The following is a 230,686-nucleotide window of genomic DNA, read 5'->3' on the forward strand; positions in this document are numbered from 1 at the left end:
CGAACCGCTCGACGCCGAACGCCACGCGGCCGATCTGTACGCCGCGTACGCGCAGGCGCCCGACGGCCGCGACTGGACCTATCTGGCTCACGGCCCGTACGCCGATGCGTCCAGCTACCGCGACTACGCGCGCGGCGCGCAGGCGAGCGCCGATCCGCTGCACTACACGGTGATCGATCGCGCCACGGGCCGCGCGGTCGGCACGCTCGCGCTGATGCGCATCGATCCGGCCAACGGCGTGATCGAGGTCGGTTCCGTCACGTTCTCGCCGCTGCTCAAGCGCACGCCGGTATCGACCGAAGCGCAGTTCCTGCTGATGAAGTATGCGTTCGATACGCTCGGCTACCGCCGCTACGAATGGAAGTGCGACGACCTGAACGCGCCGTCGCGCAAGGCGGCCGCGCGCCTCGGCTTCCGCTACGAGGGCACGTTCCGGCAGGCGATCGTCTACCGCGGCCGCAATCGCGACACCGCGTGGTTCTCGATCATCGACGGCGAATGGCCGGACGTCCGCGCCGCGTTCGAAGCCTGGCTCGCGCCGGAGAACTTCGACGCCGAAGGCAACCAGCGCCTGTCGCTCACCGCGATCCGCCACGCACAGGCCAGCGCGCGCGACGCGGCCAGCCGCGCGAACGACGCGACGCGCGTCACGGTGCGCCCGCTCGTCGCCGCCGACGAAGCCGCGTGGCGGCCGCTGTGGCAGGGTTACCAGACGTTCTATGACACCGCGCTGAGCGACGCGGTGTTCGCGACCACATGGGCGCGCCTGATGGATCCGGACGAGCCGATGTTCGTGCTCGGCGCGTTCGATGCGTCGGGTGCGCTGGTCGGGATCGTGCACGCGATCTACCACCGCTCGTGCTGGACCGAAGGGCCGTACTGCTACCTGCAGGATCTGTACACGGCGCCCGACGCGCGCGGCCAGGGCGCGGGCGGCGCGCTGATCGAGGCCGTGTACGAACGGGCCCGCGAAGCCGGCGCGAGCCGCGTGTACTGGCTCACGCACGAGACCAACACGACCGCGCGCGCTGTACGACAAGCTCGCGAACAACGCCGGCTTCATCCAGTACCGGCACGATCTGAAGAAATGACGTCGCTCCCCGACGGCCGATGTTCAGCCATGAGCATCGGCCGGATGGCGTGCGCCACCGTCTTCCGGCGCGCCATCGTGCGCCGCACCGGCCACGCCCGGCACCGCGGCCGGACAGATCATCTCGTCGCCGTTGGCCGGCACGGGCCGCCGCACCGGCCGGAACACCGGCTCGCCCGGCTCGATCGGCTGCCCGGACAGCGCGCAGCGCCCGGGCTGCAACGCGACGCGCAGGCGCCAGCGCTGCTCGCCGTAATGACACCGGCCGCTCTCGACCCAGCGCACCAGCAGCGCGTCGTCGCGCGCCTCCAGCACCGTGACGAACAGTTGCGGGCGCAACGGCGACGCCGCGGCGGCCGCGTGCTCCGGAATCGGCGTACGGCCGATCGTCACGAGCGGATGCGCGACCGCGCCGCCGCGCGACGGCATCGCATCGTCTTCGTCCAACGCCGACGCGTCGCACGACAGGTCTTCTTCGCAGATCGGGCTTTCCATGGTGTTGAGCATGCTTGGCGGCCGCGTGCAACGGGATGCCGCACGCGAGCGCAATCGGACTGGCGCACATGATACAAATTGAAGTCAACTTCAAGTAAAGGGGTAGCGTGCGCAACGATCCGTTTCGGCGATCGCGGCAATGGCCGGCGCGACACGCGACGGCATCCTGGTCTAAGCTGGCGCCTTCCCCCTGACAACGCCGCGCCCCTACGCATGCCGACCGCCTCCCCCGCCCCGGCCACGCTGTTCCCGCTCGACGAAGCCTGGTCCGATTTCCCCCGCCGCAAGGCGGCCGTACGCGCGTTCATCGCCGGATACTGCGCCGCGCGCGACCGGCGCGACGCGCCGCTGCACGACGGCCCGGACGGCCATGTCGTGCAGTTCGACCGCGCGATGGGCCGGCCTTTCGAGCATTTCATGATCGAGGGTGCGCCCGAATCCGGCGCCGGCCCGTTTGCCGTCGGCGCGTGGATCACGCGCTACGGCGCGGCACCGCTGCCGCCCGCGCTGCGGGGCAGGACGCGCCGGCTGACCGACGAGCATTTCATGGCCGCCGATATCGACGGGCTGTCCGGCGACGACGCGCTCGCGCAAGCGCTCGCCTGCGACACGCCGGACGCAATCCAAGCGTTCAACACGAGCGGCGCCTTCCCGCCATTCCAGCCGAATCCCGCCGCGTTCCTGTTCGCGCACCGGCTCGACGGGCAGATCGCGGCCACCGCGCGCTACGGCTTCGCGTCGCCCCGCGATATCGTCGTCGACCGCGTCGGGACGGCGGACGCATACCGGCGCCGCGGCCTCGCAACGCAACTGCTCGCCGCGATCGTCGCGCACGCGCGGCACCGCGGTGCGCGCCGCGTGTGGCTCATCTCGACCGAAGCCGGTCAGCCGCTGTACCGCGCCGCCGGATTCACGTCGCTCGCCGCGGTTGCCGTGGACGAAGTGCTCGCCTGAACGCGAAGCGGGCAACGCCCCCGTCACGTTCGTCTCGCGATTCGTCTCATCACGGTGAGACGAACGTCCCGCCGTCTCACCCCGCCCGCCGTTTCGCTATCGCAGCAGAGCCGACGCTCCGTTTCTTCCGAATCGTTGCCGGCCGCCGGAAAGCGACATGGTGCAACGCACGCCACGCGTGCTTCGGCTTGCCACGCACCGCCCTGATTCACGCTGGCCCCGTTCCTGCATACCCGTCGATCGCGCAATCGCGCGACGGGCGCCCCGGCAGCATTGCCGCGCACCCGACGACAACCCGACGGAGACAGCAACGTGAGTACACCGGCATCGATCACCCCGCCCAGCATGAAGGCCGCCGTCTGGCATGGCCGCCACGACATCCGCGTCGAAGAGGTTCCCGTTCCGCAGCGCCCGCCCGCGGGCTGGGTGACGATTCGCGTGCATTGGTGCGGCATCTGCGGCTCCGACCTGCACGAATACGTCGCCGGGCCCGTGTTCATCCCGGTCGACGCGCCGCACCCGCTGACCGGCCTGAAGGGCCAGTGCATCCTCGGCCACGAGTTCAGCGGCGAGATCGCCGAGTTGGGCGCGGGCGTGTCGGGCTTCGCGGTCGGTGACCGCGTGACGGCCGACGCGTGCCAGCATTGCGGCACCTGCTGGTACTGCCGGCACGGGCTGTACAACATCTGCGAGAACCTCGCGTTCACCGGGCTGATGAACAACGGCGCATTCGCCGAATACGTGAACGTGCCGGCCGAGCTGCTGTACAAGCTGCCCGACGATTTCCCGACCGAGGCCGGCGCGCTGATCGAACCGCTCGCGGTCGGGCTGCACGCGGTGAAGAAGGCCGGCAACATCGTCGGGCAGACCGTCGTCGTGGTCGGCGCGGGCACGATCGGCCTGTGCACGATCATGTGCGCGAAGGCCGCGGGCGCCGGGCGCGTGATCGCGCTGGAAATGTCGGCCGCGCGCAAGCAGAAGGCGCTGGAGGTGGGCGCGAGCGTCGTCATCGATCCGAAGACGTCCGATGCGATCGCCGAAGTCCGGGCGCTGACGGGCGGCTACGGCGCAGACGTGTCGTTCGAGTGCATCGGGCACACGGCCACCGCGAAGCTCGCGATCGACGTGATCCGCAAGGCCGGCAAGTCGGTGATGGTCGGCATCTTCGAGGAACCGGCGCCGTTCAACTTCTTCGACATCGTGTCGACCGAGAAGGAAGTGATCGGCTCGCTCGCGTACAACGGCGAATTCGCGGACGTGATCCGCTTCATCGCGGACGGCCGCATCGACGTGCAGCCGCTCATCACCGGGCGCATCGCGCTCGGCGACATCGTCACGCGCGGCTTCGAGGAATTGGTCAACCACAAGGACCGCAACGTGAAGATCATCGTCCAGCCGGCCGTCTCCTGACCGCACGCGCGCGCTCGCGGCATCCGCGGCATCGATTCGCGCCGCGGCGCGCAGGCCGCCGCTATGCCGTCGTAGCGTCGCCCCTGCGCCGGCGGCGCGCGTGATTCCGCCTCCCTTTCCCGCGTGGCGTGGCGCGCAACCCTCATCACCCCGGTCCGGGGCAGCCGCCACGCCGCGTTCCATCCGGACGCGGCACGCGGAAACATTCACAACCCCGAGCCCCGCGCGATTCTTCGATATACTGGACCGAACCCTTTTCAGGGCATTGTCGAGGCAACCGGGGGCGACCACGCCTTTCGCGCGTTCGCCCCGACCTGCGTGGGATGGCGCACCGTGAAACCGCGAGCCGGACTGATACTCGAACTCTTCGTCAACCTCGTGCTGCCGTGGGTAGCCTATCGGGTCGCGCATCCGTATTTCGGCGAAACCGGCGCGCTGTACGCGTCCGCGGTTCCGCCGATCGTCTGGTCGATCGTCGAATTCATCCGCTCGCGCCGCATCGACGCGGTGGCGGCCATCGTGCTGCTCGGCATCACGCTGTCGATCGTCGGGATGGCGTTCGGCGGCAGCCCGCGCACGCTGCTGATGCGCGAATCGATCGGCTCGGGCACGATCGGCATCGTGTTCCTGCTGTCGCTGTTGCGCGAACGCCCGCTGATCTACTATCTGGCCCGCGCCACCGTGGCCCGCGAGATGGACGGCGGCGCCGCGCACTTCGAAGCCGTCTGGGACGCGCAGCCGGGCCTGCGGCAGATGCTGCGGCTGATGACGTTCGTGTGGGGCGCGATCATGACGCTCGAGATGCTGCTGCGCTGGTGGATGGTCGCCAACTGGCCGGTCGAACGCGTGCTCGTCGTGTCGCCGGTGATGGGCTACACGGTGTTCGGCTGCCTGCTGCTGTGGACGTTCTGGTATCGGCGGCGGATGCGCGTGCGCAACAGCGTCGACATCCCGGGCCGCGGCGGCGTCACGGAAACCGCCGGCCGCTGACACGCGGTGCGCCGGCTGCCCGGCCGATGCCGCCCGGCCGCGTTTCACGGCGCCTGCTGTATGATGCGCGGCGTCTCGTCCGCCCATCCGTTTCCCGTCATGTCCCTTTCGCTCCTTCCGTGTGCCACGATCTGGATCGCCCTGTTCGCGGCCGCCGCATTCGCATGGCATCGCCCGCTGCACGGCCTGAGCATCGGCCTCGCCGCGCTCGGCTATGCGGGTGCGCTCGCATTCGGCCAGCTTGCGCCGATCACGCTGGCGCCCTTCGCGCTGCTGATCGCGGCCGCGTGGGGCGTGCTGCCCGAGCGCCCGCTCGCGGTGCGCATCGTGGCGCACCTCGTCTTCGCCGCGCTGGCGATCGCGCTGAGCCTGCACCTGATTCCGGGCTTCCACAATCCGCGCGTGATCGGGCCGATCCGCTTCACGCCGGACGCCGCGCCATTCACGATGTACCTGAACTTCGACAAGCCGCTCGTCGGTCTGTGGCTGTTGTGGGTGCTGCCGTGGGTCGCCCCCGGCGTCGCGCTGTCGCACGCGCTGCGCACCGGCGTCGTGGCGGCCGTCGCCACCGCCGCCGCGTGCCTGGCCGGCGCGCTCGCGTTCGGGATGGTCGGCTGGGCGCCCAAATGGCCGCCGTCGGGCTGGCTGTGGCTCGTGAACAACCTGTTGCTGGTGACGCTCGCCGAGGAAGCGCTGTTTCGCGGCTACGTGCAAGGCGGGCTGACCCGCATGTTCCGCGCGTACTCGTGGGGCCCGTGGGTCGCGCTCGCGGCCGGCGCGGTGCTGTTCGGCGCCGCGCACGCGGCGGGCGGCTGGCAATGGATCGTGCTCGGCACGGTGGCCGGCGTCGGCTACGGCCTCGCGTGGCGGCGCGGCGGACTGCTCGCCGCCGCGCTCGCGCACGCGGGGCTGAACGTCGTCCACTTCGGCCTGTTCACCTACCCGATGCTCGCCGCCGCGCGCTGAACGCGGCGCAGGTACCGCCGCCGCCGTCGCTCAGTTGAACCCGGCGACCGCGTGCGGCACGTACGGGCGTTCGAGCGTGGCGATTTCATCGTCGGTCAGCTTCAGCGCGAGCGCGCCGAGCGCATCGTCCAGTTGCCGCGGCTTCGAAATGCCGACGATCGGCGCGGTCACGCCGCGCTTTTGCGCGACCCACGCCAGCGCGACCTGCGCCCGCGGCACGTTGCGCGCGGCGGCGATCGCCGCGACGGCCTCGACGACCGCCTTGTCCGCATCGGCCGTGGCGTCGTACAGCCGCTGGCCGACGTCGTCCTTCTGCTGCCGTTCCGACGATTCGTCCCAGTTGCGCGTCAGGCGCCCGCGCGCGAGCGGGCTCCACGGAATCACCGCGATGCCTTCGTCCTCGCACAGCGGCAGCATTTCGCGCTCTTCCTCGCGATACAGCAGGTTCAGGTGATTCTGCATGCTGACGAAGCGCGTCCAGCCGTTCTGCTTCGACGTGTGCAGCGCCTTCGCGAATTGCCACGCGAACATCGACGAGGCGCCGATATAGCGCGCCTTGCCGGCCTTCACGACATCGTGCAGCGCCTCGAGCGTCTCCTCGATCGGCGTGCCGTAGTCCCAGCGGTGAATCTGATAGAGGTCGACGTAGTCGGTGCCGAGCCGCTTCAGGCTCTGGTCGATGTCGGTCATGATCGCCTTGCGCGACAGGCCGGCGCCGTTCGGCCCCGGCCGCATCCGGTAGAACACCTTGGTCGCGATCACGATGTCGTCGCGCTTCGCGAAATCGCGCAGCGCGCGGCCGACGATCTCCTCGGACGTTCCGTCCGAATACATGTTCGCGGTGTCGAAGAAGTTGATGCCGGCCTCGACCGCCCGCTGGATGATCGGGCGGCTTTCCGCTTCCGGCAGCGTCCACGGATGCGTGCCGCGCGACGGCTCGCCGAACGTCATGCAGCCCAGCACCAGCTTCGACACGTCCAGCCCGGTCGAACCGAATTTCACGTATTCCATTGCACGCCTCGCCAATCAGGTGGGGATTGCGGCCGGATGCGCGCCGCGCATCCGCCAGACGTCGCATGGTATCCCGCATGCGGCGAACGCGCATGACCGCGCGCCGCGTGCAGGCTGCGTGAAAGGAGGCCCCTTGAAGGATGAACCGGGTGGCCCCGGTTACCTGGCCTGATCGGCGAGCGGCTGCAGGAACGCGGAGAAGCCGGTCAGCATGATCTGCACGCCGATGCACAGCAGCAGGAACGCCGACACGCGTTTCGCGACCTTCGTCCCTTCGCTGCCGAGGTAGCGCGCGAGCAGCGCGGAGCGGCTGTAGACCTGCCAGATCACGAGCGCGACGAGCACGGACACGGCGATCGACACGATGCTCGACAGCGCGAACTCCGACAGCTTGTGCGTGCGGTTCGCGTTCAGCGCGATCGCGGTCGCGATCGAGCCGGGGCCGACCGTCAGCGGCATGGTCAGCGGGAAGAACGCGCGCGTCATGATCGCGTTCGCGTCGATCGGCTTGACCGGCGTGTCGCCGCCGCCGGGCCCGTCCGGTTCGTTCAGCATCTGCCAGCCGGCCACGGCAACCGCGAAGCCGCCGCCGATCCGCAGCGCTTCCATCGAGATCCCGAAGAAATGCAGCACCGGCGTGCCGGCGAAGAATGCGACCATCAGCACGACGAACGCATTGAACGCGACCTTCCGCGCGAGCAGATCCCGTTCATGCGCGGTGAGCGCCTCGGTCCGTTCGAGAAACAGGAACGCGATGCCGATCGGATTGATGATGCCGATCAGGCCGGTAAAGCCGAACAGGATCTCGGAGACAAGGCGGTTGACGATCATCGTGCGAAGCATCGGTCGGGACGGGGCCGGCAGCGCGCCGGGGGTCACGCATTGTAGTGCAAGCGCCCGTGCCCGAGACGCAAAATGCGGCCGCCCCCGGTTTCCGCGTCGATCGTCATGAACGATCGTCGCGCAGCCTTATTCGGCGCCCGTCTCCCACGCCGACGGCCGCTTCGCGAAGAAGGCCGCGAAGCCTTCCTTTGCTTCCGGCGTCGCCCGCACGCGGGAGATCGTCTGCGCGGTGAACGCCGCGCGCTCATCCGACGGCGGGTACTCGCCGATCGCATCGAAAAAGCGCTTGATCTCCATCAGCGCGTGCGGGCCGTTGCGGCCGAGTTCCGCGAGCGTCCGCTCGAGCGTGTCGTCCAGCGCATCGAGCGGCACGGCCTGATGAATCAGCCCAATCGCGACGGCTTCGGCGGCCGCGAGCTGCGTCGCGGTCAGCGCGAGACGGCGCGCCTGGCGTTGCCCGACCGCCTCGACCAGATACGGGCCGATCACGGCCGGCAGGATCCCGAAGCGCGCCTCGCTGACCGAAAAGCGCGCGTGGTCGCTCGCAATCACGATGTCGCACGCGGCGCACAGGCCCACGCCGCCGCCGAACGCGTGGCCCTGCACGCGGGCGACCGTCGGTTTCGGACATTGCCGGATCGCGCGCATCATCGCGGCGAACCGCTCGGCGTCGCGCAGGTTCGCGGCCGCGTCGTTCGCGCTCGCACGCTGCATCCACTGCAGGTCGGCGCCCGCGCAAAATGCGCGGCCGTCCGAACGCAGCACGATCGCGCGTACGTCGTCGCGCCGGCCGAGTGTCGTGAACGCGTCGGTCAGCTCCGCGATCATCGTCTCGTCGAACGCGTTCAGCACGTCGCCGCGCTGCAGCGCGACGGTCGCGATACCGCGCGCATCGACCGTGACGGCCAGGGTCTTCAATCCATCCATCGAACAGGTTTCCTCGGGTAGAACGGCATCCATCGGCAATCAGGCGGCCTGGCGGCGATCGATCACGCGCCGCGCCTTGCCGGTCGCGCTCGCGGGAATGCCGCCGGCCGCGAGCACCGTCACGCCGGACGACACGCCGACCATCGTCTTGATCCGGTGCTGCAGCTCGCGCGCGAGCGCCGCGCGATCGGCGTCGGAAACGGACGCCGCCGCCTCGGAGCGCAACTCGACCGCGAGGTCGAGCCGGTCCATGTGACCGTCGCGCGACAGCGTGATCTGGAATTGGCCCGACAACTGCGGCAGCGCGACGACGATCTCCTCGATCTGGCTCGGGAACACGTTCACGCCGCGCACGATCAGCATGTCGTCGGAGCGGCCCGTGATCTTCGCGAGCCGGCGCATCGCGCGCGCGGTCGGCGGCAGCAGCGCGGTGAGGTCGCGCGTGCGGTAGCGGATCACCGGCATCGCCTCCTTCGTCAGCGACGTGAACACGAGCTCGCCCTGGCTGCCGTCGGGCAGCACTTCGCCGGTGACCGGGTCGATGATCTCGGGGTAAAAATGGTCCTCCCAGATCACCGGGCCGTCCTTCGTCTCGACGCATTCGCACGCGACGCCCGGGCCCATCACTTCCGACAGCCCGTAGATGTCGAGCGCGTCGATGCCCGCGCGCGCCTCCACTTCGTCGCGCAGCGCCTGCGTCCACGGTTCGGCGCCGAAAATGCCGATCTTCAGCGACGATTCGGCCGGGTCCATCCCCTGCCGCACCATCTCGTCGATCAGGTTCAGCATGTACGACGGCGTGACGAGGATGATCTTCGGCTCGAAATCGCGAATCAGTTGCACCTGCTTCTCGGTCTGCCCGCCGGACATCGGCACGACCATGCAGCCGAGCCGCTCCGCGCCGTAGTGAATCCCGAGACCGCCGGTGAAAAGCCCGTAGCCGAACGCGTTGTGCAGCGTATCGCCCGGGCGGCCGCCGGCCGCGCGGATCGAGCGCGCGGTCACGTTCGCCCACGTATCGATGTCGCGCGCGGTGTAGCCGACGACCGTCGGCTTGCCCGTCGTACCGCTCGACGCGTGCACGCGCACGACCTGCTCGCGCGGCACCGCGAAGAGGCCGAACGGATAGTTGTCGCGCAGATCGCTCTTGGTCGAGAACGGGAACTTCGCGAGATCGGCGAGCGACTTCAGATCGTCAGGATGCACGCCTGCCGCATCGAACGTGCGCCGATAGTGCGGGACGTTGTCGTACGCGTGGCGCAGCGACCACTTGAGGCGGTCGAGCTGCAGCGCCTGCAGTTCGTCGCGGCTGGCGGTCTCGATCGGCTCGAGGGCGGCGGCGGGGTGCGTCGGGTGAATCATCGGGGGCTCCTCCAATGGAGTGATGTCGTTATCGTGTTCGAGGTGACGAGGCGGTCACGACCGGAACATGCGGCCGGCCGCATGCAGCGCGGCGAGCCGCGGCGACACGCGATAGCGGTCCTCGCCGTAGCTCGCCGCCAGGTTCGACAGCACGCGGTGCACGCGGCCGATGCCGATTGCATCGGCCCACACGAGCGGGCCGCACGGGTAGTTCACGCCCTTCTCCATCGCGAGGTCGAGATCGGCCGGCGAGCACACGCCCTGGTTCACCGTGTCGGCGGCTTCGTTCGCGAGCATCGCGACGGTGCGCATCGCGACCATGCCCGGCACGTCAGCCAAGCCGACGACGCGAAAGCCCGCCTGCTGAAAGAGCCCGACCGCATCGGCGTACGCGGCGTCGCCGCACTGGAGCGCGCGCGTCAGCGCGACGAGCCCGGCCTGAGCGTAATCGCGTGCGAGGTCGACGAGCACGAGATCGGCCACGCCGGTTTGCGCGGCGCGCGCCGTGGCCGTCCGGCCGTCGGTCAGCGCGATCGACGCGCGGCCGGCCGTTGCGAGCAGTTCGTCCGGCTGCACGCCGGCCTGCCGGACGCCGTCGATACGTTCGGCCAAGCGTGCGTGCAACGCGGCGGCCGGGCCGTCCTGCGCAAACAGCACGACGTCGGCCGGCGCGGCGCGCGGCGGTTCGAGATCGGGGGCGGGCGGCGGCGCGCCGTCCGCATACGAATAGAAACCGCGCCCGGACTTGCGCCCGAGAAAGCCCGCGTTCACGAGTTCCTGCTGGATCAGCGACGGCGTGTAGCGCGGGTCGTTGAAGTACGCGCGGAACACCGACTCGGTCACCGCGAAGTTCACGTCGTGGCCGATCAGGTCCATCAGCTCGAATGGCCCCATCCGGAAGCCGGCGGCTTCGCGCATCACCGCGTCGATCGTGGCCGGCGCGCCGCCCTGCTCGTTCAGCACGCGCAGCGCCTCCGCGTAATACGGCCGCGCGACGCGGTTCACGATGAAGCCCGGCGTCGATTTCGCCATCACCGGTTGCTTGCCCCATGCAGCGGCGGTCGCAACGAGCATCCGGGCGATATCGGGCGCGGTCGCGAGCCCGCTGACCACCTCGACGAGCGCCATCAGCGGCGCCGGATTGAAGAAATGCAGGCCGGCGACGCGCTGCGGCACGCGCAGCCCGGCCGCGATCGACGTGATCGAGATCGACGACGTGTTGGTCGCCAGCACGCACGCGTCGTCGACATGGCGCTCGAGGGTCGCGAAGATCTCGCGCTTCACGTCGAGCCGTTCGGCCGCCGCCTCGACGATCAGCGCGGCGCCCGCGAAATCGGCCAGCGCGCGCACCGCGCGGATGCGGTTGCCGGCCGCGTCGGCCTGCGCCGGTTCGAGCCGGCCCTTCTCCGCCAGCCGCGCGAACTGTGCACGGATGCCGGCCAGCGCCTTGTCGCAGGCCGCTTCGTTCAGGTCGTACAGCAACACCGGATGGCCGGCCGCCGCCGCGACCTGTGCAATGCCCGCGCCCATCGCGCCGGCCCCGATCACGCCGACGACGGCCGACGGCGCCAGCGCGCCCGAGTTCACCGAATGTGCAGAGGAAACAGCCATCGCTTGCGATCCGTCATGAAGTGGAAGTGCGAGCGATTATAAACCGACCGGTCGGTAGATTTATGTCAGGGTGCGCCCGAATGTGCCTTGCAAGAGACCATGACGAAAACCGCAACGACAAAAAAAATCGAAAGAGCGCGGCACTTTTTGCAAACCGAAAGGTCAATGTAAGCGCTCGAATATGAGATAGCGACCCCGCAACGCCTGATAAAATTCGACAAATTGCCGGATTGAAGGGGGAAACGCGTGTCGCGCCGTCACCGCCGTCCATCGCCGGCCGTCCTTATGGGGGCGAATCGAGCCACCGGCCCGCGCGTCGCCACCTATGCTTGTCTCGCTGTCCGCAGGCAGCCGCATCGAACCGTTTCGTCCCGCGACGGGCCTCGGCCCGCCCGCGCCCCTCGCCGCGTCGCGGCAGCGAACCCGGGCAGCGCCATTGCGCGCTGCCGCCCTTCGGTTTCATCGTCCTCGTTCGGCGGATAGTACGGCCGGGCTTCATCAACCCGTGACGGCGCGTCGCGCGCCGCCACTCGCATAAGGAAACCCTCATGCCGCTCTCGTCCAACCAGCTCCCGCGCTGGACCCTCTGGGCCCCGCTTGCCGCCTGGCTGGTGCTCGCGCTGTCGCGCGTCGTGCCGGCCGAAGGCCTCGTCATCGCGGTGTTCGCGGCCGCGCTCGCCGGCGCCGTGTTCTCCGCCGTCCACCATGCGGAAGTCGTCGCGCACCGCGTCGGCGAACCGTTCGGCACGCTCGTGCTCGCGGTTGCCGTGACCGTCATCGAAGTCGCGCTGATCGTGTCGGTGATGCTCGGCGCGGGCCCCGAGAAATCGGGCCTTGCCCGCGACACCGTGTTCGCCGCCGTGATGATCATCTGTAACGGCATCGTCGGCATCTGCCTGCTGGTCGGCGCATGGAAGCACGGCGAACAGGATTTCCAGGGGCGCGGCGCGAGCAAGGCGCTCGCGGTGCTCGCGTCGCTGTCGGTGCTGTCGCTCGTGATGCCGAACTACCTGAACGCCGCGCCGGGCCCGTTCTTCTCGAAATCTCAGCTTGCGTTCGCCGGCGTCGCGTCGCTCGTGCTGTACGGCGCATTCGTGTTCGTGCAGACCGTGCGCCACCGCGACTACTTCCTCGCCGAGCACGACAGCGCCAACGAAGCGGTGCACGCGGCGGCGCCGAGCAACCGCACCGCGGCCATCAGCATGGTGCTGCTGTTCGCGAGCCTCGTCGCGGTCGTGCTGCTCGCGAAGCTGCTGTCGCCGGCCGTCGAGCACGCGGTGCTGAAGCTCGGCGCGCCCGAAGCCGCGGTCGGTATCGTGATCGCCGCGCTCGTGCTGCTGCCGGAAGGGCTCGCGGCCGTCACCGCCGCGCGTGCGAACCGGTTGCAGACCAGCATGAACCTCGCGCTCGGGTCGGCGCTCGCGAGCATCGGGCTCACGATTCCGACCGTCGCGGCCGTGTTCATCTGGGTCGGCCAGCCGCTCACGCTCGGGATCGGCGCGATGGAAACCGTCCTGCTCGCGCTCACGCTGCTGGTCAGCACGCTCACGCTGAGCCAGGGGCGCACGACGGTGCTGCACGGCGTCGTGCACGTCGCGCTGTTCGCCGCGTACCTGTTCCTGTCGATCACCCACTGACGGGCCGGTGCCGCGGCCCGGCGGATGCGCTCCGCCGGGCCGCGCGCACGTCTTCGAGCCCCGCCCTCATCCCTCGCTTCACGCCGCCGTCAGCGGGCCGCCATCGCACGTCGCGCCACGCGCAACGGGCGAGCAAGCGCCGCTAGGGCGGGTTCACGCCCTAGACGCCCGCGTCGTCCGTGCTGTCGGTCAGAAACCGCTCGACCATCGCGTTGAACACCGGCAGCGCCGGGTTGTCGTTGTCCGCGCGCCAAGCGAGATACAGCTCCGCCGCCACGTTGACGCCCGCGAGCGGCCGGAACACCACGCCGTCGACATGAAGCTCGCGCGCCGACGCCGGCACCAGCGCCGCGCCGAGCCCCGCGCGCACGAGGCCGAGGATCGTATGCGTCTGGCCGACGTAGTGCAGGTAGTTCGGCAGCCGCCCGGCGCCCGCGAACATCCCCGAGATCATGTCGTGGAAATACTTGCCCTCGTTCGGCGAATACGCGATGAACGGCTGCCGGTCGAGCTCGTCGGGGCCGATCTGCTCGTAGGCCGCGAGCGGCGCGCCTTCCGCGACCGCGACGAGCATCGGCTCGCGCTGCACGAGCCGGTATTCGAGCGGCTGGCGCGCGGCGCGCTGGCGCACGAAACCCGCGTCGAGCATCCGCGACGCGAGCGCGTCGATCTGCACGGTCGACACCATCTCCCGCAGTTCGACGTCGACGTCCGGCAGCGCGTGCGCCGCATGCGCGAGTAGCACCGGGATCATCCGGTACGCACTGACGGCCGTGAACCCCAGCGTGATGCGCCCGGCCCCGCCGTGCGCGACGCGCTGCGCGGCCTGCTCGGCGCGCGCGGAGAATTCGAGGATGTGCCGCGCATCGCGCAGGAAGCGCTCGCCGGCCGCGGTCAGGCTGACCTGCCGGCTGCTGCGCTCGAGCAGCGCGATGCCGAGCGCGTGCTCGAGCAACTGGATTTGCCGGCTGAGCGGCGGCTGGGTCATGAAGAGCCGCCGGGCCGCGCGGCCGAAATGCAGCTCTTCGGCAACCGCGACGAAGCAGCGAAGCTGGTGCAGTTCAATCATTCAAATCTTGAATCAATCGATAGTCTTTTGATGTTAGACGCATATCGATGCGATTTCTATACTCGGTTCCACCTGATGCGCGGCCCGCGCCGCGCCCGACGACCGAGACCTTCATGACCATCGACATCCTGCTGACCCAGCCGCTCCCCGACGCGATCGACGCCGAACTCGCCGCCCGCTACACCGTGCACCGGCTGTATGCGGCCGAGCAACCGGAAGCACTGCTCGATCGCGTGGCGCCGCGAATTCGCGGCGTCGTGACGGGCGGCGCGAGCGGCCTGTCCGCCGCGCTGATGGAGCGGCTCGGCGCGCTCGAGATCGTCGCGATCAACGGCATCGGCACCGACGCGGTCGATCTCGATCGTGCCCGGGCACGCGGCATCCACGTGACGACGACGCCCGACGTGCTGACCGACGACGTCGCCGACATGGCGCTGGGGCTGATCCTGATGACCCTGCGCGACCTCGGCGCCGGCGAGCGGATCGTGCGCGCCGGCCGCTGGGGCAAAACGGCCCAGCCGCTCGCGACGCAGGTCACGGGCAAGCGGCTCGGCATCGTCGGGCTCGGCCGCGTCGGACGCGCGATCGCGCAGCGCGCGCAGGCGTTCCGGATGCCCGTCAGTTACTTCGGGCCGCGCGAGCATCGCGACAGCGGCTATCGCTTCGTGCCCGAGCTCGCCGCGCTCGCGCATGACAGCGACGTGCTCGTGATCGCGGCCTCGGCCGATCACGGCAACGTGCTCGTGACGGCCGACGTGCTCGCCGCGCTCGGCCCCAAAGGATTCCTGATCAACGTCGCGCGCGGCAAGCTGGTCGACGAAGCCGCGCTCGTGCGCGCGCTGGCCGACGGCACGATCGCCGGCGCCGGTCTCGACGTGTTCGCGCACGAACCGCACGTGCCGGCCGCGCTGCTCGAACTCGACCGCGTCGTCGTGCAGCCGCACCGCGCGAGCGCCACGCATGAAACGCGCGAGGCAATGGGCCGCATCGTGCTCGCGAACCTCGCCGCGTGCTTCGCGGGCCAGCGCCCGCCGACCAGCGTCACGTACTGAGCGCGGCGCCGCCCCTTCCATTACGACACGGATGCCTCCGCACGACGGAGGCCAGGAGACACGCATGTCCAATCGATCCAGCGGCGCCGCCGTCGCCGCCTCACCCGCCGCATCGCGCACGATCGGCCGCGTCCGTTATGCGGTCCTCGCGCTGATTTTCGCGGTTACCGTCGTCAACTACGCGGACCGCGCGACGATGTCGATCGCCGGCACCGGCGTCGCGCACGACCTCGGGCTCACGCCCGTGCAGCTCGGCGTCGTCTTTTCGGCGTTCGCCTGGGCCTATGCGATCGGCCAGATTCCGGGCGGCTGGCTGCTCGACCGCTTCGGCGCGCGGCGCGTGTACGGCCTGAGCCTGTTGCTGTGGTCGGTATTCACGATGCTGCAGGGCACGGTCGGCGCGTTCGCCGTGCACGGCGCAGCCGCGACGCTGGCGCTGTTCGTCATGCGCTTCATGCTCGGGCTCGTCGAATCGCCGGCGTTTCCGGCCAATTCGCGGATCGTCGCATGCTGGTTCCCGACGGCCGAACGCGGCACCGCGTCGGCCTTGTTCAATTCCGCGCAATACATGGCCGTCGTGCTGTTCACGCCGGCCATGGCATGGCTCACGCATGCGCTCGGCTGGGAACACGTGTTCCTGTGGATGGGGCTGCTCGGCATCGCGCTCGCCGCGCTGTGGTTCGCGTGGTATCGCGAGCCGCACGGCCACCCGCGCGTGACGGACGCGGAGCGCGACTACCTGCGCGCCCACGGCGCGCTCGTCGATCTCGAGGCGAACCGTATGCGCGAGCGGCCGCGCGCGTCGTGGCACGACGTGTCGCAACTGTTCCGCCACCGGAACCTGTGGGCGATCTACATCGGCCAGTACTGCATCACGGCGCTCACCTACTTCTTCATCACGTGGTTTCCGATCTATCTGATCAAGGGGCGCGGAATGACGATCATGGAAGCCGGCTGGGTCGCCGCGCTGCCGGCGATCTGCGGCTTCACGGGCGGCGTGCTCGGCGGCGTGCTGTCGGACTGGCTGATCCGGCGCGGCATGCATCCGTCGAAGGCACGCAAGACGCCGTTCGTCGCGGGGATGGCGATGGCGACGCTGCTCGTGCTCGCGAACGGCGCATCGTCGAACGCGGCCGTGATCGCGCTGATGACGGTCGCGTTCTTCGGCAAGGGGCTCGCGGCGGTCGGGTGGGCCGTGCTCGCCGACACGGCGCCGGAAGGCATGGTCGGGCTGAGCGGCGGCGTCTTCAACGGCCTCGGCAACATCGCCGGGATCGTCACGCCGCTCGTGATCGGCTACTTCGTCGCCAGCACGGGTTCGTTCGCCGGTGCGCTGTGGTTCGTCGCCGCGCACGGGCTGATCGGCATGGCCGCGTACGGGTGGCTCGCGGGCCGCTTCGAGCGGATCCGCATCGCGCCAGCCGCATGAATGCCGCGGCGGCACACCGGCGCGGTCACGTGCGCAGGCGGCCGCCCGGCATGTGCTCCGTCGTCAGCCGGTCGAGTTCGCGCAGATCGTTCTCCAGCGCGGGCGTGAGCGTCGTACGCAGGTGATCGAGGAAGGTCCGGATCTTCGCGTCGAGATAGCGGCGCGTCGCATAGACGGCATAGACGCTCACCGTCTGCAGCCGGTACGCCGGCAGCACGCGGATCAGGCGCCCTTCGCGGATATCGTCGAGCACCGTATACAGTGCCACGCACGCGATCCCCCGCCCGGCACGCACCGCGACGCACAGCGCGTCCGGCACGTTGACCTGGAACGGCGCCGGCTGCAGCTCGTAGACGGTTTCCTCGCCGTCGCCGCGCTCCAGGCGCCATTCGCTGGCCGGCGACGCGGGCGTGTCGAGGCGCAGGCACACGTGGTTCGGCAGGTCGTCGGGCGTCTGCGGCGTGCCGTGCCGCGCGAGGTATTCGCGCGATGCGACGAGCACGCTGCAGCTCGTGCCGCAGATCTGCGCGACATAACCCGAATCGGGCAACTGCGACGCCGTCACGATCGACACGTCGTAGCCCTCCTCGACCAGATTCGGCATCCGCTGCGCCAGCGTCAGCTCGACCGACACGTCGGGGTTGTCCTCCTGGTACCGGACGATCGACGACACGACATGACTCTTCCCGAGCCCCGTCATCGCATGAATGCGCATCTTGCCGCTCGGCCGCAGCAGCGCGTTGCGCGCCTCCGCGTTCGCGTAGTCGAGCTCCGCGAGGATCGATTTCGCGCGCTCGAAATAGCGCTCGCCGCTTTCGGTCAGGCCGAGATGGCGGGTCGTGCGATGCAGCAGGCGCGTCTGTACGTGGGCTTCGAGATTCGAGACCGCGCGCGACACCTGGGCGGTGGTCGCGTCGATTTCCTTCGCGACCGCGGTAAAACTGCCGGCTTCGACAACGCGCACGAACAGGCGCATGTTTTCGAGCATGTCCATTGAATTGGCTTGGGGAGAGTCAGTGGGGAGACGTCGGCGGCGCTCGCGTCAGGTGGGTAACGGAACGCGGGCGCGAAGAGCCACGTCGAATCGAGCGCCGTGCCGGGGAGAAGGCGGGAGAGCGGGCATCGAGGACAGGGTTCTGGCATGACGGGGGAATCGAGTGCGCCGAATTGTACGCCGCTGCGGACAAATTTGCGCGGTTACGCGCGCACAAGCTCCCATCCGATGAAAGGTTTTCGCAAGATTCGTGCATCACGCGCGGCCAACGCGCCTGATGCGGCGCGACAATTTGTATCACAACACGATATAATCCCGCGCTTGTCGCCGCGCCTCCGCGTTGCCGTTTTTACCGCTTACCCCCATGTCGCCAGGCTCCTACCCGTCGCGCCGCACGTTGCGGCAATGGCTGCACAGCTTCATTCCCCATCCGATGGCACTCGGCTGGCGCGAACGCCTGCGCTCGTGCACCGGCGCGCTCGTGGGCATTGCGACGGTCGGCGTCACGATGCGGCTATTGCCCGGCGTGCCGGGCCTCGTGCCGCTGCTCGTCGCGCCGATGGGCGCGTCGGCCGTACTGCTGTTCGCGGTGCCGGCAAGCCCGCTCGCGCAGCCGTGGTCGATCATCGGCGGCAATCTCGTCGCGGCGACGGTCGGCGTCGCGTGCGCGCAATGGATCGCCGATCCGGTCACGGCCGCCGCGGTCGCAATCGCCTGCGCGATCGGCGGGATGTTCGCGCTGCGCTGCGTGCACCCGCCGTCGGGCGCCGTCGCGCTCACGGCCGTGGTGGGCGGCCCCGCGATCCATGCGCTCGGCTTCGGCTTCGTCCTTCAGCCGATCGCGCTGCAATCGGCGATCCTGCTGTCGGCCGCGCTCGTCTATCACGCGCTGACCGGGCACCGCTACCCGCACGGCGGCGTGCGCGCCGAAGCGAAACCGCAGGCCGGCGGCGCCGCGCCGACGCGCGGCGGCTTCACGCGCGGCGACCTCGACGCGGTGCTCAAGCGCCGCGGCGAATGGCTCGACGTCGATCCGGACGATCTCGAAACGCTGCTGCGCGAAACCGAAATGCAGGCTTATGCGCGCACGTTCGGCCAGTTGAAGTGCGCCGACCTGATGACGAAGAACGCGATCGAGGTCGCGCCGTCCACGTCGATCACGGCCGCGCTCGCGCTGCTCGACCGCCACCGCGTGAAGGCGCTGCCCGTGGTCGACGGCGAAGGCCGACTGACCGGCATCGTCACGCGCGCCGACCTCACGCGCCCGTTGCGCCGTTCGACCCCGCTGTGGCAACGCCTGTCCGCACGGTTGCCGCGATCGTTCGGCGGCCAGCCCGCGAGCGTCGCGTCCGTGATGACGCGCGACGTCGCGGCGGTGCCGGAAACGATGCCGATCACGGCGCTCGTGCCGCTGTTCACGCATTCGGGCCACCACCATATTCCGGTCGTCGATGCGTCGCGCCGGCTCGTCGGCATCATCACGCAGACGGATCTCGTCACGGGCCTTTATCGGCAGACCCAAATGCTCGAGGCCGCGTAGCGCACGCCCCGTCACTGTCCGCGGAACGCGAAACGTGAAATGCGCCCGTTCCGCCCGATTTCATCCATTTATATCACGTTATGATATATTTACCGCCACCGTAACCGAATGCCCGACCGCCCCCGATGAACGATACCCGACGCGCACTGACGAAAAGCGATTTCCAGCAACTGTCCGAGTTCCGCTACCAGATGCGCCGCTTCGAGCGCTTCTCCGAACGTGCCGCGCAAAGCGAAGGCGTGACGCCGCTGCAATACCTGCTGCTGCTGCACATCAAGGGCTATCCGCATCGCGAATGGGCGACCATCGGCGAACTCGCGGAACGCCTGCAGGCGCACCACCACGGCGTCGTGGCGCTGGTGACGCGCTGCGAAGCGCTCGGACTCGTGAAGCGCAAGCCGAGCGAATCCGACCGCCGCCAGGTCGAAGTCCACCTCGAAGCGGCCGGCGAAACGCTGCTCGCCCGTCTCGCGGCCATGCATCGTGCCGAGCTGAAGTCGCTCAAGGGCACGTTCCAGGTTCCCCAAATCGATTACTGACCCCTGCCACTCCGATGAACGCACCGCACAAACGCGATTTCTCGACCAACGAACGCCTGCCCAGGATCGCGTTGCTTGCCGCCGGGATCGGCCTGCTCAGCACGCTTGCCGCGTTCGTGCTGTTGAGCCTGATCCACCTGTTCACGAACCTGTTCTTCTTCCAGCAACTGTCGTTCGCCGACCGTTCGCCCGCGAACAACACGCTCGGCGCATGGGTGATCGCGGTCCCGGTGATCGGCGGGCTGATCGTCGGGTTGATGGCGCGTTTCGGTTCGGAAAAGATCCGCGGCCACGGCATTCCCGAGGCGATCGAGGCGATCCTGTTCGGCAAGAGCCGAATGTCGCCGAAGGTCGCGATCCTCAAGCCGCTGTCGTCCGGCGTCGTGATCGGCAGCGGCGGCCCGTTCGGCGCCGAAGGCCCGATCATCATGACGGGCGGCGCGCTCGGCTCGCTGATCGCGCAATGCGTGCACGTGACCGCCGCCGAGCGCAAGACGCTGCTCGTCGCCGGTGCGGCCGCCGGCATGACGGCCGTGTTCGGCACGCCGGTGGCCGCCGTGCTGCTCGCGGTCGAACTGCTGCTGTTCGAATGGCGTCCGCGCAGTTTCCTGCCGGTCGCGCTCGCGTGCGCGGTGGCCGGTTTCGCCCGTGCGGTGTTCTTCGGCGTCGATCCGCTGTTTCCGCTGACGACGGCCGCGCCGACGCCCGTCGCGCTGCTGTCGTGTATCGTCGCGGGCGTGCTGTCGGGCCTGCTCGCGTGCGGCTTGTCGGCCGCGCTCTACCGCGTCGAAGACGCCTTCGCGAAGCTGCCCGTGCACTGGATGTGGTGGCCGGCGATCGGCGCGATCGCGATCGGCGTCGGCGGCTGGCTCGAGCCGCGCGCGCTCGGCGTCGGCTACGACGTGATCGGCGACCTGCTGCACCAGCACATCGCGCTGAAGATCGCGCTCGCACTGCTGATCGTGAAGGCCGTGATGTGGGTGATCGCGCTCGGCTCGGGTACGTCGGGCGGCGTATTGGCCCCGCTGCTGATGCTCGGCGCCGGTCTCGGCACCGTGCTGTCGCCGGTACTGCCGGGTGGCGATCCCGCGCTGTGGCCGCTCGTGTGCATGGCCGCGACGCTCGGTGCGACGCTCGGCGCCCCGCTCACCGCGATCGTATTCGCCTTCGGTCTCACGCACGACACCAACGCGCTGCTGCCGCTGCTCGCGGCGACGCTCGTCGCGCACGGCTTCGCGACCATCGCGATGAAACGCTCGATCATGACGGAAAAGATCGCGCGCCGCGGCTACCACATCTATCGCGAATACGGTGTCGATCCGCTCGAGCGGCACGACATCGGCGAAGTGATGACGTCGGCCGACCGGCTCGTCGCGATCGACGGCGCGGCCACGCTCGATACCGTCGAAGCGCAATACTTCGGCGCGAAACAAACGCACCGTGCGTACCCGGTCGTGCAGCACGGCCGGCTGCTCGGCCTCGTCGATCGCGCGACGCTCGATGCACAGCGCGCGCAGGCCGGCGCCGACACGCCGATCTCGGCCGCGTTCGCCGAGCGCGCACCGGCCGTCGCGTTCGCGCACGAAACCTGCCGTGTCGTCGCGTCGCGCCTTGCGATGCTCGGCCTCGAACGCCTGCCGGTGGTCGCCGACGAGCAATCGCTGCGCATCACGGGCATCGTGTCGCGCAGCGACCTGATCAAGCCGGCGCTCCAGCACTTCGACGACGAACAGAAGCGCGAGCGCTTCCGTCCGGTCGTCCCGGCCAACCTGCGCGACGTCGGTTCGCGCAAGGCCGGCTGACATCACCCGCGTGCGCGGCGCTCTGCCGCGCGCATCGCTTCCTTGCCTCACGCCGCTCCACGATACGGCGCGCCCGTCGCGCGCCGCATCGCCTCACTCCGTTGCTTTCACCCGTTTAAAGTTGGTTAACAATCCCGCCGACGAAAGTTTGTCATCATCGTGCTCATGCGACGGGGCCATCCATCAGCCATTCCACTTCGTCATCCGATAAAGAGTCGCGGCGCGGCATGCACGCACATGCCGCCCGCCGCGGCCAGCACCCCACCACACCACCATCGGGCAGCGCGCCGACCGACGCATGACGTCGAGCCGTACACGACGCATGCCGCGCCGCAGCAACATGCGCAGCATTCGAGCCGCCGTTTGGCAAGCGCGTTAACAACTTGTTTCGGAATGACCGGAACCGTGCGTGCCCAACGCGATCTCACTTGCACGCAGCACTGCTGCGCATCCCACTCAATCAATCACGACTCGAGGGAGATAACGTGAACGTGAAATATTTACCGCTCATCGCATTGACCGTGGCAATTTCTGCTCATGCGGCCGAACCCGCCGTGCAGAACGTGGGACAAAGCCAGAAAGCAGCGCCGGACGTCTCGGCATGCATCGCCAAGACCTGGGCCGACAAGTCGCAACAACAGGTGATCTCGCAGAACGTGCTGGCCAACGGCCTCGCGACCGACGTGTACGCACCGGGCCAGCAGCCGCCGAACGGCGCCGCCGCGATGGTTCGTCCGTCGTGGAAGCCGGATGCGAAGACGTGGGTCGGCGTGCGCGGCGACGCAGCGGCCGCCGGCGACATCAGCGCCTGCCTGTAACGAAGGCTGGCGCACCGGATGGCCTTGCGCCATCCGCTTGCAACGGGCCCCGCTTCGGCGGGGCTTTTTCTTTGCCGCGCGAAAAGCGCGTTACAGGTAGCTGCATACGTAGTCGAGCGTCTCGATCACCTCGATGTCGAAGCGGCTCTTGCCCGGCACCGAGAACGATTCGCCGGCGCCGTAGGTCTGCCATTCGCTGCTGCCGTCGAGTTTCACGCGGCACTTGCCGGCCTGCACTTCCATCAATTCGGGCGCATCCGTGCCGAAGTTGAGCGCGCACGGCAGGATCACGCCGAGCGTCTTGCGCGTGCCGTCCGGGAAGAGCACGGTATGCGACACGCACTTGCCGTCGAAATAGACGTTCGCGCGCTTGACGACCGATACGTTGTCGAATTGGGTTGCACTGGTCATGTGATGCCTCTGATTGCTGGATGCCGGATGGCGATGGATTTGAAGGCCGGCCGGAGCGGCGGGCCGGCCGCTATGATACCGGCTCGCGCGACGGGCGCCGCAATGGTACGCGGCGAGCGCGTGCCGGACCCACGATCGTCAGGATCACTACGCGATCCGCGCGGGGCGCCCTTTCATCGCAGCCCCTTGCGCCGCGCGGAATCGCGCAGGCAATCGAGCAGCATCGCCGCGGCCGGCGTCAGCGGGCTGTCGCGGCGCGTGACGACCTGCACCGATACGCCCGGCAAGCGCTCGCGAATCGGCAGCACCGCGAGCTGGTCGCGCGCCCATTCGCCTTGCAGCAATTGTTCCGGCATCGATGCGATCAGGTCGCAACCCGTCATCAGGCTGTGCGCAAGACCGAAGCTCGGGCATTCGACGACACGCGCCGGCACCGGCAGCCCGTACGCGACGAACGAGTTGAACAGCACCTGCGTCGAGCTTTCCGGCGACGGATTCATCAGCCAGTCGGCCTCGACGAGATCGGCGAGCGACGTGGCCGACGCGAGCGGATGCCCTTTGCGCGCGACGATCAGCGAGCGGCTCGCATAGAGCTCCGTATGATCGAACTCGGCCGCCAGCAGTTCGGGCACGACGACCACCACCGCAAAATCGAGCGAACCGTCATGCAGGCGCGGCAGCGCGACACCGGGAAACCCTTCGATCAGGTTGACGCGCGCCACTGGAAAGCGGCGCCGGAACGCACGAAACGCGTCGGGCAGGATCGTGACCGCCGCCGCTGGCGTGATCGCCGCCGAGACGGAGCCCGTCATCGCCCCCTGCGCCTGCTCGATGTCGTCGCGGGCGCGCTGCATTTCGGCGACGATCAGTCGCGCGCGCACCTGCAACTGCTGGCCGAACGCGGTGAGCTGCACGCCGCGTGCGGTACGCACGACGAGCGATACGCCGAGCGCGATCTCCAGTTCCTTGACCGCCTTCGTCAGCGCGGCCGGCGACACGTTCAGGCGCCGCGCAGCCGCGCGAATGCTCCCTTCCTCGGCGGCGGTGACGAACGCTTTCAACTGATGGTATTTCATGGCGGCAACGCATGATCGGTGGAAACCCGGTGCATCGCGCGACGCGCGGGATCAGGGTATTCCCGAGCGGCAACCGACGGTGTGCACCAAAGCAATTTAGCAGCTTCTGGTACGCAAAAGAAATTTATATGCTTGGTCGTCATATGCGCGTCAAACGCCCCACCGGCCCCACAGGAGACACCATGCTGCAAGCCGTGAACCCCGTCATCCCCGGCATCGCCGCGATCGCCCCCGAGCTCGTCGAAGTACGTCGCCGCATCCACGCCCATCCCGAACTCGCATTCGAAGAGACGCTCACGAGCGACCTCGTCGCCGAACTGCTCAGCGGCTGGGGTTACGACGTGCATCGCGGCATCGGCAAGACGGGCGTGGTCGGCGTGCTGCGCGAAGGGCAAGGCACGCGCACGGTCGGCCTGCGCGCCGACATGGACGCGCTGCCGCTCGCGGAAACCACGGGCCTGCCGTACGCCAGCCGCCATGCGAACAAGATGCATGCATGCGGCCATGACGGCCATACCGCGATGCTGCTGTGCGCGGCACGCCACCTCGCGGCCACGCGCCAGTTCTCCGGCACGCTGAACCTGATCTTCCAGCCGGCCGAGGAAAACTTCGGCGGCGCGAAGGCGATGATGGACGACGGCCTGTTCGACCGATTCCCGTGCGACGCGATTTTCGCGATCCACAACATGCCGGGCCGCGCGGCCGGTGACATGGCGTTCCGCACCGGCGCCGCGATGGCGTCGGCCGACCGTGTGACGATCACGCTGCGCGGCGTCGGCGGCCACGGCGCGATGCCGCATTTCGCGCGCGATCCGATGTCCGCCGCCGGCAGCATCATGGTCGCGCTGCAGACGATCGTCGCGCGCGAGGTCGATGCACAGCATGCGGCCGTGATCACCGTCGGCAGCGTGCAGGCCGGCGAGACGTTCAACATCATTCCGGAAACCGTCGTGATGAAACTGTCGGTGCGCGCGCTGAACGCGGACGTGCGCGCCCTGCTCGCGCGCCGCATCGAAGCGCTTGCGAAAGGCCAGGCGGAAAGCTTCGGCGTCACCGCGGAAATCGACTACGACTACGGCTATCCGGTACTCGTCAATCACGCGGAACCGACCGCGTTCGCGGCCGGCATCGCGCGCCAGATGCTCGGCGCGGAGCGCGTCGAAACCGAAGCGGCGCCGCTGATGGGCAGCGAGGACTTCGCGTTCATGCTCGAGGCGCGCCCCGGCTGCTACGCGTTCATCGGCAACGGAATCGGCAGCAAGGGCGGCTGCATGGTGCACAACCCCGGCTACGACTTCAACGACGACATCCTCGCGATCGGCGCGAGTTACTGGGTTCGCGTCGCCGAAGCCTGGCTCGCGGCCTGAACGCCCTTCACCACGCAGTTTCGCGCTAACCGGGGGAACCCCATGGAAACGTCCGCCCTTCCGTTCGCCGGCACGCCGGTCGATGCCCGCGCCGCCGCGAGAAAACGCCGGCTGATCGCGGCCGCCGCCGTCGGCAACGCGCTCGAGTTCTACGACTTCACCGTCTACAGCTTCTTCGCGATCCTGATCGGCAAGCTGTTCTTTCCGGTGCATTCGTCGTTCGGGCAACTGATGCTCGCGGTCGCGAGCTTCGGTGTCGGCTTCGTCACGCGTCCGCTCGGCGGGCTCGTGATCGGCATGTATGCGGACCGCGCCGGCCGCAAGAAGGCGATGATCCTCACGCTGCTGCTGATGGCGCTCGGCACCGCGACGATCGCGGTCGCGCCGACCTTCGCGCAGATCGGCATCGCCGCGCCGCTGCTGCTCGTGCTCGCCCGGTTGCTGCAGGGCTTCGCGTCGGGCGGCGAAGTCGGTGCGTCGACGACGTTGCTGCTCGAACAGGCGCCGCAGCATCGGCGCGGTTTCTATGCGTCGTTCCAGTTCTCGAGCCAGGGGCTCGCCGCGCTCGCGGGCGCGCTGACCGGCGTCGCGCTGACGTCGACGCTGACGGCCGCGCAACTCGAAAGCTGGGGCTGGCGCGTGCCGTTCATCATCGGCACGCTGTTCGTGCCGCTCGGCTACTGGCTGCGCAAGACCGTCGAGGAAGTGCCTGCTGCCGCGCCTGCTGCTGCCGCACATGCATCCGTGGAAAAAGTCGCGTCGCTACCGCTCGCCGACGTGCTGCGTCATCACGGCAAGGCCGTGTTCGCAGGCCTCGGCGTGACGATCGGCGGCACGTCGATCCACTACATCATCGTGTTCTACATGGCGATCTACGGCGTGCAGGTGCTGCACCTGCCGACGTGGCTGTCGATGACGGCCGGCTGCGTCGCCGGGGCGATCCTGATGCTCGTGACGCCGATCGGCGGCCATCTGTCCGACGTGTACGGGCGCAACCGGATCGTATGGTGGACGCGCATCGTGCTGATGGCCGCGATCTACCCCGCGTTCATCGCACTGAATCGCTGGCCGGGCGCCGCGTCGCTGCTGTCGATCATCGCCGCGCTGTCGATCGTGCATGCGATCAACATCGGCGCGACGGGGGCGATGCTCGGCGAGTTGTTTCCGCGGGCGGTGCGGGCGACCGGCGGTGCGCTCGTGTACAGCGTGGGCGTCGCGATCTTCGGCGGCTTCGCGCAGTTCTTCGTCACGTGGCTGATCGCGGCGACCGGCAATCCGAATGCGCCTGCGTGGTATGCGATCGGGTGTGGCGTCTTCACGCTGCTCGCGATTCGCTACATGGACGAGAAGGCGGGGAAGGCGCTCGATTGAGCGTTGGGGGGATGCGCGATGTGCGTAGCGTCATTGACGTCGCGCGCGCCCATCGGGCATCATTGACCAATGCACAACGCCACGATCACCCTTTCGACGACCACGCGCACGACCGCCTTCGGCGGGCCCGTGCGGCGAGTGCGCGCAGGATCGTAGCGTCACCGATTCCACAGGCCCCGCCGGTTCCGGACGGGGTCTTTTCGTTTCTCCGTCTGCGTCGGTCACTCAAGAGAAACGCCATGTCCGAAGCCCCTTCCCCGAAACGCGCACTGCTCGTGATCGACATGCAGGTCGGGCTGTTTCATGGCCCCGATCGTCCGCATGACGGCGAACGCGTGCTGGCCAACATCAATCGGCTGATTCGCCGCGCGCATGAAGCCAGTGCGCCCGTGTTCGCCGTGCGCCACATCGGCCCGGCCGGCTCGCCGATCGCGCCCGATGCGCCGCTGGCCGCGCTGCTGCCGGAGCTCGCTATCGATACGGCGCGCGACATCGTGTTCGACAAGACCCGGCCGAGTTGCTTCGCAGGCACGCGGCTCGCCGAGTGGCTGCACGCGGCTGGTATCGGAGAAATCGTGATTGCCGGGATGAAGACGCAGTACTGCGTCGATACCGCGTGCCGTGCGGCCACCGATCTCGGGTTTCGCGCGGTGCTCGTTGCCGATGCGCATACCTGCATGGACACGCCCGCGCTGCCGGCCGAGCGAATCGTCGCGCATCACAATGCAACGCTTGGCGGGCCGTTCGCGGTGCTCACGCCGACTGAGGCCTGCCTGTTCTGAGGCAAGGCGCGAGACGAGCCGTAAAGGCCTCAGCAAAACCCCATCGCGCGCGTCGCCTTGATACACGACGATGCGTCGCGAACTGAAACAACTTTCCTCGAGAACGTCACGTCTCCGGACAGAAATTGGCTGAGCCGTTGGTCGAAGTGATATGAAAACTTGATCAGGTCGATGGTGTTCCGGAAGGTTTCCTTGGGCAGCTTGCCCTTCATCACCGAATGAATAAAGCGCTTGATCAGATGTAGCGCTCTCACGCGAAACGAAACCTCCACCCTCAAGATCAATGAACACTTGACGAGCAGCGTCCGCTCCGCTTTCACGCCGTTTGCCGATCGTTCCTCGATGTATATGCATCCAACTCGAGCGCGTACTCATATTCTGAGTAAAAATCCCGCAGAGGCGTCATCATACGTCGCGTGCGCTGTAGCTCTTTTGCGAAGTCCTCGTTGCTGCTCGTGCGTTCGAGAATGAGAAGCAGTTGAAATACCGAGAGACTCCAGGAAGTAGAGAAGGGAAACGGTGTGTCGAAGACAGACTCCTTCGCGCGACTCGCTGCATCTTTCAGCTTGCGAAACCAGTCATGCAGAGCATCGAACTCCTTTTGTCGCTTGGAGTTTATTGCGATGAATTGATTAACGCATCCCGCAAACAGGAACTTTTGCAAGAATGGCCGATCGTGAAGGCTTCCAAGATCGCCACGCGTTATTGATAATTTGAGAACTTCCCGTGATCCTAGGGTAAGCGGCGCTGCCGACGTCCCTTGATTCAACGTTATCGTGCCCTGCTCCAGAAGCACAGCGTGTCGCTCCATCGCTTGCGCTTGCGGTCGCACGACCGCCTGCCCGAGGTCTGACAGGGCCGCGACGTCATCGCCGGATCGTGCTTGTCGTCGCAACATCTTGCTCTTCAACTCGAAAACGATCACGTGGTTCGCCGTCTCTACAACCGCATCACATTCGCCTTTCGATCCGTTCGCCTGGTATTCGCCGTGCAGCACAGAGACGCCATGTTGCTCGAGTTTTACGCGAACGAAGTCCTCAAATAGCGGACCGACAACTTTCTCGTCAAAGCTGCCTTTCTTCCAATTTTTTCGACACCATTGCAGCGCCGCATTGACCGTGGCGCGAGCCGCGAGCGGCGGGATCTGCATGAAAAACGTACCGTTGTTCAGTAGCAGCGGGTGAAACGCCGCATCTACAGCGTTGTCCTCTGGCGGAAACGTCAGAGATTGGTTGGCGCCCGATACGTGCGTGAATACGTTGAGGAGCAGGTTCGCAGCGGGCGTAAGATCCAGATTTGTCGCAAACGCAATGCTTTCCGGCGGGACTCGGACAAACTCCTGCGTCACGCCATCTGCGCACGCCCGCTCGCATGCTCGCAAGATAACTCTGGCAGCCGCCAGTATCTGGGCCGACGTCGTGCCATGCTCGTCTTTCAGCTCGGCTAGTGGCTTCTGGGATATCGTCCATTCCAGATACTCACGCGCGTGGGCGGGTTTCGCTTGCGTCAAAAGAAACGTTGCATCGTATACGATTGACTTTTGCATGATGCGGACCATGTCCACATTTCTCGCAAACGCCAATTCGAAAGTTCCCACCGACAGGTCGAGCATCGCAGTTGCCCAAGTCACAAGGTCAACAAGCTCGGCAAGCATAGCTTCAGGAGAGGGCGCGGTCGGGGCCAGCGAAAAGTATCGCAAGCCGAGTTGGTACAAATACGCCAATGGCAGGTCGGGCTGCGCGTTCACTTGAATGGTTTGACCATTGCGCCCAAGCTTGTATCGACCTGTTACCGCACTATACGTACGCGCAATTGCGCCCGCTGCACTTGAAGCCAGAATGGCACCCAGAGAGGCCGATTTTCGCTCAATATCTTCTGCAAGCCGCCGCGTCTCGGCCGGGGATATGTGCATTCCTCCATCGACCGGCAGATCGATCTGATAGCCCGACTTCCTCAGTCCATTGATGGCTATCGAGAGGCAATTCACGCGCGCGTTTGACTGCCATACCAGATCGACTGGCAGTCCACTTTGGCTCGCCGCATACACTGCTGCGAGCTCCACGGCGCGCTCCCAGTTGCTAGTCACGTCAGGATAATCCCCTCGTTGACGAAGCGCCTGTTGGACTGCCTCAGCTACCCCGAGGTATGGATCTGCAGGTTCCTGCTCGCACAAAAATCGCACTCCGAGATCGTCGACGATGCGGACGAGCTCAGATAGCGCCTGATCACTCTCTTTCGCGGTAAAGCATGCGCGGATTTGTTCGAGCAGCTTGTCGCCTTGACTATTCACCGCGCCCGACGACGTGGTGATGTGGGCGTCGACCAGCGACTTAAATGTCTTCAGATCCATAGCGTTGGAATTGTCCTGTCAGAGTCATTTGATTTGGATCAACGCAGCGACACCGTAGATCCTCCCTGATTGCTTTCGCGTCGGAGTAGCAACCGTCAGATTGTCTCGCCGATTTCGAGGAAACCAGATGATTATGGAGCAGATGCAACAGATCGCCCTGCGGCAACGGCGACCGTCCACGATATAGTCTGAATCAGACTGCGCTTTCATTAGGTCGGTAGTGCTGCTTTTGAGATACAAACCGGCCACTCAAATAACGACACTGTAGGATAGGCGTGTGCCCGTTATTGGCCGTTCTAAGACACCCCAGTAGCCGCTTGCACTGCAGCACCTTCTCAGCGTAGCCCTCTGCTAAATCAACCGCGGAGTGCAGATACCTGAATTTCAGCTTGCAAAAAACGTCAACGAATGTGAATCTACCAAGCGGTCTTTATCGGTATATCGGTAGTGGTGTGATACCCCGCAGCCGGTCATCCGGCCATCAGATCAGCTACAAAACGGCGGACGACCAACCTGCCGTTTCCATGCAGGATCAATTCCCCAAGTCCGCCCGCTGTCGGTCATGATGCGTCGACACCAGTACGCACGCACCTCAACGCCCCAACAAGCCCCCTAAACGCAAAAAGGCACGGACCTTCATCGCCCATGCCTTTTTCCCCTACACGAACCACCTCACTCAGAACGTATGCATCATCCCCACATACGCGCCGGTCTGCGACTCGCCCGTCATCGGACTCGTCCCTGACGTCGCATCGCGCGGCGACGCAATCAGCGAAAAGTTCGAATTCCCGCCATTCCGCGCATACGCAACCGTCCCATACAGGAACGTGCGTTTCGACAGGTTGTACGTGGTGCCGAGCACGTACATGATCGCGTGACCCGACGGATCGTGCGACGCATCGCCGCCGCCGTCTCCCACCTTCACGTAGTACCCGCCGCCCGTCACCGCCCATTGCGGCGTCGCCGTATACGTCGCACCGAGCCAGTAATGATCGGCACGATCGGCCACCCCCGCCGGGCTGTCCGGCGCCTGGTAGTGCGTATACGCCCCCTGGATCTTGAACTTCGACACCTTCACGTTCGCCCCGACGAAGTACTCGCGCGACGCGGTGAAGATGTTGCTGAACTTGCCGTTGTTGTCGCGCAGTTCGTCGTAGATGCCGCGCACGTCGAGCACCGGCGAGTGGTACGAGATCATGATCCCGTCCGAGCGGCCGAAATCGTCGGCCGCACCGTAGTTGAACCCGCGCGACTGGTTGCCGAACGCGTATTGCACCTGCACGTCGAAGCCGCCGATCACCGGGCTGTGATATTCGATGTTGTTGCTGCTTTGCGGCCAGTTGCGGCCACGCACGAGCGACGCCGACGAAAACGCCTGCTGGACGAACGGATCGAATTCCCACACGCCGTCGCTGTCGATGAACAGGTTGCGGCCGGCCTGCAACTGGCCCCACGTGTCGCTCTTCAGCCCGACGTATGCGCGCCGTGACCACATGCGCCCGCCGCCCGTCTGGCCGTTCATCACCTGGAACGCGGTTTCCAGGTTGAAGACCGTCGACAGCCCGCCGCCGAGATCCTCGACGCCCTTCAGCCCGAACATGCTGGTGCCCCAGTCGCCGCTTTCCGCGCTCCAGCGCGTGCCGCTGCCGCCGTTCGGCTTCGCGATGTGGTTCAGGTATTCGACGCCGCCGTCGATCCGGCCGTACAGCGTGACGCTCGTCTGTGCAAACGTAACCGCCGGCGTGGCGGCCGCAATCAGCCATGCAAGGTATTTGAGTCGCAAAATGATGCCCCCTCGAAGTCTCGACCGTCCGACGCGCGCCCCATGCACGCGCCTCGGGTCTGCTTAGCCGCGATCGATCGAAAAACGTCCGGGGCCGGCCGCGCAGAGCGCGAGCAAGCCGCCCGAGATCGCGATGTTCTTGTAGAAGTGAATCATGTTGTTGATCTGCTCGCCGCCCGTCATCGTCCAGTAGTGATGGCCGATGATGCCGGTGCCGATCGTATACAGCGCAAGCAGCAGCGCGAGCGCGCGCGTCTGGAAACCGACGAGGATCGCGATCCCGACGAACAGCTCCATCACGACGGAGATCGCCGCCGAGATGATCGGCGCCGGTGCGCCCTCGCTGCCCATGAACGCGATCGTACCGGAGAAGTCGACAATCTTCTTCCAGCCGAACATCACGAACAGGATCACGAGCAGAATGCGGGACAGCAGCAGCAGCACATCGCGCTGGGACGCGAGAAACGGTTGATTCGGTGTCATGGTGTGATCAACGAAAACGATGCGCGCAACCGCACGCACCGGATTGCCTGTGAACCGGAGCGGGCGGCCACCCGCGCCGCCCGCTCCGCTCTGCAACAACCGGCATCGGGGCCCGCCCGATGTGCTGTGCTCCTCCTCTTTTATGTTGTCGCCCTGCTTCGTCGCGCGCCGCGTCAGCGCAGCTTCGCGACGTCCTGCTCGGTCACCTTCGCGGCCGGATTGCCGAACTGCCCGGTCAGGTAGTTCGTCAGCGCGGCGATCTGCGCGTCCGACAGCTCGTGGCGGAACGCCGGCATCCCGACGTCCTCGCTACCGGCCTTGCGCTGCACGCCGTTCAGGATCACCTGCACGAGGTTGGTCGGATTCGACGCGCCGACCGTCGAGTTGTGGAACAGCGGCGGGTAGTAACCGTCCGGCGTGCCCTTGCCCTGCATCTGGTGACAGGTCGCGCAGTTGCCGAGATACAGCCGCGCCGGGTCGATACCCGACGACGCGAGCGCGACGCCGCGCAGCTTCAGGCCGTCCTCGGCCGGCTTGCCCCACGACGAGCGCGACTGCTTCGCGTCGCCGCTGGCCACGGCCGGCACCGTACGGATGTACGTCGAGATCGCGCCGATGTCGGCTTCGGTCATCTTCGAGAAGCTGTGCTCGATCGCCTCCGCCATCGGGCCGGCTGCCTGCGCGAGGCCCGGCACGCTGCCGGTGCGCAGGTACTGGACGAGCTGCTGCTGCGTCCAGCCGCCGATCCCCGCGTTCGGGTCGGACGTGATGTTGTAGCCGTCCCAGCCCGCGAGCACCGAGCCCGACAGGAAGCTCCCGCCCGTTTCGTCGAGCGACTTCTCCTGCATCGCGATGCCGCGCGGCGTGTGGCACGTGCTGCAGTGCGCGAGGCCCTGCACGAGATACGCGCCGCGGTTCCATTCGGCGCTCTGCTCGGGCTTCGGCTGGTACACGCCGTCCTTCAGGAACAGCCAGTTCCAGATCTTCAGCGGCCAGCGCATGCTCAGCAGCGCGGGGATCTCGTTCTTCGGCGGCGCCTGCTTGACCGGTTCGACGCCGTGCATGAAGTACGCGTACAGCGCCCGCACGTCGTCGTCGTTGATCTTCGCGTACGACACGTACGGCATCGCCGGATACAGGTTGTCGCCGTTCTTCGACACGCCGTGACGCACCGCGCGCTCGAAATCGTCGAACGTCCAGTTGCCGATACCCGTATCGGGATCGGGCGTGATGTTGCTCGTATAGATCTTGCCGAGCATCGGCACCGGCATGCCGAGACCGCCCGCGAACGGCTTGCCGCCTTTCGCGGTGTGGCAGGCCATGCAGTCGCCGGCGACCGCGAGGTATTCGCCGCGCTTGACCTGCGCCGGATCGGCCGAATCGGCCGCGCGTGCGAGGCCGGGCAACGCAAGGCAGCCGGCCAGGAGGAAGGTGAGAGTAGATTTCCGCACGGTCAGACTTCCTTCTTCAGCGTGTCCGACATCCGCAGCGCGAGCGCCGCGATCGTCAGCGTCACGTTCACCGTACCGACGGTCGGCATCGTCGAGCTGCTCGAGATGAACAGGTTCGGATGGTCGAACGTGCGGCAGTCCTTGTCGACGACCGAGTCGCGCGCATCCGCGCCCATGATCGTCGCGCCGGTGATGTGGTTGTTCGGCGCGAACTCGTCGTTGAAGACGACGTCGGTGCCGCCGAGCACCTTCGCGGCCGTCGCGTAGACCTCGCGCGTGTGCACGGCGCCGCGCTTCACGTAATCGTCGATCGCATACGTGATCTCCGGGCGCGGGATGCCGATCGCGTCGGTGGCCGTCTTGCTCGGCACGATGCGGTTCTCGGGCTGCGGCAGGATTTCGTGAAAGCAGTCGAACTGCACGTAGCGCGCGGAACGGTCGCGGATCTGCGCGTCGAGTTCCTCGTGCTTCATCAGCTTGCCGGCCTTGAAGATCTTCTGCGTCTCCTGGTTGATGCGCGACATGTTCGACAGGTGGATCTTCTTCGCGGCTTCGGTCGCGCGGAACGGGCCGTCGCGGAAACCGATCAGCGACGTCATCTCCTGCGGGCCGCGGCCCGGCCACAGCTTCTCGCTCGCGTAGAACGACACGCCGGTGCCGGGGTGGTCCATCAGGTTGCGGCCGACCATGTCGGAGCTGTTCGCGACGCCGTTCGGGAAATCGCGGTTCGCGGACATCAGCAGGATCTTCGGCGTCTCGATGCCATTCGCGGCGAGCACGAAGTACTTGCCCTCGACGCGATGGTCGGCGCCCGTCTTGTCCTTGTAGATCGCGGCGACGATGCGCTTGTCCGGCCCGGTCTCGAGCTTGTAGACCACCGCGCTGTCGATCAGCTTCGCGCCGGCCTGCTCGGCCTTCTCGACGTGGACGATGCCGTTGTACATCGCGCCGATCGGGCAGATCGGCATGCAGTTGTTGTTCCCGCAACAAGTCGGCCGGCCGTCGTACGGGCGGCTGTTGCGCGCGACGGGCTCGGTGACCACGTGGAACTTCGGGTCGTAGCCGTTCAGCGCGCTCTTGATGGTCTGCTCGTTGAACGACAACGGCAGCGGCGGCATCGGGTACGCCTGCTTGCGCGGCGAGTACAAATCTTCCTCGGGGCCCGGGCCCCACACGCCGAGCTCTTCCTCGGCGCGCTGATAGTAATGCTCGAGATCGTCGTACTGGATCGGCCAGTCGCGGCCGACACCGTACACCGTCTTCATCTTGAAGTCGTTCGGGATGAAGCGCCACGCCGACGCGGCCCAGTGCCACGTCGTGCCACCCACCGCGCGGATGTACTGCGAGTTGAACTTGTGCTCGCCCTTCAGGATCAGGTAGTCGTTCGGCGGGCCGTATTCCGGATGCGGGGCCCACGGGCTCGACGGGTACGGCGCCATGAAATCCGTCTTGTCGGGCTGGTTGCGAAAGCGCTCGACGATTTCCCAGCGCGGCATGCGCGGGCCGGCTTCCAGCAGGATCACGGACTTGCCCGCCATCGCGAGCTGGTGCGCGACGATCGCGCCGGCGACACCGGACCCGACGACGACGATGTCGGCCTTTTGCGTATCGGTATCGGCCATCAGGCTTGCCTCTCGATCGGTTTTTCGGCCCAGAAGCCGGGTTTGTTGGGGCAATACGAAGGGATCACGAGGGTATCGGACACCACGCTGAACATTAATGCTTCTTCGTAGGTAATCACGACATCGTCGACGATGCCGAGATACCACGCGCCGAGAATCGTCAATGCGAGCGATTCCTGGTCGGGATTCAGCGAGCCGGATGCGAGCGCGCCGGCAAGTTGCGGCAGGCTGTCGGCCGTCTTGAACGAGCCCTTCTGCAAGGCCTGCAGATAGCGCTGACCGGTCACGCGGCTCAGCCCTTTCTTGCCGGTCAATGCTTCGGAAAGCGTCATGAACGTATCGAGCGGCGCGGTGCCGGGATCGTCGGCCAGGGCCCGCAACGCCAGCGAGCCGGTGAGGCCCGCCGCCGTCAGCGCCAGTGCGCCCTGCAGCCATTGACGCCGCGTGATGCCGGTTGCGGCTGCGTCGTCGTCACGACGCGATTGGGGGGTGTTGTCGTTGTGCATGTTTCCTTCTCTCGAACACCGGATTCGGGAAAACCACGCTTGATATTTCTCAAACATTGGCGCGGACCTGAAATGTACGCGCACAAATCGAATCGAACAATCTTTTTATAGTTCATTAAATGTTCCGCAATCCGGCGTAATCGACATTTCGCTGCATTTTTGTGTCGTCGACGCGACAAATCTGCGGCACGCCTGCCCGTGTCGCGCGCCGACCACACACTGCCCCTGCACGCCGCGCTGCGCGCGCACGGCGGTCGGTTAGAATCCCGTGCAATCAAACAGAAAGCTTCCCTCCGAGGGCAATCGAGCGATGAAGCAGCGCGACAAGCACAACAAAGAAACCGACCAGACCAACCACACGGCCCGGCTGCTCTGGCGCATCGGCGCCGTCGCGGCGCTCGGCGGCGCCACGGCGCTGTCGCTGCATGCGGGCGCGGCGCGCACGGTGAGCGTGTCGCCGCAAGGCACCGTCACCGAAGTCCGGCAGAGCGTCGTCAAGTTCGACGAAGCGATGGTCGCCTTCGGCTCGGCCTCCGCGCCGAATCCGGCGCGCATGACCTGCAACGATTCGACGGCCGCGCGCGGCCAGGGCCACTGGCTCGACGACAAGACGTGGGTTTACGATTTCGAAAGCGACCTGCCGCCCGGCGTGCGCTGCTCGGTCGCGCTCAACGACACGCTGCGCTCGGTCGCCGGCAACGCGGTCAGCGGCCCGCGTCGCTTCACGTTCCAGACGGGCGGCCCGTTTCCGGTGTCGGTGCGCCCCGGCTCGCGCGAGATCGAGGAGCGGCAGGTCTTCGTGATGAAGCTGAACGGCCCGGCCGAGCCGCGCTCGGCGCTCGCGAACATCTGGTGCGAAGCGGCCGGCATCGGCAACCGCATTCCGGTCACGGCGGCCGACGACGAGACGCGCAACGCGCTGCTCGATCACTTCGGTTGGAAGAAGGAGGCGGCGCGCGTGCTGACGCTGTCGTGCTCGCAGGCGCTGCCGGCGAGCGCGAAGATGCAGCTCGTGTACGGCAAGGGCGTCGCGAGCCCGAGCGGCATCGCGAACGACACCGAACGGCGCTTCGATTTCACCGTGCGCGCACCGTTCGCCGCGAGCTTCTCGTGCGAACGCGAAAACGCGAAGGCGCCCTGCACGCCGCTGCGCCCGCTCACGCTGTCGTTCAACGCACCGATCTCGCGCAAGCAGGCCGAAGCGATCAAGCTGCGCGGCCCCGACGGCTCGCTGTCGCCCACCTTCGCGGCCGACGATCGCAGCGAGGAAGTGACGACCGTCACGTTCAACCCGCCGCTGCCCGCGCAGGCCGGCCTGACCGTCGAGCTGCCGTCCGGCCTGCACGACGTGACCGACCGGCCGCTGTCCAATGCCGACCTGTTCCCGCTCGCGACGCGCACCGCGCCGATGCCGCCGCTCGCCAAATTCTCGTCGGGCACCTTCGGGATCGTCGAGCGCTTCGCCGAACCCGATACGCCCGCGCTGGTGCCCGTCACGCTGCGCAACGTCGAGGCCGACCTGCATATCGCCGGCCTCAATGCGGGCGGCGCGCAATTCGCGAACCTGAAGGTCGAGAACGACACCGCGATCCGCCAATGGATGCGCACCGTCGATCGCTTCGACAACTGGTCGATGACGGCCGGCTCGATCGACGACCAGATTCCCGGCCTGCTGGAACGCAAGGGCCAACACCCGGTGTACGTGCCGCTCGAGGCCGGCGAAAAGCAGCCCGCGCCGAAGAACCGCCGCATCGACGTGCGCTCGCTGTCGCTGCTGACGGGCGAGCCCGGCGCGCAGGTGCTGACGCTGCCGAAGGCCGACCCGAAGACGCTGCGCCCGTTCGAGGTGGTCGGCGTGCCGATCGACAAGCCCGGCTTCTACGTGCTCGAACTCGCGTCGCCCGCGCTCGGCCGCTCGCTGCTCGCGAAGCCGTCGAGCATGTACGTGCGCACGACCGTGCTCGTCACGAACCTCGGCGTGCACCTGAAACAGGGCCGCGAGAACAACCTCGTGTGGGTCACGACGCTGGACAAGGGCAAGCCGGTGCCGAACGCGCAGATCCGCGTGTCGGACTGCAACGGCGACGAGATCGCGGCCGGCAAGACCGACGCGCAGGGCCTGCTGAAGATCGACGGGCCGTTCGAGCCTAAGCGCGCGTGCAACGCGTCGGAAACCTTCAACGACTATTTCGTATCGGCGCGCGTCGACGATCCGAAGACGGGCCCCGACATGGCGTTCGTCAGCTCGGGCTGGAACCGCGGGATCGAATCGTGGCGCTTCAACGTGCCGACCGACACCGACAGCGCGCCGACCGTGCGCGCGCATACGGTATTCGACCGCACGCTGCTGCGCGCCGGCGAAACCGTGTCGATGAAGCATTTCATCCGCACCGAGACGCTGCAGAGCCTCGCGTTCCCGTCGCAATACCCGACGCGCGTGACGATCCGCCATCTCGGCACGGGCCAGACCTACAAGCTGCCGCTCACATGGGCAGCCGACCACAGCGCGGATTCACGGTTCACGCTGCCGGCGGCCGCGAAGCTCGGCGAATACGGCGTCGAGCTCGAAGGCGGCCCGGAAGATGCGCCGACGGCCACTTACTACAGCGGCAGCTTCCGCGTCGAGGCGTTCCGCCTGCCGGTGCTGAAAGGCTCGATCGGCGCGCGCGACGCGCAGAAGAGCCCGCTCGTCGCCGTGAAGGAAGCGCCGCTCGCGGTGCAGATCGACTACGTGTCGGGCGGCGGCGCATCGAACCTGCCGGTGCAGGTGTCGGCGCTGATGAAGTGGGCATCGCCGCCGTTCGCCGATCGTTTCGAGGATTTCAGCTTCACGCCGTATCGTCCGGACACGAACGACGGCAACGCCGACGACGATGCGCAGGACGGCGACAACACGTCGTCGGCATCGAGCAACGATCCCGACGCGACGAAACTGATCGCCGACAAGCTGCCGCTGACGCTCGACCGCAACGGTGCGGGCACGGTCACGCTCAAGGGCCTGCCCGACGTCGACGCACCGAAGCGCATCGCGCTGGAGGCGACGTTCGCCGACCCGAACGGCGAGGTGCAGACGATCCGCGGCGACACGATCCTGTGGCCGGCCGCGGTGGTGGCCGGCATCAAGGCCGGCCGCTGGGTGTCGGTCGGCCAGCGCGTGCCGGTGCAGGCGCTGGCGGTCGACCTGCAGGGCAAGCCGCGTGCGTCGGTGCCGATCGAAATCAAGGGCATCGCGCGCATCACGACGTCGTCGCGCAAGCGCATGGTCGGCGGCTTCTATGCATACGACAACAAGAGCGATACGCGCGACCTCGGCGTGCTGTGCTCGGGCAAGACCGACGACAAGGGCCGCATGGCCTGCGACGCGACGCTCGAGCAGGCCGGCAACGTGCAGCTGATCGCGGTCGCGAAGGACGGCGACGGCCGCACGTCGAATGCATCGACGTCGGTATGGGTCACGCGCGAGGACGAACTCTGGTTCGGCGGCGACAACACCGACCGGATCGACGTGATCCCCGAGAAAACGTCGTACGAACCGGGCGAAACGGCCCGCTTCCAGGTGCGCATGCCGTTCCGCTACGCAACCGCGCTCGTCGCGGTGGAGCGCGGCGGCGTGATGGAAACGCACATCGTCGAGCTGAACGGCAAGAACCCGACCGTCGACCTGAAGGTCGGCGAATCGTGGGGGCCGAACGTCTACGTATCGGTGCTCGCGCTGCGCGGGCGGATTCGCGAGGTGCCGTGGTACTCGTTCTTCACGTGGGGCTGGAAGGCGCCGGTCGAATGGGCGCGCGCGTTCTGGCGCGAAGGTCGCCACCATGAGGCGCCGACCGCGTTCGTCGACCTGTCGAAGCCCGCGTTCCGCTACGGGCTCGGCGAGATCAAGGTCGGCACCGGCGTGCATCGCCTCGGCGTGACCGTGACGACCGACGCGACGCGCTACACGGTACGCGGCAAGGCGCAAGCGCACGTGAAGGTCACGCTGCCGAACGGCCAGCCCGCACCGGCCGGCACGCAGATCGCGATCGCGGCCGTCGACGAGGCGCTGCTCGAACTGATGCCGAACAACAGCTGGGACCTGCTCGACGCGATGCTGCGCCGGCGCGCGTACGGCGTCGAGACGGCCACCGCGCAGATGGAAATCGTCGGCCGCCGCCACTTCGGCCGCAAGGCCGTGCCGGCCGGCGGCGGGGGCGGCAGCGCGCCGACCCGCGAGCTGTTCGACACGCTGCTGCTGTGGAACCCACGCGTGACGCTGGATGCCAACGGCAGCGCAACCGTCGAGGTGCCGCTGAACGACGCGCTCACGCGCTTCCGGATCGTCGCGATCGCGGCGGTCGGCCCCGACCGTTTCGGCACGGGCAGCACGTCGATCCGCAGCACGCAGGATCTGCAACTGATCTCCGGCCTGCCGCCGCTCGTGCGCGAAGGCGACGCGTTCCGCGCGCAGGTCACGCTGCGCAACACGACCGACCGCGCGATGCAGGTCGTCGTGACGCCGCGCGTGACGGGCCTCGACGTCGCGCCGCAGACCGTGTCGCTGGCGGCGAACGCGGCGACCGAGGTCGCGTGGACGATCACCGTGCCCGAGCAGGCGCTCGATGCGGCCGGTGCGCTGAACTGGCGCATCGAGGCGGCCGAGCAAGGCGGCAAGCGCGCGTCCGATGCACTGGCCGTCGCGCAGAAGGTCGTGCCGGCGCTGCCGGTCACGGTGCAGCAGGCGACGCTCGCACAGGTCGACGGCACGCTGACGGTGCCCGTCGCGGCCCCGGCCGGCGCGGTCGGCAACGCGCAAGGCATTCCGCGCGGCGGCATCGCCGTATCGCTGCAGTCGAAGCTCGCCGACGGCCTGCCCGGCGTGCGGCGCTGGTTCGAGCGCTATCCGTACCGCTGCCTCGAACAGCAGACGTCGCGCGCGATCGGGCTGCGCGACCCCGCCCAATGGCAGGCGCTGATCGCGCGCATGCCCGTCTACCTCGACAGCGACGGCCTGGCGAGCTACTTCCCGCCGTCGTCCGACGATTCGCACCACGGCAGCCCGACGCTGTCGTCGTACCTGCTCGTGGTGTCCGACGAAGCCAGCCGCCTCGATCCGCGCTTCGCGTTGCCGGAAGACCTGCGCACGCAGCTTGAGGCCGGGCTCGCGCGCTTCGTCGACGGCCGCATCGAGCGCAACGCGTGGGCGCCGCGCCAGGATCGCGACCTGCGCAAGCTCGCCGCGATCGAGGCGCTGTCGCGCTACGGCGCCGCACAGGGCCGCATGCTCGGTTCGATCGAGATCGCGCCGAACCAGTGGCCGACGTCGGCGGTGATCGACTATCACGCGATCCTGACGCGCGTGAAGGACATCCCGCAACGCGACGAGAAACGCGCGCAGGTCGACCAGATCCTGCGGGCGCGCCTCACGTATCAGGGCACGCAGCTCGTGTTCTCGACCGCGCGCGACGACGACCTGTGGTGGCTGATGACCAGCAACGAGACCAACGCCGCGCGTCTCGCGCTGGAATTCGCGGGCGACCCGGCATGGAAGGATGAAATGCCGCGCGTGACGGCTGGCCTGCTTGCGCTGCAACGTCAGGGCGCATGGCAGACGACGACGTCGAACGCGCTCGGCCTGCTCGCGGTCGAGCGCTTCTCGCGTACCTACGAGAGCACGCCGGTCGCCGGCGCGACGAAGGTGGCGCTCGGCGGCGACACGCGCTCGATCTCGTGGTCGCAGCCGGCATCGGCCGCGCCCGCCGATACGCCCGCGTCGGCCACGCCCGCGACCCGCGCGGCCGCCGCGCGCAGCGTGCTGATGCCGTGGCCGCGTGCGTCGCAGGGGCCGGCCACGCTGTCGGTCACGCAGGACGGCACCGGCCGCCCGTGGGCGACCGTCGAGAGCCTCGCGGCCGTGCCGCTGCGCGCGCCGTTCGCGGCCGGCTACCGGATCACGAAGACCGTCACGCCCGTGTCGCCGGCCGTCAACGGCGTGCTGACGCGCGGCGACGTCGTGCGCGTGCATCTCGACATCGATGCGCAGAGCGACATGACGTGGGTCGCCGTCAACGATCCGATCCCGGCCGGCGCGACGATCCTCGGGTCGGGCCTCGGCCGCGATTCCGAAGCCGCGACGCAGGGCGAGAAAACGCCCGACGGCGCATGGCCGACGTTCATCGAGCGCGACTTCGACGGCTACCGCGCGTATTACGACTATTTGCCGAAGGGCAAATTCTCGGTCGAGTACACGGTGCGGCTGAACAACGTCGGCACGTTCGGGCTGCCGCCGACACGTGTCGAGGCACTGTATGCGCCGTCCGTGTACGGCCTGTGGCCGAACCCGCCGATGACCGTGAAGCCGGCCGAAGCGGGCAAGTAACGAGACCGCGATGATCGATCTGGCTTTGCCGCGGCCGGCGCGTTTCGCCGGCCGCGTATTCGTCGCCGTCGTGCTGGCCGCCCCGCTCGTCGCGCATGCGCTGCCCGGCTACGACGACGTGCGCCGCACCTGGCGCAGCTCCGACTGGGTGCTGCTCGCGCGCGACGGCACGCCGCTGCAGCGCACGCGCGTCGACCTCACCGAGCGGCGCGGCGACTGGGTATCGCTCGCCGACGTATCGCCCGCGTTCCGCGAGGCGATCGTCGTGTCCGAGGACAAGCGCTTCTACGAACACAGCGGCGTCGACTGGCGCGGCATTGCCGGCGCCGCGTGGGGCAACCTGTGGAACGAGCGCACGCGCGGCGCGTCGACCGTCACGATGCAGCTTGCGGGGCTGCTCGGCGATTCGCCGCGCCGCTCGGGCCAGCGCTCGCTGCCGCAGAAGGCCACACAGGCCGTGAACGCGCTGTGGCTCGAACGCAGTTGGCGCAAGGACCAGATCCTCGAGGCCTACCTGAACCTGGTGCCGTTCCGCGGCGAGACGATCGGGCTCGGCGCGCTGTCGCAGGTGCTGTTCGGCAAGGCGCCGTCGGGCCTCGACGCGCGCGAGGCCGCGATCGCCGCCGCACTCGTGCGTGCGCCCAATGCGGCGCCGGCGAAGCTCGCCGAGCGCGCATGCCGGATCCTGCGCGACATGCAGGCCGGGCAGGCATGCGCGTCGCTCGACGGCTACGTGCAGCTCGTCACCGCACGTCCGGCCAATGCCGTACGCGACGAGGGCGCCGCCCTCGCCCCACACTTCGCGCGGCGCATCGCGGCCGAGGTCAGGCCGGCGGCCGGCGCGCAGGTCCGCACGACGCTCGACGCGCCGTTGCAGCGCTTCGCGCGCGACACGCTGATGCGCGCGTTGACCGAACTGAACGCGCCCGCGCACCGGCGCAACGTGCAGGACGGCGCGGTCGTCGTGATCGACAACGCGACCGGCGAGATCCGCGCGTGGGTCGGCTCGTCCGGGGCGCTGTCGAGCGCGCGCGACGTCGATGCCGTGCTCGCGCCGCGCCAGGCCGGCTCGACGCTCAAGCCGTTCCTCTACGCGCAGGCGATCGATGAAAAGAGGTTGACGGCCGCGTCGCTGCTCGACGATGCGCCGATCAACCTCGCCGCCGGCGGCGGCCTGTACATTCCGCAGAACTACGACAAGGATTTCAAGGGCTGGGTGAGCGTGCGCAGCGCGCTCGGCGGCTCGCTGAACGTGCCGGCCGTGCGCGCGCTGGTGCTCGTCACGCCGCACCGCTTCGCGCGCACGCTGACCGCGCTTGGCCTGCCGCTCGCGCAGGAAGGCGATTACTACGGCTTCAGCCTCGCGCTCGGCAGTGCGGACGTCACGCTGCTGTCGCTGACCAACGCCTACCGCGCGCTCGCGAACGGCGGCGTCGCGCGCAAGGTCGTCGACCTGCCGGCCACGGCACCCGCGCCGGCATCCGGCGCATCGGCGCCTGCGCGGCCGGACGCCGGTACGCGCGTGTTCAGCGAGGCGGCCAGCTTCGTCGTGACCGACATCCTGTCCGACAACAACGCGCGCGTGCGCACGTTCGGCTTCGACAACCCGCTCGCGACGCGCTTCTTCTCGGCGGTCAAGACCGGCACGAGCAAGGACATGCGCGACAACTGGACGATCGGTTTCACGTCGCGCTATACGGTCGGCGTGTGGGTCGGCAATGCGGACGGCTCGCCGATGTGGGACGTGTCGGGCGTCACGGGCGCGTCGCCCGTGTGGTCGGCCGTCGTCGGCTACCTGCACCGCGACCTGCCGAGCCGTGCGCCGCGTGCGCCGGCCGGCGTGGAGACGCGCCGGATCGCGTTCGAGCGCGACATCGAGCCGGCCCGCAACGAATGGTTCGTCGCGGGCACGGCGGTCGACACGATCCGGCTCGCGGCGCCCGCCACGCCGGGCAAGGACGGCGCGCGTGCGCCGCTGACGATCGGCGCGCCCACCGACGGCACGATCTTCGCGATCGATCCGGACATTCCGCCGAAGAACCAGCGGATCTGGTTCGAACGCTCGGCCGGGCGCGCGACGAAGTTCGCGTGGCGGCTCGACGACAAGGTGATCGGGCACGCCGACCGCGTCGCGTGGCTGCCGTGGCCCGGCAGGCACCGGCTCGAACTCGTCGATGCGCGCGGCAACGTCGCCGATGCGATCGGCTTCGAGGTACGCGGCGCGTTCGCGAAGCCGGCCGCGCGCAAGCCGTGAGGCGGCGGGCCAGTCTTGCTGGCCGGCTGCATTCGCTTTTACGCCAGTTCACGACATAGAATTACAGCAGCACCGCATTCCCGATGCGCACCGGTTGCCTCATTCTCTCGATCGCCCGCAACCATGAACCTTCGCCTTACGCGCTTCACCCGCCCCGCGCTGGGCGCATTGTGCGTCGCAACGCTCGCCGCCCTCCAGGCCTGCAACGGCGAAGCCTGCTTCGGCGTCGACGCGTGCTTCAACGACAACACGCAAACCGTCTCGCTGTCAGGCACGGCCGCGACGGGCGACGCGCTCGCGAGCGCGCAGGTGGCGGTCAATTGCGCGGCGGGGTCGGCCACGACGCTGACGGACGGCGGCGGCAACTACCGGGTGACGCTCAACGCCGCGCTGCCATGCGTCATCACCGTGGCGGCGGGCGGCGCGAGCCTGCATTCGCTCGCCTACGCGGGCGGCACCTTCAATACGACGCCCGAGACCGAGCTGATGCTCGTCTATCTCGCGGCGCAACTCGGAACGAACACGGCCGGGCTGATCGGCAATTTCCAGGGCACCCTGCGCTACCAGCGGGCGATGAACAGCCCGGACACCGTGCAGGCCGCGCAATCAGCCGTGGTGACGAACCTGCAGCAACGCTATGCGGTCACGCTGGCCGCACCGGCGTTCCTGACCACGTCGTTCGTGGTCGGGCAACCGGGCGTCGACAGCGATCTCGTCGCGCTGGCCAAGGCTGGGGCGATCGATTCGAACGGACTGCCGGATCCGGTTGCCGTGTCGCTGTTGCAGCAGGCCGGCGCCGCGCATCCGCTGTAAGGAACACGAGACGAGACGGGACAGGAATCGACCGTCAGGCGTTCGCTTCGCGCGCGTCGTCGGCCAGCAGCGCCCAACGCTCGTGGTCGCGCCATTCGCCACCGATGCGCAGGTAGCGCGGCGAAAACCCCTCTTGCCTGAACCCGAGCCGTCGGACCAGCGCGATCGATGCATGGTTGCCGGGCTGGATATTCGCTTCGAGCCGGTGCAGCCCGAGTTCGCGGAACGCGACGTCGACCGCCGCGCGCACCGCGTCCGTCATCAGCCCCTTGCGGCTGAGATTCGCCATCCCGTAGTACCCGAGATAAGCGCTCTGAAACACCCCGCCGACGATCTCGTTGAGATTCACCACGCCGACCACCGCGCCCGACGCCCGCTCGCGCGCGACCAATCCGACGTTCGGCCCCGTCAGGCAGCGGGCGAACCATTGATCGAACCCGCTCTGGTCGATGAACGAATCGACCCACGGCAAATGGTGATTCCGGCTCGCGCGGTTGGCGGCGATGAGGTCGGCGGCGTCGGACCGGGCGACGCGATTCAGCAGGATCCGGTTCATCAGTCGATCTCGAGCCGGCGCTTACGCCGCCTCGCCACTCCCGCACACGACCGGCGCCGCCTGCTGCCGCGACAGATGGCGCAGCAGCTTCGTCACCATCCACACGACGATGAACGACAACGCGACGAAGAACACCGCAAGCGGCGTCAGCACGTGAATCGACACGAAACCGGCCAGGCCCATCATCGCGGACGACACGAGCAGCAGCGCGCAGCCGAGAATCGCGCTCGTCAGGCCGGCGATATGCGGAAACAGCGAATTGCCCTTGGCCATCAGCGTCGGATACATCGCGCCCGCGCAGAAACCCATCACGAGCACCGGCGTCGCGAGCGTCCACACGCGCAGGCCGACGGTCAGCGCGAGCACCAGCATCGCGATCGACGCGCCCGCCATCACGCGCGCGCCGATGCGCAGCCGCTGCTCGGCGCTCGGCAGCCCGCGGCCGTGGATCCGGTTCGACAGGCCGCCGAGGAAATACATGAGGCCGATGCCGAGCGCGAGGTAGCCGAAGAAGGTCGGCGGCTTGTGCAGCGTGGTCTGCACCATGAACGGCCCGACGATGTTGAACACCAGCAGGATGCTGTAGCACAGCCCCTGTGCGAGGAAGCAGCTCTGGAACACGGGGCTCGCCAGCACCTTGCCGGTGTTCGCCATCAGCGTGCGCGGCTCGAGACGCACCGGCTTCGGCAAGGTTTCGCGGTAGCGCCACAGCAGCGCCCACATCGCCAGCGAGTAGACCAGCAGGAACACGAGGCACGCGCGCCAGCCGAACCATTCCTGCAGGTGCGCACCGATCACCGGCGCGATGATCGGCGCCAGCCCCCATGCGATCGACATGTACGTGAACGCATGCATCAACGCCTGGCCGGAGAACGAATCGGTGATGATCGCCTTCGCCAGCAGGTTGGTGGTCGCGATCCCGAAGCCCTGCAGGCAGCGCGCGAGCACGAACGTCTCCAGGTTCGGCGCGCCGAGCGACAGCAGGCAGCCGATCGTGTAGATCACGAGCCCGAACGCGAGCACGCGCTTGCGTCCGTACGCATCGGCGATCGGCCCGAAGATCAGCTGGCCGAGCGCGTAAGCGGCCATGTAGCCGGACACGCTCGACTGGATCGCCTGCGGCGTGGTCGCGAACGAACGTGCCATGTCGGGCAGCGCGGGCACGTAGATGTCGATCGCGAGTTGGCCGGCGGACGCGAACAGGCAGATCAGGAACAGCAGGAAGCGCGGCGAATTCGACTCGCGCGCGGGAGTGAGCGTGGCGTTCATGACGACTGGGAAGGAGGTCGGGCAGCAGTGCCGCGCCGTCAATGTTCGGATGGCGAACATGCGTGCGGGGGTGGCGAATTCCGTATTGTGCCTGTTGTTGCACCGGGCGACAGGATTCCCCCTGGCGCGGGCGAGGTTGAATGTCGATCGCGGCACGTCCCGACATGCGCCGATCGGGCCGGCGGGCGGCGATTTTAATGTTGATTTAAGCCGACGGCCGCATTGTTTCGGGTGGCTCACTCCGTGAGCCGTACGTCATTGTTGATTCGATCAGTCTCGTTCGATGGAGATACGAAGATGCGATTCCGTTCGTATATGGCGGCGGGCGCGCTGGCGCTGGTGCCCGTGTTCGCGCTGGCCGGGCAAGCCGGCGCGGCGGCCGCCGCCCAACCGATGTTCGTCAATGTCAACGGGCAGGCCGTGCCCGTGAAGGCCGAAACGCGGGTCGTCCAGACGGCCGTCGGCCCGATGAAGGTCAGCACGTGGAGCTGGCACAGCCCGCAAGGCGGCGCGAGCTTCGAGATGCAGACGGCGTCGTCGGGCGGCATGCCGCCCGCGGCGGCGTTGCGGCAAATCCAGGCCGCGCAGTACCGGATGCAGGCGGCGCAGGCGCAGATGGTCGCGATGCAGCAGCAGATGATGGCGCTCCAGCACATCGCGCTCGCCAACGCGCTCGCGATGCCGATGCCGCAGCCCGTCGGGTTCGCGATACCGGCGTGGGCCGCTCCTCAACCGGTGCTCGTCATCGTCCCGGCGCAGCCGCCGATGCCGTCGGCGGCCCCGGCAACGCCGGCCGCTCCCGTCGCACCGGCCGCACGCGGCCCGGAAATCAAGGCCTGACGCGGTTCGCGCCAACTCGGCGCGCCGCGCCCGAACCGCCGGCATGTGCCGGCGGTTTTTCTTTGAGACGGCCGGATCAATACTGCGCCTGATCCGTCGGATTCTTGAACAGCTGCTTCATCTCCGGCGACAGCGGATAGTTGAGGCTCACGCCCTTCGGCGGAATCGGCCGCATGAACCACTGATCGTAGAGCTTCTCGGCCGCGCCCGAGGTCTGCATCTTCGCGATCACGCCGTCGACGACGCGCTTGAACGCCGGATCGTCCCTGCGCATCATGCATGCGTAGTTTTCGTGAACGAGCGGCGTGCCCGCGACCGTATACGCGCCCGGGTTGCGGTCCTTCGCGATCTCGCCGTACAGCAGCGGCTCGTCCATCACGAACGCCACCGCGCGGCCCGTCGTGACGTTCATGAACGCTTCGGCGTGATCCTTCGCGCTGATGATCGTCATGTTCATCGCCTTCTCTTCGTTCAGCTTGCGCAGCAGGCGCTCGTCCGACGTGCCGGCCGTCGTCGCGACCGTCTTGCCGGCCAGGTCCGCGAAGTCCTTCACGCCCGAATCCTTGCGCGTGCTGAAGCGAATGCCGTACAGAAAGATGCTGTTCGAGAACGCGGCCTGCTTTTGCCGCTCGAGCGTGTTCGTCGTCGACCCGCATTCGAAGTCGATCGTCCCGTTCTGCAGCAGCGGAATGCGGTTCTGCGACGTGATCGGGATTTCCTTCACCGTGAGGTTCGGCAGGTTCAGATCCGTCTTCAACTGGTCGATGATGCGCGACGCTATGTCCCGCGAGTAGCCGATGTTCTTCTGCTGGTTGTCCGAATACGAGAACGGCACCGACGACTCGCGAATGCCCAGCGACACGACGCCCGTGTCCTTGATCTTCTTCAGCGTCCCGGTAAGGGCCTGCGCGTGCGCGGCGCCGGCCAGCGCACAGGCCAGCGCGACAGCCAGCCAACGGAAGCGGTGATCCATGCTTTTCTCCTGAAGAAACCTTGATCGAATCGCGATCCTACGCCCGACAAAATTCGTCCCGCATCGGGGAAAGCGTCAAGCGCCCTCAGTCACGCGCCTCACCGTGAGGCATCGTTTCCGCGACGCGCAAAAGCGCCTGCGGCGCACGTTTCGCCGGGCCCGCTGCCTGCAATCTTGCACCCCATGAACAGGTCGCCCGTTCCAAACGCGCGTTCATGCTGCAAGACAGCATCGCAACCGTTTGCGTGTCGCGCCTTTTTCGCACAAAACATACTCAAGAAGCCGCCTCATCAGCCGTTACCCAATGCATGGCGCGTCGCAGCAGCGCTGCGTGCGCCCGACAAGAACAAGGTCCGGTTTATGCCGGACCAGGCACCACCGCCGGCACGACGGTTATCTACGAGGATCGACTTTCAACATGAAAGCCAAACGCTTCAATTTCGCGCTGGCCCGTTCGGCCCATGCGCGCATGCTCGCCGGTATGCTGTCCGCCGCCGCGCTCCTGCCCCTCGCCGGTTGCGGCGGAGGCGGCGGCGGCAGCGACCCGTCTCCGTCCAACGCGTCACCTGCACCGGCGCCCACGCCGACGCCCGCTCCCACGCCGGCACCCGCGCCCGCCCCGACCAACCCGCCGGCGTCGTCCGGCGGCAATGCGTGCTCGTCGCAGCAGGCCGCGGTGCAGATGGCCGCGCAGACGGCGCCGGTCGAGCCGCCGGTCGATCACCTCATCGTCAAGCTGAAAACGCTGACGGCCACGCGTGCGATGGCGGCCGTCGACGACGGTTCGCGACTCGACGCGGTGATCCAGCGCGCGATGACGCGCTGGACGGCGCCGGTGACCAGCAGCGCACGCGCGTACGCGAGCAGCATCGCGCAAACGCCGGTGAACGTGCAGGTCGAGCGAACGATCTCGAACGGCGCGGCCGTGCTGTCGCTCGGCCAGCGCATGGCCGCCACCGATGCCGCCGCGCTCGCACAGGCGTTCGCGGCCGACAGCGACGTCGACTACGCGGAACCGGATCACCCGATGCAGATCCGCGACACGCCGAGCGACCCGCTCTACAACCAGCAGTGGTACCTGTCCGATCCGACCGCCGGCATCAACCTGCCGCCCGCATGGAACGTGACCAAGGGTTCGCCGACCGTCGTCACGGCCGTGCTCGATACCGGCTACCGGCCGCACGGCGACCTCGTCGGCAATCTGATACAGCAAGGCTACAACTTCATCAGCAACATCAACACCAGCAACAACGGCTCGAGGCGCGGCCCGGACGCAACCGATCCGGGCGACTGGGTCACGCAGCAGGAACTCGACGACGTCAACGGCCCGTTCTATCACTGTGCGAGCCAGCCGAGCAACAGCAGCTGGCACGGCACGCGCGTGATGGGCGTGATCGGCGCGACCGCCAACAACGGCACCGGCGTCGCCGGCGTGTCGTGGCTCGGCCAGATCCTGCCGGTGCGCGTACTCGGCAAGTGCGGCGGCGTGACGAGCGACATCGCCGACGGCATGCGCTGGGCAGCCGGCATTCCGGTGTCCGGCGTTCCGACGAACCCGCGCCCGGCGAAGATCATCAACCTGAGCCTCGGCGGGGTCGGCGCGTGCAGCACGACGTTCCAGCGGGCGATCGACGACGTGACCGCGAAAGGCGTGACCGTGATCGTCGCGGCCGGCAACGACGGCCTGTCGACCGGGCTCGACCAGCCCGCGAACTGCCGCGGCGTGATCACCGTCGGCGCGACCGACGCGACGGGCCGACGCGCATCGTTCAGCAACTTCGGCGCCGACGTCGCGCTGAGCGCACCGGGCGTCAACATCCTGTCGACGTCGAACGCCGGCACGACGACGCCGGGCTCGGACACCTATGGCCCCGCGACCGGCACCAGCCTCGCGACGCCGCAGGTGACGGGGGTTGCCGCGCTGATGCTGTCGGTGAACGGCAACCTCACGCCCGCGCAGATCATGCAGAAGCTGCAAGGCGGCACGCGCGCGGCGAAGCTCTCGGCCGGCACGTCGTGCACCGCGATGCCGGCAGGCTCGGGCATCCTCGATGCAGCGGCCGCCGTCGCGACCGCGAACCAGTAACCGGCATCTCGTTCGACGCGGCCGCGCGCATGCCGACAAGGTGTGCGCGCGGCTGTTTCATTGCGGGTTGTCGGGCGCGACCGCGAACATGCACCCACGCGATCAAGCATCTCGAAATAACGCCCGACAAAAGGGTTGACGCTTCGCACGGCAAGCCATTACCATCGCCCCCGTCTAGTTACATGGAGTGTTCTGTGAACACCGATGCGAGTTGTAGTTGGTGCATGACCAACTTGACTGCTGCCTGAGGAAAACGCGCAGAGCCTCGTCTTCTGCCGCATCCCGGGAAGCAGGATGCGGCGCCCTTCCGGCCTGACTACCGGCCCGATCTCCCGCCGAATTTTCGATGTTGTCGAATGCACGCGACGCGCTGTCGCGCGTGTGCGTTCGTGCCGCGCGCGGCGCCAGCCGCGTGCGCCCTCCGTTCGCGTGCCGTCCGGCCGCGCGCCTCGTGGCGCGCGCCGCTGCCGATCGCCCGTGCCGACCATTCGCAACCGACAGGAGTGCAGATGAACTCAGACGACAGTAGTCGATTACCGCTCGCCGGTGCGACGCCGCGCATCGACACGCCGTGCGCCTCGCGCGCGCCGGCGAGCGTTCCCGCCTTTACCGATCCACAGCCGATCGCGCCTGACGCGACGCGGCGGGGAGCGTTCGTGCGTCGATAACGTCACGGCCGCTCCCCGCCCGCCGCCTCGTGCGCAAGGAGCGACTCATGACGACACGACACAACACCTCGCACAACAAACAGCGCGGCTTCATCAAGGCCGGCGCCGGCCAGCAGAACGAACCGCGCATCATGCGCGCCGCGCGGGAAGCGGCCCGCCCGCTCGAAGACACGCTGAAGTCGCTGCGCACCAGCACGCGCGGCCTCACCTACGATCAGGCCGCCGACCGCCTGCAGCATGACGGCCCGAACGAAATCGCGCACGACAAGCCTCCGCACTGGACTCGCCAGTTGCTGCTCTCGTTCCACAACCCGTTCGTCTACGTGCTGCTGGTGCTGGCCGCCATCAGCTTCTTTACCGACGTCTACTTCGCGGCGCCCGACGATCGCGATTACGTCGGCATGACGATCCTGCTGACGATGGTCACGATCAGCGCGCTGCTGCGCTTCGTGCAGGAATTCCGTTCGCTGCGCGCGGCCGAGAAGCTCAAGGCGATGGTCCGCACGACGGCCACCGTGCAGCGCGCGGTGACCGATGCGGCCGAGCCGTCGCGCCGCGAAGTGCCGATGCGCGAGGTCGTCGTCGGCGACATCGTGCATCTGTCCGCCGGCGACATGATCCCCGCCGACGTGCGCCTGCTCGCGTCGCGCGACCTGTTCATCAGCCAGGCCGTGCTGACCGGCGAGGCGCTGCCGGTCGAGAAGTACGACACGCTCGGCGCGGTGGCCGGCAAATCCGCAGGCGCGCCCGCGGCCGGCGCGGCCAACGACGCACCGGCGTCGCCGCTCGATCTCGAGAACGTCTGCTTCATGGGCACCAACGTCGTCAGCGGCACGGCGACGGCGGTCGTCGTCGCGACCGGCGAGGACACGTACTTCGGCTCGCTCGCGCGCAACGTCGTGAGCCACAAGCGCATCGAGACGAGCTTCGACCGCGGGGTGGCGAGCGTGAGCTGGCTGCTGATCAAGTTCATGTTCGTGATGGTGCCGATCGTGTTCATGATCAACGGCCTGACCAAGGGCGACTGGCTGAGTGCCCTCACGTTCGCGCTCGCGGTGGCCGTGGGCCTCACGCCCGAGATGCTGCCGATGATCGTCAGCGCGAACCTCGCGCGCGGCGCGGTCGCGATGGCGCGCCGCAAGGTCGTCGTCAAGCGGCTGAACTCGGTGCAGAACTTCGGCGCGATGGACGTACTCTGTACCGACAAGACCGGCACGCTCACGCAGGACAAGATCATCCTCGAACACCACCTCGATCTGTCCGGTCACAAGAACGAGGACATCCTGCGGCTCGGCTGGCTGAACAGCTTCCACCAGAGCGGCCAGAAGAACCTGATCGACATCGCGGTCGTCGCGCGCGCCGACGAGATCGGCGAACGCGTGAAGCCGCAGGGTTACAAGAAGATCGACGAACTGCCGTTCGATTTCGTGCGGCGCCGCCTGTCGGTCGTCGTCGAGGACACGCGCGGCACGCATCTGCTGATCTGCAAGGGCGCGGTCGAGGAAATGCTGGCGGTCTCCACGCACGTGCAGGACGAAGATGGCGTGCGCCCGCTCGACTTCGTCGCGCGCAAGCGATTGCTCGAACAAGCCACCGCGTACAACGAGGACGGCTTCCGCGTGCTCGTGCTTGCGACGCGCACGATCCCGCGCGGCGACGAACGCGCGCAATACCGCACCGCCGACGAACGTGATCTCGTCGTGCGCGGCTTCCTGACCTTCCTCGATCCGCCGAAGGAATCGGCCGCGCCGGCGCTCGCCGCGCTGCGCGAGAACGGCGTCGCGGTGAAGGTGCTGACGGGCGACAACGCGACCGTCACGATGAAGGTGTGCCGCCAGGTCGGCCTCGCCCCGGGCAAGCCGATGCTCGGTACGGAAATCGATGCGCTCGACGATGCGACGCTCGCGCAGGCGGTCGAACGCACGACCGTGTTCGCGAAGCTCACGCCGCTGCAGAAGGCGCGCATCGTCAAGGCGCTGCAGGCGAACGGCCACACGGTCGGCTTCCTCGGCGACGGGATCAACGATGCGCCCGCGCTGCGCGACGCGGACGTCGGCATCTCGGTCGACAGCGGCGCCGACATCGCGAAGGAAACCGCCGACATCATCCTGCTCGAAAAGAGCCTGATGGTGCTGGAGGAAGGCGTGATCAAGGGCCGCGAGACGTTCGGCAACATCCTGAAGTACCTGAACATGACGGCCAGCTCGAACTTCGGCAACGTGTTCTCGGTGCTCGTCGCCAGCGCGTTCCTGCCGTGGGAGCCGATGCTCGCGACGCAACTGCTCGTGCTGAACCTGATCTACGACACGTCGCAGATGCTGCTGCCGTGGGACAGGATGGACCCCGAGTTCCTGAAGAAGCCGCGCAAGTGGGAAGCCGGCAACATCGGCCGCTTCATGCTGTGGGTCGGGCCCACGTCGTCGGTGTTCGACATCACGACGTACGTCCTGATGTGGACCGTGTTCGGCGCGGGCGCGCTGTATCACCTGAACGGCGGCGCGAGCGGCCAGATCGTGATGAATTCGGGCTGGTTCATCGAGAGTCTCGTGTCGCAGACGCTCGTCGTGCATCTGCTGCGCACGCAGAAGATCCCGTTCCTGCAAAGCACGGCGTCGCTGCCGGTGCTGCTGTCGACCTTCACCGCGATCGCGATCGGCTGCTGGCTGCCGTTCTCGCCGTTCGCGGAGGCGATCGGCTTCATGCACCTGCCGAGCACCTACTGGCTGTGGCTCGCCGCGACGATGGTCGGCTACATCGTGCTCGCGCAGATCGTCAAGACGATCTACGTGCGCCGCTACAAGCAGTGGTTCTGATGTCGCACCGATGACGGCGTGCCGGCCCGTGCACTACCCGCGCGGGCCGCACGACCGGACCTGCCGTCGTTCGGTGATGAACGGGCCGCATCGGCGGCCCGTTTTTCATTCATTGGGCGTCGTTCGCGCCGAACAGTTGCGCGCACACCGCGCGCCCTTCGTCGGTCAGCGCCGCGCTGCCGGTACCGTCCTCGTTCAACGTCGTCGCGCTCAGGCCTGCTGCGTCCAACTGCGTGAGCACGCGCCGCAGCGTGCTCATCGGCAGTTGCGTGCGCTTCGCGATCTTCGGCAGCGACCACGTCTTGCCGGCCGGATCGCTCGCGGCTTCGTTCAGCGTCGCGAGCGTGGCGACGAGTGCGGGATCGAGCGGGGATTCGTCGGATTCTGAAGTCATCGGTTCGGGTTCGTCGGCCGGCGTCGGGCCGGCATGCATGGAGAAAACGATCGCGGACACTATACGCCGCGTCACGCGCCCTTGAGCGCCGCGCGCATGAACGACACGAAACGCGCGGTGACGGGATCGTCGCGCTCGGACCGCCATGCGAGCCCCACGCGCCACTTCGCGTCCCGGCCGTCGAGCGGCAGCACCGTCGCGTCGCGCAGCAGATACCGCGCGCTCGACGGGATGAAGGCGACGCCAACGCCGGCCGCGACCGACGTCAGCACCGACTGCACGTCTTCCGCCTGCTGCATCACGTGCGGCACGAAGCGGCGCTCGACGCACCACCGGTCGATCTGCGCGGCCAGCCCCGGGCCGCGCGCACGCTGCAGCGCGATGAAGCCGATTTCATTGAGCACGTCGAGGTTGGCCGGCACGCGCTTGAAGCCGAGATGCGGCGGCACCGCGAGCGCGAGCGCCTCGTCGGTCACCTTGAACGACGACAAGCCTTCGTCGGAAGGCAGGCGCAGGAAACCGGCGTCGAGCTTGCCGGCGCGCAGCCGGCGCGTCTGTTCGGACGACGACAGGTCGCTCAGCGTCACCGCGATACCCGGATTGCAGCGACGAAACTCGGCGATCAGTTTCGGCACGAGCGTCAGCACCGACAGGCAGATGCCGAGCCGCAAATGTCCGCGCTGCCCGCTCGTCGCTTCCCGCGCGCGCGCCAGGATTTCGTCGGCATCGCGCACGAGCGCCTGCGCGTCGGGCAGGAAGCGTTCGCCGAACGGCGTGAGTTCCGCGCCATGCCGGCCGCGCTCGAACAGCTTGCCGCCGAGGCTCGCCTCGAGTGCGCCGATCTGCTTGCTGAGCGCGGGCTGGCTCATGTGCAGTGCATCGGCCGCACGGCTGAAATGGCACAGCTCGGTGACCGTCAGGAACGTGCGCAGCAGCTTCAGTTCCATTCTTTCGTGGAATCATAACGATTGAAATATTCATTTTACCGATCGAACGCAATGGCGTTCAATACGGACATGCCCTTCCCGGAATACACTTTCATGTCCGTCGATCAAGCTGCCGACTGCGTAGTCGAGCCCCCATGCGATGTCGCGGACGCAAACGCATGCGTCGTCGCCGCCGATACGCGCGCACCGAAACGTCGTACCGAACGCACCGACGGGCGCGGCCGCCGCTTTCGCTTCGGCGATGCGCTGGACGACACGCCGCCGCGCGCGGTGACGGGTTCGATCGCGGTCACTTTTGCGGTCGTATCGCGGCGAAACTGGCCGCGCTGACCCGCACATCTGCTCGCCTTCTGTTCGCGTCCTGTCCCACGCGCATCGCTGCCCGACAATTCGAAAACGATCGGAATCCTCCCGTATCGCGCGTCATTGCGCGTCATCGAATCGTCATCGCTCCGCGATCGACCGTATAATTTCCCGCACCCGCCGACCGCCCATGCATCCGCGCAGCCGCATCGCGCGTGAAAAGGAGACTTTCGCTTGACCGGCCTCATCGCGCGCGTGCCTCGCGCCCGGATCACCCTGATCCTCGCCCTGTCGTTCCTGCTGCTGGCATTCGCCACGAATGCGTCCGCGCAGCGCGTGCAGCCGCATCGCACCGCCCATGCGCAGCCGCATGCACACACGAAGGTCGTCAAGAAGCAACCCCATCGCAAGAAAAAGGCCGTCAAGCATCGCCGCTCGCGCGTGACGCATCAGGCGGCCAAACGCCACGCGGCACCCGCGCCGCAGCAGCGGCGCGCGAAACGCACGACCGCCGTGCGGCCGCGCCCGGCCGCGAAACCGACATTGCTCGCCAGCTGCGGCTACACCCCGCGCGCGGTCGGGACGCTGCATTCGCGCGCGGCCTACGTGCTCGACGTCGATTCCGGCACGCCGCTGCTGGCCCGCCACGCACGCACCGTGCGGCCGATCGCGTCGATCTCGAAACTGATGACGGCCGTCGTCGCGCGCGACGCCGATCGGCCGCTGAACGGCGTGCTGCGCGTGACCGCACGCGACCGCGACACGATCAAGTTCACCGGTTCGCGCCTGCAGGTCGGCTCGGAACTGTCGCGCCGCGAGATGTTCCATATCGCGCTGATGTCGTCGGAGAACCGCGCGGCCGCCGCGCTGAGCCGCGACTACCCGGGCGGGCGCGCGGCATTCGTCAACGCGATGAACCGGAAAGCGCGCCAGCTCGGCATGCGGCATACGCACTTCCGCGAGCCGACCGGCCTGTCGCCGCACAACGTGTCGACGGCGGAAGACCTCGCGCGGCTCGTCGGCGCGGCCGCGCGGGATCCGCTGATCCGCTATTTCTCGACCGATCTGTCGACCACCGTGCGCCCCGGCGACGGCGAACTCGTGTACGTGAATTCCGACCCGCTCGTGCGCTACCGCCGCCTGCCGATCCGGCTGCAGAAAACCGGCTTCATCAACGAATCGGGGCACGGGGTCGTGATGCGCATGCGCGTGAAAGGCCGCCGCGAAACGGTCGTGCTGCTCGGCGCACCGACGCGTGCCGGCGTTTCGAGCGACGCAATCAGGATCCATCGCTGGCTGTCCTGTTCGATCCAGTAAACGCGTACGGGCAGCCGGCGCGTTCACGCCACGGGAGCGACGCCATGCAGCACGAATACCGCTTCAACGCATTCGGCCGGCTGCTCGCCGTCGTGCGCACGGACGGCCGCTGGGCCGTATTCGATCTCGGCGCCGAAGGCAAACGGCGCCCGGCCAATCTGCAGATTCCATCCGCGCTCGCCGCGGACGAACTCGGCCAGTACCTCGGCGATCTGCTGCACGAAAACGCGACCCCGCGATACAGCGAAGTCGTACGGGTCCTGCATCGGCGCATGTAATCGCGTGCTGACGGTGTCGCCAGCCGGCGATCAATTCGACAGCTAAACTTGCAAGTTTAGCTGTCGTGTCCTAAGATTCGCCGCATGAACCCGCCACGCAAACCCGGCGTTTCCGCCGAAACCGTCGCCGCCGACCTGACCCTCGCGGTCGGCCAGTTCATCCGCCGGCTGCGCTCCGAGGTCGATTCCGGAGGGCTCGGCATGTCGCAGACGAGCGCGCTCGCGCGGCTCGATCGGCACGGGCCGATGACGACCGCCGATCTCGCGCGCGCCGAAGCGATGAAGCCGCAGTCGATGAAGGCGATCCTCGCGAGCCTCGAGGAAGACGCGCTCGTCGAGCGCGAGCCGCATCCGACCGACGGCCGCCAGATCCTGTTCAAACTCACCGCGGCCGGCCTCGACGCGCGGCGCAAGCGCAATGCCGCGAAACACAAGTGGCTCGGCGCGGCGATCGAACAACTCGATCCGCAAGACATCGACACGCTCGCGGCGGCCATCCCGCTGATCCGCCGCATCGGTGAGCAATGAACCCGGCCGGTGCGCCGCTCGGCAGGCGCGCGCCCGGCTTTCTTCGCCCTTTCCCCGGAGCCCCATCATGAGCGCAACCCGTCTCGACACGAACACGGCGCTGGTCGTCATCGACCTGCAGAAAGGCATCGTCGCCCTCCCCACCGCGCACCCGGTCGCACCGGTGATCGCGCACGCCCGCGAACTGCTCGACGCATTCCGCAGCCGTGGCCTGCCGGTCGTGCTGGTCAACGTCGCGGGCGGCGCGCCGGGCCGCACCGAGCAACCGCCGCGCACGGCGCAACTTCCCGCCGACTGGACCGAACTCGTACCCGAACTGAACCACCAGCCAGGCGACCACGTGGTGACGAAGCACACCTGGGGCGCCTTCACCGGCACCGGTCTCGACGCGCATCTGAAGGCAGTCGGCGTCACGCAGATCGTGCTGGCCGGCGTCGCGACGAGCATCGGCGTCGAATCGACCGCGCGGCAGGCGCACGAACTCGGCTATCACGTGACGCTCGCCGTCGACGCGATGACCGACCTCAATGCCGACGCGCACGTCAACAGCGTCGAGCGGCTGTTCCCGCGCCTCGGCGAGACGGGCACGACGCAGGACATCGTCGCGCTGCTCGACCGGCGCGGCGCGTGAGCGCCCCACGCATCCGGCCGGCACCGGGCCGCGCGGCCGGCCGGCTCGATCCGTCGATCTGGAAAGTCAGCGCGGTCGCGACGCTCGGTTCGCTGCTGTCGCAACTCGATGCGACGATCGTCAACGTGTCGCTGTCGAGCCTCGCGACCGACCTGCATGCGAGCCTGTCGACGATCCAGTGGGTGACGAGCGGCTACCTGCTCGCGCTGACGCTGGTGCTGCCGCTGAGCGGCTGGCTCGTCGATCGCATCGGCGCGAAGGCGCTGTACCTGTGGTGTTTCTCGGCGTTCACGCTGACGTCGGCGCTGTGCGGGCTCGCGTGGTCCGCGCCGTCGCTGATCGCGTTTCGCGTGCTGCAAGGCGTCAGCGGCGGTTTGCTCGCGCCGATGGCGCAGATGATGATCGCGCGCGTCGCCGGCCAGCAGATGGCGCGCGTGATCGGCTACGCGGCGGTGCCGGTGCTGCTCGCGCCGATCCTCGGCCCGGTCGTGGCCGGCGCGATCCTGCAACACACGTCGTGGCGCTGGCTGTTTCTGGTGAACCTGCCCGTCGGCGCGCTCGCGCTCGCGCTGGCGGTACGGTTCCTGCCCGGCGACCGGGACGATGCGCCGCGGCGCGAACTCGACTGGATCGGCCTCGCGTTGCTGTCGCCGGGCCTCGTGTTGTTCCTGTACGGCGTCGAGCGGATCGGCGCGATGACCGGCATCGCGGCGGTCGCAGGCTCGGCGCTCTTGCTCGTCGCGTTCGTGCGCTTCGAGCGCCGCCGGGGCGAGCGTGCGCTGATCGATCTCGCGCTGTTTCGCTCGCGCGTGTTCGGCGCGGCGGCCGGCACGCAGTTCCTGTCGAACGGTGCGTTGTACGCCGGCCAGATGCTGATCCCCGTGTTCCTGATCCAGGCGTGTGGGCGCTCGCCGGGCGAGATGGGCTGGCTGCTCGCGCCGCTCGGGCTCGGGATGCTCGTCACCTATCCGTCGATGGGCGCGCTGACGAGCCGGTTCGGCGTACGCCGGCTCGCCGCCGGCGGCGCCTTGCTCGCACTCGCCGCCACGCTGCCGTTCGTGTTCCTCGCGCTGACCGGCTACGATCCGCTCGTGCTCGTACCGGCGCTGTTTCTGCGCGGCATGGGCCAGAGTGCGATCGGCGCACCGTCGATCGCCGCCGCGTATGCGTCGGTCGAGCGCCGCAACCTGCCGATGGCAACCACGTCGCTCAATATCGTGCAGCGGCTCGGCGGCCCGACGTTCACGACGCTATGCACGCTGTTTCTCGCGTGGCGGCTGCAGGCCGAATCGGTCGCGGCGGGCGGCACGCAGGCCGTCGCGTATGCGTGGGCGTTCGGCCTGCTGTGCGCGCTGCATGCGGCGAGCTTCGTGACGACGCTGCGGCTGCCGTTGCGCTCGGCCGGTGCGGGCGCCGGCAACCGACGGGCCCGCAACGCATCGGCCAGGTGACGCTGAACACGGGCCGTGCCGCGTGCGCGGCCTTTCGCTACGGCAGCCACATCGGCACGATCGACGCCGCGAGCAGCACGCCGAGCCCTGCATTCAGCCAACGCCACTGCCGCTCCGTGCGCAACACGCGCGCGAACAGCAGCCCGGCAAAACACCACAGCGACAACGACACCATCGCGGCCACGCCGAATGCAAGGCCGAGCAGCACGCCGAGCCGCGCCGGCCCCGACGCGAGCGCCGCGAACGACGCGGCCGCGCCGAGCGTCATCGCCCAGCCTTTCGGGTTGTGCCACAGCATCCACACGCCGCTGACGAACCCTTGCGGCCGGTGCACGTCGGCATCGAGCCGCGGCTTGCCGCCACGTCCGATGCGCACGGCGAGCCACATCAGGTACGCCGAACCGGCCGCCCTCATCGCGAGCTGCAACGCCGGCAGCGCGAGCAGCACACTGCCGAGCCCGGCGGCGGCCGCCGCCGCCATCGACGCGAGGCCCGCCGCGATGCCCGCCATCAGCGGCAGCGAACGCCGATAGCCGAAATGCGCGCCCGATGCGGTCGCGAGCGTCGTCGCGCCGCCCGGCGTCACGGTGGACACGATCACGAACAGCACCAGCGGCAGATAGTCGTGAAGCGGCACGAAGGCTCCCGGTCGTCGTTATTGATGCCCCTTTTTTACCTGTGATTCCGGCATTACGACAGCGAAAGCTTTTTATGCCTTGCATTAGCATTCATAATGCGACGCATGGCACGCAATCTCGACCTCGCGCTGCTACGCGCATTCGTCTCGGTGGCCGATCATCGCAGCATGACGGCGGCCGGCCACGCGCTGCACCTGACGCAGGGCGCGATCAGCCAGCAGGTCGCGCGGCTCGAAATGCTGTCGGGCCCGCTGTTCGTCCGCGAGCATCGCAATCTGCTGCTGACGGCGGCCGGCGAGCGGCTGCTCGAACAGGCGCGCCGGCTGCTCGCCGTCCACGATGCGCTGCTCGCCGACCTGAGCGCCGGTGCGGTGGAAGGCGCGGTGCGTCTCGGTGCGCCGCAGGACCTGGTCGGCACCTGTCTCGCGCCGATCCTGAGAAGCTATGCCCACGCGCATCCGCAGGTCGCGCTCACGCTCGTGTGCGCGGCATCGCCGGAGCTGCGGCGCGGGCTCACGCACGGTGACCTCGACGTCGCGCTGATCGAGGCGCCGGTCGGATCGTCGCGCGGCGAGTGCATCGCCGTCGACCGGCTGGTGTGGGTCGGCGCGAAAGGCGGCACCGCGCATCGGCACTCGCCGCTGCCGGTATCGATGGTCGCGCAGACCTGCGCATTCCGCCCGACGGTGCTCGATGCACTGCGCGGCTGCGATCGCCCGTGGCGCACCGTGTTCGAGAACGGCAGCTTCGATGCCACGGCCGCGACCGTGCGCGCCGATCTGGCCGTGACCGTCTGGCTCGCGTCCACCGTGCCGCCCGATCTCGACATCCTGCCGGCCGGCAGCGGCCTGCCCGCCCTGCCGAATTTCTCGATCAACCTGCACGTGCCGCGCGGCCAGCACACACCGGCCGCGACGGAACTGGCCCGCTGCCTGCGCAACGGTTTCGCACGGCTGCGCGCGCTCGCGTAGCGCCGCGGCGCCAGGGCCTGTTCACGCTAATAACGCACGCTCCCCTGTTTGGAAAAATGCATTCGTGGGGCAGGCCCTACACCGTACCCGGCTCCTGCGGCGCGGGCGTCGTGCCCGCCGCCTCCAGCGCCTGATGCAGCGTGGCGAAGATGCACGACGCGCCGACCACCCCGGTGATCCCGTGACGATCCATGTCTGCGCGCAGATAGCGGTTCACGCGCCCGAACAGCACGCCGATTCCGCGCGCATGCAGCGCCCGGACGAGATCGATCAAGGTACGCGCGGCCGAATAGTCGACATCGGTGATCGCGCCCGCATCGACGACGAACCAGCGCGGCGGCACCGGCGCCGCATCGACGAGCGCGGTCACTTCGGCAGCGAACAGATGATCGTTCGCGAAGAACAGGTCGGAGCCGAACCGGTAGACGATCAGCCCGGGCGCCGTCATCGCGCCGCGCCGGGTAGGTACCGGCTGCCACCGCCCGTTGCCGGCGACAGGTTCGAGCACCATCGTGTGCGGCTGGTAGCTGTGGCGCACGTGCCGCATCAGCGACAGCGCGACGGCCAGCAGGATGCCCTGCTCGACGCCGACGGTCACGACGGCCGCGGCCGTGACCAGCGCGAGCGTGAATTCGCCGGGGCTTTCCCGGCGGATCGCCGCGAGGCTGCGCACGTTGATCAGCCCGAGCGCGATCGTAAACACGATGCCGGCCAGCACCGCATGCGGCAGATACTGCAGGTACGGGCTGAAAAACAGCAGCACGACGGCCACGACGGCGGCGAACGCGAGATGCCCGATCTGGCTGCGCACGCCCGCGCCGTCCGCCATCGCCGTCTGCGTCGGGCTGCCGTTGACGACGAACGCACCGCCGAGCGCCGCCGCCGCGTTCGCGGCCGCGAGGCCGAGGATGTCGGCATTGGTGTCGACGTCCTCGCCATACTGCTGCGCGAACACGCGCGCGGCGGCCGCGCTCTGCGCGATGATCATCACGAAGCACGAAGCGGCGACCGGCACGAGATCGAGGCACTGCTGCCACGTGACGGACGGCCAGCGCAGCGGCGGCAGCCCGCCCGCCACGGGCCCGAGCACCGCGATGCCGTGCGCGGCGAAGCCGAACGCGGCGCTCGCGGCGATGCTGCCCGCGACCGCGATCATCGGCATCGGCACGCGCGGCAGGAACCGCTTGCACACGAGAATCGCGACGACGACGAGCGCCGCGAGCGCGAGCGTCGGCCGGTGCGCGTGAACGAGGTGTGTGACGACGTAGTCGAGTTGCGCGAGGCTGCGCGACGCCGGGTACGGCACGGACAGGCCGAGCATGTCGCCGAGCATCGCGATCGACACCTGCACGCCGACGCCGGCAAGAAAGCCGACCAGCACCGTACGCGACAGGAAATCGGCGAGAAAGCCGAGCTTGAAGATGCGCGCGAGCAGCAGCATCGCGGCGGTCAGCAACGCGACCATGCCGGCGAGCGCCGCATAGTCGGCGCTGCCGGCCGGCGCCATCGACGACAGCCGGCTCGCGAAAATCGTCGCGGTCGCCGAATCGGCGGCGACCACGAGATGGCGCGACGCGCCGAAGCACGCGAACGCAACGAGCGGCAGGAACACCGTGTAGAGCCCCGTGACGGCCGGCATGCCGGCGATGCGCGCGTAGCCGAGCACCTGCGGGATGTCCATCGACGCGAGCGACATGCCCGCGAAGATGTCGCGGACGGCGCCCGCGCGACGGATCGGGAGGACACCTTTCAGCAGCCGCACGCGCGACGGACGGCTTTCGTTGGAATCTTGCATGCGTGAAATGCGTGAAGTCGAAGTGACGGGCCACGAACGGGTGCGCGACGAGGTCGCGTCTCGCTCACCATCGCCGGACGAGCAACACGCCAACGCGCGCGGCACGCCGACGACGCCTGCGACGTCCGCATGATTGCATGGATCGCCGATCGCGCGCATCGAAATGCGAAGGCCTGCCGTCATGCCTTCGGGCCGATCAAGTCCCTGTGTACGCCGCATCCGGCAACCGGCTCGCACGCCGGCTTGCGGTGATACGGATTCACCGCCCGCCTTCACCTCGATGCAGAGGACACCTGCACAAAGGTGAGCCGATTCGGGAGCCGATCGACCCGCCTTCACGGCACGCATTCCGCTCGAACTGTGCTGCTTCACCGATACGACGACGTGGGTCGACGACGAGACGATCCAGACCGACCTGTTCAACCACCCGATCGCGGTGCTGCCGGAGTTCGCGCGGCGCGTGTACGCGCATCCGCCGCGCGGCAACGCTCAACGCGCCGCGCACTCCGATGCGAGCCGCCCCAGCACCTTCAGCGCGTCCTCGATCTGCCGCGACCACGGGTAGCTGTAGTTGAGCCGGATGAAATGCCGGTAATCGGTGCCGGCAGAGAACATGTGCCCGGGCCCGACCGTGATCCGTTGCGCGAGCGCCAGCGTATACAGCTTCATCGCATCGACGCGCCGCGGCAGCTCGACCCACAGCACATACCCGCCCTGCGGCTGCGACAGCCGCGTGCCCTCCGGGAAGAAACGCCGCACCATCGCGCTCATCAGGCTCGCCTGCTGCGCATACAGCTTGCGCATGCGCCGCAGGTGAAAATCGTAGCCGTCGTGTTTCAGATACTCGGCGATCGCGAGTTGCTCGATCGCGGGCGTCGCGAGCGTGTTCAGGAATTTCAGCTTCTCGACCTGGTCGCGGTAACGGCCCGGCATCGCCCAGCCGATCCGGTAGCGCGGCGACAGGCTCTTCGTGAACGACGCGCAATGCAGCACCAGCCCGTCGCGATCGAACGACTTCAGCGCGCCCGGCGCCGTGTCGCCGAAGTGCAGCTCGTGATAGACGTCGCTCTCGATCGCCGGCACGCCGTGCTTCGCGAGCAGTTCGACGAGCGCGCGCTTGCGCGCATCGGGCATCTGGAAGCCGAGCGGATTCTGGAAATTCGGCATCACCATGCATGCGGCGATGCGCTCGCGCACGAGAATCCGCTCAAGGGCGTCGAGATCGATGCCGTCGCCCGGGTGCGTCGCGACTTCCAGCGCGCGCATGCCCATCCGCTCGATCGCGTGCAGCATCGCGTAGAAGGTCGGCGACTCCACCGCGATCGTGTCGCCCGGCTTCGCGACGGCCTGCAGGCACAGGTTGATCGCCTCGGTCGCGCCGATCGTCATCACGATCTCGCCCGGCTCGACCGCGACCCCGCGCTCCGCATAGCGCCGCGCGATCTGGCGAATCAGCTCCTGGTTGCCCGGCGGCAGATCGTCGATCACGCCCCAGCGCGTGCGGCGCCGCCCGATCGCCTGCGCATAGCGCGCGAGGCGCTGCACCGGAAATTGCGATGCGTCGGGGTACGGCGAGCCGAGCGGCACCGCGTCGTCGCGCGCGATCGAGCGCAGCGTCGACAGCACGAGCCGGCTCACGTCCACGGCCGACGGCTCGGCGGCCGGCGCGGAGACATGCAGCTCGGCCTCGGCCGGCGCCGCCGTGCGCGCCCGCACGAAATAGCCCGACTGCGGCCGGCTCTCGATCAGGCCGCGGCTTTCCAGCACGAGGTACGCGCGCAGCACGGTCGTGACGCTGAGCTGCTGCTGCCGGCTCGCGTGCCTCACCGACGGAATCCGCTCGCCGGGCCGGTACACGCCCCGCTCGATCTGCGCCTGGAGATCGTCGGCCAGTTGTTCGTAACGCTTCACGCGCCTCCCTTTCAACTTCCCTTCAGCAACACAGTTGCGATCCGCACGGGATGAATGGCCGAAACTGTACTCTTTTTTGAAGTGAACAGGTGTACACACAGCCGCACGGGCGCCGCGCGTACTCTGCACGCATCGACCCCGACACCCGGCATCTTGACGTCGTCCACCGCCTAAAGGCTGCGGATTCCCACACCTGGCGATGCACGCCCGCATCGGAGAATGTTCAGCGCAGCGTTGGTATCCCGATCATGCAAGACACCACAGCCACCACAAGCCCACTCTCTTATTCGCAGTCCCGCGATACCTTTCGGCCGCGTCGTGCTGTCTTTCGACCCGCACGACGAACAGGACTGGGTAGAACCGCTTTCGTCGACTTCCTCGAACGTGGCCCCGTGCGCGATCGCTTTGTAGCGGAGCTTGTTCCGGAAGGACGACCAGGATGCGTCGTAGACGCTCTTCGCCATCCTGGTTCTGGCGAGTTTGACGGCAGATACGTTGCCGACCGCGATGTAATCGAAGCGCCGCACCAGATCGAGCGCAAGCTTATGTTGGAAATCAGCACGCGCATTCGCGACCTTGGCGTGCAGCTTCGCGATATGCCTTTTGTGCTTTCGCGCCCGTTGCGCTTTCGCCAGCTTTTCCGCCGCTCGTCGACCGAACCGGTCATTGGGCAGTTTCTCGCCGGTCGAAAGTGTGGCGAAGTCTTTCAGGCCGAGATCGATGCCCACACCGGAACGGATCGGTCGAGCCTGAACATCGGACATCTCGATCGCGATGTTGAGAAACCAGTTGCCGCGCGCATCCTGCGCAAAGTTGGTTCCATCCTTGATCTTGCCTTCAGGAAGCGGTCGGCTGTTGAATACGCGGAAGGTGTTGCCGGCGAAACGAAACGCGTCGCCTTCACGCTTCAGGTCGCGGCCTTTCAGCGGCACCCAGCCGAGCGATTTCCTGCCGCGATAGCGCAGGTAGGGCCGACGGTGCTGACTGCGCGACTTCGCATATTGCTCGCACGTCGCGTTGATCGTGCCGGAATGAATACCAAGTTCCTTGCTACTCCCGGTCGTCAGCACGTTCAGGTCAAAACCGGTCGGCCACTTCTTGCTCCACTTGAGCGCGTGCTTCTGCGTGTCGTTGCAGAAGTTCCAGACGTAATTCACCGCACGGCTCTGCTTGTTGAGCAGTCCGTTGAGCGACTTCACGCGGTAACGGTAGACGAGGACCATACCGGTGATCCTATCCCGTGGAAGAAGCTGCCTGTCAACCGCACGCCTTTCCTTCCCGCCATCAATGGCCGGGTTTCTCTGAGCAAATTCTGATGAAAAAGAAATCCGCCACCGCGCGCATCGAACCGTACACCCACCCGGCCGCCGGCTGGGGCGCGCTGAAAGCCGTCACGATCAACCTGATCAAGGAAAAGGTCGCCGGCGGCAACTACCGGACGCTGCTGCGCCAGAACCAGCCGGACGGCTTCGACTGCCCCGGCTGTGCGTGGCCGGACCGCCAGCACGCCTCGACGTTCGAATTCTGCGAGAACGGCGTGAAGGCCGTGGCCGCGGAAGCGACGAGCAAGCGCGTGACGCCCGAATTCTTCGCCGCGCACACGGTGACCGAACTGCTCGAACAGTCGGATTTCGAGCTCGAACAGCACGGCCGGCTCACCGATCCGATGGTGTACGACGCGCGGACCGACCGCTACGTGCCGATCGCGTGGGACGACGCGTTCGCGCTGATCGCGCGCCACCTGCGCGCGCTGCCCGACCCGAACCAGGCCGCGTTCTATACGTCCGGCCGCGCCAGCAACGAGGCCGCGTTCCTCTATCAGTTGTTCGTGCGCCTGTACGGCACCAACAACTTCCCCGACTGCTCGAACATGTGCCACGAGGCGACGAGCCGCGGGCTGCCGGCGTCGGTCGGCGTCGGCAAGGGCACGGTCACGCTCGACGATTTCGAGCATGCGGACATGCTGCTGATCTTCGGCCAGAACCCCGCGACCAACCACCCGCGGATGATGGGCGAGCTGCGCGAGTGCGCGAAGCGCGGCGCGACGATCGTGTCGATCAACCCGCTGAAGGAGCGCGGGCTCGAACGCTTCGCCGATCCGCAAAGCCCGCTGGAGATGCTGACGATGTCGGGCACGAAGATCGCATCGACGTTCATCCAGCCGACGATCGGCGGCGATTTCGCGCTGATCAAGGGAATGGCCAAGCGCGTGCTCGAACTCGACGACGCCGCGCGCGCGGCCGGTGCGCCGCGCGTCATCGACACCGCATTCATCGACGAGCACACGGCCGGTTTCGACGCGTTCGCCGACGATCTGCGCGCCGAAAGCTGGTCCGCGCTGACCGCCGAAAGCGGCGTGCCGTACGAGCAGATCGACGCGCTTGCGCAGCGCTATGCGCGCAGCGAACGCGTGATCGCGACGTGGGGGATGGGCATCACGCAGCACAAGCATTCGGTCGCGACCGTGCAGATGCTGACCAACCTGATGCTGATGCGCGGCAATATCGGTCGCCCCGGCGCGGGCCTGTGCCCGGTGCGCGGCCACTCGAACGTGCAGGGCAACCGCACGGTCGGCATCGAGGAAAAGCCGTCGCAGGCGTTCCTCGACCGGCTCGGCCACGTGTTCGATTTCGAACCGCCGCGCCACCACGGCTACGACGTCGTCGAGACGATCGAAGGGATGCTCGACGGCCGCGTGAAGGTGCTGATCGGTCTCGGCGGCAACTTCGCGATGGCGACGCCCGACACGCCGCGCACGTGGGAAGGCATGCGCCGCTGCGAACTGTCCGTGCACATCACGACGAAGCTGAACCGCAGCCACCTGATCCACGGCCGCGACGCGCTGATCCTGCCGACGCTCGGCCGCACCGAGATCGACCTGCAGGACAACGTCGCGCAAGGCGTGACGGTCGAGGATTCGATGAGCATGGTCCACGTGTCGTACGGGATGAACAAGCCGGCGTCGCCGAACCTGATGTCGGAGCCCGCGATCGTCGCGCACATGGCGCACGCGCTGTTCGGCAGCGGCAAGATCGACTGGCTCGCATACAAGGACGACTACGCGAAGATCCGCGATGCGATCGAGGCGACGCTCGACGGCTTCTACGACTACAACACGCGCATCGCACGGCCGGGCGGCTTCCACCTGCGTGTGGCGTCGCGCGACCGCGAGTGGCTGACGCCGACGGGCAAGGCGAACTTCATCGCGCATGCGCTGCCGACCGACACGCCGATCCAGCGCGCCCGCGCGCTGCACGGCGAGCGGCTGATGACGCTGATGACGACGCGCTCGCACGACCAGTACAACACGACCGTGTACGGGCTCGACGACCGCTATCGCGGCGTGTTCGGCCAGCGCCGCGTGGTGTTCGTCAACCGCGACGATCTCGCGATGCTGGGCCTTGCGGCCGGCGACTGGGTCGACATGGAAACCGTGTGGCACGACGGCATCGAGCGGCGCGCGGCGGGCTTCCTGCTCGTCGAATACGACATCCCGCGCGGCTGCATCGGCGCGTACTACCCGGAAACCAACCCGCTCGTGCCGCTCGACAGCGTCGGCGACGTATGCAACACGCCGACGTCGAAGTCGGTGCCCGTGCTGCTGCATCGCGTGGCCGCGCCGGCCTCGATCGTCGCCTGACGGAGCGCGACGATGATCGTTCGTCCGCGCGGGCACCGGCTGCGGAGGCTGCCTGCCCCGAACCGCGAGCCGCTGCCCGCGGAGGCGACGCCCGACCCGCCCTGCCGCGTCACCTGACCCACCCCGCCCAATCGCGACGGCCACGCAGGAAGCCGCCATGCTCGGCGGCCGCGTCCGCGATCCGATGCAGCAGGACCACGCCGCTCAGCAACGCATGCGCAGCGTCGCCGTCGCGCGCGGCCGCGCGACGCCGCAACACGCGGGCCGCTGCGGCGCACGTGTGTTCGAGCCGCGCGAAATCCGCCTGCGCGATGCGCCCACGCACCACCGCTGCCGCACGGTGCACGGCCGGTTCGTGCGTGGCCAGTTCGGCAAGCGACAGCAGGCTGTCGCCGAGTCCCCAGATCGCGAGCAGATCGCGCATGTCGCGCTCGATCAGCGTCTGCGGCAGGCTGCCCGCGAAGCCCAGCTCGCGCGCGAGACGGTCGGCCGTGCGGCTCAACCATGCACTCGCGGGCCACGCACGCGGATCGCGCGCGATCCCCGCCAGATCGCGGCGCACCGCGCGATGCAGGCGGCGCCGGCTGGTGCCGGGATCGCCGGGAAACACCAGCGCGAAGATCAGCGCGCCGAACGCGATACCGAGCAGCGTCGCGAGCGCGCTGTTCAGGAACGCGGTATCGCCGATGCGGGTCGTGTTGTCCGGCGACGTGAAATTCCAGAAGAAGATCGAGAACGCACTGCCCATCGCTGCCGTGCGCGGATGGCGCATCGCGATCCCTGTGCCGATCAGGAATACGCCGAGGATGTAGGCGAGCATCTCGAAGCCCGACACCGCGGGCAGCAGCGCGAAGTTGCAGACGACGCCCGCGACCGCCGCGCATGCGGTGCCTTTCAGGAAACCGACGATCGCACGCACCGAATTGGGACGTGTCGAGAACAGTGCGCTCACCACGGCCGTGATCGCGACGAACCCGCCGCCCGCCGGCCATGCGGTGAAGATCCAGATCGCCGACGCGGCCAGCACCGCGATGAACGCACGAACGCCGTTGTGGCACGCGAGCACCGGATCGCGGTGGAACGCATAGCGCACGCGTGCGGGCGGCGGCACCGGACGGTCGAGCAATGCCTGGCTCGCGAATGCGCGGTCGAAACCGCCGAGCAGCGCCGACAGCCGGTCGAGCGTGAGCAGGCGCGACGTGTCCGTGCCGGCCGGCACGGCCGCTTCGACACGCAACGCGTCGTCCACGCGCGCGCGTAGCGCCACTATTTCGTGCCCCGAGTCGCCCGACACGGCGACCCGGTCGAGCACGCTTGCCGCCTCGTCGACGAGCGGTTCCGGCGCGTCGCCGCTGCGTGCCGCATGCTCGCGGATCGCCTGCCCGGCGGCCTGCGCGGCGAGCACGCCCAGCGCCGCCACGCGCAGATGGCCGATCATGTTACGCACGGGCGGTGCGCCAGCCGCCGCATATTCGGCTGCCGTATCGAGTTCGAGCGCGTCCGCGAACAGCCGGTGCACGGCCGCGTCGTTCGGCTCGCGGCGCAGCGCGCCCGCGCCAACCGCCACCGCGTGCTCGAGATAGCGCGCGAGCCGCGTCCGGACATCCTGCAGCGGCGCGCCCGGCGCGAACACCGTGTCGAACAGCGCAGCGCACAGGATGCCGACCACCACGTACAGGAACCGCGCGACCGCGATATCGAATGCGTGCAGCGGCGCCGATACCGCGTCCATCGCGATGATCGCGGCCGTATAGCCGGCGAGCACCGCCGCATACGCGCGGAAATTCCGCTGGAACGTCGCGACGCCCGCGCACAGGCCGATCCACGCGGCAAGCGCCGGCAGGAACAGCTCGGGGGTCTGCGCGAACGCGCCGGTCAGCGCGAGCGCGACGGCCGCCCCGATCGCGGTGCCGAGAATCCGGTACTGACTCTTCGACAGCCCCATCCCGCGGCTGCCCTGCGCGACGATCCACACGGTCGACGCAGCCCATTTCGGATCGTCCAGATTCATCCGGAACGCGATATAGAGCGCGAGCAGCGACGCGGCCGTATTGCGGAGTGCGAAGGCAAGCGCGCCGGGCGGCAGCGTCGGCCGCGCGTCGCGCAGCGCGGCCCGGACGGCCGCGAGCGGCGGCATGCTGGGGAAGGCGAATTTCATGCGGCGAGCATACGGTCGCGCGCCGGCCGCCACTACGGGGCAGCGGCGGGATGCGTTATTGCGCCGGGCGGGATAATCGGCTCGACCTGCAGCGATCCGGCCCGCGACGGTAAGATGCGCGCAGGCCGAACACTGAAACGAATCGCATGGACCTCGAGAGCATCCGGATATTCCTGCGCGTGGTGGAACGCGGCAGCTTCACCGCCGCCGCCACGCAACTCGACATGCCGCTCAGCCGCGTGAGCCGCAAGGTCAGGCAGCTCGAGGACGACCTCGGCGTCCAGCTGCTGTACCGCACGACGCGCCGCGTGTCCGTCACCGAAGCCGGGCGCGACTATTACGAACGCTGCCTGCGCGCCGAGGAGATCCTGCTCGACGCGGACCGTCAGGTGCGCGCGCTGCGCACGGAACCCGAAGGCACGCTACGCGTGCTGGTGCCCTACGCGATCGGCCTGTTCGAACTGGAACCGGCGCTCGCCGAGTTTCGCCGGCGCTACCCGCTGGTCCAGCTCGTGCTGATCTACGACAACAGCGCGCTCGATCTCGTCGAACACGGCTTCGACGTCGCGCTGCGCACCGGCGTGCTGACGGATTCCGGCTATGTCGCGCGCTCGCTCGGCTGGTCGCACGCGAAGTTCGCGGCCAGCCCGCACTATCTCGACCGCGCCGGCCGGCCGCATACGCCGCAGGATCTCGCCGATCACGACATCCTGTTCGTCGGCCGCGACACGCCCGGCCTGACGCTACGCCTCACCAACGCGGCCGGCGACGTCGCCGACGTGCCGGTGCGGCCCGTGCTGATCTCGAACGAATCGGTCACGGTGCTGCACCAGGCCGCGAGCGGCGGCGGCATCGCGCTGATTTCGACCCACTTCACCACAGGGCGGATCGCGAGCAACGAACTCGAAATCGTGCTGCCCGACTGGCATCGCACCGACGACGTCGAGCTGCACGCGCTCTACCCGAAGCGCGCGACGCTCGACAGCAAGGTGCGCGCGTTCGTCGAGTTCCTGACGGAAGTCTTCACCGCGTGGCGAACCGCGCCGTAGGCGCCCGTCATCGATGCACGGCCATGACATTATTGCGGCGCAGGAAAGGAATTAATGAGCACGCGAGCGTTGATCGCCGCTCACCGCATCGGTAGCCTGTGGCGATGAAAAACCATCACACACGCTACGGCAGCCACGTGAGCGCTGCCCGCCGACGCGTCACGCGCGTCGCGCCCTCCTGACCGGCCTGCCTGCTTGCCGAAGCCGTCACGGCTTCGCCGATCCGATTGAACGCCTGAACCGCAACGCTGCGCGCGAGCGGCCCTCCGCTTGCCGGGCCGCTCGCATGCCGTGCGTGTCGCCCGCATCGCGGCTCGCCCGCGCAGGCGCCGCACGCGCGTGCGCGGCAGCCGCCGGCACGTGCGCCCCGCCGGGCCACCTTTCATCACGCAGGAACACCATGTCATCTCCGTCACCCCAGGCGCCGCTGTCGGGCGGCAAGCTCGTCATCGGCACGATCGCGGTATCGCTCGCCATGTTCATGAACGTGCTCGATTCGTCGATCGCGAACGTCGCGATCCCGACGATCTCGGGCGACCTCGGCGTATCGGTCGACGAAGGCACGTGGGTGATCACGATCTTCGCGGCCGCGAACGCGGTGTCGATTCCGCTGACCGGCTGGCTGACGCAGCGCTTCGGCCAGGTACGCCTGTTCGTCATGTCGATCCTGCTGTTCGTGTTCGCGTCGTGGCTGTGCGGGATCGCGCCGAACCTGCCGACGCTGCTCGCCGCGCGGATCCTGCAAGGGGCGGTCGCGGGGCCGCTCGCGCCGCTGTCGCAGGCGCTGCTGCTCGGCGCGTGGCCGCGGCAGAAGTCGTCGACGGCGCTCGCGCTGTGGTCGATGACGGCACTCGTCGGCCCGATCGCGGGGCCGTCGCTCGGCGGCTGGATCACCTACGACTACAACTGGTCGTGGATCTTCTACATCAACATTCCGGTCGGCTTCTTCGCGGCGGCCGTCACGTGGTTCGTGTTCCGCGATCGCGAATCGGCCACGCGCCGCCTGCCGATCGATACGGTCGGCCTGCTCCTGCTCGTGCTGTGGGTCGCCTCGCTGCAGATCATGCTCGACAAGGGCAAGGATCTCGACTGGTTCAATTCGCCCGTCGTCGTGGCGCTGGGCATCGTCGCGCTGATCGGCTTCGCGTTCTTCCTCGTATGGGAGCTGAACGAGGCCAACCCGATCGTCGACCTGCGGCTCTTCACGCAGCGCAACTTCGCGGGCGGCACGATCGCGATCTCCGTCGCGTACGGGATGTTCTTCGGCACGCTCGTGCTGCTGCCGCAATGGATGCAGGGCTATCTCGGCTACCGCGCGGTCGATTCGGGGCTCGCCACCGCGCCGCTCGGGGTGTTCGCGATCCTGCTCACGCCGGTCATGGGGCGGCTGCTGCCGCGCACCGATCCACGCTATCTCGCGACGCTCGCATTCGTCGGCTTCGCGGTCGTGTTCATGATGCGCACGACGTTCTACACCGACGTGTCGCGCTGGGATCTGGTGCTGCCGACGCTGCTGCAAGGCATTCCGATGGCGATGTTCTTCGTGCCGCTGACGTCGATCATCCTGTCCGGGCTGCCGCCGGACAAGATTCCGGCCGCGGCCGGCCTGTCGAATTTCGGCCGCACGTTCTGCGGCGCGGTGGGCACGTCGCTGATCAGCAATGCGTGGAACGACCGCACGATCCTGCACCACGTGCGGCTCACCGAACAGGCGAGCGTCACCAATCCGGTCTTCACGCAACAGCTCGACACATCCCGTTCGCTGCTGCACCTGAGCCCGGATTCGGCACTCGCGTTCTTCAATGCGTCGGTCGATTCGCAGGCAGCCGTGATGGGATTGAACGACATCTTCTACGTGTCGGCGATCATCTTCATCGCGATCATCCCGCTGATCTGGATCACGAAACCGGCGCGCTCGGGCGGCGGCGATGCCGATGCGGCGGCGGCCGGCGCGCATTGATCCGCAGGCGCGGCGGCGCCGGCCCCCACGCCGGCAGCGCGACGACCTGGCGATCCGCCGGTCACGACGACAACGGAAGCAAGCGCCCGTCCGGCAGCGGGCGCGGGTTGTATCGAATCGTTTCAACGCGCCAACGGCGTCAAATGCTGCGGGTATACTCCGTCGTCAGCCGCCTGTTGCATCGTCGTCCGTCAAAAGCGGCCGGATTCCGGGCGGTTTCGTCGCGAAGCTTCGCGTTTCGCCACCCCGCGCCCCAGCCTCGATACGAGACACCCGACGACCGACCATGAAACGATTCCTGCTGCTCCTTCCCGCCGCCCTGCTCGCCGCCTGCGGTTCCGCGCCCTCGTCCGATTCGGCCGGCTCGGGTGCCGCGCCGATGATTTACGTGTCGTCGCAACGTCCCGCCTACGCGATCGCCAACTGCCTCGACAGCCGCCTGTCGGGCACCGAACAATCGCAGCACAACGGCGTGACCGACATCGCCGTCGGCTCGAATTCGTACTTCGTCACGCTGACGCCGTCGGGCAACGGCTCGGTGATCAAGGTCGTGCGCGGCTCGGGCAACGAACCGGCCGAGGAAGCGATGCGCTTCGCGGTCGCGCGCTGCGCGATCTGACGCCCTTCGGCGCCGGGCGCCCGCCCGGCCTGCCTGCCGCTGCGCGCCCACCGGCGCACCCGCCGAATATTTTCATCCGGGTGCCCGTCGATGAGAGAATCGCACCACGATTCCCTTTCGATGGAGCCCGCATGAAGCACCTGCTGTCCCGGCTGTTCGTCAGCGCCGCGCTCGTCGCGCTTGTTCCGGCGCTGCCGGCGCAGGCAGCCACGCCGCCCGGCATCTTCGTCGTCGCCACGCAGCTCGGCGAATTCACGACCCTGGATCCGAGCGGGATCTACGAGCTGGTGCCGTCCGAATACGTCGCGAACACCTACGAACGGCTGGTGCGCGTCGACCTGAAGAACCCGACGCGCTTCGACGGACAGATCGCGCAATCGTGGACGGTCGGCGCCGACGGCGTGACCTACACGTTCAAGCTGCGCCCCGGCCTCACGTTCCATTCCGGCAACCCGGTCACCGCCGACGACGTCGCGTGGTCGCTGCAGCGCACCATCCTGCTCGACAAGGGGCCGGCCGGCGTGCTCGCCGATCTCGGCCTCACGAAGGCGAACGTGACGCAGAAGGTGCGCGTGGTCGATCCGCAAACGGTCGTGCTCGAAACCGACCGCAAGTACGCGCCGAGCTTCGTGCTCAACGTGCTGAGCGCATGCCCGGCGTCGGTCTTCGACAAGAAGCTGCTGCTGTCGCACCAGCAAGGCAACGATCTCGGCAGCGGCTGGCTGCGCACCAACGACGCGGGCTCGGGCCCGTACCAGCTCGTCAAGTGGACGCCGAACGAGACCATCGTGCTGCAGCGTTTCGACAAATACCGCACGCCGTACCCGATGAAGCGCGTCGTGCTGCGCCACGTGCCCGAAGCCTCCGCGCAACGGCTGCTGCTGGAGAACGGCGACGCCGACGCCGCGCGCAACCTGAGCCCCGACAGCCTCGCCGCACTGTCGAAGGCCGGCAAGATCAAGGTCGCGTCGTGGCCGGTGTCCGCCCTGCTATACCTGAGCCTGAACACGAAGAACCCGAACCTCGCGAAGCCCGAGGTGCAGCAGGCGATGAAGTGGCTCGTCGATTACGACGGCATCCAGCGCAACATCGTCAGCACGACCTACAAGGTGCATCAGACCTTCCTGCCCGAAGGCTTCCTCGGCACGCTGAACGCACGGCCGTACCGGCAGGACGTCGCGAAGGCGAAGGCGCTGCTCGCGAAGGCCGGCTTGCCGAACGGCTTCGGCGTGACGATGGACATGCCGAACGACTATCCGTACCTCGAGATCGCGCAGGCGCTGCAGGCGAACTTCGCGCAGGCGGGCATCCGCGTGAAGCTGATCCCGGGCGACGCGAAGCAGGCGATCGGCAAGTACCGCGCACGCCAGCACGACATCTTCATCGGCGAATGGTCGCCCGACTACATGGACCCGAACAGCAACGCGCGCGGCTTCGCGTGGAATCCGGACAACTCGGACCAGTCGCCGACCAAGATGCTCGCATGGCGCAACGGCTGGGACATTCCGCAACTGACGAAGGACACCGAGGCCGCGCTCGTCGAGCCGTCGCCCGCGAAGCGCGCGCAGCGTTACGAGGCGCTGCAGAAGGCCGTGCTCGCGAACTCGCCGTTCATCATCATGTTCGAGAAGGTCGTGCAGGTCGCCACGCGCCCCGGCGCGACCGGGCCGGAAATCGGGCCGATCAACGACCTCGTGTCGTACCGCACGCTCGCGAAGTAATCACGGCCGCCCGCGCTGGCCGCGACGCGCGTCGGCGGCCGGCAGTGCCACGCGATCCGGCCGCCGCGCGAGGCGCCGCACATGCGGCAGCAGGCGGCCGCCCGCACCCGTTCAATTGAATGCCGCCCACACCAGGTATGCATTCAGCCCGACGATCACGACCGTCGCCGCGCCGGCGACGATCCGCAGCGGCATCCGCATCGCGTAAGCGCCCATCACGTCCGTACGCGCCGACAGCAGCAGCAGCGCGATCATCGGCATCGGCAGCACGAAGCTCAACACGACCTGGCTGGCCACCATCGCGCGCGTGACGTCGCAGCCCAATGCCACCACCACGAACGCGGGCGCGATCGTCACCGCGCGCCGCACCCAGATCGACATCCGGCGGTGGATGAAGCCCTGCATCACGACCTGCCCCGCCATCGTGCCGACCACCGAGCTCGACACGCCCGACGTCAGCAACGCGACGAGAAACAGCGCGCCGGCCGCCGGCCCGAGCACCGGGATCAGCGTGTGATAGGCGTCGCCGATGTCGGTCATGCCCGGCGCGGCCGCATGAAACGCGGACGACGCCATCATCACCATCGCGAGATTGACGAACCCGGCGAGCCCGAGCGCGACCACGACCTCGCGGTTCGAGAAACGCACGAGCCGCCGCCGCTCGCCGTCGTCGCGCGGCGCGGTGCGATCCTGCGTGAGGCCCGAATGCAGATACAGCGTGTGCGGCATGATCGTCGCGCCGATGATGCCGACCGCGATCGTCAGCGCCGCATGATCCGGAATCTGCGGCACCACCAGATGGAACGCGGCCGCATGCCAGTCCTGCGGCGCGATCAGCAGTTCGCCGAGATAGCACGCGCCGATCACGCCGACCAATGCTGCGATCGCCGCCTCCAGCGGCCGGAAGCCGCGTTTTTCGAGCGCGAGGATCGCGCAGGTCGCGAACGCGGTCGCGACCATCCCCGCGAACAGCGACAGGTGGCACAGCAACCCGAACGCGAGCGCGCCGCCTAGGAATTCGGCGAGATCGGTCGCCATCGCGGCGATCTCCGACGCCACCCACATGCCCCACACGACCGGCGCGGGGAAGCAGTCGCGGCACAGCTCGGCGAGATTGCGGCCGGTCACGATGCCGAGCTTCGCCGACATCGCCTGGAACAGCATCGCGATCGCGTTCGCGGCCAGCACGACCCACAGCAGCCGGTATCCGTACGCGGCGCCGGCCTGGATGTTGGTCGCGAAGTTGCCGGGATCCATGTAGCCGATCGATGCGATCACGGCCGGGCCGACGAACGGCAGCAACGCGGCGACGCCGGTGCGGCGCCCTTCCAGCGCGGCACGCGCCGCGCCGTCGGTCTGCTCGGTGGACAGGCCCGGCAGCGCAAAGCCGCCGGCAGGTTTGCTCGGGACGGGAATCATGGCAAGTATTCCGTTCGAATGAGGACGGCTGATTCAGGGATCGCGCCCCGCCACAACCAGCATGCCGCGTGCCGGCCATGGCAGAACGCCGGCGGCGTCACAGCGGCACGACGTCGGAACGATTGCGCGGAAACTCAAAGCCGCCGGCAGGTTTGCTCGGGACGGGAATCATGGCAAGTATTCCGTTCGAATGAGGACGGCTGATTCAGGGATCGCGCCCCGCCACAACCAGCATGCCGCGTGCCGGCCATGGCAGGACGCCGGCGGCGTCACAGCGGCACGACGTCGGGACGGTTGCGCGGAAACCGTGCGATCACGTCCGGCGCGATGTTCAGGTGCGCTTCGACGAGCTTCGGCGGCGTGTGCGCGAGCCAGTCGGACAGCGACACCTCCGCATAGCGGTCGGTCTTGAAGATCTCGAGGAATACGAGGTCGGTCTTGCCGGTGTTCTGCACGTAGTGCCCGAGGCTCTTCTTCACGTAGCCGACGTCGCCCGCGCGGAAGTCGGCCGTCTGCGCCTTCGGCCCCGTGTCGAACACGGTCATCCGCGCCTCGCCTTGCAGGTAGTACTGCCATTCGTCGGCGTTCGGGTGCCAGTGCAACTCGCGCATGCCGCCCGGGTGCACGGTGACGAGCGCCGCCGCGACGGTCGTGGACACGTTGAAGTTGGTGCTGTCCGCGATCCGCACCTCGCCGCCGCGCGTCTTCCTGACCGGTTTCATGTCGCCGAGCGAAAAGACGAACGGATGCGGCGGCGCGCCCGCCGACGCGGCCGACGCACGCTGCGCGTCCGCAAGCGGGCCCGGTTCGTCGCCCTGGAAGATCCACAGGTTGTCGAGCGGCACGTTCCGGAACGCATCGGCCGGCACGCCGAAGTTCAGCGCGAGCACGTCGGGCGGCGTATGCGCGATCCAGTCGGTCAGCAACAGCGTGTTGAATTCCGATGCGCGGCCGTTATCGAATGCGAGCAGGAATTCGGCGCCGTCGCTGCCGATGCCCTGCAGCGAATGCGGCAGGCCGGGCGGGAAATACCAGAGGTCGCCGGTCTTGACGTCCTGCACCGACGGCCGCCCGAGTTCGTCCAGCACCGTGATCCGGCAGCGGCCGTCGAGCATGATCGCCCACTCGGCCTGCTGGTGCCAATGCATCTCGCGAATGCCGCCGCGCGTCAGGCGCATGTTGACGCCGGAAATGGTTTCGGAAATCGCGAAATCGTCCTGTGTGACTTCGCGCGCCCATCCTCCATTCTGAATGCGTTTATGCGCATTATTGAAAGACGCCCAGAATAACGGCATCCCGTTGATATCGGTGGCCGGCGGATCCTGAAAAGACGGGAATTGATTGGCGATGGCCGGATTTTTAGGCCCCGGGTCGGTCAGGCTCTGGCGGTTGCGCGCATTCACCGCGCCTTCCGGCGGGCTGTCAGGGTTACCGAACGAGGCGGCCTTGGCCGTTACCGCGATGCCCGCGGCGGCAATCGCGCCGGCCGTACTCGTCAACATCTTGCGTCGAGAAAGATTCGTCATGATTTCCTCTTCATTCGTGCAATCGAGATAATTTCCATTACGGAATACTTGCCGCTTTTTCGAATTACCGAAAATCAAACATCCCGTGACGCAAGTTAAATACAAAACGACCTAAAAATTAAATGAATTATTGAGCTTGATTGATGATTTAAACTGATCGACTTTAATTTTGTAATTATTGCGATGCAGCAGAGGATAAATGGAGGCAAACAGCGCTCGATATGCGCGCCGCGCGATTGCCGCCCGATGCCATCGATTCGGGTTTCCTGGCGCGCAAACCGGAACGGAAAATGCGGATGCGCCGGCTTTCACCGGCCCGGAGCGGAACCGGGACCGGTCACTCCCGCGGCATGTCGGCGAGTCGTTGCGCGGCGAAGCGCAATCCGCCGAGAATGCGTTCGGCGATCCTCGCCGGAAATCCGGCCGGCAACGTCGCGCCGACCGATTCGATCACCTGCGGCGTCATCGCAACGAGCCGTTCGACGATCGGTGTCGCGATATCGCCAAGCAGGCAATGCTCCGCCATCGCAGTGAAGTGCCGGCGCGTGATATCGCGCATCGCGTAGTGCTTGCGCTTGCCGTGCATCGCCATCGCGAGCTTCGCCTTGTGCCACGACCACTGGTTCGCGCCATCTCCCTCGACCGGCCAGATCGACATCACGTCGTAGAGCGGTGTCAGACGGAAGCGGCCGCCCGGCAGCAGGCGCAGACTGAAGTTCTTCGCATGCCCGTCCGGTGCGGCAAGCATCCAGAACACCACCAACGCGGTGAACAACGTGTCGAGGTCGGCCTGCGCCGTTTCCGACCGGCGCAGGATGCCGGCCAGATCGGGCACCCCGGGGCCACCCTGCGATTCGTATTTCAGATGCGGCGGCACGCCGAGCGCCTGACAGAAATCTTCTTGCGGCAAGCGCAACAGCCAGCCGCCGTCACGATGCAGCGCGCGATCGAAGCGCGCGACCGACAGCACCTTGTGTTCGCCGAAACGCACGATGTCGGCCTCCGCCGTCGGCAGGCCGAACGCACGCAGGATCGCGAGGCACAGCCATTCGTTTTCGACGGATGTCGTCAGATCCGCACGCTTGTTGCCGACCAGCCCGAGCGGCAACTTGAGAATATGCGTCGTCGGGGTCGCGCCATGCGGACGCATCCATCGCCCGTCGTGAAACAGCAGCGCGGTCTTTTCCTGCGCGCCAGCCAGCGACAGGCGAAAATCGTCGTCGTCCTGCGCGCCGCCCGCCGCCCCGCTCGCCTGATCGAGCACGCGCGCCACGTCGTCGTCGGACAACGACGTGCCGTCGATCCGGTCATGGCCGGCCGGGGTTTCATCCTCGCCGAGCAACTGCACCGCGCCGACGCAGTCCCGGCCGAGCGCGGCGAGCAGATCGAACGGCTCGATCGTCGCCGTGCCGAACCGGGATGCAAGCCGGCGCCGGATCGCGTCACTGTCGGGCAGCAGATTGTCGAAGTAGTGATTGACGCGCGCGCCGCGCAACGGCGCATCGCCGACGCCGAACGGCAGCGACAACGACAGCGGGCGGCCGACGTCCGACTGTTTCCAGCCGGCGTCGTACAGCAGTTCCATGTCGCCGCGTGCGGGAATCCGCCAGATTCCCACCCGCAAGCCGTTGGCCCAGATCGATAGCGCGCGGCCGTGCGATTTGCGTCCCATCGATTACCACTCGACATTGGCAGCGTCGCGCCCGTCCTTCGTGCGGATGCTGAGCTCGAGACCATACAGCGCGGTCAATTCGAGCAACTGCTTGAGCGACAGGCTTTCGGTGCGGGTCGTTTCGAGCGACGACAGGCGCGATTGGCCGACGCCGATGCGCGCCGCCGCTTCGGCTTGCGTCAGCCCCTTGGCCTGACGCGCGGACGACAGGATTTCACCCAGTTGCACGGGGGTATTGACGATGAGATTCACGGGGTGGGCTCGGTATGCAATCAATGCAGTATATCTCTGTCAGGCATAACCGCAAATTATTTCTGCCAGGAATAAATGCACGATAGGCCTATCAGCAATAACAGCGATCCAGCCCTGTTTCTCCGGTCGATGTCGTTGCCTGCCCCTATCATCGTGAGCCAGCCATAGTTTTTATTCGCTGGCGCCAATGATTTTGGTTTTGTCAGATAGATGACATCGAATCATCAAATGACAACGATCTAACAACCGATGACCTGCGCCTTCGCCCACACCGTCGAATCCCGCTTCGCCGAGCTGACGCCGACCGCCAAGCGCATCGCGAGCTACATGCTCGCGAACCTCGATCGGCTCGGGCTCGAGACGGCCGATCAGATCGCGCAGCAGACTGGTACCAGCGGCATTTCGGTCGGGCGTTTCCTGCGCAGTGTCGGTTATCGGAATCTCGACGACCTGAAACGCGAACTGCGCGGCGGCGGCGATCGCCCATGGATGATCACCGACCGGCTCGACGAATACCGTCGCGTCACCGGCACGCAGCCGGCCGAACGCAACGACAGCGACGACGGCCGCGACGGCACGCTCGCGTCGTCGCTCGAGCGCGAGCTCGACGCGATCCGCCACGTGTACCGCCTGGCCGAAGGCCCGGTGTTCGCGCAGGTGGTCGACCGGATCGCCGATGCAGACGCCGTATTCATCCTCGGCATCCAGTCGACGCGCGGCATCAGCAACGCATTCAGCAGCTACCTCGAATACCTGCGTCCGCGCGTGTTCTATTCCGACGGCCAGTCGGGCTCGTACGTCGATTCGCTGAACTCCGAATTCGAGCGGCCGTACTGCATCGTCACCGACACGCGCGCCTATTCGCGCAGCGCGCGCCGCTATTGTCAGGCGGCCGCCGAGCGCGGGCAGCCGTTCGCGCTCGTCACCGATCTGTATTGCCCGTGGGCGCGCGAATGGCCGGCCGATCTGCTGCAGGTGAAAACCGACGTCGGCCAGTTCTGGGATTCGCTCGCGCCGCTCACCTGCCTGTTCAACCTGCTGATCACCGCCGTGGTCGACCGCCTCGGTCCCGCGATCGACCGGCGCGTCGCGCGCAACCGCGAACTGCAGCGCACATTCGACCAATTCGAATCCTGAGCGAACCGGACCGCCGATGAACCCTCACCGCCTCGTCGAAATCACGCCCGCCACGCATCGCGTCGACATCGATCTCGTCTACGCGACCGAGCGCAACCTGACCGGCAAGCCGATCTACCGCCACGCGCACTGTCTGCTGCTCGAGCCGGCCGAAGCCGCGCTGCGCCGCGCGGTCGACGTCGCCGCGCAGGCCGGCTTCACGCTGCGCATCTACGACGCCTACCGGCCGCCGCAGGCGCAGCAGGTGCTGTGGGATTTCCTGCCCGACCCGAACTTCGTCGCCGATCTCGGGCGCGGGTCGAACCACAGCCGCGGCACCGCGCTCGACCTGACGCTCGTCGGCGCGAACGGCGAGCCGCTCGACATGGGCACCGGCTTCGACGAGATGGTGGCCGCGTCGGGTCACTTTCACGCGGGGTTGCCCGAGCCCGTGCAACGCAACCGGCTGCTGCTGCTCGGCGTGATGCACGCGGCCGGCTTCGCGCACATCGACAGCGAGTGGTGGCACTACGAGCTGCCGGGTTCGCACGCGTTGCCGCCGATCGACAATGCGGCGAGCGGCCCATGGCGCCTGATGTGACGACGCCGCACGCCCCCTTTTTCCTGCACGTTCAACGACTCAAACGACAGATGGAGAAGCGCCCCATGAAATTCCCGACCTCCCGGCTCGTCGCGGCGCTGGCCGCCGCGTCCCTGCTCGCCGCCGTTCCGCTTTCCGCCGCCCGCGCGGAAACGCCGAAGGACATGTTCGTGATGGCCACGCTGCTCGACGAATTCACGACGCTCGATCCCGGCGAAATCTACGAGCTGGTGCCGGAGGAATACGTCGCGAACACGTACGACCGGCTCGTGCGCGTCGACCTGCGCGATCCGTCGAAATTCAACGGCGACGTCGCGCAGTCGTGGACCGTGAGCCCCGACGGGCTGACCTATACGTTCAAGCTGCGCTCGGGCCTCAAGTTCCACTCGGGCAACCCGCTGACGGCCGACGACGTCGCGTGGTCGATCCAGCGCGCGGTGCTGCTCGACAAGGGCCCGGCCGCGGTGCTGACCGGCATCGGGCTCACGAAGGCGAACGTCGCGGCGAACGTGAAGAAGATTGACGACCAGACGGTGTCGATCACGACCGACCACAAATACGCGCCGACCTTCGTACTGAACGTGCTCGGCTCGTGGCCCGCTTCGGTTGTCGACAAGAAATTGTTGCTGTCGCACCAGCAGGGCAACGACTTCGGCAACGCGTGGCTGAAGACCAACGAGGCCGGCTCCGGCGGCTACAAGCTCGTCAAATGGTCGCCCAGCGACAGCATCGTGCTGCAACGCTTCGACGGCTACCGGCTGCCGCTCGCGATGAAGCGCATCGTGCTGCGCCACGTGCCTGAAGCCGCGAGCCAGCGCCTGCTGCTGGAAAACGGCGACGTCGACGCGGCGCGTGACCTGAGCCCGGACGATCTCGCGTCGGTCGTGAAATCGGGCAAGGCGAAGGTATCGGCCTCGCCGCAGGCGACGCTGCTGTATCTCGGCCTGAACACGAAGAACGCGACGCTCGCGAAGCCCGACGTGCAGGAAGCGCTGAAGTGGCTGGTCGACTACGCGGGCATCCAGGCCAACGTCGTGAAGACGACCTACAAGGTGCACCAGACCTTCCTGCCCGAAGGCTTCCTCGGCACGCTGAATTCGAACCCGTACAAGCTCGACGTCGCGAAGGCGAAGGCGCTGCTCGCGAAGGCCGGCGTGCCGAACGGCTTCTCGGTGACGATGGACGTGCGCAACGACTATCCGTACACGGAAATCGCGCAGGCCGTGCAGGCGAACTTCGCACAGGCGGGCGTCAAGGTGCAGCTGATCCCCGGCGACAACAAGCAGACGCTCGCGAAATACCGCGCACGCCAGCACGACATCTACATCGGCGAATGGTCGGCCGACTACATCGACCCGCACAGCAACGCGCAGGGTTTCGCATGGAATCCGGACAACGGCGACAAGTCGAGCTATAAGATGCTGGCCTGGCGCAACACCTGGGACATTCCGCAACTGACGAAGGAAACCGACGCCGCGCTCGCCGAGCCGACCGCCGCGCAACGCGCGCAGCGGTACCAGGCGATGCAGAAGGAGATGCTCGCGCGCTCGCCGTTCGTGATCATGTTCGAGAAGGTCGCGCAGGTCGCGACGCGGCCCGGCGTGAGCGGGCTCGAAGTCGGGCCGATCAACGATCTCGTGTCGTACCGTAACCTGAAGAAGCAATAAGATTCGCCGCATGTCGACTCCCGCCTCCTCCCTCGAAGCACTGCGCACGCTGCCCGCGCGGCGCCCGGCCGTACGCTGGGCGCTGCGCGTGCTGCGCTGGGCGCTCACGCTCGCCGTCACGTTCGCGGGGCTGCTCGCGCTGACGTTCGTGATCGGCCGCAAGGTGCCGATCGATCCCGTGCTCGCGATCCTCGGCGATCGCGCGTCCGCCGACGCGTACGCGGCCGAACGCATCGCACTCGGCCTCGACAAGCCGCTCGTCACGCAGTTCCTGATCTACGCGCGCGACGTGCTGCACGGCAATCTCGGCATGTCGCTGCTGACCGCGAACCCGGTGCTCGACGACATCAAGCGCGTGTTTCCGGCCACGCTCGAACTCGCGACGATCGCGACGCTGATCGGCATCGCGATCGGCGTGCCGCTCGGCGTCGCGGCCGCGGTGAAGCACAACCGCGCGATCGACCACGTCGCGCGCTTCGTCGGGCTGATCGGCAATTCCGTGCCGGTGTTCTGGCTCGGGTTGATGGGGCTGCTGCTGTTCTATGCGCGGCTGCACTGGGTCGGCGGCCCCGGCCGGCTCGACCCGGTGTACGACGGCATGGTCGATCCGCGCACCGGCAGCCTGCTGCTGGATGCGGCGCTCGCGGGCGAGTGGGACGTGTTCCGCAACGCGGTATCGCACATCGCGCTGCCGGCCGCGATCCTCGGCTACTACTCGGTCGCGTATCTGAGCCGCATGACGCGCTCGTTCATGCTCGACCAGCTGAGCCAGGAATACATCGTCACCGCGCGCGCGAAGGGCCTGTCCGAGCGCCGCGTGATCTGGCGGCATGCGTTCGGCAACATCATGGTGCCGTTGCTCACCGTGATCGCGCTCACGTACAGCAACCTGCTCGAAGGCTCGGTGCTGACCGAGATCGTGTTCGCGTGGCCGGGGCTCGGCTCGTACCTGACCGGCGCGCTGCTGAACGCCGACATGAACGCGGTGCTCGGCGCGACGCTCGTGATCGGCGCGATGTTCATCACCGTCAACCTGCTGACCGACGCGCTGTACCGCGTGTTCGATCCGCGTGCGCGCTGAGGGCCGCTTCGACATGACCGTTTCCATCCTGCTTGTTGCTCCACCCATGCCGAAGGCCACCCGACCATGAATGCCGAGCGTCTCACCCTGCGCGCGTGGCTGCTTTCCGATGCGCCCGCGTCGCGTTCGCAGGCCGCGTTCGGCCTCGCGTACCGACGCTGGCGCCGGTTCGCCACGAATCCGCTCAACCTGTTCGGGCTCGCGATCCTGCTTGCGCTGATCGTCGTCGCGATCGTCGGCCCGCTGATCATGCCGCACGATCCGCTGCGCCAGGTGCTGTCCGACCGGCTGCTGGCGCCCGGCTCGCCGTCGCACTGGTTCGGCACCGACCAGCTCGGCCGCGACATCCTCTCGCGGCTGATCGCCGGGTCGCGCCTGACGCTCGGCATCGCGCTGCTCGTCGTCGCGATCGTCGTGCCGATCGGCCTCCTGATCGGCACGACGGCCGGCTATTGCGGCGGCTTCGTCGACAGCGTGCTGATGCGCATCACCGACATCGCGCTCGCGTTCCCGAAGATCGTGCTCGCGCTCGCGTTCGCGGCCGCGCTCGGCCCCGGCGTGATCAACGCCGTGGTCGCGATCTCGATCACCGCGTGGCCCGCGTATGCGCGGCTCGCGCGCGCCGAAACGATCCGCATCGCGCAAGCCGACTACATCCATGCCGCGCGGCTGCAAGGCGCGTCGGGCCCGCGCATCCTGCTGCGCTACATCATGCCGCTGTGCATGTCGTCGGTGATCGTGCGCGCGACGCTCGACATGGCCGGCATCATCCTGACCGTCGCGGGCCTCGGCTTTCTCGGCCTCGGCGCGCAGCCGCCGAGCCCCGAGTGGGGTTTCATGGTCGCGTCGGGCCGCAACGTGCTGCTCGACGCGTGGTGGGTCGCGACGCTGCCCGGCATCGCGATCCTGCTCGTGAGCCTCGCGTTCAACCTGCTCGGTGACGGGCTGCGCGACGTCTTCGATCCCCGCCATGGAGCGTGACATGCCGATGAACTCCACCACCGCACCCGCGCCGCTCTGCGAGATCGACGGCCTGAAGATCGGCTTTCGCGGGCACGACGGCGTCGTCACCGACGCGGTGCGCGACCTGTCGCTGACGCTCGCGCCGGGCGAACGGCTCGGCATCGTCGGCGAATCGGGTTCCGGCAAATCGCTGACGGGCCGCGCGCTGCTCGGCCTGCTGCCCGACGCCGCGCGCTGCTCGGCCCGCACGATGCGCTTCGCGGGCCACGACCTGCTCGCGATGTCGCCGCGCGAACGCCGGCGCCTGTGCGGCAGCCAGATGGGGATGATCCTGCAGGACCCGAAGTATTCGCTGAACCCGGTGATGACGGTCGCGAAGCAGATGGGCGAAGCGTTCCGGCGGCACGAGCCGGGCTTGCGCGGCCGTGCGCTGCGCGAGCGGATCGTCGACGCGCTCGCGGCCGTGCAGATCCGCGACCCGGCGCGCGTCGCCGATGCGTATCCGCACGAGTTGTCGGGCGGCATGGGCCAGCGCGTGATGATCGCGATGATGGTGTCGACCGGCCCGCGCCTCTTGATCGCCGACGAGCCGACCTCCGCGCTCGACGTCGCGGTGTCGATGCAAGTGCTCGCGGTGCTCGACGCGATGATCGCGCGGCACGGCACGGGCCTGATGTTCATCAGCCACGACCTGCCGCTCGTGATGTCGTTCTGCGATCGCGTTGCGGTGATGTATGCGGGCCGCGTGGTCGAAACCTGCGCCGCGCGCGACCTGCGCGACGCATCTCATCCCTATACGCGCGGGCTGCTCGCGGCGAACCCGCCGCTCGCGAACCCGCCCGATGAATTGCCCGTGCTGCGGCGCGATCCGGCGTGGCTCGACGCCGCACCGCCGGCCATCGCGCCCGCCAATCGACAGGAGCCCACACGATGATCGACGTCGATCACGCATCGATTCGTTTCCCGACCCGCACGGGTCACGTCGACGCCGTCCGCGACGCAAGCTTCGCGGTGCGCGACGGCGAGGTGTTCGGCCTGGTCGGCGAATCGGGTTCCGGCAAGTCGACACTGCTGCGTGCGCTGACGGGCCTCGTGCCGCTCGCGTCCGGCAGCCTGTCGATCGACGGCCGCCCGGTGGGCGGCACGCCCGATCGCGCGTTCCGCCGCCACGTGCAAATGGTGTTCCAGGATCCGTATGCGTCGCTGCATCCGCGTTTCACGGTCGACCAGACGCTGCGCGAGCCGCTGTCGATCCATGGGATCGACGACGCCGATGCACGGATCGCCCGCGCGCTCGCCGAGGTCGGCCTCGGCCCGACGTTCCGCTTCCGCTATCCGCACCAGTTGTCGGGCGGCCAGCGCCAGCGTGTCGCGATCGCGCGCGCGCTGATCGTCGAGCCGCGCGTGCTGCTGCTCGACGAACCGACGTCCGCGCTCGACGTATCGGTGCAGGCCGAGATCCTCAACCTGCTGCGCCGCCTGCATCGCGAACGCAACCTGACGATGATCCTCGTCAGCCACAACCTCGCGGTGATCGGCTTCCTGTGTCAGTGCGTCGCGGTGATGCAGCACGGCGAGATCGTCGAACAGCTGCGGATCGACGACGTGCGGGCCGGGCAGGTCGCACGCGACTACACGCGCACGCTGCTGCGCGCGACCGAAGGCTATCGCCGCCTGGATCCGGCAATCGACGCGCCGGCAGCCTGACACGCGGCGCGCGACGATGGTACGACGCTGCGCGCGCCCGTGCGCGCAGCGCGTGACATGACCCGAGCGCAATACGATATGCCGGCCGCTCTCATGCTCCGCCGGCCGGTTATTCCAATTCCAGTCCGCTTCGAATAGCGCGACCGCCGAAATCGGCCCGTCGACCGCTTTGCGGCATCGGCATGCTCCCACGCACGCCCCTCCTCCCGCCGGCGCTCCCGCCCCTCCGCCTGCTACCGACTCCGGAAAATTAATTTAGTACGAGTACGAGGCGAAATCCCTATAGATTAGTACCAGTCAAATTACAATTTCCTTTCATAAAACTCATAATTTCATCCGAAACGCGCCATTGGGAGATTTAAATTCAATCCGCGCTTTCTGAAACCGACGTTTATTTGGAGATTTAAATATGCAAATCATCAAGCGCTGCGCAATCCCGTTTCTGCTCGTCGCCGCCGGCACGGCCTTTTCGTCCGCGGCCCACGCGGCGGACGGCAGCGTCACCTTCCGCGGCAACATCATCGCGTCGACCTGCAGCGTCGAGGGGGGGCAGGACCTCACCGTCCCGCTGCCGCCGGTCAGCACCAGCGCGCTCGCCAATGTCGGCTCTGTCGCCGGCCGCAGCGGGTTCTCGCTTGCGCTGACGGGCTGCACGGTCGGCGACAACAACCCGGTGAAGGTCGGCGTCGTGTTCGAGAACGGCTCGAACGTCGATCAGTCGACCGGCCGGCTGACGGTCGACCCGGGCACCGAGGCCGCCGAAGGCGTCCAGATCAACGTACTGGATTCGCAGCAGAAGCCCATCCCCATCGGCGCGCAAACCGGCGCGAGCACCGAGAGCGTCGACATCGGTGCCGACGGCAAGGCGAAGCTGAACTACTTCGCCGAGTACTACGCCGCAGGCGCCGTGAAGGCCGGCGACGTCACTTCGCGTGTCGAGTACTCGCTGATCTATCAGTAAGGACACGTGCGTGGAGATCGCCGCTCCGGCGATCTCCGCCCGTCACGCCGCGCGACGCGGAAACCGCGGTTTCCGCCCGTTTCCCGCCCCAACGATCCGAGTCCACACGCCCATGAAATTGTTGAAGCTCTTCCGCACGCTGACCCTCGCCGTCGCCGCATTCGCGTCGCACGCCGACGCGAGTGTCGTGATCGCCGGCACGCGCGTGATCTTCCCGTCCAGCGAGCGCGAAGTCACGATCCAGCTCACGAACGACAACAAGCGTCCGGCGCTGGTGCAGGCATGGCTCGACGATGGCGACAGCCGCGCATTGCCGGAGAACATCGACGTGCCGTTCACGCTGACGCCGGCGATCTTCCGGATGGAAGCCGGCAACGGGCAGACGCTGCGTCTCGTGCATACCGGCGAACCGCTTCCCGCCGACCGGGAATCGCTGTTCTGGCTGAACGTGCTCGAAGTGCCGCCGAAGGCGGCCGCGACCGAGGCCTCCAATCGCATCCAGCTAGCGTTCCGCTCCCGCATCAAGATCATGTATCGCCCAGCCGGGCTGGCCGGCAACGTGGACGATGCGCCCATGCAGGTCGACTGGCGCGTGGTTCGCGTCGACGGCGGCTATGCGCTCGAGGCCAGCAATCCGACGCCGTTCGTCGTCAATTTCGCCAACGTGCTGCTGAAGTCGGCCGGGCGCAAGCACGACGCCGGCATGGGCTACGTGCTGCCGCGCAGCACCCAACTGTTCCCGATCAAGGATCTCGCCGCCGCTCCCACCGCAGGCGCGACGGTCGAATTCGGCAGCATCAACGACTGGGGCCGGGCAACCGACCTCGAACGTCCGGTCAGCGTCGCACCGTAACGCGACCGAGGCTGTCACCGCGCACCCACCGCGGTGCAGACCGCTTCACGTCTTTTCGTCCGCCGTCGTTTCGACTGTCCCGACGACCGGCACGGACATCCCGGACTTGTCATTGGCCGCCGCAGCGCCGCGCAACGCGCCTGCCGAACGCGCCCTCTCGATCCGAAAACTTGTGGAGTACTACACATGACCCCGACCCGACCGTCGCGCCGCGGCGCGGCCGATATGCCACGCGTCAAGCCGATCCATCTGCTGGTGGCGGCCTGCGTCGCCGCGTGGTCCGCCGATGGCCGCGCGACGACGCGGGCCGCGGCCGAAGCCACGCTCGCGCACGTCGAGTTCGACGGCGCGTTCCTGCAAAACCGCCTGGGCAAGCATTTCGACGTGTCGCGTTTCGAACAGCGCAACGTGACGGCCCCTGGCGTGTACACCGTCGACGTTCATGTCGGGCCCGACTGGATCGGCCGCCACGACGTGCGCTTCGTGGCGGTGCCGGATTCGGGCGATGCCCGGCCGTGCTTCGGGCGCGCGCTGCTCGAGCGCGTCGGCGTCGACTTCGGCAAGCTCGGACCGGACGTCGTCGCACAGCTGGCCGATGGCGGCGCCTGCCTGCGACTCGAACAAGTCGTGCCCGGCGCCAGCACCGCATTCGACTTCGAGCGACAGACACTGCGGTTGTCGATCCCGCAGGCGTCGCTCGTGCGCAAGGCACGCGGCTACGTGAGCCCCGATCAATGGACCGCCGGCGAAACCGTCGGCCTGCTCGGCTACAACTTCAATCTCTATACGTCGAAAGTCAGCGGCCATACCGCGCAGACGCAAGGCTATCTCGGCCTGAACGGCGGCGTGAACCTCGGCAACTGGCGCTTTCGCCACGAAGGCTCCTATTCGTGGTCGTCGCGCGGCGAGAGCCGGTATCAGGGCCTCGCGACCTATCTCCAGCGCGACCTGCCGTCGCTGTCGTCGCAACTCCTCATCGGCGAAAGCTACACGTCGGGCGAATTGTTCGATTCGACGCAGTTCCGCGGCGTGCGCCTGTCGACCGACGACCGGATGCTGCCCGACTCGCTGCGCGGCTATGCGCCCGTGGTACGCGGCATCGCGAACAGCAACGCGAAAGTGACGATCCGCCAGAACGACGTAACGATCTACGAGACGACGGTCGCGCCCGGCAATTTCGAAATCGACGACCTGTACCCGACCGGATATGGCGGCGACCTGCAGGTATCGGTCGAGGAGGCCGATGGCTCCGTGCACGCGTTCTCGGTGCCCTACGCCGCCGTGCCGATGTCGCTGCGGCCGGGGATCGGCCGCTACAGCTTCGTCGCGGGCACGCTGCGCAATCCCCGCGGCTCGAGCCAGCCGGTGTTCGCGCAGGCCACGTACCAGCGCGGCCTGACCAATCTGCTGACGGCCTACGGCGGCGTCACGCTCGCCGGCGGTTATGCGTCGGCGATGCTGGGCGGCGCGTTCAATACGTCGTTCGGCGCGTTCGGCGCGGACGTCACGCATGCGCTGACCACGATTCCCGGCGCGAAGCGCTACAGCGGGTCGAGCGTGCGCGTCAGCTATGCGAAGTCGATCGATGCGACCGGCACCGATATCGCACTCGCCGCGTATCGCTATTCGACGGACGGCTATTTCGGCCTCAACGATGCGATGCAGGCGCGCGACGCCGCGCGCGACGGCACCTCGGCCTGGTCGGTCTGGCGCCAGCGCCATCGCGCGTCGCTCGTGCTCACGCAGCGCCTGGGCACGAACGGTGGGCGCATCGATGCCACGGCATCGACCGTCAACTACTGGAACCGCTCCGGATCGGACGTCAACTACTCGGTCGGCTATACGAACCAGTTCCGCAACGTGTCGTACAGCCTGACGGCCACGCGGCAGCGCAATGCCGGCGGCGACATGGGCACGCTCTATTACGCCAGCGTCACGATCCCGTTCGGTCGCGAGCGTCCGATGACCGTTTCGGGCAACGTATCGCGCGACACGCTCGGCCGCACGCGGTTGCAGTCGACGCTGTCCGGTTCGCTCGGCGACGACCACGCGCTGTCGTACAGCGTCAGCGCGAACCACGCGTCCGGAACGAATTCGACCACGGACGGCAGCGCCAACGTCACCTACCGCACGCGCCTGGCGGAACTCAGCGCGAGTGCGGGCGCGAGCACGGACTTCCAGCAGGGCTCGCTCGGCGTGCGCGGCGCACTGGTCGCGCACCGCGGCGGCATCACGTTCTCGCAGCCGGTATCCGAGACCTTCGCGATCGTCGAGGCGCCCGGTGCGGCCGGCGCGCGCGTCACGAACGCAGCGGGCGTCAAGGTCGACGGCAACGGCTACGCGGTCGTGCCGTACCTCACGCCATACAGCCTCAATACGATCGCGCTCGACCCGAAGGGCATCCCGATGGATGTCGAGTTGAAGGAAACCAGCCGGCAGATCGCGCCGCGCGCCGGTGCGGTCCCGCTGATCCGGTTTGCGACCGACACCGGCCGCGCGGCGCTCGTTCAGGCGCGCCAGGCCGACGGCAAGCCGCTGCCATTCGGCGCTGCGGTGCATGACGAGACCGGCAAGGAGGTCGGCGTCGTCGGCCAGGCGAGCAAGATCTTCGCGCGCGGGCTCGCCGACAGCGGTTCGCTGACCGTTCGGTGGGGCGCCGATTCCCGCTCGGTCTGCCGGATCGCATACGACCTTCCCGTCGCGAAACAGCGCCGGCAAGCGTCGGGCATCCAGACCGTGAAGAGCATTTGCCAGCCCGATTCGACGACCGCCGACACTCAGTAAGGAATCCCTATGTCCCACTTCCGTCAAGCGTCCGCAGTGACCCGATTCACGATCCCGTCAGGCATGGTTCGCACGCGCAAGGCGTGTGCCGGCGTTGCGCGACGCGCATCCCGCATGGTCGCTGTCGCCGCGACGCTTCTCCTTGCCTCCGCGGCATTCGCGACCGATGCGGCCGCCGGCCTCTATGCATTCGGGCAGGCAACCGTTTCCAGCCCTGGAAACGCCGCGCCAGGCGCGGTCGTCGCGCGTCATTACTTCACGCCGCAAGACGTTTGCGGCGCGAGCACCTGCCAAATTACGAGCACCAAGATGTATCCCAAAGGCAATGCATCGGAGTCCAACGGCCCCGATCTGGAAACCAACGTGTCCGGCCTGTCGACACGCATGATCATCGACGGCAACGTCGCCGTCTCGTCGACGAAGGCGACGTTGCGCAACACGCTCGAAATCGTGCTGTTTCGCGACAGCCGGCAACCGCAGAACGGGTCGCTCAATTCCGGCTTCATCAGCAACTATTACACGATCAATTACAAGGCCGGCTTGCTCGGCGCGTCGAACCCGGTCTACCTCGCCGCCAAGGTCGACTTCATCGACGGAACCTGCTCGATTCCCGACCAGACCGTCACGCTGCCGCCCGTGCAGCACCACGTGTTCAACGGCGTGGGTTCTACCGCTGGCGCGACGGATTTTCAGGTGCAGTTGAACAACTGCCCGGCCGGCTATAACCGGATCGGCTACCAGTTGGCCCCGCTGGACGACGTGGTCGCCGGTACGCCCGGCGGGATGCAGTTGCGCCCGGATGCCACAGCCAGTGGCGTCGGCATCCAGATCGCCGACGCCTCGACGGGCCAACCGCTGGCGCTGAGGAAATCGCACACCGTGACGGGCTACAACCGGGCCACCGGCGGATCATCGTCGATCCAGCTGCGCGCGTCCTACCTGCAAACGGGCGCGAAGGTCGGCGGCGGTTCGGTTCACGCCGCGGCGCAGGTTCTGCTCGACTACCAATGACCGATGCGCCGCCGCCGTGACATCCCCGCGACGCGGCGGCATGCGATACTCGGCACGCCACGCGCGGATTCGCCGCCGCAGGGAACCCCGGTGCGCCAGGCGAGTCCATTTCCTTTCGTCAACAACTCAACAGCAATAGGGAGGCGTTCATGCTGCAATTCATCGAAACCCTGGTGGTCGGGCTCATCGTCGGCCTCCTCGCCCGCGCGCTCAAGCCCGGCGACGACAAGATGGGCATCCTGATGACCGTCGTGCTCGGCGTCGTCGGCTCGCTGGTGGCCGGCTATGTCGGCCGCGCGGCCGGCTGGTATGCGCCGGGCCAGGGCGCCGGCTGGATCGCGTCGATCATCGGTGCGATCGTGCTGCTCGTGGTCGTGGGTGCGATCCGCAAGCGCGCAGGCTGAACACCGCGCACGCCGCTTCAGGGCAAAACGGCCGCTCGTCACACACGAGCGGCCGTTTTCCTTTGGTGAATCGTCATCCCCGGGATTGGGCGAATCGTTGAGCCCTCAACGATTTACCCGCGAATGCCGCATTCATTGACGTGCCTCACTCGAGCTTACGTCATCGGCAATACCCCGACTTGCGGCCGCACAATTTTGAGATAAATTGATTGAAGGAACACGGCGTCGTTTGTTCGTCGTCGTTATTTCCGGTTTCTCACTCAAGAGGTTCGATGAAATTGCCGTTTACGCATACAGCATCGCAGCGTTGACGGACTGCCATTCGAGCGGCCTCGCTGCGACGCGCTTCCTCTCTGGAGCCTGTCATGAAGCATCGCCTGTTTGCCGCCTCGGTTGCCCTGGCTGCCTCGCTTCTGGCCTCGTCCTCGTCATTTGCCGCCGGCACGGGCGGCATCATCCACTTCACCGGCATGATCGTCGAGCCGCCCTGCTCGTTCGCGCTCGACACGGCCAACGCCGCGCATGCGCAGGTGCGGCCCGACTGCCCGCGCCCGGCGAGCGGCCAAGTCGCGTTCGTCGACGCGGCCAGCCTGCGCACGATCAAGACCACGACCTTTACGCAGACCTCGCGCGCAATCGTTTTACCTGATCGTCCGGGCAACGCGCAGGCGCCGATGATCGCCGTCGTGACTTACCAGTAGAAGCCACCGCTGGAACCGCCGCGCGTCAGTCGCGATGGCGCGCGATCCAGTCGCTGAACGCGCGAATCTTCTGCTGGCTGCCGAGGTTCTCGGGGTAGACGAAGAAATAGCGCGCGCCCGTCTCGAGCACGATGTCGAATGGCCGTTCGAGCCGGCGCGCGCTGACGTCGTCGTCGACGAGCGTCACGTCGCCGATCGCGACGCCGAAGCCCTGCATCGCCGCGTTCGTCGCGAGATCGAGCGTGTCGAACGTCGGCCCGCGCGCGGGATCGACGCCACGCTCGCCCGCATGGTCGAGCCATGCACGCCAGTCGCGGTGGTCGCGCGTCGGATGCAGCAGCGTATGGCGCGCGAGATCGCCGACCGCTTCGAGCGGCGACGTCTGCCGCAACTCGGGCGCGCAAACGGGTGTCAGCCGCTCGTCGAACAGCGGCAACGCGACGACGCCCGGGCCGGGCGAGGTCCCGTAGACGATCGCCGCATCGAACGGTTCGCTCGAGAAATCGACGACGTGCTGCCACGCGGTCGTGATCTGCACGTGGAGATCGGGATGTTCGCCCTGGAAGCGCATGATGCGCGGCAGCATCCAGCGCATCACGCAGGTCGGCACCTTCAGCGCGAGATCGGTGCGCTGCCGCGTGAGCTTCATCGAGATGTCCTCGATCCGCGCGAAGCTCTCGTCGACCACCGGCAACAACTGCTCGCCCTCCGCCGTCAGCGTGAGGCCCTTCGCATGCCGCCTGAACAGCGGAAAACCGTAATGCGCCTCGAGCGTCTGGATTTGCCGGCTCACCGCGCCCTGCGTGATGCACAGCTGCTCGGCCGCGCGCGTGAAGCTGCGGTGGCGAGCCACCGTCGAGAAGATCTGCAGCGCGTGCAGGGGCGGAAGTCGGCGCATGGCGAACGGGAAACAGGAAACGGCGCGGATGGACCGCGCGCCGACGCCGGCGCGCGCTGACCGACACGATAAGCCAAACGCCGGCTTTGCGCGAGACGCCGGACGCTCAGGCCGTCGCGGTGAGCGCGCCCGCCGCGAGGCGCGCCGCCGATGCGACGACGTCCGCGCGCGCCGCGGCAGTCGCCTCCGGCTGCGTAAACGACACGGCCATCACGATCGGCGCGCGCGACGGCGGCCACAGCACCGCGATGTCGGTCGTCGTGCCGTAGCCGCCGGTGCCGGCCTTGTCGGCAACGCGCCAGCCGGGCGGCACGCCAGCCGCGATGCCGGTCGCGCCGCGCGCGCCGCCGACCATCCATTCCGTCAGTTGCGCGCGCTGCGGTTCGCGCAGCGTGTCGCCGAGCAGCAGCCGCTGCAGCGTGTCGACCATCGCGACCGGCGTCGACGTGTCGCGCTCGTCGCCGGGCGCGGCCTTGTTCAGCTCGGGTTCCCAGTGATCGAGGCGGAAGGTGGTGTCGCCGCTTTCGCGCGCGAACGCCGTGACGGCCTGCGGGCCGCCGAGCACGCCCATCAGCAGGTTGCCCGCGCCCTTGTCGCCCGACTGCAGCATCGCCGCGCACAGCTGCGCGATCGTCATGCCGGTGTCGACGCGGCTTTCCGTAATCGGCGAGCCGGACACGATTTCATAGCGACGGTACAGGATGCGGCGCGGCAGCAGCGATGCGTCGAGCGCGCCGCGCGCGAGCATCGCGGCGGCCGCCATGACCGCATATGTGCCGCACAGCGGGAAGCGCTCGCGCGCGTGGTGCGCGATGCGCACGCCGTTCGACGTATCGAGCGCGGCGACGCCGAGCCGCCCGTTCGAGGCCTTTTCCAGCGCGGCGAGTTCGGCTTGTCCAGTATGGGCGCGCCCCTGGTCGGCGACCGGCGCCGACGTGCATGCGGCAACGAACGGCGCGGCAACGGCGGCAAGCAACAGCGAGCGGCGTGTCGGAGAATGTTCCATGGATGAGATCTGTTCTGTCGGAAACGGTGGCGCGAAGCAACGCGGCCGCGCATCGGCGACGCGCGACCGTTCACGCCGACGGCCGGCCCGCGACGGCATTCGCCGCGCATCCCCGAAAGACGCCCGTCGGCCCCGCGATGGCGGGATTCGCATGAACACCTAGCGTAGCAGCGACCGCCGCCGCGTTCCAGCGCGACGGCCGCGCTTCACCCTTGCGACGAAGGCAGGTACGGCATCGGATTCACCGGCTTGCCGTCGCGTCGCACCTCGAACAGCAGCGCGACACGCGAGTTGTCGAGGTCGCCCATCTCGGCGATCGCATCGCCCTGATGCACGATGTCGCCCGTCTTCACGAGCAGCTTGCGGTTGTGTGCATACGCGGTCAGGAAATCCGCGTTGTGCTGCACGATGATCAGGCTGCCGTAATCGTTCAGGCCGGTGCCCGCATACATCACGCGGCCGTCGGCCGCGGCGCGAACCGGGTCGCCCGGCCGGCCGGCGATCTGGATGCCGCGGTTCTGCCCGGGCCGGAACCCTTCGACGATCTTGCCGGTTGCGGGCCACTTCAGCGCGACGCCGCCCGCATGGCGCTTCGTTTCCTTGACGACCTGGCGGTCGCTCGCGGTCGACGCGGTGGCTTGCGGATTGGCCGGCGAAGCGGCCTGATTATCCGCCGCGCCATTGCCCGCCACAGCCTGCGTGCCGGCCGCGCCCGCGGGCGGCAGCGGCTGCTGCTTGACGATGCGCAGGACCTGCCCCATGCGCAGCCTGCCGTTCGCGGCCAGCTTGTTCCAGGTGCGCAAGTCGGCCACGCTGCACTCGTTCGCGGATGCGATGCCCGTCAGCGTGTCGCCGCGCTTCACGACGTACTTTTTCGCGACGAGAATCGGCGCGGCCGGCTTAGGCGCGGCCGGCTTAGGCGCGGCCGGCTTAGGCGCGGCCGGCATAGGCGCGGCCGGCATCGGTCCGGCCGACGGCGCGGCAGGCCGGCTCGAATCGGAAGGCTGCCCCGCCAGCGTGTCGCTCGGCGCAACGGACTGCGTACTTGCACAACCGGCCATGACGAGCACGGCGGCCAGGCCCGACAGCCACGCCGCCTTGCGGTGAATCTCGCGCGTTTTCATGGACGATCCGACTCCGGTTTGACAATCCTTCAAGCATCTCAAAAACGGAACGGCCGACGTGTAACCGGATGCAAACAATGATGACAAACGATCACGGAGCGGATGCCGGCCGGCATGCGTTACCGGTAATACGGTCCGGTCCGGAAAAACTTGATGGTCCTTTCGGAGAAAAACGGAAGAATTTTCGTCGCAAAAAACTATGGCAACTTCGTTTTCATAGACAAACGCGCGACGTTCATCGCAACCATGCGACGAATTGGGCACCGGCCCACGCGACGCCGACGCACAGGAACAGCAGATGCAGCGCGATCTTGAACGACACGCCCCATGACGAATCGATCCGCATGACGGGCTCCCCGGTTGATGTGCGTTCATGATCGGCCATCGATCGCGCCCCGGAAATGCGGAAGCGGCGAACCGGGTCTCAGGCCAACCCTGAGACCGCCGCCGCGGTTCCTGCTAACTTATCGGCCATTCCCCCATCGCCTTGCCATCATGCGCTTCGACCTGACCGACCTGCGGCTCTTCCTGAACATCTGCGAGGCCGGCACGATCACGAGCGGCGCCGAACGCACGCACATCACGCTGCAGGCGGCGAGCGAGCGCATTCGCGGGATGGAGGACGAACTGGGCGTGCCGCTGCTGCACCGGACCAAGTCGGGCGCGCAGGCGACCGATGCGGGCCGCGCGCTCGAACACCACGCGCGCACCGTGCTGCAGCAGATCGATCACATGCGCGGCGAACTGCAGCAATACGGCCAGGGGCTGCGCGGCCATATCCGGCTGCTGTGCAACACCGCATCGCTGAGCGAATACCTGCCCGACGCACTGGCCGATTACCTGCCGCGCCATCCGAAGCTGTCGATCAGCGTCGAGGAACGCTCGAGCCAGGAGATCGTGCATGCGATCCGCAACAAGACGGCCGAGATCGGCATCGTCGCCGATTCGGTCGGCCTCGGCGGGCTCGAACAAAAGCCGTTCCGCGAAGACTGGCTGATCGTCGTCGTGCCGGCCGCGCATCCGCTCGCGTCGCACGACAAGATCGCGTTCGACGACATCGCGGGCGAAGACTTCATCGGCCTCACCGACGGCAGCGCGCTGCAGGTGCATCTCGCCGACCAGGCGCGCGCGCTCGGCAAGCGGATCCGCTATCGCGTGCAATTGAAGAGCTTCGACGCGATCTGCCGCGTGATCGCGAGCGGCGTGGGCATCGGCATCGTGTCGCGGCATGCGGCCGAGCGCGCGATGCAGACGATGGACGTGCGGCTCGTCGAGCTGTCCGATCCGTGGAGCCATCGGAAACTGACGCTCTGCGCGCGGTCGTTCGACGCGCTGCCGAAGTACACGCGCGAGTTCGTCGCGTTTTTGTCGGGCGCCACGCCGCCGCGGTAACGCGCACCACATTCGACTCACCCGATCGACATACGGAGACATGGCCATGACCGACACCGATCTCGCCACCCGCTATCGCGCGTATATCGACTGCCTGAACCGGCAGGACTGGCCGTCGCTCGGCGAATACGTATCCGACGACGTGATTCACAACGACCGGCCGCTCGGCCTCGCCGGTTATCGCGCGATGCTGGAACAGGACTTCCGCGACATCCCCGATCTGCGTTTCGAGATCCGGCTGCTCGTGTGCGAGCCGCCGCGCGTCGCGTGCCGCCTTCGCTTCACGTGTTCACCGAAAGGGACGTTCATGGGGCTCGCCATCGACGGCCGCAAGGTCACGTTCGCCGAGAACGTGTTCTACGAATTTCACGAAGGCAAGATCCGCCAGGTGTGGTCGGTGATCGACAAGGCGGCGATCGAGAAGCAGCTTTGACGTCGTCGGAACGGCAGGCCGTCGCGCGCGACGGGCGGTGGCCGGCGGCCGCTCATACGCATTGCGATTCTTATGGATAACGTTTTCTCTCTTCACACATCGGGAATCCGTTTCCACGCGTTGCGGCCGCGCGCCGCTTCCAGGCCGTTGTCGCGTCCAATGTCCGCTGGATCATCGACGAGAATCCCGGCGTTTTTACCGTAATCCGACTCCCCCCTTCCGCACCATTCCTCTCGGCCATTCGGGTTTCTACCGGCGCATCCGACGTGAAAGTTCATTGACATCACGTCGTTCGATGCCTAAATTTGGAAAACGTTTTCCACTGCTCGAGCGCGACGCCAGTCACGGCCCGCGCAGGGCGAACGCTTGCCCGCTCGATGTGTGATTCAGGCCGTCCGCCTTCAGGGAATCAGGATTGCAAGGCGGAAGCCGGGTACGGGCCCCGAGTGCGGCAACGGCGACCCGTGCCCGTCCTTCATCACTATTCGAAACTGGAGACACCATGCATCCGCGCAGCAGATTCGCGCTCGGCGCCGCGCTCAGCGCTCTTTCCGTCGTGCTCGTCACCGCGTGCGGCGGAAACGACGTAACGGACACGCCGGCGCCGCCCCCTTCGTCCACCCCGCCCGCGCTCGCGCCAAACTCGCTGCAGGCGCTCGTCTATGGCGCGCCCGACACCAGCGTGCCGGCCGGCACGAACGTTCCGGCCACGATGATGGGCCAGATGCGCGCGCTGTTCGACCTGATCCGGAAATCGCCCGACTTCACGCAGGTCGTGATGGATCTCGGCGACGGCACGCCCGTCCACGTGCTCGACACGAACACCGGCGACAAATTCCTGCCCGGCAAGCTCGCGCTCGGCCTGTCGTACATCCTGATCGACATGAAGGCGAAGAACGACCCGCAATACGCGAGCTACCTCGCGACGTACCAGACGATCACGACCGCGATGATGGCGCAGTCGGGCGGCAACTACGCGTATGCGAACACGTCGTGGGGCGAGTACTACTACCTCGTCGCGCTGAACAACCTGAAGGCCCACGGGATGCTCAACGAAGTCTTCAGCGACGCGATGCTCGCGACGCTGCAGCAGCGGCTCACCTTCTGCGACATGTTCGGCCCCGATGCGAGCGGCAAGACCAGTACGTGCCCGGCCGCCGGCACGCCGATCGACATCGCGTCGCTCAACACCGCGCAGAACTACTATGCGGTGTCCTACGGTATCGCCGGGCTGCGCCAGAAGCTCGGCTGGAGCAGCCCGTCGTTCGCGTCGAAGACGGATCCGGCCGTCGCGACGATGAGCGCGCGCGATGCGCTGCTGTACACGCTGACGAACCACATCCGCAACGACTCGTCGGGCGGGTTCTCCGACGAAGCGTCGAACACGCACACGACCTACTACGACCAGGCGCGCTTCGACCGCTACAGCACGCTGCTGATCGGCGAAGTGGTCGAACGCACGTTCGAGATGGGCAACGAAGCGAACCTCACGCCGGAGCTGAAGGGCTATCTGCGCAAGTCGGTCGACCTGATCCTGCCGCAGTTGAACACCGACGGCCAGGGCTTCAACTACGGCCGCTCGATCGGCCCGTACGGCGATTCCGCGTTCATGGAAGTGCTGACCGCCGCGGCCAATGCCGGCGTGCTGACCGATCGCGAGAAACAGGTCGCGTATGCATTCATCTACCAGGCCGCGCGCCGATTCGACACGTACTGGTACGACCCGGCGCTGCCGACGCCGTCGGTGAACATGTGGGTCAAGGGCCGCGGCACCGATACGTATCGCGGCAAGCCGCGCGTGATGGGCGAGAACTTCAGCCTGCTGCACCAGTATCTGTACGTGAACGCGTGGTGGAACAAGCTCGGCTTCGGCGGCCAGCCGCCGATGGCCGATGCGGACTACCGCGCGTGGCTCGACGCGCTGCCGCGCTACACGCTCACCTGGTACAACCAGCCGGGCGACGCCGCGCATCCGTACAGCGCCGCGCTGCTCACCGTGCGCGACGGCCGGCGCGTGATCAACCTGAATCTCAGCCAGGCGCCCGACTACAACGCGTACACGCCGTATTACCCGGTGCCGTTCTCCGACAAGCTGATCTATGGCACGACCGACCTCGGCTATGCGCTGCTGCTGCCACAGGTGACGTACAACGCGAAAACCTACATTCCCGTCACGTACTACAGGAACCTGAACGTGCAGCAGAGCAACGGCCAGGTGATCGTGTCGTTCGATACGACGAAGTTCCGGCTCGCGTCGAAGAACGCCGCGTACACGACGGATCTCGACCTGCAGGTGCACACGGTGCTGACGTTCGCGCACGGCACGATTTCGCGCACCGATACGCTGAGTTCGGGCACGCTCGCCGGCAACCTCGCGGTGGAGACGGACTTCACGTCGTTTGCGGATTTCGCGTCGACACAGGCCAATGGCGACGGGATGTCGGTGACGTACGCGAACAGCGCGGCGACCGCCTATGCGGCGTCCGGCTTCGACAACTGCGCGCTGTCCGCCTTCGACACGGCGAACGGCACGACGAACCCGCTGTCGACGACGCCGATCGGGCAACTGCATTCGAACTTCGCGTGCACGACGAAGCCGTTCGCGCTCGGCGCGGGCGCGTCCCGCACCGTCGGGTGGACGCTGAGGTACGCCGATCCGGCGTAAGCGGCACGACCGCCACCCCGTGACCGTTCCCGAAGCCGGTTGCCGAAACCGGCTTCGGGATCATTCTGCGTTCGGGCGCACGTTCACCACCACCCCGACCCCGCCATATACGCGCCGAGCACGATCAGCCCGACGAAGAAGCAACGCTTGAACATCTTCTCGCTCATCACGCGCCGCGCATATTGGCCGCCGGCCATTCCCGCCAGCGCGGGCACGAGCGCGAGCGCCGACACGCCGAGATCGACCGTCTGCAATGCGCCCGTCACGCGCAACTGCAGGCCGAGCACGATCGTCGACGCGGTAAACGACAGCCCGAGCGCCTGGATCAGATCGTCCTTGGACAGCCGCAGCGCCTGCAGGTACGGCACGGCCGGTACGACGAACACGCCGGTCGCGGCCGTCACGACGCCCGTCAGGTAGCCGACCACGGCCGACAGCCATTTTTCGTGGCGCCCCGGCGCGGGCAACCGTGCGGCCGCCAGCCCCCATAGCCCGTAAAGCACCAGCACCACGCCGAGCGCCGCGTGCGTCCACGTGCTGCCGGCCGCAAGCGCCGGCAACCCGCCCGTCAGCGTGCCGACCGTCAGGCCGGCGAGCAGCGGCCACAGCCGGCGCAGCAGCGCGCCGAACGACGGGCCGAGCCACAGCTGCCACACGTTGGTGATGAACGACGGGACGAGCAGCAGACTTGCCGCGGCCGACGGCGGCATCGCGAGCGTCAGCAGCCCCATCGCGATCGTCGGCAGCCCGAGACCGATCATGCCCTTCACCGCGCCGGCCAGCAGGAAAACCAGCACGACGATCGTCAGCGTATGCATTTGCATGGAGGCATTCCGTCCGTTGAGTACGGCGCCGATGGTGCCCGCCTGCGATGCCGCCCGCCATCTGGTTTTGCCTGAGGCTGGCTCGGGCCCGCCGGACGGAGCGCTCAGGCGCGTCCATCCGGCCCCGTGAATCACCCCCGGCCCTGCTCGCTGTCGAGGTGCGCCATCTGCGCGGCCGGATAGCGCTCGCCGGCAGCCGCCCCGGCGGGGACCGCCGCTTCGATACGCGCGAGGTCGTTGACCGTTAGTTGCAATTCAGTCGCCAGCAAACCGTCCTGCAATTGCGTGCGTTTGCGGGCGCCGACCAGCGGCACGATGTCGGCGCCGCGCGACAGTACCCACGCGATCGCGACCTGCGCCGGATTGCTGCCCTTCTCGTCGGCGATCGCGCGCAGCGCGTCGACGAGCGCGAGGTTGTGCGCGAGATTCTCGCCCTGGAAGCGCGGGCTCGCCGCGCGGAAATCGCGCTCGCCCTGCCGCGCCGCCGTCCAGCGCCCGCCGAGCAGCCCGCGCGACAGCACGCCGTAGGCCGTCACGCCAATGCCGAGCGCGCGGCACACGGGCAGGATCTCGGCCTCGATCCCGCGCGACAGCAACGAGTACTCGATCTGCAGATCGGCGATCGGCGCGACGGCGGCCGCGCGGCGGATCGTGTCCGCGCCGGCTTCGGACAGCCCGATATGGCGCACGTACCCGGCCTTCACGAGATCGGCGATCGCGCCGACCGTTTCCTCGATCGGCACCGCCGGATCGACGCGGGCCGGGCGATAGATGTCGAGGTAATCGGTGCCGAGCCGCTTCAGCGAATACGCGACGAAGTTCCGGATCGCCGCGGGCCGCGCGTCGTAGCCGGCAAACCCGCCGGTCGGATCGCGAAGCGCGCCGAATTTCACGCTGATCCGCACCTGGTCGCGCGTACGGCCGCGCAGTGCGTCGCGAATCAGCATCTCGTTGTCGCCCATCCCGTAGAAATCGCCGGTGTCAAGCATCGTGATACCGTGGTCGAGCGCCGCGTGCAGCGTCGCGATGCTTTCGTCGCGATCGGCCGGCCCGTAGAAATCCGACATCCCCATGCAGCCGAGCGCGATCGCCGATACCTGCGGGCCCGTGCGGCCCAGTTGACGCATGTCCATGTCCGTTTCCTTCAAATGGTGAGTGGATGGAACGGATTCTGGCCGCGTGACGCCGCGCGATAAACGCGAAACGCGCCACCAAACCATTCGACGCTGATTAACAATGGAGCCTGTTCCTTTCCCGCCAAGGTTCTCGCCCGCATGGACCATCTGCAAGCAATGCGCATCTTCGCGCGCGTCGCCCATCTCGGCAGCTTCACGAAAGCGGCCGAGCAACTCCAACTGCCGCGCCCGACGGTCAGCAACGCCGTCCAGTATCTGGAAAAGCACCTGAAGGTCCGGCTGCTGCAGCGCACGACGCGGCGCGTCGCGCTGACCGCCGAGGGCGCGACCTACTACGAGCGCTGCGTGCGGTTGCTGGCCGATCTCGACGACGCGGAAACGCTGTTCGAGGACGCCGGCGCGTCGCCGCGCGGCGTGATCCGCGTCGACCTGCCCGAACGTTTCGCGCTGAATCACGTGATTCCGGCGCTGCCGGATTTCCACGCGCGCTACCCCGACCTGCGCATCGTGATCAGCACGACCGACCGCTTCGTCGATCTCGTCGCGGACGGCATCGACTGCGCGGTGCGGGTCGGCGTGCTGTCCGACACGTCGCTCGTCGCGCGGCGCGTCGGCGAGATGGCCCAGATCAACTGCGCGTCGCCCGCCTATCTCGCGCGCCACGGCACGCCGCGCTCGCCGGACGATTTGCCGGACCACGTCGCGGTCGGCTATTTTTCGAGCCGCACGGGCCGCGAACTGGACTGGGAATATGCGGACATGGATTCGGGCGAGATGCGCACCGTCAAAATGCACAGCGTCGTGTCGGTCAACAGCTCGCAGGCGTATCTCGCGTGCTGCGTCGCGGGCCTCGGGCTGATCCAGGCGCCGCGCGACGGGCTCGCGCCGCTGCTCGCCGACGGTTCGCTGGTCGAGGTGCTGCCGGAATGGAATGCGGCGCCGCTGCCCGTGGCGGTGGTGTTCCCGACCGGCCGGCACCTGGCGCCGCGCGTGCGGATCTTCGTCGACTGGCTCGCGCAAACGCTCGGCGGCACGCACCGGGCGGACTGACGGCGGCCGTGCCGGGACATGCGCGCCGACGGCGGCGCACTCAGAACTTGTGGCGGATCGCGGCGCGCACCGAGAACTGGTTCGACGACGACGACGGGCCGTCCGTCCCGACGACGTAGCCGCCGTCGGCCGCCGTGCCCGTCTTGTCGCCGGCCACCTTCTGCCACGCGCCCTGCAGGTACACGTCGGTGCGTTTCGACAGGCTGTAGTCGGCCATCAGGCCGACCGTATGGTACTTCGGCTTGAACGAGCCGGCCGCGGCGTCGTACTTGCCGTCCGTGTACACGTACTGCGCGCCGAGGTAGAAATCGGGCGTGAGCTGGTACTTGCCGTTGACTTCGAAGTTCTGGAACTTCGTCGCGGTCAGCCCGAGGCCGGCGAACGTCGACGCCGGCAGGTAGACCGTCGATACCGGGTTCTTCACGTCGGTCTTCGTATAGACGAAGCCGACCGTGGCCGGGCCGAACGTATAGTTGACGCCGCCGCCGAAGATGCGCAGCCGATCGGCGACGAAGTTCGCGTCGTCGGCCGCGATCGCGCCCGCGTTGCCGATGCCCGGATTGTTCGCCTGCAGGTAGGCGGCGGCGACCTGCAGCCCGGCGAGCGAATACTGCGCGCCGATGCTGTACTGGCGGTTGTTCGAGAAGCCCGTGCTGTTGCTGAAGCTGTACGTGCCGCCCAGCGTCAGCCCGTTCCAGTCGGGGCTTGCGTACTTGACCGTGTTGTTGACGCGAAACGAGTTGTCCGTGTTGTCGTTGTCGAACGGGTGCGAGAACAGCGTGCCGCCCCAGTTGCCGTTCGCGGTCAGCGGCGCGAGATAGTCGACGACGGAATCGTACTGGCGGCCGAAAGTCAGCGTGCCGAAGCGCGACTCCGACAGCCCGACGAACGCCTGACGGCCGAACATGCGACCGCCCTGGCCGAGCCGGCCGTTGTTCACGTCGAAACCGTTTTCCAGCGTGAAGATCGCCTTCAGCCCGCCGCCGAGATCCTCGCTGCCCTTCAGGCCCCACCGGCTGCCCTGCGCATAGCCGCTCGCGAGCTGGTAATTGGTCTTTCCGACCCCATTGACGTTGACGTTGTTCGTGTAATTGAAGCCTTCGTCGATCAGGCCGTACAGCGTCACGCTGTTCTCGGCAAAGGCCGGCGCGGCGCAAGCGGCGAGCGCGGCGGCAAAAATGGCGTGCTTCTTCATGACGAATCTCCGGAGCCGGGGGCCGGGCAGGCCAAACGCCCGGCGCATGTTCGATCTGTTGTATGTGTGGCCCGCAGGGCGGACGACGCGGTGTGCGGCCGCGTGAGGACAAAATGGTGTCACGTCGGAAATCGTCCGTCCATCGGGTACCGGTCATCGCGCGCAAAGCGTTGCGCTCGTCCAACTGCCGGGTTGCGCGCACGGCCCGACCGCGCTTGTCGGCGGCGGCAGGCCGGCCCGCCATCCGCGTAAACCCGATGGGCGCCGCATCGGTGGCACAATGCGCATCCGTTCGCCATTTCTTCACGAAGTCATGCTTGACCCCGATTCATGCGCGGCGCGTGCCGGCCGTGCCCGCGGCTCGCGCCGAAAGGCGCTCCGATGACCGCGCCGGCCCGGGCCGGCCGCTACGCCGAGCTCGATTTCTTCCGCGGCCTCGTGCTGCTCGTCATCGTCGTCGACCACATCGGCGGCAGCATCCTGTCGCGCGTGACGCTGCACGCGTACGCGCTGTGCGACGCGGCCGAGGTGTTCGTGTTCCTCGGCGGCTTCGCGACCGCCATTGCGTACAACTCGCTCGCCGAGCGGCACGACGAAGCCGCCGCGCGCCAGCGCTTCATCCGGCGTGCGTTCGAGATCTACCGCGCGTTCCTCGTGACGGCCGGCCTGATGCTGCTGATCACCGCCGCGCTGAATGCGCTGGCGATCGACGGCCCGAACATGCCGACCAACGATCTCGACGGGCTGCTGCACAAGCCGCTCGCCGCGCTGCGCGACATCCTGCTGTTCCGCCGCCAGCCGTACCTCGCGTCGGTGCTGCCGATGTACGCGTTCTTTGCGCTGCTCGTCCCGCTCGCGCTGCCGCTCGCGCGCACGCAGCCGTGGCTGATGCTCGCGTTCAGCGCATCGCTGTGGTACGCGGCGCCGCACGTCGCGCGCTTCTTGCCGACCGTCGAAGGCGCGCCGTGGGATTTCAACCCGTTCGCGTGGCAGTTCCTGTTCGTGCTCGGCGTGATCGCGCGCTGCCAGCCCGTCTACCAGACTCTCGCGCCCAGGCCGCAGGGCTGGCTGCTGACGGCCGCGTCGCTCGCGGTCGTCGCGGCCGGCGCATACTACCGGCTGCGCATCGAGCCGTTCCCGACCGATCCGTCGATCAAGCAGAACCTCGGCGCGCTGCGGCTCGTGAACTTCCTCGCGATCGCGTGGCTCGCCGCCAAGCTCGTGCACCTCGGCTGGATGAAGAAGGTCGCGCACGCGATGCCGTGGATCGGCACGATCGGCCGGCAGGGGCTGCTGTGCTTCGTCGCGGGCACCGGCATCTCGCTCGCGGTCGATTCGCTGCTCTACCAGGCGACCGAAGGCTATCTCGACGTGCCGCTCGGGCTGGCAGCCGACGCCGTCGCGATCGGGCTGCTGTATCTCGTCGCCAAACTCTACGGGCCGCTCGTCGCGCGGCTGCCGTTCCGTTCGCGGCCATGACGCGCCGCGCCGTCATGCGCCGCTGCGACGATAGCCGGCGCCTCTCCTGAAACGATTCGCCATGCGCCGACTCGCCCTTCCGTTCGCCCTCGCCCTGATCGCCGGCGCCATCGCCACCGCCCATGCCACGCCGCCGGCGCCCGCGGTATCGCCCGCGCCGCCGGCCGTGCAGACCGCGACGACGCCGTCGGCCGCGCAGGAGCCATCCGTCAATCCGGGCAGCAGCGTCGTGCTGCGCACGTTCCGCTCCCCGTCGCTGAAACGCGACTGGTCGTACACGGTCTACCTGCCGCCCGGCTACAACCCGGAAGGCGCGCGCTACCCGGTGATGTACCTGCTGCACGGCAACGCGGGCAACGCCAACGACTGGGTCACGCAGGGCCGGCTGCAGGCCACCGCCGACACGCTGATCGAACGCCACGACATCCCGCCCGTCGTGATCGTGATGCCGCAGGGCGGCACCGACTGGTACGTCGACCGCAAGGAGAAGATGCAGAGCGCGTTCCTCAACGACCTGCTGCCGGAAGTCGAAGCGCACTTCGCGGTGTCGAACCAGCGCGCGGGGCGCGCGATCGGCGGCGTGTCGATGGGCGGCTTCGGCGCGCTGCGCTTCTCGCTGCTCGAGCCGGGGCTGTTCTGCGGCGCGATGCTGCTGAGCCCCGCGATCTATGCGAACGAGCCGCCGCTCAATTCCGCCGCGCGCTACGTCGGCGTGTTCGGCGACCGGCAGTTCGATCCGCGCGTATGGCACGAGCTCAACTACCCGGCGCTGCTGCGCGGCTATTTCGCGCGCAACTGGCGCGTGCCGATGTTCATCGCGGCCGGCGACGACGACCTGACGATCCAGGCGGAATCGAGCGTGCTGTACACCCAGCTGCGCCGGGCGCAGAACCCGGCCGAGCTGCGCATCGTCGACGGCGGGCATATGTGGGACGTGTGGCGCGGGTTGCTCGGGCCGGGGTTGAAGTATGCGCTGGAGTGTGTGAAGTGACGGCCGGCGGGGCGTTGCTCCGCCTTGCCGCTCGCTCGGCTCCGCGTTGAGCGAAAGCCACGGTATCCAGCGTGCGCTTCACGATGTCGCTTGAATCCGTACCCGCCGCATTTCGACTACATTGCCAAAGTGGCGATGCCATCGGTCGTCGCCTGCCTCCCCTACTCGACCCGCAGGAAATCAAGCCATGTCTGACTCGAAGAAATTCGCCGCCGTCACGGGCGCCGGCTCCGGCATCGGTCGCGCAGCGGCCGTCGCGCTCGCCCAGGCCGGTTTCACCGTCGCGCTGCTCGGGCGCACTGAGGCGTCGTTACGCGAAACCCGGGACGCCATCCGCACCGCCGGCGGCGACGCGCAGGTATTTCCCGCCGACGTGACCGACGAAGCATCGGTCGACCACGCGTTCGCGCAGATCGCACGGCAATTCGGCCGGCTCGACGTCCTGTTCAACAACGCCGGCCGCAACGCCCCGGTCGTTTCCCTCGGCGACTACGAACTCGACGTATGGAACAGCGTCGTCGCGACGAACCTGACCGGCGTCTTTCTGTGCGCGCGGGCCGCGTGGCGGCTGATGAAGGCGCAAACGCCGCAGGGGGGCCGAATCATCAACAACGGCTCGATCTCGGCGCACGCGCCGCGCCCCGACACGATCGCGTACACGGCGACCAAGCACGCGGTGACCGGGATCACCAGGTCGCTCGCGCTGGACGGTCGCCGGTACAACATCGCGTGCGGCCAGATCGACATCGGCAACGCGGCCACGTCGCTCACGGAACGGATGACGCAAGGCGTCCCGCAAGCGGACGGCAGCCTGGCGCCGGAAGCGCGAATGGACGTCGCGCATGTCGCGAACGCGATCGTCCAGATGGCGAATCTGCCGCTCGATACGAACATCCTGAACATGACGATCATGGCGACCGCGATGCCGTTCGTCGGTCGCGGGTAACACGCGCCGCGGTCCGCGCCGGAAGGCAGCGTTCACGTACGGGCGGCGACCGCACCGCGCCGTCGCGACGGCGCTGAATGCGAGCCCGTCGCGACGCAGATTGGTTTCAGTGAGGCAGGCCGATCGCCTGCCGCTCGTCCTCGAGCAGTTGCGTCAACGAACCGTGCAACCGCTCAACGCTGTGCGGCGGTAGCGCGAAGCTTGCCCAACCGAGCCCGCTGTGACGCAGCAACAGCACCGCGCCGCCCTGCAGCGGATGGCGCTCGGCATACCAGCAGGGGTCCATTTCGGTCACGAATGGCTGCTCGTGCGGCGGACGTTCCGGCACGGCAGGCTGCATCGACGCGCGCAGCAGGCTCAAGTACTGGATGACTGCGTCCACGTCTTCCGGATCGAGCACTGCCGCGCCACGCTCGATCGACATCAGCACGACGAGCTTGCCGCGCTCCTCGATCATCTTGATGCTCAACGGTTGTGCCATCTTCGTCGTCCTTGCCGCGGTTACGTGATCTCATTATCGACCTCGGTACAGGCTGGCCGCCTGAAGATTTGTGATCCATGCATGAATCTTTTTTTAGAAATCTTCAGAAAGCGCGTCGCGCTGTCGTCCATCCGACTCCACCGCTTTCTAAACGAAATTTCATCCGGCCAGCACCGTTTTTTTAGCGTCCCGCGCCCGCGAGCCTTTCATAATGGATTCGCTGCCCGCCCCCGCAGGCGCAGCGCGATGCGTCGACGCAGCCCGCCGAAGACGGACGCGCCGCCCCGTATTTCCGGCAAATCCACTCCTCGCCGATCATGAACCAACTGCAAGCGATGCGTGTCTTCACGCGTGTGGTCGAGTTGTCGAGCTTCAGTCTCGCCGCACGTCAGCTCGGCATGTCGGCCGCCGCGGTCACGCGCAGCGTCGGCATGCTCGAGGCCCATCTGAACATGCGGCTGTTGAACAGGACCACGCGCAGCCTTTCGCTCACCGAGCCGGGCCGCGAATATCTCGACGGCTGCCGCGCGATCATCGAGAAGCTCGACGAGATCGAATCGAACCTCGCGCAGGTCAATCGCGATCCGCACGGTACGCTGCGCATCGCCGCGTCGGCCACCTCGGTTGCGGCCGGGCTGTGCACGCTGCTGTCCACGTATCGCATCGCGCATCCGCGCGTGCGATTCGACGTGACGACATTCGATATCCAGGTCGACATGGTGGAAGGCGGCTACGACGTGTGCTTCTGTGACGATCACCGCCTCGTCAACTCGACCTTCGTGTCGCGGACGTTGACGAGCGTGCGCGACGTGGTCGTCGCGTCCCCCGACTACCTCGCGCGGCACGGCACGCCTGTCGAGCCGGTCGAACTGAATACGCACAGCCTGCTGACCGTGTCGAACGGCGCCGCGCGCAACTGGGAGTTCTCAGCTACCGACGGCGCCTGCCGCATCTATACCGGCAATGCGCTGGCATCGACCAGCAACACGATGGTGCGGATCGCGGCACTCAATCACATGGGCATCGCGCAATTGCCGCATCCGCTCGTGGCCGACGATCTCGCACGCGGCACGTTGGTGGCGATTCTCGAACGCTACGAAGCGAACGGCGGCCCGCGCCGCCTCTCGATGCTCTACCCGAGCCGCAATTATCTGTCCACGAAAGTACGCAGCTTCATCGACTACGTGGTCGACCACTATCGCACGCCCGGGCGCATCGCCATGCAGCTTGCCGCTGCGTGACTTCGCCGAGTCGCGCACGCCATGGCACATATCCTGACGATCGAAGACGATCCGCTGATCGCGGATCGCATCGCGCACACGCTGCGTGCCGAAGGCCACCAGATCGACGTCGCGCGCACCGGCCGCGACGGCATGGCCCGCGCGATGAGCGCGCACTACGACGTCGTGACGCTCGATCGCATGTTGCCCGACCTCGACGGGCTGACGATCCTCGCGACGATGCGCGGCGTCGGCCTCGATACGCCGGTGCTCGTGATGAGTGCGATGTCCGACGTCGATCAGCGTATCCAGGGGCTGCGCGCCGGCGGCGACGACTACCTCGTCAAGCCGTTCTCGCTCGAAGAAATGTGCGCGCGCATCGACGTGCTGATTCGCCGGCGGCCGCGCGGCACGCACGTCGACACGGTGCTGCGCGCCGGCGAGCTGGAACTCGACCTGGTGCGGCGACGCGCGACGCTCGGCGTGCACGAGCTCGCGCTGTTGCCGACCGAATCCCGCGTGCTCGAATTCATGATGCGCAACGCCGGCCGCGTGCTCACGCGCACGATGATCTTCGAAGCCGTGTGGGGGTGCCGTTTCGATCCCGGCACGAACCTGATCGACGTGCACGTCGGCCGCCTGCGCAAGAAGGTGACCCGGCCAGGCGCGGCGCCGCTGATCCGCACGATCCGCGGCTCGGGCTACCTGCTCGGTTGAGTCCGTCCGCCACTTAAAACTTGTTTCATCTTTTTAGCGACCCGCTGTTAGGGGCTGCTCCGCAGAATGCGGTCATCGGATACGCATCGGTATTTTCCCGAAGACGCGCACGTCCGGCTCTTCTTCACGACGCTTTTGAACGGAGCAGCACCTCATGCTGAAAATTGTCCGGCTCGCGCTCACGCGGCCCTATACGTTCGTCGTACTGGCGCTGCTGATCCTGATCGCGGGCCCGCTCGCGGCGATCCGAACGCCCATCGACATCTTTCCGGACATCCGCATTCCGGTGATCAGCGTCGTGTGGAACTACGCCGGCCTGCAGCCGGACGACATGTCCGGACGCGTGATCACGTACTACGAGCGCACGCTCGGCACGACGGTGAACGACGTCCAGCATATCGAGTCGCAATCGTTCCGCGGCTACGGCATCGTGAAGATCTTCTTCCAGCCGACCGTCGATATCCGCACGGCGACCGCGCAGGTCACGTCGATCTCGCAGACCGTGCTCAAGCAGATGCCGCCCGGCACCACGCCGCCGCAGATCCTCAACTACAACGCATCGACCGTGCCCGTGCTGCAGATCGCGCTGACCAGCAACACGCTCGACGAACAGAAGCTGGGGGATTACGCGGTCAACTTCATTCGGCCGCAGTTGCTGTCGGTGCCCGGCGTCGCGATTCCGACGCCGTACGGCGGCAAGACACGCGAAGTACAGATCGACCTCGACCCGCAGGCGCTGCAGTCGAAAGGGCTGTCGGCGCAGGACGTCGCGCACGCGCTCGCGCAGCAGAACCAGATCATCCCGGCCGGCACGCAGAAGATCGGCCGCTTCGAATACAACATCAAGCTCAACAACAGCCCGCTCTCGCTCGACGCGTTGAACGACCTGCCGATCAAGTCGGTCGGCGGCACGACGATTTATATCCGCGACGTCGCCCACGTGCGCGACGGCTACCCGCCCCAAGGCAACATCGTGCGCGTGGACGGCCGCCGCGCGGTGCTGATGAGTATCCTGAAGAACGGCTCCGCATCGACGCTCGACATCATCGCCGGCGTGAAGGCGAAGCTGCCGCTGGTCGAACAGACGCTGCCGCCGGGACTGAAGCTCGTCACGATGGGCGACCAGTCGACCTTCGTGAACGGCGCCGTGAGCGGCGTGGCGCGCGAAGGCATCATCGCCGCCGCGCTGACCTCGCTGATGATCCTGCTGTTCCTCGGCTCGTGGCGCTCGACGCTGATCATCGCCGCGTCGATCCCGCTGGCCGTGCTGTCGGCAATCGCGCTGCTCGCGGCCACCGGCGAGACGCTCAACGTGATGACGCTCGGCGGCCTCGCGCTCGCGGTCGGGATCCTCGTCGACGATGCGACGGTGACGATCGAGAACGTGAACTGGCACCTCGAACAGGGCAAGGACACGCGCACCGCGATCGTCGACGGCGCGAAACAGATCGTGATGCCGGCACTCGTCTCGCTGCTGTGCATCTGCATCGTGTTCGTGCCGATGCTGATGCTCGACGGCATCTCGCGCTTTCTGTTCGTGCCGATGGCCAAGGCGGTGATCTTCTCGATGGTGTCGTCGTTCGTGCTGTCGCGCACCTTCGTGCCGATGCTCGCGCAATACCTGCTCAAGCCGCACGCATCGGCCGGCCACGCGTCGGGAGAACTGGCCGCGGTGATGGATCCGCACGCGGGCCATGCCGGCGCGCACGAGGTCCCGCCGTCGCGCAATCCGCTGGTGCGCTTCCAGCGTGCATTCGAGCGCCGCTTCGAAGCCGTGCGCGCGTCGTACCGGATCCTGCTGGGCCTCGCGCTCACGCGCCGCAAGCCGTTCGTCGTCGCCTTCCTCTGCATCGTGGCCGCGTCCTTCCTGCTCGCACCGTCGCTCGGTCGCAATTTCTTCCCGACCATCGACTCCGGCGAGATCGCGCTGCACGTGCGCGCGCCGGTCGGCACGCGTGTCGAGGAAACCGCCGCCGAACTCGACCGCATCGAAAACACGATCCGCGGCGTGATTCCGCCCGCGCAGTTGCGCGAAGTGATCGACAACATCGGCCTGCCGAACAGCGGGATCAACCTGACCTACAACAACAGCGGCACGCTCGGGCCGCAGGACGGCGACATCCTGATCTCGCTGTCGCGCGATCACGCGCCGACCGCCGACTACGTGCGCACGCTGCGCGAACGCCTGCCGCGCGCCTATCCGGGCACCACGTTCTCGTTCCTGCCCGCCGACATCGTCAGCCAGATCCTCAACTTCGGCGCACCGGCCCCGGTCGACCTGCAAGTGGCCGGCCCCAACCAGCAGGCCAATCTCGCCTATGCGCGCGAGCTGTACCGCAAGCTGCGCCTGATCGCGGGCGTCGCCGACCCGCGCATCCAGCAGGCCAGCACCTATCCGCAATTCACGGTGACGGTCGACCGCACGCGCGCCGACCAGCTCGGCATCACCGAGCAGGACGTGACGAACTCGGTGGTCGCGACGCTGGCCGGCACCAGCCAGGTCGACCCGACCTACTGGCTCAACCCGCGCAACGGCGTGTCCTATCCGATCGTCGCGCAAACGCCGCAGTACAGGATGACCACGCTGTCGGCGCTGCAGAACCTGCCGGTCACCGGCGCGAACGGCCAGTCCCAGCTGCTGGGCGGTCTGGCCACGATCACGCGCGGCGTCGGCAACGCGGTGGTGTCGCACTACAACATCGAGCCGCTGTTCGACATCTACGCGACCACCCAGGGACGCGACCTCGGCGCGGTCGCGGCCGACATCGACGATATCGTCAAGGCCACCGCGAAGGACGTGCCCAAGGGCTCGACCGTCACGCTGCGCGGCCAGGTGCAGACCATGAACGGCGCGTTCGCCGGCCTGCTGCTCGGCCTCGTGGGCGCGATCGTGCTGATTTACCTGCTGATCGTCGTGAACTTCCACTCGTGGGCCGACGCATTCGTGATCGTCTCGGCGCTGCCGGCGGCGCTGGCCGGCATCGTCTGGATGCTGTTCACCACGCATACGCCGCTGTCGGTGCCGGCGCTGACCGGCGCGATCCTGTGCATGGGTGTCGCCACCGCCAACTCGATCCTCGTCGTCAGTTTCGCGCGCGAGCGCCTGGCCGAAACCGGCAACGCGCTGGCCTCCGCGCTCGAAGCCGGGTTCACGCGCTTCCGCCCGGTGCTGATGACCGCGCTCGCGATGATCATCGGCATGGCGCCGATGGCGCTCGGCCTCGGCGACGGCGGCGAGCAGAACGCGCCGCTCGGCCGCGCGGTGATCGGCGGCCTCGCATGCGCGACGATCGCGACGCTGTTCTTCGTTCCCGTCGTGTTCAGCCTCGTGCATCGGCGCGATGCGCTCAAGCACGACGGTTCCCGCGCTTACTCCCCTTCCGCGTCCGGAGCTTCCCATGTCCACTGAGATCGATATCAAGTCGCCGAAACGGCTGCCCAACCTCAAGCTCGTCGCCACGCTCACCGCGCTGATCGCGGTCGGCATCGTGGCGACCGGCATCGTCGGCCGCGCGCACGCGAAACAGGAAATGACGACCTGGTCCGCCGAGCAAGCGGTGCCGACCGTGGTCGCGTACACGCCGTCGACCGGCGGCGACGGCGCCACGCTCGTGCTGCCCGGCCATTTGTCCGCATTCGAGAGCGCGCCGATCCATGCGCAGGTGTCGGGCTACCTGCATGCGTGGTACACCGATATCGGCGCGCACGTGAAGTCGGGGCAACTGCTCGGGCTGATCGATACGCCCGAGCTCGATCAGCAACTGCTGCAGGCGCGCGCCGATCTGCAGAGTTCGCTCGCCAACGAGAAGCTTGCCGCGTCCACGGCCGCGCGCTGGAAGAGGATGCTCGCGCAGGATTCGGTGTCGCAGCAGGAAACCGACGAGAAGACCAGCGACCTCGCGGCCAAGCAGGCGATCGTCGCCGCCAACGAGGCCAACGTGCGGCGCCTCGAGGCGCTGGAGGCGTTCAAGCGCATCGTCGCGCCGTTCGACGGCGTCGTCACCGCACGCAAGACCGACATCGGCCAGTTGATCTCGGCCGGCGGCGGCGCCGGCCCGGAGCTGTTTGCCGTGTCCGACGTGCACCGGATGCGCGTCTACGTGAGCGTGCCGCAGAACGAGGCCGCCGCGATCCGGCCCGGCATGACGGCCACACTGACCGTGCCGGAGCATCCGGGCGAGACCTTCCGGGCGACGCTCGCCGACACCGACGACTCGATCGCCGATTCGACCGGCACGCTGCTCGTGCAGTTGATGGTCGACAACCCCGACGGCAAGCTGATTCCCGGCGAATACACCGAGGTGCATTTCGCGCTGCCGGCCGGCAGCAGCCACGTGCTGACGATTCCGGCCAGTTCGTTGATCTTCCGGCAGGCCGGCCTGCAGGTCGCCGTGGTCGGCAAGGACGATCGCGCGGTATTCAAGCCCGTGACGATCGCGACCGACCTCGGCACGCACGTGCAGATCGCGACCGGCCTCGCGCCGGACGATCGCGTGATCGACAACCCGCCCGACTCGCTCGCCGCCGGCGATCCGGTCAGGCTCGCGGCGCCGGCTCGCACCGTCGCGTCGGCCGCGCGCGATACGGAGCGTGCGCATGGCTAACCGGCTTCGGCTTTGCGCGACGCTCGCCGGCGTCGCGTTCCTCTGCGCGTGCTCGTTCGCACCTGCCTATCATGCGCCGCACCCCGCGCTGCCGGCCAGCTTCAAGGAAGCGGGCGGCTGGCAGCCCGCGAAGCCGGCCGACCGCATCGCGCGCGACGGCTGGTGGAAGGCGTTCCGCGATCCCGTGCTCGACCGGCTCGAAGCACGGGTGGCCGCGGCCAACCCCGACGTGGCCGCGGCCGTGGCCCGCCACGACGAGGCAACCGCGCTGTTCGATCAGGCGCGCTCGGGCCTGTTCCCGACCATCGGCCTCGGCGCGGAGGTCTCGAGCAACCGTCAGTCGGCCATGCGGCCGTTGCGCGGCTCGAACCAGCCGAATGTCTATGGCGACAACACGCTCGACGCCGGCTTCGACTACGACCTCGACCTGTGGGGCAAAGTCCGCAACGAAGTCGCGGCCGGGCGCGCCGACGCACAGGCCAGCGCCGACGATCTCGCGTCGGTCCGACTGAGCTTGCAGGCCAGCCTCGCGAGCGCGTACTTCAGCCTGCGCGGGCTCGATCAGCAGCAACAGTTGCTGGCCGATACGATCGACACGTATCAGCGCGCGCTGCGCCTGACGATGAGCCGGCACGCAGGCGGCATCGCGTCCGATCTCGACGTGTCGCGCGCGCGGACGCAGCTCGATTCGGCCCGCGCGTCGGCCGAGGACGTACGGGCGCGGCGCGCGCTCTACGAGCACGCGATCGCGACGCTCACGGGCGTACCGGCATCGTCGTTCTCGCTGGCGCCGGATTTGGACGCGGCGTATCTGCCGGCGATTCCGGCCGGCATTCCCGCGACGCTGCTGCAGCGGCGCCCCGACGTCGCGGCCGCCGAGCGCCGCATGGCCGCCGCCAACGCGAAGATCGGCGTGGTGCGCGCGGCGTTCTTCCCCGACGTCACGCTCGGGCTGGTCGGCGGCTACCAGAGTTCGGGCCTCGGCCACTGGCTCCGCGCGCCGAACGAGATCTGGTCGATCGGGCCCAGCCTCGCGCTGACGCTGTTCGACGGCGGCCGGCGCCAGGCGCTCACCGACCAGGCGCGCGCGCAGCTGGCCGAGAACGGCGCGAAATACCGCGCGGTGGTGCTCGATGCGTGCCAGCAGGTAGAAGACAACCTCGCCCTCACGCACCACCTCGGCGACGAAGCCGAGCGCGAGCAAGAAGCGCTCGACGCGGCCGAACGCACGTTGCAGCTGTCGATGTCGCGCTACCGGGACGGTGTCGTCAGCTATCTCGACGTGGTGACGGCGCAGACCACCGAACTCGATACGAAGGTTGCGATGCTGGAGCTGGACACGCGCCGGCAACTGGCGGCGGTGGGGTTGATCGCCGCGCTGGGCGGCGGTTGGTCGACCGATGAAGCCGCATCCGGCGCGCAAGTACCGGCCGCGACGCCGCCCCTTCAATGAACTGAATCCCTTGCGGCATGAACGAGGCGTGTCGCATTTCAAGGCACCCGTCGCGATGACGGGTGCCGTTTTTTACGTCGGCCCGACCGCTCAGAACTTGTGACGGATACCGGCCGCGACCACCGCCTGACGATCGTTGCCCGATGCCGCCAGGTTGAAGATCCCCGCGTGGCCGAGCACCGCGACGCCGTCCGCCCCCGTCACGCGCTGGTACACGCCTTCCAGATAAAGGTCGGTGCGGCGCGACAGCGCATAGTCGGCCTGCAGCATGAACTGGTCCCACTTCGGCGCGATGCCGCGGCCCGCCTCGTCGAAGCGGCCTTGCGTGAACGTATAGGCGCCGCCCAGCGAGAAAGCCGGCGTGAGGCAATAGCGCGCATTCAGTTCGTAGTTGCTGAAGGTCAGCAACTGGCCGTTCACCGTGCCATACGAACCACCTTGCGACAGTTCTCGCGGGTCGTTCAGGATCGTTCTCGTATAGACCAGGCCGACCGTCGCATGGTCGAACGCATAGTGCGCACCAGCGCCGAACGTGCGCCAGCGGCCGCCGGCCAGCATCGCATCGCCATCCGCGCTGCTCAGCGAACCGCCGGTGTTCTGCGGCTTGTTCACGCCGCCCGGCTGGTCCGACTGCAGGTACGCGACGGCGACGGCGACCGGACCGTTCGCATACTGCGCGCCGACGCTGTACGCGTTGTCGTTGCTGAACCCGCCACCCTGATTGCTGAAGCCGTAAGCGCCGCCGAACGTGAAGCCGCCATAGTTCGCGCTGCGGAACTTCACCGCGTTGTTCATGCGCGTGTCGTTGGCGAGGTTGTCGTTGTCGTACGGATGATCGGCGAGGTTGCCGCCGAATCCCGACCCGGTCGCCGACAGCGGCGCGACGAAGTCGACCAGGAAATCGTACTGGCGGCCGAGCGTCACCGTGCCCCACTGGCGGCTCGCGAGGCCGACCCACGCCTGGCGGCCGAACACGTCGCCGCCGTTGCCGAACTTGCCGTTCGCGACGTTGAAGCCGTTCTCGACGGTGAACACGGCCGCGAGGCCGCCGCCGAGATCCTCGTTGCCGCGCAGCCCCCAGCGCGACGTGCTGACGTTGCCGCTCTGCACGCCATAAGCGGGCCCCGCGCCCGCGGCCGATTTCTGGTTGCTGATGTAGTCCAGGCCCGCGTCGATCGTGCCGTACAGCGTCACGCTGCTCTGCGCATGCGCCGCGCTCGCAAGCAGGCATGCGACCGCCGCCGGAATTGCCAGATATGTCTTCATGATGGTTTCGTTGGAGTGGATCGGTCCGATCGCATCGTCGGCCCGGGCGGCGTGGCCGCTCGTGCGCGATGCGATGGCGCCCAATTTAGGCAGCGGGCATGACAGCGCCGTTATCGAAACCGCCCGCAAAATGAAACCCGCTTCATCTTCACGACATACCTGCTTCATGTCTGCGCGAATGCGCGCCGGTGCATGAATTTCTTTTCACGTTGCGCATGCCGATCCGCTAACGTCCCTCCTCTATGCTTGTCCTCAACCCGCGCGGCACCCGCACGCCGCGCCGGGGGATGAACCCAGTCAATCATCATGAGGACTCCCGACATGAAAACCGCCAACATCGTCGCCGCCGCCATGCTCGCCGCGATCGGCACGCTGTCCGCTCCCGCGTTTGCACTGACCGGCAGCCAGCCGATCCACATGTCCCCGGCCGCCACCAAGGACGGCGCGCCCGGCGCTCAGGCTGCCGGCCAGTGGGTGCCGCCTTACGGCCAGCCGATCCACGAGAAGACGCGCGCCGAAGTCCATGCCGAGCTCGTGCAGGCCGAACAGGACGGGCAGCTCAAGTACCTGAACTCCACGCTCTATGCGCATTGAGACGCGTGACGGTGCGGCCGGGCGCGGCGCCCCGCTCACCCGGCCCGCGTCACCAGCGGCGACGCCGCGCGTCCACCCGATTGCTCGCCATCCATGAAGCTTCGTTCGTTGTTCGCTCGTTCTGCCCGTCTCGCGCTCCTCGCGATGGCTGCTTGCGTCGTGTTGTCCGGCTGTGCGTCCGCGCGGCCCGACGGCCCCGGCGATTGCGTCGGCCCAGCCGATTTCTGCGTGCCGTTCTTCGGCTCGTAAACGAACGAGACGGGCGCGCTGCCGGTGGCAGGGCGCCCGTCACGTCATGTTCGTCGCGCGGCCGGAACCGCGCGCTCAGGCGTCCGGCAGCGTTACCTGATAGCCGTAGCGGCTTACCGTATCGATGCGGACGTCGGGCAGATGCCGCGCGAGCTTGCGGCGCAGCCGCGACACCACGAGATTGACGCTCGATGGATCGACATCCTCCTTGTCCTGCCAGACATACCGGATCAACTGGTCGCGTGGCACCGGCGCGTTCGGATGGCGCATCAGGCATTCGAGCAGCAGGAATTCCCGGCGCGTCACGGCGACGCGCAGCTTGCCGTTCTTGAGTTCGCGCGCCAGTGTCTCGACCGCGGACGCACGCGCGACCGGCCGGTCCGCATCGCGCGGCCCCGCGAGCCGCTGCAGCGCCTGCATGCGTTCGTGCAGCTCGATGAACGAATACGGTGCGCAGAAACACGCATCGGCGCCCGCGCGCAGCACATGAATGCGTTCGCGCGCCGACGCCTCGCCGATCAGCACCACGAGCGCGGCGCCGCCGCCGTCGGCAACGAAATGCGGCAGCATCGCGATCAGCGCGGCATCGCCGCCGGGCTCGAACGCGGTCGCGACGATCGCGTCGAACGCCTCCTGCGAGGCGAGGAACAGGCCGTCGCGCGGATCGTCGGCGCGCTGCACGCTGTGCCCGCTTTCCTGCAGCGCCTTGTGCAGCCACGACGCTTCCGGATGCGGCGAAGTCACGAGCAGGACACGCATCGTCAACCGGCCTCGCGGCGGAAATACGCAGGCACGTGCGGCCTCGTCCGGACGGCCGTCATCCCAGCGACCTCGGCCAGCATTCGATCGTCACGCGCGTGCCGGGCTCGGCATTGCCTATGCGCAACGTGAAATCGTGCACGTTGACGACCGTCGACACGATGCTCAGGCCGAGCCCGGCCCCGGCGAGATGCCCGGTACGGCGGCTGCGGTACCGATACCGCAGCACCGCCTCGCGCTCGTCGGCCGCGATGCCCGGGCCATTGTCGATCACGTCGATGCGCGGACCGCACGGCGTGTCGTGAAGTTCGAGGCGTACCGTATCGCCCGACGTCGTGTACTTGAGCGCGTTGTCGAGCAGATTGCTCAGTGCCTCGAACAAGAGGGCGCGATCGCCGTGTATCCGCACGACCGGTTCGACGGCCTGCACGAAGCGGATCGCGCGACTGTCCGCGAGCGGTTCGAACAACTGCCCGACGTCCAGCACCAGATCCTCCAGCGACAGCTCCGCGAACCCGCCTCGCCGCTGCAACGAGCCGATTTCGGCGATACGCAGCATCGCGCGGAAACGGCCGAGCAACACGTCGGTCTCGTTGCGCGCACGCGAAACGAGATTCGCCAGCACGGCATCGTCGAACCGCGCCGCACGCTGCGCCGCCTGCGCGAGCAGCGTGTGCACGTGCGCGAGCGGGGTTCGCAAGTCATGCGCGATGCCGTCGCAGACACCCTTGACCTCGTTCATCAGGCGCTCGATCTCCTCGAGCATGTGGTTGACGAGATGGGACAGCAGATCGATCTCGTCGTGTCCGCCGACCGGCAGCCGCTGGCCGAGGTCGCCCTGCGCAATGCCCTGCGTGATGCGCCGGACCTCCTTCAGACGCCGCATTTGCCGCACGCTGAGCATCAGGCCGCCCACGACGCCCGCGCCCAGGCAAAGCAGCCCGCCGCCGACCAGCGCCTGGATGATCGCCGCGCGGATCCGCAGGATATGCGTGAGGTCGCGACCGAGCACCAGCACGTCGCCGTTCGCACGCCGCTCGGCCATCGCGCGCACGACCGGCGGCACCTGGTCTCCCGAGATCGGCATCGTGTGATCGAGCGTCACGCCGTTGCGGGTCGGCCGCATGCCCGCGGGCAACGCCAGCACATCGCCGGCAATATGCCTGCCGTCCGCGGTAAAGAGTCCGTAGTAGTTGGTGTGCATTCGCTCGTGCTCGATCCGGTGCTGGATCGCGGCGGGAAGCTGGCCGTCCTGTATCGAATCGAAGTAGATCATCTGCCAGTCGATCACCGTATCGGTTTCCCGCTCCATGTCATGCGTGATCACCGATGCGATGAAACCGAGCAGCAGCATGACCGACACGGAGAACGTGACCGCATAGACCGACACGAGCCGAAACGTACTCGAATACCAGCGTCGCGCGGGTGCCGGGTGGACGTGATGCGCGACGGACGCCACGGGAGCCGGCTCAGCCAAGGCGATACCCTGCACCGCGTACCGTCTGGATCATCTGCTTCGCATCGGGTGGATCGATCTTCCGGCGCAACCGGCCCATGTGCACTTCGATCAGGTTCGTGCCGGGATCGAAGTGATAGCCCCATACGGCCTCGAACAGCATCGTCCGCGTGATGGTTTGCCCGGCATTGCGCATCATGTATTCGAGCACGCGATATTCGGTCGGCAGCAACACGATTTCTTCGCCGTCGCGAAACACCTTGCGCGAGATCAGGTCGAGCTTGAGCGGACCGACGACCAGCGTCGTGTCGAGCGCGGCCGGCGCGGCGTGGCTGCGCCGCAGCAGCACCTCCAGGCGAGCGGCCATTTCCTCGGGATCGAACGGTTTGGTCAGGTAGTCGTCGCCGCCCGCGCGCAACCCGCGAACCCGCTCGTCGACATCGCCGAGCGCACTCAGCATCAGCACGGGGGTGCGCACGCCGACGCTGCGCATCGTGGTCAGGATCGTGAGGCCATCGACGACCGGGAGCATCCGATCGAGCGTGATCACGTCGAACTCGTTGCCGAGCGCGCGGGCCATGCCGTCGCGCCCGTTCGCCACCCATTCGACCGTAAAGCCACGCCTCTCCAGCTCCCCGACTATTTCGTTCGCGGTGATTTCGTCGTCTTCGATCGCGAGTACGTGTGCGATGGCCGCTCGGCCCTCGGCCGGCTCGTCGGGCAGCGCGGGCTCGTTCACCGGGAAAGCTGATGATGCCATGTACGATTCTCGTCTTCGTCGAAAGGGAGTTGCGTGTCGATACCCAACGGTCGAACGCGCTCGAGTCGAGCTTATACGCGCACGCGTAAAGGATGCGCATCCGCTTCATGAAGAAAGTTTCATGTCCGGCAACATCGCGCGCCGGCCGTCGTGGACACGCGCCGTACGAAGCGCCGCAACGCGACATCAGCCCTGGTGCGATCGTGTGCCCGATTTGTCCGCGCGATGCGATGCGAGATCACGTGCGGCATCGCTCGCACGATCCCGCTGTTCGGCTTTAGCGTGCGCGAGCGTCACATCGGCGACCGCGAGCCCGGTGCCCTGCACCTTCGCGAACGCCGGTAGCGACGCACACGCCAGCGCGACGAGTCCAGCCATCATGACGATTGACTTCATTGCATTCCCTCCTTGTGCGCGGCATCGATCGATGCGTCGCTCGACGATACGCCGCTGTTCCTAACCATCCGGAAACACGCGCATGAAGGATTCTTTAACTTCCCGTGCATCCGGCAGCCCGTGCATGGCACGATCCGGGCTTGCCTAAAACATGTTTCATCATCGCGCTGCGGTTTAGATAGCCCTCCCTCCGTAATCTTCGTCCTGCGGCCGACGCAGGCTCCCTGCCGTGCGGCCTCGACCCAACGCTATCCAGGAGCCGAAGATGAATCACCCCGTCCGTTACCTCGCTTGCGCCGCGATGCTCGCATTGAGCGTCTCCGCACATGCCGAGACGAAACTCACGTCGGCGCAATGCCACGACTATCCGTTCGTGCACGCGAAAGGCCCGGTCTCGCACCGGCAGCTCGTCAATGAACTGAACGAGCTGGAGTCGGTCGGCTACAACCCGTCGTCCGGCGACGAAAGCAGCTATCCCGACGATATCGATTCGGCACAGGCGCGCCTGATGCAGAAATACCGGCAGGATTGCCTCGGGGCCGCCAATACCGTCGCGTCGAGCGGTAACTGAATCCTCTCCGGCAACCGTTCTCCGAGTTTGCGCGCGAGCCTCGCGGCCGCGCGCTTTTTTTGAATTGATCCGACTCGATCGTCGACGGTGATCGGCAGATCGCCACGTGGATCGACTTTTCCGACATGCCGACGTTTCACGCTAATAAAATCTCGATGTCAACCGGAGGGAGATTTAAAACAACATGTCGCAACGCGTGCGATAGCCGTCGAGACTCCACAGCGCCCCATCTTTTCGCACGACATTTAGCGGTACATGACACTTTCGAATACTGAAAGATTGTCTTTCCGTGCACGTTGCGGCGACTGCTTTTCCTCTGCCTACACTGCCTCGTCCTCCGATATCGCATCTCGGGACGACATCGACGTCAGCGCTATCCGGTGCCGACTATCCAACCACACCATCAGAGCAACTAAATGAAACGTCAATCGATGAAATTGCGCTGGCTCGCATTCGCGCCGGCACTCCTGCTCGCCGGTGCGGCGCACGCACAGCAGAGCGTCACGCTATACGGGCTGATAGACGAAGGCCTCAACTTCACGACCAACGCAGGCGGTCATCGCGCATGGCAGCTGTCGAGCGGAGACACATTCGGCAGCCGCTGGGGCTTGAAAGGCAGTGAAGATCTCGGCGGCGGCGACAAGGCCATCTTTCAGCTCGAAAACGGCTTCAACGTGAACAGCGGCAAGCTGGGTCAGGATTCGAGCATGTTCGGCCGTCAGGCGTTCGTGGGCCTGTCGTCTTCACGCTATGGCACGCTCACGCTCGGACGCCAGTACGACACCAGCGTCGACGCGCTTGGCTTCGGCGGCATCACGGCGGCCGGCAACTGGGCGGGCGACATCGCGACCCACCCGTTCGACAACGACAATACGGACTGGGATTTCCGCGTCGACAATGCCGTCAAGTATGTGACCCCGACATACCGGGGACTCACGGCCGAAGCGATGTACGGCTTCAGCAACCAGCCCGGCGGATTCTCGAACAATCGCGTGTGGGGCGCCACGCTCAACTACCAGAACGGCAACCTGACCGCGGCGGCGTCCTACCTGAAGCTCGACAATCCGGGGCTCGCGGCGGGTGGCGCGGTCACCGGTGGCGATCTCTTCAACGGGTCGTCGCAGCAGGACATCGGCGTAGCGGCTTCCTACCAGTTTACCCACGTACTCGTCGGCGCCGCTTGGTCCCATGTCGATGTCTACAACCCCGTCGGCAATGCATGGATCGACAATACCGCGCTGCGCAATGGCGCGACGTGGAATGCATGGAAATTCGACAACTTCGAACTCAACGCGCAGTACTACTTCACGCATGCCATGTGGCTGGGAGCGGCCTACACGTTCACCATGGCGCATCTGTATACGTCCGACACGAAGTATGTGCCCAAGTGGCACCAGATCGGCCTGATGCTCGACTATGACCTGAGCAAACGCACGTCGCTGTATCTGCAAGGTGCGTGGCAGCATGTCGTCAGCGCGCGTACCGGGACCAGCTTCGACGAGGCACAGATCGTGGATGCGTCGGCTGGCGCGTCGTCAGGGCCGAACCAGATGGTCTATCGCATGGGCATGTTGCATCGTTTCTAGCCGCCGGAGGCTCGCACCGGAACTTGCGCAGCGCGGCGCCGGTGCGGGCGCCGGCGGGTCAATCGAAATTAATGCGAATCAGCATCCCGGCCAGGATATCAAGCAAGGTCGGCCGGACTTGCCGCCGCCATGAAACACTGGCTTCCCGACCATCGCGTGGCACACGCATCGACGGGCGAACCCGAGACCGATACGCCCCATCGATGGCTTCATGATCGGCTTGTCAGTACCGCCTTTCGACCGTCGATCGATTCGTACGCCATGGCGTCGTCAATCCGATCAAGGCTGAATTCCTGGCCGACGCGCGTCCTGAACACCGGGTCGCCGATCATGCCCTCGAGCGCACTCAGAGCAGCCACCAACCTGTCATGCTCTCGCACCGTCCGGCTTTCGAAATTGCTGAAACGCCGCATCGATAGATCCTTCGTCATGAAAAGCGGCGCCGACACGGGAAACGGAACGGGGCCGGCCATCGTGCCGTAGAAATATAGCGACGAGCGCATCGGCAAACAGGTTGCAATCTGGCCGGTCAGCACACCGCCCACGCCATCGAATACAGCCGTCGTTCCAAGCTCGGAGGACAGCTTTCCGAGCGTGTCGACAAAGTCTTCATCGGTGCGCACGACATGCTCGATACCGCAGCGTTGCAGCGTTTCCTGCGCCGCCTGCCCCCTCACCATGGAGATCGTCGGCATGCTTCTCCGACGGGCGAGTGCCGCGAGCGCCAGCCCGGTGGCCGAGTTCCCCGCCGTGGCGATCACGCCCCGGTGCCCGGCCTCGTCAATCGTTTCGAGAAACGCGTAGGCCGTCATCACGTTCACGAGCGACCCGCAGTAGTCGCGTGCGCTGACGTGTTCGGGCAAGATCAGGCAACTCGTGTACGGCACCTGCGCTTTTTCGCACCACAGCCCGATGTTGTACGCGCTACGGTTCAGCGAGCGATAGATGGCGACGCGTCTACCCATATAACGCGCGGGAACGCCGGCCCCCGTCGCCACCACCGTCCCGGCGCCGGAAGCGCCCCACACGCCGTACTGGCTCGCCGCGAGCGCGTTGCTGCCCTCGGCACGCGCACGCAAAAACAACTTGTCGCCATGGTTGATCGCAGATGCCTCCATGTCGATCAGCAGATGGCCTGCTTCCGGCCGGCTCGGCGGCCGGATATCCCGTACTTCCAACGAGCGTTCAGCGGTAACGCAGATAGCTTTCATGACGCGTTTCTCCAGCGGCAGACAGTGATGGCGGTAACTGCACAGGCCGTAACTTAAACAAGTGCGCCTGTTGCCGAAACGCGGCCGCCCGGCATACCATCGATTCCAGTACAGAATGGATCGATACGAATACTCATGGATCGCCTGAATGCAATTCGCCTGTTCGTTCGACTGGTCGAATGCGGCAGTTTTTCCGCTGTAGGGCGAGAGGAAGGCATTGGACAACCGACCGTAAGCAAGCAGATTGCCGCGCTGGAGGAGTATCTCGGTGCTCAGTTGGTGTTGCGAACGTCGCGTCAGGTAGTGATCACCGCGGCAGGCCACGCGTTCTATGAATCGGCCAAGCCCTTGATGGAGGGCTTCGATTCGCTGGAATCATCGGTCGGGACCCGACAGCAATCTCCACAAGGCCTGGTTAAATTGACGACGGCGCCCGCCTACGGCCGCCTATGCGTGACGCCATTGCTTCCCGGTTTTTTTCGACAATATCCGCACGTTGCGCTCGAATTATCCGTATCCGAGCGACAGGTCGATCTGGTCGGCGAAGGATTGGATCTGGCGATCCGCCATGGGCCACTGATGGACTCCTCGCTGACAGCGAGAAAACTATCGGAGACGGAATCGCTGCTCGTCGCCAGTCCGGGCTATCTCGCGGCCAAAGGCAGGCCTACCCGGCTGGCCGATCTGGACGGACATACAGGCGTCGTCTTCGCTCAAAACCACGAGCGCCGCCCTTGGCGCTTCAAGGTCGGAAGGGAAACCGTTCATCGGGTTCCGCACGGATCGTTTTTGACCGGCGACGCAGAGCAGGTGCGCGCAGCGGTCCTGCACGGGCTCGGCATTGCGCAGGCCCCACGATGGCTCTTCGGAGCCGAAATCGATGCCGGACAAGTCGAAGTCCTCCTGCCTGAATTTCAGCCGGAACGCATGGCAACCCACCTCGTCTATCCAGCCGGTCGACGCGTACCGGCGCGAGTCAGGGTGGTGATCGATTATTTGATGTCGACGCTCGGAACGTGACGGTGGTACTTGCAAGCGCAAGGCGTCAGCAATCGGGGACGACAAACCCCGCTTCATCCTCGTATCGAACCACGTCGGGCCGCACACGAAACGGCTTGTATACGATAGGGGTTACACGCCCTTGTACCGATCGCCGGAAACAAGACTACCCTTTCATACTTCGATCCCAAGGAGGCTCGTTGCCGAACGCTGCGGTCAGGTAGTCAACGAACCGTCGAACCTTGAGCGGTATGCGCCGCGCACTCGGGTAGACCGCCTGTATCGCCAACTCGGTCGCTCGGTAGTTCGGCAGCAGGGCGACGAGCTCGCCTCGCCGCAGATGCTCCCCGAAGACGAACGTGGGGCCGTACGCGACGCCAGCCCCCGCCAACGCGGCAGACATGAGCATTTGGGTGTTGTTGGCGGCGACTCGACAGGGCCCTTCGATCACATGCGCGCGGTTTTTCGCATCGAATAGCGTCCAATCTCCGGCCGAGACGGCTTCGCTGAAGACGAGCCGCTGTGCATGACGTAAATCACTTGGCCTACGCGGTGTTCCATGCCGCTCGATGTACGCGGGGGACGCGCACATAACCATTCGACATGGCGCGATGCGACTTGTAACGAGCCCGTTGCCCTGAAGCTTCCCGATCCGGATAGCGACGTCGATACCGGCCTCCAGGAGGTCGACATAACGGTCGCCGAGCAGCACTTCCACGTTGACCTGCGGGTGGTCCTCGAGATAGCGGGCAGTGACCTGGCCCAAGTGCATCGCACCGAACGTGACAGGCGCCGCGATTCGCAACACGCCGCGCGCCGTGCGTTGCGAATCGTGCGCTTCCCGGCCGGCGTATTCAAAGGCTTCCAGAATTTGCTTGCTGCGAACGTAGTATGTCTGACCGATATCGGTCAGACTCAAGCGCCGGGTGGTTCGTTGTAGAAGCCGCGCATTCAGTTGGGCTTCGATCGCACTCACATGTTTTCCCGCCATGGCCGGCGACAACCCGAAACGCCGCGCGGCCGCAGCCAGACTGCCCTCTTCGACCGCAGCGACGAACACGCCAAGGCTGGTCAATCGGTCCATTTTCGCATCAACCTGATTCGATCACGCCATTATCGACTGCCGCTATCCTGCGCGCAATTATCAAATTTCAGGCTCGACGCTACGATTGCCTCATCAAACCGAGAAGAGGTAGCGCAAATGGAAATCGAAGTAAATGGCACGCGAATCCACGTCACCCAAGCCGGCCACGGCGATCCTGCCTTGGTGTTCCTGCATTACTACGGCGGCTCGTCGCGGACATGGCAACGTGTGACGGACCGGTTATCGAGCCGATATCGCACCGTTGCCACCGACCATCGGGGCTGGGGCAAGTCCGCTGCACCAGCGGATGGCTATGGCATTGCCGATCTCGCGGCAGACGCCGAGGGCATCATCGAGACATTGGATTTGCAACGCTACGTACTCGTCGGTCATTCCATGGGCGGCAAGGTCGCGCAGTTCATCGCGTCGCGACGGCCGAACGGGCTTCAAGGCCTCGTGCTCGTCGCGCCATCACCACCCTCGCCGATGCTGCTTTCCGCTGACGAACGTGCGACGCTGACGGGCGCCTATCGATCGCGCGAGTCGGTCGAATTCGTCATCGACCACGTACTCACCGCCAAACCACTCGACGCCGCCTGTCGTGAAATGATCATCGAGGATAGCCTGAACGCTGCGCCGCAAGCTAAAGCCGCTTGGCCGGAGGTGGCAATGCGCGAGGATATCCGTGCCGCGGTGGCTTCGATCGACGTTCCGACGATCGTCATCTCCGGCGAACTGGACCAGGTGGATCGCGTGGTCACGTTACGGACGGAACTGTTGCCGCGCATTCCGCAGGCGACCATGCACGTTCTTCCCGGTGTCGGCCATTTGGCGCCGCTAGAGGCACCGGCCGAAGTTGCGCGAATCATTGAAAACTTTCTTGCTGCATGATCTCGCCGCGATTGTCGATCAGTACGAGCGGGGTGTACGGTACCTCGCGTGGGGGCACTTCGTGGCGCTCGCCCGTGATCGAGAACACACCCGACACGTTGGCACGCCGCCGCGATCTCGGCATCGCCCCGCGCACGGTGAACAAGCGTCTCGAACACCTGTTCCGCAAGTTGCATGTCCAGACCCGTGCGGGGGCGGCCGCCGCGGCGCTCAAGATGCTCGAGCGCACGTGAAAGGATCGGATCGCGGAATCGCCCCGTTCCCCAGCCCGGGCTGCTCGCCCAGACATGATTTTGTATACTTGATCTTTTGCTCCGTTTCTGGATAATTGTTCATGCCTCGCGCGACATGCTCCTTTGCATCGCTCGGCACGAGACCCTAGCCCGCCAGCCCCTCCCGGCTGGCCTCCCCCGTTTCGGCGCCTGACCGACCGGTCCGCCGAAATACCGACACGATTCCATCCGGCAACGGCGGAATCGTTCGCCTGCAGCGCAGGCCGTGAAGCGCCAGAGGAGACACTGGCGCCTTGCTCCAAGTGCGGCTTCAGATCGTGCTCAACCAGAGGAATCGTCGCGCCCTCGACCCAAACCGGTTTGGATGGGCCGTGAGCGATTTCCCTACTCGGTGACCGACATGACCAGGCAATCACCCCCCGTACAAACCGGAAGTCCTTCTCATCGGCGCGTGCCATTTGCCCGGCGCGGCGGCATGCCGTCCTGCCACGTCCACGCGCTCGCGTGAGCGTCCGTCCGCGCCGTCCCGCTGCGCGACTCGATCGAAGCGCCGCCGCACATGCGGTGGCGACTGTTGCCGCAGCGGACACATGCCGTCACGTCACGCGTTCGTTCGCCCATGCGACGAACCGCATCACAAGGAAAACCGTCATGGCTTCTGATTCCGCCCTTCCCGACACACCCGCGGCCCGTCCCCGGCCCACGCCGTCCGCCTACATGCGTACGGTCGCATCGATCGCGGCGATCGCCGGCGGGCTCTATGGATACGACACCGGCATCATTTCGGGCGCGCTGCCCCTCATCGCGCGAGACTTCGGCCTCGACTACCGCGCGCAGGAACTCGTCGCCGCGGCGATCCTGCTCGGCGCGGTGATCGGTGCGCTGGCCGGCACCCGCATGTCGGCCGCGCTCGGACGCCGCAAGACCATCACGATCGTCTCGGCGATCTATGCGGCCGGCGTGCTGGCCGCCGCGCTCTCGCCCGACGTGTGGTCCCTTGCCGCTGCCCGGCTCGTGCTCGGATTCGCGGTCGGCGGCTCGACGCAGATCGTGCCGACCTACATCGCCGAACTCGCGGAGCCGGACAAGCGCGGCCGCCTGGTCACCTACTTCAACGTGTCGATCGGCATCGGCATCCTGCTCGCGGCATTGATCGGCGTCGCGGGTAACGACCTGTTTTCCTGGCGCGCGATGATCGGCATCGCGGTCGTCCCGTCAGTGATCCTGATGGTCGGCATGACGCGGCTGCCGCGCAGCCCGCGCTGGCTCGTGGAGCAGGATCGCATCGCCGACGCGCATGGCGAGTTGTCGAAGGTGCGGGAATCTCGAGCTGCCGTCCGGCACGAGATTGCCGATATTCGGGATGTGGTCGGGCGACAGCAGAACAGCGCGACATCGGGCTGGCGCACGATGCGCGAGCCCTGGGTGCGCCCCGCCCTCGTTGCGGGCCTCGGCGTCGCCGCGTTCACCCAGCTCAGCGGCATCGAGATGATGATCTATTACACGCCGACGTTCCTTCGCGACGCGGGGTTCGGCGCGTCGGCATCGCTCTGGGCCGCGCTCGGCGTCGCCATGACGTATCTCGTGATGACCTTCATCGGCAAGCTGATCGTCGACCATGTCGGCCGCCGCACGCTCAGCCTGGCGACGCTGCCCGTCGCGGCAGCCAGCCTCGTGCTGCTTGGCTGCCTGCTGCGCGGCGACGTCGCCTTGCCCATGCAGCAACTGTGGATCGTCATCTGCCTGATCGCGTTCATGGTGTTCAACGCCGGCGGTATCCAGGTCATCGGCTGGCTGACGGGCGCGGAAATCTACCCCGTCGCGATCCGCAACCAGGCCACCGGCGCGCACGCCGCGATGCTATGGGGCTCGAACCTGCTGCTGACCGGCACGGCATTGACCGTGACCCAATGGCTCGGTGTCGGCGGGGCGATGTGGGCGTACGCGTGCCTCAACGCGCTCGCATGGGTGTTCATCTACTCGATGGTGCCGGAAACGCGCGGGCGCAGCCTCGAGGACATCGAACGCGCATTGAAGCGCGGAACGTTCGGGCCGCGCCATTCATGAGCGAGCCGGATCAAGCGAGCCGCGTCTTTCCCGCCTTCTCGTCACGGAAACCAACATGAACGAACGCATTGCCACGCGCCAACTTTCGGATCATGCGCTGATCAGCGATTGCGACGGCGTGCTCGTCGATAGCGAGGCCATCGCCGCACGCATCATCGTGACGCGCCTCGAGCATCTCTGGGGGCTCGCCGGCCTTCGCGACGTCGTGCGTCCCCTGCTCGGCATGCGAGCCGAGCAACTGCTGCGCGCGGTCGCAACCATCGTCGATCGGCCGCTCGACGACGACACGGTCGACGCGATCCGCATGGACGTGCACGCAAACGCGGTGAATGCGCCGGCCATCGACGGCGTGCGCGACGCGTTCGCCGCCATCCCGCTCGTCAAGGCGTGCGCGAGCAACAGCGATCTTGCCTACGTGCGCGGCGTGGTCGACCGGATCGGCCTGGCCGACATGTTCGGCGAACGCCTGTTCACGGCCGACCAGGTGCCGTCGCCCAAGCCCGCACCCGACGTCTATCTGGCCGCCGCCCGTCGCATGCATGTCGCGCCCGAACGGTGCGTCGTCGTCGAAGACAGCGCGACGGGGACAGCCGCCGCGATCGCCGCCGGCATGACCGTGCTCGGCTTCGTGGGCGCCGCGCACGCGGCACGAACGCAAACGGACAAGTTGCACGCCGCGGGTGCATACGTCGTATTCAACGACATGGCCGCGCTGCCGTCGCTCGTCGAACGCTGGCTGCGGCGCATGCACGACACGACGCCCGCGTTGCGCGAACGCGCCTGACCTTCCTCATCGAGAAACACCTCGCGATCATGAACGACAACGCATCCCCTCCGGCGCGCGAAGAGGGCCCGCTCCATCCGCTCTCCAACGCAACCCTCGGACGCGCGGCGCCGCACGTCGCCGTTCCCGCGTACGACCGTCGTCGCCTGACCGCAGGCATCGCGCATATCGGCGTCGGCAATTTCCATCGCGCCCATCAGGCGCGCTACATCGACCATGTGCTGCATCTGCCCGGTCACGCAAACTGGGCAATATGCGGAATCGGCCTCGGTAACGGCCCGGCCTCGGTCGCAAAGGCCGACGCGCTTCGCGCGCAGGATGGCCTCTATACGCTGACGGAGTTCTCGAGCGACGGCGCGGCAGCCGTGCGCGTCATCGGTGCGATGATCGAGTATCTGCACGCACCGGCCGATCCGGAAGCCGTACTGACCCGGCTTGCCGATCCGGCGATCCGGATCGTATCGCTGACCATCACGGAAGGCGGTTACAACCTCGACGAGACGACCGGCGCATTTCGGTTCGATACGCCCGACGTCGCGCACGATCTTCTGGGAGGACCACCGCGTACCGCGTTCGGGTTCATCGTCGAAGCGCTCAGACGGCGCCGGGCCGCCAACGTGCTGCCGTTCACCGTGATGTCCTGCGACAATCTGCGCGGCAACGGCGATACCGCGCGACGCGCGGTGCTCGATTTCGCGCGGGCGGTCGACGTCGATCTCGCTGCCTGGATCGAGCGTTACGTCGCGTTCCCGAACAGCATGGTCGACCGGATCGCGCCGCAGGTGACGGACGCGGTCCGCCTGCACGTCAACCGGTTGTCAGGCATCGACGACACGGCGCCCGTCGTTGCCGAAGCATTCTCGCAATGGGTGGTCGAGGACAGTTTCAGCGCCGGACGCCCGGCCTTCGACGCGGCGGGCGTCGAATTGCGCGACGACGTCCATGCGTACGAAGCCATGAAGGGGCGCATGCTGAACGCTTCCCACATGTTGCTCGCTTACCCGGCGATTCTGCTGGGACATCGCTTCGTCCACGACGCCATGGCCGATCGCGATCTCGCCGCGCTGCTCGACACCTTCCTTGCCCGGGACGTCGCCCCGATCCTCACGCTGCCGCACGGCGTGTCCGCGGCCGCCTATGCGGGAAATACGCTCGCGCGCTTTCGCAACGCCGCACTGGGCGACCAGTTGCTGCGCGTCGCGCACGACGGCGCGTCGAAGATCCCGGTATTTCATGAAAAGACCATCGGGGCACTGCTCGCGCGCAACGGCGACATGCGCCGTGAAGCCCTGCTGCTGGCCTGCTTCCAGCATTACCTGCAGGGTGTCGACGATCTCGGCAACGCGTTCGTCGTCAGTGAACCGCAATTCGATGCAGCGGATCTCGAGCGCGTGCGAAGCGGCGACCCGCTCGCGATCCTCGACTCAAAGCCGTTCGCCGCACTCGGGCTCGATACCAACGCGGGATTCGTCGGGCTATTCCGCACGATGCAGACAGCCGTGGCAACACGCAGGACGCGCGATGCGATCCGGCTGGCGCTCGATTCTTCAGACGCCTGAACAACGTATCGCTTCCCGAACATCGGTGGCGCGAACGCTGCTGTCGGACCCATGCGGCCGTGCCTCTCCGGTATTTCGTCCGAACAGCGCGTCCTCGAATGCCCGGTTGAGTTCGCTCAACTTCGCGTCGAGCCGAGCCAGTTCCCGATGGGCCGGTAACGGAGGATCACCGGCTATCGCGCGCGTTGCGTGCCCGACGTTCGCATCCGCGTCGCGTCGCACCGGGCTGCTGCGATCCAGATCGCTCATCAACGCATCGATTCGCGTGGCGAGGGCGGCGCGCGCACGCCGCTCGACGGCGGCCACCGCGCCACCGGCTTCAACAGGCAGAAGCGTCGCCACGATTCGGCCATGAAGCCAGCAGACCAGCAGCGTGTCCGACAACCGTCGGGCATCGCCGGATACGCGGAGCATGCGCCACGCGGCCAGCGGCCTGATCGCCATGCGCACGTCGTGAAAACGGCGATCGGCCGCGCGCGTGTGCGCGGCCCCCGGCCGCGTGCCGTCGTCGTGTTCGTGCACGAGTTCGCGCAGCGCCGCCAACAGGCCGTGCGAGCGCGTCGCGATGTGGCGTGACGCCGCCAGCGGCATCACCAGCATCGCCGCCGCGAGCGAAACCGCGCAGCCGATCAACACCTCCCCGATCCGCAGTTCCGCAAGCGCGCCGATCTCGAACCCGAGTTGCGCATAGACGAGGCCGATCAGCACCGTGAGAAAGAAAACGCCGCGCCCATAGGCGTGCAGGATGTGGTACGCCCAGGCGAACACGCACACGCCCATGACGACCGCCACGAGCGCATTCGCATGATGAACGGCGCCGACGACGAGTACGCTCGCGAGCGCGCCGGCGAGCGTGCCGGCGACGCGTTGCGCGCCGCGATAGATCGTGTCCGCGCACGAATACGTGCCAAAGAACACGACGAACGTGCTGAGCACCGCCCACATCCATCGCTCCGACGACAGCGTCTCGCCGATCAGCATGGCGGCACACGCAGCTGCAGCCGCGCGGAACGCCGGCAACCATGCAAGCGTGCGCCAGCCGGCGCTCCACCGCACCGCACGCGCGGGCCGCGGCATCGCGGGCGGACGGGCGGCGGCCATGCGCGCCGCCACTGCGTCGGCGACGCAATCGAAGCGGACGATCGCGGCGCGTAGCGCCGAGGCGGCGGCATCGGTCCGATCGTGCTTCAGCACGCGCCGGGCCGACGCGATCTCCAATGCGACGAGCGCGGTGTGCAATGCATGCGCGTCGTGTTCATCGAGTGTCGATGCATGATGCTCGAGCGCGATGGCGGCTTCGTTCAGCGCCAGAAGATGTGCAATCGCATTCAGTGAGCCGGCGTGCGACACGTCGCTGCGTGCGATGCACGCCGCCTGCAGCGATACCGAGCGCGCGATGCGCCGGGGCGTGGGCGCCGCGTGCACCGGCAACAGCATCCGGCACACGAGCACGACGCTTGCGGGGCCCGCGATCGACATTGCCAGCATGCGGCTCGCCTGTAACGCGGTCGGATGCAGATAAAGGCCGAGGTAGTACATCGCGATCGCGAGAAACGCACACCCGATCGCGCGCGGCCCGCGGGTCTGGCACAGCATCGAACAGAACAGCACGGTCACGAAACCCGCCTTGCCGACGGCGGGCCACGCGCTCACGACGGCGGCCGCGGCGAAACTCGTGCATGCGACGCCGTACTGCCACGCAAGCGATTCATACCAGTCCAGCCGATGAGCATCGCGCAGGAAGAGCGGCGCGATCATCGCGAAAAGTATGCCCACGGCGCCGGTGGTGATCGCCAAACCGAGGTGCAGCGCCGACGCAATGCCGAGCGCGCCGGCAAGCATGCTCGCCAGTGCGGCGCGCGCCCCGCCCAGCAGCCGATGAAGACCGGGGTCGACGATAAGCAGGCGGTCAATGGCCCGCGACAACGAAACAACCGACATGATCGAAGCATTCCAGGAGGCAGCGCGGCGACTTCCGGCCGGGATACCGGCCGAGCTTTCATGGCGGCCATCGCGGGTCGCGCGGGCCGCCGTGCCGAATTCAAAACACGCGGTCCACCCAGCCGTGGCGATCGACTTCGCGCCCGTTCTGGATATCGAGCAGCGCCGCCTTCAGGCGCGATGTGACCGGTCCCGCGCCACCTTCGCCGATCGTGAAGTCGTACGCGCGGCCCTTCACCCGGCCGATCGCCGTCACGACCGCCGCCGTGCCGCACGCGAACGCCTCGACCAGCCGACCGCTGCGCGCATCCGCCTGCCACTGCTCGATCGTGTAGCCTTCCTCCCGCACCGTGTAATTCAGTTCCCGGGCCAGCGTGATCAACGACGCGCGCGTGATGCCCGGCAGAATCGTCCCGTTCAGCGGCGGCGTCTGGATCGACCCGTCGTCGAACACGAAGAACACGTTCATCCCGCCCAGCTCCTCGATCCAGCGGCGTTCGACCGCATCGAGAAACACCACCTGCTCGCAGCCTTCGCGGATCGCCTCCGCCTGTGCGGCCAGGCTCGCCGCATAGTTGCCGCCGCATTTCGCGTCGCCCGTTCCGCCCGGCGCCGCCCGCGTGTAGTGCTCGGACACCCACAGCGTCACGCCCGACGCGCCGCTCTTGAAGTACGCGCCGACCGGCGTCGCGATCACGCAGTACAGATACTCAGGCGACGGCTTCACGCCGAGCACCGCCTCCGTCGCGATCATGAACGGACGCAAATACAGCGCCGCGCCGTCGAACGCCGGAATCCAGTCGCGATCGGCCCGGACCAGCGCACGCACCGATTCGACGAACATCGCCTCCGGCAACGGCGTCATCGACAGCCGCTCGGCCGAATGGCGAAAGCGCCGTGCATTCGCATCGGGACGGAACAGCGCCGCGCCGCCGTCCGGAAGCCGATAGGCTTTCAAGCCCTCGAAGATTTCCTGCGCGTAGTGCAGCACGAGCGTCGCCGGATCGAATCGGAACGGTTCGCGCGGCCCGATTTTCGCTTGATGCCACCCTTGTTCCGCCGAATACCGGATCGTCACCATGTGATCCGTGAAGACCCGGCCGAAACCGGGATTGGCGAGCAGCGCGGCGCGCTCCGCCGCCGCGACAGGGTGAGGATTTTGTTCGAATTCGAAGTGCTGGACGGAATCGGTGCTCATCGTTTGCCCCTTGATCGGCAGCGGGACCGTCCCGGCTGCTACGGGCAAAAATTTATCGCAGAAAAAATAATTTCAGGTTGCGTGTTCGACTTAAGATGGGCGCGATTTGGCAATTCCGTGCCTCAAGAAGCGAACATTCGGGCACCGCGTGCCTCAACCCAATCTGTCGGATCAATGGCGATGATCGAGCTGGACGAGATGGACCGCCGCATTCTGCGCGTGCTCCAGGAAGATGGGCGAATCCAGAACGTGGAACTGGCGCAGAAAGTGGGCTTGTCGCCGTCGCCGTGCCTGCGTCGCGTCAGGCAGCTGGAACAGGCCGGCGTCATCGAGCGCTACGCGGCGCTGCTCGACGCATCGAAGATCGGCGCGGGGTTGACCGTCTTCGTCCGCATCTGGCTGACGAGCCAGGACGCGAAAACCGTCGACCGTTTCACGGAGGCGGTTCAACGTCTTCCGCAGGTTCTCGAGTGCCACCTGATGGCGGGCGATTGCGATTGCCTGCTGCGCGTCGTGACGGCCGACATCGACGCCTATCGGAAACTCCAGATCGACCACTTGACCCGGATCGACGGCGTGCAGAGCGTGAAGACCGAGATTCCGATGCAGAGGATCAAGCAGACTTCCGTGCTTCCGCTTTGATCGCGCATGCGGTGCAGCGCTCCGCGGATCGCGGGGTATCGCCGACGACGGCGGGTCGGTCACCCGCCGCAGCGCGATCGATCGGTTCCTGTCGAACCGGAACGCGTGTCGGCGACGAGCGGCATGTATCGAATCATCACGCGCGACCGGATGAATGCGCGTATCGTTCGCGAAGCCGCGCAGCTTACGCGAACGGCATGGGCGTCAGAAATGATGCAGCAGCGCGATACGCGCGACATATTGATTCGGGCCCGACGAAATGTCGGCCGCGCCCGGAATGTACGCGTAGTCGAAGTCGGTTCCCGTGTGTGCGTTCATCGCATGCTGATAGACGCCCTCCACGAATACCGACGTGCGTTTCGACAAGTCGTAATTCAACTTCGTGCTCAGTTGATGCCACTTCGGATTGAACGCGCCGACCGTCGACGCGACGCGGGCCTGGGTGTACGTGTATGCCGCGCCGACGTAAAACGCGGTCGTGAAATGATAGAGGCCGTTCACCTCGAAGTTGTCGAACTTCCACGATTTCCACGCACCGCCCGCCGGCTGCGTCGTACCGGTGAAATATGCGTTCGAAGTCGGGTCGTAGACGTCGACGTGCGAATACGTGAATCCCACCAGCGCCTTCGAGAACGCGTAATTCACGCCGATGCCGATGTTCTGCTGCGACGATGCGTCGAACGTGTTGTCGCCGGTGATCGCCCCGGTCGAATCGGCATTGCGTGCGTGATCGATCTTCAGATACGACGCGCCGACCGTCAGCCCGCCCTGCTGGTATTGCAGCGCGGCGCCATACAGGCGGTTGTTCGCGAAGCCGCCCGCCTGATTGCTGAATCCATACATCGCCTCCGCGGTCACGCCGTGCCACACCGGCGACACGTACTTGACCGCGTTATTCACGCGGAACGAGTAGTCGGTGTTGTCGTTGTCGTGCGGATGCGAGAACAGGTAGCCGGTCCAGTTGCCGTTCGCGGTGAGCGGCGAGAAGAGGTCGACGCTCGGATCGTACTGGCGACCGAACGTCAGCGTGCCGTATCGATCCGACGCGATGCCGACGAAGGCCTGGCGGCCGAATTCCCGACCGCCCTGGTTCATTTTCCCGGTGTTGACGTCGAAACCGTTCTCGAGCGTGAAAATCGCCTGGTAGCCTGCGCCAAGGTCTTCCGTACCCTTGATACCCCAGCGGCTGCCGTAGTCATAGCCGCTTTGCAGTTGCACGGTTCCGTGGCCGCGTGCGTTGCTCGTGTAGTTGATACCGTCCTCGATCTTGCCGTACAGGGTCACGCTGCTCTGCGCATGCGCGGCTGCAGCAAGCAACGCGGCGGGCGCGATGATCCCCCAACGCTTGTTCATGATGATTTTCCCCCCCCAGGGTTTTTGGTTTGCCGGTCGTAACGCTTGCGCGCTGCGTATGTGCCGCGTCGACACGCCTCGGCGATGCGACGGGCGCAGTGTAATGAGCCGATTTTCCGCTGTTAGCCCTTCGCCGCGGGAAGGTGCTCTTCAAAATGGGGGGTATGTGTCAGCGCGGAAAACGGCTAGCCGGCCGCTGAAATCGGCCCGCGGCCGCTCGGCGCACCCCGGATCGGGAAGGCAACGAATCGCGGACACGTTTCGATGAAAAACGTGAGCCCGGATCACGTCGCTTTCCGGATGACCCGAAAGACGACGAGCGGTACCAGAAAGAACGGCATCCGGTCTGCCCGCCGCGACAGCAAGAGAGAACCCGGAAAGGCCGGCCGATCTCCGTCCGGTTGCAAACCGCAGCCGGACGATCGACAGGCCGATCAACCTCAATTGCTGAAGATCAGACCGCGAGCGGCGCCATTGACGTAAATCCGGCCGTATGTGTTCCAGTCGCCGGCCATCACGCCGGAGTCGCCGAACTGGTGCGCGTCATCGTTGAAGCGCGCCCACGTCGCGCCACCGTCGTCGGAATGGTAAATGCCCCAGACGCCGTTCAACGTGCCTTCCACATAGACCGCGGCCGAGTACGGCGAACCGGTCGGCGCCTTGCCCAACGCGATCACGGTGGCGCCCGGCGTGTCGTTGGTCGACGCGAAGGCGCCGAGCTTCGTCCACGTCGCCCCCGAGTCCACCGAGCGGTACACGGCCGTGCCGTCGGCCAGCCAGAGATCGCCCTCCGCGTTCGGATTGACCGCCATCGACGTATCCCGCCACGCATTCCAGGCCAGGTTCGCGTTCACCGAGCCCTGGCTCAACGTGAACGTGTGGCCGCCGTCGTTCGACACATAGACCTTCCCGCGCTGCCAGCTCCACGGTGCGCCGCCGGAGTCGTAGGCATAGACCTTGTTCGGGTTCTTGCGGTCCGCGGCCAGGCGGTAGGCACGCGAGAAGCCGTTCCAGGTGGCACTGAACGCCGGCAGGTTGGTCGCCGTCCAGCTTGCGCCATTGTTTGTCGTGAACGACGGGACCGAGTCCGGCGGCGCCCAGGTCACGTTGTTGCGGGACGGGACGACCAGGTTGCCCACGTGGCTCTGGCTTGCCGCGGCACCGTTGGGCAGCGACGCGAACGTCGCCCAGCTATTGCCGCCGTCGCCCGACCAGAAGCCCCTGATCGCATGGCCGTTGGCGTTGTCGACGCCCGCGGCCGCGATGTACGTCGGATCGGACCACGACATGTCGGCCGAATTGCCGTTGCTCCACGTGTTCAACGGGCCTTTCGTCGGCCTCGTCGAGAGATCCGTATTGACCCACGTGCCGATGTCGCCGGCGCTGTTGATGAAGTTGTACGACGCACCGGGCGGCGCCGTGACGAGGGCCAGCGTCACGGTTTCCTCGAGGTTGTCGACCTTGGGGCTCCAGGTTGGCGTGGGCGACGAGGCGTTCATGGTTTCACAGATGCCGCCGCCGTGGACGTGCATGATGTGATCGCGATTGGCGGGGTCGATGGTGACGCTTTCCACCCAGCCGGCGCAGCCATCCGGGGCAATGCCGGTATGCGGCATGCCGGCCTCGATTTCGCGCCACGTGCTGCCGCCGTCATCGGATAGCTGAATGGTCTTGCTGGTGTCGCTCCAGCCCGTCATGCCCAGTGCGATGCGGGCGGACGCGCCCAGACCGGAAACGGACAGGCCGCCAAAGCCGTTGCCGGTGGAGCGGTTGAGCAGCGTCCAGTTGCCGTTGTTGCTGCCGCCGAACCTGTAGAGATAGCTCGGTCCGCCGATGCCCTGGCCGACGCTCGCGTTGAACACCACGTAAAAGTTGCCGTCGGAAGTGCGCACGACGTGCGGGATGTAGTAGCCGGACACCGTCGGCGGGGCGGGCACCGGCGTCCACGAGAACCCGCCGTTGGTGGACTTGTACAGGGTCGACGTCAGGCCCGCCGCGTTCGCGTAGTCGGGGGCGACGGTGGCCCACATGATCCAGGTCGGCTGGCCACTGCCCTTGCCCGACGTATCGAAGATCACCTGTTCGACGCCGAGCGGGGAACCGCCGCCGCTGATCGTGGCGGAGGACAGGCCCGAGACCTGCGCCCAGGTGCGGCCCGAATCGGCACTCTTCCACAGGCCGGCCGTGCGCGATCCGTAGAACAGCGTCGACGGATGGTTCGGATCGACCTGCAGGCGCTCGCCGGTGGCTCGGCCGTTGTCGTTGCCGCCTACCGGGAACGGCACGTCGTAGTGCGTCCAGGTGTTGCCACGATCGCTCGAGATGTAGATGCGGCCGTTATGACCCTGCGTCACGGTAATGCCGGTCATCATGTAGACGAGCTGGTCGTTGTTCGGATCGAGCGCGAGACTTTCGACGCCGTGGAAATCGCCCTCGCCTGCGCCGAAACCGATGCCGTCGGTGATGGGCGTCCACGTCGAGTTGGTCGCGTTCCAGCGGTACGCGCCGCCGACGTCGGTGCGTGCGTACAGCAGGCTCGCGTTGGCTGGATGGTAGATCAGACCGGTGACGTAGCCGCCCCCGCCCCACTTGACGCTGGTCCAGCTGGCCGCCGGCAGGTTGCTGCCGCCGCCATTTGCGCCGGTCTGGCTGCGATTGGCGGCAAAATTGGTCACGCCTGTCGTGCTATCGGCCCCGCCCCCGCAGCCCCATAGCGTACACGCCATCGCCGCGGCGGCAATCCATCGTTGTGAAAACACGGTCATCGAAGAAGTCCTGAAAGAAAGAGGTCCATCGCAGGGCCCGCCATCGGGCCCTGCACGATCAGTTCGCCATGAGCGATGCAATCTGCGCAGCGCTGAGCGCACCGCGATAGAGGCGGAAATCGTCGATCAAACCGTTGAACGTGGCGTCGGCACCGTATTGCGATTTGCCCAGCCAGTTCTGCGTGGTGCGGCCAAGACGGAACGGCGCCTGGAACATCGCCGTGTTGGTGCTGACGGGCGTGCCGTCCACGTACATCGTGCCGGTCGAACCCGATAGCGTGACGGCCACGTGCACCCATCGCTTGCTCGGCAGCGCGGTGGGGGCGTCGATGATCTGTTCCGGAGGGCCGTCGCCGGGGCCGTTGGCCGTCATGGCGAAGCGCATGCCGGCCCAGCCGGTGCGCGACTGCCCGCGCGGCGTGAACATCATGTAGCGGTGAAAGCCGGTGCCGAAGTCGAACAGGCGTGCCCACGTTTGCGAACCGTTCCAGAACACCCAGCTCGCGATGGTGAAGTCCGACACATCGGCCAGCAGATCGTCGGGCAACGCCACATACGCGCCCGAGCCGTTGAGCGAGACCGCGTTGCCGCTGCGCCCCACGGCCCACGTTGCGCCGTTCAGCGTGCCATTGCGCCCGTTGCCCGAGCTATCGGCGGCCGTGACGCCGCCACCTTCATCGAATGCGAGGTGCGCGAGCAGTTGCTGCGCCGTGATCACTTTCACTTCGTTGGAGAGCGCCGATTCGCCCGCAATCGTTTGCGCCGTCACGACATAAAAATACGTGCCGGCGCCGGCCGGCATATCCGTATAGGTCAGCAGGTCGGTGATGCCGCTCTGGATGGTGCTGTACGGTCCGCCGGCCATGGTGGCGCGCTTGACGGTGTAGCTGACGGCGTTGCTGCTGCCCCACCACGACAGCACCACCTTGCCCGCGCTGGCATAGCCTGTCAGGCCGGTCGGCGTTGGGGCCGGGGCGCCGGGATCGAGCGTGCAGGTGAGCGTGCCGTAGCCGAGCTGGTCGAAGCCGCCACTGTTGGGGCCGTAGTTGCCGCCGCCGCCTTCCGGCGCCACCAGCTCGGCGGCGCGCCTGGTGTAAGGCGCCGCCAGGCCTTTGCGGTTGATGTAATGGTTGGCCACCAGCGCCCAGCAGGGCCGCCCGAGGGCGCCGCCTTGCCCGCCGGTGGAGAACTGCGTCTGGATGACGCCGGCGCTGTTCTGGTACGTGACGAAAGGCACCGTGTAGAACGTGCCGTCCGCCTGCTTCAGGTTGGCCTTGGCCACATATTCGGCGCCCGCCAGAAAGCGATTGTTGTCATAGCCGTACAGGTCGATGCCCTGATTCCACGCCATCTCGCAAATGGCGCCCGTCAATGCAATGCCGAGCGTGCTGTGGCCCTGGTCCCGGCCGGCTTCCTGCCATTGCCCGAGGTTGCCGGGGTGCAGGTAGTACACGGCTTGCCGGATACAGCCATTACTGCCACCGGTCTTGAAATGGGTGACGGCCTCGTCGACGAGCTCGGCATCGTCGCACAGCACGCCGATGGCCAGGACACACGCGATGTTGGCCAGGCCCCAGTTGGCCCAGTAGTGCGTGTCCATCGCGGTGTCGATACGGGTCAGGAAAGCATGGCTGACCGGGTAGAAGACATTGCGCATCATGGCCTGAAACGCGGCGAGTCCGGCCGGACTCCAGCCGCTGTAGCCGCGCATGATTTCGGCTGCGTTGGCGAACTCGTAGCCGTAGATGCCTGCGGCGAGCGCCACGTCGCTGCCGCCAAGCGTCGTCAGCGTCGACGCCCATTGGTCCAGATACTCCACGGCCTTGTCGGCATAGCGTGTGTCGTTCGACACCTTCCAGCGCAGCGCGTCGCCATAGGCGGCGGCGATGTCGTTGTAGAGGGCGCCGTAGTTCTGACCATGCGTCGGATCATTGCCGCGATAGATGCCGACCTGCGGGTTCGGCTTGTTCGTCAGGCGCGTGTGACCGTTGGCGACGAGCACGTTCCAGCTATCGATCCACGGGGAAGCCTGCGCGGCGACTTTGGCGCGCATGCGTTCGAAATCAGCGTCGGTATGCAGCAAGCCAGGATGCGTGAAGGTGCGGGTTTGGGCGGTGCCTGCCGACTTCGCCCCTGCGCCGCTACTGTCCGAAGCCGGAGCAACTCCGGACGCCTGGCCGATGCTGGTTGCCGATGTACGCTCGCCGTCTGTAACCGCGCTACCTCCGTCGCCGCCGCATCCGGCCACAAGCGTTGCACCGAGCCCCATCACGAAATGGCGTCGTGCAATATTCTCGATGCCGCCGAGTGGAACGATCTCCTCGGACAGCAGCGTCGCTGCTCCCTTGTCTCGCATGTCTGGATCCTCTGTTTTTTTGCTATGGTCGAAGCGACAAAATGTACTAACCATTCCGTATTTATCGGAACGGGTAGCATTCTATCCAGTGCGACCGGGATCCAATCAAGCGAAAAAAACAAATTCATCAATGACACGAACGTGTCACATCGGTGATGCAGGGATCGAGGGATGCGCGAAGTGGTTGGGCAGAACCAAGCAAAGGTCGTCACCGTTTGCGGAGTAAAAATGTCACTTCATCGGTCGACACCGACGCGGAATCGGTAAACTCTCCCGGAATCGTGTCTTTTCGTTGGACGAAATAAAATCGTCAGCGACCGCGGTGTCGCGAAGAGCGGTGTCATCTCCGCTGCCGTGCCTGCATCACCGCCCTACCGCCCCAGAACCCGCTCCACCAACTTCACGAAGTAACTCGCCCCCACCGGCAGCAACGCATCGTTGAAGTCGTAACTGGCGTTATGCAGCAGGCACGGCCCGCCGCCGTGCCCATGCACGCGATGATCGCCCGCCCCATTCCCGAGGAATGCATAACAACCCGGCTTCTCGCGCAGCATGAACGAGAAATCCTCCGCCGCCATGGTCGGATCGACGGCTGCGTTCACATGCGCGTCGCCCACCAGCTCGCGCATTACCGCCACCGCCACCGCCGTCTGCTCGGCGTCGTTCACGGTGGCCGGATACTGGCGCTGGAAATCCACCTCGCTCTCGCAATCGAAGGCCGCGGCCGTCGCGGCCACCACGGCGCGCATGCGCGTCTCGATCAGGTCGAGCGTCGCATCGGAGAAGGTCCGCACCGTGCCGCCGAGCCAGGCATCGGTCGGCACCACGTTCATCGCCTCGCCTGCATGCACCTGCGTGACCGACAGCACCGCACCGTCGATCGGATTGCGGTTGCGCGTGACGATTCCCTGCAGGGCGCTCAGCACCTGCCCCGCCGCGAACACCGGATCGCGGCCCAGGTGCGGCATGGCCGCATGGCAGCCGGCACCGCGCAAGTCGATCCGGAACAGGCTGGTCGACGCCATCAGCGGCCCCGGCCGCACCGCGAAATCGCCGGCCGCGATGCCGGGCCAGTTGTGCAACCCGAACACGGCATCCACGGGGAAACGCTCGAACAGGCCGTCCTCGATCATCGCGCGTGCGCCGCCGCCCGCTTCCTCGGCCGGCTGAAAGAACAGCTGCACGGTGCCGTCGAACTCGCCATGCCGGGCCAGATGGCGCGCGGCCCCCAGCAGCATGGTGGTGTGCCCGTCGTGGCCGCAGGCATGCATCGCGCCGGGCACCGTCGACCGATGCGCGAAGGTGTTGGCCTCCTGCACGGGCAGCGCATCCATGTCGGCGCGCAGGCCGATCGCACGCGCACTGTCGCCGCGCTTCAAGGTGCCGACCACGCCGGTGCGGCCGACGCCGCGCGTGACGGCATAGCCCCATTGCTCGAGCCGCCCGGCAACGAGTTCGGCGGTGCGGAACACGTCGTAGCCCACCTCGGGATGGGCATGGATATCGCGGCGTAGCGCCGTCAGTTCGTCGGCGTGCGCGACGATGGAATCGATCAGTTTCATGCGGATGGGAGCGCTTTTGTCAGGTCGTCGCGGCACGGCGGCGGGCCGGCCCATGCCGCCCGCCGCCGTGCCGCGAGGCATCGGATCAGATATGGAACAGTTGCGCCACCAGGGTCGCGCCGATGAAGGTGCCGGCATTGGCCACGAAGGACACCAGCACGATGCGCCAGCCGAGCCGGCGGAAGGCCGGGATGTCCTTGGCGATCGACAGCCCCGCGAACACCAGCATCGGCGTGGTCACCCCGAGGAAATCGTTGTGCGAGCTGAGCGCGGCGATCTGCGATGCCCACGGGGACCACGGCGAGGTCAGGAACATCGCCACCACCGACACCCAGCAGACCGCCGGAATCCGCCGCCCCGTCACGCGCGCCAGCGCATCGCCGACGATCGTCGCGCCCACCATGATCGCGATTCCCGGCAGTCCCGCCAGCGGTGTGGTGCCGTGGGCGATCCAGTCGCACACCAGCGCCATCGCGGCCGTCACGATCCAGGCCAGCAGCTTGCCGCCGTAGCCGAGCGCGGGCGCCTCCGTCCTCACCTCGCCCAGCGACGGGCTGGCCGCCTCGGGCTGCGCCGAGGCCTTGGTGGTGCGGCCGATCAGCGGCTCCAGCACGCGATAGCCCCAGACCGCCAGCGGCAGCGAGATGAACAGCGTGAAGTACGTGCCGATGGTGGTGGTGATCAGGTTGCTTGCCGCGGCGAACGCGAGCACCGATTTCGCCGTCTCCGGGTCCTGCTGCGCGGCGATCGCGCCCGAGGCGGCCGCCATCATGCTGCCCGAGCCGACACCCGAGCCCATCGCCAGCGCGAGCGGATCGAAGATGCCGAGGCTGGTCACGAAACCCGCGAACACGGCGATGAACACCGCACCGAACACGGTTCCCGTCAGGTACTCGGCCAGCACGCCGCGGCCCTCGGCCGAATCCATGCCGTACTTCTCGCCGATGATCGCCAGGCTCGGCTCGCGGCCCACCGAGAACGTCGCGCCAATCGCCTCGCGCTTGATGCCAAGCAGCAACGCGAGCGGCAGGCCGAGCAGGATGGTGCCGACGAAGTGGCCGAATTCCTGGAAGGCCAGTGCCCAGCCCGCCGACGCCAGCTTGGGCAGCGCGCTGCCCACCATCAGCCCGAGCTTGGAGACGAACAGCAGCAGCGCCGGCTGCAGGATCGCCGCCGCGAAGAACTGGTCGGGCACGCTCAGGCGCGCGCTGCCGTTCCAGCGCGCGCTGGCGAGCCCCACCGCGGCGCCGAGCAGCAGCGCCCAGATCATCGGCAGCAGCACGACCTTGCCTGGGCCGAGCTTGAACGTGAACGAGCCGATCCATTCGGCGACCAGCAGGATGCCGGCCGCGTAAAGCAGGACCTTGGCGGTGGCCGCGCCGCCCAGCTCGCGGCGCTCGATACCCAGTGCGTGTTCCATGACGAGTCTCCCCTTGAAGCCCGGCTGCCGTCGAATGCGGGCCGGTGGTTACAGATAACCGAACGCGGTGGGCGGCGCTTCGGCCGTCTCGACCCACACGCTTTTGGTCTGCGTGTATTCGTACAGCGCCTCGACCCCGCTCGAGCGGCCGTAGCCGCTCATGCCGTAGCCGCCGAACGGCGACGCCACGTTGATGGTCTTGTAGCCGTTGACCCAGAAGGTGCCGGCATTCACCTGCGCGGCCACGCGATGCGCGCGCGCCACGTCGGTGGTCCAGGCCGCGCCGGCCAGGCCGAAGTCGGTGTCGTTGGCGATCGCGATCGCCTCGTCCTCGGTGTCGAACGGGATGGCGGCCACCACCGGCCCGAAAATCTCGGTGCGCGCCACCTCCATCGCGTTCGACGCGCCGGCCAGCACGGTGGGCGCCACGAAGTAGCCGCCGCGGCCCTCCGCGACGCGCTCGGCCGAGCCGCTGGCGAGCGTGGCGCCAGCGGCCACACCGCGCTCGATCATCGACATCACGTGGTCGTACTGCTTGCGATTGTTGATCGGGCCCACCTCGGTCGCCTCGTCGAGCGGCGCGCCGACACGGATCTTCTTCGCGCCGGCCGCCACCATCGCGACGAATTCGTCGTAGACGGCGCGCTGCACCAGCAGGCGCGAGCCGGCCACGCAGCTCTGGCCCGCGCCGGCGAAGATCGCCGCCTGGGCGGTCAGCGCGGCGCGCTTGAGGTCGGCGTCGGCGAACACGATATTGGCCGACTTGCCGCCCAGTTCCAGCACGCAGGGCAGCACGCGCCGCGCGGCGGCCTCGGCGATGCGCGCGCCGGTGGCCGGCGAGCCGACGAACACCACCTTGCCGACCACGCGATGCGCGATCGCGGCCTGCCCGGCGGTGTGACCGAAGCCGGCCAGCACGTTGACGAGGCCGCGCGGCAGCCCGGCCCGCTCGCCGAGCCTGGCGACCGCCAGCGACGTGAAGGGCGTCAGCTCCGAGGGCTTGAGCAGCACGCCGTTGCCCATCGCCACCGCGGGCGCCACCTGCCAGCCGCAGGTGAATACCGGCGCGTTCCAGGGCGTGATCTGCAGCACCACGCCGGCCGGCTCGCGGCGCGTGTAGTTGAGGTGCGAGGTCGGCACCGGAATCACGCTGCCGTAGAACTTGTCGGTCCAGCCCGCGTAGTACTCGAACATTTCGGCGACCTTGCCCACCTCGCCGCGGCAGTCGCGAATCGGCTTGCCCGAGCCCAACGCCTCCAGCCGCGCGATCGCCTCGGCCTCGGCACGGATCGCGCGCGCCACCTCCTGCATCACGCGGCCGCGCGCGGCATGCGTGAGCGCCCACCATTCGCGCTGCGCGCGGCGCGCGCTTTCTGCGGCATGGTCGATCACGGCTGCGCCGGCGTCGCGATAGGCGAGCGTTTCGTCGCCCGTCGCCGCATCGTAAAGCTGGATCGTGTCGCCCTGGCCGGCGACGAGTTCGCCGTCGATATACGAGCCGATCGTAGCGGCACCGGGGAAGAAATGCGCGAAGGCGGCGAGCAACTGGTCTGCGTGCTGGGTCATGTCGGGTTTCCGTACAGGTGAGTCGAGCGGGATCGTGGCGCGGGCGGCCCGGCCTCAGGCCGGGTCGAGGAAGTCGACGATGCGGTTGAAGTCCTCGCCGTCGGCGACGGATGCCTCGCTGGCGGCCCACACGCGCGCCGCCTCGCGCGCCACCGGCGCGACGCTGTCGAACTGGTCGAGCAGGCCCAGCGCGAGCCGCACGTCCTTGCGCATCAGCTTCATCGTGAAACCGGAATCGAACTTGCCGTTGAAGATCCAGGTCGGGTAGTTGGTCAGCGTCGCGCTGTTGCGGCCGGAGCCGCCGTTGAGCGCCTCGACCAGCTTTTCCGGATCGACGCCGGCCGCGCGCGCGGTGCGCACCGCCTCGCTGGCGGCCAGCAGGTGCACGCCGGTCAGCAGGTTGTTGAGCAGCTTGGTGACGTGGCCGGCGCCCACCGGGCCCACATGCACGCGCTTGGCGCTGATCGTCGCGAGGATCGGCTCGATGGCCGCGATATCGCTGTCCGAGCCGCCCAGCACCATGGTCATGGTGGCGGTGGCCGCGCCCTTCGGGCCGCCGCTCACCGGGCCGTCGACGAAGCCGATGCCGCGCTCGGCCAGCGCCGCCGCCACGCGCCGGGTGCTGTCCGGATCGGCCGTGGTGGTGTCGATCACGATCGTGCCCGGTCTCGCGCTCTCGAGCACGCCGCCCGCGCCCAGCACCACCGCCTCGACCACCGCCGAGGTCGGCAGCGACAGCAGCAGCACGTCGGCGTCGCGCGCGATCCCGGCCACCGAATCGCGCGCCGACAGTACCGCCTGTTCGGCCAGCGCGAGCGCCACGCCGGGCGCCGCGTCGTAGCCGAGCACCGTGTAGCCGCCGCGCCGCAGCGAGCCCGCCATGCCGCGCCCCATGTTGCCCAGACCGATCACGCCCACCGTTTTCATCCGACGACTCCCGATAGCTGTTGGTTCGAGGCCGGCGCGCCAGCTTGCGCCCGCCTTGCATGACCACGATGTTCGGCCCGGCGATCCGTATAATCAATCAACGCCAATATTGAGATTGTTCTCTTTTTTAGAACGCCAGGATCATGAGCGAGACCCTTACCGACAGCCGCATCGTCTATTTCTACGAGGCCGTGCGCTGCGGCACGATCCGCGCCGCGGCCGACTGGCTCGACGTGGCGCCCTCGGCGGTGAGCCGCCAGATCGGGTTGCTGGAGAAGGAGCTCGACGCCACCCTGGTGGAGCGCCACGCGCGCGGCGTGACGCCCACCGAAGCGGGACGCTGCGTGATCGAGTATTTCCGCGAGCAGCTCGCGCACCGCGACGACCTGATCTCGCGTCTGCAGGAACTGCGCGGGCTCAAGACCGGCGAGGTCAGCCTGGTGCTCGGCGAGGGCTTCGTCTCGGATCTGCTGGCCGGGCCGATGCAGCAGTTCTGCCGGCAGTTCCCGGGGATCCGCGTCAACCTCGACGTGGGCAGCACCAACGACGTGATCCGCAAGATCTCGAACGACGAGGGCGAGATCGGCCTGGTGTACAACCCGCCGGCCGAGCCCAAGGTGGTGTCGCGCGCGTCGAAGCGGCAGCCGATGATGGCGATCGTCGGCCCCGATTTCCCGCGCCGCACCCACAAGGTGCTGACGGTGCAGCAGCTCGCCACCTACCCGCTGGCGGCCACTCACCCGTCCTACGGTACGCGGCAGATGATGGAGGCCGTCGAATACGCCGAGCGTGTGCGGCTCACGCCGGTCGTCACCACGAATTCCTTCGCGATCCTGAAGGAGTTCGTGAAATCCGGGCTCGGTATCTCGGTGATGCCGGCCTTCGCGGTGACGGCCGAACTGCAGGCCAAGGAGTTGTTCGCGATCGAGATCGCGCATCCGATCCTCGAGAACGCCGAAGCGCACATGGTCACGCGCGTGGGCCGCAAGCTCTCGGTGGCCGCCAACAAGATGCTGCAGATGATGACGGGGCAGATGCGGGCGTTTCGTTAGCGGGGGCGGCTCGTACGCCGTCCGGCGACGCGAGGCCGGGCTTGGAGACGGTTTCCCCAAGACCGCTGATTCCGCTGCAAGGTGTTCCGGCAGATCACAGCTGCAGCCGAATTCGAGAAAGGCTTCATGGTCATGGGCACATGACCAAAGTCAAACGCCGTCAAACATCCGGATCCTGAATCCGCGCCGACTGAATCACCACCAGCGTATCGCCCGCCTCGATCCTGCAGGGCGGATCCTCGTAAAACGAATAGATCTTCCCGCAGCGATCGAGCCCGACCACGATCGCGCCCGGCACCACGTTCGTCAGGCAGCCGATCTCATGCGGCAACGCCTCGCGCTCCAGCAGCGTCGCGCGCCCGCGCGTCGACAGCATGTCGTTCACGAACGGCACGATGTAGCGGCTGTGGACCGCATCCGCGAGCAATAGCGCGCCGATCTTCGTCGATGACACGATCACGTCCGCGCCCGCCTGCCGCAATTGCCGCTGGTACAGGTTCTCCTGGATCCGCACGACGATCTTCGTATCGGGCGCGATGCTGCGCACCGACAGCGTCAGCAGGATCGCGGTCGGATCGTCGGTCACCGAAATGATCACGGCCTTCGCCGCGCGCACCTGCGCCTGCTGCAGCAGATCCTCGTGCGCCGGATCGCCGAGCAAGCCGGTCACGCCGAGCGACGTCGCCGCCTCGAGGGCCTGCTGCTGCGAATCGATCACGATGATCGTCGCCGGATCGACGCCGCTTTCCAGCAACTCGCGCACCGCGATCGATCCCGACAGGCCATAGCCGCACACGACGATGTGATCGGACAGTTGCTTCTGCAGGCGTTTCATGCGGAATTCCTCGATGACGCGCTGGATCACGAACTGATACGCCGTGCCCAGGAAAATGAACCAGATGCCGATACGGATCGGCACGATGAAGAACGCATCGAGCAGGCGCGCGCGCCGTGACGGGCACGATATCGCCGTAGCCGACCGTCGCGACCGTGACCATCGTGAAGTACACGAGATCGGCCACCGTCATCGGCGTGCTCTTGGTCGAATCGCGCAGGCCGTCGCGATCGAGATACAGCACGAGGAACGCAAGCGTGCACAACAGCACGACCGCGCCGAGACGGAACAGCAGCGTGCGCCGCGGCGACGTCGCCGGGCGCGTGAACAGCGTGCGCGCGCGCGGCGCCTGCCACGGGTTGCGGGCGCGACGCAGGCGCATGCGCAACGAGCGGCGCTGATCGGATGGCGTGGCCAACGGGGAATCTCCTGAAGGATGCGGGCTCGATTCTACGACGGGAACGCACGCGCGCAGCCGTCACAGCATGCTGCGCGGCCGCACCATCGTCCCGTCGACGAAACGCCGCGCGCGAAACGCCGACAGATCGAGCGACGGCGCGCCCGTGTCGATCCATTCGGCGAGCAGCCGGCCGACGATCGGCCCCATCGCGAAACCGTGCCCGCAGAACCCCGTCGCGATCGCGAGCCCCGACGGCGTACCCGGTGCATCGATCACCGGGATGCCGTCGGGCAGCACGTCGATCAGGCCGGCCCACGCCTCGACGATCTGCGCATCCTTCAGCGCAGGAAAGATCGCCTTGAGCTTCGCGAGCGCGCGCGGCGCATGCGCGCGATTCGGCTGCGGCTGCGGATCGCGCGGCTCGATCGGCCCCGTCGCGCCGCCGATGCGCGCGAGCACGTCGCGCCATGCGGACGCATTCAGGTGCAGCCGGAATTTGTCGCGTTGCGACCAGAATTGCGGCCAGAAGAGGCTCAACCCGCGCAGGTGGCCGAGCGTCAGATCGACGTCGACCTGCATGTCGTCGGCAAGATTGATCGCGCCGTTCGTGCGCTGCCGGATGCCGAGACCATGGCCCCACATCGTCGCCGCGGACACCGGCGGAACGACGTTGGTGCGCATGCAGGTGCCGCGCACGGCCTGCTGCGGCAGCCGGATGCCGACGCCGTCGAGCAGCCGGAAACTGGTCGCGCCGGCCGCGCAGATCACGCGCCGCGTGCGGATCGCGCCTCGCTCGGTCGCGACGCCGACGACCGCGCCGCCGGCCGTCTCGATCGCCGTCACGCCGCAGCCTTCGAAGAAACGCGCGCCCGCCTCGGTCGCGCGCGCCGCGAATGCGGCGGCCACGCGACGCGGCTCGGCCTGCCCGTCGGTCGCCGTATACAAGCCGCCGAGGGTACGCGCGTGCGTCGACAGCCCGCTCACGCGTTCGTCGATCTGGGCGCGCGTCAGCGTGCGCGTGTCGAGCCCGTGTTCGCGCGCCACGGTGAGCCACGCCTGGAACGATGCCCAGTCGTCTTCGTTGTCCGCCATGTAGAGGCAGCCGCCCTGCCGCCATTCGAGATCGAAGCCCAGCGCCTGCTCCAGGCCTTCCCAGATCCGCATGCCGGCCATCATCAGCGGCACTTCGGCGGATTCGCGCCCCTGCTGCCGCACGAAGCCCCACGCGCGCGTCGATTGCTGGCCGGCGATGCGCGACTTGTCGAGCACGACGGCTTTCAGGCCGCGCAGGCCGAGGTAGTAAGCGGCCGCGCAGCCCATGATGCCGGCGCCGGCGATCACGACGTCGGCTTCGGTCGGAAACGCCGTTTCGGCGTGAGTCAATGCGTCGTGCAGCGGATAGGTGGTGGTCATTGTTTTCTGTCGGGAATCGGTGCATGGCCGGCAAAGCTTATCGCGGCAACGCCATCCGATGAAGCGAGCGTCGCGCAACGATCCCGGGCGCCTTCCGCATCCATAGACGACAGCTCGCTCGCGTCTTTCCGGCCGTCCCCGTTTTTTCGGCTTGACGCCTCCGTATCGCCACGCGACGATACTGGATATCCATACAGTATCGTCGCAGCAAAATGATCCTCCCCCCATTCGATCCGCCCAAGCTGAACGACCTCACCGAATGGTGGACGCAGTGCACCTACGCGGACGTCCAGCGTCTGATACTCGAAGTGCAGCACCTCCGCCTGACGCTGTGGGAGTTGAAAGCCCACGTCGCGGACGCATCGCGCCGCATCCGCGTGCTCGATCCGGACATGCTCGCGCATGGGTCCGCGCTTCGGCGGCTCGGCTACCTGCTCGACAAGGAGATCGAGCGCGCCAATCCGATCGGGCGCACGCGCGACGTGTATGCGCCGTTTTCGGACGAGTGGCGGGCTCGCGCGGCACTGCGCTGCGCATTGCGCGGGCAGCCCGAGCCGGCCGACGCAGGCACGCTGCCGCGCGCGATTCCGGAATTTCAGCGCATCACCTGGGCCGAGCTTCGCGATCGCTGGCGTCACCTGAGCGACAGGAAATCGAATCGGCAGAACGTCGAGCAACGGATGGTGCTCGAGATCGCCCGTCAGCGGACCGTGATCCTCGCGCGGGCGCGCAAGCTGGTCGACGCCGCGATCGCCGAGGCGGCGGCAGAGGGAAACCGGTTGTTCGCGCTGGATCAGCTCCAGCGGCTCCTGGCGGTCGAGCGGGAGGACGGCGAGCCGTTCATGTACATGCCGCCGTAGCGCGAACGCCGTGAACGACGGTCTGCATGCACAAAGTGGACATTCGCAGTCTCCAATCGCGTTGCCTTCGGACGATCGATACCTCACGACGGGAGTCGTCAATCTACAAATTTCCGGGGGCATTCGCAATATTCAGGCAGGAATTCCGGCCGTTCGGGGCGCCGCACGCGCTGCACTACGCATAGCGGCTCAGCCATTCTTCGGAGAATCGTTTCGCGTACGCGACGGCCTCGGCTTCGGTGTCGAATTCACCCAGCTTGCGGAACGCGGCTTCACGGCTGAAACCCACCTTCGTGACCTCGACCTGCGCGGCGTATTTGCCGGCCTCCGTCACGCGCGGCTCGCAGTTCATTTCGTAGCCGCGCATCAAGAATTTCTTCTGCATCGGTTCAACACTTTTTTGAGACGGCGAAATCGTAGCACGCAGCGTGACGGGTGCCAAAAAATGTATCCGCGCTGGTTTCACTAGAAGAAACCATCGATTGTTCGTCCTGCAGGTGCTTCGGCCGTTCGCCGCGCGATATCCTCCGAACATCTCGGCCCGGGCGTGATCGCGCCCTGCGTTGGTGCGTCGCGTTGCGATTACCTGCCGCCTCGTGGGGAATCACACGCCGGCCCATGGGAATGCAGCCCAAAGGTGCCGAACGCACCGTCGCGCGCACGCGCCGACGCAGGCCCGGCGTAACTTCATGACACACCTTTCACACAAACGCACCTTTCACCACACTGAATGACGACCATTTTGCGGTAAAGTTATCTTTTCCGTGCGTGGCCGGTCGGCTCGCCATTGGACGTCATGAAGACTGTCCGCCGAGACTGCCGCAAGGCGTCGTTCTGAACGTCACGATCCGTTCCCGTAGCATGACCACTGAAGCAATCACCACGGATTCCCTCGCGGTTGCCGAGCGCGTGCGCGAGTTGATGACCCGCAACGGCATCGGCAAGCGCCAGCAGACCACCGAGCTGTGCCGCATCCTCGATCTGAGTTTCTCCCAAGGCCACCGCAAACTGCGCGGCAGCAGCCCCTGGACGCTCGCGCAGATCAAGAAAGTCGCCGAAGCGTACGGCGAACCCGCCGCCCAGCTGTTCGGCGCGCAAACGCTCGACCCGGGCATGGTCGGCGCCTATAGCCAGGAAGCCGTCCTGTATGCGGGCGTCGCCGAGATTCCATGCACCGCCTGGATCGGCGCGCCGCTCGAAGCCGGCGCGCGCCCCGAGTTCGTCGCGTACGAACAGAACGGCCGCTGGCGCGTGCTGCGCCATACCGGCGTGCTGTACCAGAACGCATACGACGTGCACAAGATCGAGATCTATCCGCGCCGCGCGGAAAGCGACAAGCTCGTCGTCGCGGTAATCGACCCCGATCGCGTCAGCGCAACCGAACTGTGCCGCTATCTCGAACGGCAGGGTTTCGCGACGGCCGCGTTCGACGGTCTCGCGGCATTCGTCGACGCGCTGCAGGGTCAGGCTTTCGACGCAGTCCTGACCGAATGGCTGTTCGACGACGGCACGGCCGCCACCGCGATCAAGGCCGTGCGTACGTCCGACAACCCGGGCGCGCCGATTTTCGTGCTGACGGGCGCCCTGCTCACCGGCCGCGCGAGCGAAGCCGACATCAGCGAAGTGATCCGCGCGTTCGATGTGGTGTGCTACGAAAAGCCCGCGCGCATGGCGATCCTCAGCGCCGATCTCGCGAAGCGGCTCGCGCGCGGCTGACGTTCGCCGGGCCGGCCGCCCGTCGAACGGCCAACGCCCGCGCGGCGCCGTGGGCATGAACCGGTTCCTCAGTACAATAGCCGCACCCGTTCACGCCCACGCCGGCATCCGCCGCCCGACGCCATGGCCCGCCTCATCCCCGACGACTGGAAAAGCCTCGCCGCGACCGGCGCGGCCGAACGCGAGCGCGAAACGCTCGCCGCGCTCGAACACGCGCTGCCCGACAGCTACACCGTGTATCACGGCGTCCACTGGACGCGCGCCGATCAGGCGTTTTCGGTATTCGGCGAAGCCGCGTTCGTCGTCGTGAGCCCGGCCGGCCGCGTGCTGCTGATCGAGCAGAAGGCCGGCTTCCTGCGCGAGACCCCGAAAGGGCTCGTGAAGGTCTACCTGCAAAAGGAGCGCAACGTCCCGATCCAGCTCGCGCGCACGCAGGAGACGCTGCACCGGCGCCTGACGGCCGCGCTCGGCGCGGGCGTCTACGGCGTCGAGGCGCTGCTGTACTGCCCCGACTACTCGATCCGCGACGCGTCGATCGCCGGCGTCGCGCCCGAGCGCATCGTCGATGCGTCGCGCAAGGCGCAGCTCGCGCAAGTGATCCTGCAGATCCTGCCCGAGGACGACGAACACTTTCCGAACGCGCCGAAGCTCCACCATTTCCTCGCGGACGAGCTCGCGCTCACGCCCGACACGAGCGCGCTCGTCGGGCAGGCCGGCACGCTCGTCACCCGGCTGTCGGGCGGGCTCGCCGCATGGGCGCGCCAGCTCGACTTCGCGCCGTTCCGGTTGCGCGTGACCGGCACGGCCGGCTCCGGCAAGACCCAGCTCGCGGTCCAGGTGATGCGCGACGCCGTCGCGGCCGGCAAGCACGTGCTGTATGTGTGCTTCAACCGGCCACTCGCCGACTACATCGCGCGCATCGCGCCGCCCGGCGCGAAGATCGCGAACTACCATCAGCTGTGCGACTGGGTCGCGCGCGACGGCGGCTATACGCCCGACTTCCAGGCGCCCGGCGAATTCGAACGGCTCGAGGCGCGTTTCGTGCAAGCGCCGATCCCCGAGCGCTGGCGCTTCGACGTGCTGGTCGTCGACGAAGGGCAGGATTTCCACGCACCGTGGGCGGCCGCGCTGGAGCGCCTGCTGGCGCCGGACGGCGCATGGTGGTGGCTGGAAGATCCGCTGCAGAACCTGTACATGCGCGAACCCGTCGCGCTGCCTGGCTGGGTCACGCTGAAGGCGCTCACGAATTACCGCAGCCCGCGCGACCTGCTCGAATTCGTGCGCGACGTCGTCGGCCGCGTCGAGCCGCTCGCGGCCGAACTGCGCTCGGGCAGCCCGTTCGACGGCTCCGAACCGTCGGTGTCGGCCTACGGCGAAGACGGCGCGTCGGACGACGCATTGGCGCAAGCCTGCATCGATGCGACCAAGCGCGCGATCACGCATGCGTTGTCGCTCGGCTTCCGCAAGCAGGACATCGCGGTGCTGTCGTACCGCGGCCGCGAAGGCTCGGTGCTTGCGCCGCTCGACCAGCTCGGCCCGCACCGGATCAAGCGCTTCACCGGCAAGTACGACTTGTTCGGCAATCCCGAGTATCGCGAAGGCGACGTGCTGCTCGATTCGATCTACCGCTTCAAGGGTCAGTCGGCGCCGTGCGTGATCCTCACGGAAGTCGACTTCGACGCGCTCGACGCGCGTGCCGCGCGCAAGCTGTTCGTCGGCGCGACGCGCGCGACGATGAAGCTGCTGATCGTCGCGTCGTCGCGCGCGGCAGCGCAACTGGCGGACGCGGCGGGTTGACGCGGCGGGCGGGCGAACGCACGCCCTGGACGAACTTCGACATCGTGGCCGTTGACACAATCGGGCACTTTTCCCGACGCCCCGCACCCTTGCCCACGCTCGTTTCAACCTGTTTCGGCAATCCCTGACGCTTTGTCCGCTTGCAGCCGGCCGCTACGATACCAGGCCATTCGTTGCACGCGGAATATTCGATGGCCGACGTAAAAAAGCTGCCTTACTACGAACCGAAAAAGGGATTGTTCGGATCGGAGTTGAAGGAATACAAGGGTTCCCGAGGGTGTGTCCCGCTCGATACGCAAAGGAGCGTATCGATCGACCGGCTTGCACCGGGGGAAAAGCCGCCGCCGCCCAAAGCGATTTCCAGGCCTTCGATTGCTCCGACGCCTCCTGCAGCACCTCAACCGCCGCCGCAAGCCGATCAGGCGATAACCAAACGACCGCAGACGCAGGCGGAATCGGAGGTTTGCGAAAATCCGCCCCCTTTCGATCTCCAGGACGTGCCAATCGCGATGGACAATCTGGGCTGGAAGGTTTCGGCCAGGCTTGCCCGGATCTGGTTCGCGGGCGCTGCGCATGTTTACAACGACGATCCAACGTCAGCCCAGCCGCTGAATGACGATGACGTTACCCTCGAATGGATTTTGAAATTCGGAAATGTCAGAAAAAAGCACAATAAACTTCTCGCGAGCGATATCTACAGCGAACGTTCCATACGAACAGCATCAGATATAACCAAGTCTTTTGTCAAAGAGCTCTTTTTAGAAAGAAATTCTACGTTCAACTTCAACACCGCCTCATTCACAAGAAATTTGCATAAATTTCACAACGACTGGCAATTCCAGCTATCGAAAATAGGAAATTGGGACACCCTGGAGAACCTTTCCCAAACGGATCTCACGGGGGCGCTGGCCAATTTCAACATTTATGCAGCCATTGGAAATGTTGAAATTTCAAGCGAAAAATACTTCAAATATGAAAAATCAGGTGCGCTTTACTGCCTAAGCGCCACGGGTAGAATCACGCATATATATGTTTACGTGAAAGACAACTACTCATTCAACGGAAAACAATATTTAGGCCACTGGAACAAACATGGCGTCATCATCGCCCCGGGGTCAATTCTTACAGGATCAAGCTCGCCAAAACGAGAATCCGACATTGACATTTGGTCAAAAAACATCAACAAACCTGTCGACACACGAAGAAGTATATTAGGAAAATTCAAGACGTCCGATGTTTATTTTCCAATCCATAATGCAGACTACAGTCGATGGCGAGAAAGACATCACAGGGGCAGGGACTTCATGATATATTCGAATCCAGTTTATTTGAAACTGAAGAAACCGATCGATCTTGATCTTGGTGAAATATGCAGAATAGAGCCATCAGATACATTGGCTTAGCCATTGTCATTTACGTATGCGCAGGTTTGATCGTTCATTTCAATCGCCCCGCCTATGGACGGTGTGACTTCTATGATCGCCCGGAGACATTAGATGGCGGTATAAAAAACATGAATGGCGTTTGGTACCGATTCAAGCTGTGCGGCACCGGCGGAAATGATCAAGACGCGACGAATGACAACATTGAGCTAAGAGTGTTTAGTGAAAAGGGCGAGCTTCTTGCAAAGCGATATTTCTCCGTCAACTGGTATCATGGAGAAAGCTCTCACCCGCCTCTGGGTTACGAGGGCAATCTGGTACGCTATATCGACTTGGCCGATGAATCGAATTACAAAAAACATCTGATGATTCCGCCCTCCAAGTGGGATTGGCTTCGCGCCAGACTACCTTTGTTTTAAAGGTTGCACATCAAATTTTGATTTACAAAAAACAAAGCCCCGGTAGCGGGGCTTTGTTTCTCAATAGACTACTCGCTCGATCATACGACGATAGCATCGACCCACCCGTGAAACAGGTCGCATCAGCCGACAGATCCGCTGCGATTCACCTCGCCCTGCTCAAGCCACCCGGAACGCCCCCACCGCACGCCGCAACCCATCCGCCTGTTCCTCGAGCGACGCGGCCGCGGCCGCCGCCTGCTCGACGAGCGCCGCGTTCTGCTGCGACACCTGATCCATCTGCGACACCGCGCGGTTCACCTGCTCGATCCCGTCGCGCTGCTCGCTCGAGGCGGCTGCGATCTCCGTCATGATGCCCGTCACGCGCCCGATCGCCTGCTGGATGTCCTGCATCGTCGCGCCGGCCGTACTGACGAGCCGCGAGCCCGTCGCGACACGCTCGACCGATTCGCCGATCAGCGTACGGATTTCCTTCGCCGCGGACGCCGAGCGCTGCGCCAGCGTACGCACCTCGCCCGCGACCACCGCGAAGCCGCGGCCCTGCTCGCCCGCCCGCGCGGCTTCGACCGCCGCATTCAGCGCGAGAATGTTGGTCTGGAACGCGATTCCCTCGATCGTGCCGATGATGTCGGCGACCTTCTGCGAGCTCTGGTCGATCTCGTTCATCGTGCCGATCACCTCGCCGACGACCGTCGCGCCGCGCGTCGCGATCTCGCTCGCACTGTCCGCGCAGGCCTGCGCCTCGAGCGCGTGGTCGGCATTCTGCTTCACGGTCGCCGTCAGTTGCTCCATGCTCGCGGCCGTCTGCTGCAGCGCCGACGCCTGTTCCTCGGTGCGCTGCGACAGGTCGGTGTTGCCGGCCGCGATCTGGTGCGTCGCCGTCGAAATCGCCTCGGAACCCTGGCTGACCTGGCGCACCGTGTCCGCGAGGCTGCGCTGCATGCCCGTCACGCCCTTGACCAGTTCGGCCATCTCGTCGCGCGACGACCAGCGCAGTTCCGACGTGAGATCGCCGTCCGACAGCCGGCGGAAATGCGACAGCAGGCGATTCACCGGTTGCGTGATCGCGAAATGCAGGCCGATCGCGCAGCCGAGGCATGCGGCCAGCCCGAATGCGATGCCCGCGATCGCGCCGATGCGCATCCAGCCGTAATAGGTCTGCGCGGTGTCGTACACGTCCTTGCCGCGTGCCGCCTGGTACGCATCGAGCGCGTCGGTCGCCTGCGTGAGCGCGACCGACAGCGGCGGCGCGACCGTCATCAGCAACCGGTCGGCTTCGTCGCGCCGCCCTTCGCGGATCGCATCGATCATCGGCTTCAGCGCCTGCCCGATCAGCGCCTGGCGCGCGGCATCGAGGCGGCTCGCGAGCGGGCCCTCGTCGCCGTCGTGCGGCATCGCCGCGTAGTTGCGCCATGCCGTGTCGGCCTTCGCGAGATAGCCCTCGGCCTTCTTCACGAGATCGGGAACCTCCGCCGCGTCCGGATGCAGCAGCGCACGGTCGAGCGTCGTGCGCACGATCGTCAGGTTCAGGCTCGCCGCGGACAGCGCGGTCTTCGCCGCCAGTTGCCGCGTATAGGCCTCGTCGAGGGCGCGATTGGAACTCTGCATGCCCGCGAGGCCGATCAGCCCCGACACGACGAGCAGCGCGGCGACGAGGCCGAGCGTGGAGAAAATCCGCGTACGGATCGAGAAACGGGAAAACAGGGCGTTCAGGTTCATGACGGCACGTGAGCGATGAAAAATGCCGCGGCAATCGGTCCGCGGCCCTCTGTATTACGGTTTGCCTGCACAAAACTTGAGTCCGTCCCTGCTTCGCGGCTGATCGTCGTCAATTTTTCGGGCAGGCAAGCCGCCCGCGCCCGCCGTCACGCCAGCAGCACGACGCCGCCCGTGGTCGCGCGCGACTCCAGCAACCGGTGAGCATCGGCCGCCTGCTCCAGCGGCAGCCGCGCGCCGATCTCGACGTGCATCCCGCCCGCCAGCCGGTCGAGCGTCGCGCGCGCGGCGTCGCGATACGCGCCGACGTCGCGCGCGATGAAGCCGAGCACGCTCGGCCGCGCGAGCGCGATCGAACGCGCCGGGCCCAACTCGTCGAGATCGAACGTCTGTCGCGCGCCGATCGCGGCCACCTGCCCGATGCTCGCGACCATCCCGAACGGACGAATCGCCCCGAGCGTGCGGGTCAGCACGTCGCCGCCGATGCCGTCGATCGCGTAGTCGACGCCCGCACCGCCGCCGAACGCACGCGCCGCCGCGACGAAATCCTCCTCGCGATAATCGACCACCGCTTCGGCGCCGTGCGTGCGCACGAGCGCGGCCTTCGCGGCCGAGCCGACGGTGCCGATCACCCGCGCGCCGAGCGCACGCGCCCATTGCGTCGCCAGCAGGCCGACGCCGCCGGCCGCCGCATGCACGAGCACCGTATCGCCGGCGCCGACCTGCCGCACGCGCTGCAGCAGCATGTACACGGTGATCCCCTTCAGCAGCCCGGCGGCAGCGGCTTCGTCGCTCAGGCCGTCGGGAATCGGCAGTACGCGCTCGGCCGGCATCGTGCGCAGGCTCGCATAGCTGCCGGTCGGCATGCCGGCATAGGCGACGCGCCGACCGGGCACGAGATCCGGCACGCCCGGCCCGACCGCGTCGATCACGCCGGCCGCCTCGACGCCGAGCGCCGCCGGCAGCGCAGGCAATGCATGCGCGCCCGTTCTGAAATAGATGTCGACGAAATTCACGCCGATGGCGGTCTGGCGAATCCGCACTTCGCCGGCGCCGGGCGGCGCGACGGGCGCATCGACGCGGCGCAGCACGTCGGCGTCGCCGTAACGGTCGATCCCGATCCGGATGGCTTGGGTGGTTTGGGACATGACGTTCCTCGCTATCGAATGAAGTGACACGATCATCTCATCGTGCATAATTGAACGGAATTCACGTTGAACGCCCACCTACTGTGCAAAATTCGACCGACCGCGATCCTGCCGTCTCGCCCGTGCTGCCCATGAGCTGGGACGACATCCGCTACTTTCTGGCGGTGATGCGCGGCGGCAGCCTGTCGGCCGCCGCCCGCGTGCTACAGGTCCAGCATTCGACGGTCGCGCGGCGCATCGACGCGCTGGAATCGGCGCTCGGGATCCGGCTGTTCGATCGGCTGCCGCGCGGATGGCCGCCGACCGACGAAGGGCTGCACCTCGCCGAGCACGCCGCACGCCTCGAAGCCGACGCGCATGCGTTCGCGCGCGCCGCGCAGGGCGCGGCCGCGCTCGACGGCGTGGTGCGCGTATCGGCGTCGCCGGTGTTCGCGAGCCACTTCCTCGCGCCGCGCCTCGCCCGTGCGCAGCGCGCGTGGCCGGCGCTGCGGATCGACCTGATGGGCGAGATGCATGCGGCGAACCTGTATGCGCGCGAAGCCGATCTCGCGGTGCGGCTGTCGCGGCCGAGCGAGCCGGGGCTCGCCGCGCGCCGGCTCGGTACGATGCGCTTCGCGCTTTGCGCGGCACCGGAATGGGCGGATGCGCCGCCCGACACCTGGCCGTTCGTCGGCTACGACGACGCGCTCGCGCAAACGCCGCAGCAGCAGTGGCTCGAACGCTTCGCGGCCGGGCGCCGCTTCGCGTTCATCGCCAACGACCTGGCCGCGCAACATCGCGCGTGCGCAGCCGGGGCCGGTGTCGCGCTGCTGCCGCGCTTTCTCGTCGACGATCCAACGGCGCACGCCGGCGCGCCGCTCGTCGAGCTGACGGCCGCCCCGCGTTGCGACATCGAGCGCGAGATCTGGCTCGTGGTTCATCCGGACGTGCGCCGATCGCCGCGCGTGCAGCGCGTCGCCGACGCGATCGCCGACGCGGTGCATGCGGCGGACGGCCGCCTGTAAGCCGCCGAAACCGCAAACGGCTTTGCCACGCGCGTCGGCGGCCGGCATAGTAGCGCTTTCACTTCATTCGCCCCGCCGCCATGTCCACCGCCTCCGCCTGCGTCGTGCGTGACGCGACCGACGCCGACCTCGATGCCATCCATGCGATCTATGCGCACCACGTTCGCCACAGCGTCGCGTCGTTCGAGGAAACGCCGCCCGACGTCGCCGAACTGCGCGCACGCCGCGATGCGGTGCTGAACCACGGGCTGCCGTACCTCGTCGCCGAATGCGACGGCCGCGTGGCCGGCTACGCGTACGCGACGCCGTACCGCACGCGCAGCGCGTACCGCTTCACGATCGAGGATTCGATCTACATCGACGATGCGCAACGCGGGCGCGGAATCGGCCGCGCGTTGCTCGCGGCGCTGATCGCGCGCTGCGAAGGCGGCCCGTGGCGGCAGATGATCGCGGTGATCGCCGACGGCGGCACCGGCGGCTCGACGTCGCTGCATCGCGCGTTCGGTTTCGAGCCGGCCGGCCTGTTGAAAGCGGTCGGCTTCAAGCACGGCCGCTGGATCGACACGGCGCTGCTGCAGCGCCCGCTCGGCGACGGCGCGAACACGCGCCCCGCCTCGCCCGAGCCTGCCGCGGCGCGCTAGAATGGCCGCATGTCAAAACAGACTCATTCCACGCCCGACGAGGCCGCGCCGGATTCCCGCAACGAATACACGGTCGACGAGCTCGCGCGCGTGTCCGACACCACCGTGCGCAACGTCCGCGCCTACCAGGATCGCGGGCTGCTCGCGCCGCCGGAGAAACGCGGGCGCGTCGGCATCTACGACGACACGCACGTCGCGCGCCTGAAGCTGATCAACCATCTGCTCGCGCGCGGCTACACGCTGTCGAACATCCAGGATCTGATCAAGGCGATCGACGAAGGCCACGATCTGCGCTCGATCCTCGGCCTCGAGAACGCGATCGGCGGCCGCTGGTCGCACGAGTTGCCGAAAACCTACTCGCTCGCGCAACTCGCGCAGATGTTCGGCCCGCAGGCGACCACGCAACTGTCGCGCGTGACCGAGCTCGGGCTGCTCGAACGGCGCGGCCTGTCGTTCGTCGCGAAGAGCCCCGCGCTGCTCGAGGCGGCGGCCGCGATGACGAAGGAAGGGATTCCGCCGCGCGAGCTGCTCGACGTGATCAGCCTCGCGCGGCCGCATTTCGACGCGATCGCGCGCCTGCTCGTCGATCTCGTCGTGAAGCGGCTCGACCGCTACGACGCCGGCACGCTGCCGCCGGCCACCGACGTGCCCCAACTGGTCGACGCGATCTGGCGCCTGCGCCCGCTCGCGGCCGTGTTCGTCGAAGGCGAGACGAACCGCGCGCTCGAAACCGCGGCCGGCGCATATCTCGGCGGGCGGGTCGCGACGATCCTCGACAAGAAGCTCAGCGACGAAGCAGCGCGGCAGTCCGGCACGACGGACACGCCCGATCCGGCGGGCGGCGGCGACAAAGCATAGGCCCGACGCCGTCATATCCATATCGGCAATGCTTCGTTTGCGGGCGCGATCGCCCATGCGACGATTCTTCCAACCGAGCGGCGCCGGCCGCTCCCCGAAGATGCCTCGCATGGAGTTCGTTCGATGATTCGTTTCACCCGCTGGATCACCCGCGCCGCCGCCGTCTCGCTCGTTGCCCTGTCCGCCGCGTCGGCGTTCGCGCAAGGCGGCGCCGACAAGATCGTGCGCATCGGTTATCAAAAGGCCGGCCTGCTGTCGGTCGTCAAGGCGCAGGGCGCGCTCGAAGCGCGGCTCAAGCCGCTCGGCTATGGCGTTCAATGGTTCGAATTCCCGGCCGGCCCGCAACTGCTCGAGGCGCTGAACGCGAACAGCATCGACTTCGGCTATACGGGCGCGCCGCCGCCCGTGTTCGCGCAGGCGGCCGGCGTGCAGTTCGTCTATGTCGGCGCGGAACCGCCGGCGCCGCACAACGAAGCGGTGTTCGTGAAGGCCGATTCGCCGATCCGGACGGTGGCCGGCCTGCGCGGCAAGAAGGTCGCATTGCAGAAAGGCTCGAGCGCGAACTACCTGCTGCTCGAGGCGCTGAAGAAAGCCGGCGTGCGCTATGACGAAATCCAGCCGGTGTATCTCCCGCCGGCCGATGCGCGCGCCGCGTTCGAAAGCGGCAACGTCGATGCGTGGGCCGTGTGGGATCCGTACTACGCGGCCGCGCAAAGCGCGCTGAAGGTGCGCACGCTGTCCGACTACACGGGGCTCGCCGCGACCAACAATTTCTACGAGGCGACGCGGAGTTTCGCGCAACAGCATCCCGACGTGGTCGGCGCGATCCTGAAACAGGCGCGGGAAACGGGCCAGTGGGTCAACGCGCATCCGGCCGACACGGCCGCGCTGCTTGCGCCGAAGGTCGGGTTGCCGCAGGCGCTCGTCGAGACGTGGATCAAGCGCGTGCCGTTCGGTGCGGTGCCGATCGACGAACGCATCGTCGCCGCGCAGCAAGGCGTGGCCGATGCGTTCCACGCGGCGAAGCTGATTCCGCAGAAGCTGAGCGTGGCCGAAAACGCCTGGGTCGACAAAAGCGTGGCGGGTGCGCTGGCGGCGAAGTAACGCGCGCGGCCCCCTGCATCGGCAGGCCGGCCGGGCGCGATGCCCCGCCGGCCGCTGTCGCGTGCCGCGCGCCACGCGCTCAACGCAACGCCGCCGCCACCTTCTTCTGCCGCCACAGACACAGCAGATCGCACGCCACATGCGCGGCCGCGATCGCCGTGATGTCCGCGTGATCGTACGCCGGCGCCACCTCCACGACGTCCGCCCCGACCAGATTCACCGCCCCGAGCGCGCGCACGATCGCCAGCGCCTGCGCGGACGACAACCCGCCCGCGACCGGCGTCCCCGTTCCCGGCGCGAACGCCGGATCGAGGCAATCGATATCGAACGTCAGGTATGCAGGCCGCGTACCGACGATCTCGACGATGCGCTCGACCGCCGCCCGCGCACCGTGGTCATGCACCCACGCGGCATCGAGCCGCTCGATCCCGAGAAAGTCGTCGTTCCACGTACGAATGCCGACCTGCACCGACGTCGCGGGATCGATCAGCCCTTCCTTCACGGCCTTGTAGAACATCGTCCCGTGATTGAGGCTGCCCGGGTCGTCGTCGGCCCACGTATCGCAGTGCGCGTCGAAATGGATCAGCGACAGCGGCTTGCCGTGGCGCTCCGCGTGCGCGACCAGCAGCGGATACGTGATGTAGTGGTCGCCGCCGAGCGTCAGCATCTTCGCGCCCGAGCGCAGGATCGTGCGCGCATGCTCGACGATCGCCGGCTTGATCGACAGCGGGTTGTGCGCGTCGAACCAGCAGTCGCCGTAGTCGACGGCCGCGAGGTCGTCGAACGGATCGAAGCCCCACGGATACGGGTTGAGCTCCGCGAGCTGCACGCTCGCCGCGCGGATCGCGGCCGGCCCGAGCCGCGCACCGGAGCGATACGTCGTCGCGAGATCGAGCGGCACGCCGGAAATCGCGACGTCGACGCCGTCGAGCGCGCGCGAGTAATTGCGGCGCATGAACGACAGCACGCCCGCATAGGTGTTTTCGATCGAGGAACCGTACGGCGTCGTGCGACGGATCGCGCCGTCGCCGTGGAGAAGTTCGGTCATGGTCGGACCTGTTTTCGTGGCGGCCGCGCCGCCCCGCTTCGAACGAGCGCGCGGGCCGGGCACGGCGGGGATTCATCGGGCATGCATCGGCTCGCGCATTCAGTCGCGAGGCGACGCGGGACATCGACAGCGACAACGGCAATACCGCGGCGATCATAGCAAGCCGAATCGCAGCTGTTGCCCCGGTTCCGCCGGGGCAACGCGCGGAAAAATCCGGTGCCGCAGCGCAGGCCGCCGTCGTCGTTTCCTAGAAGGATTCGCCGGTTTTGGCGTGCCCGTTCTTCCGGATAATGGCCGGCAGCCGCGCCCCCGACGGCGCGTCGTCCACCGCAGACGACAACAAACCGGAGACACCCGCCTTGATCGCCACGCTTCCCGCCACCTACCGCCGGCTCTGGCCGCTCGCCATCGCCGCGGCGCTGCTGTACGGGCTGTCGCTCGCCGCCGCCCCCTATCCGGGCCAGGCCGCCGCGAAAGCCGCGATGGGCATCCTGCTGCTCGCGGCGGGCAGCACCTGCGGCGCGGCGCGCGAACGCGCATGGCTGTGCGCGGCGCTCGCGACCGCCGTGCTCGGCGACGTGCTGCTCGCGCTGCCCGACTGGCCGCTGTCGTTCGTCCTCGGCCTCGGCGCATTCCTGCTCACGCACGCGTGTTATTGCGCGATCTTCTTTCGATGGCGCGCGCGGCCGCACGGCTGGCGCACCGTTGCGCTCGTCGGGCTGTGGATCGCCGCGCCGGCGTTCTACGCGGCGTTCTTCCCGCACCTCGGCGAGCTGCTGGCGCCGGTCACCGTCTACATGCTCGTGCTGTGCATGATGGCGAGCTTCGCGCTCGCCGCCCGCACGCGCGGCCCGCTGGTCGCCATCGGCAGCCTGATCTTCGTCGGCTCCGACACGCTGATCGGCGTCGGCCGCTTCCTCGGCGTTTTTCCGGGCATCGACTATCTGATCTGGGGCCTCTATGCGCTTGCGCAGATCACGATCGTGGCCGGGGTTTTCCATGAGATCGCCGGCCGGTCGATCAGCCCCTGATACCGTTTCAAACGGGCCGCCGCGCGTGGGCGGCCCCGGTTTTGCCCTGTCTTGCCCTACCGACGGCCTTTTCCGCTCATCCCGCATTGCGGAAGCCGGACCGTTCCAAACCCCGCTCAGCCTTTTCCCGTCTGGCTTCCGGCCCTTAGAGCGCCGCCTCTAGCCTCTTGCGGTTTCCGGGTTCACCCACTATCGTTACATCAACCAATGTAACATTAAAAAATGAGCCAGATCGGAGACACCCGGATGAATGCTCGCACGTTGCCTTTCGGTCCACCCGGCCACGACGGCCTGGACGAAACCATCGACATCGCCATCATCGGCACCGGCTTTGCCGGCCTCGGGATGGCGATCCGCCTGAAGCAAACGGGCGTGACCGACTTCGTCGTCCTCGAGAAGGCCGCGTCGGTCGGCGGCACATGGCGCGACAATCATTACCCCGGGTGCGCATGCGACGTGCAATCGCACGTCTATTCGTTCTCGTTCGCGCCGAACCCGCGCTGGACGCGCATGTTCGCGCCGCAGCCGGAGATCCGAGCGTATCTGGAAGACTGCGTGCAGCGCTTCGGCATCGGCCCGTACCTGCGGCTGAATCACGAGTTGCAGCGCGCCGAGTACGACGAAGCCGCGCAACGCTGGCGCCTCACGTTCGCGAACGGCAAGCGGCTGTCCGCGCGCGTGCTGGTGTCGGGAATGGGCGGGCTGTCGCGCGCCGCGCTGCCGGCAATCCCCGGTGTCGAAACCTTCCAGGGCCGCGCGTTCCATTCGCAGCAGTGGGATCACGACTATCCGCTCGAAGGCAAGCGCGTCGCGGTGATCGGCACCGGCGCGAGCGCGATCCAGTTCGTGCCGCGGATCGCACCGCGCGTGAAGTCGCTCGCGCTGTTCCAGCGCACGCCGCCGTGGATCATGCCAAAGCCCGACCGCAACCTCACCGGCTTCGAGAAATGGCTGTTCCGCACGTTGCCGTTCACGCAGAAGGTCGTGCGCAGCGGCATCTACTGGATGCTCGAATCGCGCGTGCTCGGCTTCGCGATCCATCCGTCGCTGATGAAGAACGTGCAGAAGCTCGCGCTGCGCCACATCCGCAAGCAGATCCCCGATCCGGAACTGCGCAAGGTGGTGACGCCGAACTACACGCTCGGCTGCAAGCGCGTGCTGATCTCGAACGACTATTACCCAGCGCTGTCGCGCAAGAACGTCGACGTGATCACGACCGGCATCGACCACATCGAAGCCGACGCGGTCGTGACGACCGACGGAAAGCGCCATGAAGTCGATTGCCTGATCTACGGCACCGGCTTCCAGGTGGCCGACCCGTATCCGCGCGGCGCGATCGTCGGCCGCGGCGGCCTCGACATCGTCGACGCCTGGCGCGACGGCGCGCACGCGTATCTCGGCACGACGCTGCCCGGCTACCCGAACTTCTTCATGATCGTCGGCCCGAACACGGGCCTCGGCCACAACTCGATGGTGTTCATGATCGAGTCGCAGATCGAATACATCCTCGGCGCATTGCAGGCGATGCGCCGCGAGCACGCGGACGCGATCGAGGTGCGCCCGCTCGTCGAGGCCCAGTTCAACAACGATCTGCAGGGCAAGCTGAAAAAGGCGATCTGGTCGACGGGCGGCTGCAAGAGCTGGTACCTCGACCCGCGCACCGGCAAGAACACGACGCTGTGGCCGGGCTTCACGTGGCGCTTCCGCCAGGCGACCGCGCGCTTCTCGATCGCCGATTACCACGCGTATCGCGCACCGCACGACACGACCGCGCGGCCCGCCGCCGCGCCGGCCGCTTCCGCTTCCACGTCCGCCGAAGCGGCCTGAGCCAGACAAGGAGCCACCGACATGAGAGATTTCGCCAACAAGGTCGCCGCGATCACGGGCGCCGGCTCGGGCATGGGCCGCGCGCTCGCGATCCAGCTCGCGCAGGCCGGCTGCCACGTGTCGCTCGCCGACAAGAACGGCGTCGGCCTCGCGGAAACCGAACGGATCGTCCGCGCGATCGCGCCGAACGTGCGCGTGTCGACGCGCGTGCTCGACGTCGGCGATCGCGACGCGATGTTCGCGTGGGCCGACGACACCGCGCGGGAGCACGGCAAGGTCAACCTGATCTTCAACAATGCGGGCGTCGCGCTGTCGAGCACGATCGAAGGCATGGACTACGGCGATCTCGAGTGGATCGTGAACATCAACTTCTGGGGCGTCGTGCACGGCACGAAGGCGTTCCTGCCGCACCTGAAGGCGTCGGGCGAAGGCCACGTGATCAACACGTCGAGCATCTTCGGGATCTTCGCGCAGCCGGGCATGAGCGGCTACAACGCGACCAAGTTCGCGGTGCGCGGCTTCACCGAATCGCTGCGCCAGGAACTCGACATGATGAAGTGCGGCGTGTCGGCCACGTGCGTGCATCCGGGCGGCATCCGCACGAACATCGCGCAGTCGAGCCGCGTCGCGAAAAACATGGTCGGCTTCATCGTCGAGAGCGAACAGCAAGGCAAGGACAGCTTCGAGAAGTTCTTCATCACGAGCGCCGACGACGCCGCGCGCACGATCCTCGCCGGCGTGCGCAAGAACAAGCGCCGCGTGCTGATCGGCCGCGACGCGAAGGGCGCGGACTGGATGGCGCGCATCCTGCCCGCCGCATACCAGGCGCTCGTCGTGCTCGCGACGCGCCGCGAGGCCGCGAAGGCCCGCCGCGCCGCACGCGGCACGCCGGCGCCGGTGCACGCCACCTACAACAATGCAGGCAATCAGGGAGAACAATCATGACGACACCGAACATGATGCCCGTGCGGCGCGACATCCGTTTCGCGCTGCCGCCCGAACGCGCGAAGGACTGGCACGTGCAGGGCGTACCCGTCACGCACTTCATGAATGCGCTGTCGCTGCTGTTTCCGGCCGGCGAACGCTTCTTCATGGACTCGGTGCGCAATTACCGCGACCGGATCGAGGATCCCGAGCTGAAGAAGCAGGTGCTCGGCTTCATCGGCCAGGAAGCGATGCACACGCGCGAGCACATCGAGTACAACGACCTGCTGCAGGCGTCCGGCCTGCCCGCGCACAAGCTCGACAAGCGGCTGTGGACGATCCTCGGCTTCTTCAAGAAGACGCTGCCGCATTCGATGCAGCTCGCGATCACGATCGCGCTCGAGCACTACACGGCGATCCTCGCGAACCAGTTGCTGTCGGGCCACGAGCACCGGATCGACGGGTCGGTCGAAGGCTATCAGCAGATGTGGATGTGGCACGCGATGGAGGAAACCGAGCACAAGGCGGTGTCGTACGACGTGTGGAACGTCGTGATGAAGCCGGGCCTCGGCAGCTACCTGCTGCGCACCGGCACGATGCTGCTTACGACCGTGATGTTCTGGACGATCGTGTTCGACTTCCACGTGCGGCTGATGCTGTCGCACCGTCGCAAGCATGGCAAGTTCGGCGGCATGTGGCGCCTCGTGAAGTATCTGTACAGCCCGAGGAATGGCGTGTTCCCGAGCATCGCGCGAGAATGGCTCGACTACTTCCGCCCGGGCTTCCATCCGTGGGATCACGACAACCATCAGTATCTGCAGGGGCTCGACACGCTGCTCGCCAACATCGACGCGACCAACGCGCGTTATGCGGCGCAGGCTGCGCCGCGCCGCGTGCCGCTGCATCCGGTTGCGCAGGCATGACGCGATGGCGCACCCTCACGAGATGCTGACCGTCCCGTCCGGCGACGTGAAACTCGCCGTCTACGTCAGCGGGCCGCGTCGCGCGCCGCCGCTGATCCTCGTGCATGGCTACCCCGACTCGGCAGCCGTGTGGGCGCCGATCCGCGCGCGGCTCGCGAAGCGCTACCGCGTGATCGCGTACGACGTGCGCGGTGCCGGCGCATCCGATGCGCCGCGCCGCCGCGCCGACTACACGCTCGAGCGGCTCGCCGGCGACCTGAAGGCGGTGGCCGACGCGACCTGCGGCGGCCGGCCGTTCCACCTCGTCGGCCACGACTGGGGCTCGATCCAGTGCTGGGAGGCCGTGACCGACCCTGCGTTGCGCGGCCGCATCGCGTCGTACACGTCGATCTCGGGCCCGTGCCTCGATCACGTGTTCCGCGCGAAGATGCGGCTCAAGCAGAGCCTGAAATCGTGGTACATCGCGTTCTTCCATCTGCCGCTCGTACCGTCGCTGGTGTGGCGGCTCGGCGGCGCCGCGCTGTGGCCGCGCTGGCTGCAGATCACCGAGCGCGTGCGCGCCGAGCGCGATCCCGCGCAACTGAAGAACGCGCTGAACGGGATGCAGATGTACCGCGCGAATTTCATCGCGCGGGCCCGCAAGCCGCGTGAACGGTATGCGCAGGCGCCGGTGCAGATCCTGGTGCCCGTGCGCGACCGCTACGTGACGCCCGAGATGTCGGCCGACCTCGACCGCTGGCTCGGCGAGCACGTGCGCGAGGAAATCGACGGCGCGCACTGGATCGTGCTGCGCCATCCGGACCTGATCGCGTCGCGGATCGACCGGTTCGCGTCCGCGCATGAAGGGGCCGCGGTCGCGGCAGTACCGGCGGCGACGCCGGCCATGCGGACGGGAGCGGCCATTCAGCGCAGCGGCGGCAAACGCTTGAACAACGTTTCGTAGTCGATCACGAGCCCGTCGTCGTCGATGTCCATCTCCGCCGTGAAATTCCGGAAGATGCCTTCGTATCGGTAGCGACGGCCCGGTTCGATGCACGCATAAGCCTGCTTGACCGGCGTGACCTTCAGATCCGGCGTCGAGATGTACGCGACGTCGATCGGCCGTCGCTCGCCGCGCGCGAGGCCGAGGCGGCCGATCGGCAGCGAATTCGTGAACGGCGTCGCCGCGATGTCGATGTCGATGCAGCCGTCGAGCTCGTGCAGTTCGCGGCCTGAACCGTCGCGCCAGTGCCCGGCCCCGTCGCCGCGCAGTTCGAGCGTGCCGCCGCCCATCACCTTGAGCACCGCGTAGGTCACGCGCCATTGCGCATCGCACTCGACGCGATACGCCAGCCCGTACGCACGGCCGTACCGCTGGCCGACCACCGCGCTTTCGACGACGATGCCGGAATCATTCCGGTCAAACGTCAGATGTTCGATTCCGTCGCCCTCGAGCGACGCCCACCGCAGTTCGCGCATTCTGCCGCCTCCTTGTTACCGCACATCGAGGCATCGTCACACAAATCCCGGCTGTCGAGAATGCCGCCGTCGATGAGCCCAGCGCGCGTCATTCGTGTTCGGCGGCTATTGCCAGCTCCTCGAACGCCGATCGGATAGCTTCCACGACTCGCGCCGCTCCGCGCTCATCCTCGAACGGCGAACTCGGTCCACCCGGTGGCTGGCGCACCGTCCAAGGTTAAGTCCAGATTCACGCTCGCCACTCGTTCACGTTCAAGCATGTGGCACGCGCACGGTTAGCCCTGGCAAATCAGCGAAATCCGCGACGTTCAGCGTCATCAGCGCATAGCCGTGCTCAATCGCCTGCGCTGCAATCCACAGATCGTTGTAGCGCGGCCGCGGCGAGCGGGCCGCCTGCTTGACAGCAGCAGCCAGCACCCCGAAAGCGGCCGCAGTGTGGCGCGTGACTTCAAGCACAGGTCGGCGCTCAAGTTGGCGCAAATGGGCGGCGCGCCGCGCGCGTTCGGCAGCGTCCGCGCAAGCCTGCACGCCGAATGCCAGTTCGCCCAACGAAATCGTCGAGATGAACACAGGCGCATCGCCCGCCGTGTCGATCACGGCACGCGATTCGATCGTGCCGCCGGCCAGCCCCACCCACACGCAACTGTCGATGATCATGCCCACGGATCACGAACTCCGTCTTCGAAGCCGCTGCGACTATCTCGCAGCCAACGGGCTGCGTCCTCGGCGTCGAAACTTACAGGCAAACCTTCGAGCGCTTGTGCGGCGTCCATAACGGGCTCGGCCGGAACCAGTCGCGCGATCACGGTCTGGTTGCGTTCGACCACGATCGTCTCACGGCGTTGGGCGACCTGATCGAGGATCTGGCGAGTATGGCGGGCCAGTTCAGTTGCGGTAATGGTGACCATGGCGTCTCCGGGACGAGTAATACGTATTGTACGTATTATACGCATTCAATGCCCGGTGCGAGAACGAATGGCTGAACGTGGCGGCCTTCGTGGGCGAGTCGAGACCCAGAGTCCCCTTGCCGCACGGTTCTACAACAGCGCATTCGCGAGAGCAGACCTCGCTATCGAGCTTCGGTCCGCGTCCGGCGAGCGTGGTCGAACCGCAACCATATCGCCTTGAGATCACAGCCTGGTCGGGCTCTCGGAGCGATACGCGATTTCGTCCAACGGTGGGTCGCCGTGGTCAACATGACCGGGGCGCCGAGCCGCTCGGCGAAGTCGACTACCCCCGCGCCGAATACACACCGACCATGCCCCACATCAGGGCATTCGCCACAAATCCTGACTATCCAGAATTCCCTATTCCGGTGCATCGAAACGTGCCCTATGCTCGCGGCTTGTCCTGCTCCGCCGCCATCATGCCTACCGCCCGCCCCGCCTCGCCGTCGATCGACCTGCGCATCCTGCTGCGCGGCGTCGGACAGATCGTGCTCCAGGCGCATGCGCTCACCGGCGCGCTGCTCCTGGCCGCGCTGGCGCTGACCGACCTGTGGCTCGCATGCGCGGCGCTGGTCGGCTCGGCTGCCGCCAGCATGACGGCCGTGCTGACGGGCGCCGAGCGCCGCGACGTCGAACAGGGGCTGCACGGCTTCAACGGCGCGCTGGCCGCGCTGATCGCCGTCCTGTTCGCGCCCGGTCAACTCGCCGCCGTCGCGCTGGTGCCCCTGGTCGCGATCGGCGCGGCGCTCGTGCAACGCGCGATGCGGGCGCCGCTCGCCCGCTGGCGCCAGTGCCCGTATTCGAGCCCGTGCCTGGCCGTCACCGCGCTGTGGCTGCCGTTTGTCGCGTCGCAGCATGCGGACGGCGCGAGCGCCGATCCCGTGCCGACGCTCGCTTCCGCAACCGACGCGCTGCTGTCAGGCGTCGCTCAGACCACCTTCGCGCAAGGCGCATGGGCCGGCGCGCTGGTCGTCGCCGCTCTGGCCGTCGCGTCGCGCCGCGCGGCCGCGTTCGCGCTCGGCGGTGCGATCGCGTCGACCGTGCTGCTCGTCGCGCTCGGCGCGAGCGACGCATCGTTCGCCGATGGCCTGCTCAGCTTCAATGGCGCGCTCGCCGCGCTCGCGCTGATGTCGCGCGGGCCGCGTGCGGCGCTCGCGGCCGCCGCCCTCGCCGCGCTGATCCAGTGGCTCGCGATGCGCGCAGGCATTACCGTGTTCACGGCCCCGTTCGCGCTCGCGTCATGGGTGACCGTAGCCGTCGCGCGCCGCCTCACCCTCGGAGAACCCGATGTCATTCGCACACCGTCCTGATGCCGTGAAGCCCGGCGGCCCGATCTCGGACGCCGAACGCAAGCTGCGCGTCGACCTCGCAGCCGCGTACCGGCTCGTCGCGCTGAACGGCTGGGACGACCTGATCTACACGCATCTGTCCGCAACCGTGCCCGGCGAGCCGGGCCACTTCCTGATCAACCCGTTCGGCCTGACCTTCGACGAGGTCCGCGCATCGAACCTCGTGAAGATCGATCTGGCCGGCAACCGGATCGGCGACGGCGAGCACGCGGTCAACGTGACCGGCTTCGCGCTGCATGCGGCCGTGCACGCCGCGCGCGCGGACGCCGTCTGCGTGATGCACCTGCACAATACGGCCGGCGTTGCCGTGTCGATCCAGCGCGACGGGCTGTTGCCGGCGTCGCAGCACGCGCTGCGCTTTCATGGCGATCTCGCGTACCACGACTACGAGGCGCTCGCGTTCTCGCCGGCCGAAGGCGCGCGGCTGACCGCAAGCCTCGGCGCGAAATCCGCGATGCTGCTGCGCAATCACGGCACGCTGACGGTCGGCCGGACCGTCGCCGAAGCGTACGTGCTGATGGATACGCTGATCAAGGCGTGCGACATCCAGTTGCGCGCGCAAGCAGGCGGCGGGCCCCTCGTGCTGCCGGAACCGGCCATCGCCGAGCGCACCGCCGCACAACTGCGCGCCGGCGGCGTGATCGAGGGCGAACTGGAATGGCCGGCGCTGCTGCGCCGCCTCGACCGGATCGATCCGTCGTATCGCGACTGACGCCGCATCCGCACCGTACCGAATCGCTCGTCTTCAATCGTTCAATCCCAACCGGAGCATGTGTCATGCCGACTTTCAATATCCAGCTGTTCGAAGGCCGCACCGTCGAGCAAAAGCGCGCATTCGTCGAAGCAATCACGCGCGTCACGTGCGAGACGCTCGGCTGCGCGCCGGGCTCGGTCGATATCATTCTCACCGACGTGAAGAAGGAGAACTGGGCGACGGCCGGGAAGCTGTGGAGCGATGAGGGTTGAGCGACACGGGCGGCGTCGCTTCGGCGTCGTCTGCCCGGTGCCGCACCCTAACCCTACCCCGCGGCGCCCGCCGCCGTTGTGCGCCCGCACATCGCTTCGTCACGCAATCGGCGCATAATGCGGGGCAGACGCAGCAGCCGATGGCCACCCGACGAGGAGACCGCCATGGAAGCGAAGAACGAGGAAGTCGTCGCACACCTGCTCTCCGATGTCGTCGAATTCGCGCGCGCTCGCCTGCCCGACGCCACGTTCCGGATCGTCGAACCCTTCCTGCGTCATTACTACGACTTCGTCGATGCGGACGATCTGCAGAGTCGCGGCATCGCCGACCTGTACGGCGCCGCGATGGCGCACTGGCAGACCGCCCAGAAATTCGTGCCCGGCAGCGAACGCCTGCGCGTGTACAACCCGATCCTCGAACAGCACGGCTGGCATTCCGACCACACGGTGATCGAGATCGTCAACGACGACATGCCGTTCCTCGTCGACTCGGTGACGATGGCCATCAACCGTCTCGGGCTCGCGCTGCATTCGGCGCTGCATCCGGTGTTCCGCATCTGGCGCGGCGCCGGCGGCGGCATCGAGCGGGTCGACGCGGGCGGCGCGACGTCCGGCGACGGCCAGTCGCAACTCGCGTCGTTCATCCATTTCGAAGTCGACCGCTGCGGCGACGCCGCGTTGCTCGACACGCTGCGCGAGGACATCGCGCGCGTGCTCGGCGACGTGCGCGCGTCGGTGGAAGACTGGCCGAAGATCGTCGACATCGCCCGCGCGACGATCAAGGAGATGAAGGCGCGCGAATCGACCGCGGAGGACATCGAGGCACGCGCGTTCCTCGAATGGATGGCCGCCGATCACTTCACGTTCCTCGGCCAGCGCGACTACGCACTCGTATCGGACGGCACGGGTTTCGGCCTGCGCGGCATCGAGGGCTCGGGCTTCGGCATCCTGCGCGAATCGTTGCGCACGTCCGGCGCGCCCGACGTGACGCCGCTGCCGCCGGCCGCCGCCGAGATCATCACTGGCCCCTGGCCGATCTTCCTGACCAAGGCGAATTCGCGCGCGACCGTGCACCGGCCCGGCTATCTCGACTACGTCGGCGTGAAGCTCGTCGGTGCCGACGGCAAGGTCACCGGCGAGCGCCGCTTCATCGGCCTCTACACGTCGACCGCCTATTTCGGTTCGTTCACCGAGATCCCGATCGTGCGCCGCAAGTGCGCGAACATCGTGCGGCGTGCGGGCTTCCTGCCGAAGGGGCATCTCGGCAAATCGCTCGTGACGGTGCTCGAAACCTATCCGCGCGACGAACTGTTCCAGGCCGACGAAGACCGGCTCTACGACATCGCGCTCGGCATCCTGCGCCTGCAGGAACACCAGCGCACGCGGCTGTTCGTGCGCCGCGACCGCTTCGACCGCTTCGTGTCGTGTCTCGTGTTCGTGCCGCGCGACAAGTACAACACCGATCTGCGCCGCCGCATCGCGAAGCTGCTGGTCGATGCGTACAACGGCGTGAACGTCGAGTTCACGCCGCTGCTGTCGGAATCGGCGCTCGCGCGCATTCATTTCGTCGTGCATGCGGAACCGGGCACGATGCCCGACGTCGACACGCGCGAGCTCGAAACGCGGCTCGTGCAGGTCACGCGCCGGTGGCAGGACGATCTCGCCGACGCGCTGCTCGACACATTCGGCGAAGAGCAAGGCAACCGCCTGCTGCAGCGCTATGCCGATTCGTTCCCCGCCGGCTATCGCGACGACTACCCGGCGCGCACGGCCGTGCGCGACATCGAGCTGATCGAGCGCGTGAAGGACTCGGGCCAGCTCGCGATGAACCTGTACCGCCCGATCGAGGCCGAGCCGCGCGCGTTCCGCTTCAAGGTGTATCGCGCGGGCGATCCGATCGCGCTGTCGCGCAGCCTGCCGATGCTCGAACATCTCGGCGTGCGCGTCGACGAGGAGCGGCCGTACCGGATCCAGACGCAGGACGCCGCGCATGCATGGGTACACGATTTCGGCCTCGAGCTCGCCGACGATACCGAGTTCGACATCGAGCGCGTGAAAGGCCTGTTCGAGGACGCGTTCGACCGGATCTGGAGCGGCCGGATCGAAAACGACGACTTCAACCGTCTCGTGCTGCGCGCGCACCTGAGCGCACGCGAAGTGACGATCCTGCGCGCGTATGCGAAATACCTGCGGCAGGTCGGCTCGACCTTCAGCGACGCGTATATCGAACGCGCGCTGACCGGCAATCCGGCGATCGCGCGGCAACTCGTCGAGCTGTTCCTGCTGCGCTTCGACCCGCGCATCGGCGACACGCGCGACGTGCAGGCCGAACGGCTGCTGAAGGCGATCGAAGGCGCGCTCGACCAGGTGCCGAACCTCGACGAGGACCGCATCCTGCGCCAGTTCCTCGGCGTGATCAACGCCACCGAGCGCACGAACTATTTCCTCGCCGACGCGAACGGCGAATCGAAGCCGTACCTGTCGTTCAAGTTCAACCCGGCGAAGGTGCCCGGCCTGCCCGAACCGAAGCCGATGTTCGAGATCTGGGTGTATTCGCCGCGCGTCGAGGGCGTGCACCTGCGCGGCGGACGCGTCGCGCGCGGCGGCCTGCGCTGGTCGGACCGCCGCGAGGATTTCCGCACCGAGGTGCTCGGGCTGATGAAGGCGCAGATGGTAAAGAACGTCGTGATCGTGCCGGTCGGCTCGAAAGGCGGCTTCGTCGTGAAGAACCCACCGCCGCAGACCGATCGCGAAGCCTGGATGCGCGAAGGCATCGCGTGCTACCAGACGTTCCTGCGCGGGCTGCTCGACCTCACCGACAACCTCGCCGGCAACGCGATCGTGCCGCCGCCCGACGTCGTGCGCCACGACCCCGACGATCCGTACCTGGTCGTCGCCGCCGACAAGGGCACGGCCACCTTCTCCGACTACGCGAACGCGATCTCGCACGAATACGGCTTCTGGCTCGACGATGCGTTCGCGTCCGGCGGCTCGGTCGGCTACGACCACAAGAAGATGGCGATCACCGCGCGCGGCGCGTGGGAATCGGTGAAGCGGCACTTCCGGGAGATGGGCATCGACACGCAGACGACCGACTTCACCGTGGTCGGCGTCGGCGACATGTCGGGCGACGTGTTCGGCAACGGGATGCTGCTGTCGCCGCATATCCGGCTCGTCGCCGCGTTCGATCACCGGCACATCTTCCTCGACCCGAACCCCGACCCGGCGACGAGCTTCGCGGAGCGCCAGCGCATGTTCGCGCTCGAACGCTCGAGCTGGGCCGACTACGACGCGGCCGCGATTTCACCGGGCGGCGGCGTGTATCCGCGCACCGCGAAGACGATCCCGCTGTCGCCGGCGGTACAGGCCGCGCTCGGCATCGACGCGCACGCGCTGCCGCCGACCGAGCTGATCCGCGCGATCCTGCAGGCGCCGGTCGACCTGCTGTACAACGGCGGCATCGGCACCTACGTGAAGGCCGCGCGCGAAACCCACGCGCAGGTCGGCGACCGCGCGAACGACGCGGTGCGCGTGAACGGCGCGGACCTGCGCTGCAAGGTCGTCGGCGAAGGCGGCAATCTCGGCTGCACGCAGTTCGGCCGCATCGAGTTCGCGCAGCGCGGCGGCCGCATCAACACCGATGCGATCGACAACTCGGCCGGCGTCGATTGTTCGGATCACGAAGTCAACATCAAGATCCTGCTCGGGCTCGTCGTGTCCGACGGCGAGATGACCGAGAAGCAGCGCAACGCGCTGCTCGCCGAGATGACCGACGAAGTCGGGCTGCTCGTGCTGCGCGACAACTACTACCAGACGCAGGCGCTGTCGATCGCGGGCCGCTATGCGGTCGAGCTGCTCGACGCCGAGGCGCGCCTGATGCGCTGGCTCGAACGCGCGGGCCGCCTGAACCGCGTGATCGAATTCCTGCCGACCGACGACGAAGTCGCCGAGCGGCAGGCCGCGAAGCTCGGCCTCACGTCGCCGGAGCGCGCGGTGCTGCTCGCGTACAGCAAGATGTGGCTCTACGACGCGCTGCTCGAATCCGACGTGCCCGAGGATCCGCTGGTAGCGGCGATGCTCGTCGACTACTTCCCGAAGCCGCTGCAGCAGCGCTTCAGCGAGCCAATGCGCCGCCATCCGCTGCGCCGCGAGATTCTCGCGACGCACCTGACCAACGCGCTCGTGAACCGCGTCGGCTGCGCATTCGTGCACCGGCTGATGGAGGAAACCGACGCGAAGCCCGGCGACATCGTGCGCGCGTGCATCATGGCGCGCGACGTGTTCGACCTCGATGCGGTGTGGCGCGACATCGACGCGCTCGACAACCGCGTCGCCGACGACGTGCAGGCGCGCATGTTCGTCGACGTCGCGCGGCTGCTGGAACGCGCGGCGCTGTGGTTCCTGCGGCACCTGCAAGCGGGCGCGGTGGCCGACGGCGGCGTCGCCGAGCTGATCGCGCGCTGCCGCGACGCCGCACAGCGGCTCGCGCCGCAACTGCCGTCGCTGCTGCCGGCGGACGATCTCGATGCGCTGTCCGAGCGGCAGCGCGTGCTCGTGGATGCCGGCGTCGACAGCGCGCTCGCGGTACGCGTCGCGAGCGGCGACATCTCGGCCGCGCTGCTCGACATCGCCGAAGTGGCCGCGACCAGCAACCGCAGTCTCGAACTCGTCGCGGGCGTCTATTTCTCGCTCGGCACGCTGCTCAATTACGGGTGGATCGGCGAACGCGCGGCGACCCTGCCGACGCCGACGCACTGGGACATGCTCGCGCGCGCCGCCGCACTCGCGGAAGTCGCGCGGCTCAAGCGCACGCTCGCGACGAGCGCGCTCGCGGAATCGCCGGACTCGACCACGCCGGACACGATCGTCGGTGCGTGGCGCGCGCGCCGCGAGGCCGCGCTCGCGCGTTACGAGCACCTGCTCGCGGATCTGCGTGCGTCGGGCGGCGCGAGCCTCGCGGTGCTGCTCGTGGTCGTGCGGGAAATGGCCGTGCTCGAACGCGCGTGACCGGTCTAGCCGCGATGACGAACGTATCGGCTCAGACCGTCGCGACGAGCAATTCTTCCGCGGGGTTCGGCGGCCGCAGGCCATCCGTGCGGTCGGCGAAATAACGGCGCGTCAGCTCGGCGGCCGACACGTGTTCCGCCTTCGCGAAGCCGGCCGCCAGGGCGAGCGCCTGGATCTCGTCCGGCATGAAGAAGCTGATGAACGGCGTGCCGCTCGCCCGCGCGCCCTTCGCGGCCATTTCCATCCCTGGGCGCACGTCCGGATCCGCATTTTCCAGCGGCAACAGGAACGTCATCGCGAACGTCGAACCGGGCGCGAGCGACGCGACTTCGCGCAGCGCGGCCGCATTCGCTTCGCGCGTCAGGTACATGCTGACGCCGGTGGACACCACGACCGCTGGCTGGCCGGCATCGAAGCCCGCGCCGACGAGCGCGTCGCGCCACGACTGCTTCGCCTCGAAATCGACCGGTACGAAGCGCAGCCAGTCGGGCACGCCGAAGCCGAGTTCGACCAGGCGGCGCTGCTTCCAGCGCTGCGGCGCCGGCTGGTCGACTTCGAATACCGTCACGCACGACGCCATGTCCGGCCGGCGCTGCACGAAACTGTCGAGCCCCGCGCCGAGGATCACGTACTGGCTCACGCCGCGCGCGACCTGCTCGGCCACGAGGTCCTCGATGAAGCGCGCTCGCGCGACGATCGACGCACGAAACGGCCGCGTGAACTGGGGATCCATGTCGCCGCGCTGCTGCCAGCGGGGTGCCGGCGCGAGCAATTGCAACCCGATCTCGTCGGCGAGCACATGCGGCGGCGCGTCGAGTTCGACGTGCAGCGCGCGCCACAGCGCGACACGCGCGGCCGTGCTGTCGGGTGCGTCGTCTTCGCGGATATCCGTCATGTCGACCTCATGCGCCCTGCTTGCCCGGCGCCTGCAGGCGCCACACGCGACCGTCCGGATCGCGCACGGTCATGTCGCGCGTGCCCCAGTGCGTGTCCTCGAACGGGGTGACGACATCGACGATCGGCTGCGGCTGCACCGCCTGCTCGTCGGCCACCTTGATGACGACCTGCATGTCGGGCTTTTCGCTCGGCGGCACTTCGGCGATGAACAGGAACGGGCCGTCGCCGCTGCGCAACTGGCCCGACTGGTGATCGGTTTCGAATTCCAGCCTGAAGCCCAGCGCCTGAAAGAACTTCGCCGACTTGCCCCAGTTGTGCGTGGTCAGGTACACAGCTTCGATCCGTTCGGACGACATGTCACTCCTCCTTGTTGGACGGCTCCGCGCCGGGCGGCGGCGCGGCCAGATACGCGCGCAACGCGTCGGCCACCAGTGCGGACAGCGATTGCTCCGTCTCGATGGCGCGATGCTTGACCTGCCGAATCAGGCCGAGCGGCAGGTACACGTTGAATTGCTTCACTTCTTCGTCGGTCATGGGTACTAGTATGCTAGCAATCTAGCAAAAGTCAACGGAGGACGATGGCGGGATGATCGCGGCCCATGTGCGAGCCGCCGTCGGATGTCGTGCGTCCGCGTTACCGCGCAGCGCGCGCCGCAAGCCGCACGAACAGCGCGTCGAGGTCGAATCCCGCCGTATCGATGCCGATCGTGTCGCGCAGGCACGCGGCCCAGTCGGCTGCATTGTCGAGCGCGATCGTGCGCCCGGCCCCCGCCGCGTCGCGCAGCGTCAGCACGGTATTGAGCAGCGCCGCGCGGCCGTCCGGCAGCACGCGGCACGCGATCAGGTCGTTCACGAAGATCGAATCGGGATACGTCGACGTGAACCAGTTCGCGGCTTCGTAATCGATCCATTCGGCCGGCTTCAGCGAGAAGCGGTAAGTCGTCTGCCAGCCGTCGGGAATTTCGAACTGCATGTCGAATTCGCCGTCGACCGGTGCGTCGACCACACGAAACGCGCCGTGCGGCGTCAGTTGCCGCTCGCCCGGCGCGAAGCGCAGCGGCGCGGTCAGCGTCGCGCTGCCGAAGCCGATGTCCGCGAGCCACGCCGCGCCGTCGACGTCGATGCGCAGCAGCATGTGCGTCTGCGCGGTCACGATTTCGGGCGGCCGCATCCAGCGCACGCGCGCGATCAGCGGCGTCACGCGAAAGCCGATCGTCGTGAGCGCGGTGTAGAACAGCTTGTTGAGTTCGAAGCAGTAACCGCCGCGGCGGCGCTCGATCACCTTGTCGACGATCGCGGGCAGGTCGAGCGCGACGCGCGCGCCGGTCAGCGGATTGAGGTTTTCGAATGGAATCGCCTGCGGATGCAGCAGGTGCAGCCGGCGCAGCACGTCGAGCGTCGGCTCGGCCGGGCCGTCATAGCCGATGCGGGAGAAATAGCGCGAGAGGTCGAACGAGTCAGTCATGAACCGGCACCGATAAGAGGGACCCGCCACGATAGCATCGCGCGAAATCCCCATGTTGGGCGGGACGATCGTTCGTGGCCGGCGCGCGCGATGCCGACGACGCATCGCGCACGCATCCGCGCGACGTTACGGCAGCAGCTTCAGTGCAGACGACGCAACCGACGGCACCGAAATGCCCTGGCTCGTCGCGAACTGCACGGCCTGGCTGAGCGTCGCCGCGAGCGATTGCAACTGGCTCGGCGCGCTTTGCGCGATATACGACGCGGCCTGCATGTTCTGCGGATTCAGGCCCGATTGCAGCAGCGACGCGGCGCTCGTCGAGCCGAGATTGCCGAGTCCCGGCTGCAGTTGCGAATACTGCGTGAGCCCCTGCCCGAGCGATGCAAGCCCGTTGCTGAACGCCTGCTTGTCGATCGGGCCGTGCGTGGCGCCGCCGCTCGCGAACGCCTGGCCGAGCGCCTGCGACACCGATTGCTGCGCGCCGCCCATCTGCGACAGCGTGGCCGGCGACAGCGCATCGCCGCCGGACAACTGGCTCGCGGCCTGCTGCGCCTGCCCGGCCGCGCCCGTCAGCCCCATCGCCGATGCGAGCGACGACTGGCCGTTCAGCACCTGCTGGTTCGCGCCGACATAGGCCTGCAGCAACTGCGCGACACCGCCCTGCGCCGGCGCTGCCGCCTGCTGCTGCCCGCCGCCGAGCAGCGACGCGCCGATCGACTGCAGGTCGAGCTGCGCGTGTGCGGTGCCGCTCACCAGGATGCCGAACGCGATGCCTGCCGAGGCCAGATACCGGCCCGTCGCGCGAATGTGCTTCATGTGTTTTCCTCGTGCCCGAATGATCGAGGCAATATTGTCGAAGCGCGTCGCGCGCCGCCGCAACGACTGAAACACATCGAAACGAAATCACGCCGCGCCGCCGCTTGCAATTCGGCGACCGACGGGCCCCGTCGCGCGGATTCGCGTACGTTTGCCGCGCGATGCCGTGCACGCGTTGCGATTCTTTCTCCGGTTGCATCAATGAATGCCGGCTCCCGCCTGCGCCGGCGAGCTTCAAGTCGAACGATGCAAAACGAAACGGGCAGCTCGCCGCCGCCCGTTTCGTCACCCGCCTACCCGCCTACCGGCCACCCGCCGGCCGCGGTATCACGCCGCCATCCATGCCGGCACGCGCCGCGCCACCCAGTCGGCCGCCTGCTCGTAGCCGTGCGCAAGCTGCAGCACGGCGAGATCGGCGCGCGGACGCCCGATCAGCTGCATCCCCATCGGCAACCCCGCGTCGTTGAAGCCGACCGGCACGTTGATCACCGGGCAGCCGGCCAGCGTCCACGGCACGACCGTTTCCATCCAGCGGTGGTACGTGTCCATCGCGCGCCCCGCGATCTCCTGCGGCCAGCGCTGTTCGACGTCGAACGGGAATACCTGCGCGGTCGGCGCCGCGATGAAGTCGTAACGATCGAAGAAGCTCAGCACCGCCTGATGCCACGCGGTGCGTTCGACGCTCGCGTCGAATACCGCCGCGCCCTGCATCGCGAGCAGCCCTTCGACCTCGTAGATCGCCTCGGGCTTCAGCAGCGCGCGGCGCACCGGGTCGCGATAGTGCGCGAGCAACCCGCCGCCCGACAGCAAGTGCCGGTGCGTGAGCCACAGGCGCCAGATCCGGTCGGGCGCGAACGCCGGCAGCGCGGCATCGACGTCGCAGCCGATCTCGCGCAGCGTCGCCAGCCCGCGCTCGCACTGCGCGAGCACGCCGGCCTCGGTCGCGAGATAGCCGTTCCAGTCGCCGACCCACGCGATGCGCTTGCCGCGCAGATCCGCGTCGAGCGGCTGTGCGAACACGGCCGGATCCTCCGCGAGCGACAGCGGATCGTTGCGGTCGTAGCCGGCCTGGATCGCGAGCAGTTGCGCGACGTCGCCGACGGTGCGCCCCATCGGCCCTTCGATGCCGAGCTGCTGCATGAACACGTCGACGCCCGGCCAGCGCGGCACGCGGCCCTGCGACGGACGGAAGCCGTAGACGTTGCAGAACGCGGCCGGATTGCGCAGCGATCCGCCGAAATCGCTGCCGTCCGCCACCGGCAGCATCCGCGACGCGAGCGCGGCCGCCGTGCCGCCGCTGCTGCCGCCCGCGCTCTTCGTCAGGTCGTACGGGTTGCGCGTCGCGCCGTAGACCTCGTTGAACGTGTGCGAACCGAGGCCAAACTCCGGCGTGTTGGTCTTGCCGATGAAGATCGCACCCGCCGCGCGCATTCGCGCGACGCCGACGGAATCGGCCTGCGGCACGTTCTCGCGGAAGATCGGCGAGCCGTAGGTCGTCCGCAGCCCCTTCGTCATCGCCAGATCCTTCGGCGCCTGCGGTATCCCGTGCAGCCAGCCGCGGTACTCGCCGCGCGCCAGCGCCGCATCCTTTTCCGCGGCTTCGGCCAGCAGCGCATCGGGCTCGCGCAGCGCGACGATCGCGTTGACCGCGCCGTTCACACGCTCGATGTGATCGAGATACGCACGCATCGTCTCGACGCACGAAACCGCCTTGCTGCGGATCGCCGCCGCGAGCTCGCCGGCCGACAGGCGCACGATCGGATCGACGGAAATGGAAGCGGGAGCGAGAAACTGCGGGGCGCCGTGCGGCATGCGAGGTCTCCTGGAATCGGAATGGAAGGCTCGACGGCGCTCGCTCCCATGCCCGCCGGGAGACGGTCGCGCCGCGGCCGATGCTCTACTCTACGTGACGCCGGATGCTCGACCTCCGATATTTTCCGTCGCGATTCATTGAGGATTCGACTAAATCCGGGCGCCCGACGCCGCGCTGCCCTGGCCGCCACGGCCGATGAAATCGTTTATGCGCATAAATTTAAATTTCTTATATTTCTAATAGACGCGTCATGTGCCGGCGCCCGTTAACGACATTTTTACGCGGCCGCGCGATCTCTTTAGATGGCCCGGCCCGACCGCGCGCTACGCTGGAAGCATCCCGTTTCCTGGATATCGCTCATGCTCAAGCTGCTGGTTCCGGTCGGCCATTCGCCGCGCTCGCTTCAGGCGGTTCGCCACGCGACATTCCTGTATCGCGAGCGCTGCGCATCGGAGGTCGTGCTCATCAACGTGCAGGCGCCGCTCGAATCCACGCGGCTCGAGGCCTATCACCCGCTGTCGCGGTTGCGCGCGATCGAAGAAAAATTCGCGGCCGGCGATCTGGCGATGGCAGAGCGGATTCTGAAGGAGGCCGGCGTCAAATACACCGTCGAGGTGAAGGTCGGCCCGGTGGCCGACACGATCGCGGCCGTGGCGGCCGAGACCGGTTGCGACGAGATCGTGGTGGTCGCGCCGCGGCACGATCCGCTGCACGCGCTGATGTCGGTGTTTCGGCGCAGCGTGATGGGCCGGCTGATGCGGATTTCGAATGTGCCGGTGACGGCGGTGCAATGACGGCAACGGCGCGTCACGCGTGCGCCCCGGGCGCACGCTGTCGCGCAGCGTTTATTTGATGGCCTTGCGCCAGAACACGAAATAGGCGGCCGCCGAAGAAGCCAGCAGCAGGATGGCCCACATCGGGGCAAGACTGATCAGGACGGAAGAGACGTTCAACATTTGGATTCCTCACTATTTCGACAGCGATATTCAACATTTGCCTGCTTGCCGGACCCGATGGGTCGCCCCCGCATCGCGTTCCGTCAAATCATGCATTCATGCTATCGCTTTGAACGGCCGCGCGACCGCCGTCGCCCGCCCGCACCCTGACATTCGTCAAACTCGCGCGCATTGCCCGCCTCTCCAGCACCGGCGGAAAAACAGGACGGGATCGCCCTGCCCCGCCACCGCTTTCAGCAGACGTTTACCGGGGGAAGCCCCAAGTGCTTCGTCGAACGTGTCCGCGTTACGCTTGAGCGACGAGGAGACGAACCATGAGACGAGCCGTACATATTGCCGTTTTCGCACTGCTGGCCTATCTCATCGGCGATCGCGCGATCCTGCACGCGCAGGGCCGCGACGCCAGCCCGCTCGCATGCGAGCAAGGCGCCGCGCAAGTGAAGGCCGATGCGCTCGGCCGCGGCTTCGGCGAAGCCGCCGCCGGCAGCCAGAGCGAGGCCTTCATGTCGGGCTGCCTGGTGACGGGACGCAGCAGCCAGGACGTTGCGATGGCGGCCCGCTGACGCGTATCATCCGGCGGCAAACCAGCCGCGCCCGAGCCGGCCGCGCCCGACATGGCTCGCGCGGGTGTCGGCTCGCGCTGCCCGCCGCCGCTTTTCCGTTCGACGTTTCGCCGAACGTCACCACCCGCCTCCCTGCGCACTCATACCCGACATGACCGATCCGAACACCGCGTTGATCCAGCGCTTCTACACGGCCTTTCAGCAGCGCGACATCGATGCGATGCTCGCGTGCTATGCCGACGACATCGTGTTCAGCGATCCCGCGTTCGGCGAACTGCGCGGCGAACTCGCGCGCGACATGTGGCGGATGCTGGTCGCGCGGGCGCAGGAATTCTCGCTGACGTTCGGCGAAGTCGCCGCGGACGGCCAGGCCGGGCGCGCGCAGTGGAGCGCGCATTACCGGTTCGCCGCGACCGGCCGAATGGTGGTCAACCGGATCGATGCGCGCTTCCGGTTTCGCGACGGACGCATCGTCGAGCATCGCGACCATTTCGACCTGTGGCGCTGGGCGCGTCAGGCGCTCGGGATGAAAGGCGCGCTGCTCGGCTGGACGCCTTTCATGCAGCGCGCGATCCGCGCGCAGGCGCGGAAGAATCTCGACGCGTATCGCGCCAAACGGCGATAAACCGCGCGCGCCGCGGCTCCTCCGCTAAGGCTTCATCGTCGCGTTGATCAGGTCGTAGGCCATGTCCGGCACCACGCCGTCCGGGTTCTGGAGACCATTCTGGCGATACCAGCTTTGATCGGCCTCCGGATGCGGGCCGGCAAGGCCGACGCGCCCTTTGCCGTAGCGGTACGTGGCAGCCGCGATGTCCTTGTTCGGGTAGATCGCCAGCACGATCCCGCCGGAGCCGATCGGCGCGACCGGGAGCCTCGCGCCGTCCTGAAAGTAGATCCAGCGCTTTTTCCCGCGCCAGACGACCGGCGTCACCGTGTCGGCGATGCCGTGAAGCGTCGAACCCGGCCGGCCGACCTCGGCGTCGATATCGCCGGCAACCAGCCCGAAACCCTGCGCCCCGGCCAGGTAGGCGCCCATGCACAGTCCGAGATATCGGCCGCCGTTCGCTACGTATCGCCGCACGGCCCGCATTTCGTTTCGGCCGATGCTGGCTGCCGCGCCGGGAATGTCCTGCCCGCCGCCGGGCTGCACGTAGAGCGCCGCACCGGCCAGCGCCGCGGGCGTGATCTTGAGCTTTTCCGCCGGCCCCACGTAGATCACCCGGAACCGGTGGTCCGATTCCCGCAGGCGTCTGGCGATGGTTTCGGCGCAACCGTCGCACGCGGCAGGACCGCGATAGACCAGCGCGACCGGCCGGCTCGCCGGATCCCGCGTTTCGTCGCCGGGCGCGGCCGCGTGAACGGCCGGCGACGCGACGAGCGCCATCATCAGGAAAATCGCGTCTCTGGAGCGCATGTGGTGGATCGCCGGAGTCAAGGGAATCGCTGCCGCCCGGGGCGAATCGACAGGCGCGCGACGACCCCCGCCTCCCGTTCCGACACTCGATGCAAGCCGCGTGACAGCAAGCGTAGCGGCCCGAACGCGCCCGGTGTGTACCGTTTCCTGCGCGCTTGTGCAGATATGTGCGACACCGGCGGACCTGAACCGACACCCCAGCATCCGCCCGACAAGGCCGGCTGCGCCATACGGCCGCGCCCCGTCTTCCCCACCCCTAAGTCTTATATAAGACATAAGACATTTGACGTTCCAGACCATTGAGACTAGAATCCCGCTCAAAGCAGTGCCTGGAATAGCCCCGGAGTGCCGGCAAGGCCTTCCCCTCCAACGCAATATCAGCAGGTCTCCCCATGCTTGAAAACTTTCGTGCTCACGTGGCCGCCCGCGCCGCGCTCGGTATTCCTCCCCTGCCGCTGACGGCTCAGCAAACCGCCGAACTGGTCGAATTGCTGACGAACCCGCCCGCCGGCGAAGAGCAGACGCTGCTCGACCTGATCACCCATCGCGTGCCGGCCGGCGTCGACGAAGCCGCCCGCGTGAAGGCCGGCTTCCTGGCCGCCGTGGCCAAGGGCGAGACCGCCTGCCCGCTGATCTCGCGGGCGCGCGCGACCGAACTCCTCGGCACGATGCTCGGCGGCTACAACATCCAGCCGCTGATCGAGCTGCTGTCCGACGAAGCCGTCGCAGCGGTCGCCGCCGACGCGCTGAAGAAAACCCTGCTGATGTTCGACCAGTTCCATGACGTGAAGGAACTCGCCGACAAGGGCAACGCGCACGCGAAGGCCGTGCTGCAGAGCTGGGCCGATGCCGAATGGTTCACGAGCCGTCCGGAAGTGCCGGAAAGCCTGACCATCACCGTCTTCAAGGTCACGGGCGAAACCAACACCGACGACCTGTCGCCTGCGCCGGACGCCACCACCCGCCCCGACATCCCGATGCACGCGCTGGCGATGCTGAAGAACGCGCGCCCGGGCATCACGCCGGAAGAAGACGGCAAGCGCGGCCCGGTCAAGTTCATCGAATCGCTGAAGGAAAAGGGTCACCTGGTCGCGTACGTCGGCGACGTGGTCGGCACGGGCTCCTCGCGCAAGTCGGCCACCAACTCGGTGCTGTGGTTCACCGGCGAGGACATCCCGTTCGTGCCGAACAAGCGCTTCGGCGGCGTGTGCCTCGGCGGCAAGATCGCCCCGATCTTCTACAACACGATGGAAGACGCCGGCGCGCTGCCGATCGAGCTCGACGTGTCGCAGATGAACATGGGCGACGTGGTCGAACTGCGCCCGTACGAAGGCAAGGCGCTGAAGGACGGCAAGGTCATCGCCGAATTCCAGGTGAAGTCCGACGTGCTGTTCGACGAAGTGCGCGCCGGCGGCCGCATTCCGCTGATCATCGGCCGCGGCCTGACCGCGAAGGCGCGTGAAGCGCTGGGCCTGCCGCCGTCGACGCTGTTCCGCCTGCCGCACCAGCCGGCCGACAGCGGCAAGGGCTTCTCGCTTGCGCAGAAGATGGTCGGCCGCGCGTGCGGTCTGCCGGAAGGCCAGGGCGTGCGCCCGGGCACGTACTGCGAACCGAAGATGACGTCGGTCGGCTCGCAGGACACCACGGGCCCGATGACCCGCGACGAACTGAAGGACCTCGCGTGCCTCGGCTTCTCGGCCGACCTCGTGATGCAGTCGTTCTGCCACACCGCCGCATACCCGAAGCCGGTCGACGTGAAGACGCACCAGACGCTGCCGAACTTCATCAGCACGCGCGGCGGCATCGCGCTGCGCCCGGGCGACGGCGTGATCCACTCGTGGCTGAACCGCATGCTGCTGCCCGACACCGTCGGCACCGGCGGCGATTCGCACACGCGCTTCCCGATCGGCATCAGCTTCCCGGCGGGCTCGGGCCTCGTCGCATTCGCGGCCGCCACCGGCACGATGCCGCTCGACATGCCGGAATCGGTGCTGGTCCGCTTCAAGGGCAAGATGCAGCCTGGCGTCACGCTGCGTGACCTCGTCAACGCGATTCCGCTGTACGCGATCAAGCAAGGCATGCTGACGGTCGCGAAGCAAGGCAAGAAGAACATCTTCTCGGGCCGCATTCTCGAGATCGAAGGCCTGCCCGACCTCAAGGTCGAGCAAGCGTTCGAGCTGTCGGACGCGTCCGCCGAACGTTCGGCTGCCGGCTGCACGGTGCGCCTGAACAAGGAGCCGATCATCGAATACCTGAACAGCAACATCACGCTGCTCAAGTGGATGATCGCGCAGGGCTACCAGGATCCGCGCAGCCTGCAGCGCCGGATCGCGGCGATGGAACAGTGGCTGGCCGACCCGCAACTGCTCGCGCCGGACGCCGACGCCGAATACGCGGCCGTCATCGAAATCGACCTCGCCGACATCCACGAGCCGATCGTCGCGTGCCCGAACGATCCGGACGACGTGAAGACGCTGTCCGACGTCGCCGGTGCGAAGATCGACGAAGTGTTCATCGGCTCGTGCATGACCAATATCGGTCACTTCCGCGCCGCGTCGAAGCTGCTGGAAGGCAAGCGCGACATTCCGGTCAAGCTGTGGGTCGCGCCGCCGACCAAGATGGACCAGAAGCAATTGACGGAAGAAGGCCACTACGGCGTGTTCGGCACGGCCGGCGCACGCACCGAAATGCCGGGCTGCTCGCTGTGCATGGGTAACCAGGCGCAGGTGCGCGAAGGCGCGACGGTGATGTCGACGTCGACCCGCAACTTCCCGAACCGCCTCGGCAAGAACACGAACGTGTACCTCGGCTCGGCGGAACTGGCGGCGATCTGCTCGCGTCTGGGCAAGATCCCGACCAAGGAAGAGTACATGGCCGACATGGGCGTGCTCACCGCGAACGGCGACAAGATCTATCAGTACATGAACTTCGACCAGATCGAGGACTTCAAGGAAGTCGCCGACACCGTGCAGATCTAAGCGCGCAACCGGGCGGCGGCGGGTGGTCGACGTCGCCGCGCACCGCAAGGCGCCGCGGGCCGAATGGCCGCGGCGCCTTTTTTATGCGGTGCGCAAAGGACGCAGCGATCGGCGCATCGCGGTGTCGATGTGGCGTTGCCGCCCCGCTCACGAAGGCGCGCTCCGAATCACCAGTTCGTTGAAACCGGTGTCCGCATCGGGCTCGCGCGAAAAACGATGCGCGGGCAGCAGCACGAGCAGGATCTCGGCCGTCGTGCGCACCACGCAGCCGTTCGCGACGTGGCCGCCCGTCACGCGGCCGGCTGCATCCGAGATCGACATATGCAGATGCGCGCCGTCCGGCGACACCGAGCCGGCCAGCGTCAGGATTTCGAGGTCGCCGCGCAGCTCGGTCGGCTGATCGACGCCGGCGAAACGCAACTGCGCGACGCTCAGGCTGCCGATGCCCTGGATCACGAAGGCCGCATGCGAATCGTGGCGGCGCAACGCCAGCTCGATCGCGCCGCGCAGATCGTCGCCGGGGGAAAGACGCAGAGGATGAGCTTGCATGGTCGAGAACCTGTGGGTGGACCGTGATATCGACCAAGCGTACGTTCGCCCGGTGAATCCGGCAAGTCAGCCGCTCGCGACAATCCCAGCGCGTCGTTGTCTTCCCTGCGTCGTTTCATCCGCTACCGTTCGACTTTGGGCCACCTGCGCATACGGGCCCCTGCCGCATGGTTTCGCACCGACCGCAGCGCATCGGTCTTGTTTTTCGTACGGAACGCACATGCATCCGTCTGAGAACCGACCCTGACGTATGCAAGAATCAGTTCCTCGAGGAAATCCCTGCTATATCGCCCTCTTTCAGCGAACGCCCCGTCGAATGCCCAAATGCCAGAATACGTATGAGCGGTTCCACACCCCGAGCGACGACATTCCCGCGCGGGAAGTCGCGGCGATGAGCGATGAGGAGCGTGCGCGCGCCAAGTCGGCGGCGATCGTGCATGTCCGAAGCTGGCTCGCCATTCTGGTGGTGCCGGTCGTAGTTGGGCCTGCGATCCCGATACTCGCGTATCTGCTGGGTATGCTTGCATACCGCGGAATGGTCGATCCGGCCTTTGATATGGATCGTGCGGTCGGCGAAACAGCCGTCACCGTCATATGGGTCACGGCGCTCTTCATCGCAGCGTGGATCGGCCTGAACTGGTGCGTCGCGACGTACGGTACCCGACAGCGGTACTGGCGCGAAATGCCGTCCAACGGGCATGTCGAATTGGAGCGCCATACGCTAAGTTCGGCAATCGTCGTGTGGTCGGACGACTACGATCCGGAACCCGTCTACGTCGAGGAATGGATCGACGGCAAGCTCAAACCCGGCAGGGCCCGAGTAAGGCAGTGGATCCTGGCCCGAACGTCCGTCGGCCATTGGCTGGTGCTGGATCATCGAATTGCGGCAGACAATTGGTACGGACCGCCAACGCTCCCCTCGGAGACGAAACGATTGATCCCGCGGCGAGAATTGGCAATCGCATTTGCACCACGCACCCATATCCGCATCGGATTGAGATGGAGTGGACCGGCGGCGCCATTGACCGTGACGTCCTGTCTGCTGTCTCACGCCGAATGTGAGCGCCTGGCTGCGGCGGCTCACCACCATGCTTTTTTTCCGCCGGACCAATATGGCGTCGTCGATCCTACCGATGCGGATTGGGTCGGGGAACTCGCCGCCAAGGCACTGGAGCGCGAAGTGCCTGCCGACGTGGCGGCCGGACGAGTATTGACGTAATCGTCGCGGGTCGTTTCAACGACGACTGCGGCCGCCACCGCGCGAAGGCGCCCGGCGAACAGTCCGAAAGGGACACCAATTGGCGGCGACGGCATAATGACGGGGCTCAGTTCGAGGTCTTGTGCACGGTCTTCCGCGACGCAAGCCGCCCCAACCCGAATTCGCCTTGATGACAACGATTCCGAACCGACGATCCCGCCTGCGCGGCGGCCTGCTGGGCCTGCTGATCGGCGACGCGCGCGGCGTGCCGTATGAATTCCACGACGCCGCGTCGATCCCGCCGCCTGCCGCGATCGACATGACCCCGCCGCCGGGCTTCGCTCGCGCGCACGGCGGCGTACCGCCCGGCACCTGGAGCGACGACGGTGCGCAGGCGCTCGCGCTGCTCGACGCACTGCTGCGCGAGCACGACCTGAATCTGGATACGTTCGCCGGCAACCTGCTGGACTGGTTTCATCGCGGCGCATTCACGCCCGACGGCCGCGTATTCGACGTCGGCCTGCAGACGCAACGCGCGTTCCATGCGCTGGCGGCCGGCGCCGCGCCCGCGGAGGCCGGGCCCCGCGAGGAGCGCGACAACGGCAACGGCTCGCTGATGCGCTGCTTCCCCGTCGCGATGGTCGCCGCGTCGCGCGACGACGCGATCCGGCTCGCGTACAAGCAGAGCGTCGTCACGCACGGTCACATGCGTTCGCAGCTTTGCTGCGCGCTCTATTGCCTGACGGCGCTGAGGATCGTCGATGGCCAGCCCGCACCCGATGCGGTGCGCGCAGCGGAGAACGAACTGCTCGCGCGCTACGAAGGCACGGCTGACGAAATCGAACTGAAGATCGTGCTCGACGGCCGCTTCGACGCGCCGCAAGGATCGGGTTATGTGGTCGACAGTTTCTGGTCGGCGATCCATTGCCTGCTGTCGACGGGCAGCTATGAGGACTGCGTGAAGCGCGCGATCGCGCTCGGAAACGACACGGATACGACGGCGGCCATCGCCGGCGGCCTCGCCGGCGGGCTGTACGGCGAACAGGCGTTGCCCGACCGATGGGTTGCAACGCTGCGCGGGAAAGACAAGGTCGAGGGCTGGCTCGCGCAGTTGTGAATGCAACCTTACCGGCCGGCCGTCGAATCGCACCTGGCGGCCCGAACCCGATGACCCCGCGTCGTTGCATCGACGCGTGCGCGATCGTTCCTGCCGCGAAGTAATCCGCTGCCGCCACAGCATCAGCGTCGATCGCGCGCCAGCAACCCGTACAGCGCACTGTCCGACACTTCGTCGCCGACGATCCAGCGTTCGCGCAGCAGCCCTTCCCGCACGAAGCCGAGCCGTTCGAGCAGCCGCGCCGACGCGGCATTGCGCGGATCGATATCGGCTTCGAGGCGGTTCAGTCGCAGCGTGGCGAAGGCATGATCGATCACGGCCGTCGCCGCTTCGCGCATGTATCCGCCGCCCCAGAACCTGCGCCGCAGGCTGAAGCCGATCTCCGCGCGCCGGCACTGCGCGTTCGCATGGAACAGCGCGCATTCGCCGAGCGCTTCGCCAGTCTCCCGCAGTTCGAGCACGCAGGTCTGGCTCTCCCCGCTCGCGGCGGTCTGCACGTTGCGCGCGACGCGCGCCTCGGCCTGTTCGAGCTGCGTCATCGGCGAGAACGAGAAGTAGCGCATCGCCTCCGCATCGGACCAGATCTCGAAGAAAGCGTGTGCGTCGGCGTCGCGAAGCGGCCGCAGGACGAGGCGGGAGGTATTCAGCGTGACGGGTTCGAACAGGGGCATGGCGACGGTCTGATGAAAATCGGGACCGTGAATTAGAACACGTGAGCCGTGCGGCAACCATGGCGCCCGTTGGCAGCGCTCCACATGGAACGACGGACCGCGGCGAAATAAAAGGGCCCAGGGAACATCTCCCGGGCCCGAGTACCTGGACCGTGACTGCCGGCCACGCTTACGCCTCGAGCGCCTCCAGCACCTTCCCCTTCGTCTCGATCCCGACGAAGTGCACGGTCGCCGCCGCGATCAGCGGCACGATGCCGATCAGGTAGAACGCCGGCGCGAGGTTCCCGCCGATGATCGCGTGCGGCACGATCATCGGCGCCGCGAACGACGCGATCTTCAGCCACGCGCTGCCGAGCCCGCAGCCCGACGCGCGGATGCTCGTCGGATACTGCTCCGGCGTATAGACGTACGCGGTAATGAAGCCCGACGCCATCAGCCCGAGCGACAGCGAGCAGAAAGTCGCGACCACATACACCGACGACGCGTGATAGATGCCCGCGAACGCCAGCGACAGCGCGCACAGCACGAACGACCACACGATCACCGGCTTGCGGCCGAGCTTGTCGACCAGCAGCGCGGAGGCCAGCGACCCGAGCACGCCCATCACCGAACCGATCACCGCGAGGTTCAGCGCGAGCTGCAGCGGCGCGTGATAGAAGTTCTTGTAGATCGTCGGCAGCCAGGTCGACAGCCCGTACTGGATGAACCCGCAGGTCGCCCACAGCGTCGCCACCGCGAGCGTGCGCTTGCGATACGCGGCGCTGAACAGGTCGCTCATCCTGCGCTTCGGATGCTGACGCACCATCTCGTCGAACGCGGCCGCCTGCGTGGCCGGCGGCAACTCGCCGCGCACCGATTCCTCGAACGCGCCGACCGCACGCCCAGCTTCCGCGAGCCGCCCGCGCGACGCGAGCCAGCGAGGCGACTCCGGCACGAGATGCGTGAGCACGAGCGACAGAAGCAGCGGCAGCCCGCCGACGAAGTACATGATCTCCCAGCCGAAGCGCGGCACGAGCCACGCGCCGAGCGCCATCGACACGAGCAGGCCGATCGGGAACACGATCTCGTACAGCAGCACGAAGCGGCCGCGGCCATGCGCGCGCGTGATCTCGTTGATGTACGTCGCGGCGACCGGCAATTCGCCGCCGAGCCCGAGCCCCTGCAGGATCCGCAGCAGCACGAACACCTCGAACGTCGGCGCGAAGCCGCACGCGATGCTCGTGATCCCGATCACCGCCGAACTCCACGCAATCGCCTTCACGCGGCCGTGCTTTTCGGCGAGCGCGGGAAACAGGAATGCGCCGATCAGCTGACCGATCGCGCCGGACGCGATCAGCATGCCGATCTGCGTCGGCGACAGCCCCCACTTGTGAATCAGCAGCGGCAGCGTCGCCGCGATCGTGATCACGTCGAAGCCGTCGAAGAACGTCGCGGTGCCGATCAGCACGCGCGCGCGGATCTGCATCGCGTTGGCCGGCAGCCGCTCGAGCCGCGCGATGATCGCACCGGGCGTGGCGGCGGCAGCTTCCATCGTGGCCCTGCCGGCCACGACGTTGTCGAAAGTGCTCATGCAGGGTATCTCCTGGATCTCTTTCCGGGTTGGGCCGGTCAGGCAAGCGCCTGGGTCGTGTCTGCCAGAGCTTCCGTATCCACCGCCCGGCCCTGGTTCATCCACTTGCGCGCGAGCTTCAACTCACGCGCGTTGTTCACCGCGACGACACCTCTCACATGCCCGTCGCCAACGAAAAACAGCGTCGCACGGCGCGCGGCGAGATCGCCGCGCACGACGAGCTGCGCATCGGCCGGCAGATCGCCGAGGATCTGCAGGTTCACGTCGTACTGATCGGACCAGAACCACGGAATCTCCGCATACGGCGCGCGTACGCCGAGCACGGCCTTCGCCGCCGCGATCGCCTGGTTCTGCGCGTTGGCCCACGATTCGAGCCGCACGCGCCGCTTCAGCCAGCCGTTGTGATGGTTCGCGACGTCGCCGCACGCGAAGATCGCCGGATCGCTGGTCGCGCCGTATTCGTCGACGACGATGCCGTCGTCGATCGCGAGCCCCGCGTCGCTCGCGAGCGACACGTTCAGCGCGAGGCCGATGCCAGCCACCGCGAAATCGGCGTCGATCGTCGTGCCGTCGGCAAGCGTCGCGCGTACCTTCGACGCGTCGTCCGGCTGCGGGTCGAGCGACGCGAGCGCCGCGCCCGTGCGCACCTCGACACCGTTCGAACGATGCAGGTCGAACAGGAAGTCCGACACGATCTGCGGCACCGAACGGCCGCACAGGCGCGGCGCACCTTCGACCACGATCGCATCGACGCCGAGCTTGCGCGCCGTTGCCGCGACTTCGAGGCCGATCCAGCCGCCGCCGATCACGAGCACGCGCCGGCTCGCGCGCAGCTTCTCGCCGAGCGCGGCCGCTTCGTCGAGCGTGCGCAGATAATGCAGGTTCGGCGTGTTGACGAGCGCATCGGGCAAGCGGCGCGACGTGCCGCCGGTCGCGATCACGAGCCGGTCGTATGCGATCTCGCGGCCGCTTTCGGTCTTCACCACGCGGCGCGCGCGATCGATCGACGCCGCGCGTTCCGGCTGCCACGCTTCGACGTTCAGCGCATCGAATTCGTCGGGGCGCACGACGCGCACGGTTTCGATGTCGGCGTCGCCGGCCAGCACGGCCTTCGACAGCGGCGGGCGCTCGTACGGCAAGTGCGGCTCGTCGGCGATCATCACGAGGCGGCCCGCGAAGCCTTCCGCGCGCAGCGTCTTCAGCACCCAGCCGGCCGCCTGGCCGCCGCCGATCACGACGACCGTGCCCGGCGCGGCCGCTTCCTGCGAGTTCGTTTCGCTCACGATTTCCGCTCCGTCATGAACTTGCCTTCAGGCGCCTTCGCGTTCTTCTGCCGGCGCGTGTTGCCGTCGAGGCCGCCGTCGACGGCCCATTCAGCGAACACGGTCGGGCCCGGCTCGAATTCGCGCGGCTGCCACTCGGGCGTGAGCACGTCCTCGTCCGCGTAGTATTCGATCAATGCGCCGGCCGGGTTCTGGAAGTACCAGAAGTACGCGGACGACACCGGATGACGCCCCGGGCCGAGCTGCGTTTGCCAGCCGCAGCGGTCGATGTGCATGCCGCCGCCGAACACTTCGTGGATGTCGCGCACGGTGAACGCAACGTGGTTCAGGCCGCGTTTTCCATTCGGCAGCGCGAGCAGGAACAGGTCGTGATGGCCGCCGTGCGGCGCGCAGCGCATGAACGCACCGCGGCCCGGGTAACGGTCCGACGTCTCGAAGCCGAGCAGTTCGTGATAGAACGTTTCCTGCGCGTCGAGGCGGTTCGTGAAGAACACGACGTGCCCGACCTCGACCGGCTCCGCACGCGCATAGATCGGGCTCGGCTGGTCGACGCGCAGCGTCTGGCCCCACACGTTCGACGGCGAGCCCGTGATGTCGAGTGCGCGCTTGCGCGTGACTTCGACGCGGATCGCCATCCCGTTCGGATCGATGCAGCCGACCGCATCCTCCTGCGCGTAGTAGCCGGGCTGGCCGGCGAGCTTCGTGCGCAGCGCGTCGAGTTCCTGCCGCGTCGCGACACCCCACGTGACTTCACGCAGCGTCGGGCCGGCTTCGAATGCGGGCGGCAGCGACAGATCGTCGGCCCGCACGACCAGCACGGTGCAACCGTTCAGCGTTTCGAAACGGGCGCGGGTGTCGTCGTGCGCGACTTCCTTCAAGCCCCAGTCGGCGAAAAAGCGCCGGCAGGTGGCGAGGTCGTCGACACCGTACGTGATCTGCTCGATTCCCAAGATGCTCATTGCGTCATTCCCCTTCGCTCAGTTCGCCCACGGCAGCGGCGCGTCGTTCAAGCCCCAGTAGAGGCTCTTCTGCTGCATGTATTCGCGGATGCCGAGACGCCCCTTCTCGCGCCCCATCCCGCTCTCCTTCCAGCCCGAGAACGGCGTGGAGATCGAGAACAGCTTGTACGTATTGATCCACACGGTGCCCGTCTCCAGCGCCCGCGCGATGCGCCACGCACGCTTGTAGTCGCGCGTCCAGATGCCGGCCGCGAGGCCGAACACGCTGTCGTTCGCCTGTGCGATCAGCGACGCTTCGTCGTCGAACGGCATCGCGACCAGCACCGGCCCGAAGATTTCCTCCTGGCAGATGCGTGCGCTGTTCGGCAAGCCTTCGAGAATCGTCGGCTGATAGAAGAAGCCTTGCTCGCGCCCGTCGCCCGTCGGCCGCTCGCCGCCGCACAGCAGGCGGCCGCCTTCTTCCAGCCCGAGCGCGACGTAGCGTTCCACCGACTCGCGATGCTTCGCGGTGATCAGCGGGCCCATCTGCGTGTCGGGCCGCGTCGGGTCGCCCACGCGCAGCTTGCGCGCGCCGGCCACCAGGCGCTGCATGAATGCGTCGTACACCGCGTGCTGCACGAACAGCCGCGACCCGGCGATGCACGCCTCGCCCGACGAGCTGAAGATCCCGTACAGCACGCCGTTGACCGCGTGATCGAGATCCGCGTCGTCGCACACGATCGTCGGCGACTTGCCGCCCAGTTCGAGCGACACGGGCATCAGCTTCTCGGCCGCGATGCGCGCGATGCCGCGGCCTACCTCGGTGCCGCCGGTGAACGACACCTTCTTCACCAGCGGATGGCGCACGAGCACGTCGCCGATCACCGAACCCTTGCCCGGCAGCACGCTCAGCACGCCCTTCGGCACGCCGGCTTCCTCACAGATGCGCGCCAGCGCGAGCGACACGAGCGGCGTGACCTCGGCCGGCTTGAGCACCACCGCGTTGCCGCCGGCCAGCGCCGGCGCAAGCTTCTGCGCGTCGGACGCGATCGGCGAATTCCACGGCGTGATCGCCGCGATCACGCCGATCGGCTCGTACACGCTCATCGTCAGGTAATCGCCGCGCGACGGCGTCAGTTCTTCGTCGAGCGTTTCGAGGCAGGCCGCGAAATAGCGGAACGTGTTCGCGGCGCTGGCCACCAGCACGCGCGTCTCGCCGATCGGCTTGCCGTTGTCGCGGCGCTGCAGGTGCGCGAGCGCTTCGTGGCGCTGCATGATCAGGTCCGCGACGCGGTACAGCACCTGCGCGCGCTGGTGCGGTTTGAGCCCGGCCCAGTCGGCGCGACGCCATGCGGCGTCGGCGGCCGCGACGGCGTCGGCCGCGTCTTCCGCGTTCGCCGTCGACACTTCCATGTTCACCGTCTGGTCGGCCGGATAGATGCTCGTGTAAGGCGCGCCACGGCCGCGCCGCCACTCGCCGCCGATCAGGATGTTGCCGTCGGGCACGAGGCTCGTATCGAAAGAAGTCATGTCACCAATCCCACAAATCTGTCTCTGCGCATCCGCCCTCGCCGTGGCGCGGGCGAACGCTCGATGGTCCGGTCAGATCACGCAGCGGGCCGCGCGGTTGCGCAGCGCGCGGATCGCGCTGTACGCCGTCAGCGCGGACGTCTTCGGGTTGTCGGGCAGCGGCTTGCCGCTCATTTCCAGCGACATCTCGCCGAACGCGCCGCGCGCGGTGATGCGGTGCACGTTGCGCGCGACCGCCGGATCGGCGATCAGGCGCACGTGGGTCGCGTCGAGCCCGAGGCCCGCGAGCGCGACCGTCGCCGCGACGTTCGCGTTCTTCGGATAGAGCCGCGCCGCGTCGCGCGCGGTGCCTTCGAAGATCACCTTCTCTTCGGTCATCGCGTGCAGGTCGCACAGTGCCTCGGCCGGTGTGCCGAGCCAGCCGAGCGGCGGCTTGCGGCCGACGTACAGCACTTCGTCGAGGCCGCCCTGCTTCGCGGACGCCAGCGCGTCGATGCCGCCGATCGCACCCGACAGCAGCGTCACCGTCGTGCCGCCTTCGTCGGCGGCCTGCGACAGCACGTCGAGCAGCGCGAGATCGGACAGCGCGCCGATCGACGCGACCGCGCAGTCGGTGCCGGCCTTCAGCAGCGGCACGACGTGATCGACGAGCGCGCTGTGGCCCGCGCATTCGAGCGCGAACTCGGGGCGGCGGGCCAGTGCATCGACCGACGACACGACCTCCACCGCGCCGCCGAGCTCACGCTGTACCGCGTCGCGCTGGTGTTCCGGCACGATCACGTGCGCGACGCGCAGCGACGCATCGTGCTCGACCGCGTGGTACACGGCCGCGCCGATCGCGCCGAAGCCGATCATCGCGATGTCGACCGGGGCGTGCGCCCGCTTTTGCCCGTTATGCATACTGGCGCTCCGTCGGCGCTTCCTGCTTCACCGGCGGGCCCGCGAAGGCGGACGCGAACGAGCCGACCGACAGCATGTCGACCTCGACCATCACCGGCCCTTCCTTCGCGATCCCTTCGCGCACGATCGCCTCGGCCTGGTCGAGCGACGTGATCCGGTAGTGCGTGAGGCCGAAGCTCGCGCAGAACTGCGCGAAATCGGGCTGGTGCAGCTGCACGAAGCAGCGGCGGCCGCCGTAGTGCGCGTCCTGGATGTTGCGGATCACGCCGTAGCACTGGTCGTTCATCAGCACGATCATCACGTTCGCGTTTTCCTGCACCGCCGTCACGAGTTCGCCGACGTTGACCATCAGGCCGCCGTCGCCGACGAGGCAGACCGTCTTCGCCGCGGCGCCCGCGAGCGCCGCGCCGATGCCCATCTGGATGCCCTGGCCGATGCCGCCGCCGAGCGCATGCACGCCCGAGCGCGGCTCGAAGATCTTCAGCAGGCGGTTGCCCCACGTGCTGTTCGAGATCGTCACGTCGCGCACCCAGTTGTAGTCGCGGCCGACGGCGCCCTGCAGCGTGTCGACGAGCTTCTTGTACGGCCCGAGGCCCTTCGCCACGTCGGCCACCGCGTCTTCGCGGGCCGCCGCGAGATCGGCCGCGAATTGCGGATCGACGGACAGCCGGCCTTCGAGGCGGTCGGCCAGTTCGGCCAGCACGCGCTTCGAATCGCCATGCACGAACAGTTCGTTGCGATAGCCGCGGTTGTCGGCGAGCGCGTCGGCATCGACGCGGAACAGCGGCTGCGGCAGCGCGAGCTTGTACTTCAGCGTCTCGTTGCCGCGCAGGCGCGAGCCGACCACGACGAGCGCGTCGCAGGTCTTGTAGAACGCTTCGACCGACGCATGCACGTTGAACGCGCCGAGCGTCGCCGGGTGATCTTCCGGCAGCACGCCGCGACCCTGCACGCTCGTCACGACACCGAAGCCGAGCTTCACGAGGCGTTCGACTTCCTCGCGTGCATGGCGCGCGCCGCCGCCGAGCCACAGCAGCGGGCGGCGCTTGGCCGCGAGTGCGTCGGCAAGCTTCGCGACGCGCGCGGTGTCGTGCTCGCGCACCGCGACGTGGGCGGGTGCGAGGTCTTCCGGCCATTCGATTTCGGCCGCCTGGATGTCGATCGGAATCTCGACGGACACGGGGCCCGTCGGCGCGGTCTGCGCGATGCGCACGGCTTCGCGGATCGTCGGCAGCACGGTTTCGACGGTGCGCACGCGGAACGCGGCCTTCGAGATCGAGTCGAGCATCGACAACTGGTCGGGCGCTTCGTGGATGTACGCGAGATCGCGGTCGAGATACGGCGTCTCGATCTGCCCGGTCACGTGCAGGAGCGCGGTGCCGGCCGTCAGCGCCTCGACCATCGCGCCGGCCGCATTGCCGGCCGCCGTGCCCGTGCTCGTGAACGCGACGCCGAGGCCGCCCGACACGCGGGCCAGCCCGTCGGCCATGTTCAGCGCGCCCGCTTCACCGCGCGCCCCGACATAGCGGATGTTGCCGCGCGAGTTGATCGCGTCGAGGATCGGCATGTTGTGGATCGAGATGACGCCGAACGCGGTTTTCACGCCGCACTGCTCGAGAAAGGCGGCAATCAGCTCGCCAACCGTGGTTTTTTTAGACATGGCGTGCAAAGCCTCCAGAAACGTCGATATGGCTGCCCGTCGTGTAGGACGACAGATGCGTTGCGAGATAAAAAAGTGCCCAGGCGGCCTCGTCGGGCTTGCCGAAGCGATTCAGCGGGATGTTCTTCTTGCGGGCGAGCGCGCCCGTCCAGTCTTCCCAGCTTTCGCCGGGCTGCGCCTGCGTGTCGTAGCGGCGGCGCCACTGCCCCGACTCGACGATGCCGATCAGGATCGAGTTCACGCGGATGCGCTGCGGCGCCAGTTCGGTCGCGAGCGATTTCACGAGGCTCAGCACGCCGGCGCGCGCCGACGACGTCGCGACCATGTGCGGCTCCGGCTGCAGCGCGAGCAGCGAGTTCACGCAGGTGATCGTCGGCGCGGCCGCATCGCGCAGCAGCGGCAGGAAGGCGCGCGTCGGACGGATGATGCTGAAGTACTTCAATTCGAGTTCTTCGCGCCAGGCGTCGTCGGTCGTATCGGCGAAAGTCGACACGCGGCCCTGGCCTGCATTGTTGACCAGCATGTCGGCACGGCCGAAACGCGTGGACACCGCTTGCGCGAATGCGGTCACGTCGGCTTCGTCGAGCACGTCGCAGCGCGCGGCCAGCAGTCGTTCGCCTGCGTACTTGTCGCGCAGCATCGCTTCGGCGCGGGCGAGGCGCTCGCCGTCGCGGCCGCAGATCGCGACCGACGCGCCCGCCTGCAGGAACCGTTCGGCGGTCGCGAGGCCGATGCCGGACGAACCGCCCGTCACCACCACCACCTGCCCGGTCAGATCGATCTCAATCATGTCGTCAGTCCTCGCCGGGCCGCCCCAAGAAGATTGATCGCCCCGTCGGGGGGCAGCGTGCGAAGCATGCGTGGGGGTCTCATTTCAGTCCTAAAGCTTTCATGAACGTGTGCTCGTCATCCGAGCGGTAATTGAGCCGTCGCGACAATTCCGCCGCCGCGCGCTGCACCTTGTCGATCAGCCCGTCCGCGATCAGCGCCGCGTCGATCTCCGGCCTCGGCACCGTCACCGTGATGCACGCGACGATCTTCTGCGTCTCGTTGCGCACCGGCGCCGTGACGACCGAGATCCCGCGTTCGAACGACGAATTGCTGACGCCGTAGCCGCGCAGTGCGTCCTCGCGGATCACGTCGTACAGCGCGTCGACCGTTTCCGGCGTCGCGCTCGTCATCCGGTTCAGCACGCGTTCCGGATACAGCGCATGCAGTTCCTTCAGCGACAGGTCGCCCATCAGCACGTGGCCGTGCGTCGTCGCATGCGCGGGCAGCCGCGTGCCGACGTTCACGCGGATCGAGCTGAACACCGGCGACTGACTCTGCGCCTTCGCGACGAACACCACGTCGCGGCCGTCGCGGATCACGATGTGCGTCGTGAAGCCGGTCGCATCGCGCAGGCTCTCGATCACCGGCAGGCCGAGATCGGTCAGCTCCAGCGAGCTCAGGTATTCGAAGCCGAGCCGCAGCACCGCGATGCCGAGCTTGTAGTTGCGATCCTTGTCCGCGCGTTCGAGAAAGCCGAGCGATTCGAGTGTCTGCAGCAGACGGAACACCGTCGTGCGCGGAATGCCGAGTCGCTTCGACAACTCGGGCGCGCCGAGCACGGGCTCGCGCGGCGAGAATTCGGCGAGAATCCGCAGCCCGCGTTCGAGGCCCGGCACCACGTAGCTGGCTTCGGCCTTCGCGTTGTCGGATTCGTTTTGTTGCAGCGGTTCGCTCATGCCAGCCCCCACTGCGCATCGCACTGCCGGCAGAAACCTTCGATCAATGCGGAATAGACGGCCGGCGCTTCCACATAACCGGCATGCCCGGCCTGCGGAATCACCTGCAGCCCGACACGCGCGGCCGCGGCGATCCGCTCGCACGCGGCGGGCGGCGTGATCGCATCGTGCGCGCCGACGGCCACGGCCGTGCGGCCGCGAAAGCCGGCGAGATCGGCCGCGAGATCGGCGTTCGCGAGCAGATGCGTGGCCTGCGCATAGCCGGCCGGCACGATGCGCGCCATGTTCCAGCGCACCCACGCCCGCGCCTCCTCGTTCGCGAAACCGGACAGCATGTTGCCGCTGCGCTGCTCGGCGAGCCCGGCCGGGCCGAGTTCCGCGAGCATCGCGAGCCGCGCGTCGCGGCGCGATTCGCGGGTGTCGGCCGGTGCGCTGCCGTAGCCGCCGGCGGGCGACACCAGCAGCAGGCCGGCGATCCGCGCGGGCATCACACGGGCGAGACCGCCCGCGATGATCGCGCCGAGCGAATGGCCGACCAGCACGCAGCGTTCGATGCCGAGTGCCTCGAGCCACGCGTTCAGCGATGCCGCGTAATCGGCGGCGGCAGGCGACGCGCCGTGCACGGGCGTCGACACGCCGTAACCGGGCGCATCCCACGCGAGCACGCGGCGCGATGCGCCGAGCGTGTCGAGCTGGCACACCCACGATGCGGCGCCCGAGCCGATCCCGTGCAGCAGCACGGCGGGCAGCGCGCGGCCCGCATGCCGCGCGCCGGCCTCACGGTAGCCGATCGTGCCCGCCGCGCCGGCTACGCAACGCTGTTCGGGAAACTGCCCGAGCAGCGCGGCGAACGCCGCGGTGCGGTCGCGTTCACGTTTGTCGATGACACTCATTGCTTCGCCCGCCCCGCCTCAGCGCTTGATCTTCGCGAGCGGCGAATCGGGCGGATACGTCGGCGTGATCGGCTTCGGCGAACCGAGCATCACGCACATCAGCGCATCTTCCTCGCCGATGTTGATTTCCGTGCGATACACGCCCGGCGGCACCGAGATCAGGTCGCGCTCGCCGAGGATCGCTTCCCACGTCTCGCCGTCGCGCTCGCAGATCACCTTCATCTTGCCGCGCAGCACGAAGAAGATTTCCTCGACGTCGATATGGATGTGGCTCGGGCCGATGTTGCCGGCCGGGATGACCATCGTCGAGAACGTGAAGTTGCCGGCCGGCACCGTGTTGACGTCCTTCGCGACGCCCGTGCCGCCCGTGCCGACGTAGCGCATCTGCGCGCGGCGGTACTTCGGGTCGTAGTCGGCCTGGAACTTCAGCGCGTCCCAGTCGTAGCGCCGCGTCGCGTAGCGCGCGACGCGCCCTTCCATCCAGTCGTTGAAGCTTGCGCCTTCCGGCTGGTCCCACGATTTGCGTTCGAGATCGGCGTCCGCCATCGTCCTCTCCTTCATTCCGAGTGAAAACTTCAATTCAGTTCATTACGAAGCCGCCGTTGACCGGCAGCAGTTGACCCGTGACGAAGCGCGCGCCGTCCGACAGCAGGAACAGCACGGGGCCCGTCACGTCGCCGGGCACCTGCGCGCGCGTCAGCGCACGGCCCTGCAGGTAGAACGCATGGCGCTCGGCCGGTACGTAGGCGGTCGCCTCGACTTCGGTGAGCCCCGGCGCGATCGCGTTGACCGTCACGCCGTGCGCGCCGAACTCGCGTGCCTGCGCATGCGTCATCGCGATCACCGCGCCCTTGCTCGCGACGTACGCGAGCAGCTTCGGCGCGCCCCACAGCGCGGTATCCGATGCGAGGTTCACGATCGCACCGCGTCCCGACTGAGCGAGATAGGGCAGCGCTGCATTGCTGACGAGCCATACGCCGCGCACGTTCACGTTCATCACGGCGTCCCACGTCGCCACGTCGAGCTCCGTCGACAGCTTGCCGCCCGAGTTCGTGATCGCCGCGTTGTTGATCAGCGCGTCGATGCCGCCGAGCGCCGCCGCGCCCTGCGCGACGAAAGCGTCGATGCTGGCCGGATCGGCAAGGTCGAGTGCGAAGAAATGCGCGGCGTGGCCGGCTTGCGTGAGCTGCGCGGCGAGCGCGCGGCCCTCTTCCGCGAGCACGTCGCCGAACGCGACCTGTGCACCCGCTTCGACCAGCGCCTTCACGAACGCCGCGCCGAGACCGCGCGCGCCGCCCGTGACGAGCACGCGGCGACCGGGCAATGCCACGACCGAAGCGAACTCAGCCATTCGCGTGCTCCGAGGCGGCATGCGCCGCACGATGCGCGTCGAGCGCGGACAGGTGTTCCTGCGCACGCTGGCGCAGCATCCGGCGCACACGTGTGATGCCGACGTCGTGCTGGTACAGGTATTCGTGATCGCGCGCATGCGGCGCGAGGCTTTCGAGGACGTAGCGGTCCTGCTCGAGTACGTCCCAGTGCAGGCCTTCGAGGCGGTTGCGGTACATGAAGCGCCACACGTCGCGCTGCCAGCCGCTGACCTTGCGGGTACGCCAGAAATAGACCTGGCAGTGGTCGCCGTCGACCGGCGTCGCGAAGCCGATGATCCCGAAGTTGCCGCCCGGGCCGAATTTCTGCTTGTACGGAATCGCGAGACGCATCCACAGGCAGCCCGTTTCGCCGAGTTCCACCCAGTCGAAGTTCACGTCGCGCTGGCCGATCTTCTCGAACATCAGGCCCGTTTCCGTCTTGCGCACGCGCATGTCGGCCTGCTTGTCGCCTTCGGCCATCGAGTGCGACGTCGCATGCAGATACGCGCCGTGCATCGGGTCCATCACGTTGTCGATCGCGTACTGGTAATTGCACTTCCAGTTCGATACGCACAGAAAGTGGCCGTACTCGTCGGCGACCAGTTCTTCCGGCAGATTCAGCGGCGCCGGCTCGCCGTGCGCTTCGTCGCCGAACCACAGGAAGATCGCGCCGGCCTTCTCCTCGACCGGATACGACTTCACGCACTTCGTGCCTTCGAGCGGACAGTTCGATACCGCCGGCACACGGTTGACCGTACCGCCGCCGTCGACTTCGATGCCGTGATACCAGCACGCGATGTTGCCGCCGAGGTTCCAGCCGAGCGACAGGCGCGCGCCGCGGTGCGGGCAGCGATCTTCCAGCGCATGGACCTTGCCGTCGTGATCGCGCCACAGCACGATCTGCTCGGACAGGCGCGTGACGCCGACGGGCGCGTTCGACACCTGCCAGCTCGGCGCGACGGGATACCAGTAGTTCTTGATGCCGCGATCGAGGTAGTCGCGGACCGGGTCGTGTTGGGTTTCGTGTTGGTCGGGGGACGTCATCAGTGTGCTCCGGATGCGGTTGTCGGGTCGGCGCTCAGGCGCGCGGCGCGGTCGGTGCGCTCATTCCGCCAGCGAGGCCATTTCGGCGCGGAAACGCTCCACGGTCCATGCGGTGCCGTCCGGCGCGCGAAAGCCGATGCGGTTCAGCCCGGCGACGACATCGTCCAGTTCGGTCGCGCCGCTCTCGAACACGCGTTCGAGCGCATCGCCGAGGTCGTTCTCGTACTGGGTGGGTTCCGCCTTGCGGTTCTGCCAGACCAGGTTCTCGACCTGGCCGGGGATCTCGATCTGCCCCTTGCCCGCGACGTTGTTCGGCTGCGGCGCCACCCACGGCTTCAGGAAGGGATTGAAGTTGACGGTCGCTTCTTTCATGTTCAGTCCACCTTGATCTGGATTTCCTCGCCGGCGAGGCGCACCGCGTACTGCTTCAGCGCGCGCCCGCCCGGGCCCTTCAGGCATTCGCCCGTCTTGATGTCGAACACGGCCTCGTGCAGCGGGCATTCGACCGTGCCTTCGTCGACGAACCCCTGCGTCAGCAGCGCGTACGCATGCGGGCATACGTTCTCGAGCGCATACACGTCGTCGCCGACGCGGTAGATCCCGATTTCCACGCCGTCGGTCCGCTTGAACTCGATCGGCGTGTCTTCCGACAGCGCGCCGGCGTGACCGGCGCAAATCCATTGTTCAGACATCTCGCACCCTTCCTTCTGATCGACTCTCGGTTTGTTCCGTTTTGTTCCATATCAGGAACATCAGTTTATGGATGGTGATTATAGGAGCGACTTTCCGCGAGCAAAATAAAAAGCTGCATGTCCTAGGGAAAACACCGACGCGCAGTTCGACCGCCCCCCTTCGCCTACCTTATCGAATGTAATTTTTTGTTGTTTGACGCGGGTTTATCGGTTTTTCAAAGGCATCAGGCCTTGCTGTACGGCCTCACGGGAGCACTCATCCGTCCCGAAAAATTTATTTTTGATCGAACGCTCCGCGCCCCTATACTCCATTCCATTAGAGGCACGATGTTCCTTATATGGAACACAAAAATGCCCACTCGACGATGCACCCGCGCGACGGCCGGCCGTCCCCGCGCAGGCCGTCGCAACACGTTTTCATCAGGTTGGAGAGTCAGGAGACAAAATGGTCAAGCATGCGGTAGCAGCGGCAGTCATCGGAATGAGCGGCGCGTCGGGCGCGTGGGCGCAGAGCAGCGTGGTGCTGTACGGCAGCATGGACGCGGGTGTCGCGTACGTGAACAACGTCGGCGGCCACGCGAAGTGGGCGATGATCCAGGGCAATACGCAGCCCGACCGGTGGGGCCTGAAAGGCAAGGAAGATCTCGGCGGCGGGCTGTCGGCGATCTTCCAGCTGGAAAACGGCTTCTATACGAACAACGGCCAGTTCGCGACCGCGAACACGATCTGGAATCGCGCGGCGTTCGTCGGCCTCGGCGCCGAGCGCTACGGCACGCTGACGCTCGGCCGCCAGACGCCGCTGGCGTTCGACTATCTCGACCCGCTCAGCACCGCGTACCTCGCGATGAGCTGGTACGCGTTCCATCCGGGCAACATCGACGGGCTCGCCGCGACCGGCAACGTGCCGTACAACAATTCGATCAAGTATCGTTCACCGACCTTCGCGGGCTTTTCGGCCGCGGCGACGCTCGCGCTCGGCAACACGACGAACTTCTCGACCGGCAAATCGGTCGGCGTCGCGCTGAACTATGCGAACGGGCCGTTCAAGGCGTCGGCCGTCTACTCGAACGAGCACGATCGCTCGCTCCTGATCGGCCAGACGGGCATCACGTCGTTCCAGGGGCAGAACACCGCGAACGGTTATCTCGCCAGCAAGGTCGAGAACATCGGCGCGGGCGCGTCCTACCAGATCGGCGACTTTCTCGTGCACGGCCTCTACACGCGCGTGAAGATGCAGTCGAACGGGTTTTCCGACACGTTCCAGAGCTACGACGCGGGCGTGAACTACCGCAGCAGCGCGTTCAACACGATCGCGGGCGGCGCGGCAACCACGACGCTGGCCGGCCGCCGCTGGACGCAGGTCGAGCTCGGCGACATCTACGCGCTGTCCAAGCGCACGCAGTTGTATGCGAACGTGCTTTATGAACACGCTTCCGGCGGCGCGAAGGCCGCGTTCTTCACGGCCGGCGTGTCGAGCACCGCGAACCAGGTGATCGTGCTGACCGGGATTCATCATTCGTTCTGAACGCGTTCGGGCACCGGGCTTCGGCGCACGAGAACGACAAGAGCGGCCCGCGGGCCGCTCTTGTCGTCTGCAACGCCGCGCGCCGCGGCCGAATCGATACGCGAGCGTCAGAACATCGCGACCTTGTGGCGCGCATGCGCGAACGTCGGGTCGCTTTCGAGCGGACGATAGTTCAGCCGTTGCGACAGGTCGACCGCCGCACCGCACACGGCCTCGACGAGCCGCTCCTTCTCGCCGGCCTCGCCGATCTCCGAGCGCGGCACCGTCGCGGTGATCGCCGCGACGATCGAGCCCGAATGATCGCGCACGGGTGCGGTCACGGCCGAAATGCCGCTCTCGAACGCCGCCTCGCTGACCGCATAGCCGAGCCGAGCGTAGTGACGCACGCGTTCGTACAGTTCGTCGACGGTGCCGGGCGTGCGCTCGGTGAACTGTTCGAGTTTTTTCTCCGGATAGAGCTGCCGCATCGCATCGCGCGTCAGGTCCCCCATCAGCACGTGGCCGTGCACGGTCGCATGCGCGGGCAGGCGCGTGCCGACGTGCACCTTCACCGAACCGAACATCGACGCATTGCTCTGCGCCTTCGCGACGAACACCACGTCGCGCTGGTCGCGGATCAGCAGGTGCGTCGACAGGCCGGTCGAATCGCGCAGCCGTTCGAGCACGGGCGTGCCGAGATCGGTCAGTTCGAGCGAATTCAGGTATTCGAAGCCGAGCCGCAGCACGCCGACGCCGAGCCGGAAATAGCGATCGCCGTTCACGCGTTCGAGAAAACCAAGCGCCTCGAGCGTCTGCAGCAGGCGGAACGTCGTGGTGCGCGGAATGCCGATGCGCTTCGACAGTTCCGGCGCACCGAGCACCGGCTCGCGCGCGGAGAATTCGGCGAGGATCCGCAACCCGCGTTCGAGCCCCGGCACCAGATAGGACGAAGCGCCGCCCGACGATTCTTCGTCGCCGGGCGCCGCCGGATCGGGTGCACCGCTCATCGTTGTCTTGACCATGTGGACATGGACGGAAGGAAATCGGTCACGAAACAGGTCATCGATCGTCGTGGATATTCAGTCATGCTACCTCAGTGCGCGCGTGGGCTCGCACCGGCGCGCGGCGCCGCGACGCAGCATGCGCGTCCACGCCACCATGACGCGTCATTCAAGGTCGAGAGGATAGCAGCGTTGGACCGCGCGACGCCATGCAGAAATCGCCGGACGCCAGCGCGCTGACCGCACGGCGCCCGCCCACGGCGCGGTCGGACGACGGCCAGCAGCACGGAACTTGACGTCGGACCGCCTACAGGCGCGACAGATAGACACGAATGGTCGTGCGGTCGTACGTAAAACCGCCGGCCGGATCCGGCTGCAGCACGCGTGCCAGATCGACCGGATGCAGCCAGCCGGCGCCCAGCAGGCCGCCGTTGATCCCGCGGATCCGGGTGCCGCCGACGGCAATCGCCGCGTGAAAGACATTCGCGCCGCGAGCGAAGCCGACCGCGGTGCCCGCCGGAATGCTCGCGCGCCCGTCCCATTGAGTGCCGGTCTCGAAGTTGAAGCGCGTCCTCCACGACTGGCCGATCGTGTCGAGCAGCGCCGCGGGCGTGATCATCGCGTCCGCGCGCAGCAGATACCGCACGTAGGCCGCGGCATCGTAGCAGACGCCGCCGGACATGTACTCGTCGATGTTCGCCATCCCGAACATCAGCGCCTGCGCGTGTTTTTGCCGTTCGGCGATGCCGGATTGGGCGACATGCCCGCCTAACTGGGTCAGTTGCACGGATAGCTCCTTTCAGGAAAGCGGGACGTCATTGTCTCGCCGATGCAATAACCTCATATCTTATTACGATATGAATCGGCGTTTTCCACGCTCCCTCGTGCGATACGTGGTTGCACCTGCTCGGGAGGTCATGAGCCTGCGTGCAGACTTTCGCCACGCGTGTCGCCTCGTCGACGCGATGCCCGCGCATCGAAGGCGGCATAGGCATGCCTGTGTCGAACGGCACGGCCCATTTGGCACAGCGAATGCCGGCAAACGGTCGCATTTCGCGCCTGGAGAAAAAACGGAAGCAGTCGGAAAAGCGCCGTCCGGCAACGGACGGCACAGAGGAAGGCGATCCCCGCGCCGGATCGCCGCGACGACGTCAGGCCGTCACGGCGGCGTCATATTCGGCGCGGGCAAGCTGGCCAGCGGCGTATGCCTCGGCTTCGCCGCGAAAGCCTTCGCGGCTGAACGCCACGACTTTCACGCCGACGCCGGTCGCCCGCTTCACCGTCAGCGCCCATTGCCATCCGCCGTCTTGCTCGAAGACGTGCAGCGAGGGTTCGAAGGAAGGGTCGAATACGGTCACGCGTTGTGCTCCTGCCCCGTCGCGCGCTGCATCGGCAACGCACGGAGGCATGTCGAAAAGGGGGCGCGCCGGTGTGCCGACGCGCTTCTGCCATTCCACAGTCTAATCAGCGATTGTTGCGACGCACCATCAGAGGTTTCACTCATCTATCGGAACCGCCCGTTCGATCGAATCTGACTCAAAGCCTTGCGGGACGGGGCTGAGCGACACGTCGGCCGGCCCGCCATCGCGTTCGTGCGGCAACGTGCCGCACGCGCGATGGCTTGCATTGGCCTTTCGCGAATCACGGAAACGGGGTGCGACCTATTCGGCCGCCATCGACACGCGCCGGAAGGTCAGGTTGACGCGTTCGCCCTGCACGCTGGGCGCCTTCGGCACGCGGTGCTGCCATTCGGCCTGCGTGCGTCCGCGCATCACGAGCAGGCTGCCATGCACGAGGCGGTATGCATGCGTGACGCCGGTCGCGCGATGGCGAAGATCGAACACCCGCATCGCGCCGAGGCTCACCGACGCGATCACCGGCGCATCGCCGAGTTCGGGTTCGTTGTCCGCATGCCAGCCGAGGCTGTCCAGCCCGTTGCGATAGCGATTGAGCAGCACGCTGTTGAAACGCACGCCGCACGTCGCCTCGACCGCACGCTTAAGGGCGAGCACGGCCGGCGTCCATGGCTCCGGCACGTTGCGGATTCCGGAGTACACGTACACGGCATCCGGTTCGCCCTGCCACGCGGTGAGCCTCGGCAACGGAATGCGTCCGCGCGGCGTACGGATCGTGTCCTGCCGCCACGCGACCTCGTCGATCAGCGCGGCCAGCGCGCGATCGGCGTCGGGCGGCGCCAGCCAGTCCGGGTACCAGTCCACGTCGGGCACGGGCGTATCAGCGAAGAGATCGGGCGTCGACATGTCGGCAGGAACGGGCAAGGAACGGAGCGAACGCGCATGTCTGCATACTAGCCAACGGCGCCGCACGCCGCCATGCGCTGTCATTCCCGACGAAAGGAAACCGCGGGGCGCGCGATGCGCGTTCGCGTCGCGTAACGGCCGTCCTCGGCCACCGGCTACCCGCGTGTCAGCCGAATCAGCGTGATCTCGGACGGCACGCCGAAGCGGTTCGGCGGCCCCCAGTACCCAGTGCCGCGGCTCGTATACAGCCACATGTCGCCGATGCGGTTCAGCCCGCCGATCACCGGCTGCTGCAGACGCACGAACGGCGGCCACGGCAGGAACTGGCCGCCATGCGTGTGCCCCGACAACTGCACGGTAAAGCCCGCGCGGTTCGCCGCTTCCGCGCTGCGCGGCTGGTGCGCGAGCAGGATCTTCGTGCCGACGTCGGGCGGCGCACCGGCCAACGCCCGCTCGGGATCGCTGCGATGGGCGGGATCGAAGCCGCCGGCCGTGAAGTCGGTCACGCCCGCGAGCACCGCCCGCGCGCCGCCGCGCTCGATCAGCACGTGCTCGTTCAGCAGCACGGTCAGCCCGATGCGACGAAATTCGTCGATCCACGCATGCGCACCCGCGTAGTACTCGTGGTTGCCCGTCACGAGGAAGGTGCCGTGCCGCGAGCGCATTTGACCGAGCGGCGCCGTATGTTCGCGCAGGCGCTTGACCGAACCGTCCACCACGTCGCCCGTCACGACCACCAGGTCGGCGTCGAGCGCATTGACCGCGCGCACGATCCGTTCGATGTAGGGCCGCTTGATCGTCGGGCCGACGTGGATGTCGGACAGTTGCACGATCGTCAGCCCGTCGAGCGCGGCCGGCAGGCCGGCGACCGGAATCGACACGCGCTTGACCGCCGCCGTGCGGCGCGCGCCGACGAACCCGATCGCCGTCACGAGCACCGCGGCCGCCAGCACGCCGAGCGCCGTGTCGGGCGCCGCGCCGCTCCATGCGCCGTCATGCCCGAGATGCCGCCACGCGAGCACGCCGAGCAGCACGATGTCGCGCAGGAACGTCAGCACCAGCAGCGACGAGAAGAAGCCCATCGCGAGTGCGCCCGCCCAGCCGACCAGCGTCGCCGCCCACCCTTCGTCGAAGCGGCGCGAGAACATCCCGACCGGAATCAAGACGACGAAACTCGCCAGCACGAGCGCCGCGATCGTGCGCGCGAGCGGCGACACGAACGCATCGGGAATGATCCGCATCCCGACGTACAGATGGAACAGCACGCCGATCGCAATGAACCGGACAAAGAAACTTCGCATGGAACGCTCACCTTCGTTGCACGACCGCTTCCGCGACGCGCGCGGCATCGGGCCGCCATGCCCGGTGCCGCGCGTCGCACCCTACGCACGATGGTACACAGATCCCGGCCGCGACGACGGGTCGCGGCCGGCGGTGCGGCGCCGCTGTCTCGTCGATCATCCGCACGTGACATCGCCATGCAGGAACGGGTGAGCCCCGACATCGTGCGCGCTGCGCAGGCAGGCTTGATCGACGTCGGCATCGTCGCCGGCGGAGTGCTGCTCACGCTGCGCAGGCGCATCCAGGTCGGCAACTTCGAGACGGCCTGCCGAATGATCGAAGCAAACGTCGCGTGCTGCCCGAAGGCACCGCGCGCCGTCATGCGAAGACGATGGCGCCGCGCCTCGTCGCGCTCGAAGACGACCGGGCCGAGCGCCGGCTGCAGATCTGCTCGCCGATCTCGATGCGCCTCCGCGTTTCGCGCGCGATTTCGCCGGCCTGCTCGTCGAGGACACACGCGGCCAGCCGGACTGATTCGCATGCGTTCGAGCGGCAATCAGCGGTTTGCGCGCCAATTGCCGCTGCGTCGACATGGCAAACCCCGCTGCACGATTTCGTCTGACGATCCTTGATAGTCCATTCGCAACCCTGCGCGAGCGGGTGCTGGCAGAATTGCGGCGGTCCGATCATCGCTGCCGACACGCACTGCCGGACCGTCCGGCATGACCGATGGCGCGGCCACGATCGGCCCCGACCCCTGCCGTGGACGCGCGCCGGATCGCTGGCGATCCGCATTACGCTGATTTATGATCGGCCCCGTATCCTGAAATCGTCGTCGCGGCCCGGCCGGTTGCGACGATCCGCATTGCGCCGTGCCCGGCATCCACCCCCAACGTCGAGCTCGTCACACCATGAGAACAACAACGCCGCGCGCGCCGCTGCGTATCGCCGCCGTCCTCGCGCCCGCCCTGCCGCTCGCGGGCTGTGCATCGCGCGGCGCGCCGTCCTACGTGCTGTTCGGCGCGTACTTCCCGTTGTGGCTCGTCAGCGCGATCGTCGGCATCGTCGGCGCGATCGTCGCGCACCGCGTATTCGTCGCGACCGGCTGGGCCGCGACGGTGCCCTACCAACTCGCCGTCTGCACCGCGATCGGGCTCGTGGTCGCCGTGCTCGTCTGGCTCACCGGCACGGGGCCGTTCGCATGAAGGCCGCCGGCATCGCCCGCCCCTCCGTGAAAGGCCGCGTCATCGCGCTCGCGATCGTCGCGCTCGGCATCGCGGCGCTCGCGTACGCGTACCACCGCACGACGGCCTACCCGTCCACCGACGACGCGTCGATCGACGCGGACGTCGTGCACGTCGCGTCGCCGGTCGGCGGCCGCCTCGTGCAGCTCGCGGTGCATGAAAACCAGCGCGTCGCGAAAGGCGACCTGCTGTACGTGATCGATCCCGTCCCGTACCGGCTGACCGTCGCGCAGGCGCAGGCCGATCTCGAACTCGCGCGCGCGTCGCTCGACACACGCCGCCGTTCGCTGATCGGCGAGCGTTCGAACGCGTCCGTCGCCGCCGAGCAGGTCAAGCGCGCGACGCAGAACTACGATCTCGCGACGCGTGACGTGAACCGGCTCGCGCCGCTCGCCGCGCAGGGCTACGTCAGCGCGCAGCAGTTCGACCAGGCGAAGGTGCGCCAGCGCGACGCGTCCGTCTCGCTCGCACAGGCGCGGGAACAGCAGCGCGCGTCCGCGCAGACGATCGGCGACGACGCCGACGCGATCGCGACGCTGCACGCGCGCGAAGCGGCGCTGGCCCGCGCGCAGCATGCGCTCGACGATACGGTCGTGCGCGCGCCGCACGACGGGCTCGTGACGGGCCTGAGCGTGCTCCCCGGCGAAACGCTTGCGCCGAACCAGTCGATCTTCACGCTGATCGACGCGAGCGAATGGTTCGCGGTCGGCAATTTCCGCGAAACGTCGCTCAATCGCATCGCGGTGGGCGACTGCGCGACCGTCTATTCGATGATCGACCGCGACCGCCCGATGACGGGCAAGGTCGTCGGCATCGGCGCGGGCATCGCGGACAGCGACCGCATCAACCTGCCGCGCTCGCTGCCGATCGTGCAGCGCTCGGTGAACTGGGTGCACGTCGCGCAGCGCTTCCCCGTGCGCGTGAAGCTCGACGAACCCGACGGCAAGCTCGTGCGCGTCGGCGCGAGCGCGATCGTCGAGGTCCGGCATGGCTCAGCCTGCCGCTGACGTCCGCTCGCCGGGCCCGCGCGAAGTCCTGCGGCTGCTCGCGCCGTTTCCGGGGCGCGCGGCCATGGCCGTGCGCGTCGCGCTGATCTGTGCGCTCGTCGTGCTCGTGACGAGCGGATACGGCACGCCCGAAGCCGCGATTTCCGCGTATGTCGTGTTCTTCCTGAACCGCGCCGATCGCGTGACGAGCGCCGTGCTCGCGGTCGCGATGCTGCTGCTCGTCACGCTCGTGATCGCGCTCGTGATCGGCGTCGCGATCTTCAGCATCGAGTATTCGGTGCTGCGCGTCGCGTGCATGGCCGTGCTGTCAGTCGGCCTGCTCTACCTGACGTCCGCCAGCAAGCTGCGCCCGGTCGGCGCGATTCTCGCGATGATCGTCGGCTTCGGGCTCGACGACCTGGGCCTGGCGCCGGTCGGCGAAGCCGCGACGCGCGCGCTGCTCTATGCGTGGCTGATGGTCGCGATCCCCGTCGGCGTCGCGATCGTCGTCAACCTGCTGATCGCGCCGTCGCCGCGCAAGCTCGCGCACGCGCAGCTCGCGAAACGGCTGCGGCTCGCCGCGCGGCGGCTGCGCGGCGACGGCGGCGCGCGCGACGCGTTCGATGCCAGCCTGCGCGAAGGCGACAAGCAACTGCTCACGTGGCTGAAGCTGTCGAAGTTCGAAGGTTCGTCGTCCGGTGCCGATGTCGTCGCGTTGCGGCAGGCCATCGCGTCGAGCACCGCGCTGCTCGTCGCGGTCGCGCTTGCGGATCGCGAACCGGCGGCGCGGCTGCCCGACGCATTCGCCACGCCGATCGCGGCGACGCTCGACGAGATGGCCGCGATCCTCGAACAGGGCGGCTATCCGGTCGACGTGACGCTCGCGCTGCCGGCGCCCGATGCGCTGCCGCCGCTCGCACGCGTCGTCGCGGCGGACCTGCACATCGCGCTCACGCAGTTCGCGCAGCCGCCCGCAACCGACGCACCGGCGGTATCGGCCTCATCAACCGATACCGCCGCCGACAAACCGGCGGAACCCGCCGCACCACCCGCCCCGCGCGGCGGCTTCTTCCTGCCCGACGCGCGCACCAATCCCGACCACGTCCGCTATGCGCTGAAAACGACGGCAGCGGCAATGTTCTGCTACCTGCTGTACTCGCAACTCGACTGGTCGGGCATCCATACCTGCTTCATCACCTGCTACATGGTGTCGCTCGGCTCGACCGCGGAAACGGTCGAGAAGCTCACGCTGCGCATCGCCGGCTGCATCGTCGGCGCGCTGATCGGCACCGCCGCGCTCGTGTTCGTCGTCCCGTCGCTGTCGTCGATCGGCGAACTGATGGCGCTCGTCTTCGCTGGCGCGTGGCTGTCCGCGTGGGTCGCATTCGGCTCGCCGCGCATCGCGTACGCGGGTTTCCAGGTCGCGTTCGCGTTCTTCCTGTGCGTGATCCAGGGCGCCGGCCCCGGCTTCGACCTGACGCTCGCGCGCGATCGCACGATCGGCATCCTGCTCGGCAACGTCGTCGTGTATCTCGTGTTCACGCGCATCTGGCCCGTCAGCATCGGCAAGCAGATCGACTCCGCGTTCGCCGCGCTGCTCGACCAGTGGCGACGCATCGCACAGATCGCGCAGCCGGCCGAACGGCGCGCGCTGGCCGCCGAAGCGTTCGCCCGGCACGGCGCGATCTCGCAGGAGCTCGGCCTGATCCATTACGAGCCGTCGTGGGTGCGGCCGGCCGCGGCGTGGCTCGCCACCCGGCGACGCGCGCTCGCGGAACTCGGTGCGCTCGAAGGCCCGCTGTTCCTGCTCGCCGAACGCAAACCCGGCGACGCGGCGATCGGCGAGCAACTCGCGCGCGTGACCGCGCCGGGCGATGACGAAACCGCGCCCCGCGCGAATGCCCCGGCGGCGCCATCGAGCACAGCCCATACCGACCCCGCGCGCGACGCGCTGCTGAACCTGATCGACACACGGCTCGCGCACATCGCCGACGCCGCCCGTCAAGCCACACCGAAGGAGCCTGCCCCTCATGCGCGTACCTGAACCGCCGGCCGCCCCGATCGCCGCCGCCGCGCTCGCGACCGCCGTCGCGCTGGCCGGCTGCGCGACGTCGTCGATCGATCTGGCGCCGGAGGCATCCGACCGCCCGTGGCAGCCGCAAACGTCGGCCGCGGGCGACATCGTGGCGGCGCCGCCGCGCGCCGCCGTGCAAGGTGTGCACGACTACACGCTGCCCGCGTCGCCGGCGCTCGCGTCGGTGCCGCCGCCGGCCGCGCTCGATGCCGCGCATGCGTACACGCTGCCGGAACTGATCGATCTCGCCGAATCGGCCAATCCGCTGACCCGCATCGCATGGAACGACGCGCGCAACGCGGCGCTGGCGGTCGGCCTCGCCAAGTCCGCATACCTGCCGCGCCTGTCGGCGACGGCGATGGGCGCGTACCAGGCGAACCACGGCTCGACGTCGACGATCCTCGGCGATTCGTCGAGCAACACCACCGTGCACGGGACGATTTCGGCGCTGTCGCTGCAATGGCTGCTGTTCGATTTCGGCGGCCGCGCGGCGCGCGTCGAAGCGGCCGAACAGGCGTCGATCGCATCGAACGTCGCGTTCACGGCCGTGCACCAGCAGGTGATCCACGACGTGACGGTCTCGTACTACCGCTACGAAGCCGCTCGCTCGCGCGCCCTGAGCGCGCAACAGGGCCTCGCGAACGCGGATGCGATTCTCGCGGCGTCCCGTGCACGGCTCAAGCACGGCGTCGGCACGGTCGTCGAGCTCGCGCAGGCGACGCAGAACCGCGCGCAGGCGAACCTCGCGCTCGTGCAAGCCAACGGCGCCGAGAGCGACGGTTACCTCGCGCTCGTCTCCGCGCTCGGCATCTCGCCGCTGTCGAAGCCGACGATCGCCGCGTTGCCGCAGCGGCCGCTGCCGCCTGCGCTCGGTTCGTCCGTCGACGCGATCGTGTCGGACGCGATCGCGCGCCGCCCCGACCTGCAGGGTGCGTTCGCGCTAGAAAAGGCCAATCGCGCGAAGATCAAGGCGGCGCAAGCCGCGTTCATGCCGAAGATCTTCCTGTCCGCGTCGACGTCGTATGCCAGCGGCGGCACGGCCATTTCCGCGCTGCCCGCGATCGGCGACCAGGCGCCCACCGTCAACCTGAACGGCAGCCGCTACGGCGGCGGCGTGTTCCTCGGCGTGACGATCCCGCTGTACGACGGCGGCCTGCGCTCGGCCGTGCTGATGCAGGCGCGCAACGACGCGGAAAGCGCATCCGCGCGCCTCACGCGGACCAAGGAGGAAGCGGTGCGCCAGGTCGTCGCCGCGCAGAACGCGGTGCAGACGAGCCTCGCGTCGCACGACGCCGCGAAGGCGCTCGTCGATGCCGCGCAAACGAGCTACGACGCGGCGCTGACCGCGTACCGGAACGGCGTCGGCTCGGTCACCGACGCGACGATCGCGCAAAGCCAGTTGCTCGCCGCGCGCAACGCGGAAGTCGACAGCTATGCCGGCGCCTTGTCAGCCGCCGCCGCACTCGCACTCGCGACGGGTACGATCGGCTCGGCGCAGTAGCGCCGCCAGGCGGTTGACGCGGCCGCGCGCCGCCTACTAGAATGCCGCCCATTCTTCCTTCAGGAACCATCGTGGACAGTTGCAGCACTCCGTTGCGTGCGCCGCTTGCCGCCTGAATGCCTGTCCGCCGCAGTTCTCCTGCCCCGGCTCGCGTTCCGCGGGCCGCACGCCATCCGTTTCACATTTGAATGACGCATTCGCACGGTACAGTACCGCGCGATGACGGCTGGCGCCGCGTCGCCTTCGGCCTTGCGCCGCGGCGACGCGAGCCGGCACGCGCTTCTTGCACGGCAGGACAACCATGACTTTCGATTTCGCACTCCGTCTTTTCACCGCGTTCGCCTGCGGCGTCGCCATCGGCCTCGAGCGCCAGATGCGCCAGCGTACGGCCGGCCTGCGCACCATCACGCTCGTCGCGAGCGGCGCATGCCTGTTCGTCACGCTGGGCGTGCTGACCGGCAACGGCGTGGCGGGCGTCACGCAGATCGCCGCCTACGTCGTGTCCGGCGTCGGCTTTCTCGGCGGCGGCGTGATCATGCGCGACAAGGGCTCGATCCAGGGCATCAACACGGCCGCGACGCTGTGGTGCTCGGCCGCCGTCGGCGTGCTGGCCGGCTCCGGCCACTACGTGCCCGCGCTCGCCGGCACGGGCGTCGTGCTGCTCACCAATACGGTGTTGCGCGGCGTCAGCCAGGCGATCAACGCGACGCCCGTCTCGAACGCCGACCTCGTGCGCGAATACCGGATCACCGTGATCTGCCTCGCTGCCGACGAAGTCCACATCCGCACGCTGCTGTCGAACGCGATGTATGCGAAGCCGCTGTCGTTCCAGAGCCTCACGAGCGAAGACGTGCCCGACCAGCCGGACCGGCTGAAGGTCACCGCGACGCTGAAGCTGCATCCGAAGGATCAGCAGAAACTCGAGCAGATCGCGAGCCGGATGAGCATGGAGAAAAGCATTTCCAGCGTGAGCTGGACGGCGAAGGAAGTGGAACCGATGATGGAGTGAGCCGCGTGGCGGCAGCCGCCTCCGGCGGCGCCGTCGCGCAACGTCAAGTCACGGTGCTTCGATGAGCCCGGCCGAGATCGCCTTGACGACCGCCTGGACCTTGTTGGTCGCGCCGAGCTTCTCGAGGATGTTGTTCACGTGGAAGTTCACAGTCCGCTCCGAGATGCTGAGGATCTGGCCGATTTCGCACGCGGTCTTGCCCTCGGCCGTCCAGCACAGCACCTCGCGCTCGCGCGCGGTCAGCGTGACGCCCGCCGCGGGCGACAGCTTCGGCACCATGAAGCGGCTCATCAGCGAATGCGACAGGTTCGCGAGCCAGTTGGTCTGCAGCGTCAGCATGTTGATCTCGGCCGGCGTCAGCCGGTCGGCATGACGGGCGATGCTCAGCAGACCGAACGCACCGCGCGCCGCCCAGCTCGACTGCGCGACGCCCACCGACAGCCCGAAATCGCGCGCGTCCTGCCACAGCGGGCACGGGTCGATGTTGTCGACGTCCGGCCAGACGATCATGTTGGTGCTGAGTGCGCCGTCGCGAACCGTCGAATCGATCTCGATATAGTTCCGCGCCTGGTAGTGCGCCATCCAGCCGTCCGGATAGGTATTGAAGATGGCGACCGCCGGCTTCGAAACGGGCAGCGGTACGCGAATGCCGTAACAGCAGTATTCGAACCCCAACCGCTTGGAATAGGCAGCAATCCGCTGGAAGAGCTGCTGCTCGTCTTCCGCGGCGCTGAATTGTTGGTAGGCATCCTGCCAGCGCAGTTCCATTCTTTCTCCGACAACGTCACGCTGTCATACTTGTCAGGTTCCAGCACCCTTTCGAGGCTGATACATTCCGCGCATGACTTCACCCTTGCTGCACCCTGTCGCCGGCCCGTCCCCGGACGGCTACGTACGCCTGTCAGAAAGCGCACTGGCCGCCCTTGTGCTCGACCATGTCGAGAGCGGCCTCGACCCGTCGCTGCTGGCCGAACTGCGCGACAACGCGATCGACGCGCGCCTCGCCGGCTATACCGAATGGCATCGCGCGGCCGGTGCCGGCGTCGCGTACGTGACGGTCGGCTGGGACTGGTATCTCGAACGCGCGACGGGCACGTTCATGATCGCGGGCGGCGATGTCCGCAGCAACGTGATGGCCATCGACGCCAAGGGTGCCGACATCGGCATGTTCCGCACGGCCGCCGCGCTCGCCGCAAGGCTCGCCGCCATCGACTGGCCCGCCGCGGTCGCGTCGGCCCTCCTCGGGCACAACGACGCCTATCATGCCGGTCCGACGCTCCAGTGACAACTGGCTGCGCATTCCTCTGACGATATTGCAAGACTGGCGCTCTTTATAAGCAAAAGCGGCCCGGTTTTCAATCCCGTCGATCAAGAAACCGTTGCCACGTCCCCAATGGCGTCCATCGACGCCACCCTGTAAGAGTTACCAGTTACAGGCTCCTCGTGCCGCGCGCTGTAATGCACGCATACAAAAGCACAGATCCGAGGACATCCATGCAGACCTTCGTTCACGAGGAAGGGCGGTTGCCACACGAACTCGCGGCGGATCTAGGGCGCTATCGGCGCCGTGTGTTCGTCGAACAGCTCGGCTGGGCGCTCCCGTCGGCGAACGAAAGTTTCGAGCGCGACCAGTTCGATCGCGACGATACCGTCTACGTGTTCGCGCGAAACGCCGCCGGCGACATGTGCGGATGCGCGCGCCTGCTGCCGACGACGCGCCCGTACCTGCTGAAGTCGCTGTTCGCCGACCTGGTCGCGGAGGACATGCCGCTGCCGCAGTCGGCCGCCGTCTGGGAACTGTCCCGATTCGCGGCGACCGACGACGAAGGCGGGCCCGGCAACGCCGAATGGGCCGTACGCCCGATGCTCGCGGCCGTCGTCGAGTGCGCGGCGCAGCTCGGCGCGCGGCAGTTGATCGGCGTGACGTTCGCAAGCATGGAGCGGCTGTTCCGCCGGATCGGCATCCACGCGCACCGCGCAGGCCCGCCGAAGCAGGTGGACGGGCATCTGGTGGTCGCGTGCTGGATCGACATCGATCCGCAAACGTTTGCCGCACTGGGAATCGAGCCCGGGCAGGTCGCCCGGCAAGCTATCGCCGCCTGAGCCGGAACGCGCGTTTCCGTCCAGGCGGCATCGTAACGAAGGAGAACCAACGTGGACCAGTCTCAGGTCTTTCGCGCGATGATGCCCGGGTTGACGGGCGTCGGCGGCGCCCGCATCACGGTCGCCTATCCGTCGTTTCCGAGGCCGTTGCCGCTCGTGCGGCTCGACCGCCGCGGGCTCGTGTTTCGCGCCGCCGGCGCCGCGCCGCTCGTGTGCGGGCTGCCGCGCCCGGCAACCCTGCTGGTCGCGGACGAACCGCTGTGCTCGCTGCGCCTCGTGATCCGCGACATCGCCGCGACCGGCGACGGCCGGCACGACCTGACGATGCAGCCGTCCGGCGCCGCCGGCGACGAACTGCTGTGGCACGCATTGCGCGATCGGGCGCCGTACCGGCGGATCCGGCACCCGCTCGCGCCGGTCGATCGGCCGGTCGCCGTCGACGGCGAACCGCATGCGGCGGCCGGCGAAATCGCGTCACGCCCGTCGCGCAGCGCGGCTTTTCGCCTGCCCTGCCACAGCGACGCGCTGTTCTTCGCCGACTGGCTCGAATATCACTTCGACGAACTTCGCGCGCTGTCGCAACAGCACGGGCCGCAACTGCAGCTCAATCAGCTCGAACGACAGGTTGGCGAGGACGAGGTTGGCGTGCGTTTCGTCTACGACATCGATGGGCATGCGACGCGGAACGCACTGACTGACTGTGCGCGCGAGGCGTGTGCATGGATCGAGACGGAGATGCGCAGCAAATATGCGTTGCCCGTCGCGCAACGGCGGTTCGGCGCGTTTGCGGCGCATGCACGAGCCGGCAGCGTGTGAACGAAGCTCGTGCCGCGCGCCGCCACCGGGCGGGCTGGGGCGGCGGCAGGTTGTGCGGATACAACAAGCGCTTGCAAACGTCCGGGTTTTCCCTTAAATTTACGTCTGTCTCCTCCATGTCTCCAAACATGGATTCGGCCCGCTCAAGCAGCGGGCTTTTTTATTGCCTGAACGGTTTTCGGGGCCATATCCAGCCCCACGTCAGGCTAGCCCGCTGGACGCACGCTGGCCGGGCGTAGCCAGTAGTGATGCACCGCAAATATCAGCGCGACCATCACGACCAGTATCAGCAGCAGGTACAACCAGCCCTTTCTGGTCGTCGGCAGGTCCGTCACGGCGCCGACGTCGCCCGTCAGCGCCGCCAATGCGACCATCGTCAGGCCGGCCAGCGCCAACGTCCCTTTTGCCACCCATCCGAAGGCAACCTCTAGTCCGGCCGCCCATCGCGACTGGCGATAAGGTCCGGCAACTGGCCGGCGAAGATCGGGCTTACCCATTCGTCACGTCCGAGCCGGCATGCGCTTAAATTTCTCCACGCGCACGCTTCAACTCGCGGTAGTTCTGGTTTGCCACTGGATCATCCGCCCGATATGCAACATTCGGAGCACTGCTGCCATCCTGTCCGTCGAGGCCCGGCAGTGACATCAGATGGTCGCGAAGATCGCCGCCAGCAATGGGAGCGATCATCAACGGCAGGAGATACGTGTCCAGGTGCTTGCCTTGGGGATCTTGCAGTTCCCGAGTAAGCGCCTCCAGGTAATCGTCCTTCCGCGACGCATTCCAGTTGATCGCGAAGCCTGCGCGGTGGCATAGCTCCGCGTGAACAAGAAGCATGGTGCGACCATTTCCGTCGAGAAAAGGGTGCCCCCAAGCGAAAGCACCCATGACCATCCCGGTTTTTTCGCGCATCGTGTTTGGATTGTTGCCAGAAGATAGCCCCCATTCGACGGCACGCTGGCACAACTCCGAAGCCTCGAACTGTATTCGCTGCCCCTTTCCGACAAGTCGACCAACGCCGAGATGATGGCGATCCTGACCCGCCCACGGGTAGAACTCGCCGAACAGGATTCGGTGAACTTCAAGAAAGTGAGCGTACGCGATCGGACCTCTGATCGCCTGAAGGTACGCCAACGCAGTCTCGAGACCCGACTCGAAGAACCCGTGCTCAATGTACTTGAGTTCGTCCAGGTCCTTGATGCTGTCAATGTTACGCAGATAGCCCCTGGTGTCGTAGTCCCCGAACGGGTCGAACACGCTTGATCTCCCTGATGTGGTTCGCCATCAATCGGGCAAATTGCCGACCGTTGATTCGATGCTGCTTCTTGAGCGCGACCAGCAGTTTCCCCGTGCGATCAAGTTCGACATCGTCGCCCGCGACTCGCGTCACTGCTTCTGCGAAATCATCGAGGCCCGAGCGTCTGTATTGCACGTCGTAGGCTTGTGCGAGCCGCTCAACAAACGTGCCGACATTTCGGGTCGGAAGCTTGTCGACATCTGCCGGAAGCCTGGGCACCGCGCCCGTGGACGGGCTTTCCTGCTCACCGACATATCGGACGGTGATGTTGCCCCACCCAAGCTTACGAGAAATCCGGCTCCTGCCGGTGTTGACCAGGCAAACGGTGCGACCGTTTTCGTGCTGAATCGTCACATCGATCACCTCGACGCCCAGCTTCCCGAGTGCCTCGCGCAACAGTACCTCATTGCCGACGGCAAATCGCGCATTGCCTTCGAGATCCCAATCAGTCTTGGCATAAACGCCCGCGCCGAGCCGAGTGAGACGTCCCTCGGCAACGAGGCGTTGAAGCGCAGTACTAAGGTGTGATGAACTCCCCAAGCCTGCCAGTTCACGCCGGAGCACGACGTTACCAGAGCGCTTCTTCAACGACATCAAAAGCTTACTGTCCAGATTCATCGGTCACCCCCAACCTCCAGCACACGAGGCTCCATTATAAACCGCGAAAATTTCCTTGTTTAACAATGATTTACCGATTCAGATTCGGCCGATTTGACGGCATGCTTTGTCGCGCGGACACCTCTGAAGGCACCTCAGACATCCCTGCAAATTGGCCGATTGGTCCAGGCCGAGAAGGAAGGATCGAGGCGCCGCAAGACTCGGCAGCACCTGCCATCGCGCGACCGTCGGTCGGGGGAGCGTGTTCGGCAATCGCGGGCGCGAGGCGCGGATCTCGAAGGTGGGGCCAGACACCAACGGCTGGGGCAGGCGCACGCCTGGCACAATTCGCGCAGGCCACCGATACCTGCTCTACGATAGTTACGCCTCATACCACGCATGCATCGCCGCTCTCACAATGTCTTTCGGCAAGAATTCTTGTTCCAAGCGCCCGCGCTCCTGCGTCAGGAGGTATTCGAAGAAGGCGCCCTCGTCCTCGGTTAGTCCGTCAGGACGGCGCCCGTCGACGGGGACGAGTTCACGCACGGCCAGATTTGCCGCGTATCGTTCAAAACAGTCCCGATTCATCAGCAGCGCGCTCAAGGACGGAATAGCTTGACGCACTTTCCCCAACATTTTCAGCCCCCAGGTATCCATATCCCCCCCAATACGCTACACGCTTGCTCGCGAGCCACGGATCATGCGTCCAGTCCAAACTCAGTCCCGCACCGAGGATCGCCACCGCATCAGGTAGCTCCGCCAACTGATGAACGGACCGTTCGTTTTCCACAATGATGATGTGGCCGACGCACTTCGGAAGCTGAACGAGTTCACCGGCCCGGATGCGCTGCTGGCGAAACGGCAATATCCCGGCCGCGAGCGGCACGACGAGCAACCAACGCTCGTCGTCCTCAGGCGCGCCGAGGAACGCCTCGAGCCCCAGTTCGGAAACTTGTCCGCCAAAGCGAACGTTGAGCATGTGACAGAGCAACGCCCGGTGCCACTCGAAGAACTTGCTATCGGTATTGCAGACACCAAGCGCCCGCAGTGGACGCCCTTGCGCACATCCCGGCGATAACGCCAAGGCCACTTCCCCAGCCTTGATGATCTCGTGCACCGGGCGCTCCATCATCAACCTTCGCTGACGTATCACCAGTGCGTGGAACTGCGCGTCCATGTGCCGAACCACCTCACCGAGCCGTTCGTACTCGGCCGCAATCGCGGCATCCTGGGTCGCGCGCACCCAGTCCGACGGGCTTCTCAGTTCCCAAAGGTGCGGCAGTCGCACGGGGCTGCCCCCCGCACGATAGGCCACGGTTTCCCAATGCACGATGCCAATCTCCACCGATCGCCAGGCATCGCAATGCCGTTTGACGCTTTCGGTCTGTTCGGTAAAAGCCTTGGGACTGGGTCTGCCGATAGGCAATCGCAGCGGCCAGCTATCGGGGTAAAGCAGCCGCGCCTCGCGTTCATCGGCCGATTGCCATGATCGAGCGAGGCGTGCAGCCATATCATTCGGTGATTTCATCTCGTCCGGTCATTTGCCGGGCTCGTGCAATGGAATCCAGCTCTTCCCAGCTCAAAGACGTCATCGTTGCCTGCAGTCCTTTTCGATGGATCAGAATGGCCGAGCGCGTATGCGCTCGAAGTAGCCGCATTTCCTTGTTCGGCGTCACAAAGAGCGGATGAAGGCCAAACTCTCGCAGTGCTGAAATAATGCGTCCTGCCACCGCCTGTGAACTCTTCGAGAACGCCTCGTCCAGCACGATGGTGCCAAACAATGGACGGTCCTTGCCATCCGGGCACAGCGCATAGCTCAACGAAGCCGTCAAAATATAGCTTGCAATGATCTCCTTTTCTCCGCCGCTGCCGCCTTGAGATCCCTTCCGGGTTTCACAGACTGCCCCCGAACTGCGCTCGATGACGGACACCGCAAACTG

General features: G+C 67.1%; 198 protein-coding genes and 5 pseudogenes (2 of these 203 only partly in view). 104 read left to right on the forward strand and 99 right to left on the reverse strand.

The window, feature by feature from the left end; all coding sequences use genetic code 11:
- Window positions 1-1,091 (forward strand): annotated as a pseudogene (locus tag LGN10_RS09135) (GNAT family N-acetyltransferase); it begins 110 nt to the left of the window's first position.
- A 23-nt stretch (window positions 1,092-1,114) separates the two neighbouring features.
- Here the strand turns inward: LGN10_RS09135 and LGN10_RS09140 are convergent.
- The gene (locus tag LGN10_RS09140; protein ID WP_226222951.1) at window positions 1,115-1,597 is read right to left on the reverse strand and encodes a DUF3331 domain-containing protein; all 483 of its coding nucleotides are present in this window, start codon (window positions 1,595-1,597) and stop codon (window positions 1,115-1,117) included.
- Window positions 1,598-1,798: 201 nt separating this feature from the next.
- On the opposite strand from LGN10_RS09140, the gene LGN10_RS09145 reads away from it, so the two are divergent.
- The 4 genes from LGN10_RS09145 (at window position 1,799) to LGN10_RS09160 (ending at window position 5,905) form a co-directional block, all read left to right on the forward strand.
- Window positions 1,799-2,539 (forward strand): GNAT family N-acetyltransferase, encoded by a 741-nt coding sequence (locus LGN10_RS09145; protein ID WP_099317525.1) that lies wholly within the window; start codon window positions 1,799-1,801, stop codon window positions 2,537-2,539.
- Window positions 2,540-2,884: 345 nt separating this feature from the next.
- Window positions 2,885-3,949, forward strand: a complete 1,065-nt coding sequence (locus LGN10_RS09150) for a 2,3-butanediol dehydrogenase (protein ID WP_059585032.1) — start codon at window positions 2,885-2,887, stop codon at window positions 3,947-3,949.
- A gap of 333 nt (window positions 3,950-4,282) precedes the next feature.
- The gene (locus LGN10_RS09155) at window positions 4,283-4,939 is read left to right on the forward strand and encodes a VC0807 family protein (protein ID WP_059585133.1); all 657 of its coding nucleotides are present in this window, start codon (window positions 4,283-4,285) and stop codon (window positions 4,937-4,939) included.
- Window positions 4,940-5,038: 99 nt separating this feature from the next.
- Window positions 5,039-5,905 (forward strand): CPBP family intramembrane glutamic endopeptidase, encoded by an 867-nt coding sequence (locus tag LGN10_RS09160; protein WP_226222953.1) that lies wholly within the window; start codon window positions 5,039-5,041, stop codon window positions 5,903-5,905.
- Between the two features lie 30 nt (window positions 5,906-5,935).
- Here LGN10_RS09160 and LGN10_RS09165 read toward each other — a convergent pair whose 3' ends face one another.
- The 5 genes from LGN10_RS09165 to LGN10_RS09185 form a co-directional block, all read right to left on the reverse strand.
- Entirely contained in the window at window positions 5,936-6,916 is a 981-nt protein-coding gene (locus LGN10_RS09165) for an aldo/keto reductase (RefSeq protein WP_124862117.1), read from the reverse strand.
- Between the two features lie 159 nt (window positions 6,917-7,075).
- A complete protein-coding gene (locus tag LGN10_RS09170) occupies window positions 7,076-7,747 on the reverse strand; it encodes a MarC family protein (RefSeq protein ID WP_059639557.1) in 672 nt (223 codons plus the stop codon).
- A gap of 138 nt (window positions 7,748-7,885) precedes the next feature.
- The gene (locus LGN10_RS09175; protein ID WP_226222955.1) at window positions 7,886-8,686 is read right to left on the reverse strand and encodes an enoyl-CoA hydratase-related protein; all 801 of its coding nucleotides are present in this window, start codon (window positions 8,684-8,686) and stop codon (window positions 7,886-7,888) included.
- Window positions 8,687-8,725: 39 nt separating this feature from the next.
- A complete protein-coding gene (paaK, locus tag LGN10_RS09180; RefSeq protein ID WP_226222957.1) occupies window positions 8,726-10,048 on the reverse strand; it encodes a phenylacetate--CoA ligase PaaK in 1,323 nt (440 codons plus the stop codon).
- Between the two features lie 54 nt (window positions 10,049-10,102).
- Entirely contained in the window at window positions 10,103-11,659 is a 1,557-nt protein-coding gene (locus tag LGN10_RS09185) for a 3-hydroxyacyl-CoA dehydrogenase (protein WP_226222965.1), read from the reverse strand.
- Window positions 11,660-12,207: 548 nt separating this feature from the next.
- On the opposite strand from LGN10_RS09185, the gene LGN10_RS09190 reads away from it, so the two are divergent.
- Entirely contained in the window at window positions 12,208-13,296 is a 1,089-nt protein-coding gene (locus LGN10_RS09190) for a calcium:proton antiporter (RefSeq protein WP_059639561.1), read from the forward strand.
- Window positions 13,297-13,456: 160 nt separating this feature from the next.
- Here the strand turns inward: LGN10_RS09190 and LGN10_RS09195 are convergent, their stop codons facing one another.
- A complete protein-coding gene (locus tag LGN10_RS09195; protein ID WP_059639562.1) occupies window positions 13,457-14,365 on the reverse strand; it encodes a LysR substrate-binding domain-containing protein in 909 nt (302 codons plus the stop codon).
- 113 nt (window positions 14,366-14,478) lie between these two features.
- Between LGN10_RS09195 and LGN10_RS09200 the strand changes: the two genes are divergently transcribed.
- Window positions 14,479-15,417, forward strand: coding sequence for a 2-hydroxyacid dehydrogenase (locus LGN10_RS09200; RefSeq protein ID WP_226222967.1), 939 nt, complete (start codon window positions 14,479-14,481; stop codon window positions 15,415-15,417).
- A gap of 64 nt (window positions 15,418-15,481) precedes the next feature.
- Entirely contained in the window at window positions 15,482-16,846 is a 1,365-nt protein-coding gene (locus LGN10_RS09205) for an MFS transporter (protein WP_226222969.1), read from the forward strand.
- A gap of 25 nt (window positions 16,847-16,871) precedes the next feature.
- Here the strand turns inward: LGN10_RS09205 and LGN10_RS09210 are convergent, their stop codons facing one another.
- Window positions 16,872-17,840 carry a LysR family transcriptional regulator gene (locus LGN10_RS09210; protein WP_059639565.1) on the reverse strand — a complete coding sequence of 323 codons (969 nt, stop codon included), beginning with the start codon at window positions 17,838-17,840 and terminating at the stop codon, window positions 16,872-16,874.
- A gap of 364 nt (window positions 17,841-18,204) precedes the next feature.
- On the opposite strand from LGN10_RS09210, the gene LGN10_RS09215 reads away from it, so the two are divergent.
- The 4 genes from LGN10_RS09215 (at window position 18,205) to LGN10_RS09230 (ending at window position 22,539) form a co-directional block, all read left to right on the forward strand.
- On the forward strand, window positions 18,205-19,380 hold the full coding sequence (locus LGN10_RS09215) for an HPP family protein (RefSeq protein WP_226222971.1): 1,176 nt from the start codon (window positions 18,205-18,207) through the stop codon (window positions 19,378-19,380).
- Window positions 19,381-19,505: 125 nt separating this feature from the next.
- On the forward strand, window positions 19,506-19,919 hold the full coding sequence (locus tag LGN10_RS09220; RefSeq protein ID WP_226222973.1) for a MarR family winged helix-turn-helix transcriptional regulator: 414 nt from the start codon (window positions 19,506-19,508) through the stop codon (window positions 19,917-19,919).
- A 14-nt stretch (window positions 19,920-19,933) separates the two neighbouring features.
- On the forward strand, window positions 19,934-21,721 hold the full coding sequence (locus LGN10_RS09225; protein WP_059585020.1) for a chloride channel protein: 1,788 nt from the start codon (window positions 19,934-19,936) through the stop codon (window positions 21,719-21,721).
- Window positions 21,722-22,206: 485 nt separating this feature from the next.
- Window positions 22,207-22,539, forward strand: coding sequence for a hypothetical protein (locus LGN10_RS09230; protein WP_179231799.1), 333 nt, complete (start codon window positions 22,207-22,209; stop codon window positions 22,537-22,539).
- A 90-nt stretch (window positions 22,540-22,629) separates the two neighbouring features.
- Here LGN10_RS09230 and LGN10_RS09235 read toward each other — a convergent pair whose 3' ends face one another.
- Complete coding sequence (locus tag LGN10_RS09235; RefSeq protein ID WP_040140021.1) at window positions 22,630-22,950, reverse strand: pyrimidine/purine nucleoside phosphorylase; 321 nt, start codon at window positions 22,948-22,950, stop codon at window positions 22,630-22,632.
- Between the two features lie 173 nt (window positions 22,951-23,123).
- Window positions 23,124-24,026, reverse strand: a complete 903-nt coding sequence (locus LGN10_RS09240) for a LysR substrate-binding domain-containing protein (protein WP_060009358.1) — start codon at window positions 24,024-24,026, stop codon at window positions 23,124-23,126.
- A 182-nt stretch (window positions 24,027-24,208) separates the two neighbouring features.
- Here LGN10_RS09240 and LGN10_RS09245 point away from each other — a divergent pair, with 182 nt between their 5' ends.
- From LGN10_RS09245 to LGN10_RS09255, 3 genes are all read left to right on the forward strand, one after another.
- Window positions 24,209-25,393, forward strand: a complete 1,185-nt coding sequence (locus tag LGN10_RS09245; RefSeq protein ID WP_124862134.1) for a M20 aminoacylase family protein — start codon at window positions 24,209-24,211, stop codon at window positions 25,391-25,393.
- Window positions 25,394-25,435: 42 nt separating this feature from the next.
- Complete coding sequence (locus LGN10_RS09250; protein ID WP_099317536.1) at window positions 25,436-26,764, forward strand: MFS transporter; 1,329 nt, start codon at window positions 25,436-25,438, stop codon at window positions 26,762-26,764.
- Window positions 26,765-27,003: 239 nt separating this feature from the next.
- Complete coding sequence (locus LGN10_RS09255) at window positions 27,004-27,546, forward strand: cysteine hydrolase family protein (RefSeq protein ID WP_124862137.1); 543 nt, start codon at window positions 27,004-27,006, stop codon at window positions 27,544-27,546.
- A gap of 29 nt (window positions 27,547-27,575) precedes the next feature.
- Here LGN10_RS09255 and LGN10_RS09260 read toward each other — a convergent pair whose 3' ends face one another.
- The 7 genes from LGN10_RS09260 to LGN10_RS09290 all read right to left on the reverse strand — a co-directional run bounded on the left by LGN10_RS09260 (window position 27,576) and on the right by LGN10_RS09290 (window position 35,741).
- Window positions 27,576-27,866 carry a hypothetical protein gene (locus LGN10_RS09260; protein ID WP_180278242.1) on the reverse strand — a complete coding sequence of 97 codons (291 nt, stop codon included), beginning with the start codon at window positions 27,864-27,866 and terminating at the stop codon, window positions 27,576-27,578.
- Window positions 27,863-29,896 (reverse strand): hypothetical protein, encoded by a 2,034-nt coding sequence (locus tag LGN10_RS09265; protein ID WP_124862140.1) that lies wholly within the window; start codon window positions 29,894-29,896, stop codon window positions 27,863-27,865. The genes LGN10_RS09260 and LGN10_RS09265 overlap by 4 nt, the downstream gene beginning before the upstream one ends.
- A 676-nt stretch (window positions 29,897-30,572) precedes the next feature.
- The gene (locus tag LGN10_RS09270; protein ID WP_226222975.1) at window positions 30,573-31,679 is read right to left on the reverse strand and encodes a porin; all 1,107 of its coding nucleotides are present in this window, start codon (window positions 31,677-31,679) and stop codon (window positions 30,573-30,575) included.
- A gap of 63 nt (window positions 31,680-31,742) precedes the next feature.
- On the reverse strand, window positions 31,743-32,162 hold the full coding sequence (locus LGN10_RS09275; protein WP_060310849.1) for a DoxX family protein: 420 nt from the start codon (window positions 32,160-32,162) through the stop codon (window positions 31,743-31,745).
- Between the two features lie 173 nt (window positions 32,163-32,335).
- Window positions 32,336-33,613 carry a cytochrome c gene (locus LGN10_RS09280; RefSeq protein WP_059585013.1) on the reverse strand — a complete coding sequence of 426 codons (1,278 nt, stop codon included), beginning with the start codon at window positions 33,611-33,613 and terminating at the stop codon, window positions 32,336-32,338.
- Window positions 33,614-33,615: 2 nt separating this feature from the next.
- Window positions 33,616-35,235 (reverse strand): GMC family oxidoreductase, encoded by a 1,620-nt coding sequence (locus tag LGN10_RS09285; RefSeq protein WP_059585012.1) that lies wholly within the window; start codon window positions 35,233-35,235, stop codon window positions 33,616-33,618.
- Window positions 35,235-35,741: a sugar dehydrogenase complex small subunit gene (locus tag LGN10_RS09290; protein WP_124862146.1), complete on the reverse strand. Its 507-nt coding sequence runs from the start codon at window positions 35,739-35,741 to the stop codon at window positions 35,235-35,237. Before LGN10_RS09290 ends, LGN10_RS09285 begins: the two co-directional genes overlap by 1 nt.
- 310 nt (window positions 35,742-36,051) lie before the next feature.
- On the opposite strand from LGN10_RS09290, the gene LGN10_RS09295 reads away from it, so the two are divergent.
- The 3 genes from LGN10_RS09295 (at window position 36,052) to LGN10_RS09305 (ending at window position 45,163) form a co-directional block, all read left to right on the forward strand.
- Window positions 36,052-42,096 carry an alpha-2-macroglobulin family protein gene (locus tag LGN10_RS09295; RefSeq protein ID WP_226222977.1) on the forward strand — a complete coding sequence of 2,015 codons (6,045 nt, stop codon included), beginning with the start codon at window positions 36,052-36,054 and terminating at the stop codon, window positions 42,094-42,096.
- A gap of 10 nt (window positions 42,097-42,106) precedes the next feature.
- Entirely contained in the window at window positions 42,107-44,350 is a 2,244-nt protein-coding gene (gene pbpC, locus LGN10_RS09300) for a penicillin-binding protein 1C (protein ID WP_226222979.1), read from the forward strand.
- 123 nt (window positions 44,351-44,473) lie between these two features.
- Window positions 44,474-45,163 carry a hypothetical protein gene (locus tag LGN10_RS09305; protein WP_059585008.1) on the forward strand — a complete coding sequence of 230 codons (690 nt, stop codon included), beginning with the start codon at window positions 44,474-44,476 and terminating at the stop codon, window positions 45,161-45,163.
- A gap of 34 nt (window positions 45,164-45,197) precedes the next feature.
- Here the strand turns inward: LGN10_RS09305 and LGN10_RS09310 are convergent, their stop codons facing one another.
- Complete coding sequence (locus LGN10_RS09310; protein WP_099317544.1) at window positions 45,198-45,719, reverse strand: GNAT family N-acetyltransferase; 522 nt, start codon at window positions 45,717-45,719, stop codon at window positions 45,198-45,200.
- Window positions 45,720-45,740: 21 nt separating this feature from the next.
- Window positions 45,741-46,988, reverse strand: a complete 1,248-nt coding sequence (locus LGN10_RS09315) for a multidrug effflux MFS transporter (RefSeq protein ID WP_060968833.1) — start codon at window positions 46,986-46,988, stop codon at window positions 45,741-45,743.
- Window positions 46,989-47,285: 297 nt separating this feature from the next.
- Here LGN10_RS09315 and LGN10_RS09320 point away from each other — a divergent pair, with 297 nt between their 5' ends.
- Window positions 47,286-47,828: a hypothetical protein gene (locus LGN10_RS09320; RefSeq protein WP_226222981.1), complete on the forward strand. Its 543-nt coding sequence runs from the start codon at window positions 47,286-47,288 to the stop codon at window positions 47,826-47,828.
- 76 nt (window positions 47,829-47,904) lie between these two features.
- Here LGN10_RS09320 and LGN10_RS09325 read toward each other — a convergent pair whose 3' ends face one another.
- Window positions 47,905-48,801: a glutamate/aspartate ABC transporter substrate-binding protein gene (locus LGN10_RS09325; RefSeq protein WP_059639578.1), complete on the reverse strand. Its 897-nt coding sequence runs from the start codon at window positions 48,799-48,801 to the stop codon at window positions 47,905-47,907.
- 418 nt (window positions 48,802-49,219) lie between these two features.
- Here LGN10_RS09325 and LGN10_RS09330 point away from each other — a divergent pair, with 418 nt between their 5' ends.
- Together LGN10_RS09330 and mgtA are read left to right on the forward strand one after the other, a co-directional pair.
- Window positions 49,220-50,887, forward strand: coding sequence for a S8 family peptidase (locus LGN10_RS09330; RefSeq protein WP_226222983.1), 1,668 nt, complete (start codon window positions 49,220-49,222; stop codon window positions 50,885-50,887).
- 715 nt (window positions 50,888-51,602) lie between these two features.
- Entirely contained in the window at window positions 51,603-54,368 is a 2,766-nt protein-coding gene (gene mgtA / locus LGN10_RS09335; RefSeq protein WP_226222985.1) for a magnesium-translocating P-type ATPase, read from the forward strand.
- Between the two features lie 109 nt (window positions 54,369-54,477).
- Here the strand turns inward: mgtA and LGN10_RS09340 are convergent, their stop codons facing one another.
- Window positions 54,478-54,762 carry a transcriptional regulator gene (locus tag LGN10_RS09340; RefSeq protein WP_071332416.1) on the reverse strand — a complete coding sequence of 95 codons (285 nt, stop codon included), beginning with the start codon at window positions 54,760-54,762 and terminating at the stop codon, window positions 54,478-54,480.
- A gap of 71 nt (window positions 54,763-54,833) precedes the next feature.
- Window positions 54,834-55,709 carry a LysR family transcriptional regulator gene (locus LGN10_RS09345; protein WP_059585000.1) on the reverse strand — a complete coding sequence of 292 codons (876 nt, stop codon included), beginning with the start codon at window positions 55,707-55,709 and terminating at the stop codon, window positions 54,834-54,836.
- A 51-nt stretch (window positions 55,710-55,760) separates the two neighbouring features.
- On the opposite strand from LGN10_RS09345, the gene LGN10_RS09350 reads away from it, so the two are divergent.
- The 6 genes from LGN10_RS09350 (at window position 55,761) to LGN10_RS09375 (ending at window position 60,217) form a co-directional block, all read left to right on the forward strand.
- Window positions 55,761-56,039: a hypothetical protein gene (locus LGN10_RS09350; protein WP_226222987.1), complete on the forward strand. Its 279-nt coding sequence runs from the start codon at window positions 55,761-55,763 to the stop codon at window positions 56,037-56,039.
- Between the two features lie 207 nt (window positions 56,040-56,246).
- Window positions 56,247-57,329, forward strand: a complete 1,083-nt coding sequence (locus LGN10_RS09355; protein WP_226222989.1) for a serine hydrolase — start codon at window positions 56,247-56,249, stop codon at window positions 57,327-57,329.
- A gap of 44 nt (window positions 57,330-57,373) precedes the next feature.
- Window positions 57,374-57,607 carry a hypothetical protein gene (locus tag LGN10_RS09360; RefSeq protein ID WP_124862178.1) on the forward strand — a complete coding sequence of 78 codons (234 nt, stop codon included), beginning with the start codon at window positions 57,374-57,376 and terminating at the stop codon, window positions 57,605-57,607.
- Window positions 57,608-57,691: 84 nt separating this feature from the next.
- Window positions 57,692-58,135, forward strand: coding sequence for a MarR family winged helix-turn-helix transcriptional regulator (locus LGN10_RS09365; protein ID WP_226222991.1), 444 nt, complete (start codon window positions 57,692-57,694; stop codon window positions 58,133-58,135).
- 67 nt (window positions 58,136-58,202) lie between these two features.
- Window positions 58,203-58,766 carry an isochorismatase family protein gene (locus tag LGN10_RS09370; RefSeq protein ID WP_226222993.1) on the forward strand — a complete coding sequence of 188 codons (564 nt, stop codon included), beginning with the start codon at window positions 58,203-58,205 and terminating at the stop codon, window positions 58,764-58,766.
- A complete protein-coding gene (locus LGN10_RS09375; RefSeq protein WP_226222995.1) occupies window positions 58,763-60,217 on the forward strand; it encodes a DHA2 family efflux MFS transporter permease subunit in 1,455 nt (484 codons plus the stop codon). The genes LGN10_RS09370 and LGN10_RS09375 overlap by 4 nt, the downstream gene beginning before the upstream one ends.
- A 37-nt stretch (window positions 60,218-60,254) precedes the next feature.
- On the opposite strand, the gene LGN10_RS09380 is transcribed toward LGN10_RS09375, so the two are convergent.
- On the reverse strand, window positions 60,255-60,854 hold the full coding sequence (locus LGN10_RS09380) for a LysE family translocator (RefSeq protein ID WP_226223004.1): 600 nt from the start codon (window positions 60,852-60,854) through the stop codon (window positions 60,255-60,257).
- Between the two features lie 96 nt (window positions 60,855-60,950).
- On the opposite strand from LGN10_RS09380, the gene LGN10_RS09385 reads away from it, so the two are divergent.
- Window positions 60,951-61,826: a LysR substrate-binding domain-containing protein gene (locus tag LGN10_RS09385; RefSeq protein WP_059584992.1), complete on the forward strand. Its 876-nt coding sequence runs from the start codon at window positions 60,951-60,953 to the stop codon at window positions 61,824-61,826.
- Between the two features lie 76 nt (window positions 61,827-61,902).
- Here the strand turns inward: LGN10_RS09385 and LGN10_RS09390 are convergent, their stop codons facing one another.
- A complete protein-coding gene (locus LGN10_RS09390; protein WP_124862193.1) occupies window positions 61,903-63,621 on the reverse strand; it encodes a SulP family inorganic anion transporter in 1,719 nt (572 codons plus the stop codon).
- Between the two features lie 328 nt (window positions 63,622-63,949).
- Between LGN10_RS09390 and LGN10_RS09395 the strand changes: the two are divergent.
- Window positions 63,950-64,186 (forward strand): annotated as a pseudogene (locus LGN10_RS09395) (hypothetical protein); the annotation flags it as partial.
- On the opposite strand, the gene LGN10_RS09400 reads toward LGN10_RS09395, so the two are convergent.
- Together LGN10_RS09400 and LGN10_RS09405 are read right to left on the reverse strand one after the other, a co-directional pair.
- Entirely contained in the window at window positions 64,111-65,532 is a 1,422-nt protein-coding gene (locus tag LGN10_RS09400) for a PLP-dependent aminotransferase family protein (protein ID WP_226223006.1), read from the reverse strand. The pseudogene LGN10_RS09395 and the gene LGN10_RS09400 overlap by 76 nt on opposite strands.
- 170 nt (window positions 65,533-65,702) lie before the next feature.
- Complete coding sequence (locus tag LGN10_RS09405; protein ID WP_226223008.1) at window positions 65,703-66,755, reverse strand: RNA-guided endonuclease InsQ/TnpB family protein; 1,053 nt, start codon at window positions 66,753-66,755, stop codon at window positions 65,703-65,705.
- Between the two features lie 92 nt (window positions 66,756-66,847).
- On the opposite strand from LGN10_RS09405, the gene LGN10_RS09410 reads away from it, so the two are divergent.
- The gene (locus LGN10_RS09410) at window positions 66,848-69,172 is read left to right on the forward strand and encodes an FdhF/YdeP family oxidoreductase (protein WP_226223010.1); all 2,325 of its coding nucleotides are present in this window, start codon (window positions 66,848-66,850) and stop codon (window positions 69,170-69,172) included.
- Window positions 69,173-69,281: 109 nt separating this feature from the next.
- Here LGN10_RS09410 and LGN10_RS09415 read toward each other — a convergent pair whose 3' ends face one another.
- Window positions 69,282-71,330 (reverse strand): FUSC family protein, encoded by a 2,049-nt coding sequence (locus LGN10_RS09415; protein WP_226223013.1) that lies wholly within the window; start codon window positions 71,328-71,330, stop codon window positions 69,282-69,284.
- 146 nt (window positions 71,331-71,476) lie between these two features.
- On the opposite strand from LGN10_RS09415, the gene LGN10_RS09420 reads away from it, so the two are divergent.
- The 4 genes from LGN10_RS09420 (at window position 71,477) to LGN10_RS09435 (ending at window position 76,679) form a co-directional block, all read left to right on the forward strand.
- Window positions 71,477-72,379 (forward strand): LysR family transcriptional regulator, encoded by a 903-nt coding sequence (locus LGN10_RS09420; protein ID WP_226223015.1) that lies wholly within the window; start codon window positions 71,477-71,479, stop codon window positions 72,377-72,379.
- Between the two features lie 400 nt (window positions 72,380-72,779).
- On the forward strand, window positions 72,780-74,339 hold the full coding sequence (locus LGN10_RS09425) for a DHA2 family efflux MFS transporter permease subunit (RefSeq protein ID WP_226223017.1): 1,560 nt from the start codon (window positions 72,780-72,782) through the stop codon (window positions 74,337-74,339).
- Between the two features lie 286 nt (window positions 74,340-74,625).
- Window positions 74,626-74,958, forward strand: a complete 333-nt coding sequence (locus LGN10_RS09430) for a sugar ABC transporter ATPase (protein ID WP_226223019.1) — start codon at window positions 74,626-74,628, stop codon at window positions 74,956-74,958.
- Between the two features lie 131 nt (window positions 74,959-75,089).
- On the forward strand, window positions 75,090-76,679 hold the full coding sequence (locus LGN10_RS09435; RefSeq protein ID WP_226223020.1) for an ABC transporter substrate-binding protein: 1,590 nt from the start codon (window positions 75,090-75,092) through the stop codon (window positions 76,677-76,679).
- A gap of 111 nt (window positions 76,680-76,790) precedes the next feature.
- On the opposite strand, the gene LGN10_RS09440 is transcribed toward LGN10_RS09435, so the two are convergent.
- The 4 genes from LGN10_RS09440 to LGN10_RS09455 form a co-directional block, all read right to left on the reverse strand.
- Window positions 76,791-78,098, reverse strand: coding sequence for an Nramp family divalent metal transporter (locus LGN10_RS09440; protein WP_226223021.1), 1,308 nt, complete (start codon window positions 78,096-78,098; stop codon window positions 76,791-76,793).
- A 269-nt stretch (window positions 78,099-78,367) separates the two neighbouring features.
- Window positions 78,368-79,624, reverse strand: coding sequence for an oxalate decarboxylase family bicupin (locus LGN10_RS09445; protein ID WP_059639599.1), 1,257 nt, complete (start codon window positions 79,622-79,624; stop codon window positions 78,368-78,370).
- 337 nt (window positions 79,625-79,961) lie between these two features.
- The gene (locus LGN10_RS09450; protein ID WP_226223022.1) at window positions 79,962-81,296 is read right to left on the reverse strand and encodes a type II toxin-antitoxin system HipA family toxin; all 1,335 of its coding nucleotides are present in this window, start codon (window positions 81,294-81,296) and stop codon (window positions 79,962-79,964) included.
- Window positions 81,297-81,299: 3 nt separating this feature from the next.
- A complete protein-coding gene (locus tag LGN10_RS09455; protein WP_226223024.1) occupies window positions 81,300-81,548 on the reverse strand; it encodes a helix-turn-helix domain-containing protein in 249 nt (82 codons plus the stop codon).
- A gap of 249 nt (window positions 81,549-81,797) precedes the next feature.
- Here LGN10_RS09455 and sapR point away from each other — a divergent pair, with 249 nt between their 5' ends.
- The 13 genes from sapR to LGN10_RS09520 all read left to right on the forward strand — a co-directional run bounded on the left by sapR (window position 81,798) and on the right by LGN10_RS09520 (window position 95,397).
- Entirely contained in the window at window positions 81,798-82,685 is an 888-nt protein-coding gene (sapR, locus tag LGN10_RS09460) for a sap1 transcriptional regulator SapR (protein ID WP_226223026.1), read from the forward strand.
- Window positions 82,686-82,701: 16 nt separating this feature from the next.
- Window positions 82,702-83,265, forward strand: coding sequence for a D-alanyl-D-alanine dipeptidase (gene ddpX, locus LGN10_RS09465; protein ID WP_226223028.1), 564 nt, complete (start codon window positions 82,702-82,704; stop codon window positions 83,263-83,265).
- Window positions 83,266-83,330: 65 nt separating this feature from the next.
- On the forward strand, window positions 83,331-84,932 hold the full coding sequence (locus tag LGN10_RS09470) for an ABC transporter substrate-binding protein (RefSeq protein ID WP_226223029.1): 1,602 nt from the start codon (window positions 83,331-83,333) through the stop codon (window positions 84,930-84,932).
- A gap of 10 nt (window positions 84,933-84,942) precedes the next feature.
- The gene (locus LGN10_RS09475) at window positions 84,943-86,013 is read left to right on the forward strand and encodes an ABC transporter permease (RefSeq protein WP_226223031.1); all 1,071 of its coding nucleotides are present in this window, start codon (window positions 84,943-84,945) and stop codon (window positions 86,011-86,013) included.
- A 66-nt stretch (window positions 86,014-86,079) separates the two neighbouring features.
- On the forward strand, window positions 86,080-86,994 hold the full coding sequence (gene nikC, locus LGN10_RS09480) for a nickel transporter permease (RefSeq protein WP_059584973.1): 915 nt from the start codon (window positions 86,080-86,082) through the stop codon (window positions 86,992-86,994).
- 1 nt (window position 86,995) lies between these two features.
- Window positions 86,996-87,910: an ABC transporter ATP-binding protein gene (locus tag LGN10_RS09485; RefSeq protein ID WP_226223034.1), complete on the forward strand. Its 915-nt coding sequence runs from the start codon at window positions 86,996-86,998 to the stop codon at window positions 87,908-87,910.
- Complete coding sequence (locus tag LGN10_RS09490; RefSeq protein ID WP_226223036.1) at window positions 87,907-88,683, forward strand: ABC transporter ATP-binding protein; 777 nt, start codon at window positions 87,907-87,909, stop codon at window positions 88,681-88,683. Before LGN10_RS09485 ends, LGN10_RS09490 begins: the two co-directional genes overlap by 4 nt.
- 409 nt (window positions 88,684-89,092) lie before the next feature.
- Entirely contained in the window at window positions 89,093-89,644 is a 552-nt protein-coding gene (locus tag LGN10_RS09495; RefSeq protein WP_226223038.1) for a fimbrial protein, read from the forward strand.
- A gap of 112 nt (window positions 89,645-89,756) precedes the next feature.
- Window positions 89,757-90,497 (forward strand): molecular chaperone, encoded by a 741-nt coding sequence (locus LGN10_RS09500; protein WP_226223040.1) that lies wholly within the window; start codon window positions 89,757-89,759, stop codon window positions 90,495-90,497.
- 186 nt (window positions 90,498-90,683) lie between these two features.
- Entirely contained in the window at window positions 90,684-93,281 is a 2,598-nt protein-coding gene (locus LGN10_RS09505) for a fimbria/pilus outer membrane usher protein (RefSeq protein WP_226223042.1), read from the forward strand.
- A 9-nt stretch (window positions 93,282-93,290) separates the two neighbouring features.
- Entirely contained in the window at window positions 93,291-94,292 is a 1,002-nt protein-coding gene (locus LGN10_RS09510; RefSeq protein ID WP_226223044.1) for a fimbrial protein, read from the forward strand.
- Window positions 94,293-94,441: 149 nt separating this feature from the next.
- Entirely contained in the window at window positions 94,442-94,696 is a 255-nt protein-coding gene (locus LGN10_RS09515) for a GlsB/YeaQ/YmgE family stress response membrane protein (protein ID WP_006478831.1), read from the forward strand.
- Between the two features lie 365 nt (window positions 94,697-95,061).
- Entirely contained in the window at window positions 95,062-95,397 is a 336-nt protein-coding gene (locus LGN10_RS09520; RefSeq protein WP_124657852.1) for a type 1 fimbrial protein, read from the forward strand.
- 25 nt (window positions 95,398-95,422) lie between these two features.
- Here the strand turns inward: LGN10_RS09520 and LGN10_RS09525 are convergent, their stop codons facing one another.
- The 3 genes from LGN10_RS09525 to LGN10_RS09535 all read right to left on the reverse strand — a co-directional run bounded on the left by LGN10_RS09525 (window position 95,423) and on the right by LGN10_RS09535 (window position 98,425).
- Window positions 95,423-96,295 carry a LysR substrate-binding domain-containing protein gene (locus LGN10_RS09525; RefSeq protein WP_124657853.1) on the reverse strand — a complete coding sequence of 291 codons (873 nt, stop codon included), beginning with the start codon at window positions 96,293-96,295 and terminating at the stop codon, window positions 95,423-95,425.
- A 106-nt stretch (window positions 96,296-96,401) separates the two neighbouring features.
- Window positions 96,402-97,301: a class A beta-lactamase gene (gene bla, locus LGN10_RS09530; RefSeq protein WP_226223046.1), complete on the reverse strand. Its 900-nt coding sequence runs from the start codon at window positions 97,299-97,301 to the stop codon at window positions 96,402-96,404.
- 206 nt (window positions 97,302-97,507) lie between these two features.
- Entirely contained in the window at window positions 97,508-98,425 is a 918-nt protein-coding gene (locus LGN10_RS09535) for a peptidoglycan DD-metalloendopeptidase family protein (protein ID WP_226223048.1), read from the reverse strand.
- 495 nt (window positions 98,426-98,920) lie between these two features.
- Here LGN10_RS09535 and LGN10_RS09540 point away from each other — a divergent pair, with 495 nt between their 5' ends.
- The 3 genes from LGN10_RS09540 to LGN10_RS09550 all read left to right on the forward strand — a co-directional run bounded on the left by LGN10_RS09540 (window position 98,921) and on the right by LGN10_RS09550 (window position 102,915).
- The gene (locus LGN10_RS09540; RefSeq protein WP_059584965.1) at window positions 98,921-99,817 is read left to right on the forward strand and encodes a LysR substrate-binding domain-containing protein; all 897 of its coding nucleotides are present in this window, start codon (window positions 98,921-98,923) and stop codon (window positions 99,815-99,817) included.
- A 46-nt stretch (window positions 99,818-99,863) separates the two neighbouring features.
- Window positions 99,864-100,250 (forward strand): ester cyclase, encoded by a 387-nt coding sequence (locus LGN10_RS09545; RefSeq protein WP_226223050.1) that lies wholly within the window; start codon window positions 99,864-99,866, stop codon window positions 100,248-100,250.
- A 502-nt stretch (window positions 100,251-100,752) separates the two neighbouring features.
- The gene (locus tag LGN10_RS09550) at window positions 100,753-102,915 is read left to right on the forward strand and encodes a hypothetical protein (RefSeq protein ID WP_226223052.1); all 2,163 of its coding nucleotides are present in this window, start codon (window positions 100,753-100,755) and stop codon (window positions 102,913-102,915) included.
- 83 nt (window positions 102,916-102,998) lie between these two features.
- Here the strand turns inward: LGN10_RS09550 and LGN10_RS09555 are convergent, their stop codons facing one another.
- Together LGN10_RS09555 and LGN10_RS09560 are read right to left on the reverse strand one after the other, a co-directional pair.
- Window positions 102,999-103,739, reverse strand: a complete 741-nt coding sequence (locus tag LGN10_RS09555; protein WP_124657858.1) for a sulfite exporter TauE/SafE family protein — start codon at window positions 103,737-103,739, stop codon at window positions 102,999-103,001.
- A 131-nt stretch (window positions 103,740-103,870) separates the two neighbouring features.
- Complete coding sequence (locus LGN10_RS09560; protein ID WP_226223054.1) at window positions 103,871-104,872, reverse strand: aldo/keto reductase; 1,002 nt, start codon at window positions 104,870-104,872, stop codon at window positions 103,871-103,873.
- Between the two features lie 141 nt (window positions 104,873-105,013).
- Here LGN10_RS09560 and LGN10_RS09565 point away from each other — a divergent pair, with 141 nt between their 5' ends.
- Window positions 105,014-105,925 carry a LysR family transcriptional regulator gene (locus tag LGN10_RS09565; RefSeq protein ID WP_089465608.1) on the forward strand — a complete coding sequence of 304 codons (912 nt, stop codon included), beginning with the start codon at window positions 105,014-105,016 and terminating at the stop codon, window positions 105,923-105,925.
- A gap of 40 nt (window positions 105,926-105,965) precedes the next feature.
- Here the strand turns inward: LGN10_RS09565 and LGN10_RS09570 are convergent, their stop codons facing one another.
- Window positions 105,966-107,120, reverse strand: coding sequence for a porin (locus tag LGN10_RS09570; RefSeq protein WP_060310814.1), 1,155 nt, complete (start codon window positions 107,118-107,120; stop codon window positions 105,966-105,968).
- 381 nt (window positions 107,121-107,501) lie between these two features.
- Between LGN10_RS09570 and LGN10_RS09575 the strand changes: the two genes are divergently transcribed.
- From LGN10_RS09575 to LGN10_RS09585, 3 genes are all read left to right on the forward strand, one after another.
- Complete coding sequence (locus LGN10_RS09575; RefSeq protein ID WP_226223056.1) at window positions 107,502-108,599, forward strand: OpgC domain-containing protein; 1,098 nt, start codon at window positions 107,502-107,504, stop codon at window positions 108,597-108,599.
- Between the two features lie 61 nt (window positions 108,600-108,660).
- Window positions 108,661-109,590, forward strand: coding sequence for an alpha/beta hydrolase (locus LGN10_RS09580; RefSeq protein ID WP_226223057.1), 930 nt, complete (start codon window positions 108,661-108,663; stop codon window positions 109,588-109,590).
- Between the two features lie 187 nt (window positions 109,591-109,777).
- Entirely contained in the window at window positions 109,778-110,536 is a 759-nt protein-coding gene (locus tag LGN10_RS09585; RefSeq protein WP_226223059.1) for an SDR family oxidoreductase, read from the forward strand.
- 106 nt (window positions 110,537-110,642) lie between these two features.
- Here LGN10_RS09585 and LGN10_RS09590 read toward each other — a convergent pair whose 3' ends face one another.
- Window positions 110,643-111,017 (reverse strand): hypothetical protein, encoded by a 375-nt coding sequence (locus tag LGN10_RS09590; protein ID WP_226223061.1) that lies wholly within the window; start codon window positions 111,015-111,017, stop codon window positions 110,643-110,645.
- Between the two features lie 317 nt (window positions 111,018-111,334).
- On the opposite strand from LGN10_RS09590, the gene LGN10_RS09595 reads away from it, so the two are divergent.
- The 5 genes from LGN10_RS09595 (at window position 111,335) to LGN10_RS09615 (ending at window position 119,011) form a co-directional block, all read left to right on the forward strand.
- On the forward strand, window positions 111,335-112,258 hold the full coding sequence (locus tag LGN10_RS09595) for a LysR family transcriptional regulator (protein ID WP_226223063.1): 924 nt from the start codon (window positions 111,335-111,337) through the stop codon (window positions 112,256-112,258).
- A 21-nt stretch (window positions 112,259-112,279) separates the two neighbouring features.
- Window positions 112,280-112,954: a response regulator transcription factor gene (locus LGN10_RS09600; protein ID WP_226223065.1), complete on the forward strand. Its 675-nt coding sequence runs from the start codon at window positions 112,280-112,282 to the stop codon at window positions 112,952-112,954.
- Between the two features lie 154 nt (window positions 112,955-113,108).
- Window positions 113,109-116,363 (forward strand): efflux RND transporter permease subunit, encoded by a 3,255-nt coding sequence (locus tag LGN10_RS09605; RefSeq protein WP_124860042.1) that lies wholly within the window; start codon window positions 113,109-113,111, stop codon window positions 116,361-116,363.
- A complete protein-coding gene (locus LGN10_RS09610) occupies window positions 116,353-117,558 on the forward strand; it encodes an efflux RND transporter periplasmic adaptor subunit (protein ID WP_059584953.1) in 1,206 nt (401 codons plus the stop codon). The genes LGN10_RS09605 and LGN10_RS09610 overlap by 11 nt, the downstream gene beginning before the upstream one ends.
- A complete protein-coding gene (locus tag LGN10_RS09615; protein WP_226223067.1) occupies window positions 117,551-119,011 on the forward strand; it encodes an efflux transporter outer membrane subunit in 1,461 nt (486 codons plus the stop codon). Before LGN10_RS09610 ends, LGN10_RS09615 begins: the two co-directional genes overlap by 8 nt.
- A gap of 90 nt (window positions 119,012-119,101) precedes the next feature.
- Here the strand turns inward: LGN10_RS09615 and LGN10_RS09620 are convergent, their stop codons facing one another.
- Window positions 119,102-120,277, reverse strand: coding sequence for a porin (locus tag LGN10_RS09620; protein ID WP_226223069.1), 1,176 nt, complete (start codon window positions 120,275-120,277; stop codon window positions 119,102-119,104).
- A 321-nt stretch (window positions 120,278-120,598) separates the two neighbouring features.
- On the opposite strand from LGN10_RS09620, the gene LGN10_RS09625 reads away from it, so the two are divergent.
- Window positions 120,599-120,871, forward strand: coding sequence for a DUF4148 domain-containing protein (locus LGN10_RS09625; RefSeq protein WP_059584951.1), 273 nt, complete (start codon window positions 120,599-120,601; stop codon window positions 120,869-120,871).
- 324 nt (window positions 120,872-121,195) lie between these two features.
- Here LGN10_RS09625 and LGN10_RS09630 read toward each other — a convergent pair whose 3' ends face one another.
- The 4 genes from LGN10_RS09630 to LGN10_RS09645 form a co-directional block, all read right to left on the reverse strand.
- Window positions 121,196-121,879 (reverse strand): response regulator transcription factor, encoded by a 684-nt coding sequence (locus LGN10_RS09630; RefSeq protein WP_059585126.1) that lies wholly within the window; start codon window positions 121,877-121,879, stop codon window positions 121,196-121,198.
- A 58-nt stretch (window positions 121,880-121,937) separates the two neighbouring features.
- Window positions 121,938-123,269: a sensor histidine kinase gene (locus tag LGN10_RS09635; protein ID WP_226223165.1), complete on the reverse strand. Its 1,332-nt coding sequence runs from the start codon at window positions 123,267-123,269 to the stop codon at window positions 121,938-121,940.
- 79 nt (window positions 123,270-123,348) lie between these two features.
- Window positions 123,349-124,026: a response regulator transcription factor gene (locus LGN10_RS09640; RefSeq protein WP_059639975.1), complete on the reverse strand. Its 678-nt coding sequence runs from the start codon at window positions 124,024-124,026 to the stop codon at window positions 123,349-123,351.
- Between the two features lie 255 nt (window positions 124,027-124,281).
- Window positions 124,282-124,491, reverse strand: coding sequence for a hypothetical protein (locus LGN10_RS09645; RefSeq protein ID WP_059639626.1), 210 nt, complete (start codon window positions 124,489-124,491; stop codon window positions 124,282-124,284).
- A 265-nt stretch (window positions 124,492-124,756) separates the two neighbouring features.
- On the opposite strand from LGN10_RS09645, the gene LGN10_RS09650 reads away from it, so the two are divergent.
- Window positions 124,757-125,062: a DUF4148 domain-containing protein gene (locus tag LGN10_RS09650; RefSeq protein WP_099317570.1), complete on the forward strand. Its 306-nt coding sequence runs from the start codon at window positions 124,757-124,759 to the stop codon at window positions 125,060-125,062.
- Window positions 125,063-125,478: 416 nt separating this feature from the next.
- Window positions 125,479-126,648 (forward strand): porin, encoded by a 1,170-nt coding sequence (locus tag LGN10_RS09655; protein WP_089465615.1) that lies wholly within the window; start codon window positions 125,479-125,481, stop codon window positions 126,646-126,648.
- Window positions 126,649-126,857: 209 nt separating this feature from the next.
- On the opposite strand, the gene LGN10_RS09660 is transcribed toward LGN10_RS09655, so the two are convergent.
- A complete protein-coding gene (locus LGN10_RS09660) occupies window positions 126,858-127,859 on the reverse strand; it encodes an alcohol dehydrogenase catalytic domain-containing protein (protein WP_226223070.1) in 1,002 nt (333 codons plus the stop codon).
- Between the two features lie 135 nt (window positions 127,860-127,994).
- Between LGN10_RS09660 and LGN10_RS09665 the strand changes: the two genes are divergently transcribed.
- A complete protein-coding gene (locus LGN10_RS09665) occupies window positions 127,995-128,879 on the forward strand; it encodes a LysR family transcriptional regulator (protein ID WP_226223072.1) in 885 nt (294 codons plus the stop codon).
- Between the two features lie 145 nt (window positions 128,880-129,024).
- On the opposite strand, the gene LGN10_RS09670 is transcribed toward LGN10_RS09665, so the two are convergent.
- Window positions 129,025-129,942: a LysR family transcriptional regulator gene (locus tag LGN10_RS09670; protein WP_226223074.1), complete on the reverse strand. Its 918-nt coding sequence runs from the start codon at window positions 129,940-129,942 to the stop codon at window positions 129,025-129,027.
- 117 nt (window positions 129,943-130,059) lie between these two features.
- On the opposite strand from LGN10_RS09670, the gene LGN10_RS09675 reads away from it, so the two are divergent.
- A complete protein-coding gene (locus LGN10_RS09675) occupies window positions 130,060-130,833 on the forward strand; it encodes an alpha/beta fold hydrolase (RefSeq protein ID WP_059584943.1) in 774 nt (257 codons plus the stop codon).
- Here the strand turns inward: LGN10_RS09675 and amiE are convergent.
- Window positions 130,823-130,942: pseudogene (gene amiE / locus LGN10_RS09680) on the reverse strand (aliphatic amidase); the annotation flags it as partial. The gene LGN10_RS09675 and the pseudogene amiE sit on opposite strands and share 11 nt — an antisense overlap.
- 7 nt (window positions 130,943-130,949) lie before the next feature.
- On the opposite strand from amiE, the pseudogene LGN10_RS09685 reads away from it, so the two are divergent.
- From LGN10_RS09685 to LGN10_RS09700, 4 genes and pseudogenes are all read left to right on the forward strand, one after another.
- Window positions 130,950-131,066: pseudogene (locus tag LGN10_RS09685) on the forward strand (DNA-binding response regulator); the annotation flags it as partial.
- Window positions 131,067-131,717: 651 nt separating this feature from the next.
- A complete protein-coding gene (locus LGN10_RS09690) occupies window positions 131,718-133,133 on the forward strand; it encodes a sugar porter family MFS transporter (protein WP_226223076.1) in 1,416 nt (471 codons plus the stop codon).
- A 55-nt stretch (window positions 133,134-133,188) separates the two neighbouring features.
- On the forward strand, window positions 133,189-133,917 hold the full coding sequence (locus LGN10_RS09695) for an HAD family hydrolase (RefSeq protein ID WP_226223078.1): 729 nt from the start codon (window positions 133,189-133,191) through the stop codon (window positions 133,915-133,917).
- A 29-nt stretch (window positions 133,918-133,946) separates the two neighbouring features.
- A complete protein-coding gene (locus tag LGN10_RS09700; protein WP_059584939.1) occupies window positions 133,947-135,476 on the forward strand; it encodes a mannitol dehydrogenase family protein in 1,530 nt (509 codons plus the stop codon).
- Here LGN10_RS09700 and LGN10_RS09705 read toward each other — a convergent pair.
- Both LGN10_RS09705 and LGN10_RS09710 read right to left on the reverse strand, forming a co-directional pair.
- The gene (locus tag LGN10_RS09705; protein WP_226223080.1) at window positions 135,465-137,417 is read right to left on the reverse strand and encodes an FUSC family protein; all 1,953 of its coding nucleotides are present in this window, start codon (window positions 137,415-137,417) and stop codon (window positions 135,465-135,467) included. The genes LGN10_RS09700 and LGN10_RS09705 overlap by 12 nt on opposite strands.
- A gap of 100 nt (window positions 137,418-137,517) precedes the next feature.
- Window positions 137,518-138,615, reverse strand: coding sequence for a branched-chain amino acid aminotransferase (locus LGN10_RS09710; RefSeq protein WP_104012731.1), 1,098 nt, complete (start codon window positions 138,613-138,615; stop codon window positions 137,518-137,520).
- 183 nt (window positions 138,616-138,798) lie between these two features.
- Between LGN10_RS09710 and LGN10_RS09715 the strand changes: the two genes are divergently transcribed.
- Complete coding sequence (locus LGN10_RS09715; RefSeq protein WP_060311668.1) at window positions 138,799-139,257, forward strand: Lrp/AsnC family transcriptional regulator; 459 nt, start codon at window positions 138,799-138,801, stop codon at window positions 139,255-139,257.
- A gap of 204 nt (window positions 139,258-139,461) precedes the next feature.
- Here the strand turns inward: LGN10_RS09715 and LGN10_RS09720 are convergent, their stop codons facing one another.
- The 7 genes from LGN10_RS09720 to LGN10_RS09750 form a co-directional block, all read right to left on the reverse strand.
- Window positions 139,462-140,610 (reverse strand): porin, encoded by a 1,149-nt coding sequence (locus LGN10_RS09720; protein WP_226223083.1) that lies wholly within the window; start codon window positions 140,608-140,610, stop codon window positions 139,462-139,464.
- 440 nt (window positions 140,611-141,050) lie between these two features.
- The gene (locus tag LGN10_RS09725; protein WP_226223085.1) at window positions 141,051-143,375 is read right to left on the reverse strand and encodes a sialidase family protein; all 2,325 of its coding nucleotides are present in this window, start codon (window positions 143,373-143,375) and stop codon (window positions 141,051-141,053) included.
- Between the two features lie 58 nt (window positions 143,376-143,433).
- The gene (locus LGN10_RS09730) at window positions 143,434-145,731 is read right to left on the reverse strand and encodes a LamG-like jellyroll fold domain-containing protein (RefSeq protein WP_226223087.1); all 2,298 of its coding nucleotides are present in this window, start codon (window positions 145,729-145,731) and stop codon (window positions 143,434-143,436) included.
- A gap of 371 nt (window positions 145,732-146,102) precedes the next feature.
- Window positions 146,103-147,293 carry a M20 aminoacylase family protein gene (locus LGN10_RS09735; protein WP_099317580.1) on the reverse strand — a complete coding sequence of 397 codons (1,191 nt, stop codon included), beginning with the start codon at window positions 147,291-147,293 and terminating at the stop codon, window positions 146,103-146,105.
- Window positions 147,294-147,378: 85 nt separating this feature from the next.
- Window positions 147,379-148,713: a DUF3100 domain-containing protein gene (locus tag LGN10_RS09740; RefSeq protein ID WP_059584932.1), complete on the reverse strand. Its 1,335-nt coding sequence runs from the start codon at window positions 148,711-148,713 to the stop codon at window positions 147,379-147,381.
- 48 nt (window positions 148,714-148,761) lie between these two features.
- A complete protein-coding gene (locus LGN10_RS09745) occupies window positions 148,762-150,279 on the reverse strand; it encodes an aldehyde dehydrogenase family protein (RefSeq protein ID WP_104012729.1) in 1,518 nt (505 codons plus the stop codon).
- Between the two features lie 54 nt (window positions 150,280-150,333).
- A complete protein-coding gene (locus LGN10_RS09750) occupies window positions 150,334-151,206 on the reverse strand; it encodes an NAD(P)-dependent oxidoreductase (protein WP_059639640.1) in 873 nt (290 codons plus the stop codon).
- A 143-nt stretch (window positions 151,207-151,349) separates the two neighbouring features.
- Here LGN10_RS09750 and LGN10_RS09755 point away from each other — a divergent pair, with 143 nt between their 5' ends.
- Complete coding sequence (locus LGN10_RS09755) at window positions 151,350-152,258, forward strand: LysR family transcriptional regulator (RefSeq protein WP_059584929.1); 909 nt, start codon at window positions 151,350-151,352, stop codon at window positions 152,256-152,258.
- A 160-nt stretch (window positions 152,259-152,418) separates the two neighbouring features.
- On the opposite strand, the pseudogene LGN10_RS09760 reads toward LGN10_RS09755, so the two are convergent.
- Window positions 152,419-153,511 (reverse strand): annotated as a pseudogene (locus LGN10_RS09760) (potassium channel family protein).
- Window positions 153,512-153,571: 60 nt separating this feature from the next.
- Window positions 153,572-154,906 (reverse strand): NAD(P)/FAD-dependent oxidoreductase, encoded by a 1,335-nt coding sequence (locus tag LGN10_RS09765; RefSeq protein WP_226223089.1) that lies wholly within the window; start codon window positions 154,904-154,906, stop codon window positions 153,572-153,574.
- Between the two features lie 212 nt (window positions 154,907-155,118).
- On the opposite strand from LGN10_RS09765, the gene LGN10_RS09770 reads away from it, so the two are divergent.
- The gene (locus LGN10_RS09770; RefSeq protein WP_059584926.1) at window positions 155,119-155,766 is read left to right on the forward strand and encodes a hypothetical protein; all 648 of its coding nucleotides are present in this window, start codon (window positions 155,119-155,121) and stop codon (window positions 155,764-155,766) included.
- Between the two features lie 175 nt (window positions 155,767-155,941).
- On the opposite strand, the gene LGN10_RS09775 is transcribed toward LGN10_RS09770, so the two are convergent.
- Window positions 155,942-156,151: a hypothetical protein gene (locus LGN10_RS09775; protein ID WP_059584925.1), complete on the reverse strand. Its 210-nt coding sequence runs from the start codon at window positions 156,149-156,151 to the stop codon at window positions 155,942-155,944.
- Window positions 156,152-156,627: 476 nt separating this feature from the next.
- Between LGN10_RS09775 and LGN10_RS09780 the strand changes: the two genes are divergently transcribed.
- From LGN10_RS09780 to LGN10_RS09795, 4 genes are all read left to right on the forward strand, one after another.
- Window positions 156,628-157,482, forward strand: a complete 855-nt coding sequence (locus LGN10_RS09780; RefSeq protein WP_059639645.1) for a helix-turn-helix domain-containing protein — start codon at window positions 156,628-156,630, stop codon at window positions 157,480-157,482.
- Window positions 157,483-157,605: 123 nt separating this feature from the next.
- Window positions 157,606-159,279, forward strand: coding sequence for an ATP-binding domain-containing protein (locus tag LGN10_RS09785; protein ID WP_226223094.1), 1,674 nt, complete (start codon window positions 157,606-157,608; stop codon window positions 159,277-159,279).
- A gap of 191 nt (window positions 159,280-159,470) precedes the next feature.
- Window positions 159,471-160,682 (forward strand): DUF6402 family protein, encoded by a 1,212-nt coding sequence (locus LGN10_RS09790; protein WP_226223096.1) that lies wholly within the window; start codon window positions 159,471-159,473, stop codon window positions 160,680-160,682.
- Between the two features lie 26 nt (window positions 160,683-160,708).
- A complete protein-coding gene (locus tag LGN10_RS09795; RefSeq protein ID WP_226223098.1) occupies window positions 160,709-161,080 on the forward strand; it encodes a hypothetical protein in 372 nt (123 codons plus the stop codon).
- Window positions 161,081-161,239: 159 nt separating this feature from the next.
- Here LGN10_RS09795 and LGN10_RS09800 read toward each other — a convergent pair whose 3' ends face one another.
- Together LGN10_RS09800 and LGN10_RS09805 are read right to left on the reverse strand one after the other, a co-directional pair.
- The gene (locus LGN10_RS09800; RefSeq protein WP_059584922.1) at window positions 161,240-162,799 is read right to left on the reverse strand and encodes a methyl-accepting chemotaxis protein; all 1,560 of its coding nucleotides are present in this window, start codon (window positions 162,797-162,799) and stop codon (window positions 161,240-161,242) included.
- A gap of 146 nt (window positions 162,800-162,945) precedes the next feature.
- Window positions 162,946-163,944 (reverse strand): quinone oxidoreductase family protein, encoded by a 999-nt coding sequence (locus LGN10_RS09805; protein ID WP_124860014.1) that lies wholly within the window; start codon window positions 163,942-163,944, stop codon window positions 162,946-162,948.
- A gap of 131 nt (window positions 163,945-164,075) precedes the next feature.
- Between LGN10_RS09805 and LGN10_RS09810 the strand changes: the two genes are divergently transcribed.
- From LGN10_RS09810 to LGN10_RS09825, 4 genes are all read left to right on the forward strand, one after another.
- Window positions 164,076-164,948, forward strand: coding sequence for a LysR family transcriptional regulator (locus LGN10_RS09810; RefSeq protein ID WP_226223100.1), 873 nt, complete (start codon window positions 164,076-164,078; stop codon window positions 164,946-164,948).
- An 80-nt stretch (window positions 164,949-165,028) separates the two neighbouring features.
- Window positions 165,029-165,589, forward strand: coding sequence for a GNAT family N-acetyltransferase (locus tag LGN10_RS09815; RefSeq protein ID WP_059584920.1), 561 nt, complete (start codon window positions 165,029-165,031; stop codon window positions 165,587-165,589).
- A 9-nt stretch (window positions 165,590-165,598) separates the two neighbouring features.
- A complete protein-coding gene (locus tag LGN10_RS09820; protein ID WP_059584919.1) occupies window positions 165,599-166,447 on the forward strand; it encodes a MerR family transcriptional regulator in 849 nt (282 codons plus the stop codon).
- 123 nt (window positions 166,448-166,570) lie between these two features.
- The gene (locus LGN10_RS09825) at window positions 166,571-167,551 is read left to right on the forward strand and encodes a sulfonate ABC transporter substrate-binding protein (RefSeq protein ID WP_059639649.1); all 981 of its coding nucleotides are present in this window, start codon (window positions 166,571-166,573) and stop codon (window positions 167,549-167,551) included.
- Window positions 167,552-167,630: 79 nt separating this feature from the next.
- On the opposite strand, the gene speB is transcribed toward LGN10_RS09825, so the two are convergent.
- Entirely contained in the window at window positions 167,631-168,599 is a 969-nt protein-coding gene (gene speB / locus LGN10_RS09830) for an agmatinase (protein ID WP_226223102.1), read from the reverse strand.
- A 359-nt stretch (window positions 168,600-168,958) separates the two neighbouring features.
- Here speB and LGN10_RS09835 point away from each other — a divergent pair, with 359 nt between their 5' ends.
- From LGN10_RS09835 to LGN10_RS09855, 5 genes are all read left to right on the forward strand, one after another.
- The gene (locus LGN10_RS09835; RefSeq protein WP_226223104.1) at window positions 168,959-169,630 is read left to right on the forward strand and encodes a lysoplasmalogenase; all 672 of its coding nucleotides are present in this window, start codon (window positions 168,959-168,961) and stop codon (window positions 169,628-169,630) included.
- Between the two features lie 246 nt (window positions 169,631-169,876).
- Window positions 169,877-171,457: a flavin-containing monooxygenase gene (locus LGN10_RS09840; RefSeq protein ID WP_124657881.1), complete on the forward strand. Its 1,581-nt coding sequence runs from the start codon at window positions 169,877-169,879 to the stop codon at window positions 171,455-171,457.
- A 21-nt stretch (window positions 171,458-171,478) separates the two neighbouring features.
- Window positions 171,479-172,402, forward strand: a complete 924-nt coding sequence (locus LGN10_RS09845; RefSeq protein WP_059584915.1) for an SDR family NAD(P)-dependent oxidoreductase — start codon at window positions 171,479-171,481, stop codon at window positions 172,400-172,402.
- A complete protein-coding gene (locus LGN10_RS09850) occupies window positions 172,399-173,304 on the forward strand; it encodes a metal-dependent hydrolase (RefSeq protein ID WP_059584914.1) in 906 nt (301 codons plus the stop codon). The genes LGN10_RS09845 and LGN10_RS09850 overlap by 4 nt, the downstream gene beginning before the upstream one ends.
- Before the next feature lie 4 nt (window positions 173,305-173,308).
- Window positions 173,309-174,247 carry an alpha/beta fold hydrolase gene (locus tag LGN10_RS09855; protein WP_226223106.1) on the forward strand — a complete coding sequence of 313 codons (939 nt, stop codon included), beginning with the start codon at window positions 173,309-173,311 and terminating at the stop codon, window positions 174,245-174,247.
- On the opposite strand, the gene LGN10_RS09860 is transcribed toward LGN10_RS09855, so the two are convergent.
- The 3 genes from LGN10_RS09860 to LGN10_RS09870 form a co-directional block, all read right to left on the reverse strand.
- Window positions 174,208-174,762: a putative glycolipid-binding domain-containing protein gene (locus tag LGN10_RS09860; protein ID WP_060968772.1), complete on the reverse strand. Its 555-nt coding sequence runs from the start codon at window positions 174,760-174,762 to the stop codon at window positions 174,208-174,210. The two genes, LGN10_RS09855 and LGN10_RS09860, sit on opposite strands and share 40 nt — an antisense overlap.
- Before the next feature lie 252 nt (window positions 174,763-175,014).
- On the reverse strand, window positions 175,015-175,425 hold the full coding sequence (locus tag LGN10_RS09865) for a type II toxin-antitoxin system VapC family toxin (RefSeq protein ID WP_226223108.1): 411 nt from the start codon (window positions 175,423-175,425) through the stop codon (window positions 175,015-175,017).
- Complete coding sequence (locus tag LGN10_RS09870) at window positions 175,416-175,670, reverse strand: type II toxin-antitoxin system Phd/YefM family antitoxin (RefSeq protein ID WP_226223110.1); 255 nt, start codon at window positions 175,668-175,670, stop codon at window positions 175,416-175,418. Before LGN10_RS09870 ends, LGN10_RS09865 begins: the two co-directional genes overlap by 10 nt.
- Before the next feature lie 458 nt (window positions 175,671-176,128).
- Between LGN10_RS09870 and LGN10_RS09875 the strand changes: the two genes are divergently transcribed.
- From LGN10_RS09875 to LGN10_RS09890, 4 genes are all read left to right on the forward strand, one after another.
- Entirely contained in the window at window positions 176,129-177,019 is an 891-nt protein-coding gene (locus tag LGN10_RS09875) for an urea transporter (RefSeq protein WP_226223112.1), read from the forward strand.
- Window positions 176,997-177,770, forward strand: coding sequence for a class II aldolase/adducin family protein (locus LGN10_RS09880; protein WP_226223114.1), 774 nt, complete (start codon window positions 176,997-176,999; stop codon window positions 177,768-177,770). The genes LGN10_RS09875 and LGN10_RS09880 overlap by 23 nt, the downstream gene beginning before the upstream one ends.
- 65 nt (window positions 177,771-177,835) lie before the next feature.
- A complete protein-coding gene (locus LGN10_RS09885; protein WP_011547447.1) occupies window positions 177,836-178,024 on the forward strand; it encodes a 4-oxalocrotonate tautomerase in 189 nt (62 codons plus the stop codon).
- A gap of 165 nt (window positions 178,025-178,189) precedes the next feature.
- Window positions 178,190-183,031: an NAD-glutamate dehydrogenase gene (locus LGN10_RS09890; RefSeq protein ID WP_226223115.1), complete on the forward strand. Its 4,842-nt coding sequence runs from the start codon at window positions 178,190-178,192 to the stop codon at window positions 183,029-183,031.
- 31 nt (window positions 183,032-183,062) lie between these two features.
- Here the strand turns inward: LGN10_RS09890 and LGN10_RS09895 are convergent, their stop codons facing one another.
- The 6 genes from LGN10_RS09895 to LGN10_RS09920 form a co-directional block, all read right to left on the reverse strand.
- Window positions 183,063-183,926 carry a class I SAM-dependent methyltransferase gene (locus LGN10_RS09895; RefSeq protein WP_226223117.1) on the reverse strand — a complete coding sequence of 288 codons (864 nt, stop codon included), beginning with the start codon at window positions 183,924-183,926 and terminating at the stop codon, window positions 183,063-183,065.
- 7 nt (window positions 183,927-183,933) lie between these two features.
- Window positions 183,934-184,284 (reverse strand): VOC family protein, encoded by a 351-nt coding sequence (locus LGN10_RS09900; protein WP_059584906.1) that lies wholly within the window; start codon window positions 184,282-184,284, stop codon window positions 183,934-183,936.
- 1 nt (window position 184,285) lies between these two features.
- A complete protein-coding gene (locus tag LGN10_RS09905) occupies window positions 184,286-184,462 on the reverse strand; it encodes a ribbon-helix-helix protein, CopG family (RefSeq protein WP_059639659.1) in 177 nt (58 codons plus the stop codon).
- 100 nt (window positions 184,463-184,562) lie between these two features.
- On the reverse strand, window positions 184,563-185,393 hold the full coding sequence (locus tag LGN10_RS09910) for an arylamine N-acetyltransferase family protein (RefSeq protein WP_226223119.1): 831 nt from the start codon (window positions 185,391-185,393) through the stop codon (window positions 184,563-184,565).
- 126 nt (window positions 185,394-185,519) lie between these two features.
- Window positions 185,520-186,209 carry a hypothetical protein gene (locus tag LGN10_RS09915; RefSeq protein ID WP_060310768.1) on the reverse strand — a complete coding sequence of 230 codons (690 nt, stop codon included), beginning with the start codon at window positions 186,207-186,209 and terminating at the stop codon, window positions 185,520-185,522.
- Window positions 186,210-186,536: 327 nt separating this feature from the next.
- Window positions 186,537-188,021: an amidase gene (locus LGN10_RS09920; protein ID WP_060310767.1), complete on the reverse strand. Its 1,485-nt coding sequence runs from the start codon at window positions 188,019-188,021 to the stop codon at window positions 186,537-186,539.
- Between the two features lie 360 nt (window positions 188,022-188,381).
- Between LGN10_RS09920 and LGN10_RS09925 the strand changes: the two genes are divergently transcribed.
- From LGN10_RS09925 to LGN10_RS09935, 3 genes are all read left to right on the forward strand, one after another.
- A complete protein-coding gene (locus tag LGN10_RS09925) occupies window positions 188,382-188,816 on the forward strand; it encodes a universal stress protein (RefSeq protein ID WP_060968762.1) in 435 nt (144 codons plus the stop codon).
- A 476-nt stretch (window positions 188,817-189,292) separates the two neighbouring features.
- On the forward strand, window positions 189,293-189,541 hold the full coding sequence (locus LGN10_RS09930) for a hypothetical protein (protein ID WP_059584900.1): 249 nt from the start codon (window positions 189,293-189,295) through the stop codon (window positions 189,539-189,541).
- 151 nt (window positions 189,542-189,692) lie between these two features.
- Window positions 189,693-190,166 (forward strand): nuclear transport factor 2 family protein, encoded by a 474-nt coding sequence (locus LGN10_RS09935; protein WP_059584899.1) that lies wholly within the window; start codon window positions 189,693-189,695, stop codon window positions 190,164-190,166.
- Between the two features lie 24 nt (window positions 190,167-190,190).
- Here the strand turns inward: LGN10_RS09935 and LGN10_RS09940 are convergent, their stop codons facing one another.
- Entirely contained in the window at window positions 190,191-190,928 is a 738-nt protein-coding gene (locus tag LGN10_RS09940; protein ID WP_226223121.1) for a BPL-N domain-containing protein, read from the reverse strand.
- Between the two features lie 419 nt (window positions 190,929-191,347).
- On the opposite strand from LGN10_RS09940, the gene acnB reads away from it, so the two are divergent.
- On the forward strand, window positions 191,348-193,933 hold the full coding sequence (gene acnB / locus LGN10_RS09945) for a bifunctional aconitate hydratase 2/2-methylisocitrate dehydratase (protein WP_059584897.1): 2,586 nt from the start codon (window positions 191,348-191,350) through the stop codon (window positions 193,931-193,933).
- 147 nt (window positions 193,934-194,080) lie between these two features.
- On the opposite strand, the gene LGN10_RS09950 is transcribed toward acnB, so the two are convergent.
- Window positions 194,081-194,482, reverse strand: a complete 402-nt coding sequence (locus LGN10_RS09950; protein WP_059639666.1) for a PPC domain-containing DNA-binding protein — start codon at window positions 194,480-194,482, stop codon at window positions 194,081-194,083.
- A gap of 316 nt (window positions 194,483-194,798) precedes the next feature.
- Between LGN10_RS09950 and LGN10_RS09955 the strand changes: the two genes are divergently transcribed.
- Window positions 194,799-195,701: a hypothetical protein gene (locus LGN10_RS09955; RefSeq protein WP_226223123.1), complete on the forward strand. Its 903-nt coding sequence runs from the start codon at window positions 194,799-194,801 to the stop codon at window positions 195,699-195,701.
- A 169-nt stretch (window positions 195,702-195,870) separates the two neighbouring features.
- Complete coding sequence (locus LGN10_RS09960; RefSeq protein WP_226223125.1) at window positions 195,871-196,797, forward strand: ADP-ribosylglycohydrolase family protein; 927 nt, start codon at window positions 195,871-195,873, stop codon at window positions 196,795-196,797.
- Between the two features lie 122 nt (window positions 196,798-196,919).
- Here the strand turns inward: LGN10_RS09960 and LGN10_RS09965 are convergent, their stop codons facing one another.
- The 15 genes from LGN10_RS09965 to LGN10_RS10035 form a co-directional block, all read right to left on the reverse strand.
- The gene (locus LGN10_RS09965; protein WP_226223127.1) at window positions 196,920-197,468 is read right to left on the reverse strand and encodes a GNAT family N-acetyltransferase; all 549 of its coding nucleotides are present in this window, start codon (window positions 197,466-197,468) and stop codon (window positions 196,920-196,922) included.
- Between the two features lie 169 nt (window positions 197,469-197,637).
- Complete coding sequence (locus tag LGN10_RS09970; RefSeq protein ID WP_059639668.1) at window positions 197,638-199,038, reverse strand: MFS transporter; 1,401 nt, start codon at window positions 199,036-199,038, stop codon at window positions 197,638-197,640.
- Window positions 199,039-199,076: 38 nt separating this feature from the next.
- Window positions 199,077-200,321, reverse strand: a complete 1,245-nt coding sequence (locus LGN10_RS09975; RefSeq protein ID WP_226223129.1) for an NAD(P)/FAD-dependent oxidoreductase — start codon at window positions 200,319-200,321, stop codon at window positions 199,077-199,079.
- Window positions 200,318-201,280 carry a VOC family protein gene (locus LGN10_RS09980; protein ID WP_226223131.1) on the reverse strand — a complete coding sequence of 321 codons (963 nt, stop codon included), beginning with the start codon at window positions 201,278-201,280 and terminating at the stop codon, window positions 200,318-200,320. The genes LGN10_RS09975 and LGN10_RS09980 overlap by 4 nt, the downstream gene beginning before the upstream one ends.
- An 18-nt stretch (window positions 201,281-201,298) precedes the next feature.
- A complete protein-coding gene (locus LGN10_RS09985) occupies window positions 201,299-202,789 on the reverse strand; it encodes an aldehyde dehydrogenase (protein WP_226223132.1) in 1,491 nt (496 codons plus the stop codon).
- A gap of 72 nt (window positions 202,790-202,861) precedes the next feature.
- Window positions 202,862-203,689, reverse strand: a complete 828-nt coding sequence (locus tag LGN10_RS09990; RefSeq protein WP_124859980.1) for an aspartate dehydrogenase — start codon at window positions 203,687-203,689, stop codon at window positions 202,862-202,864.
- Window positions 203,682-205,349, reverse strand: coding sequence for a thiamine pyrophosphate-binding protein (locus LGN10_RS09995; RefSeq protein WP_099317602.1), 1,668 nt, complete (start codon window positions 205,347-205,349; stop codon window positions 203,682-203,684). Before LGN10_RS09995 ends, LGN10_RS09990 begins: the two co-directional genes overlap by 8 nt.
- On the reverse strand, window positions 205,342-206,139 hold the full coding sequence (locus LGN10_RS10000; RefSeq protein WP_226223134.1) for an SDR family oxidoreductase: 798 nt from the start codon (window positions 206,137-206,139) through the stop codon (window positions 205,342-205,344). Before LGN10_RS10000 ends, LGN10_RS09995 begins: the two co-directional genes overlap by 8 nt.
- Before the next feature lie 79 nt (window positions 206,140-206,218).
- On the reverse strand, window positions 206,219-207,076 hold the full coding sequence (locus tag LGN10_RS10005) for an IclR family transcriptional regulator (protein WP_099317604.1): 858 nt from the start codon (window positions 207,074-207,076) through the stop codon (window positions 206,219-206,221).
- Window positions 207,073-207,969, reverse strand: a complete 897-nt coding sequence (locus tag LGN10_RS10010) for an alpha/beta fold hydrolase (RefSeq protein ID WP_226223136.1) — start codon at window positions 207,967-207,969, stop codon at window positions 207,073-207,075. Before LGN10_RS10010 ends, LGN10_RS10005 begins: the two co-directional genes overlap by 4 nt.
- 18 nt (window positions 207,970-207,987) lie before the next feature.
- Entirely contained in the window at window positions 207,988-208,515 is a 528-nt protein-coding gene (locus tag LGN10_RS10015) for a cupin domain-containing protein (protein WP_034180369.1), read from the reverse strand.
- A gap of 34 nt (window positions 208,516-208,549) precedes the next feature.
- The gene (locus LGN10_RS10020; protein ID WP_226223138.1) at window positions 208,550-209,320 is read right to left on the reverse strand and encodes an SDR family oxidoreductase; all 771 of its coding nucleotides are present in this window, start codon (window positions 209,318-209,320) and stop codon (window positions 208,550-208,552) included.
- Window positions 209,313-210,383: an aromatic ring-hydroxylating oxygenase subunit alpha gene (locus LGN10_RS10025; protein ID WP_059584881.1), complete on the reverse strand. Its 1,071-nt coding sequence runs from the start codon at window positions 210,381-210,383 to the stop codon at window positions 209,313-209,315. The genes LGN10_RS10020 and LGN10_RS10025 overlap by 8 nt, the downstream gene beginning before the upstream one ends.
- A gap of 60 nt (window positions 210,384-210,443) precedes the next feature.
- Window positions 210,444-210,755: a recombinase-like helix-turn-helix domain-containing protein gene (locus LGN10_RS10030; RefSeq protein ID WP_059584880.1), complete on the reverse strand. Its 312-nt coding sequence runs from the start codon at window positions 210,753-210,755 to the stop codon at window positions 210,444-210,446.
- Between the two features lie 2 nt (window positions 210,756-210,757).
- Entirely contained in the window at window positions 210,758-211,075 is a 318-nt protein-coding gene (locus tag LGN10_RS10035; RefSeq protein WP_059584879.1) for a non-heme iron oxygenase ferredoxin subunit, read from the reverse strand.
- 445 nt (window positions 211,076-211,520) lie between these two features.
- Between LGN10_RS10035 and LGN10_RS10040 the strand changes: the two genes are divergently transcribed.
- Window positions 211,521-212,600 carry a porin gene (locus LGN10_RS10040; RefSeq protein WP_226223140.1) on the forward strand — a complete coding sequence of 360 codons (1,080 nt, stop codon included), beginning with the start codon at window positions 211,521-211,523 and terminating at the stop codon, window positions 212,598-212,600.
- 107 nt (window positions 212,601-212,707) lie between these two features.
- On the opposite strand, the gene LGN10_RS10045 is transcribed toward LGN10_RS10040, so the two are convergent.
- The 5 genes from LGN10_RS10045 to LGN10_RS10065 form a co-directional block, all read right to left on the reverse strand.
- The gene (locus tag LGN10_RS10045; RefSeq protein ID WP_059584877.1) at window positions 212,708-213,601 is read right to left on the reverse strand and encodes an IclR family transcriptional regulator; all 894 of its coding nucleotides are present in this window, start codon (window positions 213,599-213,601) and stop codon (window positions 212,708-212,710) included.
- 286 nt (window positions 213,602-213,887) lie between these two features.
- Window positions 213,888-214,367, reverse strand: coding sequence for a type 6 secretion system effector deamidase TecA (gene tecA, locus LGN10_RS10050; protein ID WP_059639681.1), 480 nt, complete (start codon window positions 214,365-214,367; stop codon window positions 213,888-213,890).
- A gap of 364 nt (window positions 214,368-214,731) precedes the next feature.
- Complete coding sequence (locus LGN10_RS10055; protein ID WP_059585120.1) at window positions 214,732-214,938, reverse strand: hypothetical protein; 207 nt, start codon at window positions 214,936-214,938, stop codon at window positions 214,732-214,734.
- 303 nt (window positions 214,939-215,241) lie between these two features.
- Window positions 215,242-215,841, reverse strand: a complete 600-nt coding sequence (locus LGN10_RS10060) for an alpha-ketoglutarate-dependent dioxygenase AlkB family protein (protein ID WP_060310749.1) — start codon at window positions 215,839-215,841, stop codon at window positions 215,242-215,244.
- Window positions 215,842-215,996: 155 nt separating this feature from the next.
- Window positions 215,997-217,142, reverse strand: coding sequence for a metallophosphoesterase (locus LGN10_RS10065; RefSeq protein WP_059584874.1), 1,146 nt, complete (start codon window positions 217,140-217,142; stop codon window positions 215,997-215,999).
- A gap of 332 nt (window positions 217,143-217,474) precedes the next feature.
- Here LGN10_RS10065 and LGN10_RS10070 point away from each other — a divergent pair, with 332 nt between their 5' ends.
- The 6 genes from LGN10_RS10070 (at window position 217,475) to LGN10_RS10095 (ending at window position 223,936) form a co-directional block, all read left to right on the forward strand.
- Window positions 217,475-217,744 carry a hypothetical protein gene (locus tag LGN10_RS10070; protein ID WP_059584873.1) on the forward strand — a complete coding sequence of 90 codons (270 nt, stop codon included), beginning with the start codon at window positions 217,475-217,477 and terminating at the stop codon, window positions 217,742-217,744.
- Window positions 217,745-218,033: 289 nt separating this feature from the next.
- Window positions 218,034-218,327 carry a hypothetical protein gene (locus LGN10_RS10075; protein WP_059584872.1) on the forward strand — a complete coding sequence of 98 codons (294 nt, stop codon included), beginning with the start codon at window positions 218,034-218,036 and terminating at the stop codon, window positions 218,325-218,327.
- Window positions 218,324-219,373 carry a multidrug transporter subunit MdtN gene (gene mdtN / locus LGN10_RS10080; RefSeq protein WP_226223147.1) on the forward strand — a complete coding sequence of 350 codons (1,050 nt, stop codon included), beginning with the start codon at window positions 218,324-218,326 and terminating at the stop codon, window positions 219,371-219,373. Before LGN10_RS10075 ends, mdtN begins: the two co-directional genes overlap by 4 nt.
- Window positions 219,354-221,396, forward strand: coding sequence for an FUSC family protein (locus tag LGN10_RS10085; protein ID WP_226223155.1), 2,043 nt, complete (start codon window positions 219,354-219,356; stop codon window positions 221,394-221,396). Before mdtN ends, LGN10_RS10085 begins: the two co-directional genes overlap by 20 nt.
- Window positions 221,383-222,927: a TolC family protein gene (locus LGN10_RS10090; protein WP_124859968.1), complete on the forward strand. Its 1,545-nt coding sequence runs from the start codon at window positions 221,383-221,385 to the stop codon at window positions 222,925-222,927. Before LGN10_RS10085 ends, LGN10_RS10090 begins: the two co-directional genes overlap by 14 nt.
- A 301-nt stretch (window positions 222,928-223,228) precedes the next feature.
- The gene (locus tag LGN10_RS10095; RefSeq protein WP_060310737.1) at window positions 223,229-223,936 is read left to right on the forward strand and encodes an MgtC/SapB family protein; all 708 of its coding nucleotides are present in this window, start codon (window positions 223,229-223,231) and stop codon (window positions 223,934-223,936) included.
- A 48-nt stretch (window positions 223,937-223,984) separates the two neighbouring features.
- Here LGN10_RS10095 and LGN10_RS10100 read toward each other — a convergent pair whose 3' ends face one another.
- Window positions 223,985-224,704 carry an autoinducer binding domain-containing protein gene (locus tag LGN10_RS10100; RefSeq protein ID WP_059584867.1) on the reverse strand — a complete coding sequence of 240 codons (720 nt, stop codon included), beginning with the start codon at window positions 224,702-224,704 and terminating at the stop codon, window positions 223,985-223,987.
- A 73-nt stretch (window positions 224,705-224,777) separates the two neighbouring features.
- Here LGN10_RS10100 and LGN10_RS10105 point away from each other — a divergent pair, with 73 nt between their 5' ends.
- From LGN10_RS10105 to LGN10_RS10115, 3 genes are all read left to right on the forward strand, one after another.
- Window positions 224,778-225,221 (forward strand): DUF4902 domain-containing protein, encoded by a 444-nt coding sequence (locus LGN10_RS10105; protein ID WP_059584866.1) that lies wholly within the window; start codon window positions 224,778-224,780, stop codon window positions 225,219-225,221.
- Between the two features lie 209 nt (window positions 225,222-225,430).
- The gene (locus LGN10_RS10110) at window positions 225,431-226,039 is read left to right on the forward strand and encodes an acyl-homoserine-lactone synthase (protein WP_226223157.1); all 609 of its coding nucleotides are present in this window, start codon (window positions 225,431-225,433) and stop codon (window positions 226,037-226,039) included.
- A gap of 51 nt (window positions 226,040-226,090) precedes the next feature.
- Entirely contained in the window at window positions 226,091-226,855 is a 765-nt protein-coding gene (locus LGN10_RS10115) for a hypothetical protein (RefSeq protein ID WP_059584864.1), read from the forward strand.
- Window positions 226,856-227,061: 206 nt separating this feature from the next.
- Here LGN10_RS10115 and LGN10_RS10120 read toward each other — a convergent pair whose 3' ends face one another.
- The 6 genes from LGN10_RS10120 to LGN10_RS33650 all read right to left on the reverse strand — a co-directional run.
- Window positions 227,062-227,265: a hypothetical protein gene (locus LGN10_RS10120; RefSeq protein WP_226223159.1), complete on the reverse strand. Its 204-nt coding sequence runs from the start codon at window positions 227,263-227,265 to the stop codon at window positions 227,062-227,064.
- 112 nt (window positions 227,266-227,377) lie between these two features.
- Window positions 227,378-228,109: a Fic/DOC family protein gene (locus LGN10_RS10125; RefSeq protein WP_226223161.1), complete on the reverse strand. Its 732-nt coding sequence runs from the start codon at window positions 228,107-228,109 to the stop codon at window positions 227,378-227,380.
- Complete coding sequence (locus LGN10_RS10130) at window positions 228,063-228,767, reverse strand: type IV toxin-antitoxin system AbiEi family antitoxin domain-containing protein (RefSeq protein WP_089465630.1); 705 nt, start codon at window positions 228,765-228,767, stop codon at window positions 228,063-228,065. The genes LGN10_RS10125 and LGN10_RS10130 overlap by 47 nt, the downstream gene beginning before the upstream one ends.
- A 360-nt stretch (window positions 228,768-229,127) precedes the next feature.
- Window positions 229,128-229,403, reverse strand: coding sequence for a Wadjet anti-phage system protein JetD domain-containing protein (locus LGN10_RS33500; protein WP_319001222.1), 276 nt, complete (start codon window positions 229,401-229,403; stop codon window positions 229,128-229,130).
- The gene (locus LGN10_RS10135; RefSeq protein ID WP_264163105.1) at window positions 229,315-230,274 is read right to left on the reverse strand and encodes a DUF3322 domain-containing protein; all 960 of its coding nucleotides are present in this window, start codon (window positions 230,272-230,274) and stop codon (window positions 229,315-229,317) included. Before LGN10_RS10135 ends, LGN10_RS33500 begins: the two co-directional genes overlap by 89 nt.
- A protein-coding gene (locus tag LGN10_RS33650) for an ATP-binding protein (RefSeq protein WP_319001223.1) crosses the window boundary here: on the reverse strand, window positions 230,258-230,686 show its 3' portion. Its footprint extends 1,404 nt past the window's final position; only the last 429 of its 1,833 coding nucleotides appear in the window; its start codon lies off the right edge, out of view; its stop codon occupies window positions 230,258-230,260. The genes LGN10_RS10135 and LGN10_RS33650 overlap by 17 nt, the downstream gene beginning before the upstream one ends.

The sequence above is a fragment of the Burkholderia sp. AU32262 genome, from assembly GCF_020419985.1.
In the GTDB taxonomy this organism is placed as follows: domain Bacteria; phylum Pseudomonadota; class Gammaproteobacteria; order Burkholderiales; family Burkholderiaceae; genus Burkholderia; species Burkholderia semiarida.

Bases quoted from the DNA above. Each gene is read 5' to 3' on its own strand.
- LGN10_RS09140 (WP_226222951.1), bottom strand. From the start codon at position 1,597: ATGCTCAACACCATGGAAAGCCCGATCTGCGAAGAAGACCTGTCGTGC.
- LGN10_RS09145 (WP_099317525.1), top strand. From the start codon at position 1,799: ATGCCGACCGCCTCCCCCGCCCCGGCCACGCTGTTCCCGCTCGACGAA.
- LGN10_RS09150 (WP_059585032.1), top strand. From the start codon at position 2,885: ATGAAGGCCGCCGTCTGGCATGGCCGCCACGACATCCGCGTCGAAGAG.
- LGN10_RS09160 (WP_226222953.1), top strand. From the start codon at position 5,039: ATGTCCCTTTCGCTCCTTCCGTGTGCCACGATCTGGATCGCCCTGTTC.
- LGN10_RS09165 (WP_124862117.1), bottom strand. From the start codon at position 6,916: ATGGAATACGTGAAATTCGGTTCGACCGGGCTGGACGTGTCGAAGCTG.
- LGN10_RS09170 (WP_059639557.1), bottom strand. From the start codon at position 7,747: ATGATCGTCAACCGCCTTGTCTCCGAGATCCTGTTCGGCTTTACCGGC.
- LGN10_RS09175 (WP_226222955.1), bottom strand. From the start codon at position 8,686: ATGGATGGATTGAAGACCCTGGCCGTCACGGTCGATGCGCGCGGTATC.
- paaK (WP_226222957.1), bottom strand. From the start codon at position 10,048: ATGATTCACCCGACGCACCCCGCCGCCGCCCTCGAGCCGATCGAGACC.
- LGN10_RS09185 (WP_226222965.1), bottom strand. From the start codon at position 11,659: ATGGCTGTTTCCTCTGCACATTCGGTGAACTCGGGCGCGCTGGCGCCG.
- LGN10_RS09190 (WP_059639561.1), top strand. From the start codon at position 12,208: ATGCCGCTCTCGTCCAACCAGCTCCCGCGCTGGACCCTCTGGGCCCCG.
- LGN10_RS09195 (WP_059639562.1), bottom strand. From the start codon at position 14,365: ATGATTGAACTGCACCAGCTTCGCTGCTTCGTCGCGGTTGCCGAAGAG.
- LGN10_RS09200 (WP_226222967.1), top strand. From the start codon at position 14,479: ATGACCATCGACATCCTGCTGACCCAGCCGCTCCCCGACGCGATCGAC.
- LGN10_RS09205 (WP_226222969.1), top strand. From the start codon at position 15,482: ATGTCCAATCGATCCAGCGGCGCCGCCGTCGCCGCCTCACCCGCCGCA.
- LGN10_RS09210 (WP_059639565.1), bottom strand. From the start codon at position 17,840: ATGGACATGCTCGAAAACATGCGCCTGTTCGTGCGCGTTGTCGAAGCC.
- LGN10_RS09215 (WP_226222971.1), top strand. From the start codon at position 18,205: ATGTCGCCAGGCTCCTACCCGTCGCGCCGCACGTTGCGGCAATGGCTG.
- LGN10_RS09220 (WP_226222973.1), top strand. From the start codon at position 19,506: ATGAACGATACCCGACGCGCACTGACGAAAAGCGATTTCCAGCAACTG.
- LGN10_RS09225 (WP_059585020.1), top strand. From the start codon at position 19,934: ATGAACGCACCGCACAAACGCGATTTCTCGACCAACGAACGCCTGCCC.
- LGN10_RS09235 (WP_040140021.1), bottom strand. From the start codon at position 22,950: ATGACCAGTGCAACCCAATTCGACAACGTATCGGTCGTCAAGCGCGCG.
- LGN10_RS09240 (WP_060009358.1), bottom strand. From the start codon at position 24,026: ATGAAATACCATCAGTTGAAAGCGTTCGTCACCGCCGCCGAGGAAGGG.
- LGN10_RS09245 (WP_124862134.1), top strand. From the start codon at position 24,209: ATGCTGCAAGCCGTGAACCCCGTCATCCCCGGCATCGCCGCGATCGCC.
- LGN10_RS09250 (WP_099317536.1), top strand. From the start codon at position 25,436: ATGGAAACGTCCGCCCTTCCGTTCGCCGGCACGCCGGTCGATGCCCGC.
- LGN10_RS09255 (WP_124862137.1), top strand. From the start codon at position 27,004: ATGTCCGAAGCCCCTTCCCCGAAACGCGCACTGCTCGTGATCGACATG.
- LGN10_RS09265 (WP_124862140.1), bottom strand. From the start codon at position 29,896: ATGGATCTGAAGACATTTAAGTCGCTGGTCGACGCCCACATCACCACG.
- LGN10_RS09275 (WP_060310849.1), bottom strand. From the start codon at position 32,162: ATGACACCGAATCAACCGTTTCTCGCGTCCCAGCGCGATGTGCTGCTG.
- LGN10_RS09285 (WP_059585012.1), bottom strand. From the start codon at position 35,235: ATGGCCGATACCGATACGCAAAAGGCCGACATCGTCGTCGTCGGGTCC.
- LGN10_RS09290 (WP_124862146.1), bottom strand. From the start codon at position 35,741: ATGCACAACGACAACACCCCCCAATCGCGTCGTGACGACGACGCAGCC.
- LGN10_RS09295 (WP_226222977.1), top strand. From the start codon at position 36,052: ATGAAGCAGCGCGACAAGCACAACAAAGAAACCGACCAGACCAACCAC.
- pbpC (WP_226222979.1), top strand. From the start codon at position 42,107: ATGATCGATCTGGCTTTGCCGCGGCCGGCGCGTTTCGCCGGCCGCGTA.
- LGN10_RS09305 (WP_059585008.1), top strand. From the start codon at position 44,474: ATGAACCTTCGCCTTACGCGCTTCACCCGCCCCGCGCTGGGCGCATTG.
- LGN10_RS09310 (WP_099317544.1), bottom strand. From the start codon at position 45,719: ATGAACCGGATCCTGCTGAATCGCGTCGCCCGGTCCGACGCCGCCGAC.
- LGN10_RS09315 (WP_060968833.1), bottom strand. From the start codon at position 46,988: ATGAACGCCACGCTCACTCCCGCGCGCGAGTCGAATTCGCCGCGCTTC.
- LGN10_RS09320 (WP_226222981.1), top strand. From the start codon at position 47,286: ATGCGATTCCGTTCGTATATGGCGGCGGGCGCGCTGGCGCTGGTGCCC.
- LGN10_RS09325 (WP_059639578.1), bottom strand. From the start codon at position 48,801: ATGGATCACCGCTTCCGTTGGCTGGCTGTCGCGCTGGCCTGTGCGCTG.
- LGN10_RS09330 (WP_226222983.1), top strand. From the start codon at position 49,220: ATGAAAGCCAAACGCTTCAATTTCGCGCTGGCCCGTTCGGCCCATGCG.
- mgtA (WP_226222985.1), top strand. From the start codon at position 51,603: ATGACGACACGACACAACACCTCGCACAACAAACAGCGCGGCTTCATC.
- LGN10_RS09340 (WP_071332416.1), bottom strand. From the start codon at position 54,762: ATGACTTCAGAATCCGACGAATCCCCGCTCGATCCCGCACTCGTCGCC.
- LGN10_RS09345 (WP_059585000.1), bottom strand. From the start codon at position 55,709: ATGGAACTGAAGCTGCTGCGCACGTTCCTGACGGTCACCGAGCTGTGC.
- LGN10_RS09350 (WP_226222987.1), top strand. From the start codon at position 55,761: ATGGCGTTCAATACGGACATGCCCTTCCCGGAATACACTTTCATGTCC.
- LGN10_RS09360 (WP_124862178.1), top strand. From the start codon at position 57,374: ATGCAGCACGAATACCGCTTCAACGCATTCGGCCGGCTGCTCGCCGTC.
- LGN10_RS09365 (WP_226222991.1), top strand. From the start codon at position 57,692: ATGAACCCGCCACGCAAACCCGGCGTTTCCGCCGAAACCGTCGCCGCC.
- LGN10_RS09370 (WP_226222993.1), top strand. From the start codon at position 58,203: ATGAGCGCAACCCGTCTCGACACGAACACGGCGCTGGTCGTCATCGAC.
- LGN10_RS09385 (WP_059584992.1), top strand. From the start codon at position 60,951: ATGCGACGCATGGCACGCAATCTCGACCTCGCGCTGCTACGCGCATTC.
- LGN10_RS09390 (WP_124862193.1), bottom strand. From the start codon at position 63,621: ATGCAAGATTCCAACGAAAGCCGTCCGTCGCGCGTGCGGCTGCTGAAA.
- LGN10_RS09405 (WP_226223008.1), bottom strand. From the start codon at position 66,755: ATGGTCCTCGTCTACCGTTACCGCGTGAAGTCGCTCAACGGACTGCTC.
- LGN10_RS09410 (WP_226223010.1), top strand. From the start codon at position 66,848: ATGAAAAAGAAATCCGCCACCGCGCGCATCGAACCGTACACCCACCCG.
- LGN10_RS09415 (WP_226223013.1), bottom strand. From the start codon at position 71,330: ATGAAATTCGCCTTCCCCAGCATGCCGCCGCTCGCGGCCGTCCGGGCC.
- LGN10_RS09420 (WP_226223015.1), top strand. From the start codon at position 71,477: ATGGACCTCGAGAGCATCCGGATATTCCTGCGCGTGGTGGAACGCGGC.
- LGN10_RS09425 (WP_226223017.1), top strand. From the start codon at position 72,780: ATGTCATCTCCGTCACCCCAGGCGCCGCTGTCGGGCGGCAAGCTCGTC.
- LGN10_RS09430 (WP_226223019.1), top strand. From the start codon at position 74,626: ATGAAACGATTCCTGCTGCTCCTTCCCGCCGCCCTGCTCGCCGCCTGC.
- LGN10_RS09435 (WP_226223020.1), top strand. From the start codon at position 75,090: ATGAAGCACCTGCTGTCCCGGCTGTTCGTCAGCGCCGCGCTCGTCGCG.
- LGN10_RS09440 (WP_226223021.1), bottom strand. From the start codon at position 78,098: ATGATTCCCGTCCCGAGCAAACCTGCCGGCGGCTTTGCGCTGCCGGGC.
- LGN10_RS09445 (WP_059639599.1), bottom strand. From the start codon at position 79,624: ATGACGAATCTTTCTCGACGCAAGATGTTGACGAGTACGGCCGGCGCG.
- LGN10_RS09450 (WP_226223022.1), bottom strand. From the start codon at position 81,296: ATGGGACGCAAATCGCACGGCCGCGCGCTATCGATCTGGGCCAACGGC.
- sapR (WP_226223026.1), top strand. From the start codon at position 81,798: ATGACCTGCGCCTTCGCCCACACCGTCGAATCCCGCTTCGCCGAGCTG.
- ddpX (WP_226223028.1), top strand. From the start codon at position 82,702: ATGAACCCTCACCGCCTCGTCGAAATCACGCCCGCCACGCATCGCGTC.
- LGN10_RS09470 (WP_226223029.1), top strand. From the start codon at position 83,331: ATGAAATTCCCGACCTCCCGGCTCGTCGCGGCGCTGGCCGCCGCGTCC.
- LGN10_RS09475 (WP_226223031.1), top strand. From the start codon at position 84,943: ATGTCGACTCCCGCCTCCTCCCTCGAAGCACTGCGCACGCTGCCCGCG.
- nikC (WP_059584973.1), top strand. From the start codon at position 86,080: ATGAATGCCGAGCGTCTCACCCTGCGCGCGTGGCTGCTTTCCGATGCG.
- LGN10_RS09485 (WP_226223034.1), top strand. From the start codon at position 86,996: ATGCCGATGAACTCCACCACCGCACCCGCGCCGCTCTGCGAGATCGAC.
- LGN10_RS09490 (WP_226223036.1), top strand. From the start codon at position 87,907: ATGATCGACGTCGATCACGCATCGATTCGTTTCCCGACCCGCACGGGT.
- LGN10_RS09495 (WP_226223038.1), top strand. From the start codon at position 89,093: ATGCAAATCATCAAGCGCTGCGCAATCCCGTTTCTGCTCGTCGCCGCC.
- LGN10_RS09500 (WP_226223040.1), top strand. From the start codon at position 89,757: ATGAAATTGTTGAAGCTCTTCCGCACGCTGACCCTCGCCGTCGCCGCA.
- LGN10_RS09505 (WP_226223042.1), top strand. From the start codon at position 90,684: ATGACCCCGACCCGACCGTCGCGCCGCGGCGCGGCCGATATGCCACGC.
- LGN10_RS09510 (WP_226223044.1), top strand. From the start codon at position 93,291: ATGTCCCACTTCCGTCAAGCGTCCGCAGTGACCCGATTCACGATCCCG.
- LGN10_RS09515 (WP_006478831.1), top strand. From the start codon at position 94,442: ATGCTGCAATTCATCGAAACCCTGGTGGTCGGGCTCATCGTCGGCCTC.
- LGN10_RS09520 (WP_124657852.1), top strand. From the start codon at position 95,062: ATGAAGCATCGCCTGTTTGCCGCCTCGGTTGCCCTGGCTGCCTCGCTT.
- LGN10_RS09525 (WP_124657853.1), bottom strand. From the start codon at position 96,295: ATGCGCCGACTTCCGCCCCTGCACGCGCTGCAGATCTTCTCGACGGTG.
- bla (WP_226223046.1), bottom strand. From the start codon at position 97,301: ATGGAACATTCTCCGACACGCCGCTCGCTGTTGCTTGCCGCCGTTGCC.
- LGN10_RS09535 (WP_226223048.1), bottom strand. From the start codon at position 98,425: ATGAAAACGCGCGAGATTCACCGCAAGGCGGCGTGGCTGTCGGGCCTG.
- LGN10_RS09540 (WP_059584965.1), top strand. From the start codon at position 98,921: ATGCGCTTCGACCTGACCGACCTGCGGCTCTTCCTGAACATCTGCGAG.
- LGN10_RS09545 (WP_226223050.1), top strand. From the start codon at position 99,864: ATGACCGACACCGATCTCGCCACCCGCTATCGCGCGTATATCGACTGC.
- LGN10_RS09550 (WP_226223052.1), top strand. From the start codon at position 100,753: ATGCATCCGCGCAGCAGATTCGCGCTCGGCGCCGCGCTCAGCGCTCTT.
- LGN10_RS09555 (WP_124657858.1), bottom strand. From the start codon at position 103,739: ATGCAAATGCATACGCTGACGATCGTCGTGCTGGTTTTCCTGCTGGCC.
- LGN10_RS09560 (WP_226223054.1), bottom strand. From the start codon at position 104,872: ATGGACATGCGTCAACTGGGCCGCACGGGCCCGCAGGTATCGGCGATC.
- LGN10_RS09565 (WP_089465608.1), top strand. From the start codon at position 105,014: ATGGACCATCTGCAAGCAATGCGCATCTTCGCGCGCGTCGCCCATCTC.
- LGN10_RS09570 (WP_060310814.1), bottom strand. From the start codon at position 107,120: ATGAAGAAGCACGCCATTTTTGCCGCCGCGCTCGCCGCTTGCGCCGCG.
- LGN10_RS09575 (WP_226223056.1), top strand. From the start codon at position 107,502: ATGACCGCGCCGGCCCGGGCCGGCCGCTACGCCGAGCTCGATTTCTTC.
- LGN10_RS09580 (WP_226223057.1), top strand. From the start codon at position 108,661: ATGCGCCGACTCGCCCTTCCGTTCGCCCTCGCCCTGATCGCCGGCGCC.
- LGN10_RS09585 (WP_226223059.1), top strand. From the start codon at position 109,778: ATGTCTGACTCGAAGAAATTCGCCGCCGTCACGGGCGCCGGCTCCGGC.
- LGN10_RS09590 (WP_226223061.1), bottom strand. From the start codon at position 111,017: ATGGCACAACCGTTGAGCATCAAGATGATCGAGGAGCGCGGCAAGCTC.
- LGN10_RS09595 (WP_226223063.1), top strand. From the start codon at position 111,335: ATGAACCAACTGCAAGCGATGCGTGTCTTCACGCGTGTGGTCGAGTTG.
- LGN10_RS09600 (WP_226223065.1), top strand. From the start codon at position 112,280: ATGGCACATATCCTGACGATCGAAGACGATCCGCTGATCGCGGATCGC.
- LGN10_RS09605 (WP_124860042.1), top strand. From the start codon at position 113,109: ATGCTGAAAATTGTCCGGCTCGCGCTCACGCGGCCCTATACGTTCGTC.
- LGN10_RS09610 (WP_059584953.1), top strand. From the start codon at position 116,353: ATGTCCACTGAGATCGATATCAAGTCGCCGAAACGGCTGCCCAACCTC.
- LGN10_RS09615 (WP_226223067.1), top strand. From the start codon at position 117,551: ATGGCTAACCGGCTTCGGCTTTGCGCGACGCTCGCCGGCGTCGCGTTC.
- LGN10_RS09620 (WP_226223069.1), bottom strand. From the start codon at position 120,277: ATGAAGACATATCTGGCAATTCCGGCGGCGGTCGCATGCCTGCTTGCG.
- LGN10_RS09625 (WP_059584951.1), top strand. From the start codon at position 120,599: ATGAAAACCGCCAACATCGTCGCCGCCGCCATGCTCGCCGCGATCGGC.
- LGN10_RS09630 (WP_059585126.1), bottom strand. From the start codon at position 121,879: ATGCGTGTCCTGCTCGTGACTTCGCCGCATCCGGAAGCGTCGTGGCTG.
- LGN10_RS09645 (WP_059639626.1), bottom strand. From the start codon at position 124,491: ATGAAGTCAATCGTCATGATGGCTGGACTCGTCGCGCTGGCGTGTGCG.
- LGN10_RS09650 (WP_099317570.1), top strand. From the start codon at position 124,757: ATGAATCACCCCGTCCGTTACCTCGCTTGCGCCGCGATGCTCGCATTG.
- LGN10_RS09655 (WP_089465615.1), top strand. From the start codon at position 125,479: ATGAAACGTCAATCGATGAAATTGCGCTGGCTCGCATTCGCGCCGGCA.
- LGN10_RS09660 (WP_226223070.1), bottom strand. From the start codon at position 127,859: ATGAAAGCTATCTGCGTTACCGCTGAACGCTCGTTGGAAGTACGGGAT.
- LGN10_RS09665 (WP_226223072.1), top strand. From the start codon at position 127,995: ATGGATCGCCTGAATGCAATTCGCCTGTTCGTTCGACTGGTCGAATGC.
- LGN10_RS09670 (WP_226223074.1), bottom strand. From the start codon at position 129,942: ATGGACCGATTGACCAGCCTTGGCGTGTTCGTCGCTGCGGTCGAAGAG.
- LGN10_RS09675 (WP_059584943.1), top strand. From the start codon at position 130,060: ATGGAAATCGAAGTAAATGGCACGCGAATCCACGTCACCCAAGCCGGC.
- LGN10_RS09690 (WP_226223076.1), top strand. From the start codon at position 131,718: ATGGCTTCTGATTCCGCCCTTCCCGACACACCCGCGGCCCGTCCCCGG.
- LGN10_RS09695 (WP_226223078.1), top strand. From the start codon at position 133,189: ATGAACGAACGCATTGCCACGCGCCAACTTTCGGATCATGCGCTGATC.
- LGN10_RS09700 (WP_059584939.1), top strand. From the start codon at position 133,947: ATGAACGACAACGCATCCCCTCCGGCGCGCGAAGAGGGCCCGCTCCAT.
- LGN10_RS09705 (WP_226223080.1), bottom strand. From the start codon at position 137,417: ATGTCGGTTGTTTCGTTGTCGCGGGCCATTGACCGCCTGCTTATCGTC.
- LGN10_RS09710 (WP_104012731.1), bottom strand. From the start codon at position 138,615: ATGAGCACCGATTCCGTCCAGCACTTCGAATTCGAACAAAATCCTCAC.
- LGN10_RS09720 (WP_226223083.1), bottom strand. From the start codon at position 140,610: ATGAACAAGCGTTGGGGGATCATCGCGCCCGCCGCGTTGCTTGCTGCA.
- LGN10_RS09725 (WP_226223085.1), bottom strand. From the start codon at position 143,375: ATGACCGTGTTTTCACAACGATGGATTGCCGCCGCGGCGATGGCGTGT.
- LGN10_RS09730 (WP_226223087.1), bottom strand. From the start codon at position 145,731: ATGCGAGACAAGGGAGCAGCGACGCTGCTGTCCGAGGAGATCGTTCCA.
- LGN10_RS09735 (WP_099317580.1), bottom strand. From the start codon at position 147,293: ATGAAACTGATCGATTCCATCGTCGCGCACGCCGACGAACTGACGGCG.
- LGN10_RS09740 (WP_059584932.1), bottom strand. From the start codon at position 148,713: ATGGAACACGCACTGGGTATCGAGCGCCGCGAGCTGGGCGGCGCGGCC.
- LGN10_RS09745 (WP_104012729.1), bottom strand. From the start codon at position 150,279: ATGACCCAGCACGCAGACCAGTTGCTCGCCGCCTTCGCGCATTTCTTC.
- LGN10_RS09750 (WP_059639640.1), bottom strand. From the start codon at position 151,206: ATGAAAACGGTGGGCGTGATCGGTCTGGGCAACATGGGGCGCGGCATG.
- LGN10_RS09755 (WP_059584929.1), top strand. From the start codon at position 151,350: ATGAGCGAGACCCTTACCGACAGCCGCATCGTCTATTTCTACGAGGCC.
- LGN10_RS09765 (WP_226223089.1), bottom strand. From the start codon at position 154,906: ATGACCACCACCTATCCGCTGCACGACGCATTGACTCACGCCGAAACG.
- LGN10_RS09770 (WP_059584926.1), top strand. From the start codon at position 155,119: ATGATCCTCCCCCCATTCGATCCGCCCAAGCTGAACGACCTCACCGAA.
- LGN10_RS09775 (WP_059584925.1), bottom strand. From the start codon at position 156,151: ATGCAGAAGAAATTCTTGATGCGCGGCTACGAAATGAACTGCGAGCCG.
- LGN10_RS09780 (WP_059639645.1), top strand. From the start codon at position 156,628: ATGACCACTGAAGCAATCACCACGGATTCCCTCGCGGTTGCCGAGCGC.
- LGN10_RS09785 (WP_226223094.1), top strand. From the start codon at position 157,606: ATGGCCCGCCTCATCCCCGACGACTGGAAAAGCCTCGCCGCGACCGGC.
- LGN10_RS09790 (WP_226223096.1), top strand. From the start codon at position 159,471: ATGGCCGACGTAAAAAAGCTGCCTTACTACGAACCGAAAAAGGGATTG.
- LGN10_RS09800 (WP_059584922.1), bottom strand. From the start codon at position 162,799: ATGAACCTGAACGCCCTGTTTTCCCGTTTCTCGATCCGTACGCGGATT.
- LGN10_RS09805 (WP_124860014.1), bottom strand. From the start codon at position 163,944: ATGTCCCAAACCACCCAAGCCATCCGGATCGGGATCGACCGTTACGGC.
- LGN10_RS09810 (WP_226223100.1), top strand. From the start codon at position 164,076: ATGAGCTGGGACGACATCCGCTACTTTCTGGCGGTGATGCGCGGCGGC.
- LGN10_RS09815 (WP_059584920.1), top strand. From the start codon at position 165,029: ATGTCCACCGCCTCCGCCTGCGTCGTGCGTGACGCGACCGACGCCGAC.
- LGN10_RS09820 (WP_059584919.1), top strand. From the start codon at position 165,599: ATGTCAAAACAGACTCATTCCACGCCCGACGAGGCCGCGCCGGATTCC.
- LGN10_RS09825 (WP_059639649.1), top strand. From the start codon at position 166,571: ATGATTCGTTTCACCCGCTGGATCACCCGCGCCGCCGCCGTCTCGCTC.
- speB (WP_226223102.1), bottom strand. From the start codon at position 168,599: ATGACCGAACTTCTCCACGGCGACGGCGCGATCCGTCGCACGACGCCG.
- LGN10_RS09840 (WP_124657881.1), top strand. From the start codon at position 169,877: ATGAATGCTCGCACGTTGCCTTTCGGTCCACCCGGCCACGACGGCCTG.
- LGN10_RS09845 (WP_059584915.1), top strand. From the start codon at position 171,479: ATGAGAGATTTCGCCAACAAGGTCGCCGCGATCACGGGCGCCGGCTCG.
- LGN10_RS09850 (WP_059584914.1), top strand. From the start codon at position 172,399: ATGACGACACCGAACATGATGCCCGTGCGGCGCGACATCCGTTTCGCG.
- LGN10_RS09855 (WP_226223106.1), top strand. From the start codon at position 173,309: ATGGCGCACCCTCACGAGATGCTGACCGTCCCGTCCGGCGACGTGAAA.
- LGN10_RS09860 (WP_060968772.1), bottom strand. From the start codon at position 174,762: ATGCGCGAACTGCGGTGGGCGTCGCTCGAGGGCGACGGAATCGAACAT.
- LGN10_RS09870 (WP_226223110.1), bottom strand. From the start codon at position 175,670: ATGGTCACCATTACCGCAACTGAACTGGCCCGCCATACTCGCCAGATC.
- LGN10_RS09875 (WP_226223112.1), top strand. From the start codon at position 176,129: ATGCCTACCGCCCGCCCCGCCTCGCCGTCGATCGACCTGCGCATCCTG.
- LGN10_RS09880 (WP_226223114.1), top strand. From the start codon at position 176,997: ATGTCATTCGCACACCGTCCTGATGCCGTGAAGCCCGGCGGCCCGATC.
- LGN10_RS09885 (WP_011547447.1), top strand. From the start codon at position 177,836: ATGCCGACTTTCAATATCCAGCTGTTCGAAGGCCGCACCGTCGAGCAA.
- LGN10_RS09890 (WP_226223115.1), top strand. From the start codon at position 178,190: ATGGAAGCGAAGAACGAGGAAGTCGTCGCACACCTGCTCTCCGATGTC.
- LGN10_RS09895 (WP_226223117.1), bottom strand. From the start codon at position 183,926: ATGACGGATATCCGCGAAGACGACGCACCCGACAGCACGGCCGCGCGT.
- LGN10_RS09900 (WP_059584906.1), bottom strand. From the start codon at position 184,284: ATGTCGTCCGAACGGATCGAAGCTGTGTACCTGACCACGCACAACTGG.
- LGN10_RS09905 (WP_059639659.1), bottom strand. From the start codon at position 184,462: ATGACCGACGAAGAAGTGAAGCAATTCAACGTGTACCTGCCGCTCGGC.
- LGN10_RS09910 (WP_226223119.1), bottom strand. From the start codon at position 185,393: ATGACTGACTCGTTCGACCTCTCGCGCTATTTCTCCCGCATCGGCTAT.
- LGN10_RS09915 (WP_060310768.1), bottom strand. From the start codon at position 186,209: ATGAAGCACATTCGCGCGACGGGCCGGTATCTGGCCTCGGCAGGCATC.
- LGN10_RS09920 (WP_060310767.1), bottom strand. From the start codon at position 188,021: ATGCCGCACGGCGCCCCGCAGTTTCTCGCTCCCGCTTCCATTTCCGTC.
- LGN10_RS09925 (WP_060968762.1), top strand. From the start codon at position 188,382: ATGCTCAAGCTGCTGGTTCCGGTCGGCCATTCGCCGCGCTCGCTTCAG.
- LGN10_RS09930 (WP_059584900.1), top strand. From the start codon at position 189,293: ATGAGACGAGCCGTACATATTGCCGTTTTCGCACTGCTGGCCTATCTC.
- LGN10_RS09935 (WP_059584899.1), top strand. From the start codon at position 189,693: ATGACCGATCCGAACACCGCGTTGATCCAGCGCTTCTACACGGCCTTT.
- LGN10_RS09940 (WP_226223121.1), bottom strand. From the start codon at position 190,928: ATGATGGCGCTCGTCGCGTCGCCGGCCGTTCACGCGGCCGCGCCCGGC.
- acnB (WP_059584897.1), top strand. From the start codon at position 191,348: ATGCTTGAAAACTTTCGTGCTCACGTGGCCGCCCGCGCCGCGCTCGGT.
- LGN10_RS09950 (WP_059639666.1), bottom strand. From the start codon at position 194,482: ATGCAAGCTCATCCTCTGCGTCTTTCCCCCGGCGACGATCTGCGCGGC.
- LGN10_RS09955 (WP_226223123.1), top strand. From the start codon at position 194,799: ATGCCCAAATGCCAGAATACGTATGAGCGGTTCCACACCCCGAGCGAC.
- LGN10_RS09960 (WP_226223125.1), top strand. From the start codon at position 195,871: ATGACAACGATTCCGAACCGACGATCCCGCCTGCGCGGCGGCCTGCTG.
- LGN10_RS09965 (WP_226223127.1), bottom strand. From the start codon at position 197,468: ATGCCCCTGTTCGAACCCGTCACGCTGAATACCTCCCGCCTCGTCCTG.
- LGN10_RS09970 (WP_059639668.1), bottom strand. From the start codon at position 199,038: ATGAGCACTTTCGACAACGTCGTGGCCGGCAGGGCCACGATGGAAGCT.
- LGN10_RS09980 (WP_226223131.1), bottom strand. From the start codon at position 201,280: ATGAGCATCTTGGGAATCGAGCAGATCACGTACGGTGTCGACGACCTC.
- LGN10_RS09985 (WP_226223132.1), bottom strand. From the start codon at position 202,789: ATGACTTCTTTCGATACGAGCCTCGTGCCCGACGGCAACATCCTGATC.
- LGN10_RS09990 (WP_124859980.1), bottom strand. From the start codon at position 203,689: ATGCATAACGGGCAAAAGCGGGCGCACGCCCCGGTCGACATCGCGATG.
- LGN10_RS09995 (WP_099317602.1), bottom strand. From the start codon at position 205,349: ATGTCTAAAAAAACCACGGTTGGCGAGCTGATTGCCGCCTTTCTCGAG.
- LGN10_RS10000 (WP_226223134.1), bottom strand. From the start codon at position 206,139: ATGATTGAGATCGATCTGACCGGGCAGGTGGTGGTGGTGACGGGCGGT.
- LGN10_RS10005 (WP_099317604.1), bottom strand. From the start codon at position 207,076: ATGAGCGAACCGCTGCAACAAAACGAATCCGACAACGCGAAGGCCGAA.
- LGN10_RS10010 (WP_226223136.1), bottom strand. From the start codon at position 207,969: ATGAGTGTCATCGACAAACGTGAACGCGACCGCACCGCGGCGTTCGCC.
- LGN10_RS10015 (WP_034180369.1), bottom strand. From the start codon at position 208,515: ATGGCGGACGCCGATCTCGAACGCAAATCGTGGGACCAGCCGGAAGGC.
- LGN10_RS10020 (WP_226223138.1), bottom strand. From the start codon at position 209,320: ATGGCTGAGTTCGCTTCGGTCGTGGCATTGCCCGGTCGCCGCGTGCTC.
- LGN10_RS10025 (WP_059584881.1), bottom strand. From the start codon at position 210,383: ATGACGTCCCCCGACCAACACGAAACCCAACACGACCCGGTCCGCGAC.
- LGN10_RS10030 (WP_059584880.1), bottom strand. From the start codon at position 210,755: ATGAAAGAAGCGACCGTCAACTTCAATCCCTTCCTGAAGCCGTGGGTG.
- LGN10_RS10035 (WP_059584879.1), bottom strand. From the start codon at position 211,075: ATGTCTGAACAATGGATTTGCGCCGGTCACGCCGGCGCGCTGTCGGAA.
- LGN10_RS10040 (WP_226223140.1), top strand. From the start codon at position 211,521: ATGGTCAAGCATGCGGTAGCAGCGGCAGTCATCGGAATGAGCGGCGCG.
- LGN10_RS10045 (WP_059584877.1), bottom strand. From the start codon at position 213,601: ATGGTCAAGACAACGATGAGCGGTGCACCCGATCCGGCGGCGCCCGGC.
- LGN10_RS10060 (WP_060310749.1), bottom strand. From the start codon at position 215,841: ATGTCGACGCCCGATCTCTTCGCTGATACGCCCGTGCCCGACGTGGAC.
- LGN10_RS10065 (WP_059584874.1), bottom strand. From the start codon at position 217,142: ATGCGAAGTTTCTTTGTCCGGTTCATTGCGATCGGCGTGCTGTTCCAT.
- LGN10_RS10075 (WP_059584872.1), top strand. From the start codon at position 218,034: ATGAGAACAACAACGCCGCGCGCGCCGCTGCGTATCGCCGCCGTCCTC.
- mdtN (WP_226223147.1), top strand. From the start codon at position 218,324: ATGAAGGCCGCCGGCATCGCCCGCCCCTCCGTGAAAGGCCGCGTCATC.
- LGN10_RS10085 (WP_226223155.1), top strand. From the start codon at position 219,354: ATGGCTCAGCCTGCCGCTGACGTCCGCTCGCCGGGCCCGCGCGAAGTC.
- LGN10_RS10090 (WP_124859968.1), top strand. From the start codon at position 221,383: ATGCGCGTACCTGAACCGCCGGCCGCCCCGATCGCCGCCGCCGCGCTC.
- LGN10_RS10095 (WP_060310737.1), top strand. From the start codon at position 223,229: ATGACTTTCGATTTCGCACTCCGTCTTTTCACCGCGTTCGCCTGCGGC.
- LGN10_RS10100 (WP_059584867.1), bottom strand. From the start codon at position 224,704: ATGGAACTGCGCTGGCAGGATGCCTACCAACAATTCAGCGCCGCGGAA.
- LGN10_RS10105 (WP_059584866.1), top strand. From the start codon at position 224,778: ATGACTTCACCCTTGCTGCACCCTGTCGCCGGCCCGTCCCCGGACGGC.
- LGN10_RS10110 (WP_226223157.1), top strand. From the start codon at position 225,431: ATGCAGACCTTCGTTCACGAGGAAGGGCGGTTGCCACACGAACTCGCG.
- LGN10_RS10130 (WP_089465630.1), bottom strand. From the start codon at position 228,767: ATGAATCTGGACAGTAAGCTTTTGATGTCGTTGAAGAAGCGCTCTGGT.
- LGN10_RS33500 (WP_319001222.1), bottom strand. From the start codon at position 229,403: ATGGATACCTGGGGGCTGAAAATGTTGGGGAAAGTGCGTCAAGCTATT.
- LGN10_RS10135 (WP_264163105.1), bottom strand. From the start codon at position 230,274: ATGAAATCACCGAATGATATGGCTGCACGCCTCGCTCGATCATGGCAA.